Genomic DNA, 228,162 nt, shown 5'->3' with positions numbered 1-228,162 from the left:
GCGACGCGGTGGCGATGGCGCCGGTGCCGCTTCGGACCTGGCCCACCACGCCCAGCAACGCGTCGTTCATGTCTTTCAGCGCCTTCAGCAGGCGGCCCATTTCGTCGCGGCGATCGGTCGAGATGGTGGAGGACAGGTCGCCCGCCGCCACCGTTTCGGCCACGTGCACCGCTTGGGCGAGCGGCCGCGTGATCGAGCGCGTGACCAGCATGGCGATGACGGCGCCGGCCACGGCGGCAAGCAGGCCGAGCCCGATCATCAGCCAGCGGCCATTGCGGAAAGTGGACGTGGCGTCCTCGCTGGCTTCGTTTGCCAGCTCCGCCTCGTGGGCGATGAGCTCGTCGAGCGCGGCCAGCATGCCGTTCACGCCGGGGCCGCTGGTGCCGAGCAGGTATTCGGTGGCGTCCTGGATTTCGCCATCCTTGCGGAGGGCGATGAGCTTGTCGTTCTTGGCCCGGCCGTCAGCAAGTGCGCGGTCCACCTTGGCCAGCAGTGCCTTCTCCTGTTCGGTGTCCAGCATGCCTTCGAGCTTTTGGCGAGCATCGTCGTACAGCTTGCGATAGTTCGCCACCTTCTGCAGTTCCGCATTCATCTGCTGCGTGCTGGGCGTAACGATCGTCGTGGTCAGCGCCAGCGCGATATTGCGCACGTTGTCGACCATGATGTTGGCCGTGGCCAGCTTCACGTTCTTGTCGTGCACGATATCGTCGGCGCGCTCGCCGATGCGCGTCATGGACGTCAGTCCCAGCACCAGCACGGCCAGCAGCAGGGCCAGCACGGCGCCGAATCCCAGCCCGAGGCGGGCTCCAATGTTCAGGTTGGACATGATCTCTCCCCATCGATGGATAGTCCTGCCTGCTCGGACAGCAGGCTTGCGAACATTGTTCACCGAAAGCGCGAATTTGTTGCGGAGCGAGGTGCGTTTTGGAAGGGGCTTGTCTCATGGCAACAACGTTGGCTTGACCGGGCGGCAACTGCCTGTCGATACTGCAACCGTGCGCGGGCGCGCGCCCGGCCGGGCGTACATTACTTGCTCTACCGGAGGAAAATACGGTGAAACGTGATTGGCATGGGGAACGCCGCGAATGGCTGTTGCGGCGCAATTGCTCGCTGACGCCGCGGCAAACCATGTTCACCTGGACCGCGCTCCTTGCTATCTCGCTTGCCGTCGGCATGTTCTTCACGCTGCAAGGCGCGTGGTACGTGCTGGTTTTTTCAGTGCTGGAAATGGCCGCCGTGACGGCGGCCTTCATCGCCTACAGCCGTCATGCCACCGACTTCGACCGTATCGTCTACGAGCAAGGCGTACTGTCCGTGGAAAAGGTGCGCGCCGGCCAGGCCCAGCTGACGCAACTCGATCCCTACTGGCTGCGCATCGTGCCGCCCGAGCGGCGGCGCGACCCGATCCGCCTCGTGGCGCGCGGTGTCACCGTCGACATCGGTACCTGGCTGCCCGACGACGAGCGGCGCGCGCTGGCGCGCCAGCTGCGCGAAGCGCTCGCGCAGTAAGCGCCGCCTGCGGCGTCGGTGTCAGACACTATTCTCGGGCTTGGTGTCTGACATTATTTCCCGGGGCCTCATCCGGGAAATAGTGCCAGACACCGGTTTCCCTTCCGATCACCACGAAAAAAAACCTGCCGCCGGCGAACCGGGGGCAGGCAAAAGGCTTGGAGTTACTCCAGGTTAAAACGCTGTATTCGCCTCCTCAGAAGCGGTAACCGACGCCGACCCCGAACAGCACCGGGTCGACCTTGACCTTGCTGGCCTTCACGCCACCGATCAGCACGTCACTGCGGATCTGCACCTTCTTCACATCCACGTTCAGCGACCAGTTGCGGTCGAGCTTGAAGTCGATGCCCGCCTGCGCGGCCAGGCCGAAGCTGTCGTGTTCCAGGCTGGCCTGGCCACCCAGCAGCCGGTTCTTCGAGAACGTCGTCCAGTTCACGCCCAGGCCCACGTAGGGGCTCACGGTCTTGGCCGGCGTGAAGTGGTACTGCGCCATCAGCGTGGGCGGCAAGTGCTTGAAGGTGCCGATGCTTTGCCCGTCGAGGTAGACCTCGTGTTTCTGCGGCCAGGTGAGCACGAGCTCGGCGGCGAAGTTCGGCGTGAAGAAATACGAAATATCGATCTCGGGGATCGTCTTGTTCTCGACGCTGATGCGGTCGGCTGCGCCGACGCCGGCGACCGGATCGGACTTGTCGGCCGGGTCGATGTGCACGGCGCGGGCGCGCACTTGCCAGTTCGATTCCTGGGCAAAAGCCTGGCAGGCGAACATGCCGGCGGTGATGGCGATGATGGCGACGACTGCTTTTTTCATGATGCTTCCTTTTCTCTATTCACTGTGTCAGCGGCGCCAGTGTAGGGAGGCTCATCTGTAAAAACTTTGATACAAGTCAAAATTGCCCAAACGAATACAGATAGGAGAAAAACAAGTAAGATATTTGCGCTACGCACCCACCTCTTCTGGAGAACAGGCATGAAGCTGAACGTGAATGGACAGGTCCGCGAATTCGAAGCGGAGGAAGATACCCCGCTGCTCTGGGTGCTGCGAGAGCAGCTGGGCCTGACCGGCACCAAATACGGTTGCGGCATCGCCCAGTGCGGTGCCTGCACGGTGCACATCGATGGCGAGGCCATGCGCAGCTGCGTGCGGCCCGTCTCGACCGTGACGGAGCAGATGAAGATCGTGACGATCGAAGGCCTGTCGCCGGATGGCTCCCACCCCGTGCAGAAAGCCTGGGCGGCGCTCGACGTACCGCAATGCGGCTTCTGCCAGAGCGGCATGATCATGGCCGCCACCGCGCTGCTGAAGGAAAAACCGAAGCCCACCGATGCCGACATCGACATGGCCATGAAGAACATCTGCCGCTGCGGCACCTACAACCGCGTGCGCAAGGCGATCCACGTGGTGGCGCGCGGCGGCGATCCGAAGAGCGCCGGCCTGGCCATCGAACACCGCGAAGGGAGCAAGGCATGAGCGCCGTGCTGAATCCCGCGCGCCGCCGCTTCCTCGGCCAGTCGGCCGGCCTGGTGGTCGCCTTCCACATTCCGTTCGCGGCGCAGGCGCAAGCCACGCCTTCCCCCGAAGTCAACGCCTGGGTGGTCGTCAAGCCCGATGACACGATCATCATCCGCATCGCGCGCTCCGAGATGGGGCAGGGCACCCTGACGGGCCTGGCGCAGCTGGTGGCCGAAGAGCTGGACGCCGACTGGAGCAAGGTCACCACCGAATACCCGACGCCGGGCGCGAACCTGGCCCGCAAGCGCGTCTGGGGCAGCTTCTCGACGGGCGGCAGCAATGGCGTGCGCGGTTCGCACGAGTACGTGCGCAAGGGCGGCGCCGCCGCGCGGATGATGCTGGTGCAGGCGGCAGCAACGCAGTGGGGCGTGCCGGCCACGGAATGCCGCGCCGCCAACAGCGTGATCACGCACGTGCCCACCGGCCGCACCGTTACGTACGGCAAGGTGGCCGATGCCGCCGGCAAGCTGGAAGCGCCGCAGGACATCGTGGTGAAAGACCCGAAGGACTGGAAGATCGCCGGCAAGCGCCTGGCGCGGCTGGACACCGTCGACAAGACCACCGGCAAGCAGATCTACGGCATGGACCTGACGATGCCCGGCATGCTGAACGCGGCGATCAAGGATTGTCCCGTCTTCGGCGGCAAGGTAAAGAGTTTCAACGCCGAGGCGATCAAGGACAAGCCCGGCGTGAAGAAGGTGCTGCAGGTGGGCGACTCCGCGGTGGCCGTGGTGGCCGATACGTGGTGGCGCGCCAAGAGCGCCCTCGATGCACTGCCGATCGAATGGGATAAGGGCCCGAACGCGAACCTCTCCAGCAAGGATGTGGCGGCAACGCTGAAGGCCGGGCTGGACGCGCCGGAAGCGGCGGTCGGCAATGCGAACGGCGACGTGAAGGCAGCGCTGGCCGCTGCCGCGCGCCGCATCGATGCCGTCTATTCCTATCCGCACCAGAACCACGCGACGATGGAAACGATGAACGCCACCGCGCGCTGGACGTCGGAGCGCTGCGAGGTCTGGTCGCCCACGCAGAACGGCGAAGCAGCACTCGCCGCCGCGTCGGAAGCGGCCGGCCTGCCGCAGGAGCGTTGCGATGTGTACAAGATCCACCTGGGCGGGGGCTTCGGACGGCGTGGCGCGGTGCACGACTGGGTGCGCCAGGTGGTGCAGATCGCGAAAGAGATGCCGGGCACGCCCGTCAAGCTGATCTGGACCCGCGAGGAAGACATGCTGCACGGCCGCTACCACCCGGTCACGCAGTGCAAGCTGACGGCCGGCCTGGACAAGCAGGGCAACCTCACGGCGCTGCACATGCGCATCTCCGGGCAGTCGATCGTGGCCGCGCTCTTCCCGGGCAATATCAAGAACGGCAAGGACGGCGCGGTGTTCCAGGGCCTGAACGCACCGGGCACGGATGCGTCGATCGGGTACACGGTGCCGAACCTGCTGGTGGACCACGCCATGCGCAATCCACCGGTGCCGCCGGGTTTCTGGCGCGGCGTGAACCTGAACCAGAATGCCATCTACCTGGAATGCTTCATCGACGAGATCGCGCATGCGACGAAGCAGGACCCGCTGGCCTTGCGCCGCAAGCTGATGAAGGACAGCCCGAAGCACCTGGCCGTGCTGAACGCCGTGGCCGAGCGCGTGGGCTGGCAGAAGAAGCCGAAGAAGGGCATCTACCGCGGCCTGGCGCAAACGATGGGCTTCGGCAGCTACGTGGCCGCCTGCGCGGAAATCTCGGTGGACAAGGAAGGCAAGCTGAAGATCCACCGCATCGTGGCGGCCACCGACCCTGGCCACGCCGTGAACCCGCAGCAGATCGAGGCGCAGGTGGAAGGCTCGTTCGTGTACGGCCTGTCGGCCGCGCTGTACGGCGAGTGCACGGTGAAGGATGGCCAGATCGAGCAATCGAACTTCGACACTTACCAGGTGATGAAGATGGACGAGATGCCGGCCGTGGAGACGATCATCATCCCGTCCGGCGGCTTCTGGGGCGGCGTGGGCGAACCGACGATCGCCGTGGCCGCGCCGGCCGTGCTGAACGCGATCTTTGCCGCCACGGGCAAGCGCATCCGCGACCTGCCGCTGAAGAACCACAGTCTCAAGAAAGCCTGAGTAGCCATGGCCGGCCGCAAGGGGACTGACCCCGTCACCCTGTGGCTGTGCCGTTTGCCCGCGGCTTTCGCAAGGGGTCTGTCCCCGGTTGTGTTGGCCCTGGCGTCCCATCGCAAGTGGCCCGGCCCGGTTGCATGCAAGGGGACCGACCCCGCCACCGTTGGAGCCTTACCATGGCTGCTGGCGTTTGCCAGGGGTCTGTCCCCGGTAGTGTTGGCCGTGGCGTCCCACGCCCACGCCAATGACGGCATCCCCGCCCCCCTCCCCGGCACCACCGCCGGCGACCCCCAGCGCGGCCGCGCCATCGTGGCCGACCGCCACGTCGGCCTCTGCCTGCTGTGCCACACCGCCCCGATCCCTGAGGGACGCTTCCAGGGCGACCTGGCGCCCAGCCTGGCCGGTGCGGGGTCGCGCTGGACGGTGCCACAGCTGCGCCTGCGCATCGCCGATTCGAGCCGCCTGAACCCGGCCACGATCATGCCCTCGTACTACCGCACCGATGGGTTGACGCGCGTGGCTCAGGGCTATGCGGGCAAGACGATCCTGAGCGCCCAGCAGATCGAGGATGTAGTAGCGTACCTTTCCACGCTGAAGGACACGCCATGAACACGCCGAACCGCCATCGCCGTCAATTGCTTGCCGCCGGCACGCTGCTGGCGCTGGTGCGCCCGGCCGGCGCCACGCCACAGCAGATGGCTGCCGCGATCGCGACCTATACCGGCAACAAGCTGCCGCAAACGGGCCGCGTGAAGTTCGACATTGCCCAGCTGATCGACAACGGCAACGCGGTGCCGGTGACGGTCCGTGTCGAGAGCCCGCTGACGGCGCAGGACCACGTCACCAGCATCGCCATCTTCAACGAGCGCAATCCGGAAACCGATGTCGTGCGCTTTACGCTGGGGCCACGTGCGGGCAAGGCCGAGGTCTCGACACGTATCCGGCTAGCCACATCGCAAAAGCTGGTGGCGGTAGCGAAAATGAGCGACGGCAGCTGCTGGCAGCAGGCGGTGGACGTGATCGTCACTCTGGCCGCCTGCATCGAAGGAGAAGTGTGATGGCGCGGGCACTCATCCACATGCCGAAGGAAGCGAAGGGCGGCGAGGTGATCGAAATCCGTGCCTTGATCGCGCACCCGATGGAATCGGGCTACCGGCCCGGCGCGGACGGCAAGCCGCTGCCGCAGGACATCATCCGTCACTTCGTCTGCAAGTACGACGGCGAGCAGGTATTCGCCGCCGAGCTGCACCCGGCCATATCCGCCAACCCGTACATCGCCTTCTTCACCGTGGCCGTCAAGACCGGCGAGCTGGAATTCACCTGGACTGGCGACAACGGTTTTACGCAGACCGAGCGCATGGCGCTCACCGTTACGCCATGAGGTGGACGGCCGCGATGCTTGGCCTCGTGGCGCTGGCGGCCATGGCGCAGGATGTCCGCAAGTCCGGCGCGGAATTCATGGGCGAGTCCACCCGCGCGATGCAGCGCGACGATACGCAAAATCCAGGGATGCTATGGGTCGCGAACGGGGAGGCTGCCTGGAACGCGAAAGGTGAAAAGAGCTGCGCAGCGTGCCACGGCGACGCGAAGTCCAGCATGCGCGGCGTGGCGGCACGCTTTCCCGCATTCGACAAGGCGGCCGGGCGCGTGATCACGCTGGGCCAGCGTATCGAGCAGTGCCGCGTGGGGAGGCAGGGAGCGGCTCCGGCAAAGCCCGAGTCGGATGAATTGCTGGCGCTGCAATCGTATATCGCCCTGCAATCGCGTGGCCAGCCCGTCGCGCCACCGCGCGATGCTGGCACGCGCGCATCGGCTGAGCGGGGTAGGGTGCTGTTCAACCAACGCATCGGCCAGTTGAACATGTCGTGCGCCCAGTGCCACGACGACAACTGGGGCCGCAAGCTGGCTGGCGCGACGATCCCGCAAGGCCACGCGAACGCCTACCCGATCTACCGGCTCGAGTGGCAGGGCATGGGCAGCCTGCAGCGCCGGCTGCGCAATTGCATGACGGGCGTGCGCGCGGCCGTGCCCGCACCCAACGCGCAAGACCTCGTCGACCTGGAGGCGTGGCTGGCCTTGCGGGCCGAAGGCATGAAGATGGAATCTCCGGGAGTGCGTCCATGAAGATAACGATGTTGGTCCTGGCGGTGCTGGCCTGGACGCCGGCGTTCTCCGCCGAGCCAGTGAGCGCCGGCGAACGGCTGGCCGCCACCTGCACCGCCTGTCATGGCGCGCACGGCAATACGGCAGGTTCGGCCTTGCCGCCGCTGGCCGGGCAATCCAGGGAAACCCTGCTGGCCAGCCTGAAGGCGTTCAAGGACGGCAGCCGCCCCGCCACGATCATGACGCAGCTCGCCAAGGGGTACACCGACGAACAGCTGGAACAGATCGCCGCCTGGTTCGCGGCCCAGAAGGGGGAACGGCCATGAAGCGCCGCGATCTGTTGCAGGCGGCCGGCGCGGCCGTGATGCTGGCCGGCTGCGCCACGGTGGCGCCGCGCGCAAGACCGCACGTGGTCGTCATCGGCGGCGGTTATGGTGGCGCTGCCGCCGCGCGTTACGTGCGCAGGTGGAGCGGCGGGGAAGTGGACGTCACATTGGTGGAACCGAATCCGGCCTTCGTCTCATGCCCGCTGTCGAACCTGGTGCTGGGCGGTTCCCGCAAGATCGGCGACCTCACGCGTAATTACGACGCGCTGGCTTCCCGCCACGGTATCCGTATCGTGCGCGACAGCGCTACGAGCATCGACATCGACAAGCGCATGGTGGCCCTGGCGCGCGGTGACCGGCTCCCGTATGACCGCCTGATCGTCTCGCCCGGCATCGAATTCCTGTTCGACGAATTGCCGGGCATGACGGCCGCTGGGCCGATCCTGCATGCGTGGAAGGCCGGCGCGCAGACAGTCGCCTTGCGCGCGCAGCTCGAAGCGATGCCCGATGGCGGCGTGTATGCGCTGACGGTGCCGCCGGCGCCGTACCGCTGCCCGCCAGGCCCTTATGAGCGCGCATGCCAGGTGGCGCATTACTTCAGACGTTTCAAGCCCCGCTCGAAGGTGCTGCTACTCGATGCGAATGAGGACGTGGTGTCGAAAGGCCCGCTGTTCAAGAAGATCTGGAAGGAGCCCTATAGCGGCATCATCGAATACCGTCCGGGCTTTCGCACGGTGGAAATCGATGCGGCTGGCCGCACCGCTGTCTCCGAGCTCGGCGAGAAGGTGAGGGCGGACGTGCTGAACGTGATACCGCAGCATCGCGCCGGCGCGATCGCATCGGGCGCCGGCCTGGCGACAGTCAACGCGCGCTGGTGCGAGGTCGACTTCATCACGTTCGAATCGCAGCGCGCGCCGAACGTGCACGTGATCGGCGACGCGATCCAGACCGCGCCGCTGATGCCCAAGTCCGCCCACATGGCCAACCAGCACGCGAAGGTCTGCGCGGCGGCCGTGGTCGACCTGCTCGCCGGCCGCGCGCCGAATCCTTCGCCCGTGTTGACCAACACCTGCTACAGCTTCATCTCCGACCAGGATGTGATCCACGTCGCCTCGGTGCATGCCTATGACGCGGCGAAGAAGACGCTGCTCGTGGTGCCGGGCTCCGGCGGCCTGTCGAAGGACGCGAGCGCACTAGAAGGGGCGTATGCGTTGAATTGGGCAAGCACGATCTGGGATGACACGCTGGGGTGAACCGGTGACAGGCTCCGATTCCCAGGAAATATTTCCGATAAACCGGTGACAGGCACCGGACCCGAAGAAACATTTCCAGAAAGCCGGTGACAGGCACCGGGTGTGAAGAAATATTTCCAGAACGCGGGTGCCTGTCACCGTTTTCGGAGCGTTCGCTATAATCGCCGGCCCGCCCATTACCGCAGTTTTCATGTCTATCGACTGGTTTTCGCCCGCGCAATGCGTCGGCTACATTGCGTTCGTGCTCGGCGTCGGCTCCTTCCTCCAGACCGACGACCGCCGTTTCAAACTGTTCATGGCCGGCGAGTGCCTGGCCTATGTGGTGCACTTCGCGCTGCTCGGCAACCATACGGCCGTGGCGAGTTCCACCATGTCCTTGCTGCGATCGCTGCTGGCGCTTCGCACCCGTTCGGTGTGGGTCGCGCTCGCGGTAGTGGCGATCAATATCTGCCTGGGCCTCTACCTGGTGAAACAGCCCAGCGACTGGCTGCCGCTGGGGGCATCGTGCCTGGGCACGTTGGCGCTGTTCCTGTTGCAGGGCATTCCGATGCGCCTTGTCATGCTGGTAGGGACGATCTTCTGGATCGCCAACAACGTGATCTCGGGTTCCATCGGTGGCACGGCGCTGGAAGTGGTGATCGCCGTGGTCAACATCGTCACCATCACGCGGATGGCGAGAAAGAGGACAGCGGCGACAGTTTAATGCGCGTATATTCTTAAAACTTTTTGGCCTCCGCTTTTTTCTTAGCTGCCGATTCAGCTTCGCTTTTCGCATTGAACTGCTGAACCAGGTCATTGCGGAGGTAACGTACTTCCATCTCGAAGCTCAGATGCGGGGCCGAGACCTCGATATTCGCGTCGGCAGGCTTAAATAATGCGTATTGGTCGCCAACGAACGGGCGGTGCTTCGACACGACTCTATATTTCTTGTTCAAGATGTCATAGATCGAGGCGAAGCGATCCTTGTTCATTGTCATGATCACTCCAGCCAGCTTTTTCTGACTGTCAAAAATATAAAGCACGCCGTTCAGGCCATCTATTCCATACGCGGCGCCATCGGTCGCATACATTTCGCCACCGCTGTATTTATTTACTCCTTGCTCCTGCACCTTTGCGCTTCTCGCAAGTACTTGTTTTAGCTGCTCAACCGTGGTAACGCCGAGCTCGGCATCGAGTACTTGTGTTCCAGCCATGGCTGAGCTGAGGGACAGTACGCCAGCGATCGCAGCTGCATATTTGTTCGCGAGGTTCATGAAATTCTCCGGTTTAAATCGATTTTCGCACTCAGTCAGTGTGAAGAGCTTAAGGCTCAGGACCAGTGCGCGTTCGGAGAACGGTATGAGCCAAATCAATTGTCCCGCCGATTGTGAGAGTAGATCTGGGCTCATCTATTACTTAACCTGCACGATTGTCACGATGGGACAGGCTGGGGACACAAAAAGAAGGGTAAGTGAGAAAATGTAGATAAGCAGAAATGTTGCATTAGGTCAACCCTGGTTGCAACGAGCCGGTTCATTATTGCCTCTCGTAATTTACGGGAGGCAAGCATGGATAAGCTCCTTCAACGGTATCCCAACCTGGGCGAGGCATTCGTAGCGCCCACGGATGGAGCGGTGAAGCGCATGATGCAATCGGTGGCGGCGCGTAATGCCAGGGCGGCGCGCCAGCCCGGCGAAACCGGCGACCCGCTGCTCGGCGCATGCCGGCAAGACGCCCTCCTCCCCATGCCGTCGTGCGCGGTGGTGCAGGCGGAAGGCGCCGGCAGCCGCGTGCCCGTCACCATCCCCCGTGGCACGGAGCTCCTGACGAAGGCGCAACCCGCCTGCCGCTTTCGCACCGTCTACGATGTGGCAATCGCACCGGTCGCGATCACGTCGGTCCGCTTCATTCCATGCGTTCACGTGCCACTCGCGCTGGGCGTGCCCGAAAACGCGGCTTGCGCAATCGCGATCACCATCGAAAGCACCGATTCCGCCGTCGCCCTCGACGAAGCGCTGGCAAAGCCGCTGCGCGTTTTTGTCGATGCCGATGACGCGACACGCGCGGCATTTCACGATGCGCTGTTCATGCGCACGCTGTGCACCTGCGTGCAGGCTGCGCGCCAGTGGTGCCAGCTCGCGGCATCGCCCTTCGTGCCGGTTGGCTACGACGATGGCGAAGCCGTGCTGCCCACCCAGGCTGGAACAGCATCGGGCTTGCGCCTGTTGGCCGAATACTTTGCATTCCCGGACAAGTTCGCCTTCCTCGACGTCGACCTGAAGGCCGCGCTGGCCCGCAGTCCGGCCGGCACGCGCCGGCTGCTGCTGCACGTGATGCTGCCGGCGCTGTCGGGCGCAGACCTGCTGGAGTCCCTGTCGCCCGCCATGCTGCGGCTCGGCTGCACCCCAATCGTCAACCTGTTCAAGCGCGCCGCCGAACCGTTGCATCTCGCGGCAGGGCGCAACACGTATCCGCTCCGGCCTTTCCCGGTGGTGGAAGCGGACGCCACGCTGTACAGCGTGGACGGGGTGACCGTGCTGCATACCCTTGGCGGCGGCAATATGGCCGCCGAGCTGCCCCGGTTCGACCCATCGCGCGGCAGCCAGGACGATCGTTTCTGGCTCGCGCGGCGCGCCGACACGGCCGCCGGCGCGGAACACACGATCTCTTTCGTCGACGGTGCGCAGGTCCCCTTTGACCTGTCGGGTGGCACCGTCGCGGTCCAGCTCACATGCACGAACGGCGACGTGCCGGCCCGCCTTCCGATAGGCCGCCCCGACGGCGACCTGGCGGGCGACGGCGCCGCGGCCCGCTATCCGGTACGCCTTCTGCGCCGTCCTTCTTTCTCCCGTTTGCAAGCAGATACGGATCAGGGGCCCCGGGAAGCAATCACAACTCGCCCCTGCGAACAACGCAAGCTCCCCCACGCTGCCTTGCCCGCGCTGCTGGACATGTTGCGCGTGCATGCCCCGTCCGACAACGGCGCCGTGCAGCGGCAACTGGCCGGCATCGTCGGGCTGGAACAGCGCGCGACCAAGGCATGGGTGCGGTTCCCGCAGGGGGCCGCTTACATGCAGGGCACCCAGGTGCGGCTGACCATTGACGAGGCGGCATTCGACCGGTGCGGGGTGTTCGCGTTTGCGCAGGTAATGGATCGGGTTTTCACTTTGTATGCACAGGCGGAAGGTTTCGCGCAGTTGGTCGTGGTGACCACGGAGGGCGAAGAGCGGGTGCGGTTCGGGCCACGGACGGGAGTAGCCTCACCCATGTAGGCACTAACGCGTGACAGAAGTAGAAGGGCGCACGCCACAGCGTTCCGCTATCAGGGAACAAAGCGCTCGATCCAGTCCGGAGGAAGACTGACACTTTTGCAAAGGCATCCAGGATAATATCTCTTTGCGCCTGTTCTTCTCCCCCACTTCACTTTCGTCGCGCTCACCGAAGCCTTTGAGCGGTTGCCAGCTTAATATCTTGTCCTTGTCGATAATGATACGTCGAGTTATTCGAACGCCAGGATTCCCATCAATGGCGCCCGTGGTGGTTATCCAAAAAACTCGCTTTTGCTCCATATCAGAGTTCCGCGCATGCATATAAGAGAATTCAAGAACAGCCTGTGCGCCGATGCGCGATCTGATCATGACAGGGCAGATTGCCGTGACATGTTTTTCTCCGCCAGGCATGCATACCTCGTATCCAAGAGCTGCATTTATCTCGCCACAAGTGCTGCCATCGATTGCGATGCGAGATGCTGTGATTTCCCCTTGACCAAGGGCCTTTATGGCGATTGTCGAAAAAGCTGAAAAGCTACCGGTTACCAGCAGCACGAAGAAAAGCAATACCGGGGCGATAATGGCTGCCGCTTTCAAGGGTGATAGTCCTGGAGCGCTTCCAATCAAAACCGACCCGGCAATGATCATCATTGGAAAGCAGGAGATCAGTAGCGCACCCTTGGCTCCGCTCGCGGTACGAATGTCGCCAGTGAGTCCGATGACACCGATAAGACTCATCGGAGCCACAGTCAACAGAAACAGCAGAGCAGCCGTGGCCGTGGACCATGCATAGGCTTTTCCGTAGCGATCCCGTCGTGTCATGCTGGGGTCGCCCTCAGGTTTCAACCCTAGCCAGAAGAGGAATACATAGGGCATGCATAATACGATCGCACCAATGCTGATCATTGCCGCCCGGCCCCGAGGAAACCCCGGAACCTCGTAGAGTGCGAATATTACGATTGCCCAGCATCCGATCGTCGTCATCGCTACCAGAAATACGTGTCGGGGTAGCAGGCCACTTGTTTGCTTCTTTGCTTCGGCTAGCAAAAAACCTGGTGCGACCAGCATGACCATCGTGTAAGTTGCAAGGAAGAGGCCTAGCAGAGCTATTGCGTACAATACCGAAGATATCGATTTGATGTCGATATCCGGCAGGAATTCTATCCGCAGGAAGAACATGAAGAGCAAGAGGCTACCTGAAATAAAGAGCAGAGTTGCTCCCGACTTGACGGGGTTTTCGACCAAGTATTGAAGCGTCCTGCTCTTCATGCTTGACAGCAACTTGAATCGATTATGTCGCAGAAGTGATGGGCTTGTCATGGGACCTCTGACGCCAATAGGTGAGCTCAGAGTCTATAACAGTGAACCGTGGAAGAATATCGGAGCACTGGTCTGTTGTATTTTCATGATCCGATCATGATAGCCACGCGCTCGCTCCGGATTACTCGACCATAAAAAGAAAAAGGGGCCATGAGGCCCCTTTCTTGCTGCGAAGAAAACATCAAACGTCAATATTCCCCGCCCGCAGCGCATTCGTCTCAATGAAGTTCCTGCGCGGCTCCACATCATCCCCCATCAGCGTGGTAAAGATCTGATCCGCCGCGATAGCATCCTCGATCTGCACCTTCAGCAAACGGCGAACGGTCGGATCCATGGTGGTCTCCCACAGCTGCTCAGGATTCATCTCCCCCAGACCCTTGTAGCGCTGCTTGGAAACAGTGCGCTCAGCTTCATCACGCAGCCACTGCATCGCATCATGGAAGTCCCGTACGGCAGCTTCCTTGGTCCGCTCGCCTTCGCCGCGGCGGATGAGGGCACCCTCACCGATCAAGCCAGTGAACGTGGAAGCAGCATTCGACAGCACGGCATAGTCGGCCCCGCCGACGAAGTCGGAATCGATGGTGGACACCTTCACGTTCCCGTGATGCATCCGCTCGATCCACAGCATGTGCTTTTCGGACATCTCATCCGAGCGCACGGACACGGTCACGGCTGGGTCGTTGATGTTATCGGACAGCGCCTGGGCCGATACGCGGGCGGCATCCACGGAGGACAGGTCGAGCTGGACACCGGTCATGATGGCGGTCAGCGCGGCGCGGTCGATCACGCGGGTCAGGCGCAGCATCACGGCGTTGGCCAGGTTGTACTGGCGGGCCAGTTCGCCCAGCGCTTCGCCGGTGATCGGGTCGGCGCCGTCGCGCGGCGTCAGCACGGCGGTGTTCAGCGCCACCGTCATCATGTACGTCGCTTCCTCGGCGTCGTCCTTCAGGTAGCGCTCGTCGCGGCCGGCCTTCACCTTGTACAGCGGCGGCTGGGCGATATACACGTGGCCGCGCTCCACCAGCTGCGGCATCTGGCGGTAGAACAGCGTCAGCAGCAGGGTGCGGATGTGGGCGCCGTCGACGTCCGCGTCGGTCATGATGATGATGCGGTGGTAGCGCAGCTTGTCGGCATTGAATTCGTCCGGGCCTATCGACGTGCCCAGCGTGGCGATCAGCGTGGTGATCTGCTCGGAGGACAGCATCTTCTCGAAGCGCGCCTTTTCCACGTTCAGGACTTTACCGCGCAGCGGCAGGATCGCCTGGAACTTGCGGTCGCGGCCCTGCTTGGCGGAGCCGCCTGCGGAGTCACCCTCGACGATGTACAGCTCGGCCAGCGCCGGGTCGCGTTCCTGGCAGTCGGCCAGTTTCGACGACAGGCCCAGGCCATCCATCACGCCCTTGCGGCGCGTCAGGTCGCGGGCCTTGCGGGCTGCTTCGCGGGCGCGCGCGGCTTCCACGATCTTGCCGCAGATGATCTTGGCGTCGTTCGGCTTCTCCATCAGGAAGTCGGTCAGCGTCTTCGCGACGATCTCCTCGACGGGGCCGCGCACTTCGGAGGACACCAGCTTGTCCTTTGTCTGCGACGAGAACTTCGGTTCCGGCACTTTCACGGACAGCACGCAGGTCAGACCCTCGCGCATGTCGTCGCCGGAGATTTCCACCTTTGCCTTCCTGGCAAAGTCGTTCTCGTCGATGTACTTGTTGATCACGCGGGTCATCGCCGCGCGCAGGCCGGTCAGGTGGGTGCCGCCGTCGCGCTGCGGAATGTTGTTCGTGAAGCAGAGTACCTGTTCATTGAAGGCATCGTTCCACTGCATCGACACGTCCACGGAGATCGTCGTGCCCTGGTCGGACTGGCGTTCGCCAGTGGCCTGGAACACGGTCGGGTGCAGCACCGTTTTCGCCTTGTTGATGTATTCGACGAAGCCGCGCGTACCGCCTTCGAAGGCGAACACTTCTTCCTTGCCCGAGCGCTGGTCGGATAGCTTGATGTTCACGCCATTGTTCAGGAACGACAGCTCGCGGATACGCTTGGCCAGGATCTCGTAGTGGAATTCCACGTGCGTGAAGATCTGTTCGTCGGCCCAGAAATGCACATCGGTGCCGCGCTTGTCCGTTTCGCCGATGACCTTGATGGGGGAAGTGGCCACGCCGTCGCGCATTTCGATTTCGCGGTTCTGCGGCACGCCGCGCACGAATTCCATCTGGTGCACCTTGCCGTCGCGGCGGATCGTCACGCGCAGCAGTTTCGACAGCGCGTTCACGCACGATACGCCCACGCCGTGCAGGCCGCCGGATACCTTGTACGAGTTCTGGTCGAACTTGCCGCCAGCGTGCAGTTCCGTCAGCACGATCTCGGCGGCGGAGCGCTTCGGTTCGTGCTTGTCGTCCATCTTCAGGCCCACCGGAATGCCGCGGCCGTTGTCGGTGATCGAGATCGAGTTGTCCGAGTGGATCGTCACGTGGATCTCGGAGCAGTAGCCGGCCAGCGCTTCGTCGATCGAGTTGTCCAGCACTTCGAACACGAGGTGGTGCAGGCCGGTGCCGTCCGAGGTGTCACCGATATACATGCCGGGGCGCTTGCGGACTGCTTCCAGGCCTTCCAGGATCTGGATCGAGGAGGCGCCGTATTCCTCGGACTTGGCCTGCGCAGGTACTTCGTTGTGGCTTTCGGACATGGACTACTTTCTCAAAAAACGTATTACTGTCGATTTCTAACTGCGTGCGATCGGCCGATCAGATCCGCATCGGCATCACGACGTACTTGAAGTCGGGATTGTCCGGGATCGAGATCAGGGCGGACGAATTGGAATCGCCTAGCGCCACGTTGACCTGGTCGCACTTCAGGTTGTTCAGCACGTCCAGCAGGTAGGTGACGTTGAAGCCGATGTCGATGCCGTCGCCGCCGTAGTCGATTTCCAGTTCCTCGACCGCTTCTTCCTGGTCCGCGTTGGTGGACGAGATCTTCAGCGAGCCCGGGCTGATGATGCAGCGCACGCCCTTGAACTTATCGCTCGTCATGATGGCGGCGCGCTGCAGGGAGCGCAGCAGCTCGTCGCGGCTGATCGTGAAGTCGTTCTTGTAACCCTTCGGGATCACGCGCGTGTAGTCGGGGAATTTGCCTTCGACCAGCTTCGAGATCAGTTCGATGTCGGCAAAGCCCAGCTTCACCTGGTTGGCCGCGATGTCCAGCTGCACCGGCTCGTCGTTTTCTTCCAGCAGGCGCTGCAGTTCGATGATGGTCTTGCGCGGGATGATCACTTCCTGGCGCTCGAACGCCTGCTCCGTCTTCACCTGGCAGAAGGCGAGGCGGTGGCCGTCGGTGGCAACCGCAATGACGTTCTCGCCATCGAGCACCAGCAGCAGGCCGTTCAGGTAGTAGCGGATGTCCTGCTGGGCCATCGCGAAGTGCACCATGTTGAACAGGTGCTTCAGCGTCTTTTGCGGCAGGGTGAACGAGGCGTTGAACGTTTCCGCTTGCTGCACGGTCGGGAATTCCTCGGCGGCCAGCGTTTGCAGGGCGAAGCGCGATTTACCGCTCTGCACGGTCAGGCGCTTGTTCACCAGCGTCAGCGACACGTCGCCCGATTCCGGCAACGCGCGCAGGATGTCCAGCAGCTTGCGGGCCGCGACCGTGGTGCCGGTGACTTCGTCGCCGGAGCCGATGTTGGCGTTGGTGGTGATCTGCACTTCCGTGTCGGTGGACAGGAACGAGACCGCTTCGCCTTCCTTGCGGATGAGGATATTGGCCAGAATCGGCATCGTATGCCGACGCTCGACAATACCGCTCACGATCTGCAGTGGCCGGAGTAGCGTATCTCGGGTGGTTTTGACCAGTTGCATGGATATCCTCGATAAAAGATTAAATGTTCAGGTTATTGCTGAGTTCTAGATGATAAGGCAAAGCAGACCGAGAGCGTCCTGGCGGAGCAGCCGTCCTCACCAGGGCGGGGCTTGCAAGCCCCGCCCGCTGAGCGGCCGTGGAGCAGTGCTCCACGAATTCGCCGCTCAGCCCTTAAGAGTTTGCTCCAGCACGTGCAACTCATGGTTGCACTCCGGATTCTTGGTACGGTCCTGCGCGATCTTGCGCACGGCGTGCAGCACCGTGGTGTGGTCGCGTCCGCCGAACAGCTCGCCGATCTCGGGCAAGCTCTTCTGCGTGAGCTCCTTCGCCAGGTACATCGCGATCTGGCGCGGCCGCGCGATGTTGGCGGGGCGGCGCTTCGAGTACATGTCCGCGACCTTGATGTTGAAGAAGTCGGCCACCGTCTTCTGGATGTTCTCCACGCTGATCTGGCGGTTCTGCACGGAGAGCAGGTCCTTCAGCGCTTCCTTCACGATGTCGATCGAGATGTCTTTGCCGTGGAAGCGCGAGTAGGCCAGGATCTTGCGCAGCGCGCCTTCCAGTTCGCGCACGTTCGAGCGCAGGTGCTTGGCCACGAAGAAGGCCACGTCGTCCGACAGCGTCACGCCTTCCGACTTCGCCTTCTTCAGCAGGATCGCCACGCGCATTTCCAGCTCGGGCGGCTCGATCGCCACCGTCAGGCCGGAGTCGAAGCGGGAGATCAGGCGGTCGTCCATGCCCGTGATCTCCTTCGGATACGTGTCCGAAGTGATGATGATCTGCTTCTTCGCCGCGATCAGCGCCTCGAACGCGTAGAAGAATTCTTCCTGCGTGCGGCTTTTGCCGCCGAAGAACTGGATATCGTCGATCAGCAGCATGTCCAGCGAGTGGTAGTAATGCTTGAAGTCGTCGAAGCCCTTGCGCTGGTAAGCCGTCACCACGTCGCGCACGTACTGTTCGGCGTGGATGTAGCGGATGCGGGCGCCGGGCTGGTCGGCCATCACCTGGTTGCCGATTGCATGGATCAGGTGGGTTTTACCCAGGCCCACGCCGCCGTAGAAGAACAGCGGGTTGTACGACACGCCGGGGTTGTTGGCGACCTGGATCGCCGCGGCCCGCGCCAGCTGGTTCGCCTTACCGGTCACGAAGCTTTCGAACGTGAGGTCGGTATTGATACGGCTTTGCTCGCGGCCGCGCTGGTTCGCGTATTCGTTGCCGGCCGGCGGCGTAACCGGATCGCCGGTGCGCACGTCCGCCGGATGCACGGGCGGCACGCTGGAGCCGTTCGGTGCCCCCGCCGCGCTGCTGGCACTCTCGGCCGGTTTTGCGCGAGGCGGGTTCAGGCGCGGGTCGAGCACGAACTGCACCTCGATGGGCGCCTCCCAGTATTGCGACGCAAGGGCGGTGATGCGGCTGGCGAACTGGGTCTTCACCCAGTCGAGCTTGAAGCGGTTGGGCGCCGCGATGCGCAGCTTGCCGTTCTCGTAATCGAGCGGCACCAGTGGTTTGATCCACGCGCTGAATTGTTGCGGCGTCAGCTCCAGTTCCAGTTGGGCGGAACAGGTCTGCCAGAAATTTTCCATGAATCGTCTATCTGCAAAAGCTGTGGGAGGGCAGCATGGACCCGATGCCGGCGCGGCAAGCCGCCGGCAGGAATCACGAAGTTCGTGTCCGCTGCAAGCAACAGCGGCAAGGTCCATATGCGCCACACGTAACACGCTATTCTAACTCCGAACCCCACAAGTTATCCACAGGGTTGTGCCGGAATTTACTGAAAATTCGGCCGCAAAGCCCTGTATCGGCCAGGTTCCGCTGTTGACAAGGCATGCCTGAATGCTGATAATTCAGGGTTCCCCGCCCGTACTCCGTGTTTTTTCAGTTTACGATCAGCGCGGATCCATGCGGGCGATGAGATTGGCCAGCTTGTGCCGGACGTGTTGGCATAAGTGCGCGAAATGTCATTGGCACCAATACCTGAAGGGACAAACTGGCGTCCGGTCTGACCTGTTCAGCGGTGCGGCAGCCCGATTTTGCATTTTTTTGCTTCTTTAGCGAGACCAACATGAAACGTACTTACCAACCTTCCGTCGTGCGCCGCAAGCGTACCCACGGTTTCCGTGCACGTATGGCTACCCGTGGTGGCCGCCAGGTTCTGAACGCACGCCGTGCCAAGGGCCGCAAGCGCCTGGCTGTATAAGCCATCGCTCGGCTGCTGAGTGGATAGCTGTTCCAACGGCTCTTCAGGCGCTGGTTCCCACGACTTCGCGCGCGCTCGGCGCATCGTTAAAACGGATGAATTTTCATCCGTTTTTCGTTTGCGCCCGGCCCAGAAAAGCGCGCACTTCGTGCTCTATACCCGCCAGAATCAGCTGCCTCATGCGCGGCTGGGCGTTGTCGTTGCCAAACGCCTCGCACCTCGCGCGGTCACGCGCAATACCATCAAGCGCCTGACGCGCGAACTGTTCCGTACCACGGGCTTGCCTGCCATCGACTGTGTCGTGCGCCTGGCCAAGCCGGTCAACACCAAGGCCGATCCGGCCACCAGCGCAAAACTGAAGGCCGCCTTGCGCGTCGAACTGGCGCGCCTGTTCGCGGCGCAGTCGAAGGCGCGGCAATGAAGCTGCTGATCCTTCTACTGCGGGCCTACAAGGTCGCCATCAGTCCGCTGCTGCCGCCCAGCTGCCGTTTCTACCCGAGCTGCTCGACTTACGCGATCGACGCGCTGCGCGAGCACGGCACGGCGAAAGGCAGCTGGCTGGCCGTGTGCCGCGTCTGCCGCTGCCACCCGTGGAACGCGGGCGGGTTCGATCCCGTACCGCCGAAGCATTCCTCATCGACCGCTTGCGGTTGCAACCACTCCTGACTTGACCCAATGGATCTCAATAAACGCACAATCCTGTGGATCGTCTTCGCTGTTTCGCTGGTCGCCCTGTGGAACGAGTGGATGATCTCCACCGGCCGGCCGTCGATGTTCTCGGCGCCACCGCCCAAGACCGCACCGGCCAACGCCAAGACCACGCCCGCCGGCGTGCCCGCCGCTGTCGGTACCGCCGCCGGCGCGGCCGCCGTGCCTGGTAACGCGGCGCCGTTCCAGAGCCAGATCGTCACCATCACGACCGACGTGTTCAAGGTGGACATCGACACGCTGGGCGGCCAGATCAAGCGCCTCGAACTGCTGAAGTTCAAGGATGGCTTCGATCCCACGAAGAACCAGCAGCTGTTCCAGCAGCAGGGCGATCGCGTCTACCTGGCGCAGACCGGCCTGGTGGGTGCGGCCAACCTGCCGAACCATAACACCGGCTTCACGGTGCGCCCGGGCCCGCGCGCGCTCGATGGCAGCAACCAGGTGCAACTGGTGATGGATGCGGAGCAGGGCGGCGTGCGCCTGACCAAGACGTTCACCTTCAAGCGTGGCGACTACACGATCGACGTGCGCCACGACGTGACCAACACCGGCACCGCCCCCGTGAACCCGGAGCTGTACCTGCAGCTGGTCCATGACGGCAACAAGCCCGAAGGCTCCTCCTGGTTCAACCCGAGCTTCACCGGCCCCACGCTGTACACGGCCGAAGAGCATTACCAGAAGCTGTCGTTCGAAAAGGTGGAGAAGGAAGACGCCTCCAAGCGCGAAAACCCGAACTTCAAGCCGGATCATCCGACCAAGGCCGACAACGGCTGGGTGGCGATCTCGCAGCACTTCTTCGTCTCGGCGCTGGTGCCGCAAGCGAAGCAGATGCACGACATCTTCACGCGCAAGGTAGGTCACAACACCTATTCGATCGGCGTGGTGCAGCCGCTGGGCGCCCTGGCGCCGGGTGCCACGGTGTCGAACACCGCCAAGCTGTTCTCCGGCCCGCAGGACGAAGCGGCGCTGGAACGCGTGTCGCCGGGCCTCGAGCTGGTGAAGGACTACGGCATGCTGACGATCATCGCCAAGCCGATGTGGTGGGTGATGGAGCACATCAACAGCGTGGTGCACAACTGGGGCTGGACGATCATCGCCTTCACGATCCTGATCAAGCTGCTCTTCTTCCCGCTGTCCGCCGCCAGCTACCGCAGCATGGCGAAGATGAAGGTGGTCACGCCGAAGATGACGGCCATCCGCGAGCGCTACAAGGGCGACCCGCAGAAGATGAACCAGGCCATGATGGAGCTGTACAAGACCGAGAAGATCAATCCGCTGGGCGGTTGCCTGCCGATCGTGGTGCAGATGCCGGTCTTCATCGCCCTGTACTGGGTGCTGAACTCCTCCGTCGAGATGCGCGGCGCGCCGTGGCTGGGCTGGATCACCGACCTGACCAAGCCCGACCCGTTCTTCATCCTGCCGGTGCTGTACGCGATCTCGATGTACGTGACCATGAAGCTGAACCCGCAGCCGGCCGATCCGATGCAGGCGAAGATGATGCTGTTCATGCCGCTGGCGTTCTCGGTGATGTTCCTGTTCTTCCCGTCCGGCCTGGTGCTGTACTGGGTGGTCAACAACCTGTTCTCGATCGCCCAGCAGTGGGTGATCACGAAGAAGATGATGCCGGACGCGAAGTAAGCGCTGACGGTAGGGCTCGCGCTGCGGCGCGAGCTCGGCCGCACCAATTGAAACCCGTGCGCGACACGGGTTTTTTTTCGTTCCATTAAAATTTGCCCATGAATCTCGATACCTTCCCCATCGCCGCCATCGCCACCGCTCCGGGCCGTGGCGGTATCGGCGTCGTCCGTGCCTCCGGCAAGAACCTGCGCCCGCTGGCCGAGGCGCTGTTCAACGGCGCGGACCTGAAACCGCGCCACGCCACCTATATTCCGTTCACGCAGGCGGACGGCACGCTGGTCGACCAGGGCATCGCGATCTACTTCAAGGGGCCGCATTCATACACGGGCGAAGACGTACTGGAACTGCAAGGCCACGGCGGTCCCGTCGTGCTGCAGATGCTGCTGCAGCGCGTGCTGGAGGCAGGGCACGATATCGGCCTGCGCCTGGCCGAACCGGGCGAATTCACGCGCCGCGCCTACATGAACGACAAGCTCGACCTGGCGCAGGCCGAAGCGGTGGCCGACCTGATCGACGCATCGACGGAAGCGGCGGCCAGGTCCGCATCGCAGTCGCTGTCCGGTGCCTTCTCGCAGGCAATCCATGGGCTGGTCGACCGCGTCACGCACCTGCGCATGCTGGTGGAGGCCACGCTGGACTTCCCCGAGGAGGAAATCGACTTCCTCGAGAAATCGGATGCGCGCGGCCAGCTGCGCGGCATCGTCGAAGCGCTGGACGGGGTGTTCCGGCAGGCTTCGCAGGGCGCGCTGCTGCGCGAGGGCCTGAACGTGGTGCTGGTGGGCCAGCCCAACGTGGGTAAGTCATCACTTCTCAATGCGCTGGCCGGGGCGGACGTGGCGATCGTCACGCCGATCGCCGGCACCACGCGCGACAAGGTCAGCGAAACGATCCAGATCGAGGGCATCCCGCTGAACATCATCGATACGGCCGGCATCCGCGGCCACGACGAAGCGGTGGATGTCGTGGAGCGCATCGGCATCGAGCGCACCTGGGGAGAAGTGGGCAAGGCGGACGTGATCCTGCACATGCTGGATGCAAACCACGGCCCCACCCGCGCCGACGAATCGATCCTGGCCGCCTTCCCGCCGGGCGTGCCGGTGCTGCGGATCTGGAACAAGATCGACCTGTCCGGCCACAAGCCGTCGATCGACACGAGCGACGATGCCACGCACATCTACCTGTCCGCCCACGACCACACCGGCATCGACCTGCTGCGCAAGGAGCTGCTGCGCATCGCCGGCTGGCAGCAGACGGGGGAATCGCTGTACCTGGCCCGCGAGCGCCACCTGATCGCCCTGAAGTCCGCCGCGCGCCACCTGGACCGCGCGGAGGAGCACGCCGCGCAAACCGATCAGTCGCTCGACCTGTTTGCCGAGGAGTTGCGCCTGGCGCAGGTGCAGCTGTCCACCATTACCGGGGCGTTCTCGTCGGATGATCTGCTGGGGGTGATCTTCAGCCGGTTCTGTATCGGCAAATAAGCAGCTTCACGTCACTCCGGATGCGGTGCTCGCGCACCGTTTTCCCGCAGGCGGTAGTTCGTCTCCTATCGGCGCCTTCATTTCCATAGAAAAATTTTTTAGTCACTCTTCGCATGATAGCAACCACTCTGCCAATGGGTCAGTTGCGTGTGTTGGCGCACGTAACCCGGCCTGTTGGCCTGATTTAATGCTGCTATGATTGATTGGAGCAACACAGTTTGAGGCGTCGAGCGACAAGCTGTACGGTCTTGATGTTGGTCACGTCCGCATACTTCCACTGACGTAATCTTGCTAGCAGTTGATGTGTCTGAGAGGGGAAGATCATGGAAACGACCCAGGAACAAGTGGCGACGGACGTCGTGGCGACGATGATGCCTGTCATGGCGGCGCCGCAGCCGCGACAAACCCTGCCGCCCAAGGGCTCGTGCTGGTATTGCGAAAAGCCGCTCGACAGCGTGAAGCGCTTTTGCGGCCGGGACTGCGCGGCCTCGTTCGACGAAGAAGCCCAGTACACGCGTTGATGCTCGGGCGTGCCTGATGCGCCCGCCCGGCGCTCAGCGCGCAACTTAGTACCTAAGTGCCGGACGGGCGACCCGCAGCGCCGCCAGCGCGCGTTCGAAGTCTTCTTCACGCGCCGCCGCCGCCACGAGCCGCCAGGCGGCGGAACCCAGTGCTTTTTCCAGCACGGTTTCATATTGATCCAGCATATCGATCGCCATGGCGTTGCCTTCGTCGAGCAGCGCATGCAGGCGGTCGAACAATTCCCGCATATTGCCGATCGGTTGGGGCGGCACGAAGGTCGCCGGTGCGGCACGTTCCGTCGGCAAGGTCACGTCGATGCGCTCGCGCACCCGCTGCAACGCAGCCTCGAGATCATCCATCATCGGCAGTGGCGTGCGCCCCTGCGCGAGCGCCGCTTCCACTTCCATCGCGATGGCGTGCACTTCGAGGGCGCATAGCAGGCTTGCCGCACCCTTCAGGGTATGGGCGGTCAGGCTGGCGGCCGCCAGATCGCCTGCCGCCAGCTGCGCGGTGATGGCTCGCGCGGCGCCGGCATACGCGGCGAAGCGCTTCAAGGCCTTGAAATAGACCTCCTGGTTGCCCATCAGCCGTGCGATACCCTGCTCGACGTCCAGCACGGCCGATGGCCCGGCTGTTCCTTCCGGCTTCATTGCGTGGTGAACGACCAGTTACGGGTGACCGGCACGCTGTCCACGGTGCCGCTGAAGGACACGTCATAGGTCGTGCCGCTGTTCAAACGGGCGAGGGGAACGATGGCGGCGGCCGACTCCGGCGTGTGCGTATCCACCGCCTTGGCCAGCAGGCGCACGGGCAGATCGGCACCGCCGCGGGGGCGAACCGTGAAACCGGTGACCGCCAGGACCGATGAAATGTTCGCGTGCACGCTGATCGGGTAACCGACCTCGTTCAGGTTCGGCACGGGATCGGGCGATTCGCTGTCGCTCATGAAATTGACGGGCACCGCCGCCTGGCCGCTGGCCGGGTAGGTCGCCACGCTGCCCCGCGCCACCCCGGGACCATAACCGTTGCTGGCCGCGAAGTTGGTGGTGAACCAGGTGTAACTGGCCGTGCTGGCGGAACCGACACCCATCTCGCGAAACACCGGCTCGAACACCAGGAAGCGGTGATAGATCGCCGTGATCAATTCCTCGGCGTGGAAGAAGCCGGAGCGGTCGCCGGCGCCGGAGATCACTTCTCCAAAGGCGTACTGCCCCGCGGGTGTATAGCCGGCGGCGACCAGCCGGTCCCGCAGCTTGACACCGGTGAAGCCGGCATTGCCGCGCACCTGGTCATGCGACACTGTATTGTTGAGCCGCAGGTAGTTCGAATGGCCCGCGGCGGCGGTATCGATCAGGGAGTTCCGGGTCAATGCCGCCAGGCCGATCTGGCCGCGGCGATAGTTGAACCATGCGAAGCCGTCCGCCGCCGTGTCGCCGCTGGCGGTGGGGGCGCCTTGCTGTCCCACCGGTGCGACCGGGGAGGCGCCCTCGGTGGCGAGCGGCGTTCTGCCGCCACCATCGCCACCGCAGCCAGCCAGCATGGCAGCCAGCATGAGTGCCGCCACCGCCGCTTCCGTTTCGATACGCATCTTCGTCAAGCGCATGTTCATTCTCGTCTCTTCCGGCCAGCCTGGCCATGGACCGATTCTATGCCAAATCCGGTGCAACTGGACCGTGGCCAGGGACCGGCACGAGTGAAGGGAAAGCGGCGCCCGTGGCACCGGCGTTACAATAAGGTCCACTCATCACAGACCAAGCCAATTGAAGACCACGCGCACCCGGCGCATGCAACGCGCCAAATTCGCCTTGCCCAGCACCGTCACGTTGTTGTCGATTGCCTGCGGCTTCGGCAGCATCGTCATCTCCGTCGACAATGCACACGACGGCTTTCCCGCCGATTACCGGCTGGCCGCCGCGCTGCTTGTCCTCGCCGGCATCTTCGACGCGCTGGATGGCTTCGTGGCGCGTGCCACCGGTACAAGTTCCGAATTCGGCGTGCAGCTCGACTCGATAGCGGACGTGATGAACTTCGGCATCGGCCCGGCAATGCTGGTGTATTGCTATGCCTTCGTGCAGATCGGGCCCGCCGATCCCACGCTGCTGCGTACCGGCGGCCTGGCGGCATTCATCTTCGTCGCCTGCGGCGCGCTGCGCCTCGCCAGGTTCAATGTGAGCGTGGGCCGCACCGATCCGAAGTACTTCGTGGGCATGCCGATCACGGCGGGCGCCGCGTGCGTGGCATCGGTGGTCGTGGCATGGCCGTTCCCGCCGGAGACGAGCCTGCACGGCTGGCTCATGGTGGGGCTGCTGTTCGTCGTGGGCAGCTTGATGGTCTCAACGATTCGCTTTCCCAGCTCCAAGCAGAAGAAAAGCGCGGCGGCGCTGGTGCTGCTGCTGGTGAACGTGGGCCTGCTCGTATGGCTGCGCTTCTATTACTTCGTGCTGTTCTTCGTGGTGTATATCCTGGGCACGCTGGCCCTCAACCTCGCCTGGAAGAGCGGCTGGAAAGGCATTGCGCCGCCGCTCGTGTACGACGAGGACTGAAGGCGCACCCGCCTCAAGGCACCTCGTGGCCCTGCGCGGCGCGCAGGATCTCGAACCATTGGGTGCGGGTGAGCTCGACCCGCGTTGCGCGAACCGCTTCCTCGATCGCCTCGATCCGGCCGCTGCCCGTGAGCGGAACCGGCCTGGACGGCAACTGCATGATCCATGCGAAGACCACGCTGCCGAATGGCTGATCGATCTCCGCTGCGATACGCGCGATCGCGGCGCGCAGCGTTTCGGTGGCCGGATCGTTGCTGAACAAACGGCCGCCGGCCAGTGGCGACCAGATCATCGGCGACACCCGCAGGTCTTGCAGGCCGTCGAACGTTTCGTCGTACATGGGCGCAGTGTGCAGCGGCGAGAATTCCACCTGGTTGGTGGCCAGCGGAATGCGGCGATGCAGGCATTCGAACTGGTGGCGGCTGAAATTCGACACGCCGAAGTGCCGCACCTTGCCTGCCGCTCGCAACTGTTCGAAGGTTTCCGCGATCTCGTCGAAGTCCATCAGCGGGTCGGGCCGGTGGATCAGCAGCAGGTCGAGGTAATCGGTGCGCAGGGCCCGCAGGGAATTGTCCACCGACGCGGTGATATGCGCGGCCGACGTGTCGTATTGCTTGATCTTGTGCGCCGGGCGCGCGGGCGATACCAGCTGGATGCCGCATTTGCTCACGAGCTGGATGCGTTCGCGCAGTGCCGGCCGCAGCGCGAGCGCTTCGCCGAACAGGGCCTCCACGGTGTAGAGCCCGTAGATGTCGGCATGGTCGAAGCTCGTCACGCCCATGTCGATGCATCGTTCGACGAACGCCAGGCGCTCCTGCGGCGCCATCCTCCATTCGCCCATGCGCCACATGCCGGCAACGATGCGCGACAGCGCGGGACCATGTTCGGAAGTGCGGACGGCGGGGCAAGCTTGATTCGTCATGGCATGTGACTTTCTGATTGAATGGAAACTGAGGGGGAATCCGATTATAGAGCGGCGCGGATGCAAAAAACCCGCCGGGAGGCGGGCTTTTTGCAGGGGCGGGTCAGAGCGTCACGTCGCGCTTACTTCAGCCACAGGCGCATGGAGTCCCACGCGCGGCCGAAGATCGACGCCTGTTCCACCGTTTCCAGCGCAACGACCGGCAGTTCCAGCATCGGTTTGCCATCCACCACCATCTTCAGCTTGCCCACGTTGGCGCCTTCCGGCACCGGCGCCACCAGCGGGTCCTTGCGCTCCAGCTGCGGCTTCATCTTGGCGGCCACACCCTTCGGCACCGTCACCAGCACGTCCTGGCGGAAACCGATCTTGATGTTGTTCTTGGCGCCTTTCCAGATCTGCGGCGTGTCGACCGCCTGGCCCTTCGAGTACAGCTTCACGGTATCGAAGTTCTGGAAGCCCCAGTTCAGCAGCTTCTGGCTTTCGGCCGTGCGCGTCGCGTCCGAGTTCGTGCCCATCACCACCGAGATCAGGCGGCGTTCCACGTTACCGCTCGGCCGCTTGGCCGACGCCACCATGCAGTAGCCGGCCGATTCGGTGTGGCCCGTCTTCATGCCGTCCACGGTCGGGTCGAGCCACAGCAGGCGGTTGCGGTTCTGCTGGGTGATCTTGTTGTAGGTGTAACTCTTCACCGAGTCGATCTTGTAGTACTGCGGGAATTCCTGGATCACGTGCTTGGCCAGGATCGACAGGTCGCGCGCGGTCGTGTAATTGTCCGGGCTGGGCAGGCCGTGCGGGTTGGCGAAGCGGGTATTGGTCATGCCCAGGCGCTTCGCCTCGCGGTTCATCAGCGTGACGAAGGTGGCTTCGTCGCCGGCCACCGCTTCGGCCAACGCCACGGCGGCGTCGTTACCCGACTGGACCATCAGGCCGTGCAGCAGGTCGTTGATCGACACGGGAACGGCCGGGTCGATGAACATCTTCGAGCTGGAGGAATCGACCTTCCAGGCGCGCACGGAAACGTTGACCTTCTGGTTGATGTCCAGCTTCTTGTCGCGCAGTGCCTCGAAGGTGAGGTAGGCGGTCATGATCTTGGTCAGCGAAGCCGGTTCCACGCGCATGTTCGGGTCCTGCGCAGCGATCAGCTGGCCACTGGTGGCGTCGAGCAGCAGCCAGGACTTGGCGGCGATGGTCGGGGCAGGGATGGTTTGTGCGACGGCGGAGGAGAGTAACAGGACACTGGTAGCCAGTGCCGCGAGCATTTTTTTCATGGATCTGGAGCCTCTATGTGGTGCGTAAGCCGGGGCCATCGTGCGCTCGGCAAAAAAATGGCCCGGACATTATAGGCGTTCACGCGTCCTCGGGGTCGTCCTTGTGCTGCGCGCGGCCCAGCCACAGCGCGATGACCCAGCTCTTGATGTGATTGAGCTTGCGGTGGAAGAAGTGGTCGGCACCCGGGATCACCACCACCGGCACGTCCTGCGGACGGGCCCAGTCGAACACTGCCTGCACGGGGATCGTGTCGTCGTTCTCGCCATGGATCAGGATCGTGTTCGGTGCGATCTCCGGCATCTGCCACTTGCCGGCGGCGGCGCCCACCAGCACCAGGCCCTGTACCGGCTTGCCGGCGGCTTCCAGGCGTTTCGCCAGCTGCGATTGCACGAAGGTGCCGAACGAGAAGCCTGCCAGTGCCACCGGCAGGTCGGGGAACTTCTCGACCATGTGCTCGTAGAGCAGCTCCATGTCGTCCGTTTCGCCATGGCCGCGGTCATGCTCGCCCTCGGACTGGCCGACCCCGCGGAAGTTGATACGGGCCACGGTATAGTCGAGCGCCACGAAGGCGCGCGCCAGCGTTTGCGTGACCTTGTTTTCCATCGTGCCGCCGTACAGCGGATGCGGGTGCGCCACCAGGGCGATGCCGCGCGGCTTCTTGCCATCGAGGGGCAGGTCGATCAGGCCTTCCATCAAGCCGGCATGGCCCTGCATGGTGAAATGCTTGGTGTTCTTGTTCATCATTATTTGATCTTCAGCCTTTCCACGGGTTTGCCACCCACCAGGTGGCTGTCGATGATCTCATCGATGTCGGACGTATCCACGTACGTGTACCACGTGCCCTCGGGGTAGACCACGAGCACGGGGCCGTGTTCGCAGCGGTCCAGGCAGCCTGCCTGGTTGATGCGCACACCGCCGGCGCCGTTGATGTCCAGCTGCTTGCAGCGCTTCTTGGCGTGCTTCTGCGCCTGCTCGGCGCCGCGCGGGCCGCAGCTTTCACGGCCGTCGTCCCGCGTGTTCATGCAGAAGAACACGTGGTGCTTGAAGTAAGGGGTCTCGCTCATGCCTGCCTCGCTGATGTCTTTATTGAAGCAAAGCCATAATGATACCCGCGATCAGGATTTATTGAGTTTATGGGAGGGCAGCCACAGGAACCACAGCGCGCAGAAGGGCCACAGCAGCGACAGGAACCGGGCCGCGCCATTGAAGTTCAGGAACTTCCCTTGCACCCAGTCTTGCATGGTGGCGCTGAAGTAGGGATTTACCGGCGTGCTGTTGACGACCAGGAGACCGAGCACGATCGTGGCGATCGCCAGCCGGCGCTGCGCCATGGGCGGCGCGAAGGCCAGGCCGGCGACCATGATGCCGCCGATCAGGAAGCCGCCCTGCGCCCCGGGCGTGACCCATACGAAGGCGTTATCCGGGGTGAACAGCAGGGCAGAGGCGAGCGTCTTCGTCAGCACGGCGGCGGCCAGCAAGACCGCGGCCAGCAACAGGCGCGGCGCCGGCCTGCGCATGAGGCACAGCAGCGTCAACGCGCCGCCGACCATGGCGCAAGCAGTGATCATCGTTTCGGACAGCCAGTACTGCTCCACCGTCAGCTCGGGATCGGGGCGCACGTAGGCCAGCAGGTCGATCTCCATCTCCAGCAAGCCGCTCAGCCAGCCGGACAGCGTGGGGAGCACCTGCCCCTGGCCGAACAGGAAAGATGTGGGGTAGATCTGCGCCAGCGGCCACAGCGCCACCAGCACCAGGCCCTGGCTGGCGTGCAGCGCGAACCAGCGCTGCCGCAGCCGGTACAGGTGGCTCGTATCGAGCAGCTTGCGCGCCGTGAGTACGCCGATCAGGCCGCCGAGCGCGCAGCCGGCCGCGTTCGTATAGAAGTCGAGGTTCGACGACACGCGGCTGGGCAGGAAGGTCTGCACCGCTTCCATCAGGCCGGACACCAGCGCGCCAAGGCAGGCCGCCGCGATGAAGGCCAGGATACCGCGCAGCGCCGGGTGCAGCGCATAGGCGATCAGCATGCCGAAGGGAACGTAGCCGATCACGTTCACCGTGGCGTCGAACTTCGTCCAGTAGCGCGGCATCGACGTATGTTCGAGGAAGATGAACGGCGACAGTCCCTGGTTGTGCCAGCCGGAGAAGGGATACCAGCTGGCGTAGATGATCAGCAGCAGGTAGGCGAGCAGGCTGGCGCGCGCCACCGGCGAACCGCGCTGCGGCCGGGTTTCCTGTGCCGGTCCGCCCGGCCCGGCCGGCACCGGCGGTTGAACCGGGCCCGTGGCGGCGCCGGCGCTTTCGTCCCCGGCCATGGTCAGCGCGGCGGCAGCGTGGCCAGCCAGGCAAGGAGATCGGCCGCGATCGCGTCCGACGTGGCGGCCAGTGCGCTGGCGCCGCCGGCGGCGTCCGCGCTGGGCGCATCGAGCGAGCGCGTGAAGGTGCGCTGGTCCACCAGCCGGTGGCCGTCGAACAGCGAGGCGCGCAGCGAGATATTGGCGCTGCTCTGCGTGGCGCTGGTGAAGTTCTGCGAGAACTCGTCCATCTCCAGGCGCAACACCGGTATGCCGCCCGTGGCGTCCGTGGTCGACAGCACCTTCACGCCTCCCTGGGCGATACGCGCCTTCATGCGCTGCGACAGCAGTTGCAGCGGAGTGGCGGCCCAGCGGTTGTACGCATAGGGCAGCGCCTGCTGCGCATTCGCATAGGCAAGGCGGTAGAACATGCGATCGGTGTCCAGCGTGGCCGGGCCGCTTACGTCCGCCACGATGAGGGCGGGGAATGCCGTCGCGGCAGGGGAATTGGTCACCGGCGCCGCCACCGGCCCGAAGTCGAAGCTGGTGGGCGTGGGCCCTTTGCTCGAGGCACAGCCGGCCAGCAGGGCGATGCAGGCGACGGCGGCCAGCGCGAGTTGGCCGATCGGATGGAAGCGTGGGGAAGTCGTCATGTGGTCATTCATCGCGTCACTCTCATGGGGCCGGCGCAGTGAAGCCGGGTTCGCCCGGGCCGGGCGCCGCGTCCGGGGCGCCGAACAGGATGCTCTGCGGACGATCGTTCAGGGTATTCATCGTGCGGCGCACGGCACGCATCGACGAACGGGTTTCATCGGTCAGCGCCGTGATGCTGGGCAGCGTTTCCAGCTGCGCGCCGGTCGTCACGGCTTCCACGCCGGTCACGGCGCGGTCGACGGAATCGCCGAGGCGCGTGAGCGTGCCTTGCGGGCCGTGCAGGCTTTGCGACAGGGCGGTCACGTCCTGCGCCAGCGTGTTGACGGAGTCGATCGCCGTTTCCGCCTTGGCGGCCAGCGCCGGCAGCTTTTCGATCGTCGGACCAAGCTGGCCTGGCAGCGCCTTGTAGCGGTTCACGGTCTCGCTCACGTCGGAGAAGGCTGCCAGGATGGTCTTGCGGTTCTCGTCGTTCAGGAGGTCGTTCAGTTTCTCCGTCACTTCCTCGGCCTGCGACAGGATGGCCGTGCCGCGCTTTTCCAGCTGGTCGAGCAGGCCGGGGCGCAATGGGATGCGGGCAGGATCGTCGGCATTCGTGGCCAGCCGCTGCGAACCCACCGATTCGTCGTCCAGCTGGATGTAGGCGATGCCGGTCACGCCCTGGTAGCCCAGCGTGGCATAGGTGGTCTTCGTGATCGGCGTGGCCGGGTCGATCGACAGGTGGATCAGGATCTGTCCGGCCATCTTCGGATCGAAGTCGATGCCATCGACCTTGCCCACCTCGAGGCCGCGGTAGCGCACCGCGGCCTGCGGATTCAGGCCGGGCACGGCGAGCGTGGTGGCCAGCAGGTAGGGGTCGTATTCCACGCGGTCGCGGTTGAACCATATGCCGAACAGGACGGCGGCCGCGAGCAGGGTCAGCGTGAAGATGCCGGTCATGAACGCGTGCGATCGGTTTTCCATTCTGTGCTCCTTGTAGTGTTCCCGGACCGCTATTGCAGGGCTTCGAGCGCGCGCTTGCCGCGGTCGCCCAGGAAGAATTCCTTGATGAACGGGTGGTTCACCGCGATAACCTCGCGCGTGGGGCCCACCGCGATCACGTGCTTTTCCGCCAGGACGGCGATACGCGTCGACAGGGCGAACAGCGTATCGAGGTCGTGCGTCACCATCACCACGGTCAGGCCCAGTTCGCGGTGCAATGACTTGATCAACGAAACGAAGCTTTCCGAGCGGTCCGGGTCCAGGCCGGCCGTGGGCTCGTCCAGGAACAGCAGCTTCGGTTCCAGCGCGAGCGCCCGCGCCAGCGCAACGCGCTTGACCATGCCGCCGGACAGGTCGGACGGCATCTTGTTCGCATGCTCGGGTCCCAGCCCGACCATGTTCATCTTCAGCAGCACCGCGTCGCGCACCAGCGCGTCGGGCAGCACGCCCAGTTCGCGCATCGGCTGGGCGATGTTCTCGAACACGGTGAGCGCCGAATACAGCGCGCCTTCCTGGAACAGCATGCCCCAGTGATTGCGCAGCAGTTGCAGCTGGGCGGGCTTGGCCTGCGTGATGTCCTCCCCGAAGACGCGCACGCAGCCCTGCGACGGCCGTTCCAGGCCCAGCATCTGGCGCAGCAGCACCGTCTTGCCCGTGCCGGAGCCGCCAACGATCGACATGATCTCGCCATCCTCGATGGTGAGGTTCAGGTTGTTGTGGATGACGGTCTTGCCAAACTTCGTCTGCAGGTTCGTGATCTCCACGACGGGAACGCTGCCGTCCAGCGTCAGTTCGCTCGGCGCGCCGGAGCAGCTGAGACCCGCTTCTTCGCGCTCGTCCATCAGAATCCCACTCCGTTGAAGACGATCGCGAACACGGCATCGGCCAGGATCACGACGGTGATCGCGGTGACGACCGACGTGGTGGTGCCGCGGCCCAGGCTCTCGGTGTTCGGCTGGATGCGCAGGCCGAAGTGGCAGGAGACGAGGGCGATCAGCATGCCGAACACGACACCCTTGCCCAGGCCGATCATGTAGTTCGCCAGTGGCACCGCGTCGGGCAGTTTCTGGATGAAGTAGCGGGCCGACAGGTTCAGTTCGAGCTTGGCCGACACCATGCCGCCGATCAGGGCCATCGTATCCGTCCAGATCACCAGCAGCGGCATCGAGATCGCAAGCGCCACCACCTTCGGCATCACGAGCCGGAAGCCGTGCGAGATGCCCATCACGAGCATCGCATCGAGTTCCTCGGTCACGCGCATCACGCCCAGCTGCGCGGTGATCGACGAACCGGAGCGGCCCGCGACAAGGATCGCCGCCAGCAGCGGGCCGAGTTCGCGGATGATGCTCATGCCGAGCAGGTTGACGAGGTAGATGTCGCCGCCGAAGTTGCGCAGCTGCTGCGCCGAGAGGTAGGAGAGCACCACGCCGATCAGGAAGCCGACGAGAGCGGTGATGCCGAGGGCCTGGAAGCCGGCGTGAAAGATATTGGCGGAGATTTCCTTCCATGGCCCGCGCTGCGGCGCGGCGATGAAGCGCCACAGGTCTTGCACCACCTGGCCGATCAGGCGCACGAAGCCTTGCAGGTGTTCCACGAAATGCAGCACGCCGGTGCCCAGCGTGGTGATCCAGTTCATGTGCAAGCCGCGCTGGCGGGGCAGCTCCAGCCTGCCGGTGGCTTCCAGCCGCTTGAAGAATTCTTCCTGGCCTGGTGCGAGTTCGAGAGCGGCCGGGCGCTTGTAGCCCCAGGCTTGCCAGAACAGCTGGGCGCCGATGTGGTCCATGCTGTCGATCGCGGTAAGGTCCCATCGCGCATCGGCGCTGGCCGACTTCAACTGGCTGGTGATGCCCTTGATGACCTTGCGCTGCGCGAGCACGTGGACCTGCCATGTGCCATCGGCGGTTACCGTCGCACCCGACGCGCCGCCGGGGTCATATGTCAAGGTTGGCTCTTGTGCAATGGGCATGTCGCCAGTGTAAGTGAGATTCGTTTCGTTCGCTACAGCCCCCGGCTCTACCGTGTGTCGGAGCCCGCTTACGCACAGGCTCCAAGATGCCGCGCCTGCCGCTGCGGCGCGACCACCGCGGGTGCCGGGGCCGCCTTCTGCTTGACGCCATGGCCATCGCTCGCCAGCAATGCCGCCACGTCGGGCACGCCCTGCTCTTGAAGGTACTTCCCGACCAGCGTGGCAAGACGGTCCAGCGCAATACGGTGGGTCGCATCCGTGTTCGCATACAGCCAGTCGGAGAATGCCATGAAGTTGTCGAACGGGCGGGTGCCCAGCAGTACCGGCGTCACGTGCGTGAAGCGGCCCGAGTTGGCAACCAGGTCCCAATAGCGGGCGAAACGCACCAGCCGCTGCATGGTGGCGAAGTCGATATCCCGGTTCGCCAGAATGGTATAGGGCGGGTAGGGATCGAACACCAGGCCGAAGGCTTCCGTGTGGCGGATGATGGGTGTGCCGCGCAGTCGCTTCAGAATGCCGAACTGGATCTCGTGCGGGCCAAGGGCCCACAGCTTGTCGAAGCCTTCCGCGAAACTCTCCACGGTTTCGCCCGGCAAGCCGGCGATCAGGTCCACGTGCATGTGGACGTGGGAGTGCTCGCACAGCCAACGGATGTTGGCGGCCGCCTTGTCGTTATCCTGCTTCCGGGAGATGTTCGCCTGCACCGTTGGATTGAAGCTCTGGATGCCGATTTCGAACTGCAGGGTGCCCGGCGGGAATTTGGCGATGCCTTCCTTCAGCGCATCCGGCAGGTGGTCGGGCACCAGCTCGAAGTGGGCGTAGACCGGGTCTTCGGGGTTGGCGGCCAGCTTGTCGAGGAAGAATTGCATGATCTTCAGGCTGGTCTTGATGTTCAGGTTGAACGTGCGGTCCACGAACTTGAACACGCGGGCACCGCGCCGATGCAGCGCCTCCATCTCACCCAGGAACGTCTCGATATTGAAGGGCCACGCTGTCTTGTCCAGCGCCGACAGGCAGAACTCGCACTTGAATGGACAGCCGCGCGAGGCTTCCACGTACAGCGTGCGGTGGGCGATATCGTCATCGCCATACAAGGAGTAGGGCAGCGCGATATCGGCCATCGGCGGCTGCACGCCTGCGTGCACTTTCATCAGCGGCTTCGGGCCGTGCAGGATCTCGCCGCACAGCTTCGGGAAGGTGATGTCGCCCCAGCCGGTGACCACGTAGTCCGCCAGTTGTACGATGTGCTGCTCGTTCGTTTCGTGGGAAACTTCCGGCCCACCCAGCACGACCACGATATGCGGCGCCACACGCTTCAGGGTGGCGACCAGCTTCGCGGTTTCATCGACGTTCCATATATAGACACCGAATCCGACGATCTTCGGGTTGTACGCGAGGATGCGTTCCACCATCTCCGTCGTCTTCGCACCGATGACGAATTCCTGAATGTGCGTTTGTGTTGCCAATTCCTTCATATTGGCGAGCAGATAACGCAGGCCCAGCGACGCATGGGTATAGCGGGCATTGAGGGTGGAAAGCAGGATCGTCATGGAACTTCTCGGGGATTCGCGGAATCATGCATTTTACCCTTGCATGGCGGCCGGCGATTCGCTATAGTTCTGTCCCTCGCAGCGAACAACGACGCAGCGAGGTGCCGGAAGCGGCAGGTGTTGAACCTGAGGCTGATGGCAAAGAGGGGTTGACGAGTTGCACGCTGTACCGCATAATCTCGCTTCTCTGCTGCTGACAAACACAACGATTTGTCGACGAATCAAACTGATTTGACAGCAAGCGCCGAATGGCAAGAATTCTTTAACAATCAACAGTCGATAAGTGTGGGCGTTTGATGATGTGCCCGGGACTTTGGTCCCGAAGCTCAAAATATATAGCATCAAACGTTCACGCAAAATAAACGTAATCATCTTCGAATGATTCGTCAGTATTTTGAGTGAATGACCCTCGGCAGAAATGCCGAGACAACAGAGATTAAACTGAAGAGTTTGATCCTGGCTCAGATTGAACGCTGGCGGCATGCTTTACACATGCAAGTCGAACGGCAGCGCGGGCTTCGGCCTGGCGGCGAGTGGCGAACGGGTGAGTAATATATCGGAACGTGCCCAAGAGTGGGGGATAACGTAGCGAAAGTTACGCTAATACCGCATACGATCCAAGGATGAAAGCAGGGGACCGCAAGGCCTTGTGCTCCTGGAGCGGCCGATATCTGATTAGCTAGTTGGTGAGGTAAAGGCTCACCAAGGCGACGATCAGTAGCTGGTCTGAGAGGACGACCAGCCACACTGGAACTGAGACACGGTCCAGACTCCTACGGGAGGCAGCAGTGGGGAATTTTGGACAATGGGGGCAACCCTGATCCAGCAATGCCGCGTGAGTGAAGAAGGCCTTCGGGTTGTAAAGCTCTTTTGTCAGGGAAGAAAAGGGTGCGGCTAATATCCGTACCTCATGACGGTACCTGAAGAATAAGCACCGGCTAACTACGTGCCAGCAGCCGCGGTAATACGTAGGGTGCAAGCGTTAATCGGAATTACTGGGCGTAAAGCGTGCGCAGGCGGTTTTGTAAGTCTGACGTGAAATCCCCGGGCTTAACCTGGGAATGGCGTTGGAGACTGCAAGGCTGGAATCTGGCAGAGGGGGGTAGAATTCCACGTGTAGCAGTGAAATGCGTAGAGATGTGGAGGAACACCGATGGCGAAGGCAGCCCCCTGGGCTAAGATTGACGCTCATGCACGAAAGCGTGGGGAGCAAACAGGATTAGATACCCTGGTAGTCCACGCCCTAAACGATGTCTACTAGTTGTTGGGTCTTAATTGACTTAGTAACGCAGCTAACGCGTGAAGTAGACCGCCTGGGGAGTACGGTCGCAAGATTAAAACTCAAAGGAATTGACGGGGACCCGCACAAGCGGTGGATGATGTGGATTAATTCGATGCAACGCGAAAAACCTTACCTACCCTTGACATGTCAGGAACTTCTGAGAGATTGGAGGGTGCCCGAAAGGGAACCTGAACACAGGTGCTGCATGGCTGTCGTCAGCTCGTGTCGTGAGATGTTGGGTTAAGTCCCGCAACGAGCGCAACCCTTGTCATTAGTTGCTACGAAAGGGCACTCTAATGAGACTGCCGGTGACAAACCGGAGGAAGGTGGGGATGACGTCAAGTCCTCATGGCCCTTATGGGTAGGGCTTCACACGTCATACAATGGTACATACAGAGGGCCGCCAACCCGCGAGGGGGAGCTAATCCCAGAAAGTGTATCGTAGTCCGGATTGTAGTCTGCAACTCGACTACATGAAGTTGGAATCGCTAGTAATCGCGGATCAGCATGTCGCGGTGAATACGTTCCCGGGTCTTGTACACACCGCCCGTCACACCATGGGAGCGGGTTTTACCAGAAGTAGGTAGCTTAACCGCAAGGAGGGCGCTTACCACGGTAGGATTCGTGACTGGGGTGAAGTCGTAACAAGGTAGCCGTATCGGAAGGTGCGGCTGGATCACCTCCTTTCTAGAGTAGGCACTGACCGCAAGGTCGTGCATCAAACGCTCACACTTATCGACTGTCGAATGAAGAAGAAACAGTAGCACCGCAAGATCATGCGGGTCTGTAGCTCAGCTGGTTAGAGCACCGTGTTGATAACGCGGGGGTCGTTGGTTCGAGCCCAACCAGACCCACCACGTATTGCACAGAAATCCCTGGGGGATTAGCTCAGCTGGGAGAGCACCTGCTTTGCAAGCAGGGGGTCGTCGGTTCGATCCCGTCATCCTCCACCAACGCATCTGCGTAAGATATCAAACGTAAGCACAAGATGTTTAGGTTTGATCTTTTAGAGATCTAAGCTGTTTCGTTCTTTAACAATCTGGATGAAGTAAAGTTTTATTAAGCGTGGATCGAAAGATTCACACTTAGGGTAGTGTTCGAAAGAACGCATACAAAACTCATCAAACACAGTAGTAAATGCATTTGAAGCTATAGCCGTCAAGGTTATAGGGACAAGTGACTAAGTGCACATGGCGGATGCCTTGGCGATTACAGGCGATGAAGGACGTAGTAGTCTGCGATAAGCTTCGGGGAGCTGACAAACGAGCTTTGATCCGAAGATTTCCGAATGGGGAAACCCACCCTTTCAGGGTATCACTCACTGAATACATAGGTGTGTGAGGCGAACGCGGCGAACTGAAACATCTAAGTAGCTGCAGGAAAAGAAATCAACCGAGATTCCCAAAGTAGTGGCGAGCGAAATGGGAAGAGCCTGTACGTGATAGTCGGACTGATAGTGGAAGCCTCTGGAAATAGGCGCCATAGTGGGTGATAGCCCCGTACACGAAATCAGACCGGTGGTACTAAGCGTACGACAAGTAGGGCGGGACACGAGAAATCCTGTCTGAATATGGGGGGACCATCCTCCAAGGCTAAATACTCGTAATCGACCGATAGTGAACCAGTACCGTGAGGGAAAGGCGAAAAGAACCCCGGGAGGGGAGTGAAATAGATCCTGAAACCGTGTGCATACAAACAGTCGGAGCGGACTTGTTCCGTGACGGCGTACCTTTTGTATAATGGGTCAGCGACTTACATTCAGTAGCGAGGTTAACCATATAGGGGAGCCGTAGAGAAATCGAGTCCGAACAGGGCGTCAGTTGCTGGGTGTAGACCCGAAACCAAGTGATCTATCCATGGCCAGGTTGAAGGTGCGGTAACACGCACTGGAGGACCGAACCCACTAATGTTGAAAAATTAGGGGATGAGCTGTGGATAGGGGTGAAAGGCTAAACAAACTTGGAAATAGCTGGTTCTCTCCGAAAACTATTTAGGTAGTGCCTCAAGTATCACCACCGGGGGTAGAGCACTGTTATGGCTAGGGGGTCATCGCGACTTACCAAACCATTGCAAACTCCGAATACCGGTGAGTGCGAGCTTGGGAGACAGACGTCGGGTGCTAACGTCCGGCGTCAAGAGGGAAACAACCCAGACCGCCAGCTAAGGTCCCAAAGTATCGCTAAGTGGAAAACGAAGTGGGAAGGCTAAAACAGTCAGGATGTTGGCTTAGAAGCAGCCATCATTTAAAGAAAGCGTAATAGCTCACTGATCGAGTCGTCCTGCGCGGAAGATGTAACGGGGCTAAGCGATACACCGAAGCTGCGGATATCCGTAAGGATATGGTAGGAGAGCGTTCTGTAAGCCTGCGAAGGTGGCTTGTAAAGGCTGCTGGAGGTATCAGAAGTGCGAATGCTGACATGAGTAGCGATAATGCGGGTGAAAAGCCCGCACGCCGTAAGCCCAAGGTTTCCTGTTCAACGTTCATCGGAGCAGGGTGAGTCGGCCCCTAAGGCGAGGCAGAGATGCGTAGCTGATGGGAAGCAGGTTAATATTCCTGCACCGTCGTATGATGCGATGGGGGGACGGATCGCGGAAGGTTGTCTGACTGTTGGAATAGTCAGTTTCTGGTTCATAGAAGGTGCTTAGGCAAATCCGGGCACATAATTCAAGGGACTGGGACGAGGGGTCATTGACCCTGAAGCAATCGGAAGTGGTTCCAAGAAAAGCCTCTAAGCTTCAGTCATACGAGACCGTACCGCAAACCGACACAGGTGGGCGAGATGAGTATTCTAAGGCGCTTGAGAGAACTCGGGAGAAGGAACTCGGCAAATTGGTACCGTAACTTCGGGAAAAGGTACGCCCCGGTAGCTTGACTGCTTTACTGCAGAAGGGTGAAAGGGTTGCAATAAAATGGTGGCTGCGACTGTTTAATAAAAACACAGCACTCTGCAAACACGAAAGTGGACGTATAGGGTGTGACGCCTGCCCGGTGCTGGAAGATTAAATGATGGGGTGCAAGCTCTTGATTGAAGTCCCAGTAAACGGCGGCCGTAACTATAACGGTCCTAAGGTAGCGAAATTCCTTGTCGGGTAAGTTCCGACCTGCACGAATGGCGTAACGATGGCCACACTGTCTCCTCCCGAGACTCAGCGAAGTTGAAGTGTTTGTGATGATGCAATCTACCCGCGGCTAGACGGAAAGACCCCATGAACCTTTACTGTAGCTTTGCATTGGACTTTGAACCAATCTGTGTAGGATAGGTGGGAGGCTTTGAAGCGGGGACGCCAGTTCTCGTGGAGCCAACCTTGAAATACCACCCTGGTTTGTTTGAGGTTCTAACCTTGGTCCGTTATCCGGATCGGGGACAGTGCATGGTAGGCAGTTTGACTGGGGCGGTCTCCTCCTAAAGTGTAACGGAGGAGTTCGAAGGTACGCTAGGTACGGTCGGACATCGTGCTAATAGTGCAATGGCATAAGCGTGCTTAACTGCGAGACCGACAAGTCGAGCAGGTACGAAAGTAGGACATAGTGATCCGGTGGTTCTGTATGGAAGGGCCATCGCTCAACGGATAAAAGGTACTCTGGGGATAACAGGCTGATTCCTCCCAAGAGTTCATATCGACGGGGGAGTTTGGCACCTCGATGTCGGCTCATCACATCCTGGGGCTGTAGCCGGTCCCAAGGGTATGGCTGTTCGCCATTTAAAGTGGTACGTGAGCTGGGTTTAAAACGTCGTGAGACAGTTTGGTCCCTATCTGCCGTGGGCGTTGGAAATTTGAAGGGGGCTGCTCCTAGTACGAGAGGACCGGAGTGGACGAACCTCTGGTGTACCGGTTGTCACGCCAGTGGCATTGCCGGGTAGCTAAGTTCGGAAGAGATAACCGCTGAAAGCATCTAAGCGGGAAACTTGCCTTAAGATGAGATTTCCCGGAGCCTTGAGCTCCTTGAAGGGTCGTTCGAGACCAGGACGTTGATAGGTCAGGTGTGGAAGTGCAGTAATGCATTAAGCTAACTGATACTAATTGCCCGTACGGCTTGTCCCTATAACCTTGACGGTTATATCTGCATTTACTCTGATGAGTACCCTAACTTTACTGAATCCAGATTGAGGTTCGTTGCTGCTCCACTGAGAGCAACGCGCCGTACAAGTCATGCCTGATGACCATAGCAAGTCGGTCCCACCCCTTCCCATCCCGAACAGGACCGTGAAACGACTTTGCGCCGATGATAGTGCTGCAACCAGTGTGAAAGTAGGTTATCGTCAGGCTGTTATTTAGAAAATCCCCCTTCAGCGCATGCTGTTGGGGGATTTTTGCATTTGGCCTCTTCTCAGTCGCTCAGCAAAGCACTGCTTTGCTTCGCCCCGCTGTCCAGCAAGCTGGCAGGGGTTTTTTGCTTTGGGCTTCGCAGTACTCTGCGAGCACTGCGCCGTTTGCTCGGCCGGGCACTGCCCGACCTCGCTACCGAGAAAGCCCGTAGCGTGATCGCTGCGGGCTTTTTCCATTTTCTGCTTCCGTCTCATCCGTGCATACCCTCCGCTTCGAGCTGTCGAATGCGCCGATCGTTCGGCCGGGCACTGCCCGACCTCACTGCTGCAACCAGTGTGAAAGTAAGTTATCGTCAGGCTGTTATTCCGAGAAAAGCCCGTAGCGTGATCGCTGCGGGCTTTTTTCATTTGCGCGTCCGTATATTCTTGAGCGCGCTCTATTCCCGGCCGGCGGCAGCAAAGCGTGAAATCGAAGCTGACTTGATTGGAATCCACGGCCCCCCACGCAGATCCCGCGCGCCGTACAGGCCGGCGCGTCCGCACCGGATCACACTGGACCAATGGCCGGTTCTTCCTGGCGTCGACGCAAGCTGGCGGTTGCCGATAGCGTGCGGCCTCCCGCCAGGATCGCCATGATGCTGCCGGGAGATCAGCACGAGTGCAGGTTGCGACACCGCCGGTGCGAACGGTTCCCCCCGGCATGATCGGTGCAACGCACCGCCATCTTCAACCGGCCGTTAGCCTTGCGTAGCCACGGCCGCCGCAAGCGCCACCGCGTCCGCTCCGGCGGCCAGGCGGGGCGGGCAAGTGGGATCGGTCGCGGCGCGCCACACAGCTTCAGCCACGTCGATCGCACGTGTGGTGGGCGCGTCCGGCGCGATGCCGGAAAATATCTCATGCGCGAAGTCGGCATATGCGTCGGAGATCCCGGCTGTCGTTCTTGCCCTTGCGTTGTCGCCAAACTGGGTGCTCGGCGCCCGGCCCGGCTGCACGACGTGTACGCGCACGTCGAACTGCGCAAGCTCCAGCGCGAGCGACGCACTGAACGCGTTGACGGCCGCCTTGCTGGCGGTGTACACGGAAAGCAGCGGGAATGGCCGCTCCGTGACGATCGACGTAACGTTGACGATCACGCCGGCCTTGCGTTCCCTGAATTGCGGCAGCACCGCCTGGGTCAATGCCATCGTACCCAATGTATTCGTTTCGAAGAGCGCGCGGGCCGTTTCGATCGGCGTCGATTCGAACGGTGTCATCGCCCCGAACCCCGCGTTGTTCACGAGGACATCGATCGGTCCCGCGGCCTCTACTGCGCGTTGTATGCTCGCCGCGTCGGTAACGTCGAGCGCGAGTGTCAGCAGTCTGTCGGAAGACGGCAGGGTGGAGGCAGCGGGCGAGCGCATCGTGGCGATGACGCGCCACTCCCGGTCGAGAAAGTAGCGTGCGGTTTCGAGGCCAAAGCCGGACGAGCAACCTGTGATCAGGACAGTATTCATGAAAACTCCTTGTGTGGGTGTACTGAGACGATAGGGCACAACGGCCGGACTTGCTACAATCGAAAGTCCAGAAAACATTTGAATCAGTCCATGACCGATCCCCTTGCCGAGATAGTGACGCTGCTCCAGCCAGTTACGACGCACTCGAAGGTCGTCAGTGGTGCGGGCGCATGGGGTGTGCGCCGTTCGGATGCGGGGCATCCGTTCTATTGCGTCGTCCTGGAGGGCGCATGCCGGCTTGCCGCAGGCGTACGCGAGCCGGTGACGCTGCGGCAGGGCGACTTCGTCCTCATACCGGCCGCGCACGATTTTTCGATGACCAGCCTCGCTACCGTCGGGCCGGCCGCTTTCCACACCAGCCCCGTGGAGTTGCGGCCTGGTGAATTCCGGCTGGGCGATGCGAGCGCCGTACCCGACACCCACCTCGTCGTCGGCCATTGCGTCTTCCGTTCCGCCGATGCCGCGCTGCTGGTTTCGCTGCTGCCGGAGCTCGTGCATGTGCGCGGCGAACAGCGCCTGGCGACGCTGGTGCAGCTCGTGCGCGACGAATCCCGGGCACAGCGCGCTGGCCGCGAGGTGGTGTTGGCGCGACTGCTCGAGGTACTGCTGATCGAAGCCCTGCGCTCCAGCGCGGAGACCGGCGCATCGCCTGGCCTCTTGCGCGCGCTTGCGGACGTGCGCCTGTCGGCCGCGATACGGCGCATGCATGAACATCCGGCCAGGGCCTGGACGATTGCCCAGCTTGCGAAAGAGGCTGCGCTGTCGCGCTCCGCGTTTTTCGAACGGTTCAGCCGGGCGGTAGGCATCGCGCCGATGGAGTATCTGCTGGCCTGGCGAATGGCCCTGGCGAAGGACCTCCTCCGCCACAACGCCTGCAACATCGCGGAGGTGGCCGAACGTGTCGGCTACAGTTCCGCAAGCACGTTCAGCGTGGCGTTCACACGCCATGCGGGACTGCCGCCGAGCCAGTACGCCCGCGAGCACGTGGGGGCGCATCCCGGCCATTGAAAAGCGCGACCGACCGGAAGGGAATACAGTGCCTCCCGGGGTGCTTCTGCTGCCAGGCCCGAATGGGCGGGGGGATGTCATCGGCCCGTCATTGCGACCTCGTAGACTGCGCCTTTTCATTCGATGAGGTCCGCATGAAGTTCCCCCACCTGTCGCTGTTATCCCTGGCCGTTGCGCTGGCCGCGTGCGGCGGTGACAGCGATGCGCCTGCCGCCCCCGCGCCCGTGCAAAACCGTATCAGCGGCGTCTTCCTCGATGCCGCCGTGGACGGCGTGGACTACGTGGCCGGCACCGCGGCCCGTGCCGCGACGGGAGCGAAGGGTGAGTTCACCTGCGCACAAGGGGAGGCGGTCAGCTTCGCGATCGGCGGCATTGCCCTTGGCAGTGCGTCCTGCGCGGCCACGATCACGCCGCTGCAACTGGCAGGCACTGCGGATGTCCACGATGTCAAGGTCGTCAACCGCCTGCTCGCGCTCCAGCTGCTCGACGACGACGGCGATCCTTCGAACGGCATCCGCATCGCGGCCGAGACGCGCGCCGCGATGGCTGGCATATCGTTGGACTTCGCCAGCCCGGCGGAGGCGTTCAACGCCGCCCTTGCACCCTTGCTCGCCGCGGCAGGCGGCAAGTACGCAGCGCGCACGGTGGACGCCGACCGCCGCATGCTCGTTCGCGAACATTTCGAGGATACGCTCGCGGCGAAGCTCGGCAGCCCCGCCGTGGAGAAATTCGTCCAGGGGGCCGTCGAAGTCAGCGTGACGCGCTACCAGATCCAGGCCGACAGCAAGTACTACATTCCTTACGAAGGCACGAATGCCCGGGTAAAGGAGGAATTCCCCCAGGGCTTCCTGCCGTCGTACGGCTCCTCGCTCGCGTTCAAGGGCACGAATGCCAACGGCGACCTGGAGTTCTACGGCCTGACCGACCGAGGCCCGAATGGCGACGGCCCGGGTGTTCCCTCGCCCGGCGGCACCGGCACGACCGGCAGCAAGATCTTCCCCGCACCATCCTTTGCGCCCTCGGTCGGCCTGATTACGGTGGGCAAGGCCGGCGCCGTGCTGCAATCGACCATGCCGATCAAGGTATCGGCCGCGGTCAATGCGACCGGCCTGCCGATTCCGGAAGGCTCGCTCGGCAATTCGGCCGAAGTGCCGGTCATGGACGCGATGAAGTTCGATTCTTCCACGAAGGCGAAATTCGACGCGAACGGCATCGACAGCGAAGCTGTTGTCTTCGACAAGCAGCGCAATGCGCTGTGGATATCCGATGAATACGGTCCCTTCATCGTCAAGGTCGATGCGGTCACCGGCGTGATCCAGAACAGGTACGCGCCCGGCAGCGGCTTGCCCGCGATCTTCGCAAAGCGCCGCGCAAACCGCGGCATGGAGGGTCTGACGCTCGATGCCTCGACCGACAAGTTGCACGGCTTCCTGCAAAGTCCGCTGAGCGATGGCAGCGCTCCGTACGCCGTTACCGGCAAGAGCGAACAGGTGGAACGCTTCGCGCGCTTCACGCGCTGGATTGAATTCGATCCGAAGACCGGCACGACGACAAGGATGTACGCATATCCGATCGCCGCCGGGGACTACCAGGATGGCCGTACCGGCAACGCCAAGCTCGGCGACGTGGTCGCACTGGGCAACGGCAAGTTCATCGTCATCGAACAGGGCGCCGACCCGAAAGGCAAGGTTTTCAACAAGCTGATGCTGGTTGAAATCGGCGCCGCCACCGACGTTGCCGCCGAAGCCTTCAATGCCGGCACCTCCGACCTGGAAAAGAGCTCGATGTCCGGCGCGGCAGTCAATGGCGCCGATTGGTCGAAGGTCGTGCCGATGAAGAAGACGCAGCTGCTGGACCTGAACGCCATCGGCTGGCTGGCCGAGAAGGCGGAAGGGCTGACGCTCGTCGATGCGAACACGTTGGCGATCGCAAACGACAATGATTTCGGCTTGAGGACCAGACTGTTCACGGCGGCAGGCGACGCCATTGCCGACGCCGACGTCACCAAGTGCAATGCCAACGCGAACGGCGACATCGTCGCCAGCAGCGCGGCCGGGTGCAATACCGCCAACACGATCCGGGTCGCGCGCGGTACCGATATGGAACGGCCGAGCAGGTTGTGGCTCATCAGGTTCGGGAAGGCACTCGGCAGTTATTGATCGTGTGCGCCTCTCCAGCCGGATCGAAGATAATGCCGGCAGGAGAGCAGCATGAGCGCAGACTACGACACCATCGAAGTGAAGGGCGGCCGTCCCGTCAAGATGTGGACGCATGGCGTGCCCGTGGAGCCGGAGGCGAAGGAGCAGCTGGCGAACACGGCGAAGATGCCCTTCATTTACAAGCATATCGCCGTGATGCCCGACGTCCACCTCGGCAAGGGCTCGACGATCGGCAGCGTCATCCCCACGCTGGGCGCCGTCATTCCCGCGGCCGTCGGCGTGGACATCGGCTGCGGCATGATGGCCGCGAAGACGACCTTGACGGCGAACGACCTGCCCGACAACCTGGGCCCGTTGCGCAGCGCGATCGAAAGGGCGATTCCGCACGGCCTGTCGCCGAAGACACGCAGCTTCAAGGGGCGCGACGAGGGGTCGTGGCAGAACCCGCCGTCCGCCGTGGACGCCGCGTGGGGGCAATTGAAGGACGAGTTCGACGTCATCTGCGCCAAGACGCCGAAGCTGCGGCACACCAACAACTACAAGCACCTGGGCACGCTCGGCACCGGCAACCATTTCATCGAAGTCTGCCTGGATGAGGAAGGCGCCGTGTGGCTGATGCTGCATTCGGGCTCGCGCGGCGTGGGCAATGCGATCGGCAATCACTTCATCGAACTGGCGCAGAAGGACATGCGCACGCACCTGTCCAACCTTCCGGACCGCGACCTGGCCTACCTGAAGGAAGGTACCCAGCATTACGACGATTACGTGGAAGCGGTGGGCTGGGCGCAGAAGTTCGCCCGCATGAATCGCGAGGTGATGATGCAAAACCTCATCCAGGCTGTGCGTGCGGTGATCAGGAAGCCGTTCGAGACGCATGTGGAAGCGGTCAACTGCCATCACAATTACGTGCAGAAGGAGCGCCATTTCGGCCAGGACGTGCTGGTCACGCGCAAGGGCGCCGTCTCCGCCAAGGCCGGCGAGCTGGGCATCATTCCCGGCTCGATGGGCGCGCGCAGCTACATCGTGCGCGGCAAGGGCAACGAGGAAAGCTTCACCAGTTGCAGTCACGGTGCGGGCCGCACGATGAGCCGTAGCGAGGCGAAGCGCCGCTTTACGCGCGAGGACCAGGCGCGCGCCACCGAAGGCGTGGAGTGCCGGAAGGATGAGGGCGTGGTTGACGAGATACCGATGGCGTACAAGGACATCGATGCCGTGATGCACGCGCAGCGCGATCTGGTAGAGGTGGTGCACACACTCAAGCAGGTTGTTTGTGTAAAAGGTTGAAAGGCGAGCGACATGATCGAGCTCGATGGTTCAACGGGAGAGGGCGGCGGGCAGATCCTGCGCTCGTCGCTGACGCTGTCGATGATCACCGGCCAGCCATTCCACATCCGAAACATCCGTGCCAACCGGGCCAAGCCCGGCCTGATGCGGCAGCACCTGATGGCAGTGCGTGCCGCTGCCACCGTTTGCGATGCGCAGGTCAGCCATGCGGAAGTCGGCTCCGCGGAGCTGAGCTTTTCGCCGCGCAGCATCAAGGGCGGTATCTACGAGTTCGCCATCGGCACAGCCGGCAGTGCCACGCTCGTGCTGCAGACGCTGATTCCGGCGCTGCTGCATGCGGATGTACCCTCGGTCATCAAGGTCAGTGGCGGCACGCACAATCCAAAGGCGCCGCCAGCCCATTTCATCGAGCATGCCTATGTGCCTGTGCTGAGGGCGATGGGCGCCCAGGTCGACTTCGAGTTGAAGCGTTTCGGTTTCTATCCGAACGGCGGTGGTGAAGTGTGCGCCGCTGTCTGGCCATGTGCACGCCTGGCCCAGCTGCATCTCACCGAGCGGGGCACGCTGCGCGAAGGGCGGGCGGATGCCTACGTGGCGGCGATTCCACTCGCGGTCGCGCACCGCGAGCTCGAATCCATCGGCAAGGGCTTGCACTGGCGGGACGACCAGCTGTTTGCCCACCCTCTTGCAAACGACCAGGGGCCAGGCAATGCCGTGCTGATCGTGCTGCGGAGCGAGCACGTGACAGAAGTGTTTTCATCGGTGGGCGAGAAGCGCCGCCGCGCCGAGGACGTGGCCGGCGATGCCATTCTCGAAGCGAAGCGTTACCTCATTTCCGGCGCGGCGCTGGGCGAACACCTGGGCGACCAGCTGATGCTGCCGCTGGCCCTGGCAGGCGGCGGCAGCTACACGCTCGATCACGTGTCGCAGCACGCGATCACCAATGCCGAGGTGATCGCGCAGTTCCTGCCGGTGCACGTGTCGTTCGAGGCGGGGGAGCGGTACAGCACGTGCACCGTCAGACCTCAAGGCGCTAGAAAAGATACTGCGCGCTGAATCCCGCCTGCCAGTTGCGGTCCGGCGCCGCTTCGTAATAGCGCCTGTTCGTGTCGCCCACGATCACGGAGCCCACGTACTGCTTGTCGAGCAGGTTGTTCAGTCGGATGAACTCCTTCAACCGCCAGCCGCCGATCGGCTGCATTGCCGTGAAGCGCAGGTTGAGCAAGCCATAGCCCGGCGCCGCCTTTTCCCGGTTCGTATCCTCGGCGTAGACTTTACCGTTGGCCAGCGCTTCCACTGCCGCGCCGAAGCGACCGCCCGCATCCTTCCAGGCCAGTTCGCCGTAAGCCGTGGTGCGTGCCACGCCGGGCAGCCTGCTGCCTTCGGCGACATTGCCGAAGGCCTGGTCGTACACCGCGCGCAGGCCCGTCAGCGCCACGCGGGCCGAGAAACCGCCGGACCAGGAGGAATCGACGGAAACTTCGATCCCCTGCCGCAGTGTCTTGCTGGCGTTGCGGTAACTCGTGCGCCCTCCGCTGGAGGCGTCGACCACCACTTCGTCGCGCGTGCGGACTTCGAACAGGGCCGCGTCGATGCGCGTGTTTTCGGCCACGCGGAACTTGGTGCCCGCTTCCAGATGGGTACTGCGTGCCGGGCGCAGATCGTAATTGAAGCCGCCGGCCGTGCCGGAGTAGAACAGTTCGTTCAGCGTCGGCGTCTCGAAGCCCCGCGCGGCGCTTACATATACGTTGAGGTCGGGCGTCACCTTGTACAGTGCGCCCAGCACGGGCGTCGTGCGCGTGAACGTCAGGTCGCCGCTGTCATTACCGTTGACGAAGAAGCGGTCGTCGACTTCCACTTTCACGCGGCTGTGCCGCACGCCTGCGGTCAGGCGCCATGGGCCGCTCTGCCATTCCGTCTGCACATAGGGATCGACATTGGAGACGACGTCTTCCTCGTCGCGCCGCAGGTTACCTCTCACACCCAGCTGGGAGCCGGCGAAATTCTCATAGCCTTTGCGGTCGTCTTTCGAGCGGTCGTAATCGAGGCCCACCGTGGTGCGCAGCACCCCCTGGTCGAAGCGGCGAACATCCGTCCAGTTGATGGCCGCGCCGTAGAAATCGCGATCGAAGTCGATTACGCCGCCGGAATGGGTGGCCGGCGCCTGGAAGCCGCGCGAAAAGGCCTGGTACTGCACCACTTCGCGGTTGCCGCCGTAGGCCATCAGGTGCAGGCGGTTTTCGCCGAAGTAGATGTCATAGCTGGCGCCGGCCTGCTGGTGATCGATGCTCTTGCGGGTGTTGTAGCGATCGGCATAGGTGCGCTTCGGCGTTTCCGTATCGGTAGGATCGGTCTCGCCTGCGCGCGGGTCGCGCTCGTAGGTGGCCCACTGCACCCCCAGCGGATCCTCCGTGTCTTTCTGGCGCAGGCCGCTGGCCACCAGGGTAAGTTTGCTGCGCGAATCCGGCGCCACGGTCAGCTTGGCGAATTGCTGGTCGCGGCGCGCCGCGCTGTGGTCGCGATAGCCATCCGTCTCGAAGCGCGAAACATCCACGACATAACCGATCTTTCCGCTACGCCCCTGCGTGCTGAGGTCGACCTTGCGCTGCCCGTTGCTGCCGGCCATGACCGATGTTTCGACCGATGCCGGTTCCCGGCCTTCTTCCGTGAAGAGCTGGACGACGCCACCCGAATGATTGCCGTACAGCGCGGAGAAGGGGCCGCGCAGCACTTCGATGCGCTGGGCACGGTCCAGGTTGAAGGTGGCAGCCTGGCCCTGGCCATCCGGCATCGTCGCGGGAATACCGTCGGCGATCAGACGAACGCCGCGCACGCCAAAGGCGGAGCGGGCGCCGAAGCCGCGGGAGGAAATCTGCAGGTCCTGCGCGTAGTTCTGACGGTTTTGCACCACCAGGCCCGGTATCGCTACCAGGGATTCCGAGGCATTGACTCGCAACTGGGCATCGCGAACGCGAGCGGCGTCGATCACGTCGATCGCAGCCGGCAGCTCAAAGCTGCTGTGTTCGATACGGCTGGCCGTGATGACGACTACATCGGCAAATGGTTCCGCAGCACCAGCGCAGGCGGAGTAGGCCGCGCCGATAGCGGCGGCAATGTGTAATAAGGAGGGAGGTCGCATGGATGAGCTCGCAATAGTGTCAAGACTATACCGCGATGGCTAAAATTATGCCGCCGGACTTGCGCAGGCATTCGCCATTTGCTATAGTTCTGTCCCTGCCGCAACGCAGCCGTGAAAACGAAACGATGCGACAGGATGTTTGAATCGCTTGAGCAACATTGCGATACAAACCGAGGGGTTGACGAGCTGCACGAAACACCGCATAATCTCATCTCTCTGCTGCTGACAAACACAACGATTTGTCGACGAGCTCAAGCGGTTCGGTAGCAAGCCTTCAAGGGCAGAATTCTTTAACAATCAACAGTCGATAAGTGTGGGCGTTTGATGATGTGCCCGGGACTTCGGTCCCGAAGCTCAAAATATATAGCATCAAACGTTCACGCAAAATAAACGTAATCATCTTCGGATGATTCGTCAGTATTTTGAGTGAATGACCCTCGGCAGCAATGCCGAGACAACAGAGATTAAACTGAAGAGTTTGATCCTGGCTCAGATTGAACGCTGGCGGCATGCTTTACACATGCAAGTCGAACGGCAGCGCGGGCTTCGGCCTGGCGGCGAGTGGCGAACGGGTGAGTAATATATCGGAACGTGCCCAAGAGTGGGGGATAACGTAGCGAAAGTTACGCTAATACCGCATACGATCTATGGATGAAAGCAGGGGACCGCAAGGCCTTGTGCTCCTGGAGCGGCCGATATCTGATTAGCTAGTTGGTGAGGTAAAGGCTCACCAAGGCGACGATCAGTAGCTGGTCTGAGAGGACGACCAGCCACACTGGAACTGAGACACGGTCCAGACTCCTACGGGAGGCAGCAGTGGGGAATTTTGGACAATGGGGGCAACCCTGATCCAGCAATGCCGCGTGAGTGAAGAAGGCCTTCGGGTTGTAAAGCTCTTTTGTCAGGGAAGAAAAGGGTGCGGCTAATATCCGTACCTCATGACGGTACCTGAAGAATAAGCACCGGCTAACTACGTGCCAGCAGCCGCGGTAATACGTAGGGTGCAAGCGTTAATCGGAATTACTGGGCGTAAAGCGTGCGCAGGCGGTTTTGTAAGTCTGACGTGAAATCCCCGGGCTTAACCTGGGAATGGCGTTGGAGACTGCAAGGCTGGAATCTGGCAGAGGGGGGTAGAATTCCACGTGTAGCAGTGAAATGCGTAGAGATGTGGAGGAACACCGATGGCGAAGGCAGCCCCCTGGGCTAAGATTGACGCTCATGCACGAAAGCGTGGGGAGCAAACAGGATTAGATACCCTGGTAGTCCACGCCCTAAACGATGTCTACTAGTTGTTGGGTCTTAATTGACTTAGTAACGCAGCTAACGCGTGAAGTAGACCGCCTGGGGAGTACGGTCGCAAGATTAAAACTCAAAGGAATTGACGGGGACCCGCACAAGCGGTGGATGATGTGGATTAATTCGATGCAACGCGAAAAACCTTACCTACCCTTGACATGTCAGGAATCCTCGAGAGATCGGGGAGTGCCCGAAAGGGAACCTGAACACAGGTGCTGCATGGCTGTCGTCAGCTCGTGTCGTGAGATGTTGGGTTAAGTCCCGCAACGAGCGCAACCCTTGTCATTAGTTGCTACGAAAGGGCACTCTAATGAGACTGCCGGTGACAAACCGGAGGAAGGTGGGGATGACGTCAAGTCCTCATGGCCCTTATGGGTAGGGCTTCACACGTCATACAATGGTACATACAGAGGGCCGCCAACCCGCGAGGGGGAGCTAATCCCAGAAAGTGTATCGTAGTCCGGATTGTAGTCTGCAACTCGACTACATGAAGTTGGAATCGCTAGTAATCGCGGATCAGCATGTCGCGGTGAATACGTTCCCGGGTCTTGTACACACCGCCCGTCACACCATGGGAGCGGGTTTTACCAGAAGTAGGTAGCTTAACCGCAAGGAGGGCGCTTACCACGGTAGGATTCGTGACTGGGGTGAAGTCGTAACAAGGTAGCCGTATCGGAAGGTGCGGCTGGATCACCTCCTTTCTAGAGTAGGCACTGACCGCAAGGTCGTGCATCAAACGCTCACACTTATCGACTGTCGAATGAAGAAGAAACAGTAGCACCGCAAGATCATGCGGGTCTGTAGCTCAGCTGGTTAGAGCACCGTGTTGATAACGCGGGGGTCGTTGGTTCGAGCCCAACCAGACCCACCACGTATTGCACAGAAATCCTTGGGGGATTAGCTCAGCTGGGAGAGCACCTGCTTTGCAAGCAGGGGGTCGTCGGTTCGATCCCGTCATCCTCCACCAACGCATCTGCGTAAGATATCAAACGTAAGCACAAGATGTTTAGGTTTGATCTTTTAGAGATCTAAGCTGTTTCGTTCTTTAACAATCTGGATGAAGTAAAGTTTTATTAAGCGTGGATCGAAAGATTCACACTTAGGGTAGTGTTCGAAAGAACGCATACAAAAACTCATCAAACACAGTAGTAAATGCATTTGAAGCTATAGCCGTCAAGGTTATAGGGACAAGTGACTAAGTGCACATGGCGGATGCCTTGGCGATTACAGGCGATGAAGGACGTAGTAGTCTGCGATAAGCTTCGGGGAGCTGACAAACGAGCTTTGATCCGAAGATTTCCGAATGGGGAAACCCACCCTTTCAGGGTATCACTCACTGAATACATAGGTGTGTGAGGCGAACGCGGCGAACTGAAACATCTAAGTAGCTGCAGGAAAAGAAATCAACCGAGATTCCCAAAGTAGTGGCGAGCGAAATGGGAAGAGCCTGTACGTGATAGTCGGACTGATAGTGGAAGCCTCTGGAAATAGGCGCCATAGCGGGTGATAGCCCCGTACACGAAATCAGACCGGTGGTACTAAGCGTACGACAAGTAGGGCGGGACACGAGAAATCCTGTCTGAATATGGGGGGACCATCCTCCAAGGCTAAATACTCGTAATCGACCGATAGTGAACCAGTACCGTGAGGGAAAGGCGAAAAGAACCCCGGGAGGGGAGTGAAATAGATCCTGAAACCGTGTGCATACAAACAGTCGGAGCGGACTTGTTCCGTGACGGCGTACCTTTTGTATAATGGGTCAGCGACTTACATTCAGTAGCGAGGTTAACCATATAGGGGAGCCGTAGAGAAATCGAGTCCGAACAGGGCGTCAGTTGCTGGGTGTAGACCCGAAACCAAGTGATCTATCCATGGCCAGGTTGAAGGTGCGGTAACACGCACTGGAGGACCGAACCCACTAATGTTGAAAAATTAGGGGATGAGCTGTGGATAGGGGTGAAAGGCTAAACAAACTTGGAAATAGCTGGTTCTCTCCGAAAACTATTTAGGTAGTGCCTCAAGTATCACCATCGGGGGTAGAGCACTGTTATGGCTAGGGGGTCATCGCGACTTACCAAACCATTGCAAACTCCGAATACCGATGAGTGCGAGCTTGGGAGACAGACGTCGGGTGCTAACGTCCGGCGTCAAGAGGGAAACAACCCAGACCGCCAGCTAAGGTCCCAAAGATTGGCTAAGTGGAAAACGAAGTGGGAAGGCTAAAACAGTCAGGATGTTGGCTTAGAAGCAGCCATCATTTAAAGAAAGCGTAATAGCTCACTGATCGAGTCGTCCTGCGCGGAAGATGTAACGGGGCTAAGCCAGTCACCGAAGCTGCGGATATCCGTAAGGATATGGTAGGAGAGCGTTCTGTAAGCCTGCGAAGGTGGCTTGTAAAGGCTGCTGGAGGTATCAGAAGTGCGAATGCTGACATGAGTAGCGATAATGCGGGTGAAAAGCCCGCACGCCGTAAGCCCAAGGTTTCCTGTTCAACGTTCATCGGAGCAGGGTGAGTCGGCCCCTAAGGCGAGGCAGAGATGCGTAGCTGATGGGAAGCAGGTTAATATTCCTGCACCGTCGTATGATGCGATGGGGGGACGGATCGCGGAAGGTTGTCTGACTGTTGGAATAGTCAGTTTCTGGTTCATAGAAGGTGCTTAGGCAAATCCGGGCACATAATTCAAGGGACTGGGACGAAGGGTCATTGACCCTGAAGCAATCGGAAGTGGTTCCAAGAAAAGCCTCTAAGCTTCAGTCATACGAGACCGTACCGCAAACCGACACAGGTGGGCGAGATGAGTATTCTAAGGCGCTTGAGAGAACTCGGGAGAAGGAACTCGGCAAATTGGTACCGTAACTTCGGGAAAAGGTACGCCCCGGTAGCTTGACTGCTTTACTGCAGAAGGGTGAAAGGGTTGCAATAAAATGGTGGCTGCGACTGTTTAATAAAAACACAGCACTCTGCAAACACGAAAGTGGACGTATAGGGTGTGACGCCTGCCCGGTGCTGGAAGATTAAATGATGGGGTGCAAGCTCTTGATTGAAGTCCCAGTAAACGGCGGCCGTAACTATAACGGTCCTAAGGTAGCGAAATTCCTTGTCGGGTAAGTTCCGACCTGCACGAATGGCGTAACGATGGCCACACTGTCTCCTCCCGAGACTCAGCGAAGTTGAAGTGTTTGTGATGATGCAATCTACCCGCGGCTAGACGGAAAGACCCCATGAACCTTTACTGTAGCTTTGCATTGGACTTTGAACCAATCTGTGTAGGATAGGTGGGAGGCTTTGAAGCGGGGACGCCAGTTCTCGTGGAGCCAACCTTGAAATACCACCCTGGTTTGTTTGAGGTTCTAACCTTGGTCCGTTATCCGGATCGGGGACAGTGCATGGTAGGCAGTTTGACTGGGGCGGTCTCCTCCTAAAGTGTAACGGAGGAGTTCGAAGGTACGCTAGGTACGGTCGGACATCGTGCTAATAGTGCAATGGCATAAGCGTGCTTAACTGCGAGACCGACAAGTCGAGCAGGTACGAAAGTAGGACATAGTGATCCGGTGGTTCTGTATGGAAGGGCCATCGCTCAACGGATAAAAGGTACTCTGGGGATAACAGGCTGATTCCTCCCAAGAGTTCATATCGACGGGGGAGTTTGGCACCTCGATGTCGGCTCATCACATCCTGGGGCTGTAGCCGGTCCCAAGGGTATGGCTGTTCGCCATTTAAAGTGGTACGTGAGCTGGGTTTAAAACGTCGTGAGACAGTTTGGTCCCTATCTGCCGTGGGCGTTGGAAATTTGAAGGGGGCTGCTCCTAGTACGAGAGGACCGGAGTGGACGAACCTCTGGTGTACCGGTTGTCACGCCAGTGGCATTGCCGGGTAGCTAAGTTCGGAAGAGATAACCGCTGAAAGCATCTAAGCGGGAAACTTGCCTTAAGATGAGATTTCCCGGAGCCTTGAGCTCCTTGAAGGGTCGTTCGAGACCAGGACGTTGATAGGTCAGGTGTGGAAGTGCAGTAATGCATTAAGCTAACTGATACTAATTGCCCGTACGGCTTGTCCCTATAACCTTGACGGTTATATCTGCATTTACTCTTGATGAGTACCCTAACTTTACTGAATCCAGATTGAGGTTCGTTGCTGCTCCACTGAGAGCAACGCACCGTACAAGTCATGCCTGATGACCATAGCAAGTCGGTCCCACCCCTTCCCATCCCGAACAGGACCGTGAAACGACTTTGCGCCGATGATAGTGCTGCAACCAGTGTGAAAGTAGGTTATCGTCAGGCTGTTATTCCGAGAAAAGCCCGTAGCGTGATCGCTGCGGGCTTTTTTCATTTTTGCGTCGCCTCATCCGTGCGTAACCTCCGCTCCGAGCCGTCGAATGCGCCGATCGTTCGGCCGGGCCCTGCCCGACCTTATGGAATCGCTGGCTGTCCAGGCCCACGTCTGTTCGGCCGAACTCCCCAGCCTTGCTGAAAAAAAACGTTGCGTAATAGCAGCGGCGTTCATATTCCTTCCTTCACCTTTGATAATATGCTTGGCAGGGCCCGTTTCGAACATTGAAAATCGAGAACAGCCTCTATTCGAATCTGCCGATTTCCCGTCTCCACGCCAGCCACTGCGCTTACTATAATGACGGGTTGTCAACATCACCAGACCTCCATGCTGCCGTTTATCTCTTCCGGATCACAGATCGGTATTGCCATGACGGCACTCTATGGCTTGCTCGGCATTACGTCTCTTGTGGTACAGCGGGTTGCGGCACCGACCGGCAGTTTGCGTTCCCAGGTGAATGCCTGGTGGCGGATTTTTCCGATCGTAACGCTCGCCCTCTTGCTGTACCCCTTTGGCCTGTGGGCACTGGCTGGGCTGATCTGCCTGCTGGCCATCCGAGAACTGGCGCCGTATGGTGAGGAAGCAGCGCCGCGCTTCCGCCACAACGCTGCCCTGGCCGTCGTCATCGTCGGTATCGTGCAATGGCTGTCGCCTGCCGTGTTACCGGTGTTGCTGCCCGTGCTCATCGTTGCGCAGCTCCTGCTGTTCCAGATCGAGCGGTGCACGTCGCACCTCGTGTACTTGCTGCTCTGGCTGACGATAGCCACGGCATGGACGCTCGTGCAGTTCATTCACCTGCCGCTCGGCCAGGACGCAAGCCTGGCATGGCTGTTCTACCTCTTCATCGTCACGGCGCTCAACGATATTGGCCAGTTCGTTGCCGGCAGGTTGTTCGGGAACCGCAAGATCGCGCCGACGATCAGCCCGAACAAGACATGGCAGGGCCTGCTCGGCGGTCTCGTTGTCTCGCAACTCGTCACGCTCGCTCTGGGCACCCACCTGCAACTCGGTACACCTGGCAGATTGGCCATCTACGCGCTGCTGCTCTCGGTCGGCGGCTTCTTCGGCGACCTGATGTTTTCGGCCGCGAAGCGCTGCCTCGGCATCAAGGACTTCTCGCAGCTGATTCCCGGCCACGGCGGCATCCTCGACCGTATCGACAGTCTCGTGGTCACCGCGCCGCTGCTGTACGTCCTGCTCATCACATTGGAAGGTGCAACCTCATGAAAAGCGAACATCCCGCAGCTTGGGTGACATCGGAATCCGGCTTCGACGCCGCCGACGGTACCCGGCTCTTCTACCGCGCATGGCAACCGAAGGCAGCGCGCAGCGATGGCGCGCAGCGCGCCCTCGTGTTCCTGCACCGTGGCCACGAGCACTCGGGCCGTATCGCGCAACTGGTCGAGAGCTTTGGCTGCCAGCAGGACTGGGCGTTCGCATACGACGCGCGCGGCCATGGCCATTCGCCGGGCGAGCGCGGTGCCGCGCCGGACTTTGCCACGCTGGTTCGGGACCTGGACGACTTCGTGGCGCACATCGCGCAACGCCACGGCATCGCGCGGGAGAACATGCTGGTGGTGGCGAACAGCGTCGGTGCCGTCGTGGCGGCCACCTGGGTACATGACTATGCACCGCGCATCCGTGGCCTCATCATGGCGGCGGCCGCATTCCAGATCAAGCTGTACGTGCCGCTGGCGAAACCGGCGCTGCGTTTTGCGCGGCGTTTCAAGCCGGACCTGTTCGTGACCAGCTATATCCGCCCAGGCATGCTGACGCATTCGCCCCAGGAAGCGACGGCCTACGCGGCAGACCCATTGATCGCCAAGAGCATTTCCGCGCAAATCCTGCTGGAGCTCGCGGACACGGCGAAGCGCATCGTCATGGATGCCGCGGCGATCGACGTTCCGGTCCTGATGCTGGTGGCCGACAAGGATTATGTGGTCCATGAAGCGCCGCAAAAAACCTTCTTCGAGCGCCTGTCGTCGCCGCTCAAGCGCTATGTCAGGCTGAGCGACTGCTATCATGCCGTCCTCTACGAGCGCGACATGGCGGCTGCCCTGGAGGCCAGCCGTGCCTTCATCGCCGACTGCTTTTCCACGGCGCCGCTGTCACCCGTCCACTATGTGCAGGCGGACAGCACGAGCGCCAGTGCCCGCACCTACGCGGCGCTGCAGCGCGACGACTACGGCAGTGCCGCCACGCGGGCATCCTATGCGGTGCAGCGCAAGATGCTGTCGATGCTCGGCTGGCTGAGCAACGGTATGCGCATCGGCTTGCGGCACGGATTCGACTCCGGCGCATCGCTCGACTACGTCTACCGCAACCAGGCCGGCGGCAAGCTGCTGTTCGGCGCGGTGATGGACCGCGGCTACCTCGATGCCGTCGGTTGGCGCGGCATCCGCGTGCGCAAGACGCAACTGCAGCAACTGCTCGCACAGCGCATCGCGGCCCATCCCGCTGCGCATTCCGCCGATGAACCGCTGCGCATCCTGGACATCGCCGCCGGTTCCGCGCGCTATGTGCTGGAAACGGTCAAGCGCTTCCAGGACCGCCATATCGAAGTAACCCTGTGCGACTACGAACAGCACAACGTGGACCGCGCACGGGAACTGGCGGCAAGCCTGGGGCTGCACGCCATGGTCGATTGCCGCCAGCGCGACGCATTCGACAGCACCAGCTACGGCGGGGAGGAGGGCAAGTACGATATCGCCGTGGTGTCCGGCCTGTATGAGCTGTTCAGCGACAATGCGATGGTGCTGCGCTCCCTGCGGGGCGTGGTGGCCAGCCTGAGGCCCGGCGGCTACCTCATCTACACCGCCCAGCCGTGGCACCCGCAGCTGGAGATGATCGCCGGCACGCTGACCAACCACCGCGGGGAACCGTGGCGCATGCGCCCCCGTCCGCAGGCCGAGATGGATGCGCTGGTGAGCGTGGCCGGTGCGGAAAAGCGTGGCACGCTGATCGGCGTGGACGGCATCTTCACCGTGTCGGTGGCACGGAAAGCCGCAGCGCCTGGCGCAGCCGGTTGAACACCGTCAGCACGGCCAGCAGCAGCACCACGCACAGCAAGCCGTTGCTCCACAAGGGGGCAACGCCCGAGCCGATCAGCAGGGCGATCACGCCGAACGCAAACGCGCGGTCGCTCTTGCCCATCGGCCCATCGAAGCGGCGCTCGACACCCACGCCATGGGCGAGCACGCCGGCGAATTCGGCCAGCAGCGCCACCACGACCAGCACCGTGACCAACGGCGCGGAAATGCCGGCCGCCAGCGCGAACGGCAGGTACAGCGCCGCATCGGAAACCTGGTCGCCCATCTCGTTGAGCAGCGCGCCCAGATTCGTCTTGTTTCCGGTTGCGGTGGCGAGCATGCCGTCGATCGCGTTCAACGCCATGCGCAGCAGCAGGAAGGCCGGCAGGCCGTACCAGAGGGCCGCGTTGCCGGGATGGAGCGCAAGCGCCACCCCATAGGCGCAGGACAGGAACATGGCTGCCAGCGTCACCTGGTTCGGCGTGGCGCCCGCGCGGGCGAAGGAGAGCAGGGCGGGGCGCAGCAACTGCTGGAAGCGTGGTTTCAGCTGGTAGATCGAGAAAGGCATCGTTGGGTTTTCCTTGCATGGAGACGGGCGATGAAACGGCTGCGACTGTAACCCATTGCGCAGTGGAGGAAAACAGGGCGGCCCTGCGCGTGCTGCTCCGCGACCAGCGCCAGCACCGCACGTACCTCCGACGGCCGCGGCGCATGCAGGTCGAGCAGCGGCGCATGCCGGTAATGGATGCCACGCAGCGCCCGCACTTCCGGCAGTTCCGGCGACAGGTCGATCACGCAGCAATCGTTCGGCAGGCGCCGCGCCTCCACGGGGGACAGGCGCCGGCCCACGAACAGCCCCGGCGCCTGCTGGGTGAACGCCGCGCCGCCCCGTTCGCGCAGGCGCACCAGCGCCCAAGTCAACAGGTAGCCGGCCAGGTAGGGCCAGTACAGCAGCCATGCCACCATCGAGTGGCGCCCGGCGCGCTTGCGCAGGAAATTGCTGTCGCGCCGCGCGTACGCGAGCGCCACCAGCAGCAGGCAGGCAGCGGCATACAGCGCCACCCAGCTGCCCAGCACGAACCAGCCGGCGTGCAGCGTGATGCCGGCGGCGATCGTGTAATGGAATGCCACCGTCGAGCGTCGCGTGGAGCCCGGCCGCACGAGCCGTGCCACGGCGGCACCGAGGGCCAGCCCCGCGACCACGTCGGCGACGTGGTGCTGCCACGTGAACAGCGTGCTGGCCGCCACCAGCACCAGCCATGCGGCCAGCGCGAGGCGCCGCCACCCCCGCACCAGTGGGCGCAATGCGAGCCAGAACAGCAGGCAGTACGCCACGTGCAGCGACGGCAGCTGGTTGTATGGCTGGTCGACCATTTCAAGGAAGCCGTAGGCCGCCGCCAGCAGCGGATCGTCGAGCGCCGGGCGGGCCAGCGTGAAGCGGGCCGGGAAGATGGCGAAGACCAGCGCCGCGATCACGGTCGCCGACGCCATGCGCCGGCCGGTCACGCGCAACTGCTCGGCGGTGGGCACCACCATGAACACGAGGGTGAAGAAGAGGGCGGACGTGGCATAGGGAACGATCATCCACGGCCAGAACGGCATGCCGGCCTCGAACGGCAGGGCCACGCTGTGCCGCAGCGGCGCGTGCGCGGCGATGACCTGGCTGAGCGGGTAGCACAGGCCGAACACGAGCCAGTTGAACAGCAGGTGGCCGGCGCGCACTCGGATCGATGGCAGCTTGCCTTGTGATTGAAATCGCATTTGGGCATTATGCAGGGCATGCAGAAACCGCATCAATACGCGCGTTGCCTGGTGCTGGCCGGTGGCGGCTTTCGCTTCGGCTATTACCTCGGCATCCATGCGGCGGCCGAGGAAACCGGCCACGCGCCGGATATCCTGCTGGCCAGCTGCGGTGGCGCCGTGGCGGCGGCGGCGATCGCCCGCCTGCCCGATGCGCAGGCGCGCAAGGCGTGGCTGGCCTCTCCGGAGGTGTACGGCTTCTTCGCCGGCGTGCAGTCGACCGCGCGCGCGGCGCCATGGCCGATGCTGGCCGGCGTCGCGCGGCGCTGGCTGCACCGCGCACAGGTCCCGGTCGTTCCCGACCTGTTCGACGATTACCTGTTCGACCTGCCGGCCCGCGTGCCGCTGCCCCCGCCGTCGGGTGCCGACGGACCGGCGGTGGCGATCGTCGGCGGCAAGCTGCTGTTCGGCCGCGAAGACGTGGGGCGGCCGCGCGGCGGCCGCGCGCTGTTCGCGGAAACCGTGTTCGCCGATGCGCGCGTGGCCGGCCTGCTGGACGGGATGACCGCGCCCGCTGCCGACCCGCGCTGGAGCGGTGGCGCCATCGCTCCCGGCCTGCACGTCGACGGCGCGATGCCCCTCGAGGACGCGGTGCGCACTTCGGTGGCCGACATGTTCTATTTCCGTTGCCACGCGCACGCGGGCTGCCATTACACGGGCGGCGTGATCGACCTGTTCCCGATCGAGCTGGCGCGGCGCCTGGCCGCCAGCGTGGCGATGGAGCGCAAGGGGCGGCTCAATCCCTGGCTGGTGTCGCCCGCCTGGCGTGCGGTGCTCGGCATCGATGGCGATGCGCGCTGGCGCGCGGTCCATGGGCAGCATGCCGACGTGTGGATCGATACGGCGGACATGGCGCAGGCGCTGCGTGGCCACGGCCTCAAGAAGGAAATCCGCTGGCGGCAGAACCGCATGCGCCTCGTCGCCCCCGCCTACGCGGCGTACCGTACCCAGGTCGAAGCGCAGTGGCAATACGGCTACCGGAAGGGACTGGCCGCCTTCACACGAAGTGGGAGTACATGAAAAGGATCATGATCATCGGCGGCACGCGCGGCATCGGCCTCGCGCTGGCCGAACACTATGCCGGGCAGGGCGCCACGCTGGCGGTGTGCGGGCGCGATGCCGCGCGTCTGGCCGGGCATCCATTGGCCAGCCACCCGCGAGTCTCGGTCGAAGAGGCCGACATCACCGACCGGGCGGCGCTGCGGCGCGCGATGGACGCGTTCGCGCCCATCGACCTGTTGATCGTCACCGCCGGGCAGTACACCGATGCCGCCGCCATCGCGGCGCAGCCGGAGGCCACGCTTCCGGTGCTGCGCACCAACGTCGGCGGCCTGTACGACGCCTTCGACATCGCCGCCGGCCACATGCGGCGGCAGGGGCCCGGCCACCTTGTCGCGGTCGCGTCGATCGCCGGGCTGCTGAGAGACTATCCAGGCGCCTCGCTGTACAGTGCCAGCAAGCGCGCCGCCATTGCCATTTGCGATACGTTCCGCAAAGCGCTGGAACCGTTCGGGATCGCCGTTACCGTCATTGTGCCGGGCTATGTCGACACGGCCCGGCTGCGCGAGCTGAACGGCGGCGATGCGAGCCGGAAGCCTTTTCTGCAAACCGAAGCGCAGGCGGTGCGGCGCATCGCGCAGGCCATCGAACGGCGCGCGGAGCGCTGCGTGTTTCCCTGGCAGTTGCACCTGCAGGTGCGGCTGTTCAACCTGCTGCCCCGGTCGCTGCGCGGGCTGCGCCGAAAATAAAGCCCGCACGCGGCGGGCTCCATGTTCGGCATGAGCGGACTGGATCAGAACCGGTAAGCCAGCTTGACCACGCCGTAATCGACACCGCTGTTCGGCTTCTTGATGCTGCCGTTCGAGAAGTGCTGCATCTTGACCGCCACTTCCCAGTTCTTGTTGAACACATAGCCGATGCCGATGTGGTCACCGAACTGGAAGGCGGTCGACAGGCGATCGTCGTTGTTGTTATAGGTTTCGGACATCAAGTGCGCGCCGATGCCGATCTCGGCATAGAAGCCCAGCTTGTTCTTGTTTTCGAAGCGGAACACGGGCGTGAAGCCGATGTCGCCGATGTGCTGCTTTTCGCCGGGCACATTGTTGTGCATGCGGCCTTGCCAATAGCCCACGCTTGCATCCCAGTAGCCGGTCAGGTGCGTATTGCCGGAATCAAACCAGCTCCAGTTCGGGTTCCAGTCCTTCGTGACGCCCACGCGCGCCATGCGGATTTTCGACGCGGTGGCGGCTTCGCCGTAGACACCATCCAGGAATTGGCCCTCGGCCGCGAATGCGGCCTGCGCCGCCAGCAATGCGGCCACGGCCGCGATCATTTTTTTCATGTTGACTCTTCTCTCAAGTGACATGCTGTATCCGTAGCGATACGGCAATCCGGTTATTGTAGCGATCTCTGCGGATTTAAGCTGAAGACCGCCTAAAGGATTAAAATCCCGGCAATAAAATTATTACGGAGCACGAAAAAGTGGGATTCTTGACGAAAATTGCCTTTCTCGGTATCGGCTTGATGGGAGAGCCGATGGTGCGCCGCCTGTTGCAGGCCGGCCTGCCGGTGCACGCGTGGAATCGTACCTTCAGCAAGGCCGAACGCCTCGCACCGGACGGAGCCGTGGCGGTGCCGGATCTGGCGGATGCCGTGCGCGATGCGGACATTGTCATCTCGATGCTGGAAGCGGGCCCCGTGGTGGGCCAGGTCATCGAGGCGGCATTGCCGGCCCTGAAGCCGGGCGCCCTGTGGATCGACATGAGTTCCACGCGCCAGTCCGAAGCCCAGGAATTCCACGCCCGCCTGCAGGCTGCAGGCTGCCGCTTCGTGGACGCCCCCGTGTCGGGCGGCGTGGGCGGCGCGCAGGCGGGAACGCTGGCAATCATGGCCGGTGGTGCCGAGGCCGATGTCGAGCATGCCCGCCCCGTGTTCGAAGCGATGGGGCGTGTCACCCGCGTCGGGCCGGCGGGTGCCGGGCAGGTGTCGAAGCTGTGCAATCAGCTGATCGTCGGTGGCACCCTCAATATCGTGGCGGAAGCGCTGCTGCTGGCCCAGGCCGCGGGCGCCGATCCGGCCGCCGTGCGCGCGGCGATACGCGGCGGTTTTGCCGAGAGCCGCATCCTCGACGTCCACGGCCAGCGTATGCTGGACAGGAATTTCCTGCCGGGCGGGCAGGTGACGACGCAATTGAAGGACCAGCACAACATCCTGGCCGCGGCGGCGGCGGCCGGCATCGCGCTGCCGGTCACCAGCCTGGTGACGGAGCGCTACGAATCGATCCAGGATGTGTATCCGCAAGCCGATCACTCGGCCGCGCTGCTGGCGCTGGAAAAGCTCAACTCCGGCCAGCGCGTGGGCGACGCGCCGGACCAGTTACCGTAGCGGCACGGCGGTTTCCACGCGCTGCACCCCGAAGCAATCGTCCCTTATGGCAGGCGGGAGTGCCGGGCGCCCGCGGCCCTGCTAACGTAGCGGTAGGGCGGTCTCGACAAGCCGCACCCAGAAGCAATCGTCCATCATGGCAGTGGGTTAGTGCCGGGCGCCCCCGGCCTCGCTAACGTAGCGGTAGGGCGGTCTCGACAAGTCTGACCCAGAAGCTGGCGCCGACCGGCAGCAGGTTGTCGTTGAAATCGTAGCTGCCGTTGTGCAGCACGCATGGCCCCAGGCCATGGCCGCCTTCGCGGTGGTCGCCATCGCCGTTGCCGATGAAGATATAGCAACCGGGCTTTTCCTGCAGGAAGAAGGCAAAGTCCTCGGCGCCCATCGTGGGCTCGGCATTGGCATCAACGTTCTGCTCGCCCACCACGGCCTTCATCACCTCGACGGCGAAGGCGGTTTCCTTCTCGTGGTTCACCAGCGGCGGGTAGTTGCGCTTGAACTCGAAGTCGACTTCCGCTTCGAAAGCGGCGGCGATGCCCTCGGCCAGCTCGCGCATGCGGCGCTCGACCAGGTCCAGCACCGGCGTGGTGAAGGTGCGCACCGTGCCCACCAGCTGCGCCGTGTCGGGAATCACATTGGTGGCGCTGCCGGCGTGGATTTGCGTGATCGACAGCACGGCCGTATCGAGCGGGCTCTTGTTGCGGGTAATGATGGTCTGCCAGGCCTGGGCGATCTGTACCGCGATCATCACGGGGTCGATGCCCTTGTGCGGCTGCGCGGCGTGCGCGCCCTTGCCGCGCACCGTCACGTGGAATTCGTTGGACGACGCCATCATCGGCCCCGTGCACACGTTCATCGTGCCCGCCGCGTAGCCGGGCCAATTGTGCATGCCGTAGATGGCTTCCATCGGGAAGCGCTCGAACAGGCCATCCTCGATCATCTTGCGGGCTCCGGCGCCGCCTTCCTCGGCCGGCTGGAACACCAGGTACACGGTACCGTCGAAATCGCGCTGCCGCGCCAGGTGATAGGCCGCGCCCAGCAGCATCGCCGTGTGCCCGTCATGGCCGCAAGCATGCATCTTGCCGGGGTGCCGCGAAGCGTGCGGGAAGGTATTTACTTCCTGCATCGGCAGCGCATCCATGTCGGCGCGCAGGCCGATCGCCCGGTCGGACGTGCCATTCTTGATGATGCCCACGAGGCCCGTCACGCCCAGGCCGCGCACGACGGGAATCCCCCACTCGGTCAGTTTCGCGGCCACGGCGTCGGACGTGCGCACTTCCTCGTAGGAGAGTTCCGGGTGCGCATGCAGGTCGCGGCGAATGTCCCGCAGCTCGGATTGGAAGGCAATGATCGGTTCTACAAGTTTCATCTGGCTCTCCAGTTGTTCTGTTGCGGCTCCGGTTCGGAGCGCAGGCGCCACAAACGTCGGTCAGCGCTGGTAAGCGAAGGAACATTGTAGCCTTTGTAACGCCGTCGAAGCCACCCCGCGCGGCTGCCTGCCAGATAGGCTACGATAGCGGATTGTCCTTCTCGTCTTACCGTATCCCATGACCGCTACCCAAGTGCGCGCGGCCTGCCCGCACGACTGCCCCGATACCTGCGCCATCCTCGTCACCGTCGAAAACGGCGTTGCCACCGAGATCAAGGGCGATCCCGACCATCCCACCACGGCCGGCGTGCTGTGCACGAAAGTGTCGCGCTACGCCGAGCGCACCTATTCGCCGGACCGGCTGCTGTACCCCATGCGCCGCGTCGGCAGGAAGGGCGAAGGCAAGTTCGAGCGCATCAGCTGGGACGAGGCGCTGGACGAGATCGCCGCGCGGCTGAAACCGCTGGCGGAAACGGCGCCGGAAGCGATCCTGCCCTACAGCTATTGCGGCACCATGGGCCTGCTGCAGGGTGAATCGATGTCGTCGCGCTTCTTCAACCAGCTGGGCGCCTCGCTGCTGGACCGCACGATCTGCGCGATGGCCGGGGCCACGGGCTACAAGTACACGGTCGGCGGCTCGATCGGCACCGACCTGGAGGAGTTTCAGAACGCGAAGCTGATCCTGATCTGGGGCGGCAATCCCATCGCCTCGAACCTGCACTTCTGGATGCGCGCGCAGGAAGCGAAGCGCCGCGGCGCCACGCTGGTGGCGATCGATCCCTACCGCTCGCTGACGGCCGAGAAATGCCACCTGCACATCGCGCCGATGCCGGGCACCGATGCGGCGCTGGCGCTGGGCATGATGCACGTGCTGATCGCCGAGAACCTCGTGGACGCCGACTATATCGCGCAATACACGCGGGGCTACGAGCAACTGAAGGAGCGCGTGGCCGAGTGGACGCCGGCCCGCACGGCCGCCACCTGCGGCATCCCCGAAGAACAGGTGCTGGAACTGGCGCGGCTCTATGGCAAGACGGCGCGCGATGGCGAACCGGTTGCGATCCGTGTCAACTATGGCGTGCAGCGCGTGCGCGGCGGCGGCATGGCGGTGCGCAATATCGCCTGCCTGCCGGCGCTGGTGGGCGCATGGCGCCACGCCGCCGGCGGCATCCAGTTGTCGACGTCCGGCTCCTTCCCCACCAACAAACCGGCGCTGCAGCGGCCCGACCTGTTGAAAAAGCTGCCCCGCACGATCAACATGACGACGATCGGCGACGACCTGCTGCGCCCCGCGTCACCGTCATTCGGCCCGCGCATCGACGCCGTCGTCGTCTACAACTCGAATCCGTTGGCGGTGGCGCCGGATTCGTCGAGGGTGCAGGCGGGATTCGCGCGCGAAGACCTGTTCACGGTGGTCCTGGAACACTTCCAGACCGATACCGTCGATTACGCGGACATCGTGCTGCCGGCCACCACGCAGCTCGAACACACGGACGCGCACCTGGCCTACGGCCACCTGTACATGATGGCCAATAACCCGGCCATCGCGCCCCTCGGCGAAGCCAAGCCGAACACCGAGATCTTCCGGCTGCTGGCAGAGCGCATGGGCTTCACGGACCCGTGCTTCGCGGAGACCGATGACGAACTGGCAGCGCAGGCGTTTCGAAAAGATGACGCAAGATCTATTCATTTTGACTGGGATTCATTGAAGAAGAAGGGCTGGGAAAAGCTGAACATGCCCGCCGCGCCATTTGCCTATGGCAAATTCCCCACACCTTCGGGAAAATGTGAGTTCTTTTCCGAAGCGATGCAGGCGGATGGCCTGGACCCCCTTCCGGCCTACATCGAAAACTATGAATCTGTGGCATCTACCCCCGATCTCGCGGCAAAATACCCGCTTGCGATGATATCTCCGCCGGCGCGCAACTTCCTGAACTCCACCTTTGTCAATGTGCAAAGCCTGCGCGCCACGGAGGGCGAGCCGCACCTCGACATGCATCCTGACGATGCAACAACACGTGGCATCAATCACGGCGATATGGTGCGCATCTTCAACGATCGTGGCTCGTTCGTGTGCAAGGCACGTGTAACGGAAAAGGCGCGGAAGGGCCTCGTGGTGGGCCTGTCGATCTGGTGGAAGAAGCTCGCGCGCGATGGCAAGAATGCCAACGAGGTGACCAGCCAGCGCCTGACCGACATGGGCCGCGCGCCGACTTTTTACGATACACTGGTTCAAGTCGAACGTGTCTCATGAGTAGGAAGCATGCGCAAGATTGCCCGTTTAAAAATCCGTGCCCGGTACCTCCTGGCAGGGCTTTCTTGCGCGGCCCTGCTTGCGGGTTGCGCGCAGGTCAAGTACTACTTCCAGGCGGCCCAGGGCCAGTATTCGCTGTGGTCCGATTCGCGGCCCATCGATGACTGGCTGGGCGATCCCAACACCGAACCGAAGCTGCGTGCGCGCCTGGAAAAGGCGGTCACGATCCGCAAGTTCGCCGTGCGCGAACTTGGTCTCCCCGATAATTCGAGCTACAAGCAGTACGCCGCCCTGAACCGCCCGTTCGTGCTGTGGAACGTGGTGGCCACGCCCGAACTGTCGCTGCGTTCGATCCAATGGTGCTTCCCGATTGCCGGCTGCGTGGCCTACCGCGGCTACTACAGCAAGGAGGACGCGATGGCGTACGCCGAGGAACTGCGCCAGGAGGGCGACGACGTGCAGGTCGGCGGCGTACCCGCCTATTCCACGCTGGGCTGGTTCAGCGATCCGCTGCTGTCGACCTTCATCAATTACTCCGACGCCGAACTGGCGCGCATGGTGTTCCACGAGCTGGCGCACCAGGTCGTCTACATTCCCGGCGATTCGCGCTTCAACGAGGCGTTCGCCTCGGCCGTGGAAGAAGCGGGTGTCGACCGCTGGCTCGAGTTGTACGGCAACGAGGCGATGCGCGAGGCATACGCCCGCTACAGCATGCGCCGCAAGGACTTCCTCGCGCTGCTGGTCAAGCATCGCCAGATGCTCTCCGACCTGTATGCCAGCAAGGCCAGCGTGAAGAAGAAGCGCGAGGGGAAGGCCCGCATCTTCGCCTCCCTGCACAAGGAATATGAAGTGCTGAAGGCGAGCTGGGGCGGTTACGCCGGCTATGACCGATTCTTCGCCGAAAAGCTGACGAATGCCCACCTGGCCGCCGTGGCCACCTATAATGATCTTCTGCCCGGCTTCAAGGCATTGCTGGCCCAGGAGAAGACCTTCCCGCGCTTCTATGCCGCAGTGCAGCGGATGAGCAATCTGCCATCCGTCGAGCGCGCCGAAAGGCTGGCGGAGCTCGCACGCTCCGCGGCGCCCGCCACCGTGACTGCGATGGCGGAGAATCCGGCGGCGAATTTGGGAACAAGCCCGGCAGGAAAGCAGGCTGAAACAGCCGGTGGCCACTGACCCGGCATCCAGAGGGATGCTGCACTGCCGCAGGCCGCTTCACTGGACCGCGGCTGTTCGAACGCCCACGGATGCCGGGGCAGGCCGCAAAAAGCGCTTGCACGCGGCCCTGCCTGTCGATAGCATCTTATCTTGCAGATAGTACGAGCGTTCGTTTTTCTGGAAGTCGACACCGCGACAGCCCGCCGGCCCTGTGCAGCCGGCGGCCCATGACAGCGGGGCGAGTCCGATCGCCCTGCAATAAAACGGAGACAAGAGGCACAGCATGGACAAGATCTGGTTGAAGTCGTACCCGCCCGGCGTTCCCTTTGATATCGATCCCGGCCAATACGGCAGCCTGGTGCACCTGCTGGAAGAATCGTTCCAGAAGTATGCGCGGCGCCGTGCGTTCGTGTGCATGGACAAGTCCATCACCTACGGCGAGCTCGACACCTATTCGAAGCGCATCGGCGCATGGCTGCAAAGCCGCGGCATGAAGCCCGGCGCCCGGGTGGCGCTGATGATGCCGAACGTGCTCCAGTATCCGATCGCGCTGGCCGCCGTGCTGCGCGCCGGCTATACGGTCGTCAATGTCAATCCGCTGTACACGCCGCGCGAGCTGGAGCACCAGCTCACCGACTCCGGCGCCGAGGCGATCGTCATCCTGGAAAACTTCGCCCGTACGCTCGAGCAGGTGCTGGACCGCACTGCGGTCAAGCACATCATCGTGGCCAGCATGGGCGAGATGCTGGGCATGGCCAAGGGCATGCTCGTCGACTTCGTCGTGCGCAACGTCAAGAAACTGGTGCCGCCGTATTCGTTGCCGAACGCGGTGCGCTTCAAGGAAGCGCTGTCGCACGCATCCGGCATGAAGCTGGTGCCGGTGGAATCGAACCACGACGACATCGCCTTCCTGCAATACACGGGCGGCACCACCGGTGTCTCGAAAGGGGCCTCGCTCACGCACAAGAACGTGATCGCCAACGTGCTGCAGGTGGAAGCATGGTCGCAGCCGGGCCTGGAGAAGGAACCACGCCCGGAAGAACTGACGATCGTGTGCGCGCTGCCGCTCTACCACATCTTCGCGCTCACGGCGTGCGCCATGTGGGGCATGCGCATGGGCGCGCTGAACATCCTGATTCCCAACCCGCGCGATATCGGCGGCTTCATCAAGGAGCTGGCCAAGTACAAGTTCAACACGCTGCCGGCCGTGAACACGCTGTACAACGCGCTGGTGAACCACCCCGACTTCCACCATCTCGATTTTTCCAGCCTGAGGCTCGCCCTCGGCGGCGGCATGGCCGTGCAGCAGGCCGTCAACGACAAATGGCTGAAGGCGACGGGCGTGGCGGTCATCGAAGGCTACGGCCTCTCCGAAACGGCACCCGTCGCCACCTGCAACCGTTCCGACAGCACGGCGTTCTCGGGCACGATCGGCCTGCCGATCCCGTCGACCGAGGTGACCATCCTGGACGACGACGGCAACGAGGTGCCGCTGGGCCAGGCCGGCGAGATCGCCATCCGCGGCCCGCAGGTGATGGCCGGCTACTGGAACCGGCCGGAGGAAACGGCCAAGGTGATGACCCCCGACGGCTACTTCAAGACGGGCGACGTGGGCGTCATGGATGAACGCGGCTATGTCAAAATCGTCGATCGCAAGAAGGACATGATCCTCGTCTCCGGCTTCAACGTTTATCCTAACGAGCTCGAAGCAGTGGTGGCTGCCCATCCGGGCGTGCTGGAAGTGGCCTGCATCGGCGTGCCGGATGCGCATTCCGGCGAAGCGGTGAAGCTGTACGTGGTGCGCAAGGATCCGAACCTGACGGTCGATGCGCTGATGGCCTATTGCAAGGAAAACCTGACCGGTTACAAGAAGCCGAAATACATCGAGTTCCGCGACGAACTCCCGAAAACGAATGTCGGCAAGATCCTGCGGCGTGTGCTGCGCGACGAAGTCACGGCCGGCAGCAAGGAAGCTGCATGACGTCCCCACAAGGGACGTACAGATAACGAAAGAAGAGGCACTGCATGGAAAAAATCTGGTTGAAATCCTACCCCGAAGGCGTACCCGCCGAGATCGACGTCTCGCAGTACACCTCGGTGACGCATCTGCTGGAGGAATCGTTTAGCAAGTATGCCGACGAGAAGGCATACGTGTGCATGGACAAGTTCCTCACCTATGCGCAGGTCGACCAGATGTCCCGCAAGTTCGGTGCCTGGCTGCAGAACAAAGGCCTGCAGAAGGGCGCCCGCGTGGCGATCATGCTGCCGAACGTGCTGCAATACCCGGTGGCGATGGCCGGCATCCTGCGTGCCGGCTACACGGTGGTCAACGTGAACCCGCTGTACACGCCGCGCGAGCTGGCGCACCAGTTGAAGGATTCCGGCGCGCAGGCCATCGTGGTGCTGGAAAACTTCGCGACCACGGTGCAGGAAGTGCTGCACGAATCGCCGGTCGAGCACGTGATCGTCGCCACGATGGGCGACCTGCTGGGCACCGTGAAGGGTGCGATCGTCAATCTCGTGGTGCGCCACGTGAAAAAGATGGTGCCGGCCTACTCGCTGCCGCGCGCCGTGTCGTTCAATCAGGTGCTGGCCGAAGGCGGCCGCATGACCTTGCAGCCGGTGAAAATCGGCCACGACGACATCGCCTTCCTGCAGTACACGGGCGGCACCACGGGCGTGTCGAAGGGCGCCGTGCTGCTGCACCGTAACGTGGTCGCCAACGTGTTGCAGAACGAAGCCTGGCTGCACATGGCGCCGCAGCAGGAGCAGGTGGTATTCGTGTGCGCGCTGCCGCTGTACCACATCTATTCGCTCACGATCAGCGCCTTCATGGGCATGCGCCTGGGCGGCCTGAACGTGCTGATTCCGAACCCGCGCGACATTCCCGGCTTCGTCAAGGAACTGGCGAAATACCGCGTCACCGTGTTCCCGGCCGTGAACACGCTGTACAACGCGCTGCTGAACAACCCGGACTTCGCCAAGCTCGACTTCTCCAGCTACAAGGTGTGCAACGGCGGCGGCATGGCCGTGCAGCAGGCCGTGGCCGACAAGTGGCTGAAGGTCACGGGCACGCCGATCATCGAGGGTTACGGCTTGTCGGAAACGTCGCCGGTCGCCACCGCGAACCGCGTGGACATCCGCGAATTCACGGGCACCATCGGCTTGCCGATCCCGTCCACCGAAGTGGCGATCCTGGATGACGACGGCAATCCCGTGCCCCTCGGCACCGCCGGCGAGATCGCCATCCGTGGCCCGCAGGTGATGGCAGGCTACTGGCAGCGGCCCGACGAGACGGCCCGGTCGATGACGCCCGACGGCTTCTTCAAGACCGGCGACGTGGGCATCATGGACGAGCGGGGCTACACCAAGATAGTCGACCGCAAGAAGGACATGATCATCGTCTCGGGCTTCAATGTGTACCCGAACGAAGTCGAAGGGGTGGTGGCCGCCCACCCGGGCGTGCTCGAATGCGCGTGCATCGGCGTGCCGGACAAGAACTCCGGCGAAGCCGTGAAACTGTTCGTGGTGCGCAAGGACCCGAACCTGACGGCCGAGACGCTGATGGACTTCTGCAAGACCGAGCTGACGGCGTACAAGAAGCCGAAGTACATCGAGTTCCGTGATGACTTGCCGAAGACGAATGTGGGCAAGATCCTGCGGCGGCAGTTGCGCGACGAGAAGAAAGCCGCCTGAAGGCCCCTAGCCTTCCATCACCCCTGGCTTCCCATCCTCCACCGCGAACCTGGCCAGCGTCTTCACCCCGCTGGCCTTGTCCCGCACATCGTCCAGTCCCTGGAAGAGCACGGAAGTGCGCTCCGGCGTGACTTCCATCAGCATGAACCCGCGCCGGTCGCTCCGCCCGTACCTGATGTGCGGGTTCATGGCTACGTACTGTGCCGTGCGTTCCTGCGGCCGTGAGCTCGACGTGATCGAGGTGCCGCAGAATTCCGTCGCCACCACCGGATTGCCCGTCGCGCGCGGGCGGGTCGGGTCGCGCCGCAGTTCGGCCGCGTAGAAGGTGTGCACGTCGCCGGACAGCACGAGGGGATTGGCTGCGCCGTTGGTGCGCAGCGCGTCCAGCAGCCGCTGGCGCGCGGCCGGGTAGCCGTCCCACCCATCGGTCCAGAAGCGGCCGTCGCTGGCGCGGCGGATTTCCACCTGCGACGACTGCGCCATCAGGGTCTGTTGCGCCAGCACGTTCCAGCGCGCCTTTGAATCCCCCAGGCCTTCGCGGAGCCATGCCTCCTGCGCGGAGCCCAGCATGGTACGGCGGCCATCGGCCAGCATCGCGCAGGCGTTGCGGTAGACGGAGTTGGAGCCGCCGCGGCTCGGCCGGGAGCAGGCCTGCGGCGAGCGGTACTGGCGGTTGTCCAGCACGTGGAAACGGGCCAGCGTGCCCCAGTCGTAGCGCTGGTACATGCGCACGTCGCGGAAACCGTTCGCCGTGAAGCGCAGCGGCTGGTGCTCGCAATAGGCCTGGTAGGCGGCGGCGCGGCGCGCCGCGAAATCGGGCGTCAGCAATTCGTCGCGCAGGCCGCCGTAGTCGTTGGCCACTTCATGGTCGTCCCACGTCATGATCCACGGCGCCGCGTGGTGCGCCGCCTGCAGGTCGCGGTCGCTCTTGTATTGCGCGTAGCGGGCGCGATACTGCTCCAGCGTGTAGCTTTCGTCGCGCCGCACCGCGCGCTGCGGGTGTTCGAGGCTGTAGGCGCCCCACTCGTAGATGTAGTCGCCGAGGAAGGCCACCAGGTCGGGCGCGGCCGCGGCGATGTGCCGCTGCGCCGCGTAGTGGCCGAATTCCCAATGCTGGCACGAGGCCACGGCCAGTTTCAATGACCGGGGCAGGGTGCCGGGCGCCGGTGCCGTACGGGTGCGGGCGACGGGGCTCACGGCATCGCCCAGCATGAAGCGGTACCAGTACCAGCGGTCCGGCCGCAAGCCTTTCACATCCACGTGCACGCTGTGCGCGAGAGCGGGATTGGCGGTGGCCGTGCCGCTGGCGGCAATGCGGCGGAAGCCCTCGTCCTCGGCGATTTCCCAGCGCACCGCGAACGCGACGGGCGGCGTGGCGCGGGCATCGAGCGGATCGAACAGAATGCGCGTCCACAGCACCACGCTGTCCGGCAAGGGCGCCCCGGAAGCCACGCCCAGCGTGAACGGATAGCGGCCGTTGCGGGGAGCGGCCGCGCGCGCGAGCGAAGGGCCGAGGGCGGCCAGGCCGGCCAGGCAGGCCACCCGCGCTCCCGTCAGCAGCAACTGCCGGCGGCCGCCGTCCATGCTTATTTATGCATCAGCGATTCGATCGGCGGCACGGCGCGCGGCTTGCGGTCCGAGCCGGTCGCCACATAGGTCAGCGTGGCTTCCGTTACCTTGACGATGTCGGCCTGCAGGCGGTTGCGCTCCGCGTAGACCTCGACATTGACCGTGATCGACGTGGTGCCGACGCGCACGATATCGGCGTAGAACGACAGCAGGTCGCCCACGAACACGGGATTCTTGAACACGAAGGAATTGACGGCGATGGTTGCCACGCGGCCATTCGCGCGGCGAGTGGCCGGCAGGGAGCCGGCAATGTCCACCTGGGCCATGATCCAGCCGCCGAACACATCCCCATAGACGTTGGCGTCGGCGGGAGCGGGCATCACGCGCAGTTCCGGCATCTTTCCTTGAGGAAGGCGGTTCGGGGCGGAAGAGGGCGTGGCGGGCGTGCCGGGTTTGACGTCGTCGGGCGTGGTCATCATGAAAACTCGTTGGGGGATACAATTAGACCCCGGATTTTAAACCACGCCAGCCAATCTGCCCGTCATGCGTCGCTCCGCCTATTCCTCCGAACCGCCTCCGCCGGGCCGCCCCGGCCGCAGCGATCTTGCCACCCTGAAAACCCTGCTGCCCTACCTGTGGGTGTACAAGTGGCGCGTCGCCCTGGCCTTGCTTGCGCTGGTGGGCGCCAAGCTCGCCAACGTGGGCGTGCCGGTCGTGATGAAGCACCTGGTCGACGCCATGACGATCAAGCCGGGCGATCCGCGCGCGCTGCTCGTGCTGCCGGTCGGCCTGCTGCTGGTCTATGGCGCCTTGCGGCTGTCCACCACCGTGTTCACGGAGCTGCGCGAATTCCTGTTCGCCCGCGTCACGCAGCGCGCCGTGCGCACCATCGCGCTGAAGGTATTCCGGCACCTGCACGCACTGTCGCTGCGCTTCCACCTGAACCGGCAGACCGGCGGCATGACGCGCGACATCGAGCGGGGCACGCGCGGCGTGGGCTCGCTGATCTCGTACACGCTGTTCAACATCCTGCCCACGCTGGTCGAGATCACGCTGGTGCTGGCCTACCTCGTCACACACTACGATGTGTGGTTCTCCGTGATCACGTTCAGCGCGCTGGTGCTGTACATCACTTTCACGGTGGTCGTCACCAACTGGCGCACGCATTTCCGCCGCACGATGAACGAGCTCGATTCGAAAGCCAATACCAAGGCCATCGACTCGCTGCTGAACTACGAGACCGTCAAGTATTTCGGCAACGAGGAATACGAGACGAAGCGCTATGACGAAGGCTTGAAGCACTACGAGTCGGCGGCGGTGCGCTCGCAGACTTCGCTGTCGCTGCTGAACACGGGCCAGTCGGCGATCATCGCCACCGCCGTCACGCTGATCATGTGGCGCGCGACGGTCGGCGTGGTGAACGGCACGATGACGCTGGGCGACCTGGTGCTCGTCAATTCCTTCATGATCCAGCTGTACATTCCGCTGAACTTCCTGGGCGTGATCTACCGCGAGATCAAGCAAAGCCTGGCGGACATGGAGCGCCTGTTCTCGCTGCTCGACGAAAACCGGGAAGTGGCCGATTCGCCCGGTGCGAAGCCGCTCGTCACGCACGGCGCGCAGGTGAAGTTCTCCCATGTCGATTTCAGCTACGACCCGAAGCGGCAAATCCTGTTCGATGTGGACTTCACCATCCCGGCCGGCACCACCACCGCTGTCGTCGGCCACAGCGGTTCGGGCAAGTCCACGCTGTCGCGCCTGTTGTTCCGCTTCTATGAAGTCGGCGGCGGCGCGATCACGATCGACGGCCAGGACCTGCGGCACGTCACGCAGGATTCGCTGCGCCACGCGATCGGCATCGTGCCGCAGGATACGGTGCTGTTCAACGACACGATCGAATACAACATCGCCTACGGCAAGCCGGGCGCCACGCACGATGAAATCGTGGCCGCGGCCCGGGCGGCCTCGATCCACGACTTCATCGAAAGCCTGCCGGACGGCTACCGGACGATGGTGGGCGAGCGCGGCCTGAAGCTGTCCGGCGGCGAAAAGCAGCGCGTCGCCATCGCCCGCACCTTGTTGAAGAACCCGGCCATCCTGATCTTCGACGAAGCCACGTCCGCCTTGGATTCGAAATCCGAGCAGGCGATCCAGGCGCAATTGAAGGAAATCGCGAAGAACCGCACGACGATGGTGATCGCCCACCGGCTGTCCACGGTGGCCGACGCGCACCAGATCCTCGTGCTCGACCATGGCCGCATCGTCGAGCGCGGGACCCACCATGCGCTGCTGGCCGCTGGCGGCCTGTATGCGCAAATGTGGGCACGGCAACAAGCGCGCGCCGATTCCCCTGCCGGCGATGGAGTCGATACCGCGGCCGATTCCACGGTCGATACCGCCGCGTGACTGTCGGCGCGGTTGACAGCATCGCTGTGCTCGCTGTTGACTGCGCAGTAAGTGCCTGATTCCTAGGCCAAATATCTCTTGGCCCGCAACTTGCCTCGGCAGGAGTGGGGGTTGCACTGCATGCAGCCCGTTGCCAGGAGGCTACCGTGAGATCCACACCTGTCGTTGTGCTGGCGGCATTGCTGGCCTGCCTGCCGGCGCGGGCGGTGGAGTTGATCGAACTGCAAGATGGCGCGCGCCTGTCCGCGCCTCGGTCCGCTCATCCGCCCGACTACTTCACTCACCCCTCGATCCATCCTCCCGCCTATCCGGCGGATGACTTCTTCAAGCTCGAGCGAAGCGAGATCCCGGCCACGGCCTTGCTGGACAGCCCGCCTGCGGCCGTACCAGGGCCCCTCGCGGCGCCGATAGCCGTGTCCGTGGTCACGCCTGTGCCGGAGCCGGTTTCAGTGTTCATGCTGGCGTGCGGCCTGCTGTTGATGGTACCCGGTGCCTGGGCCGCGCGCTGGTCGCGGCTGGGCGATAGTGAATCCCTGTTGCAACGGAGGCTCCCATGAGCGGTTTGACAACCGATGCGCGCGCCGGACTCGGCGTGCCCGGCATCGAGAACGTGGACGGGCAGATCCACCTGCTGGTGCCCGTGGTGAACCTGGGCGAAGTGCCGCTGTCCGGGCTGGAGGTGCGCGCCGTCAAGCTGGGCGGCGCGGCGCGCCTCAGTCCGTCCGCCTTCCCCGTCGTGCTGGGCATGCTGGAAGGGCGCAGCGCGGCCAGCTTCGCCGTGCGCTTCTCGGCCGGCGCCCTGGGCGTGGGGCGGCGCTACCTCCTCACGCTCACGGTCAGCCATGCCTGCGGCGGCGCCACCCAGGGCGTGCAGCTGAACCGCTATGTGCGGATTCCTGCCGCCACGCCAGGGCTCACCGGCGCGCTGCATGCGCATGTCACCACGGTGCTCGCGCAGAATACCTGGCGCTATACGCTGCACAACGACGAGCCGGCCGATTCCGGGCTGTATGTGTCGTCGCTGGCGCTGATGATTTCCGCGCCCGTGATGATCACCGGCACGCCGCCGGGCTGGCGCGGCGAGACGGACGGCAGGAGCTATGTGTTCTGGCGCGCCGTCGATTACCTGCGGCCGTATCCGAATCACCTGATGCCGGGCGACTCGCTGTCGGGGTTCCGGCTCAACAGCGTGCATGCGGAATCGCAGGCATCGGCGGCAGCCATGTCGAGCTGGAACCACAGCCTTGATTCGGCCGGGCCGGTGCTGACCGATTATGTCCTGACGCCGTATCGTTCGTGAAAAAAAAGCCGGGCTCAGCCCGGCTTCTGGATGGCACGCCGCTCAGGGCAGCGGTTCGGTCGCCAGGTCCTTGTCCTTGTCGGTGGGCTGGACGAGTTCGCCCTCCCACTTGGCCACCACGGCAGTGGCGATGCTGTTGCCGATCACGTTCGTGGCGGAACGGGCCATGTCCAGGAAGTGGTCGATGGAGAGCAGCAGCACCAGGCCCGCTTCGGGGATATTGAACTGCGACAGCGTGGCGGCAATCACCACCAGCGAGGCGCGCGGCACGCCGGCCATGCCCTTCGAGGTCAGCATCAGCACGGCCATCATCGTCATCTGCGTGCCCAGCGACAGTTCGATGCCGTAGGCCTGGGCGATGAACACCGCCGCGAACGTGCAATACATCATCGAGCCGTCGAGGTTGAACGAATAGCCGATCGGCAGCACGAAGGCGGCAATGCGGTTGCGCACGCCGAAGCGCTCCAGGCCTTCCAGCGTTTTCGGGAAGGCCGCTTCCGAGGAGGCGGTGGAGAACGCGAGGATCGTCGGACCGCGCACTTCCGTCAGCAGTTCGAAGATGCGCTTGCCCAGGAACAGGAAGCCGGCGCCGATCAACAGGCCCCACAGTACGGCGATGCCGAAGTAGAACTCGGCCATGAACACGCCATAGGTCTTCAGCACGACGAGGCCTTCCTTGGCGATGATGCCGGAAACGGCCGCGAACACGGCGATCGGCGCGAACTGCATCACGTAGTGGGTGACCTTCAGCATGATGTGGGCGATGCCGTCGATCGATTCGATCAGCGGATCGGCCTTCTTGCCGACGGCGGCGGCGGCCAGGCCGAAGAACAGCGAGAACACCACGATCTGCAGGATCTCGTTCTTTGCCATGCCATCGACGATCGAGGTCGGGATCAGGTGGGTGATGAAGTCCTTCAGCGTCAGGCTGCTGGTGGCGAGGTTGGCTGCGGGGCCGGTGGCGGCCAGCGTGCCGGCCAGCGCGTCGCCGGGGCGGAAGAGGTTGACCAGCACGAGGCCCAGCGCCAGCGACAGCACCGAGGCGACGAAGAACCAGGCCAGCGTCTTCACGCCCACGCGGCCCACTTCGCCGGCATCGCCCATGCGCGCGATACCGACCACCAGCGTGGAGAACACCAGGGGCGCGATGATCATCTTGATCAGGCGGAGGAACATCGTCGTGATCAGCGACATCGCGTCCGAATAGGTCGTCGGCGTTGTCATCGTGCTGTTCAGGATGTAACCGGCCACGATCCCCAGTGCCAGTGCCACCAGGATCCAGGTGGTCAGGCGGTTCTTTTTCTCCATGAGCTTTGTATCTCCATGCTGGGCGCGCGGCGGCGGATTGCGCGCCGGGGCCGTGGTTGCCGTAATATGATTAATTATCAGGCATTTGTTTGAAAAGTTTCGCGCAGTATCCTTGGGGCTTCCGACACTGTCAAGCAGGCTGTGAGCGCACGAATGGCGATGATCGACATACAAAACATCAGCAAGTGGTATGGGCAATTCCAGGTACTCACCGATTGCACCACGCAAGTGGACCGGGGCGACGTGATGGTGATCTGCGGGCCCTCCGGCTCCGGCAAATCCACCCTGATCAAGGCCGTCAACGGGCTGGAACCGATCCAGCGCGGCGAGATCGTCGTGGATGGCATCGCGGTGAATGCGCCCGGCACGAACTTGTCGCAGTTGCGCGCGCGCATCGGCATGGTGTTCCAGAATTTCGAGTTGTTTCCCCACCTGTCGGTGCGCGAAAACCTTACCCTCGGCCAGGTCAAGGTCTTGAAGCGCTCGCGCGACGAGGCCAATGAGCGGGGCCTGAAATACCTCGATCGCGTGGGCCTGCTGGCGCAGCAGGACAAATACCCGAACCAGCTTTCCGGCGGCCAGCAGCAGCGCGTGGCGATCGCCCGGGCGCTGTCCATGGACCCGATCGCGATGTTGTTCGACGAACCCACATCGGCGCTCGATCCGGAAATGATCAACGAAGTGCTGGACGTGATGGTGGGACTGGCGCAGGATGGCATGACGATGATGGTCGTCACCCATGAAATGGGGTTCGCGCGCCGCGTGGCGAACCGGGTCGTTTTCATGGACAAGGGCCGCATCGTCGAGGATTGCGGCAAGGATGAATTCTTTGGCGCGCCCCGGTCGGAGCGCGCGCGCGATTTCCTGGCCAGGATCATTCACTGAGCCGGAATACCGCGGCAGCAGCTTTTTTCGACGTGGCTTTTCTCCAGGAGGAAATCATGGCATCGATCCGGCTGTTCGTATTCCTGACCCTCGCGCTGGTCGCCGGCGCCATCCATGCGCAGCAGCCGCCCGGCACGCTGGCCAAGATCGGGCGCGACGGCTACATCACGCTGGGCGTGCGCGAAGGCTCGGTGCCGTTCTCCTACCTCGATGACAAGGGGCGCTTCATCGGCTATTCGGTCGACCTGTGCATGAAAATCGTCGACGAGGTCAAGAAGCGCCTGAACAAGCCGGTCGAAGTGCGCATGACGCCTGTCTCGGCCAGCAACCGCATCCCGCTGATGGCGAACGGCACCATCGACCTCGAATGCGGCTCCACCACGAACAATGCCGATCGCGCGGGACAGGTGGCGTTCTCGCCCACGATCTTCGTGATCGCCAACCGGCTCCTGACCCGCAAGACGGCCAATATCCGCTCGCTGGCCGACATGAAGGGCAAGACCCTGGTCGCCACGGCGGGCACGACGACGCTGAAGCAGATGACGGCGCTGAACCGGGAACGCAACCTGGGCATGCGCATCGTGATCGGCAAGGACCACCCCGAATCGTTCCTGATGCTGGAAACGAACCGCGCGGCGGCCGAGGCGAACGACGATATCCTGCTGGCCGCCCAGGTGGCCGGCTCGAAGCAGCCCGCCGACTACGTGATCGGCAGCGAAGCGCTCTCGCTCGAGCCCTACGGCATCATGCTGCGCCGCGGCGACCCCGCCTTCAAGGAAGTGGTCGATGCCGCCATTCGCGCGGCCTTCGCTTCGCCCGACTTCCCGCGCCTGTACGCGAAATGGTTCACCAGCCCGATTCCGCCCAAGGGCATCAACCTGAACGTGCCGATGTCGCCGCAGTTGCAGAAAGTGGTCGCCAACCCCACCGATTCGCCCGACCCCGCCGCCTACCGTTGAGCGGCCGGGCAGGCCATGGATTACAACTGGAACTGGGCCATCTTCGGCGAACTGTCGCCGGACGGTGTCAACACCTATTGGCAGATGCTGCTGTCCGGCCTGGGCTGGACCCTGGCCACCTCGCTGGCCGGCTGGGCGATGGCGTTGCTGCTCGGGACGCTGGTGGGCGTCGCCCGCACCTTGCCGCAGCGCTGGTTGCGCCTTGTCGCCGGCGGCTACGTGGAGCTGTTCCGCAACGTGCCGTTGCTGGTGCAGATGTTCCTGTGGTTCTTCGTCGTGCCCGAGCTGCTGCCGCGAGCGGCCGGCGACTGGCTGAAGGCCTTGCCGCAGGCGCCGTTCGTCACGGCCGTCGTGTGCCTGGGCTTTTTCACGTCGGCGCGGGTGGCGGTGCAGGTTGCGGCGGGCATCGATGCGCTGGCCGGCGGGCAGGCCCAGGCGGCGCTGGCGCTGGGGCTCACGCGGGGGCAGGCTTACCGGCACGTGCTGCTGCCGCTGGCGGTGCGCATCGTGCTGCCGCCGTTGACGAGCGAATTCCTCAACATCATCAAGAACAGCTCGGTGGCGCTGACGATCGGCCTGGTGGAACTGACGGCCAGCGCCCGCGCGATCCAGGAATTCTCGTTCCAGGTATTCGAGGCCTACACGGCGGCCACCGTGCTGTACGTGCTGGTCAACCTGGTCGTTACGGCCGGCATGCATGCCGTCGAGCGCAGGCTGGCGCTGCCTGGCACTCTGGGGAAATACTAGGAGCCCGCCGATGGACTTCGACTTCGACGTGATCCGGCGCTCGTGGGCGGACGTGCTGCTGACCGGCATGACCTTCACGATCAAGCTGACGGCGCTGGCCATGCTGGGCGGCGTGGCGCTGGGCACCTTGCTGGCGCTGGCCCGGCTGTCCGGTTTCAGGCCGCTGGCGCTGCTGGCGGCCACCTATGTGAACCTGATCCGCGCCGTGCCGCTGGTGCTGGTGATCTTCTGGTTCTATTTCCTCGTGCCCTATGTTGCTGCCTGGGCGATCGGCGCGCAGGAGCCGGTGCGCGTGGGCGCGTTCTGGTCGGCGCTGATCACGTTCACCCTGTTCCAGGCGGCCTACTACTCCGAGATCATGCGCGGCGGCATCCAGGCGATCCCGCGTGGCCAGCTGGATGCCGCGCAGGCGCTGGGCATGCGTTATTGGCAATGCATGGGCCATGTGGTGCTGCCGCAGGCGCTGCGCAACATGCTGCCCGTGCTGCTCACGCAAACGATCGTGCTGTTCCAGGACGTGTCGCTGGTCTATGTGCTGTCGGTACCCGATTTCGTGGGGGCGGCGGCGCGCGTGGCCCAGCGCGACGGGCGGCTGGTGGAAATGTACAGTTTCGTGGCCGTCGTCTACTTCCTGATGTGCTGCGCCCTGTCGGCCGTGGTACGGCGATTGCAGCGTACGAGGGAAGCTAGCAGGTAAAATGGCACTTCCGTTTTTCCAGCGCTTCCAGAGACTTGCCCATGTCCACCACCTTCGACGCTCCATCCTCTCTCACCATCATCCGCCCCGACGACTGGCACCTGCACCTGCGCGACGGCGCCACGATGGCCAGCGTGCTGCCGCACAGCGCCCGCCAGTTCGCCCGTGCCATCGTGATGCCGAACCTGAAGCCGCCCGTGACGACCGTTGCCCAGGCCGAGGCCTACCGCGACCGCATCCTGGCCGCGCTGCCCGCCGGGATGTCGTTCGAGCCCCTGATGACCCTGTACCTGACGAACAACACGTCGCCGGACGAGATCCGCCGCGCCGCCGAGTCGGACTTCGTGCATGCGGTAAAACTGTACCCGGCCGGCGCCACCACCAATTCCGACGCCGGCGTGACCGACCTGGCCAACTGCTACAAGGCACTGGAAGTGATGCAGGAAACGGGCTTGCCCTTCCTGGTGCACGGCGAAGTGACCGATCCGGACATCGACCTGTTCGACCGCGAAGCCGTGTTCATCGAGCGCATCATGCGCCCGCTGCGCAAGGACTTCCCGGCGCTGAACGTGGTGTTCGAGCACATCACCACCAAGGATGCGGCGCAGTACGTGGCCGAGGCGGAAGGCCCGATCGCCGCCACGATCACCGCCCACCACCTGCTGTACAACCGCAACGAGATCTTCAAGGGCGGCATCCGCCCGCACTACTACTGCCTGCCCGTGCTCAAGCGCGAGGAACACCGCCTGGCGCTGGTGACGGCGGCCACGAGCGGCGACGAACGGTTCTTCCTGGGCACCGATTCGGCCCCGCACGCGCAAGGTGCGAAGGAGGCCGCTTGCGGCTGCGCGGGCTGCTACACGGCCCTGCACGCGATGGAGCTGTATGCCGAGGCGTTCGAACGCGCCGGCGCGCTGGACAAGCTGGAAGCCTTCGCGAGCCTGAACGGCCCGGCGTTCTACGGCCTGCCGCCGAACGAGGGCACGATCACGCTGCACCGCGAACAGTGGACGCTGCCGCAGACCCTGCCGTTCGGCGAGCAGGAAGTGGTGCCGCTGAACGCCGGCGAGACCATCAACTGGCGCATGGCCTGACCTGATGCTGCCTGCTGTCGACTGGTCTCGGCCGTGGTTCGATGCCGTGCGCCCGGCGGCGGACACGATCGATCCGGCCGACGTCATCGGCACGTTCAGCGCCCGTGCCGCGGCGCTGGGACTCGTCAACCACGCCGGCTTGCCGGTGCGCTTCGTGCCGCAGGCCGCGCTGCCCGAAGGCACGGCCTACGAAGAGCACATCGGCGCCACGGGCTGCGTGCCCACGCGCGACAACCTGCACGATTTCTTCAACGGCCTCGTGTGGCTCAGCTTCCCCCTGGTCAAGCGCGAATTGAACGCCTTGCAGGCGGCGCAGATCGCGCGCGACGGCATCCGCGCCGAGCGGGGCGCGGCGCGCGACGCGGCCACGCTGTTCGACGAGAATGCGGCCTTGCTCGTGGTGTTGGATAATATGCAAGGCCATGCGCTGGCCGATGCGCTGCGCAACCACCGCTGGCGCGAAGCCTTCGTCGAGCGTGGCGGGTCCTTCGGCCGGGAAGCGCAGGTCTGGCTGTTCGGCCACGCCCTGATGGAAAAGCTGATGGCGCCCTACAAGGCCATCACCGCGCATACGCTGGTCGTGCCTGCGCCGGCGGAGTTTTTCACGCTGGAGCGCGCCCGGCAGCAAGCGTGGATCGACGCGCACGTGGCCGAACGCCTGCGTACCGCGGGCTTGCGCAAGGCCGACTTCACGCCGCTGCCGGTGCTGGGCATTCCCGGCTGGTGGGCGGCGCAGGACGACGCGTTTTATGACGACACCACCGTGTTCCGTCCGAAACGGAACGCATCTACCTTGGAGAAATCATGACAGTACGGACCATCCGCTGGGGCATCCTCGGCACCGGCAAGATCGCCACGGCCTTCGCCGCCGCGCTGAAGGATACGCCCGACGCCGTGCTCGCGGCCGTTGCGTCGAGGAGTGTTGATAGCGCTACCGCGTTCGCCACCGAACACGGTTCGCATGAGTTGACGAAAAGCCACGGCAGCTACCAGGCGCTGGCCGACGATCCCGATGTCGACGCGATTTACATCGCCACGCCGCATCCGATGCACCGCGACAATGCGCTGATGTGCCTGGAAGGAGGCAAGCACGTGCTGGTCGAAAAGGCGTTCACGGTCAACCGCCGCGAGGCGGAAGAAGTCGTGACGCTGGCACGCGCGAAGAAACTGTTCGTGATGGAGGCGATGTGGACGCGCTTCCACCCTGCCGTGCTCGAAGCGAAGCGCGTCGCGGCCAGCGGCGAGATCGGCACGGTCGCCGCCGTACAGGGTGACTTCGGCTTTCATGCCGACGTGGAACCGGAGCACCGGCTGTTCAACCCGGCTCTCGGCGGTGGGTCGCTGCTGGACCTGGGCATCTATCCATTGTCGATCGCCGCGTATTTCCTCGGCCCCGTCAAGGCGGTCCAGGCGGTCGGCCAGCTGGGCCCGACCGGCGTGGACGTGCAATGCGCGTTTGCACTGCAACACGAGAATGGCGCCCTGGCGTCGTGCACGTCCAGCCTGGCCGTGCGTACGCCCGTGGAATTCACCGTCTACGGCAGCAAGGGGTTCGTGCGCCTGCACGGCCGCTTCAACAACACGGAAGAATTAACGGTGGAACTGAGCGACGGCAGCCGCCGCGCGCAGCGCATTCCACGCATCGGCAACGGCTATGCCCACGAGATCATCGAAGTGAACCGCTGCCTGCGCGAGGGACTGACGGAAAGCCCCGTGATGCCGCTCGACGAAACGCTCGCCTTGATGGGCGTGCTGGACGAGATGCGGCGGCAGATCGGCGTGGTCTACGACGCGGACCGCTGATCGGTGAACGTGTCGGCGGGGCGGCGCCTGCGGGGCAGCAGCAGCAGGCCCGCGCCGACCAGCAGCATGGACCAGTCGGACAGTTGAGCCGCGCGCGACCCGGTGCGCTCACCCTTGTCGTGGGAAGACGCGGACTTTACCGCGGACTGGTCCGCTGCCGGGGACGTTTCCGCAGCGCCGCTTGCAGCGGCGACGAGGGCAGGTTGCGAGATCGCGGCCGTAGCAGCCACGGCCGGCGCGGCAACGGTATTGGCGAAGGGGGTGGCCAGCATCAGGGCCGTAGTAGCTATGAAGAAATATTGTTTGGATTTCTGCATATCTTTGCGTATTGTTATTAAACGATCGACAATTCTAATGTTGCACTGCACAGAAGACAACGTATTTATTGGTACAAGCTTATATACCTCGTTGCCACGCGGGAAACATCTGCCTGGGTTACACTGAACGCTTTATGCGAGGCTTTACCATGTCCGCCGGCCAGCGCTCCCTCGATCTCAAGACCATCCTGCTGGCCACCGGCGTCGTGCTCACGCTCGCCATGGGCGTGCGCCATGGTTTCGGCTTCTGGATGCAGCCGATCTCCCAGGCCAATGGCTGGAGCCGGGAGACGTATTCGCTGGCGATGGCCCTGCAGAACCTGTTGTGGGGCGCGTTCGGCCCGTTCGCCGGCATGGTGGCGGACCGCTGGGGCACGATGCGCGTGGTGCTGGCCGGCGCATTCGCCTACATGGCGGGCCTGGTGTGGATGGCCACGGTGGCCGAGCCCACACTCTTCATCATCGGCTCGGGCGTGCTGATCGGGCTGGGCCTGGCCTGCACGGCGTTCGGCGCCGTCAGCGGCATCATCGGCCGGGCCGCGCCGCCCGAAAAAAGGTCCTGGGCCTTCGGCATCTCCGGCGCGGCCAGTTCGTTCGGCCAGTTCCTCTTGATGCCGATCGAGCAGACGATGATTTCGCAGGTGGGGTGGCAGAACGCGCTGTACCTGCTGGCCGCCATCGTGGTGTTCCTGATGGTGCCGATGGCGTTCCGGCTGCGCGAGCCGGCCGTGCGCAAGGCCGCGGGCCACCAGCAGAGCATCCGCGAAGCGCTCGGCGAGGCGCTCGGAAACCGCTCCTTCCTGCTGCTGGTGGCCGGCTATTTCGTGTGCGGCTTCCAGCTTGTGTTCATCGGCGTGCACATGCCCGCTTACCTGAAGGACCAGGGGCTGGCCGATCCGAAGGTGGCCGTCATGGCGCTGGCGTTGATCGGCCTGTTCAATATCTTCGGTTCCTATGCGGCCGGGCAACTGGGTGGCAGGCTGCCGAAGCGCTACCTGCTGTCGTTCATCTACTTCGCCCGTGCTGCCGTCATCGCGCTGTTCGTGACGCTGCCGCTATCCGCGCTCACGGTGTACCTGTTCGCGGCGGCGATGGGCGTGCTGTGGCTGTCCACCGTGCCGCTCACCAACGGCATCATCGCGGGCGTCTTCGGGCTGTCGCACATGTCGATGCTGGCCGGGGTCGTGTTCTTTTCACACCAGGTCGGGAGCTTCCTCGGTGTGTGGCTGGGCGGCTATGTGTTCGACTTGCAGGGCAGCTACGACCTCGTGTGGACGATCTCGATCGGCCTTGGCATCATGGCTGGCCTGGCCAACCTGCCGATCGACGAGCGCGCGCTGTCGCGCCCGAGCCTGAAGGCGGCATGATGAAGTGGCAGTGGCGGCGCCTGCTCGCGTGGTGCCTCGCCGCCATCGTGCTGGGGCTGTGCTTCGCCGCCTACTTCCAGCCCGATTTCATGTTCGACATGGCGACGCGCATCGTCATGTGCTTTTGAGCGTCGTGCGCGCGCGATTCCCCCTGGACCGGCGCGCGAGCACCAGCACGGCCACGCCGGCGAGCAGCATCATCCAGGTGCCCGGTTCAGGCACGGGCGCGACATCGGTACCCAGCAGTTCCGAGTAGCCCAGATTGCGTATCTGCCGGTCGTATCCCGGGCCGGCCAAGGTGAACTCGATACGGTCCGTCAGCAGGTCTTCGTTCGCAAAGGCCAGGTAGGAATATTCGTGGTACGGCAGGAAACGCGAAGCGCTGAACGCGTCCGTCGCCGTGGCGGAAAAAGCGTTGTTTTCCGGATCGTAGCTAAGCGAGCCGGGCAGGGGAACGGGTGGCTCCGCCGAGATGTTCGCAAATACCGGCGGGGCCGGCGGCTGGGCAAGGTCGGGGAATTCCGGTACTTCGCCGATGCGATACGCGCCCGCCAGGGACAGGCTGGCCTCGAAGCCGAGGTCGCCCAGGAGCAGGCGCGACTGCTGTCCCGCGACCAGCGTGCCGACGACATGAAATTGCGCGGTGTGGTCGCTGCCCGCCACCACGTCGAGATCGACATGCACGGCATCGCGCCAGTAACCCTCCACGTCGTACGTGGTATCGCGGTAGTGGTACGTCGTCCGTATGCCGTTCTCGACGACAACTTCGTCGCGCAGCGTCTGCGCGAAATTGAACCGCCCACCAGCTTCCTGGAACGAGGAGCTGCTGGTGATCGACTCGCTCGAGTCCTCGATGCCCGTGGTGGCGAAGACGGCAGTGAACGTCATCACCGGCCCGGCGAGTGCGGCGGTGGCAACGGATGACAGGGCGACGGCAAGCAATGCCGGCCGCAGCAGTCCAGGCAAGGTTCTCGGCATCGTGTTCTCCCGGGAAGCCGGTTGCTATGGGCCGGCGACGTATTTGAAGACGGCCGTGCGCGGGCGGCGCGCCAGCGCCAGCACGGCCACGCCAGCCAGCAGCATTGCCCAGGTGCGCGGTTCGGGCACCGGAATCACCTCCGAGCCCAGGAACTCGCTGTAGCTCAGCGTGCGGACGCCGGCGTCATAACCCGGGCCGTGGATCATGAAGGCGGCCTGTTCGGAAACCAGATCCGCGCCGGCTTCGATCAGGTAGGCATACTCGTACGTGACGAGGTCGCGCGGCGCGGCGAAGACGCCGGACGCATTCGCGTTGAAATGCCGGTCTTCCGGATACCACGTCGGTTCGGTCGTCAGCGCCACGGGCAGGCCGGACGATATGTCCGAAAACACGGGCGCCCCCGGTTGCCCGGCCGCGCCCGGATCGTAGCCGCCATTGAGCGACAGGAACACCTGGAACGACAGGTCGCCGCTGTCCACGAGCCGGGCCGTCTGCGTCGTGTCGAGCGTGGCGGTGACGTTGAATTGCACGGTGTGCGGCCCGCTTGCCGTGCCGTCGACATTGAGCAGCATCCAGTCGCGCACGTGCCCGTCCACGTCGTAGGACACGTCGCGGTAATGGTAGAGGACATGCTCGCCGTTCTCGACGACCAGTTCGTCGCGCAGCGTGTAGGCGAAGTTGTACCGGTCCCCGTGTTCGATGAAGGTGCTGTCGGTCCATTGCGACTCGACGGCGCCGGCGATGCCGGTGGTGGCGGAATTGGCGGTGAACGTCATCACGGGCGCCGCGAACGCGCCCCCCATGGCGCATGACAGACAAAGGGACAGCAACAACGAGCGTAGCGATCGAAGCATGGCACCCCCCCGGTTCCGGAATGGTTTTTTTGTTACTGCGTCAATCAGCATAGGCCGCGTATTGCAGCCTGCAAGGACTATCGTCGTTCTGTTGCGCCCGTTCCACGGGAGGCCGCATCACACTTTCAGGAATTCCTCGCGCCCGCCCAGCCAGCGCTCCAGGTGCGCCTCGACCACCGGCTGCCCGGCCGGATCGTGCAGCAGCGCATGCGCCACGTCGCGCGCCTGGTCGACCAGCCAGCCATCCGTTTCCAGGTCGGCAAAGCGCAGCATTGCCTGGCCGGACTGGCGTGCGCCCAGGAATTCGCCTGGGCCGCGGATCTCCAGGTCGCGCCGGGCGATCTCGAAGCCGTCGGTGGTTTCCCGCATCGTCGCAAGGCGCTGCTTGGCCACGGGGCCCAGGGGGCTCTGGTACAGCAGCAGGCACACGCTGGCCGCCGAACCGCGGCCCACGCGGCCGCGCAACTGGTGCAGCTGCGACAGGCCGAAGCGCTCGGCATGCTCGATCACCATCAGCGACGCATTCGGCACGTCCACGCCCACCTCGATCACGGTGGTGGCCACCAGCACGTGCACCTGGCCGGCCGCGAAGGCATCCATCACTTCCTGTTTCTCGGCCGGTTTCAGGCGGCCATGCACCAGGCCCACGCGCAGGTCCGGCAGTGCGGCGGCCAGCGTTTCGTAGGTCTCGGTCGCCGTCTGCAATTGCAGCGCTTCGGATTCCTCGATGAGCGGGCAGACCCAGTACACCTGGCGGCCATCGAGCGCGGCGGCGTGCACGCGCTCGATCACCTCGTCGCGCCGGTTCTGGTCGATCACGCGCGTGACGATGGGCGTGCGGCCCGGCGGCAATTCGTCGATCACCGAGACTTCCAGGTCGGCGTAGTACGTCATCGCCAGCGTGCGGGGGATCGGCGTGGCCGACATCATCAGCTGGTGGGGCACCAGGCCGTCGGCCCCCTTGTTGCGCAGCGTGAGGCGCTGGCCCACGCCGAAGCGGTGCTGCTCGTCGACGATGACGAGGCCCAGCCTGGCGAATTGCACCGTGTCCTGGATCAGCGCGTGGGTGCCGATCACCAACTGCGCCTCGCCCGATTCGGCCATGGCGCCCGCGGCTTCCTTCTCCTTTTTCTTCAGGCTCCCCGTCAGCCACGCCACCTTCACGCCCAGCGGTTCCATCCACGCGGCGATCTTGCGGAAGTGCTGCTCGGCCAGGATTTCCGTGGGAGCCATCAGCGCGGCCTGGAAGCCGCTGTCGATTGCCTGGGTGGCGGCCAGCGCGGCCACCACGGTCTTGCCGCTGCCCACGTCGCCCTGCAGCAGCCGCTGCATGGGGTAGGGCTGGCGCAGGTCGGTGCGGATCTCCTCCAGCACGCGCGCCTGGGCGTTCGTCAGCCTGAACGGCAGCGTGGCCTGGAAGGCCGCGGTCAGGGAACCGACCGCCTCCAGCGGCGCCGCGCCTTTCTGGCGCCGCGCGTCCTGCGCCCGCTTCAGCGACAGTTGCTGGGCCAGCAGTTCGTCGAACTTCATGCGGGTCCAGGCCGGGTGGGAGCGGTCCGCCAGCGCATGCTCGTCGACGTGTTGCGGCGGATGGTGCAGCAGCTTCACCGCGGGCTCGAACGCGTGCAGGTGCAGCTTTTCCAGAATACGGGGCGGCAGCGTGTCGGTCCAGTCCACCCGGCGCATCGCTTCCATGATCGCGCGGCGCAGCACGTGCTGCGACAGGCCTTCGCCGGAAGGGTAGACGGGCGTCAGCGACGTGGGCAGCGGCGCGCCCTCGTTGACCACCTTGTAGGTGGGGTGCACCATCTCGGCGCCAAAGAAGCCGTGTTTGAGCTCGCCACGCGCACGCACCCGCGTGCCCTCGGCGAGCTGGCGTACCTGGCTGCCGTAGAAGTTCATGAAACGCAGCATCAGCTCGCCCGTGTCGTCGGCGATGTGCACGATCATCTGCTTGCGCGGCTTGTACGTGATCTCGTTCTTCGTGACGATGCCTTCGACCTGCGACGTCTGGCCGCCGCGCAGGCAGGCGGCGCGGATGTCGATGACCTCGGTTTCATCCTCGTAGCGCATGGGCAGGTGCAGCACCAGGTCCATGTCCGTGCGCAGCCCGAGCTTGGCCAGCTTGCTTTCGGCGGTTGCAGCCCGGGAGGCGGCGGCTTTCTTGACGGGGGGCTTGCTTTGCTTCGTTTCGGCCATGGTTGCTGGATGCGTTTTTCTTGACTGCCCGGAGAGTAGCGTACAATAGAAGGTTGCCTAACGGTTTTCTAACGGTTTTTCAGCGGGACTATGCGCATTGCGCCAGGTGCATGCGCTGCCGCCAGACACATATGTATTCGCTCTCCGATTTCGATTTTAACTTGCCGCCCGAGCGCATTGCTCAGTTTCCGCTGCCGGACCGCAGCGCCTCCCGCCTGCTGCACGTGGATGGAGACCGCCTGTTCGACCGCAAGTTCACCGATATCCTCGACCTGCTGCAAGCCGGCGACCTGCTGGTGATGAACGATACCCGCGTGCTGAAGGCCCGCTTCTTCGGCGTAAAGGATTCCGGCGGCAAGGTCGAGGTGCTGGTCGAGCGCGTGCTCGACACGCGCACCGTGCTGGCCCAGGTGCGCGCCTCGAAGTCGCCCGGCCCCGGCGTGAAGATCCGCCTTGCCGACGCTTTCGACGTGACCGTGGGCGAGCGCGCCGGCGAATTCTTCACGCTGCGTTTCGACGCCGACGTGTTCGACCTGATCGAACAATACGGCCGCCTGCCGCTGCCGCCCTATATCGAGCACGCGCCGGGCGAGGTCGACGAAACGCGTTACCAGACCGTGTTCAACAAGGTGCCGGGCGCGGTGGCCGCACCGACGGCCGGCCTGCACTTCGACGTAGCGCTGCTGCAAAAGCTGAAGGACAAGGGCGTCAACTTCGCCTATGTCACGCTGCACGTGGGCGCCGGCACGTTCCAGCCCGTGCGCACGGAAAACCTGGCCGAGCACAAGATGCACACCGAGTGGTACACGATGCCGCAGGAAACGGTGGACGCCGTGAAAGCCACGCGCGCGGCAGGCCGCGACGTGATCGCCGTCGGCACCACCAGCCTGCGCGCGCTCGAATCGGCGTCGCAGTCCGGCACGATCGAGGCCGGCAGCGCCGATACCGCGCTGTTCATCACGCCGGGCTACCAGTTCAAGACGGTGACACGCCTGATCACCAATTTCCACCTGCCGAAGTCCACGCTCTTGATGCTGGTCTCGGCCTTCGCCGGTTTCGACGAAATCCGCGCCGCCTATGCGCACGCGATTGCCAACGAATACCGCTTCTTCAGCTATGGCGATGCCATGTTGCTGACCACGCCTAACCGGGCCTAGACCCGTGGCATTGAGGACATAAGACCATGCTGGAATTCAAACTGATCAAGACCGACACGACCGGTCTGACGAAGGCGCGCCGCGGCACCCTGAAGCTGAACCATGGCGTGGTGCAGACGCCGATCTTCATGCCGGTGGGTACCTACGGCTCCGTGAAGGCGATGTCGCCGCTGGAGCTGAAGGAAATCGGCGCGCAGATCATCCTGGGCAATACCTTCCATCTGTGGCTGCGTCCCGGCAATGCCGTGATGGGCAAGTTCGGCGGGCTGCACAAGTTCATGGGCTGGGATAAACCCATCCTGACCGACTCGGGCGGCTTCCAGGTGTTCTCGCTGGGCGAGATGCGCAAGATCACGGAAGAGGGCGTGCACTTCAATTCGCCGATCAACGGCGACAAGCTGTTCCTCTCGCCCGAGATCTCGATGCAGATCCAGCGCGTGTTGAACTCCGACATCGTGATGCAGTTCGACGAATGCACGCCGTACGAGATCGACGGCCGGCCCGCCACGCTGGAAGAGGCGGCCAAGTCGATGCGCATGTCGCTGCGCTGGGCGCAGCGCTCGATGAACGAATTCAAGGCGGGCGAGAACCCGAATGCGCTGTTCGGCATCGTCCAGGGCGGCATGTTCGAGGCGCTGCGCGACGAGTCGCTGGCCGGGCTGGAAGAAATCGACTTCCCGGGCCTGGCGATCGGCGGTCTCTCCGTGGGCGAGCCGAAGGAAGACATGATGCGCGTGCTCGAGCACATCGGCCCGCGCCTGCCGGCCAACAAGCCGCATTACCTGATGGGCGTGGGCACGCCGGAAGACCTGGTGGCGGGTGTTTCGAATGGCGTGGACATGTTCGACTGCGTGATGCCGACCCGGAATGCCCGCAACGGCTGGATCTTCACCCGCTTCGGCGACATCAAGATCAAGAACGCCCGCTACAAGGACGACCCGGAGCCATACGATTCCACGTGCTCGTGCTACGCCTGCCGCAACTTCTCGCGCGCCTACCTGCACCACCTGCACCGCGCGCAGGAAATCCTGGGGGCTCGGCTGAACACGATCCACAACCTGCACTACTACCTGGACATCATGCAGCAGATGCGCGATGCGCTCGATGAAGACCGGTTCCCGGAGTGGGTCAAGCAGTTCCACGCAGATCGCGCCAGGGGCGTGTAAAGCGGACGAAGGCGCGGGAAATGGGTCTTGCAATAATGTAAAACAGGCCCGATCTAAGCGCCTTTGGCCAGTGCTAGAATACAGCGCTGTTTTTTTTAATCACATTGGAGTCACCCGTGTTCATTTCCAACGCATATGCTCAAACCGCCGGCGCCGCCGACGCGTCGATGATGAGCAATCTCTCGACCTTCGTGCCGCTGATCCTGATGTTCGTGGTCATGTATTTCCTGATGATCCGTCCGCAGCAGAAACGTGCCAAGGAACAGAAGGCCATGATGGACGCGCTCGCCAAGGGCGACGAAGTCGTGACGGTCGGCGGCATCCTGGGCCGCGTGTCCAGGGTCACCGATGCGTACGTGACGCTGGAAATCGCGCCGAACACGGAAATCGTCGTGCAGAAGCCGTCGGTGACGACGCTGCTGCCGAAGGGTACGCTCAAGGGGCTGTAAGACCTCGCACAGGAAGCGGGCGGCATCACCGCCCGCTTTTGTTATCGGCCAACCACGCTGAAGATCATGAATCGTTATCCCATCTGGAAATACATCATCATTGCCGTCGTCGTGCTGCTGGGGGCACTGTACACGGCACCTAACTACATGGGTGAATCGCCCGCCCTGCAGATCACCAGCGGCAAGTCCACGGTGAAGGTGGGTAGCGATATCGTCACCCGCGTCGAGCAGATCCTGGGCGAGGCGAAGGTCGCCACGACCGGCGTCACCTTCGACGCGGGAACGAGCAGTCCCTCCGTGCGCGCCCGGTTCGTCGACATCGACGCGCAGTTCAAGGCCAAGCTCGCGCTGGAAAAAGGCTTGAACGCCGATCCGGCCGACCCGGCCTATATCGTCACCAGCAACCTGATGGCCAATACGCCGGCATGGATGCAGAAGCTCGGCGCCCACCCGATGTACCTGGGCCTCGACCTGCGCGGCGGCGTGCACTTCCTGATGCAGGTGGATACCAAGGCAGCGCTGAACAAGCGCATCCAGGGCTTCCAGGCCGCCATTCGCGGCGAGCTGCGCGACAAGAGCGTGCGCCATGCCGGCATCGAGCGCGTGGGCGACTCCATCGTCGTGAAATTCCGCGACGAAGCCACCCGCCAGGCCGCGCGCAACGCGCTGGGCGACATGACCGACCTGCAGTTCGCCGACGGCAACAACGGTACCGACCTGACCCTGACAGGCTCGATGAAGCCCGCCGCGCTGAAGGCTACGCTGGATAACGGCGTGAAGCAGAACATTGCCACGCTGTCCAAGCGCGTCAACGAACTGGGCGTCTCCGAACCGATCATCCAGCAGCAGGGCGCCGACCGTATCGTGGTGCAGCTGCCGGGCGTGCAGGACGTGGCACGTGCCAAGTCCATCATCGGCCGCACCGCCACGCTGGAAGTGCGCCTGGTCGACCAGACCGTTCCGCGCGGCACCGAGCTGACGGCCGCGATCCCGTTCAATTCCGAGCTGTTCACCGTCGGCAAGAACGTGCCGGTCGTGCTGAAGAAGGATGTGATCATCTCCGGCGACTACATCTCGTCGGCCACCGCATCGTTCGACGAGAACCAGCAGCCGGCCGTGTCGATCGACCTGAACGGCGACGGCGGCCGCCGCATGCGCGAAGCCACCCGCGACAACGTGGGCAAGGGCATGGCCATCGTGCTGTACGAAAAAGGCAAGCCGGAGGTGCTGTCGGTCGCCACGATCCAGGACGAACTGGGCAGCCGCTTCCGCATCACGGGCATGGGCAGCGTCGAGAACTCCACCGAACTGGCGCTGCTGCTGCGCGCCGGCGCGCTGTACGCGCCGATGGAAGTCATCGAGGAACGCCTGGTCGGCCCGCAACTGGGCGCCGAGAACATCAAGAAGGGCTTCAACGCCACGATGTACGGCTTCCTGGCGATCGCCGTCTTCATGATCATCTACTACATGGTGTTCGGCTTCTTCTCCGTGCTGGCGCTGGGCGTGAACCTGCTGCTGCTGGTGGCGATCCTGTCGCTGATGGGCATCACGCTGACCTTGCCGGGTATCGCCGCTATCGCGCTGGCGCTGGGCATGGCGATCGACGCCAACGTGCTGATCAACGAGCGGGTGCGCGAAGAGCTACGCGGCGGTGCCTCGCCGCAGGCCGCCATCTCGGCCGGTTTCGACCGCGCCTGGGCCACCATCTTCGACTCGAACGTGACGACCCTGATCGTGGCGCTGGCGCTGCTGGTGTTCGGTTCGGGTGCGATCCGCGGCTTCGCCATCGTGCACGGCCTGGGCATCCTTACCTCGATGTTCTCCGCCGTCTTCGTGTCGCGCGGCGTGGTCAACCTGTGGTACGGCCGCAAGAAGAAACTGCAGTCGCTGTCGATCGGCACGGTGTGGAAACCGGGCCAGGCGCAGTAACGGCCATCGCTCAATAAGAGGATTTCATGGAATTTTTCCGCATTCATAGAGACATCCCGTTCATGCGCTACGCGACGATCTTCAACGTCGTGTCGGCGCTGACGTTCGTGGCGGCCGTGTTCTTCCTGGCCACCAAGGGCCTGCACCTGTCCATCGAGTTCAAGGGCGGCACGCTGGTGGAAGTGAAGTATCCGCAGGCGGCCAACCTGGAGCGCATGCGCGAATCGCTGCGCGGCGCGGGCTTCGAGCATCCGGAAGCCAGCACGTTCGGCACCGCCAGCGACGTGCTGATCCGCCTGCCGATCACGCCAGGCTCCAGCTCCGACACCACGTCGGCACGCGCCTTCGACGCGCTGTGCCGCGCCGACCAGGGCAGCGTGAAGCAGTTCGACCAGGTATCGCCGCAGGGCGACCACCACGCGCGCACGGCCTGCGTGGACGCGGCCGGCAAGGAAGTGATCTCGCTGCAGCGCGTGGAATTCGTCGGCCCGATGGTGGGCGAGGAACTGGCGCAGAACGGCATCAACGCGCTGATCATGGTGGTGATCGGCGTGATGGTCTACCTGGCCATCCGCTTCGAGTGGAAGTACGCGGTGGCGGCGATTATCGCCAACCTGCACGACGTGGTCATCATCATGGGCTTCTTCGCCTTCTTCCAGTGGGAATTCTCGCTCACGGTGCTGGCGGCGATCCTGGCGGTGCTGGGGTACTCGGTCAACGAATCGGTCGTGATCTTCGACCGGATCCGCGAGAACTTCCGCAAGCAGCGCAAGATGAGCGTGCAGGAAGTGATCGACAACGCGATCACCAGCACGATGTCGCGCACGATCATCACCCACGGCTGCACGGAAATGATGGTGCTGTCGATGCTGCTCTTCGGCGGCCCCACGCTGCACTATTTCGCCGTGGCGCTGACGATCGGCATCCTGTTCGGCATCTACTCCTCGGTATTCGTTGCCGCCGCCGTCGCCATGAAGCTGGGCGTCAAGCGCGAAGACCTGATCAAGCCGGTCAAGGAAAAGGACGAAACGGACGGCGCGGTCGTCTGATCCCGCCTCGCTCCGCCAATGCCGCCTTCGGGCGGCATTTTTTTCGCCTGTTGTAAAAGTTTGGGGACAGTCCCCGATTTTTTACAACACTTTTTGTGGCGTTTTTGCCATCTGAAACCGTGGGGACAGTCCCCGTGGTGTCCCCGTGGTGTTTTTGCAACTCAGGCGGGGAGGAGGATCGTGGCGCGCAGGCCGCGGGTCGCGCGGTTGGAAAGGGTGACCTTGCCGCCGTGGGCTTCGATGCAGGAGCGGGCGATGGCGAGGCCGAGGCCGACGCCGCCCAGCTCGGGCTGGCGCGATGCGTCGAGGCGGTAGAAGGGCTTGAAGACGTCGTCCAGCCGGTCGGCCGGGATGCCGGGGCCTTCGTCGTCGATCGTGATGCGCACGGCGGCCCGGCCGCCGTCGATGCGCGCGGCCGCCACGCCGATCCGGGCGCTGCGCCCATAGCGCACGGCGTTATCGACGAGGTTCGTCAGCGCGCGCCGGATCGCCAGCGGGCGGCAGCGGCAGGGCAGGGTGGGCGGGGAGGACAGGGCCCCGCCATCGGCCAGGGCGACGTCGCGCCCCTGCGCTGCCTGGTCGGCCGCGATCTCGCCGGCCATCGCCCCGAGGTCGGTTTCGATGGTTGGCTCGTCCTGCGCGTCGTCTTTGGAAAAGCGCAGCGTTTCCTCGATCATCGCGGCCATGTCGCGCAGCGTGCGCTGCATGCCGGTGCGCACCTCGTCGTCGTCGACCAGCTCCGCGCGCAGCCGCAGCGAGGTGACCATCGAGCGCAGGTCGTGGCTGATCGAGGCCAGCATGCGCTTGTGGTCTTCCAGGTAGCGCGTCAGCCGCGCCTGCATGATGTTGAACGACGCCGTCACTTCGCGCGCCTCGCGCGGGCCGCTCAAGGTCAACGGTTCGTACTCGCCGCGGCTTACCCGCTCGGCGCCTTGCGACAGCGCCTGGATGGGCCGCAGGATGCGCCGCACGAACACGATGCCGATCACCAGCACCGGCAGCGTGCTGACGGGGATCGAGAAGCGCAGCGGCTTCCACCACCATTGCGTGTTGGCGATCGGCTGCTGGACGCTGTTGACCCAACCCTGCGGCAGCCGCAGCGCCACGGCAAGCGTCGGATGGCCGTCCTCCCGCGCCGGGGAAGCGAGCGATACCCGCACCGCGTCCGCCGGCAGCCGCAATTCGTGCTGCAGCGTGGCCTGCAGCGAGCGCTCTTCCTCGTCCAATGCGGTGTCGGGGACAGCGCTGCTCGCGCCGATGCGGTGATGCGATGTTTCCGTATCCAGCGCGGCCAGCAGCGCGTTGCCGGAGTCGGCGTCATGCTGCACGAGCGCCAGCCGGTAGGCCGATGCCACGTTTTCCAGCACATAGCGCCGCGACATCCGGTGCAAGGTGCCGCCGCCGCTGGTCGACGCGGTAGCCACCAGCGCGATCAGGTGCGCCGCCAGCAGGCCGCAGATCAACAGGCTGACGAACTGGCCGGCCATCGTCTTCGGCAACAGCCGAGTAAGCACTGACTTCACGGGAGGGCGGCCTGTGGCGCGGCTGCGCAAGGCGTCACGGTGGCGGCGAACAGGTAGCCGTTGCCCCACACGGTCTTGAGCAGGCTGGGGCGGCGGGAATCCGGTTCGAGCTTCTTGCGCAGACGGCTCACCTGGCTGTCGATGCTGCGGTCGAATGCCAGCGCGTCGCCGCCGCCGATCAGGTCCATCAGCCGGTCGCGCGACAGCGTGGTTCCCGGGTGCTCGACCAGCACTCGCAGCAACCGGTATTCGGCGCTGGACAGGGCCGCCGGCTGGCCGTCCGGATCGAACAGCTCATGCTTGCCGAGATCGAGGTACCAGCCGTTGAAAGCATAGCCGCCCGCCACCGGCGTGGACGACCGGCGCCAGCGCCGCAGCACGGTGCGGATGCGCGCCACCAGCTCCGGCGGGTCGAACGGCTTGACGACGTAATCGTCGGCACCGCTGTCCAGGCCCGCCACCTTGTCGGCGGACGTGTGCATGGCCGTCAGCAGGATCACCGGCGTATCGAGCGTGGCGCTCACGCGCCGGCACAGCGACAACCCGTCCTCGCCCGGCATCATCACGTCCAGCACGATCAGGTCGAAGCGTTCCTTGCGCAACAGCGCGCCCGCCTCAACGGCATCGGCCGCGGTCGACACCGCAAGCCCTTGCCGCCGCAAGTAGGCGGCCAGGGAATCGCGGATATCGGGGTGGTCGTCGACGACGAGGATGTGATCGGCTGCGCTCATCGGTAAATTCTGCGAATGATTCTCATTTACCGTTATTGTAGCAGCGCAACCGTGCCCCTGCCATGCGTGACGAGGCTTAGCGCGCCTAACAAAACCCGCAGGGCAAGGCGCGGCGTCGAAGACAGTACACCTGTAGGGCGAGACGTTGCAACGCAGCCATGGGGGTTTTGTTAGGCGCTCTTACGCCACCAGCCAGGCGACGGTGCCGAGCAGCGCAGCCGCCGGCGCCGTCCACCGTACCGGCCGCGGTGAATAGGTCATCTGCAAGCCCACCGCCAGCGCGGCAAGGGTGAGAAAGCCCAGCCAGGCGAGAATGCCGACCGACGTGCCCCAGGCGGCGATCGCCGGCACCAGCGCCACCGCCAGCAGCAGCCAGCCGCCCAGCCGCAGCGGCATGGCCGGGACGGCCTTGCCTGCCACCTGCTCCTGGTGCCGTTCCATCGACAGCGATACGGCGGCCATCGCCGCATAGCTCAGGGCTAAGACGACGAGCGCGTTCACGGCGTCACCTCCTTCAGGACCGCGGGTGCGGCGGCTACCGCGACCGGCCTGTCCTTCCTGATCAAATGCCGGGCAGTCCAGCCGAACAGCGCCGCGATCGCCAGCATGGCGAAATCGAAGCCGACGATGGCCCACTGCCCCAGCGCGGCGCTGGTGAACAGGCCATGGCCGCCCGTCAGCGGGTTCAGGATGGGCAGCAGCACGAACAGCAGGGCGACGGCGCCGCACTGTTCCTTCCATGCCGCGCGCGCCGGGCGCAATCCCGCATGCGCGAGCGAAGCGAGCCACACGAGGAAGAAACCGTTGATTTCCCACGCGGCCCGTTCCGCCATCTCCACCGGCAGCAGGCGGTTCAGCCAGAAGTAGGCGCCCGTCGCCAGCGCCAGGCCCGTGATGACCCCGATATTGGTCACTTCCACCAGCCGGTGCCCGAATGGCGTGCGGCCCAGCTTCTTGCGCTCCGGCGCTCGCTTGACCACCCACAGCACCAGGCCGGTCGCCACCATCGCGGTGCCGACCACACCGGACAGGAACAGCAGCCAGCGCACCGTCGGCCCGGCGAACCGGCCCATGTGGGCGCTGGTGAAGACGTTGCTCACCGCGCTGGCGGCCGATGGCGTCGGCAGCGGCGGGCGCTCCTTGATCTTGCCGGTAGCGGCATCGAAGATGAGCCGCGCGGAGGCACCACGCGTCGTCAGGCTGTCGCTGCCATGGGCGCGCAGTTCGACCGTTGCTCCCGGCTTGTTCGGGCGGTTGACGGTAATGCGGCCGACCTCATGGTCAGGCCACTCGATCCGCGCCTGCGCCATCATGGGACCGATCGCCGCCGCCAGGTCGACCTGTTCGCCGCCGCCTTCGCGCGAGCGGCCGCCGCGGCCTTCCCGTCCGCCACCTTCGCGCTGCTGCTGCGCATTGCCGGGCACCATGCCGCGCCGCTCCATGTTGTAGGCTTGCCGGTCGCCGCCGTAAGCGGCATCCGCGCCCCAGGGCATCAGCATCGCCATCAGGAGCAGCAGGCCGGAGAACGTGATCATGATATGGAAGGGCAGCGCCAGCACGGCCGAGGCATTGTGCGCGTCGAGCCAGGAACGCTGGCCCTTCTTCGGCCGGAACGTGAAGAATTCGGCGAAGATCTTCTTGTGCGTGATGACGCCGCTGATGATCGCCACGAACATGAACATGGTGGCGATGCCCACGATCCAGCGGCCGGTGACGCGATCCATCGCATGCAGCTCGAAGTGGAAGCGGTACAGGAAATTGCCGCCCCGCGTCTCGCGCGCTTCGATCCTTTCGCCGGTGGCGGCATCGAGTTCGGCGCGCTTCGTGCCGGCCCTGCCGGCCGGGGCATTCCGGTCGCGCCAGCTGGCCGCCACGGTGGTCTGCCGCTCGCTCGGCAGCTCCAGCGTCCACGTGTTCGCGTTCGGGGCGAGCTTGTGCATCGCGGCCAGCGCCATCGCGGCCGTGTGCGCCGCATCCCCGGTGGGCACCGAGGCATGCAGCTCCGGCTTCATCCACAGGTTCACTTCGTCGAGGAAGTAGCTGAGCGTGCCCGTGAAGAACACGGCGTACAGCAGCCAGCCCAGTGCGATGCCGGTCCAGGTGTGCAGCCACGACATCGACTGGCGGATGCCCTCGGGCTTGTTGTCCGGTCTCATGCCACCCCCTTCGCCAGCCAGGTGCCTGCCGCCAGCAGGGCGGCGGGCAGGGCGACGCCGAGCCATGCGCGCCGCGTGTCCGCCACCGCGAAGACCCAGATCGCGGCGCACAGGTGCACCAGGAACGACGACATCGTGGCCGTTGTGACGGCGTCCACGCGGGCCATGCCGGTCTGCTGCAGCCACAGGCTCATGCATGCCGCCCACGCGGCGGCCAGCGCATAGCCGCCGAAGATGGCCGCCACGCTGCGCGAGGCCACCCGCCACCGGTAGGCGGCGGGGAGTGGAGAGTTCTTGCTCACGGTAGTTCCTTCAAAAGAACGGCCCGCGCGAGCGCGGGCCAGGTTCAAGGCGTCGGCGCGATCAGAACGACGACGTGAGGCTGACGAACAGCGAGCGCCCCGCCTCGTTGTAGGTGGCCGCACCCGCGCTGGAGCCGGTGCTCTCGCGGAACAGGCGCTCGTCGAACAGATTGTTGATGCCGGCGCGCAGGCGCACATTTCTAGTGAACGCATAGCCGGCGCTCACGCCCCACACGCTGTAAGGATCGAGCGTGTTCAGCGCGTCCCCGGTGGCCGGCGCGCCCTGCGTGGTCAGGCGGCGCGGCTCCTGCTTGCCATACCAGGTGCCGGTGAACAGCAGCGATACCTTGTCGTTCACCTGCCAGTCGAGCGAGGTGTTCAGCGTGAACTCGGGAATCACGGACAGCGGCTCGCCCGTGGTCTTGTTCTCGTTCTCGATCATGTAGGTGAGGTTGTTGATGAACTTCACGCCGGTACCGAACGGGATCGTCAGGTTGCCCTCGATACCCTGCACCACGGCCTTCGGCGCGTTCTCCCACTGGAACAGGCGGCCGTTGGCCGAGGTGTTGCCCAGCAGCGTGTCCATGCCGCCCACGATCTTGTTGCGGTAATCGTTATGGAAGTACGTGGCGCTGGCGCTGTAGCCCGCATCGCTCCAGCCGATGCCGATTTCCTTGTTGACCGATGTTTCCGCTGCCAGGTTGTCGTTGCCGCGCAGGTAGCAGCCGCCGCCCAGGTTCGGGTTGTTGACGGGGCAGCCGTTGCCGCGCGTGTAGTACAGGTAGTTCGGGTTCGACTGGTACAGGTTTGGCGCCTTGAAGGCGCGGGCGATGCCGCCTTTCAGGGTGACGGTCGGCGTCAGGCTGTAGGAGGCGTTCAGGCTCGGGCTCCAGTTGCTGCCGAACTGGCTGTGCTTGTCGAAGCGCACACCGGGCGTCAGCATCAACTCGTTCGTTACGCCGATATTGTCTTCCACGTACACGGCATACGTTTCCGCATCGGCCTTGCCATCGCGGTTCGTGACGGCCAGGCCGGGAATCGCGGTTGCCGTCTGCGTCATCGAGTACGGGTCGTCGAGCTTTTCCTTGCGCAGGTCGAAGCCCACGGTAAGCATCTGCGAGCGGCCGAACAGCTTGCCCGGCATATTGACTTCACCGTTGACGACGTAGTTCTCCAGCTCGGACGTGGACCACGACGTGGCATTCGAGATGCTGCCTTCCGGCCCGCCGGCCAGGCCCTCGTTCAGGCGCGTATTGTCCGTGTTCTCGAATTGCACGGAGAGCTTCGAGGTGCCGAAGTCCCACTTGCCGCGATGCGTCAGCGACGCGGTGCGGCGGATCATCACGTTCGTTTCCGCGCCGGCATTGGCCAGTTCGCCCAGCAGCGGCGTGCCGGTGGCGTTTACCGCGCGGTCGCCCGCGTAGATATTGCCCTGGCGCGAGAAGGCCGATTCCAGCTCCAGCACCTGGCCCGGTGCCAGGTCCCAGCGCAGCAGGCCGCCCACGTCGCGATTGCGCACGCCTTCGCGTCCGGCGGGCGGGATCGCGCCGGCGGCCGTGTTTTCCGGCGTGGCGTTGATCGACAGGCCGTCCGCATCGGTCTTGTTCACGTTGCCGAACAGGCGGAACGAGAACTGGCCGGCGAGCGGGCCGGACAGGTTGAAGCCCAGGCGCTTCGTCGCGCTTTCCTCGCCGTGCTCCGGCGCCAGCGCATAGGCCGTCACGGAGCCGGACAGTTTGTTGCCCGGCTTCTTCGTGATGATGTTCACGACGCCACCGGCGGCACCCGAGCCGTAGCGCGCCGCGGCCGGGCCGCGCAGCACCTCGATGCGCTCGACCAGCTCGGCCGGCACCCAGTTCGTGTCGCCGCGCGCATTGCGTTCGCCGCTGCGGCCCATCCGCACGGAGTTGCGCGACATGACGGGTTTACCGTCGACCAGGATCAGGGTGTTCTCCGGGCCCATGCCGCGCAGGTCGATCTGGCGGTTGTTGCCGTACTGGCCCGTGGAGCTGTTGCCCGTGAGGTTCACGCCCGGCATCGTGCGGATGATTTCCGACAGGTCGTTGGCGGGTGGGCGCGCCTCGATGTCGACGGCGGTGATCGTCGACACGCCGGGCGCCTGCTTCAGTTCCTCCTCGGCGGTGGCGGTGACCTGCACTTCGGCCAGTCGCTGTTCGGGGGCAACCTGGGCAAGGGCGGCGGGGGAGAGGAACGCCAGGCACAGGGCGGCGGCGAGCGGGGTGCGTTGCAGAGTGTGATTCATCTTTCGATCCTGTTGTTGTGTCTTTGACGGCCGCCGAACGTGAACGATGAGCGGTATCCCGGCCGCTTGCAATTGAGAATGATACTCATTTAGATCGAAAAAAGTTTGTCAAAGTGTGGCGGCCGCAATCGGGCGGCCCCCCATGAAGTTGTTGACTTCGCAAAAACTCGTGATTACACTGATTGCATCTGTTAGCGCTATCAGAGCAGTACGAGAAATCATCGAAAAACAAGCGCGTTGAACAGTAAAAAATTTTGTTAGCGCTGCCAGCGATGCCCACGAGAGGCACGCGCAGCGAGTTGCAGGAGGAGACGACCATGCTGCACAACAAGCCACCCGCCAACACCACCGCTGCGGCCGCCGCGCCGCGCGCGCCAGGGGCAGCATGAAGAAAGGTCCGATGGGCGGACCGGGTTACACTTTCCCGGTCTGTTTTTTCTGTGCGGGTGGGCAATTGGTTCCGCCCGCGCAGTTTTTTTCCTCCAATTCCCAGGCGCGGGCTCCTGAATGAACAAGCATCCGAGCACCCGGCTGTCCTGGCGCGAAAAAATCAGCTATGGCATCGCGGACATGGGGTTCAATTTCTATTGGACCAATGTCGCCACCTTCCTCCTGATCTTCTACACCGACGTGTTCGGCATCTCGGCCGCCGCGGCCGCGTCGATGATGTTCGCCATCAAGCTGATCAACGCCTTTACCGATCCCATGATCGGCGCGGTGGCCGACCGCACCACGACCCGCTACGGCAAGTTCCGCCCCTACCTCGTGTGGGTAGCCGTGCCGCTGGGCTGCGCCGCCGTGCTCACCTACACCACGCCCGACCTGGAAGGCGATGCGCGCCTGGCATGGGCGTATGGCACTTACCTGCTGATGATGGTGTGCTACACCGCGATCAACATCCCGTACAACGCGCTCTCCGGCGTGATGTCGGCCGACCCGCAGGAACGCTCCACCATCAACGGCCTGCGCTTCATCTGCGCCTTCGGCGGCAGCATGCTCGTCACGGCGGCCACCCCGGCGATGGTGAAGGCGTTCGGCAACGGCAATGACGAGCGGGGCTGGCAGCTGACGATGGCCGCCTGGGCGGTGGCGGCCGGCGTGATGTTCCTGATCACCTTCTTCAATACGCGCGAGCGCATCGCCCCGCCGCCGCAGCAACAGACCAATGTGATGCAGGACGTGAAAGACCTGTCGCGCAACGGCCCGTGGGTGGTGCTGTTCTTCCTGGCGCTGATCATCATGGTCACGATCACGCTGCGCACCACCACGGCGGCGTATTACTTCAAGTACGTGGTCGGGCAGCCGGAGCTGATGGGCACCTTCGTTTCCGTGTACATGTTCGCGGCCGCCGTCGGTGCCGCCCTCTCGCCGCTGATGACGCGCTTCGTCGACAAGAAGAAGCTGATGATCATCCTGATGAGCGCCACGGCCGTGCTGTCGGCCGTCTACTTCTTCGTACCAAAGGACCAGGTATGGCTGATGTTCGTCCTGCAGGCTTGCCTGGGCCTCGTGCTGGGGCCGAAGTCGCCGCTGGCCTTCTCCATGTATGCCGACACGGCCGACTACAACGAATGGCGCACCGGCCGGCGCGCCACGGCCATGACGTTCGCCGCCGCCACGTTCTCGCAAAAGCTCGGCACGGCGCTGGCGGTTGCCGTCATCGGCGCGCTGTTCACCGCGCTGGGCTACGTGCCGAACGCCGCGCAAAGCCCGGATTCCACGGCCGGCATCGTGTGGTTGATGTCGCTGATCCCCGCCGCCTTCGCGCTGCTGGCGGTGGGGGTGATGTGCTGCTACCGCCTCGATGCCGCCACCTTGCGCACCATCCAGTCCGACCTCGCCGCGCGCAAGCCGGCCGAGCCTGAAATTCGCAACTCCGGAGACGAACCCGATGCACTCCCCGACCCTGCGCCCGTCCGCTGACGGCCAGCGTTATGAACTGTTGTCCCCCACCGCCATGCCGCGCTCGGCCGGCTTCCTGTGGAACCGCAAGATGATGATCCAGGTGAACTGCCGCGGCTATGCGGTCGCGCAGTTCATGCAGCCGGAACCGGCCAAGTATTCGTATGCGCCGAACCTGGAAGCGAAGACCTTCATGCAGCCGGAGCAGGGCTACTACGCGCACCACCCGGGCCGCTTCTTCTACGTGAAGGACGAGGAAACGGGCGAGCTGTTCTCCGCGCCCTACGAACCGGTGCGCGCCGCGCCCGACCGCTACGAATTCTCGGCCGGAAAAAGCGATATGGCATGGACGGTCGAGGCGCTCGGCATCCGCATCGAGCTGGCGCTCGGCCTGCCGGTGGACGACGTGGCCGAGCTGTGGTCGCTGAAGGTCACCAACCTGTCCGGCCGGCCGCGCCGGCTGTCGGTGGTGCCGTACTTCACGATCGGCTACATGAGCTGGATGAACCAGTCGGCCGAGTACCGCGCCGACCTGCAGGGCATCGTGGCTTCGTGCGTGGCGCCGTACCAGAAGGTGGCCGACTACTTCAAGCAGAAGGACTTCAAGGACAAGACCTTTTTCCTGTGCGAGCGCGCCCCCGATGCATGGGAGGCGGCCCAGGAGGCGTTCGAGGGCGAGGGCGGGCTGCATGCGCCATCCGCGCTGCGGGCGGAAACGCTCGCGGGCGGCGACGCGCGCTATGAAACGCCGGTGGCCGCCGTGCAGTACCGGCTCGCGCTGCCGGGCGACGGCAGCGAGGAGTACCGCTTCCTGTTCGGACCCGCGTTCGACGACGCCGAGATCGCCGCGCTGCGCGAGCGTTACCTGTCCGCCGCCGGGTTTGCCCGTGCCCGCGAGGCGTATGCCGCCTACATCGGCGCCGGCGCCGGCTGCGTGAAGGTGGAAACGCCGGACCCGGAATTCGACAACTTCATCAACCACTGGCTGCCGCGCCAGGTGTATTACCACGGCGGCTCGAACCGCCTCACGACCGACCCGCAGACGCGCAACTACCTGCAGGACAATATGGGCATGAGCTTCGTGCACCCGCCCACGGCGCGCGGCGCCTTCCTGCATGCGCTGTCGCAGCAGGAACCGACGGGCGCGATGCCGGACGGGATCCTGCTCGTCGAAGGCGCGGAGCTGAAGTACATCAACCAGGTGCCGCACACCGACCACTGCGTGTGGCTGCCCGTGTGCCTGAAGGCCTACCTGGACGAGACGGCGGATTGGGCGCTGCTCGACGAACTGGTGTTCGACCGCGATGGCCATGGCCTCACCGTGGCGCAGCGCATCGGCCGGGCCATGGACTGGCTGCTGAAGGAGCGCGACGAGCGGGGCCTGTCCTACATCGCCCAGGGCGACTGGTGCGATCCGATGAACATGGTGGGCTACAAGGGCAAGGGCGTGTCAGGCTGGCTGACCGTCGCCGCCGCGTATGCGCTCAAGCTGTGGGCGGAGATGTGCGCGCAGCACAAGGACGAGGAAGGTGCCCGGCACTTCCGCGCCGGCGCACAGGCGCTGAACGACGCGGCCAATGCACACCTGTGGGATGGCCGCTGGTTCGCGCGCGGCATCACCGACGACGGCGTGGTATTCGGCGTGGCCGACGACAGGGAAGGGCGCATCTGGCTCAACCCGCAGGCATGGTCGATGCTGTCCGGCGCGGCCAGCGCGGAGCAGCGCGCCTCGATGATTCATGAGGTGGAACAGCAACTGCACACGCCATACGGCGTGCAGATGTTCGCGCCGCCGTTCTCGAAGATGCGCGAGGACGTGGGCCGCGTCACCCAGAAGCATCCCGGCTCGGCGGAGAACGGCGCCGTGTACAACCACGCGGCCGCGTTCTACATCTACAGCCTGTATGACGGCGCCGACGGCGAACGGGCCTGGGACCTGATGCGCAGGATGATTCCCGGCCCGGACGAGGCGGATTACCTGCGGCGCGGCCAGCTGCCCGTGTTCATCCCGAACTACTACCGCGGCGCGTGGCGCGAGTATCCGCGCACGGCGGGGCGGTCGAGCCACCTGTTCAATACGGGCACGGTGTCGTGGATCTATCGCAGCGTGATCGAGGGCCTGTGCGGCCTGGTCGGCGATGCGGAAGGCCTGCGCGTGGCGCCGCAGCTGCCGGCAAGCTGGCAAGGCATGAAGGCTGTGCGCGCGTTCCGCGGCGCGACCTTCGAGGTGTCGATCCGGCGTGGCGACGTGCCGGCGATCCAGGTGCGCCGCGATGGCGAGCTGTTGCCTGAAGCGCGCGTGACCGGCATCGAGGCCGGCCGCACGTACCGGCTGGAGGTGACCGTGCCTGCCGCATGACGGCACGGCGGCCGGCGTGATCAGCCGGCTGTCGTGATGTGGTCGACCAGGGCGGCCACGTCTTCGCGGATATCGAGCGTGATGCCCGCTTCGTCCGGCTGCAGCGGTTCGAGCGTGGCGAACTGGCTGTCCAGCAGCGACAGCGGCATGTAGTGGCCCGTACGCGCGGCCATGCGCTCGGCGATCAGGTCGCGCGAGCCCGCCAGGTGGGCGAAGCGCAGGTTCGGCACGCCTTCACGCAGCAGGTCGCGATAGCGGCGCTTCAAGGCAGAACAGCCCACCACGATTCCTTCGCCGCGCTGCGCAGCATCGCGGATTTCGCCCTGCAGGCTGGCCAGCCAGTGCAGGCGGTCGCCATCGGTCAGCGGCACGCCGGCGCTCATCTTGGCCACGTTTTCCGGCGAGTGGTAGCGGTCGCCCTCCACGTAGCGCACACCGAGCCGCTCGGCCAGCGCCGCTCCCACGGAACTCTTGCCGCATCCGGCCACGCCCATTACCACCCAGCGCGGGGCATCCTGTTTAGTCATCTCGCCCTCTGATAGCGCTAACACAATTTTTCATTCTACTGCACGAAGTGGCCTATTTCAAGGCAACCATTGCCCGAAAAATGGGGACGTACCCCATTTTCAGGGCAACCTTTCCGGGAAAATGGGGTACGTCCCCATTTTTGGAGCAACTTTTTTAGGCAACGATTTCACACTCAAGCGCTTTCGCGCGCCATCAGCGTGAACCCGAGATCCAGGTGCGGCTGCGCGGGCCGCTCGCCCCGGATGGCGGCGCGCAGCATCGTGGCGGCCTCGTAGCCGATCTTGTAGCGCGGCGTGCCGACCGTCGTCAGCGCGGGCTTCATCCACGCCGAGGCCGGCAGGTCGTTGAAGCCGCAGATGGCCAGCTGCTCCGGTACCGAAATGCCGCGGCGCTGGCACTGGTAGATGGCGCCATGCGCCAGGTCGTCGTTGCAGCAGAAGATCGCGTCGCAATCGGGCACCTGGGCCAGCATGCGGCCCAGCAGTTCGGCGCCCAGCGCGATGGTGGAAGGATCGGGCACCATCAGTTCCAGGCGCGGGTCGGCCAGGCCGGCGTCCGCCATCGCCTTGCGGTAGCCCTCGGCGCGGCGCAGCGTGCGCTCGTCGAGCTGGGCGCCGATGAAGCCGATGCGCTTCTTGCCCTTGCCGATCAGGTAGCGCGTCATCGCCTGACCTGCTTCCACTTGCGAGAAGCCGACGCACAGCGTCTCCGGGTCGGCCGACAGGTCCATCATCGACACCACCGGCACGCGCGACGTTTCCAGCATCTGCTGCACGCGGGTGCTGTGGGTGAGGCCGGAGAGCAGGATGCCGTCCGGATTCGACTGCATGTACACGTTCAGCAGCTTTTCTTCCTCGGCATCGGAATAGCGGGTGTTGCCGATCAGGAGCTGGTAATTGTCGTCGTCCAGCGCATCCTGGATCCCCTGAAGGACTGCGGTGAACACGGTGTTCGACAGCGAGGGCACGAGCACCACGATGACATTCGATTGGGCGGAGGCGAGGGCGCGGGCGGCGCGGTTCGGCACGTAGCCGAGTTCCTGCACCGCCTGCTCCACGCGCTGGCGCAGCAGCGACGACACGAGGTCGGGCTGGTTGATCGCGCGCGATGCCGTCATCGGCGCCACGCCGGCGCGGGCCGCCACGTCGCTCAGCGTGACTCTTCCGCTGGCGCGGCTCTTGGTAGAAGGGGATTTGCTCATATCTGGACGGGGCTGGGGGAACCCCTGGAATCGTACTTTGTTTATGTGTTGTTGGGCTGGATTTATCCATCAAATGGGAGAGCGTGTCAATCAAAGCTGCGCTGTCGATACCTGGCCGGCATGACCGAAGGGGCCGGTGGTACAGGCCCGCAGCCTCGTGCTAAGCTTGCCGTTTTACCATCGGAGGCCCCATGAGCCGTACCGGCCGCCTGTTCCAGCTGATGGACGCGTTGCGCGGCAACCGTCATCCCGTCACGGCCGCCGCGCTGGCGGACCGGCTGGGCGTTTCCGAGCGCACGATCTACCGCGACATCGCCGCGCTGGCCGAACTGGGCGCGCCGGTGCAAGGCTCCGCGGGCGTTGGCTACATGCTGAAAAGCGGCTTCTTCCTGCCGCCGCTGATGTTCTCCGCCGACGAGCTGGAAGCCCTCGTGCTGGGCGCGCGCTGGGTGCGCCGCCAGGGGGACGAGGCGCTATCGGCCGCTGCCGCCAGCGCGCTGGCCAAGATCGCCACCGCCACGCCGAAGGACTTGCGCGACGAGATGGCCGAAACCAGCCTGTGGGTGCCGATCGCGCCGCCGCATCCCGAACAGGAGGTGTTCGTGCGCCCGGCGCGCGAGGCGATCCGCCACCAGCACAAGCTGCGCATCTGCTACAGCGACGAGCAGGGGCGCGCGTCGGAACGCGTCGTCTGGCCGTTCGCGCTGGCCTACCTGGATGGCAAGCGCTTGCTGGCCGCGTGGTGCGAGCTGCGCGCGGCGCAGCGCCATTTCCGCATCGACCGGATCCGCGCCGCCGAGTCGATCGGGGAACGCTATCCCACACCCCGGCACGTGCTGATCCGGGCCTGGCGCGCCGAGCACGGCATTCGCGACGACTCCTGACAGAAACTGTCAGGCCCGCCCCTTACGATCATGGCGTCAAGGCAAGACTGACGAATATGCATCTTATGTGAACTGGCGCACAGAGTGCGGCATGTCCGACTAGTACTATGGAACCGTCTCTTTCAGGACATCCCTAGTTTTGGACTTGGCCCGCTTTCGAGCGGGCATTTTTTTGTCCGTACGATCGGCGCCTCGATGGAGCGTTGATGGAGAACCTGTACGAGATATTGCTGGGGCGGCCGCCGTCCACGAAAGAGGCCGAGCCCGGCCCGAGAGTGCCGTTTGCGTGGGACGACGCCGATGGCGCCGGCCCCGACCGGCTGTTCAATCGCTACCGCCGCCTGCGCCTGGATGCGCGCGGCCTGGCGGCTCCTCGCTGCCCGGCAGCGCCCAGCGCAGCCCGCGCGTGATGACGGCGGGGCCCACGGTGAAGTGGTCTTCCTCGGGGATCACGTCCGCCATCACTTTGAGGCTCGGGTAGTTGCGCGACTTCAGTGCCGCCTTGAAGGCGCGCACGTCGCGCACCAGGTCTTCGCGCCGGTTGTAGCGCGGGCCTGGCCTGATCGTCTCGAACTCTCCCACCGCCAGCAGCACATTGGCGCGGATATCCTTGCGCACCGCCGCCGCGGCTTTCTCGCGCTCGAACATCATGCGCCGGCCGAACCACAGCGAGGGGCTGCCCAGCACGTAGTTCTCGAACATGGGCCGGTCGCCCAGCAGCATTTCCAGCCCGAGCAGCGAGCCATACGCATGGCCGATATAGGTCTTGCGGTGCATGTCCACGCGGTAGTGCCTGGCCACGAACGGGAACACGTCGTTGGCGATGAAGCGGGCAAAATCGGCGGCCTCGCCGAACTTCGGTTCGCGGCCCGGCATGTCGGACTTGATCTCGCCCTCGCCGGGCTGCCCCGGCGTGTAGTCGCGGCGGCGGCTGTATTCGGGCGAGTCGCCGTTCGCATACGCCAGGCCCACGAGCACGAATTCATCGATCGTGCGGCCCTTGCGGCCCACGCGGCTGGCGATCGCGCGCGCGAGCGGGAATGCATACGGCGCATCGGTGACGAACACCACCGGATAGCTGCGCCCGGAGCGGGCGTAGGAGGCGGGCAGGCTCACGTAGATCTGGTAATCGCGCTGCAGCTCGCGGGCACGCACGGTGCGCACCTCCGTGCCTTCCAGCACATACGGCGCACCCTCGAGCGCGATCGATGCGCCCTGGGCCTGCGCGCCGCCGGCCACGAAGCAGCACGCCACGGCGCAGGCGCGGAGAAGGTTCTTCATGTTGTCGGCGAGGCAAAAAAGCCGATTATCGCCGAAATGCCGGGCAGCGGGTCAGGGCATCAGGACATCATCAGCGCGATGCGCAGCGAGCGCACTTCGTCGCGCGATTCGTCGAGAATCGCCTGCAGCGTGCCGTCGCCCACGGCGAAATCGAGCGTGCGGGCCGCCAGCACCGTGGTGGCGCCGGGCGGCACGTGCATGGGCGAAGGTTCGGGAGCCAGGTCGTCCGCCAGCAGCAGCGTGTCGCCCAGCGTTTCCGGCGGCAGTGCGCGCAGGCCGGTCCACATCGCTTCGACGGCGCGCACCACCGGTTCGGGCACCATCAGCGCGGCCAGCACGCCGCGGCCGATCGCCGCCTCGCCATGCGCGATCCAGGTGTCCGGCTCGCCATCGAACAGGCCGGGGAATTCTTCCGCGCGCGACAGGGCGTAGAACGCGCCCACCTCGTGCACGATGCCCGCGAACAGCGCCGTATCCGGGTCCACGTGCGTCACGCGGCGCGCGATCACCTGGGCCAGCGCGGCCACGTGGGCCGTGTGCGCCCACAACCGGTCCGCCATGGCGCGCGCGCCGGGCGGCAGGGTGCCGCCGAGCTGGCGCACGATCAGCGCGGCCACCAGTGATTGCAGCGTGCGCACGCCCAGGCGCTGCACGGCGGCACGCACGCTGGAGATCGGCGTGCCGGACCGGTTGAAGGCAACGGAATTGGCGATGGCCACGGTGCGCGCGGCCAGCAGCGGGTCGGCGCCGATCAGGCGCGCCGCGAGGTCCACGTGGCAATCGGGATCGACGAGGGCCTGCTGGAGCTTGATGGAAGCCTCCACGCTGGCGGGAAAAGCGAGCTCGCCGCGGCCGGCCTGGGCCGCGATCGTATTGAAGGCTTCAAATTTGTCCATCGAAAAATTATACCCACAATATTGCCGCGTGGAAACAATTTATCGATGGCCGGGGTGTGATGTTGCGCGGATGCCGCTGCGGGCGCGCGCCGTTCGCCGCGCTGCGGCTCACTCCTGCCGGAAGATGGCGTCGCAACCCTCGTGCGTGGTGCCGTCCATGTCGGCCAGCTCGTCGGTGAGCTCCAGGTCTTCCAGCTCCTCGACGGCATTGGTGAAGCTGTTGTGCTTGGTGGCGCCGATCAGGCGGTAGATGTCGCCATCCTCGTTGCGCACGCCGATCAGGAATTTCTGGGCGCGCACTTCGTCCTCGGTGGTGGTTTCCAGCAGCAGGTTGCCGGAGATGTCTTTGTCGTACTTGGCGGGCTTCACGCCGGCGATCAGGGTAGTTTTCAGCATCGTCTAGTCAGGAAGAGGTGGGTTCGGGCGAGGCATCGATCACGCTTTTCAGGCGCGCCAGCGCCCGTTCCAGCTCCACGTAATCGGCCTCGGTGTAATGGGAGAAGACGGCGCTGCCACGCGCGATTACGCGTGGGAACACGTCACGGAATACGTCTCCGCCCTGCGGGGTGAGCCGGATGAACCAGCTGCGCGCGTCGAGCGTGCTGCGCTCGCGCGTCACGAGGCCCTTTTGTTCCAGGCGTTCGATCACGCCCGTCAGCGTGCCTTTCGTGATCAGCGTGCGCTCGCCGAGCTCCTTGTAGGACATGCCCGGCGTATTGCCCAGCGTCGCGATGATGTCGAACTGGGCGTGCGTCAGGCCATTCTCGCGCACGTGGCGGCCGGACAGGCGCTCGAAGGCTTGCATGCATTCCGCCAGCAACCGGATACTTTTCAGATAACGTTCACCCATGGGCGGATTATAGCGGGGCGGCTGCCCGGCGCGGCGGCGCTTCGAACTGTTACCATAGCGGTCCCCAGTCCGCCCGGCCCCCGATACGCCATGTCCGATGTCGCTCGCTAACCTCGTCCGCCCCTGCCGCGAACAGCCGCTGCGCATGCTGCTCGTGAATGCCGGCGATGCCGAGAGCCTGACATGGTCCGGCCTGGCCCAGCCGCTGCGGCTGGCGCAGCGCATGCTCGGCGACGCGTTCGTGCTCGACATCCGCACCCTCGATGCGATCGCCGCCGATCCGGGCGCCGAATGCCATGTGGCGCTGCTGGTCGCGGACGAGCAGCAAGCCCCGCCACCGCCCGCCCTGCTGCACGCGGCGCTCGAGCGCTGCCGCGGCGCCGCGTGCTGGGGCGGCGTCGGCGCGGCCGTGCTGTGGCTGGCGAAGGCGGGGTACGCCGCCGGCGTGCGCATCGCGCTGCCGTGGGCACTGTACGGCGATGCCGACGAGGTCACCGAGCGGGCGATCCTCACCCAGCACCTGTTCGAATTCGACGGCCGGCACCTGACTTGCTGCGGCGGCGCCGCCAGCATCGACTTCGCCATCACGCTGCTCGACCAGCTGTTCGGCGGCGGCACCTGCGCGGCCGTCAAGGAAGCGTTGTGCATCGACCGCGTGCGCGGCGCCGAAGAAAGGCAGCGCGTGGCCCTGCAAGCCCGCTTCGGCGCGCTGCAGCCGAAGCTCTCCGAGGCCGTCACGCTGATGGAGGCCAATATCGAGGAACCGCTGTCCACCGACGACATCGCGCAACTGGTCGGCCTGTCGCGCCGGCAGCTCGAACGCCTGTTCAAGCAATACCTGGGCAGCCTGCCATCGCGCTACTACCTGGAACTGCGCCTGCAGCGCGCCCGGCAACTGCTGCTGGAAACCAACCACTCGATCGTGCAGGTGGGCCTGATGTGCGGCTTCTCCTCCGGCTCGCACTTCTCCACCGCCTTCGGCACCCTGTTCGGCAACACGCCGCGCGAAGAGCGGCAGCGCAAACTCGCCGCCGCGTAAAAAGTTGCTTCGAAAATGGGGACGTACCCCATTTTCCAGGAAATGTTTCCCGAAAAATGGGGTACGTCCCCATTTTTATGGCAACTATGGAAATTTGAAATTTCTTGTCGCATCTTCAAAAGAGTTTTAGCATCCCCGCTTTTACAATTTGTACTCACCGTGGACTTGCCGCGGCCGTACCTCTTCTATTTCTGGGGATTGCCAATGAACGCCAAGCTGGATTCGACTGTTACCACTCGCCCTGTCACCAGGCAGACTTATGACGAAGTACTGGTGCCCACTTACGCGCCGGCGCAGATGGTACCGGTGCGAGCCGCGGGCCTGGACCTGTGGGACCAGGAAGGCAAGCGTTACCTGGACTTCACCTCGGGCATCGCCGTCGCCGCCCTGGGCCACTGCAACCCGGTCGTCGTCGAGGCGCTGACTCGCCAGGCCAATACCGTCTGGCACCTGGGCAACGGCTACACGAACGAGCCCGTGCTGCGCCTGGGCCTGGCGATCACGGAAGCCACCTTCGCCGACCGCGCCTTCTTCTGCAACTCCGGTGCTGAAGCCAACGAGGCCGCGCTGAAGCTGGCCCGCAAGCACGCGCACGCCAAGTTCGGCGCGCACAAGTCGCGCATCGTGTCTTGCCTGAATTCCTTCCACGGCCGCACGCTATTCACGGTTTCCGTCGGCGGCCAGCCGAAATACACGGAAGGCTTCGAGCCGCTGCCGCCATCGATCGACCACATCCCATACAACGACATCGAGGCGGCACGCGCCGCCATCGGCGACGACGTATGCGCCGTGATCGTCGAACCGGTGCAGGGCGAGGGCGGCGTGATGCCTGGCAGCCCGGAATACCTGCAGGAGCTGCGCGCACTGTGCGACAAGACCGGCGCCCTGCTGATCTTCGACGAAGTGCAGTGCGGCATGGGCCGTACCGGCTCGCTGTTCGCCTACATGGGCTATGGCGTGACGCCGGACGTGCTGACCTCCGCGAAAGCGCTGGGCAACGGCTTCCCGGTCGCCGCCATGCTGACCACCGAAGAGCTGGCGAAGAACCTGTCCGTCGGCACGCACGGCACCACGTATGGCGGTAATCCGCTGGCCGCCACGGTGGCGCTGACGGTGCTGGAAACGATCAACCAGCCGGCCTTCCTGGCGCGCGTGAAGGAAGCAAGCCTGTACCTGATCGACAAGCTGGAAGAACTGATCCGCGATTACCCGCAGGTGTTCACCACCGTGCGCGGCGCCGGCCTGCTGCTGGGCCTCGTCGTGACCGAGGAATTCAAGGGCCGTTCGAAGGACATCCAGCGCGCCGTGGAAGCCGAAGGCCTGATGGTGCTGATCGCCGGCCCGGACGTGGTGCGCCTGGCGCCCGCGCTGATCGTCACCGACGCGCAGATCGACGAAGCCGTGGCGCTGATGCGCAAGGGCCTCGACAAGCTGCTGGCCGCCAAGTAATCGCGCCTTACCGACGTCGTTCATGCCGCCGGCGCGGCCACCCGTTGCGCCGGCGGTTTCATTCAAACCAGGAGTGCCTATGTACGTCGTCCGTCCGGTGGAAACCACGGATATTCCCGCGCTCGAATCGCTGGCCGCGGTGAACATCCCGGGGGTGCACACGCTGCCCCGCAGCCGCGACAAGATCGTGATGGCCGTCGAGCGTTCGCTGGCATCGATGGCCGCCCAGGTCGACATTCCCAGCGAAGAGTCCTACCTGTTCGTGCTCGAATCGGTGAAGGAACGCCAGATCCGCGGCACGGCCGCCATCTTCGCCTCCGCCGGCTCCAACGGCACCTATTTCGCCTTCCGCAACGATGTGATCCAGCAGGTCTCCCGTGACCTGAACATCTGCCACAGCGTGCACGCGCTCACCCTGTGCTCGGAACTCACGGCGTATTCGCAACTGTCGTCGTTCTACGTGGCGCCGGAAGTGCAGGGCGGGCCGGAAGCGGCGCTGCTGTCGCGTTCCCGTCTCCTGTATGCGGCGCAGCACCCGCAGCGTTTCGGCGACCGCTTCTTCGTGCCGCTGGCCGGGGTGACCGACGAAGACGGCCAGTCGCCGTTCTGGAACGCTGTCGGCCGCAAGTTCTTCAAGATGGATTTCCTCGATGCCGAACGCACGATCGGCGGAGCGCGCAACCGCACGCTGATCGTCGAGCTGATGCCGCACTACCCGGTGTACGTGCCGTTGCTGCCGGGCGATGCCCAGGCGGTGATGGGCCAGATCCACCCGTCCGGCGAGCTGGCGTTCAACCTGCTCACGGCCGAAGGCTTCGAGGCCGACGAATACATCGACATCTTCGACGGCGGCCCGATCCTGCAGGCCCACAAGCATTCGCTGCGCACCTTCACCAGCTCGCAAAAGCTGCGCGTGCGCACCGGCGCGGCCCGCACCAGGGAAGGCCCGCTGTTCAACTATGCGGTGTCGAACGCCGACAGCGCGGCCTTCCGCGCCGTGACGCTTCCCTGCCCCGACCTGGAGGGCTGCGACGCCGTGGCGCTGCCGCCCGAAGTCCAGGACATCCTGCGCGTCGCCGAGGGCGACAGCGTGACCTGCGTACGCATCTGAGGAGACATTCATGCTTGTTGTACGCGCCATCAACGGGAACGACCTGCAAGGCCTGTACGACCTGGCGAGCCAGGTCGGCACCGGCATGACCACGCTGAAGCCGGACATGAAAATGCTGGGCGACCGCCTGGCCACCGCGTGCGCCTCATTCGCCGAAACCATTCCGCCGGAAGAGCGCGACTATGTGTTCGTGATGGAAGACACGGTGAACAAGCGCCTGGCCGGCGTGTGCGCCATCAAGGGCGCCGTGGGCCTGACGGAACCGTTCTACAACTACCGCATCGGCACGCTCGTGCATTCGAGCCGCGAGCTGAACGTGTTTACCAGGATGGAAACGCTGTACCTGTCCAACGACCTCACCGGCTCGTCGGAACTGTGTTCGCTGTTCCTGCACCCGGACTACCGCGTCGGCCACAACGGCAAGCTGCTGTCGAAAAGCCGCTTCCTGTTCATCGCCCAGTTCCCGCACCTGTTCACGGAAAAGATCATCGCCGAGATGCGCGGCTACCAGGCCGAGGATGGCAGCTCGCCGTTCTACGAAGGCCTGGGCCGGCACTTCTTCAAGATGGATTTCCACCACGTGGACGACCTGACGGCGCTGGGCAAGAAATCCTTCATCGCCGAGCTGATGCCGCGCCAGCCGCTGTACATCGCCTACCTGCCGCAGGATGCGCAGGACGTCGTCGGCGCCGTGCACAAGTCCACCGCGCCGGCGCGCCGCCTGCTGGAGCAGGAAGGCATGCACTACGAGGGCTACGTCGACATCTTCGATGCCGGCCCCGTCTTGCAGGCCCGCGTGTCCGAACTGCGCGCGCTGCGCGACAGCGAGCTGGCAATCGTGGCGCCGGACGACGACATGGTGCACGCCTGCGCGCCGGCCAACGTGGAACCCACGCTGGTGTCGAACACCACGCTGCGCGACTTCCGCATGATCGTCAGCGAGGCGGTCAACGTGAACGGCAGCATCGACCTGTCCACCGCCGAACAACAGCTGCTGCATTGCGGTACCGGCGCCACCGTGCGCACGCTGCCGCTGAACGTCAAGAAAAACCAGTGAGATGCCCATGACCGAACAAGTCCTGTCCAACTACATCGCCGGCCGCTGGCAAGCGGGCCAAGGTGCCGAGCTGATCACCATCGACCCGGCCACCGGCAGGGAAACGTGGCGCGGCAAGGCCGCTTCGCCCGACGACGTGGCCGCGGCATGCAGCGCCGCCCGCGCGGCCTTCGAACCCTGGGCCGAACGGGCGCTGGAAGAGCGCATCGCCATCGCTACGCGTTTCCGCGACCTGCTCAAGGAAAACAACGAGGCCCTGGCCGAGCTGATCGCCCAGGAGGTGGGCAAGCCGATGTGGGAAGCGCGCACCGAGGTGACGACGATGGCGAACAAGGTCGACATCTCGATCCAGTCGTACAACGCGCGCACCGGCGAAGTGCACAACAAGGTGGCCGACGGCGAAGCGGTGCTGCGCCACCGCCCGCACGGCGTATTCGCCGTGTTTGGCCCGTACAACTTCCCCGGCCACCTGCCGAACGGCCACATCGTGCCGGCACTGATCGCCGGGAACACCGTGGTGTTCAAGCCCAGCGAATACGCGCCGCGCACGGCGATCAAGACCGTGCAGCTGTGGGAGCAGGCGGGCCTGCCCGCGGGCGTGATCAACCTCGTCAACGGCGGCCGCGATACCGGCGTGGCGCTCGGCCAGAACGCCGACATCGACGGCGTGCTGTTCACCGGCAGCAGCCAGACGGGCGCCGCGCTGCACCGCCAGTTCGGCGGGCAGCCGGGCAAGTTGCTGGCGCTGGAAATGGGCGGCAACAACCCGCTCGTCGTATGGGACGTGCAGGATATCGACGCCGCCGTGTTCATGGCGATCCAGTCGGCGTTCATCTCGGCCGGCCAGCGCTGCACGTGCGCGCGCCGGCTCGTTGTGCAGAAAGGCGAGAAGGGCGACGCCTTCATCGAGCGCCTGGTCGAGGTGGCCGCGAAAATCCAGGTGGGTGAATCGCACGCCGAACCGCAGCCGTTCATGGGCCCCGTGGTATCCGCCGCCGTGGCCGGAAAACTGGTGCAGGCGCAGCACGACATGGTGGCCAAGGGCGGCAAGCTGCTGCTGGAAATGAAGCAATTGAAACCGGAGACGGGCTTCGTCTCGGCCGGCATCGTCGACGTGACCGATGCCCAGGGCATTCCCGACGAGGAATGGTTCGGCCCCTTGTTGCAGGTGTATCGCACCGACGATTTCGACACCGCGCTGCGCATTGCCAACAATACCGAATTCGGCCTGGCCGCCGGCCTGCTGTCGAACGAGGAAAGCCTGTGGAAGAAATTCCAGCTGCGCGCCCGCGCCGGCATCGTCAACTGGAACCGCCCCACCACGGGCGCGGCCAGCACGGCGCCGTTCGGCGGCGTCGGCAAATCCGGCAACCACCGGCCCAGCGCGTATTACGCGGCCGATTACTGCGCCTACCCGGTCGCCTCGATCGAGAACGGCACGCTGGCCATGCCCGAGAAGCTCTCCCCGGGCCTGACGTTTTAAGGAGTTCCATGAGCACGCGTGAATTCAATTTCGACGGCCTGGTGGGCCCGTCGCACAACTATGCCGGCCTGTCCTTCGGCAACGTGGCCTCGTTCAACAACGTGAAAAGCGCGTCGAATCCGCGGCAGGCCGCCTTGCAGGGCCTGGCCAAGATGCGCGCCCTGGCCGCGCGCGGTTTCGCGCAGGGTGTGCTGCCGCCGCAAGCGCGCCCGAACTTCCGGCTGCTGCGCAGCCTGGGCTTCACGGGCAGCGATGCCGACGTGCTGGCGCGCGCGTACAAGGAATCGCCGGTGATCCTGGCCAGCGCCTATTCGGCATCGCCGATGTGGACGGCGAACGCGGCCACGGTCAGTCCGTCGCGCGATACGCAGGATGGCCGCGTGCACTTCACGCCGGCAAACCTGAACAACAAGCTGCATCGCTCGCACGAGCACGTTCAGTCGGGCCGCGCGCTGCGCGCGATCTTCCATGACGAAGTCCGCTTCGCCGTGCACGACGCGCTGCCGCCCACCCCGGCGTTCGGCGACGAAGGCGCCGCCAATCACACGCGCCTGTGCCGCGAGCACGGCGCCGATGCCGTCGAGCTGTTCGTCTACGGCCGCGTCGAATTCGACCCGAATGCGCCGGCGCCGAAGCGCTACCCGGCGCGCCAGACGCTGGAAGCGTCGGAAGCCATCGCCCGCCTGCACGGCTTGCCGGAAGCGCGCACCGTGTTCGTGCAGCAGAATCCGGAAGTGATCGACCAGGGCGTGTTCCACAACGACGTGATCGCCGTCGGCAATGCCGACGTGCTGTTCTACCACGAACAGGCGTTCGCGGACGAGCAGGGTGCGCTGCTGAAGCTGCGCCAGGCGCTCGACGGCGTCGATGCCGAACTGCGCCCGATCCGTGTCGACACCGGCATGGTGTCGGTGGCGGATGCGGTGCAGAGCTACCTGTTCAACAGCCAGCTGCTGTCCAAGCCGGATGGCAAGATGGCGCTGGTGATCCCGCGCGAATGCGAGGAAAACGCCGCGGTGGCCAGGTACCTGCAAGGCCTGGTGACCGGCGGCGGCCCCGTGGATGAGCTGGTGCACTTCGACCTGCGCCAGAGCATGCGCAACGGCGGCGGCCCGGCGTGCCTGCGCCTGCGCGTGGCACTGACCGACGAGGAAGCGGCCGCCATGCGCCAGGGCGTGATCATGACGGAAGACCTGTATCACCGACTTGTGGCCTGGGTGGAAAAACACTATCGGGACCAGCTGGCGCCACAGGACCTGGCCGATCCCGCGCTGGCGATCGAGATTGCCGCCGCACTGGAGGAACTGGAGCGCCTGCTGGGGTTGCCGGGGTTGTATGATCTGAATTGATATTGCGTGCGAGCCGGTACTGCATGCTCTTGCCCCTGCCTTCCGCTTTTGGGGTGAGTGCATGCGTTTCGGCTCGCTGGCAGCGAAAGTCTTGACCAATTTGGCAGATTGAAGAACCGATGGGGCTGGGCGATCCTCGGCCCCATTGCACATGCGCCGGCCACGAGCCGGTGCGCAGCACACATCACGGATACTGGAAAACTGGAGAAGCAGATGACAAAGATGCCGCAGCAACTGCGTAAAGAGACCCTTGAACTCGTCAACGCAGGCAAGACCACCGAGGGTACGCCCGTGCAGGCGCTGATCGCCGCCTGGCTGAAATCGCTCGATGACGAAGACCTCGCCGACACGCTGCCGGAAAGCCTGGCGCCGGTGCTGGTGGAAGGGTTTACGCAGGCGGCGCACCGCTCGACGCCGGGTGCGCAGATCGCCACGCTGCGCTACGCCGACGGCCGCGGCGGCCATGCCACCGCGCTCCTGATCGTGAACGACGACATGCCGTATCTCGTCGACTCGATCGTGATGGTGCTGCGGCGCCAGAAGGTGCAGGTGAACGGCGTTCTGAATGCCGTGCTGCCGGTCACGCGCGACGCTGGCGGCAACGTCATCGCCGTGGGCGAAGCGGGCGCGCGGCTCGAATCCTATGTGCTTTGCCTGCTGGCCGAGGAACCGGACGAGGCGGCGCTGCGCCAGCTCACCGGCGGCATCGAGATGGTGGCACGCGACGCGGCCGTCGTGAAGCGCGACCTGCAGACGATGAAGGACCGCTTCACCACTGTCGCCACTTCCGTGCAGGGCCAGGGCGAGGAGGGGGCCGAGGCGGCCGCCTTCCTGCAATGGGCGCGCGACGAAGGCTTCGAGGTGCACGGCTACGCCTATTACCACGTGAAGCCCGGCACGCGCGAGCTGGAACGCGACCTGCCCAGCCGCATCGGCGTGCTGCAGGATACCGCGCACCCCGTGTACGGCACCTGCCTGGCGAATATCCCGGGCGACCTCGATACCTTGAACCGCCGCGGCCACATCCTCTCGATCGTGAAGGCCGACGTGGGCGGCACGCTGCACCGAGACCAGCAGCTGGACTTCATCGGCGTGCGCGCCGCGGATGCCGGCGGTAACGTGATGGGCGAACACTGCTTCATCGGCCTGTTCACCCGCGCGGCCATGCTCACCCCGCTGGCCCGGCTGCCGTTCGCGCGCGGCCGCATCGCCCAGGTGCTGAAGATCGCCAACCTGCGCCAGGAAGGCTTCCGCGCCGAGAAATTCATCGAGATCCTGGAATCGCTGCCGCGCACCGAGGCGCTGGAAGCGGACCCCGAATGGCTGGCCGAAGTGTGCAGCGCCGTCGTGTCGCTGTACAAGCAGCCGCGTACCAAGGTGTTCGCGCGGCGCGACGTGTATGCGCGCCACCTGAACGTGCTGGTCTACCTGCCGCGCGAGCGCTACAGCGCCAGCGTGGCATCCGCGCTGTCGCGTGCCCTGCAGGACAGCTCGGGCGCCACGCACGTCAGCTCACACACGCTGGTGGCGGACGGCCCGCTGGCCCGCCTGTACCTGATCGCTCACGCGGCCCGCTACCCGCTCGACCTGGAAACCGACGTGCAGCGCCCGCTGCTGGCCATCCTCGACGGCTGGCATGAGGGCTTCTCGGAACTGGCCGACGCGGTGCCGGACGAACACCTGCGCAACAACCTGCGCCGGCTGTGCTCCACGCTGCCGGTCGACTACGTGGCCGCCACGTCGCCCGCGGTGGCCTTCCACGACCTGGAAAAGATCCTGCGCAACGGCACGTCGAACCGCGCCGCGGTGCGCATCGAACTTGGCTCGGCGCAGAACCCGGTCACCACGATCCGCATCTACACGCTGGACCGCACGCCCACGCTGTCTTCGATCATGCCCGCGCTGCACAATGCCGGCGTGCTGATCGACCGCGAACGGGCGCACACGATCAGGACCAGCGACGGCCAGCGCCATTACGTGACCAGCCTGGCCGTGGACGCCACGTCGGCCGAAAAGCTGGCGCGCCCCGGCGTGGCCCAGGTGGCCGAAGACCTGTTCGCCGCCCTGTTCAACGATGATATCGAGGATGGCCGCCTGAACGGCCTCGTCGTCGAAGGCGGCCTGAATCCCCGGCAGGTGCAGCTGGTGCGCGCCTACATGAGCTACTGGCGCCAGACCGGCACGCAATTCTCGGTGCGCTACATCGCCGAAAGCCTGCGCCGCCAGCCGGCGCTGGTGAAGGAAATCGTCGACGCCTTCGAACAGCGCTTCAATCCGGGGCGCAGCGAGGAAGAGCACGCCGCCGCCCGCGAACAGCTGGTGGCGCTGAAGGCACGCCTGCCGCAGGTTAATCATGCCGACCTGGAAGTGATCCTCGCGGCGCTGCTGGACCTGATCCTGGCCACCGTGCGCACGAATTACTTCCACCCGAGCCCGGACGTGCACAACCAGGGCGTGCTGGACCCGCGCGACAAGATCATCTTCAAGTTCGACACCAGCAACCTCGCGCTGCTGCCGGAACCGAAGCCGTACCGCGAGATCTACGTGTTCTCGCGCCGCTTCGAGGGCGTGCACCTGCGCGGCGGCCCGGTTGCCCGCGGCGGCCTGCGCTGGTCGGACCGCATGGAGGATTACCGCACCGAGGTGCTGGGCCTGGTGAAGGCGCAGATGGTGAAGAATGCCGTGATCGTGCCCGCAGGCGCGAAAGGCGGTTTCGTGTGCAAGCAAATGCCGGCCGGCGCCACCCGCGAAGTGATCGCGGCCGAAGGCGAAGCCGTGTACCGCATGTTCATCGCCAGCCTGCTGGAGGTGACGGACAACCGCGTGCTGGGCAAGATCGTGCCGCCCGAGTGCACGGTGCGCTACGACGGCGACGACCCCTACCTGGTGGTGGCGGCCGACAAGGGGACGGCCACGTTCTCCGACATCGCCAACAGCATCGCCGTGCAGCGCGGCTTCTGGCTGGGTGACGCGTTCGCTTCCGGCGGCTCGAACGGCTACGACCACAAGAAGCTGGGCATCACGGCCAAGGGCGCGTTCGAAGCCGTCAAGCGCCACTTCTACGAGATGGGCCATGACATGGCGACCACGCCGTTCACCGTGGTCGGTGTGGGCGACATGTCGGGTGACGTGTTCGGCAACGGCATGCTCCTGTCCGACAAGATCCGGCTGCTGGCCGCGTTCGACCATCGGCACATCTTCCTCGACCCGAATCCGGACACGGAAAAATCGTTCGCCGAGCGCCAGCGCCTGTTCGCGCTGCCCCGCTCGTCGTGGGACGACTACGACAAGAGCCTGATTTCCGAAGGCGGCGGCGTGTATCCGCGCTCGCTGCGGACGATCGAGCTGTCGCCGCAGGTGCGCGCCGGGCTCGACATCCAGGAGACATCCCTCAGCCCCGAAGAGCTGATGCACCGTATCCTGCTGGCGCCCGTGGACCTGTTCTATAACGGCGGCATCGGCACCTACATCAAGGCATCCACCGAAACGAATGCCCAGGTGAAGGACCGCGCCAACGACCATATCCGCGTCAACGGCAACGCATTGCGCTGCAAGGTCGTGGGCGAGGGCGGCAACCTGGGCGCCACGCAGGCTGGCCGCATCGAGTTCGCGCTGGCGGGCGGACACATCTTCACCGATGCGATCGACAACTCGGCCGGCGTGGATTGCTCGGACCACGAGGTGAACGCGAAGATCTGGCTGGACGTGGAAGTGAACGCCGGCCTGATCACCGAAGAGCAGCGCAACCGCACGTTGAACGAGATGACGGACGATATCGTGCGCCTCGTCCTGCGCGACAATACCCAGCAGACGCGGCTCCTGGTGCGCGAGTTGCAAGCGCAGTCCGACGTGGCGGTGCAGAAGGGGTACGCCGCGCTGATCGCCAGCCTGGAAGAAGAGGGCGCGCTGTCGCGTGAACTGGAAATGTTGCCGTCGGTGGCCGAGCTCGCACGCCGGAAGGGCGACAACCGAGGCCTGACGACGCCGGAGCTGGCGGTCGTGATCGCCAACGTGAAGAACCGCTACAAGCGCCTGCTGGGCGCGTTGCCGCTGACCGACGAAAGCTGGGCCGAATCCGTGCTGCGGCCGTACTTCCCGGAGCTGCTGGTGGCTACGCGCTCGCCGCTGGCACATCCGCTGGCCAATGCGATCCTGGCCACCGTACTGGCCAACGAAGTGGTGAACCGCTGCGGCCCGCTGATGATCCGCAACCTGGCAACGGAACATGGCGTGGCCGAGACGGACGTGATCCTGGCCTGGGGCCAGGCCTGGTCGGCGCTGAACCTGAATCCGGTGTTCGACACGCTCGACGCGGATGCATTGAACGTGCCGCGCGAAGTGGCGATGGCCGCCGATGCGCGCAGCCGTTCCGCGCTGCGCGCCGTGATGGAAGGCGTGCTGGCCGTGCCGAAGGAGCAACTGAGCGGCAGCGGCGGCGTCGCCGAGCTTTCCCGCCTGTTCGCGGAGCCGGGCATGGCGGGCCGCCTCGCTCCGGCCGGCACCGCGTCGGAAGCCGATGCGGTGCCCGACCTGAAGCCGGAATTCGCGCAAGCGTGGAAGGCGCTGGAAGGCATCGAGGGCGTGTCCGCCTTCCTGTTCGCGGCGCTGTCCGTGCAGCGGCCGGATGGCATGGACCTGCCCGCGTTCCTGGCGCTGGGCACCAGGCTGCGCGCGCAGGCCGGCATCGGTACGCTGGAGCGGGGTCTCAACCTGCCCGCCACCAGCCGTTCGCAGGAACAGTTGCGCAGCTATGCGCAGCAAGCCCTGCGGCGCACGCAGCAGCGCTTGCTAGCGCAAGTACTGGCGCGCGCGGCCGATCATGGCGAGGGCGCGGTCGATGCCGTGATCGCGTCGCTGAACCTGCCCGTGTTCGCCGCGCCGGCGGACCTGGAACAGGCGATGCTGGATGTGTGGACCTTGTCCGAGGCCGCTAATGGTGGCAGTGGTGCGAGCGGCGGCTACGGCGTGCGGAAGGCGGCCTGAGATGGTGGAAGTCTTGCAGGAGGGCCTGCCGCCCGCGGTGCGGGCGCTGGCCGAGGCGGATTTCACGGCCGTCGCGCACGCGTTCGGCGCTGCCGGCTTCGCGGTTGCCGAACCGGCCGATGGCATCGTGACCATCCGCCGGCCCGGCGAACGGCGGCCGGCCGTGCTGCTGTCGGTCGGTGTGCATGGCGACGAGACCGGGCCGATCGAACTGACGGCCTGGCTGCTCGACGCCCTGGTGAAGGAACCGGCCGCGCTGGCGGTAGACCTGATGCTCTGTGTCGGCAATATCGGCGCGATCCGCGCCGGCAAGCGCTTCATCGACGCGGACCTGAACCGCATGTTCCGCGCGGAGCGGGGCAGCCTGGCCGGCACCGCCGAGTCGAGCCGGGCCGACGAGATGATCGCCGCCACGGCGGCCTTCTTCGCCGAGGCGGGACCGGAGCGCTGGCACCTCGACCTGCACACGGCCATCCGCGCCTCGGTCTACCCGACGTTCGCGATCGTGCCGGAACTGATCGAGCCGCCGGCGCGTGAACGGCTCGTCGACTGGCTGGGCGAGGCGGGCATCGGCGCGGTGATCCTGAACCGCGAATCGGCGGGTACCTACAGCTATCACACCGCCGAACATCACGGTGCCGCCGGCACCACCGTGGAACTGGGCCGCATCGGCACGCTGGGCCGCAACGACCTGACGCAATTCGCCGCCGCCTCCGCCGCGCTGGACCGGCTGCTGCGCGGGCAGGCGCCGCAACCGGCGGCGCGGACGCCCCACCTGTTCCGCGTGGCGCAGAACATCCTCAAGCTGTCCGACGCCTTTTCGATGGCCTTCGGCAAGGAGACGCAGAACTTCACGCCGCTGAAGCGGGGCGAAGAGATCGCCCGCGACGGCGATACCGTCTATCGGGTGCGGCACGACGAGGAGTTCGTGGTGTTTCCCAATCCCGATGTGCGGGTCGGGCTGCGTGCCGGCATGATGGTCGTGCGCGTGGGCCAGGCATAAAAAAGAGCCACCGCAAGGGTGGCTCAAGAGGGCGTGTGAAACCGGTGTGATGCGATTCAGGCCGAGGCAAACTGCGTTGCCCGCGCCTGGGAATTCTGCTCGCGCACCTTGCGCGTGACCGGTGCCGCCGGCAGGTCGGCGTCCGTGGAAGCAGACGACGCCCGCGCGGCCGTGGCCGGGACAGGCGACGAAACTGAGGGTTCGCCGGCGCGGTCGCCGTCCGGCAGCCACTGGACGATCACCGCGGTGGCAACGACGGAAAGCAGGACGATGCCGGCGGCAGCCAACAGCATCATCGGGTCGATGCGCGAAGAAGTGGTCGGGATCTTCTGGTACAGCGTCATCTCTTCCTCCTGTTCTCGTCGTCTATTGGCGTGTGACAAGATTAACCTTGTACCAATAAGCGATCTACCGTTTCCCTGTATCAAAGGTAAGCACATGTAACGACGCGTCCGAGCGAATGTGGCTACACTCGCCGCTTTTTCGAGAAAGGGATTCCATGAGCCAGCTTTTCACGCCGACAACGCTCGGCCCGTTGCAACTGAAGAACCGCATCGCCATCGCGCCGATGTGCCAGTATTCCGCCACTGCGGGCTTGCCGACCGACTGGCACATGATCCACCTCGGCAACCTCGCACTGTCGGGCGCCGCGCTGCTGATCCTGGAAGCGACGGCCGTGTCGCCGGAAGGCCGCATTTCGCCGCAGGACCTGGGCCTGTGGTCGGACGAGCACCGGCAGGCCTTGCAGCCGATCGTGGCCGCGGTGCGCAAGTATTCGCCCATCAAGCTGGCCGTGCAGATCGCGCACGCGGGGCGCAAGGCGTCGTCGGCGGTGCCATGGGAAGGTGGCGCCAACATCAAGCTTGACGCCGGCGGCTGGCAGACCGTCGCGCCATCGGCCGTGCCCCACGCGGAAGGCGAAACCGTGCCCATCGCCCTCGACGAGGCCGGCCTGGCGAAAGTGAAGCAGGATTTCGTGATGGCGGCACGCCGCGTGCACGAACTGGGCATTGAAGCGATCGAACTGCACGGTGCGCACGGCTACCTGCTGCACCAATTCCTCTCGCCGTTGTCCAACCAGCGTGAAGACCGCTATGGCGGCTCGCTGGAAAACCGCATGCGCTTCCCGCTCGAAGTATTCGAGGCAGTGCGCGCTGCGGTGCCGCGCGAGGTGGCGGTCGGCATGCGGATTTCCGCTTCCGACTGGGTCGAGGGCGGCTGGGATGTCGAGCAGAGCGTGGTGCTGGCCAACGAGCTGAAAAAGCTGGGCACGGACTTCATGCACGTTTCGAGCGGTGGCGTCTCGCCGCGGCAGAAGATCCCGGTCGGGCCGAACTACCAGATCGGCTTCGCCGAGCGCATTCGCCGCGAGACCGGCTTGCCGACGATCGGCGTGGGCCTGATTACCGAGGCGGAGCAGGCCGAGGCCATCGTGGCGCAAGGGCAGGCCGACATGGTGGCGCTGGCACGGGGCATCCTGTACGATCCGCGCTGGCCCTGGCACGCGGCCGCGCAGCTGGGCGCGCAGGTGGACGCGCCGCCGCAATACTGGCGCTGCCAGCCGCATGAGCAGAAACAGCTGTTCGGCGAAACGCGCCTCGGGCAGCGCTGACAATGACAAAAGGGGAACGATGCGCCGCTACGACCTGCTGATCTTCGATTTCGATGGCACACTGGCCGACAGCTTCCCCTTCTTCCTCGAAGTGTTCGACACGCTGGCCGACGCCCACCGTTTCAATCGCCTGGACCGTGCGCGCCTCGACGAATTGCGCGGCTGCGACCTGCCGCAGATCATGCGCCACCTCGGCATGCCGCGCTGGAAGCTCGTGCCGGTGGCCATGCACTTCCGCACCCTGATGGCGCAGAGCATCGGCCGCATCCGGCTGTTCGACGGCGTGCCCGACGTGCTGCGCGCAGCGGCGGCCGACGGCGTGCTGCTGGCGATCGTGAGCTCCAACTCGGAGCACAACGTGCGCGCCGTGCTGGGAGACAATGCGCGTCTGTTCTCGCACTTCGAATGCGGCGCTTCGCTGTTCGGCAAGCGCCGCCGCCTGCGCCGCGTGGTGCGGGGCAGCGGCGTGCCGGGCGAGCGCGTGCTGTGCGTGGGCGATGAAGTGCGCGACATCGACGCGGCCCATGCCGAGGGCCTGGACTTCGGCGCCGTGGGCTGGGGCTACGCAAGGCCGGAAGCGCTGCACGCCCGCGCGCCCAAGCTGATGTTCGGCAGCGTGGCCGAGATGGCGGCGCACCTCGCCATGCCCGTCGAACATTGACGTGTCGGCGCCGACGTATTGGTGATGACGTAACATTATTACCACTTGTTATTTGCACACAAAATTCCTGTAGGGGAGTCGCGAAACTTGGCCCTATAATCGCGACTTTGCCCGGCGTCACGAGCGCCACGGCCTTGAACACCCTGACAAGGAAACCCTGTGAGCCAGACGCTCGTCCAGAAACTGACCCGTACCAAGGCGATCGACGCGACTGCCGGAACCCACCCCGAAACTGGCCATGATCACGATACGGGGCACGTCGCAGGCGGCCTGGCCCGCTCGATGGGCCTGTTCTCGCTGACGATGATCGGCGTCGGCGCCACCATCGGCACCGGCATCTTCTTCACGATGGTGGAAGCGGTGCCCAAGGCGGGACCGGCCGTGGTCCTGTCCTTCCTGCTGGCCGCGCTGACGGCGGGCCTGACGGCGCTGTGCTACGCCGAGCTGGCTTTCCGCATTCCCGCCTCGGGCTCGTCGTATTCCTTCGCCTATGCGACGGTCGGCGAATTCCTGGCCTTCATCATGGCCGCCTGCCTGCTGCTCGAATACGGGCTCGCTGCCAGCGCCACGGCGATCGGCTGGTCCGATTACCTGAACAACTTCCTGGGCAACGCGTTCGGCTGGCAAATCCCCACGCTGCTGCGCACGCCCATGATCGTCTCCACGCCGGAGGGCGTGGTGTTCAACTGGGGCCACGTCAACCTGCCGCCGATCATCCTGGTGGCGCTGTGCTGCCTCCTGCTGGCGCGCGGCGCGAAGGAATCGGCGCGTACCAACGCGATCATGGTGATCATCAAGCTCGTCATCCTGCTGTTCTTCGTCGCCATCGCCTTCACGGGCTTCGACGCGAACAACTTCACGCCGTTCTTCAAGGGCGAGGGCGAGAAGGGCCTGCTGGGCATGGCGGGCGTGACGGCTGCCGCCGGCACCGTGTTCTTCTCCTTCATCGGCCTGGACACCGTGGCCACCGCCGGCGAGGAAGTGCACAACCCGAAGCGCAACGTGCCCCTCGGGATCCTCGCCGCGCTGGGCATCGTCACCGTGTTCTACCTGCTCGTCGCCGTGGCCGCGATGGGCGCCCAGCCGGCGCACATGTTCGAAGGGCAGGAAGCCGGCCTGGCCGTGATCCTGCAGAACGTCACCGGCCATGCCTGGCCGGCGCTGGTGCTCTCGGCCGGCGCCGTGATCTCCGTGTTTTCCGTGACCCTGGTAACGATCTACGGCCAGACCCGCATCCTCTATGCGATCTCCCGCGACGGCCTGATCTCGAAAGGTTTCGCCAAGGTGAGCCAGCGCACGGCCGCGCCGGTGCTGAACACGATCATCGTCAGTATCGTGGTCGGCCTGGTAGCCGGCTTCGTCGACGCCACGTTCCTGTGGGACATGGTGAGCATGGGCACCCTGACGGCCTTCATCGTGGTCTCGATCGCGGTGCCGGTCATGCGCGTCAAGGAACGCCGGGCCGGCACGTATAAAAAGGGCGGTTTCCGCGTGCCGCTCGGTCCCTGGCTCGTTCCGGGCCTGTCGGTGGCGGCCTGCCTGTACCTGATGGTCGGCCTGTCGCACACCACCCGCGTGATTTTCTCGATCTGGATGGCCGCGGCGATCCTCACGTATTTCGCCTACGGCATCCGCCACTCCCGTCTCAATAGACCTAACGTCAAGGCCTGACATGCAGTTGAAAGCAATCGCCCTCACAAGTTTCGTGGCCGCGGCCACCTCGGCAGGGGCGGTTGCCCCGGCGGCTGACATGGCCATGCGCGACTACAAGGCCGTTGCCATGTCGCCGGCGGGCGAGCGTATCGCGGCGATCGAGGCGGTGGACGCGGGCGTGCCTGGCAAGCGGCCGCACGCCGTCGTGGTGGTGCGCGACGCGGCCACCGGCAAGATCGTGCACGAATTCGATCCATGCCAGGCATGCACCTACGATCGCCCCAGCTGGTCGCCGGACGGCAAGCGCGTTGCCTTCATCGGCAGCGCGGGCGGCAAGGCCATGCTGTACGTCGACACCAGGGCACTTGCCACCGTCGAAGGCAATGCCAACACGGCGCGCTGGTCGCCGGACGGCCGCACGCTGGCGCTGCTGGCCACCGTGGGCGCGCGCAAGGAAACCGGCGCCACCGCGGCCGGCGCCCGGCTGGTGGGCGAGATCGGCAGCAGCGAAGACGCGCAGCGCATCGCCACCGTGCCGGCAAGCGGCGGCACGCTCGCGCTGCTGTCGCCCGCCGACACCTTCATCTACGAATACGACTGGGCACCAAACGGCAAGGGCTTCGTTGCCACCGGCGCCAAGGGCAATGGCGACAACAACTGGTGGGTGGCCAGGCTGGCCTACGTGGATGCGGCCAGCGGCGCGCTGCGCGTGATCGCATCGCCCGGCACGCAATTGAACCTGCCGCGCGTGTCGCCGGACGGCACCACCGTCGCCTATGTGGGCGGCCTGATGAGCGACTTCGGCTCGATCGGCGGCGATATCTGGACGGTGCCGCTCGCCGGCGGCGAGCCGAAGAACCTCACGCCCGGTTTCAAGGGCACGTTCAACGGCTTGAAGTGGGCAAGCAGCGGCGCCGGCCTGGTCGGCTCGGCGTTGATGGGCGACCAGCTGGCCGTGCTGGCCATCGATGCGGGCACCGGCGCGACGAAAAAGCAGTGGTCGGCCGCGGTGACGGCCGCCGGCGGCACCGATGGCCGCTTCTCGTTCAGCGCCGACGGCACGCGGGTGGCCGGTGCCGTCGAAGACTTCACCAGTGCGCCGCGCCTCCTTGCCGGGCCGCTGGAGCAGCCCGCGCAGCTCACGCACGACAACGACAACCTTGCCGCCCACGTCTCGGTCGCCAGCGTGGGCTGGGGGAACGAGGGTTTCAGCAACCAGGGCTGGGTGGTCGGGCCGTTGCGGCCGGAGCCCGGAAAGAAATATCCGCTGATCGTGCAGGTGCACGGCGGTCCCGCGTCGGCCGCGACGCCGCGCTACATCTCGGCCGGCGCGGCGGGCAATCCGACCGTGCGCGCGCTGGTCGACGCGGGCTACTTCGTGTTCATGCCGAATCCGCGCGGCAGTTTCGGCCAGGGCCAGGCGTTCGCCGGCGCCAACCGCCGCGATTTCGGCGGCGGCGACCTGCGCGACATCCTGGCCGGCGTGGATGCGCTGGCCAAGGCGGTGCCCGTCGACGTGCGGCGCCTCGGCCTGATGGGCCATTCCTACGGCGGGTTCATGACGATGTGGGGCGTGACGCACAGCGACCGCTTCAAGGCCGCCGTGGCCGGCGCCGGGGTGGCGAACTGGATCAGCTACTACGGCCAGAACGGCATCGACCAGTGGATGCTGCCGTTCTTCGGCGCCACCATGTACGACGACCCGGCCATCTACCGCAAGCTGTCGCCGATCGAGTACGTGAAGAATGCGAAGACGCCGACCCTCGTCTACGTGGGCGAGCGCGACGTGGAAACGCCCGCGGCCCAGTCGATGGAATTCTGGCACGCGCTCAAGGCGCTGGATGTGCCGACCACGTTCGTGGTCTACCAGGATGAAGGGCACGCGATCCGCAAGCCGGAGCACCAGCAGGACCTGAGGAAGCGCATCGTCGCGTGGTTCGACAAGTACCTGTGAGCTCACCACGCCGTCGCACTGGCTGCGTGTCAGGGCGGCGCCGGGCAAGCAAGGCTCAGACCGCTACCGACAGCGACAGGATCCAGAAGTTCCGTGATTAGGGGAAAGCCTGGCGTCCGCGAACAGCGCCAAAACAAAAAGCCGGCAATGCCGGCTTTTCTTTGCAACGAGCGTCGAAATTCAGATCGCGGCGGCGCGGGCACGCAGCTTGGCCGCTTCGTGCGGGGCTTCCGCTTCCAGCGCGTCAGCCTGGCGCAGCAGGGCCATGCGCACACCGACCTTGTAGTACGACGGCAGTTCCTCTTCCTGCTTCGACTTGCTGCCGTGGACTTCGGCCAGTGCGGCCGGCGTGGTGCGCAGCAGGGAGCGCAGCCAATTCATCACGGAACGGCCGGTGCTGTCCAGGGAACCTGCGGTGGTGGTGATGGTGGCGGTCGACATGATTAGCTCCTGAAATTTGTTCGTTGATGCAGTGCAGTATAGGGCGCGCGCAGAAATAAAAAAACTTTTCGTTTGTGATGTGAGCCATACGTAAAACGTATGGTTGTTGTTTCCTCATTGCAATCAATCATAACGCCGGCGAATAACTGGCAATGCGCTGCCGGTATATGGCAAGCCTTCGGTTGTCGTGGAAACAAAAGGTTTCGGCGTGCGGATCGGGCAATAACGCCATAAAAAAAGCCGGCAATCGCCGGCTTCAACGAGGAAAGCAGAAATTCGTGAATCAGTCGATCTTCCAGGCGTAATCGACGCGCGTCCAGGTATCGGCCGGCGCGCCATCCTTCGTGCCCGGCGCGAATCTGCAGGCAGCCATCTTGCGCATTGCCGCGGAATCGAGCGTCCTGTAGCCGCTGGATTTGTTCAGGCGCGAATCCTTCACTTCGCCATTGGCCGAAACGAGCAGCGACATCGATACGGTGCCTTGTTCTTCATTCGCGATCGAAGAGCGCGGATATTCGGCCTTGCAATTGCGTGTGTCCGGCGTGGCGGGCACTTCGATGGCACAGGCGCTGGTGGAGACAAGGACCGTGGCGACCAGGGTAAGGCAGTGTTTGGCGGACAGTTTCGTGATCATTTTTTTTTCCCTTGAAGTTAATGACAGTTGGCCGCGGATTGTCGCGGTTGTCTCCTGAATTAACGTTGTTGCAATGCAGTATAGGCTGGTGGAAGACATAACAAAACTTTTCGTTTGTGATGTGATCCATACGCGCGATGAATGAGCTGAGCGGGAAATAAAGGCATTTCATCATGTCACGGCATGATGGCCACTCGCCATGCAAATAAACGGTCCGGAAAATAAAAAAGCCGGCTTAGCCGGCTTCTTTCACTGCGGGGCTGGAGCGATCAGTCGCGGCCCGCGAGATTGCGCAACTCGGCGGCCTGGTTCGGCGACAGGGTCTCGAATTTCTTGGCAAGACGGAGAATGGCTTCCCGCTCGCTCAGCGTGGACGCCTGCGATGCGCTGCCATGGCTGGCTGCGGCGGCGAACGGTGCGAAGGCCAGCATCTTGCTCGCGAAATCCATCAAGGCGCGGCCGACGTTGTCCAGGGTACCGCGGGTAGCTGGGGTAGTAAGAACGGTCGACATGGCACACTCCTGAAAAAATAAATGTTGATGCAGTGCAGTATAGGGGTGTCCCAGTCATAAATAAACTTTTCATTCGTGATGTTGGCCATGCGTCAAATGTATAACTCTCTTGGTGTCCGCAAGTGGACAACGCAACTGTCCGGCTTCGAACGCATGGCCCGGCATTGCGGGCGCGACAACTACTGGCACAATGATTGCAACGCTGGCAAGAACCAACAACAACGGAGACAAAGATGCGCTTGCGCGACTTCCGCAGCGGCTGGCGCGTGCTGGCCCGCCAGCCGCTGCACACGGCGACCATGCTGCTCGGACTGGCCATCGGCCTGGCTGCCGCCTTCCTGCTGCTCGCATTCGTCCATTACTCGTTCAGCTATGACAGCACGGTGCCGGACAACCGCAACGTCCACGTGGTCAAGCACAGGCTTCACCTGCTGGCGCAGCCCCATTGGATCGAGCAGATGCCGCTGCCGGCCCGTGATGTGCTGGCTCGCAGCGGCCTGCCGGTCACGCTGTGCACGGCGATACCGCACCGGGAAATGGTGAAGGCCGATGGCGAAGTGCGGGAAATGACGTTCACCGAGGTCAGTGCCACGTTCCCTGCCATGTTCGGCGTCGACGCGGCGGCAGGCGACCTGGCGGCGGCGCTGGCGCGGCCGGACGGATTGGCGCTCACGCCGCGCGGGGCGCGGCACCTGTTCGGTACCGCGGGCGCCCTGGGGCGCACGGTCGACGTCAATGGCCGCGTGCTGCGCGTGCTGGCGCTGTTGCCCGAACCGCCATCGAACACCACGCTGCCGTACACGGCGCTGGTCGGCGAGGGCACGGTGCTGTGGGCGCCGGGCGAGCGGGAAAAGGCGCGCCATAACTGGATGGCCCTGGCCGGCAAGCTGTATGCGCATGCTCCCGGCGTGAAACCGGAGGCGCTCGCCGCACCGTTGCGGCAGGAAGCGAACCGCGTGGTCGCGGCGACCGTCGGAGCCGATGCCATGCGCCGTGCCGGTGGCAAGATGGTGGAGGTGGCCGTCACCCCGCTGTCGGAAGCGTATTTCGACACCGACGTAGCGGTGTTCCACGGCGGCGAACGCGCATCGAAGCCACGCGTGCTGGCGCTCGCCGCACTGGCTTTCCTGATCCTCGCGCTTGCCGGCACCAATTACGTCAATCTCGCCACCGTTGGCGTGCTGGCGCGGGGCCGCGAAATCGCCGTCCGCAAGACGCTTGGCGCCGGCACCGGGCGGCTCGCCGCGCAGTTCGTGGCCGAGTCGGTCGCTGTCGCGCTCGGCGCCACCGCCCTGGGCATGCTGCTGGCCTGGCTGTTGCTGCCCCTGTTCTCCGAATTGATGGGCCGCCCGCTGGATGCCTTCCTGTCGCCATCGTCACTGCTGGTGGCGCTGGTGCTCGGGCTGGCCGTGGGTCTGGCCTGCGGCATCTGGCCCGCGCGCATGGCGCTGCGCGTGCTGCCCGCTCAAGCGCTGGCGGGCAGGGCGGGCAGCGAACCGGCCGGCAACGCGTGGCTGCGCCGGATACTGACGGTATTCCAGTTCACCGCCGCCATCGCACTGTGCGCGCTGGCCCTGGCCATCGGCTGGCAGGCGCGCTTCGCCGCGCAGGCCGATCCCGGCCTCGCGCTGGACGATTTCGTGCTGCTGCACCTGCGCGACGGGGCCACCGTCGATTCCCGCCAGTCATTCTTCGCGGCGCTCGAGCGCGTGCCCGGCGTGCAGGGCATAGCCGCCATCGACCTGCCTTTCGGCCATGCGATGGTGCGCAGCAGTACGGCGTTTCGCGGCCCCGCGGGCGTCGAGCGGCGTGTCGAGATGAGCCTGGTCAGCCCCAGCTTTTTCGCGGTGACGGGCATCGCGCCGATGGCCGGCGGGGCTTTCGATGCCGCCCGTCCAGCTGCGGTGCAAAAAGGCGACGTGATGCTCAACGAGGCGGCGGCGCGCGCCCTTGGATTTGCCTCCGGCGCGGCCGCTGTTGGCCAGGTCGTCGCGATGGGCGCGAGCGTGCCGCTGCGCGTGATCGGCATCGTTCCGCCGCTGCGCCACAAGGGCTTGCGCCAGCCGCCGCAGGCAATGGTGTACATGGTCGAGCAGGGCAATGCGAACGTGGTCATGGTGCGTGCCGGCCTGGATGCGGAAGATTTGCAAAAGGCGGTGGCGCCGCTGCTGCGGCGCTACTTCCCCGGCCCGCCCGTGTGGGTGCAGCGCGCCCGCGCCGTGTTCGAGGATGGCAGTGCGGACGACCGGCGCATCGCCAGCCTGCTGACCTTGGGCGCGCTGGTCGCGACGGGCATTGCGGCGTCGGGTATCTATGTGCTGGCGGCCGGCAGCATGCGGCGGCGCGGCCGGGAAATCGCGCTGCGCAAGTTGCACGGCGCGGGCGGCGGCGCCATCGCGCTGCTGGTCGGCACCGAGTTCGCGCTGTTGCTGCTGGCGGCGGCCATGCTGGCCTTGCCGCCGGCAGGCCTGGCGATCGCCCGCTACCTGGCCGGCTTCAGCGCCGCCACCCAACAGGCATGGTGGGCATTGCCGGGCGCCTTGCTGGTCGGCGCGCTGACGGTGTTCGGCGCCACGCTGCGCCATGCGTTGGCGGCGATGCGGATGGCGCCGGCAACGGTGTTGCGCCAGGAGGACTAGCTCATCCAGCAGCTCGATCTTGTAAATGAGAAGTGTTATCATTTTCGTTTGCTTAACTTTTTCGAGCTTCCGATGCCTGTCCAACGCTTCCACCTCACCCGCGGCGCCCTGGCTGTGTGCGCCGCCTTCGCCTCTTCGCACCCAGCGCTCGCCCAGGAAGCGAACGAGCCGCTGGAAACCGTGACCGTCACCGGCAACTGGCTCGGTTCGGGCCTGCAGAACAGCGTCAAGAACTTTGCCGGTGCGCGCACCGTGGTGCAGAAGGAAGACATCGAAGCAACCGGCGCCTCGAGCATCGGCGACGTGATGCGCCGCATTCCCGGCGTGCAGGCAACGGACAACTCGGGCACCGCCGGCAGCGCGATTTCGCTGAACATCGGCGTGCGCGGGCTGACCGGGCGCTATTCGCCGCGCTCCACGGTGCTGCTGGACGGCGTGCCGCTGGCGGTCGCGCCTTACGGCCAGCCGCATTTGTCGTTCGCGCCCGTGAGCCTGAACAATATCGAAGCCATCGACGTGGTGCGCGGCGGCGGCGCGGTGCGCTATGGCCCGCAGAACGTGGGCGGCATCATCAACTTCACCAGCCGGTCGATCCCCGATGCGCCGGGTGTCGCGGGCGACGCGTCGCTCCGCTACACGGACTTCGGCGAGGGCGGCCACAGCACGCAGTACAGCGCCTTCCTCGGCACCCAGCTGGACAACGGCTTCGGCCTGGCGCTGCTGTACTCGGGCATCGACGGCACGACCTGGCGCGCCGGCAGCGACGAGAAAGTAAACGACTTCGCGCTGAAGTGGCGCTATCTCCTGAGCCCCACGGCACAGGTGTACGGCAAACTGTCCTACTACGACGTGAAGTCGATGACGCCCGGCGGCCTGACCGTGGCCCAGTACGGCGCCGACCCGTTCCAGAACACGCGCCCGACCGACTTCTGGGATGGCCAGCGCAAGGGCATCGACCTGGGCTACCTGAACACGCTGTCGGCTACGCAGGAAGTGGAAGTGAAGGTGTACTACAACGAGAGCGAGCGCCGCAGCTCGCTGATCAATGCGGCGCGCACGTCTAACACCGTCCAGCCGCGCAACTACCAGGTGCTGGGCATCGAGCCGCGCTACACGCAGCGCGTGCAATGGGGCGCCACCACGCACGACATCACGGCCGGCTACCGCTACCTGCGCGAGCGCGGCGACGACAACAACTACACGGTCGCCGTGGCGACCGGCGCGCAGGGCGCCGTCACCACCTTCGACAATGAAACCGACGCCCACGCCATTTACGTGGACGACCGCATCGCCTATGGCGCCTGGCGCATCACGCCAGGCGTGCGCTTCGAGAAGATCGATTCCCGGCGCACAGAGCGCGCCGAACGCAGCGATAAGCGCGCGTTCGACACGTCCAACGACAAGGCGCTGCCGTCGCTGAACGTGGCCTACCTGGCCACGCCCGCGCTGACCGTGTTCGGCAACTACGGCACCTCGTTCGGCCCGGTGCAGAACACCCAGCTGAATTCCCAGACCGCGGCCAATCCGCTGAAGCCGGAACTGGCCAGGACGGTGGAACTGGGCGCGCGCTGGAAGGCGAACGGCTTGACCGCCGAGGCCACGCTGTATCGCCTGCGCTTCGACAACCAGATCCTGCAAGTGCCGGGCAGTAACCCGCCCGTGTTCCGCAACATCGGCGCCACGGAGCACGAAGGCATCGAGACGGCCGTCGACTACCGTTTCGCCGGCGTGCTGGAAGGCTTGTCCGCCTACGCCAACTGGAATTACACGAAGGCGATCCAGGAATCGGGCGCCACGGCCGGACTGGACGTGCCGTTCTACGCGCGCCGCACCGGCACCATCGGCGCCCGCTACGAGATCGGCCGGTTCTCCGCCAGCCTGTCGGGCACGGCGCAGGGCAAGCAATTCTCGGATGCGGAAAACACCGTCGCCGAGTCGGCCAACGGCGGCGTGGGGCGCATTCCCGGCTTCGGCACCGTCAACGCTCAGGTGGGCTGGAAATTGCCGGGCAAGCCCGGCGTGCAACTGCTGGCCGGCATGAACAACCTCGCCGACAAGCGCTACTACACGCGCAATGTGGATGGCAATGCCGGGCGCATGGTGGGCGCCCCGCGCACGGCCTACGTGCAGGCGCGGGTAACCTTCTAAGAGTGCCTAACAAAACCCGCAGGGCAAGGCGCGGCGTCGAAGACAGTACACCTGTACGGCGAGACGTTGCAACGCAGCCATGGGGGTTTTGTTAGGCGCTCTAAACCACCGAAGGCTCGGCCAGCGGCGCCAGTCCATAGGCGCCGCGCGCCTTGTCGCACTCGGGCGTATAGGCGGCGAAGTCGCGGCAGGTGGTCGAGCGCAGCGGATAGATCGAGCAGCCGACCCTGCGACCCACTTCCCCCTCGAGCGCCACGCAGCGCACCGGCGACCGTTCGGTGCCGCGCATGGCGATGCGGTGCGGCGTGATGGGAATGGTCATGCGGCGCGGCACGGTGCCGCCGGGGTGGGCGTCGCTTTCGCCCCAGTAGAAGGACACGCGGTAATGCGCGCAGCAGGCGCCGCAGTCCTGGCAAACGTCGGAAGTGGATTCGGACATCGTCGGCAGGTCGATGAAGGCTTGACCGCCAATGATATCAGGATGACCACGGACGAGCCAGGGGACCGGGATGCCTCCCGCCCGTCACACCCTCACGACATTCCTCTCGATCGCCTCGCTGTGCACGAGGATCTTTTCCGCGTCGGCCTGCAGCAGCCGCACGCGCCGCTGCACCACGGGCCAGCCGGGCCAGTCCACCGACCCGGCTGGCGCGATCGTTTCCGACCACGCCAGGTCGTCTTCCAGGTTCGGTACCGCCACCTGCACGCCGTGCCTGCCCAGCGCGCTGGAGAGAGCGCGGCAGACCTGCACGTGGCTGGCCGCCAGCATGCGGTTCACCTCGCGCGCGGGAATATCCTTCACGTGCCGGCGCAGGATCGCCCGCAGGGCGGCCACGTGCGCCACCAGCAGGTAGTTCTGCACCACGAACAGGTTGATGTCTTCCACGGCGCGGCGCTTGCTTGCCGGCTCGTCCAGCATCCGCACCATGGCGGCGGACAGCATCGCCAGCGCATCCATCAGGCCCTTGCGCTGGATGCGGTAGGGGAAGTCGTTGCGGCACTTGCCCTGCAACAGCTCGAACGCCGCCTCCATGTAGCGCAGGTTTGCGGCCAGCACTTGCTGCACCAGCTTGGGCAGCGACTGGTATTCCCAGCTCGCCAGCACGAAGCTGAACACGGTGGCCACCGCGGCGCCGATGAACGTGTCCACCAGCCGCTCGGTGATCACGTGGATGCTGCCGCCGGCGGCCAGGTTCATCTGCAGCAGGATCATGATCGACACGGCGATCGCCGTGTAGCGGTAGCGCAGGTAGACGAAGGTGGGCGTGGCGATGGTGGCGAGCACCAGCGCGGTGAGGATCACGGCCGGATGGTTGAAGAACAGCAGGATCACGGCCGTGATCACGCAGCCGATCACGGTGCCCGTGATGCGGTCGCCGCGGCGCTGCTTCGTCATCGAGAAACTGGGCCGCAGGATGATCACGATGGTGAGGATGATCCAGTAGCTGTGCGCCGAATACGGCAGCAGCGTGCCGATCGACAGCCCCACGGCGATCGCCATCGCCACCCGCAGCGAAAAGCGCAAGATCGGCGAGTCTATGCGGAAGTGCGACAACATCACCTGCAGCTCGTACTTCTGCTGGGACAGGAAGGGTTGCATGTCGGCGTCCAGCCAGAACGGCGTGCTCTCGGACACGCGCTGGCTGGCGACGTGCAGCTCGCCCACCATGCGGATGATCGCCCGCACCTTGTTGCGCTGGGCGCGCAGCACGGCCAGCGCCTCGTGCGCGGGCTTGCCGGCATCCACGCGGCGCTGCAGCTCGGCCAGTTCGGCCTCGATGGCGGCGAGTTCGGGCTCGTAGCTGATCGCCGGGAACGACGCCTTCTTGCGCGTGACGGCGTAAGCCACCGATTCGATATCGCGTGCGCACTTGTATGCCAGTCCCCGCAGCGCGTCCAGCGCGGGCGAGCCGGCCAGGTGCACGCGCAGCTGGGCGTAGTCGGTATGCGTGGAGAGGATCTGCTCGTACAGGTCCAGCATGCACACGTGGATCTGTACCACGATCGCATCCTTGCGGTTCTGGTGCGAGCGCAGGATCAGGTCGCGCGAAGCCTGCTGCTTGTCCGCCAGCGCGGCCTGGTGCCGCACCAGCCGGTTGAACTGCTCCGTGAGGTTGTAGCGCGTGTCGTAGAAGTCGGCCTTGATGTCGATGTAGGCGGCCAGCTCGAACAGCGCCTCGGCCAGCACCTGCTGCTTGATGCGGTGCCGCAGCAGCCACGCGATGCCCATCGCATACGCGAGGTAGGCCATGCCGCCCAGCGTGAACAGGCCGGCATGGGCCAGCGCCTGCAGCGGCGTGAGGTGGTGCTCCATCGACATGGTCATGATGAACAGCGTGGCGAGCTGCAGCGGCATCGACTTCTTGCCGTACACGATCATCATGCTGGCGAAGAACGACAGCAGCACGAGCACCACCATCAACAGGGCGAAGTGGGGCGCGCACAGGCTCACCAGCAGCGTCACCAGACTGCACAGCAGTACCGACGCCAGCATCTCGTTGAGCTTGTGGCGCAACGGGCTGGGCATGTCCATCAGCGCCGTGCACAGCGCGCCGATGCCGACCGACATCGCCGTGGCCATGTCGGTGAACGCGAGCGTGGCCCAGGTGATGCCGATCAGGCCCGCGCCGAAGCGCAGGCCGAGGTGGAAGTAGTGACTGTGGAAGAAGGTGCGCGGGCTCAGTGCATAGTGTAAGGACTGGGACATGGACCCGCCTTCGTTACAGCAGCCCCAGTACCGGATAGCGGCGCCATTCCGGCTCCGCATGGCGCGCGCAGTGGTGCAGGATGAAGTGCAGCACCGCTTCCTGGTTCGACAGCAGGTCCGGGTTGGCGGCCTTCCATGCGTCGAATTTCGCGCGCAGTTCCGGCTCTTCCTCCAGCAGTTGCACGGCCAGGTCTTCGAACACGTAGTCCGAGATCGCTTCCTTCTTCTCCAGTACGGAATTGAAGAAACCCCAGCGGAAGAAGCTGTCGTGCGCCTGCGGTTCCAGCGTCTCCACGGCGTAGCGGGCATTGTCCTGGTCCAGCGGCACGATCCAGTCGCCCGCGTTCAGCGTGAAGGTGCCGGTGCGGGCCTCCACGTCCACCGTGTCGTGGAACATGTGGCCCTCGTAGGCGGTGGCGCGGGTCGACAGCTCGCCGATCTGGTAGTAGCGGGCCTCGACCTGGCGTTCGGCCTGCACGCGGGTCATCCGCACGCCGTTCCATTGCAGGCGCTCGATGACTTCGCGCCACGCCTGCGGGATCGCGTAGGCGTTCGGCACCTGGACCACCGTGTCCGGCAGGAAGCGGTTGAAGTAGGGGATGTCCTTTTCATAGGGCTTGCTACGGTCGTACGAGAGGCGCATGTAGTTGCCCAGCACGCTGGGGTGGCGGCGCGCTTCGTAGCCCTTGAAGCGGAATGTCGATGGCGTGTCCGACATCTTCCACGTGACCGTCCATTCCTTCTGCCGGCGCTGCGTTTCTTTCGCTTCGCGGCGCAGGCGCTGGATCTGCGGGGCGTGCGCCACGGTGAACTCGCGCGTCACGTCCAGCAGCGTGCGCATCGATTCGTAGCGGTCCTTGAACGGTTTCAGCATGTGCGTCTCGGGCATGAAGCCGATCACGTTGTGCAGCGCCGTGAAGCCGGTCGAGAAGCGGGGCACTTCGAGGAATTCGGCGATGCCGTCGTCCGGCGTGTCCTGCACGGGATTCACGTACGGGCAGGTGGGCCAGCCGCGTGCGGCCATCTCGCTGTAGATGTGGGGCAGCATCGTGTCGCGCAGGAACGGGCCGAGGCTTGAGCCCAGCTTGTCGGCCTGCGTGTGGATCAGCGTCATCGTGTACGTGTAGTCGGCGCCGTTAGAGGTATGGGTGTCCACCATCACGTCCGGGTCCCAGGCCGTGATCAATTCGTTGAAGAAGCGCGCGTTCAGGGTGTCGCACTTGATGAAGTCGCGGTTCAGGTCCAGGTGGCGGCTGTTGCCGCGGAAGCCGAACAGTTCCGGGCCCTCCTGGTTCGGGCGCGAGGTGTTGGCGCGGTTCAGCGCGCCGTCCACGTTGTAGACCGGCACGAACAGCAGGACGGTGTCGCCCAGCGTGGCCAGCCTGGCCGGATCGAAGCAGAAGTCGCGCACGATCGCCATGCATGCATCGATGCCTTCGGGCTCGCCCGGGTGGATGCCGTTGTTGTTGAAGTAGACCGGGCGGCCTGCGCGCTTGATCGCCTCGCGGTCGAACACACCGTCCGCGCTCACCACGCCCACGTGCAGCGGGATGCCGGCATCGGACACGCCGGCCTGCCCGAAGCGCAGCACATTGGGGAAGCGCCGCGCCAGTTCTTCATAGAACGCGATGCATTCGGTCCACAGCGTGGTCTGGTTCTGGTTGCCTTTTTCGTAGGGCGTGAGCATGGGAGTGAGCGATTCGGGGTGCATGGTCTGGATCTCAGGAGCAATGACGGGAACGGTGGCGCCGGGTAGGCGGCCGAGCCGGGATTGTAGCATCGCGTCATCTGTGGCGAGGGCGCCGCAGCGGCAGGGAAACGTGCGGACGAGGTGGCGGAAACCATGCTATCAACGGCGTTTTCAGGAGGAGGAAACCGATGGAACGGATGCTGACTTTCACCGCGAAAATTCTCTGCATGCTGGCCCTGGCAGTTGCTGGCAGTACCAGCGCGCAGCAGCCGGCCACGGCGGCGCGCTACACCCTGAACATTCCCGTGAGCACCCCGGCGGCGCAAGCCGGGCACTCGGTGCAGTTCATCGGCACGGCGACGGTGCTGATCCGCCATGGCGGACTGACGATCCTGACCGACCCCAACTTCCTGCACAAGGGCGAGCACGTGCACCTGGGCTATGGCCTCAGTTCCGAACGGCAGACCGATCCGGCCATCGAATTCGAGGCACTGCCGCCGATCGATCTCGTGCTGGTGTCGCACCTGCACGAAGACCATTTCGACCGGGTGGTGTACGAGAAGCTCAAGCGCTCCACGCCCATCGTCACCACCTCGGCGGCGGCGGATGAATTGCGCAAGCGGGGTTTCACGGCCGTGGTTGGCCTGGGCACCTGGCAAGATCTGGAGGTGACCAAGGGCGACACGACGCTGCGGCTGACGGCGATGCCGGGCCGCCACGGTCCGTTGCCCGTGGCCGCCATGTTGCCGTCCGTGATGGGCTCCATGCTGGACTTTTCATCGGCCGCGGGGCGCTACCGCATCTATGTTTCCGGCGATACGATGGTCTACGGCGACATCGAGGAAATCCCGCGCCGCTTCCCCGGCGTCGACCTGGCGCTGCTGCACCTGGGCGGCACGCGCATCCTCGGCATCGTGACGGTGACGATGGATGCCAAGGAGGGCGTGAAGATGCTCAAGCTGATCGCGCCGCATCGGGCGATCCCGATCCACTATAACGATTACGACGTGTTCAAGTCGCCGTTGTCGGACTTCCAGAAGGCGGTGCAGGAAGCGGGGCTGGCGGAGAAGGTCAGTTACCTGAAGCATGGCGAGACCTACCGGTACGAGCCGGTGAAGCGGTCACGTTGAACCGCCGTGGCGTTGCCGGCATGTTGCAACGCACGAGGCATTGCGGCACTTCATCCTCGCTCGCAGGCGGGCATGCTATCTGTGGGCTTTTCCATGGAGGTCACGATGAAGATGCCGCGCGCTTGGTTGCTTGCGTTGTCGCTTGCGTTGTCGCTTGCATTCTCGCTTGCATTCTTTTCTCTGCTGTTCGCCGCCACGCGAGCGCAGGCTGCCGACGTGCCCCGCTACCGCATCACCATTCCGTCCGGCGCGGCGCGCCAGGACCCCGGCGGTGTCGTGCAATTCTTCGGCACGGCAACCGCGTTGCTGCGCGTGCGCGGGCTGTCGGTGCTGATCGATCCCGGCATCGACGGCGACGCCTTGCCGCATGACATGGCCCGTGCCGACCTCGTGCTGCTGTCGAATCCCGACTGGCAGGGCATGGCGGCGGTGGGATGGAGCGCGCGGCCCGTGGTGGCGATGACGGGCACGGCGGAACGCCTGCGCAGCCACGGCGTGCACAGCGTGTATCCGCTCGACACCTGGGAAGGCATCACGGTGCGCAAGGGCGATACGCGCCTGCGCCTGACCTCGATGCCCGACCCGCGCGGCCTGCGGCCCGCGCTGATGGCGGCGATGCTCGATTTCGGGCCGGGCTGCCGCGTGCTGGTCAACCACGGGGAACTGTCGGCCGCGGAGATCGGCCTGATTCCGCAGCGCTTTCCAGGCGCCCGGCTGGCACTGCTGCGCCAGGCCGGCACGCCGCTGCTGCTGGCCATGGACAAGGATGGCCGCGAACCGGTGCCGTCGCATCCGGTCGCGCGCGGCGAGCCTTACCGCTTCGGCACGCCGACCTGCCAGTAGCCTTGCCCGGCTTACTTCTTCGCGTTCGCCTCGACCCACTTCTCGAACGAGGCCAGGAACTTGCCGATCAGCTCCTTCGTCTGCTCGTTGTTGATGCTGCCGTCCTCGGCCAGGTAGTTGGCCGAGCCGCCGATGTACAGCTCCGGTGCCGGCATCACCGGCACGTTCAGGAAAACCACGGCCTGCCGGGTGTTGTGGTTGGCGCCGAAGCCGCCCTGGGCGCCGGGCGATTGCGATACGACGGCGGCCGGCTTGCCATCCCACACGCTCTGGCCCCAGGGCCGCGAACCCACGTCGATCGCGTTCTTCAGCGCGCCGGAAATCGTGCGGTTGTATTCGGGCGTGAAGAACAGCACCGCGTCGGCGGCCTTGAGCTTGTCGCGGAATGCCGTCCACGACTCGGGCGGCGTGTTGGCATCGTCGAGGTCCTGGTTGTACAGCGGCATGTCCAGCTCCACCAGTTCCGCTTCCAGCGACGGTGGCAGCATTTTCGCGACGGCCTGGGCATATTTGCGGGTCAGCGATTCCTTGCGCAGGCTGCCGACGAGGACAGCGACTTTCTTTGCCATGCTTTTCTCCTGAGGTGTCAATAAAAACGCGTGTAAAAAAGCCAATCTACCTCAAGCAGCCGAGATGTGCCGCGATTGTGCCAGCTCGTCATGCAGGAAGCGCATCAGCGTGCGGACCCGCGCCGCACCGCGCAGGTCGCGGTGGCATAGTAACCATAGCCGGGTGGCGAAACGGGGATCGGGTTCCGCCAGTTGCACCAGGCCAGGCCGTGCTTCCGCCAGAAGGCAGAGCAGCGGCGCGACGCCGAAGCCGGCGGCCACGGCGTCCGCCATCGCCACCAGGCTGTCGACACGCACGGCCACGCACGCCGGCGGCACGTGCTGCGCCATCCACTGCGCGGCGGCAAGGTGGGCCAGGCTGTCGTCCAGGCCCACCCAGCGGTGGCGCGACCATTCACCGTGGGCGGTACCCTGCACCTCGTCCAGGTAAGCCTGCGACGCATACAGTGCAGTCGCCACGCTGCCGACTTCGCGGCCGACGAGGTTGGGAGGCGACGTGTTGGACGGCCGCAGCGCCACGTCGGCTTCGCGTCGTGTCAGGTTCAGGAAGCTGTTGTTGACCACCAGTTGCAGGATCACGTTCGGATGCAGGTCGCGGAAGCGCTTGAGCAACGGCACCAGCAGCGGGGCCAACGTGTCGGTGGTCGTCAGCCGGATCGTGCCGGACAGCGCTTCGTCGAGCCCGGCCAGCGTGCGCGCGGCCGCGTCGATCTGTTCCTCGACGGGCAGCAGGCGCTCGCGCAGTTCCTCGCCGGCGCCGGTGGGCACATAGCCGGTCTGCAGCCGCTCGAACAGGCGAACACCGAGCGCGCGTTCCAGGCTGTCCAGCCGGCGCAGCACCGTCGAATGGTTGACCTTCAGCTCGCGCGCCGCGGCAGCGATGCCGCCCGTGCGCACCACGGCGGCGAAAGTGTGCAGCTCTTCCCAGTTATGCATTGGTGCAGGATCGCTATGCGGAAATAGGGAATTCTAATGCGTTCGTGCCGCATGCATACTCATCGCATACCATTCACGGAGAACCCCATGATCACGTTCTACACGGCCGCCACGCCGAACGGCCACAAGATCGCCATCGCGCTGCACGAACTGGGCATCGGTCATGAAGTGCACAAGGTGGACCTCGCCGCCGGCGAACAGCACCTGCCGCCGTTCAGCGACATGAGCCCCAACCACAAGATCCCGCTGATCGTGGACGGCGGCCGGCCGATTTTCGAATCGGGCGCCATTCTGGTCCACCTGGCCGACAAGGCCGGAAAGCTGCTCCCGGAAAACGCCGCCGGACGCAGCGCCGTGCTGCAATGGCTGTTCCTGCAGGCCGCGCACATCGGGCCCATGCTGGGCCAGCTGTGGTACTTCCGCCATGCCGGCGGCGCGCCGAACGAGGGTGCATTGCAGCGCTATGGGAATGAAGCGCGCCGGCTGTACGGCGTCGTCGAAGGGCAACTGGTGCGGCACGGCTGGCTGGCCGGCGACGCGTATTCGATCGCCGACATCGCCGCCTGGCCCTGGCTGCGCGAGCACGGTACGCTGGGCATTCCGATAGCCGATTATCCGGCCACTGCGGCGTGGCTGGAGAAGATCGGCGCGCGGCCCGCCGTAGTGGCGGCGCTGGTGGCGCAGGGGGCGTGACATGGCCTGGCTGTTGGTGCTGGCGGCGGCGCTGGCGGACGTGGCGATGGCGCTGGCCTTGAAGCATGCCGATGGCTGGACGCGGCCCTGGCCCGCCCTTCTTGGCCTGGTGTGCGCGAACGGCGCCATCGTGCTGCTGACGCTCGCGCTGCGGCAGTTGCCGGTCGGTACCGCGTTCGCCGTGTTCACCGGGATCGGCGCGGCCGGCGTGGCCGCCGCCGGCATTGCGCTGTATGGCGAGAGCGCCGCGCCGTTGCGGCTGGCGCTCATTGCGGGTATCGCGTTGTGCATTGCCGGCCTGAAGTGGACGGCATGAAAAAAGCCGCGCCCCCGAGGGGACGCGGCTTTCATGGCGTAGCCAGGGAAGCGCTTATTCCGCGCCCATCTCGCGCAGCAGGTTGTCGGCATTGTCCACATGCTTCATGTTCCACAGCATGTAGCGCAGGTCGACCTGGATATCGCGGGTGTTGGCCTTGTTGAAGTCCCAGTCCGAGATGATCGAGTCCAGCGTGCCGTCGAACGCCAGGCCTACCAGCTCGCCCTTCGCGTTCAGCGCGGCCGAACCGGAGTTTCCGCCGGTGATGTCCAGCGTGGCCAGGAAGTTCACGGGTACCGTCTTCAGTTTCGGATCGACGAACTTGCCGAAGTCCCTCGACTTGATCGCGGCCAGCTGCGCTTTCGGCGCATTGAATTCGCCCGTGCCGGTATGCTTGGCCAGCACGCCCTTGACGGTGGTGAATGCCGTCCATGCGGAACCGTCGGAGCCGTGGTCGCGGCCGGCCACGTTGCCGTAGGTGACACGCAGCGTGCTGTTCGCGTCCGGATACACGGCGCGGCCCTGCGACTTCATGTAGGCGATCTTGGCCTTCATGTAGCTGGCGTAGGCTTGCTGCAGCTTGCCGCCCAGCTCTTCCTCTTGCGCCTCTTCCTTCAGGTCGGTGTCGTACAGGGCGACGGCGGCCTTGATGAAGGCATCGTTGCTGGCCTGGAAATCGGCCGGTTTCTTCTCCAGCCAGGCATTGCGCTCGGCGGCGTCGTTCAACTTCGTGCCGGCATACAGCTTGTCCAGCGCGGCGGACAGTTCCGCGTCGCTCATGCCAGAGCGGATGCCCAGCGCGGCGTTGAATGCGCTCTTCTGCTCGGCGGCAGGTTGCGCCAGGTAGTTCTTCAGGTGGTGCATGGAGATCGCCTTGTCCACCTTCGGATCGAAGGTGCGCACCAGCGACGCCACGCCGGCCTTGATGCGCGGCAGGTCGCGCACCTGGTAGCCCAGCTTGCGTTCGGCATCCGGTTTTTGCGTTTCGTTGGCCAGGCGGTACAGCGTGCGCGCGGTGGTCAAGAGGCGCGGCTGCGCATAGCTGTAGTGGAAGTCGCGCTTCACGCCAGCGTCGCGCTCGGCGATCAGGTGCTCGACCTTGGCGATATCGTCGCCGAACTCGGCCTTGCGCTTGGTGTCGGCGTTGATCCACGTCTTCAGTTGCTCGTGCTCGGCCGTCTTGCGCTGCAGCAGGTCGCTGCCGGCATACGAGTCGATCATGCCCTGGCGGTTCTTGTAGTAGTTGTTGATGCTGGCAACCTGGCCGGCGTACTTCAGCGCCAGGTCCTTGTTGTCCCTGGTCTCACGATCGATGATCGCCAGGTTGTCGGCTGAAGCCTTCACGAATGCAGGGTAGAACCAGTCGAAGGTGAACTGCACTTCCGAAGGCAGGCGGTGGCGGTTGGTGCGGCCCGGGTAACCCATCACCATCACGAAGTCGCCTTCCTTCACGCCTTCCTTGGCCAGCTTGAGCACGTGCTTGGGCTGGTAGGGAACGTTATCCTTGCTGTAGTCCGCGGCCTTGCCATCCTTGCTCACGTAGGCGCGGTAGAAGCCGTAGTCGCCCGTGTGGCGCGGCCACATCCAGTTGTCGGTATCGCCGCCGAACTTGCCCACGCCTTCGGGCGGCGCGTGCACCAGGCGCACGTCGCGGATTTCCAGCTGCTTGATCTGGTAGAACTCGAGGCCGCCGTAGAACGACGGCACGGTGCAGCGGTGGCCGGGGTCCTGCTCGCAGGCCGCCACCAGGGCTTTCTGGTTCTTCTCGATCGCATCGCTGCGGGCCTTGCCGGACAGCTTGGCCACTTCCGGGGTCACCACCTTGTCCGTCACGTTCAGCACTTCCTTCGTCACGAACACGCGCGTGCCGGGCGCCGCGGGCACTTCCTCGGCCAGCGTGCGCGCCACGAAACCGTTGGCCAGCAGGTCGCGTTCCGGCGTGGAGTTCTGCGCCACGCTGTTGTACACGCAATGGTGATTGGTGACGACGAGCCCTTGCGGCGACACGAACGACGCGGAGCAGCCGCCCAGGCTGACGATGGCGCCAGCGGGGAATTCGGTCAGGCGGGTCAGGCTGTTCGGATCGAGTTTCAGGCCGGCCGCTTTCAGTTGCTTGGCGATCTGCGGCAACTGCTGCGGCATCCACATGCCTTCGTCGGCATGGGCGGACGTGATGCTCAGGATGGCGAGCGCGAGAAGTGATTTTTTCATGCGATGGTATAGGAGTAGTTGTAGGCGTCCCTGGATTTGCCGCGCGGGTTACGTGGCGCGTGCAAGTATCCGCATCGCACTGAGATTCGTCAATCAGGAATTTTGATGGCAAAACCGCATGAAATTTGGTGTTCAGGCATGAAAAAAGCCGGCCCGTGGGCCGGCTTGCGTGGCTTGCGCCAGGTTGGTTAGCGTGCTCGTCCGCGGAAGACCAGGTTGACGATGGCCAGCAGGATCACGGCGCCGAGGAACGACACCAGCAGCGAGAGTGGACTGAAATCGTCGGAATTGATGGTGCCCGTGCCGAACAGGGGCGACAGCAGCCAGCCGCCCAGCAGTGCGCCGACGATGCCGACCACCACGTTCAGGAACAGCCCTTGTTGGGCGTCCGTTTTCATGACCAGGCTGGCAAGCCAGCCAATGATGCCGCCGATAACGATCCAGATAATGAAGTTCATGCTCGTTCCCCCTTACATATCGTTGAGACATATCGTTGAGAATAGAGACCGGGCCATCAGCCCTGCCATGGAAAAAAGTGTAACGGCTGGAGAAGCGCGTGGTCCGTGCGCCAGCGTACGTTCGCCGCACGAGCGCTCGGTTGCGCGCACTTGGTGCGTAAGCGTACAGAAAGGTGCGGTCCGCACGACTATTGTGCAAGTGTCCATCGACCCTATGAAAGGAATACAGCCATGAGCCAAACCAATCAGAATTCCCGCCTGGTCACGGGCCTGTTCAATGACCGCGAAAGCGCCGAGCGTGCCTATCACCATGTCACGTCGCGTGGCTACGGCAAGGATGACATCAATGTGCTGATGTCCGATGAAACCCGCAAACGCTACTTCAGCGGCGACCAGATCGAAACGGAACTGGGCAGCAAGGCTGCCGAAGGTGCCGGTATCGGCGCCGGCGTGGGCGGCGCGATCGGTGCCGCGCTGGCGGCCGTTGCCGCCGTGGGCACCACGCTGGTCCTGCCGGGCCTGGGCGTCGTGGTGGCCGGCCCGCTGGCCGCCGCGCTGGCAGGTGCCGGTGCGGGCGGCCTCACCGGCGGCCTGCTGGGCGCGCTGATCGGCGCCGGCATTCCGGAAGAGCGCGTGCAGCACTACGAGGAAGGCTTGAAGAAAGGCGGCATCGTGATGGGTGTGAACGCCCGTTCCGACGACGATGCGGCACACATCGAATCGAGCTGGAAAGATAGTGCCGGCCAGCACGTGATCGGCACCGGCCTCGGTGCGGCAGGCGGCGCCGCCGCGGGTGCGGCAGTCGGCACGCCGGGCGGCCCGATCGGCATGGCGGCAGGTGCCGTCGTGGGCGGCATTGCCGGCGGCCTGGCCGGCAAGGGCGCGGCCGAAGTGGTGAACCCGAAATCGGGTGACGACCTGAGCGACCACCACCTGGCGACGGGCGTGGGCGCGGGCGGCGGCGCGATGGCCGGCATGGCCATGGGTGCCGCGGCCGGTCCGGTCGGCATGGCGGCCGGCGGTGCGATCGGCGCGCTGGCCGGCGGCATGGCCGGCAAGGGGATCGGCGGCCTGGTCAACCCGGCCGAGGAAAAAACATACTGGGAAGAACAGCACAGCAAGGAGTCGTACTACAACCCTGCATACCAATACAACGACTACGACCCCGCTTACTCGCTGGGCTACAACGGCCGCGCCAACTACCCGGGTGACTGGAATACCAACGAGTCGAACCTGCAGAACGAGTGGGAGCGCACGAAGGGGCAGTCGCGCCTGTCCTGGAACGAAGCGAAGAGCGCGACCCGTGCCGCCTGGGACCGTATCGAACGCCGGATTCCGGGCGATTCGGATCGCGACGGCAAGTAAGATGTGACGATGCGATGAAAGGCCGGGAAATTTTCCCGGCCTTTTTTCATGGCGCTGTTCGTCAATGCTTGGGGAACTTCCACCGCGAAACCCTGTCTGACCTCCTGTTGAGCTACTTCATGCATATCAGGAGGCCGAAATGGGGACGGCGGATTTTCAAGTGGTGTTCAAGGCGCTGTGCCAACTGCAGTTGGCAGCAGGCGAAGTAGCGACCTTGCGGGAATTCCTGGCCACGATCGCGCACCCTGGCCAGTGCCTCGCCCTGATCGAGGCGGCGGCGGGAAGACCTCCTTGCCCGCATTGCGCCTGCCCCCATTGCCACCGCAGCGGCAAGGCCAACGGCTTGCAGCGCTATCGGTGCATGGGATGCAGAAGCAGTTATAACGCGTTGACCGGCACGCCCCTGGCCCACCTCAAGCGGCGTGACAAATGGCTGGCGTACCTGCAATGCCTGATCGAATCGACGACCGTGCGCGGCGCGGCCAAGCGGGTGTCGGTGGCCAAGTCGACCAGTTTTCGATGGCGGCACCGGTTCATTGCCGCCGTCCGGCAGGAGCGGCGCCCCGAATTGTCAACGGTCGTGGAGGCCGATGAAACCTATCACTTGGAATCGCAGAAGGGATCGCGCCACTTGGACCGCCCGGCCCGCAAGCGGGGCGGCAAGGCGACCCGGCGCGGCATCAGCTGCGAGCTCGACTGCATTCTCGTCGCCCGCGACCGCAACAAGCTCACGTACGACTTCGTGACCGGGCGCGGACCGGTCAGCGCGGGGCAACTGGCCAGGCACCTGCTGCCCGTACTGGCGCGGGACGTCATTCTTATCAGCGATGGCGCCAATGCTTACCAGGCGTTCGCGCGGCAGGCCGGCATCACGCACGAATCAGTCAACGTGCAGCGCGGCGAGAGGGTTCGAGAGGCCATCCACATTCAAAATGTTAACGGCTGGCATAGTCGCTTCAAGACATGGCTGCGCCGGTTCAACGGTGTGGCCAGCCGCTACCTGGCCAATTACACCGGCTGGCAACGCGTGCTGGACGCTGGCGCGCTCACCACGCCGTCGCACTGGCTGGGCGTCGGGGTGGCGCCGAGCAAGCAAGGCTCAGGCCGCTACTGACAGCGACCGGATTCAGAAGTTCCGTGATTACGGGAAAGCCTAGCGTCCGCGAACAGCGCCTTTTTCATGCGCGGGCGCCGGCGGCCAGCGCGCGGCGCCGCGCGTTCTTCAGCTTGAGCAGCGGCTGTTCCACGAGGTAGCAGCTGAGCACGCTGACCGGCAGCACGATCAGGCAGGCCAGGCCCAGCTTGACCCACGGCGACAGCGGCGGCAGGTAAGCGACCAGCAGCGTCTGCACGGGCCAGCCGTACAGGTAGACGCCATAGGAAATGTCGGGCAGCTTGTTGAATGCCTCCGTCAGCCACATGGGGCGGAACGCGAAGTAGAACAGCAGGTAGCCGCCGAAGGTAGCCAGGCCCAGCTCGGCATAACGGCGCGAGAACATCAGGGCCAGCAGCGCCACGGCCGAGATCAGCGCACCGCGCCGCGTGAAGCGGTAGCAATCGCGGTACAGGTAGAAGCAGCCCCCCGCGAAGAACAGCGAACCGAGCCGCACGATCGGATCTTGCAGCAGCATGCCCAGCGGTGCCCATGGCAGCGGCAGGCCGAACGAGGCATACAGGTAGGCGGTGAAGCCCGCGACCGTCAGCGCCAGCCAGATGGCCCGGTGGCGGATGCCGCCGGCAACGCCCAGCAGCATCACCGCCAGGTAGCAGGCGAACTCGCGCATGATCGTCCACATCGAACCATTCACCTGCGGTTCCGGCAAGCCTTCGAACACGGGCGGGGTAATGGGGCCGTGCAGCACGGCGATGCACAGGGCGACCGTGGCCGTGGACAGCTCGCTGAAGTAGCGCGCCGGGTCGGCGCCGAGCGGCGCCACGAGGTAGACGCAGACGAGGCTCGCGACGATGAAGCCGGGATAGATGCGCAGCACCCGCTTGCGCAGGAAATGTACCGGCACGGGATCGAGATCCCAGCTCTGCACGATCAGGTAGCCGCTCAGCAGGAAGAAGCCGTCGACCGCCAGCTCGCCGAAGGACAGGGTGTGGAACAGCTGCGTCAGCAGCTCGCGGTGGCGGTCGCCATCCTGCAGCTCGGGCGCGTGCGACAGCAGCACGAGCAGGGCGAGCAGCAGGCGCAGCAGGTTGAAATTGTTCTGGTGCCTCTCCATGACGTTCCCGTTATTTTGGTTGTGAAATTGTTTGCTTTTTTATTAACCAAAATGTACGACGGTAGCAGCGGCGAAGCAAGGCTCGGCAGCGGCAATGGCGGCCTGGCGCAACAGTGCGGCGAAAACCGCTCCCGTCAGGCCGCGTGGCGCGTTGCCGAGGCGATCTCCGCGCGCGCCGCGGCGGCCAGGGCGGCCGGCTCGACGCCGATGGCCTGCAAGGCCCTTGCCGCCGTGCCGTGCGCACTGGCGGCCACGACGGCCGCCACATGCGCACCCGTCAGCGGTTCGCCGGCCGAACGCGGCCAGTCGGACAGCGCGCGCATCACCGATTCCATCGATCCCTTGGCCTGGTAGGCGCCAGTGGCGGGCGGCACGGGTGCGGGGGCGGCCAGTACGGCCGGATCGATACCGGCCGCTGCCAGCGCCGCGCCGTGCGCCGCCGTGATGCCCGCGCGCAGCCGGGACGGGTCGGCGCCGGCATGTTCGAACGCACGCCGCGCCAGGCCGTCCGGCAGGTCGAGCGCCGCCAGCAGGAAGTGCTCCGGGCCGGGTTCGCGTTCCCCCATCGCATTGGCGTGCCGCTCGGCCGCCTCGCACAGGGTTTTGATGGTGCGCATATCGGCGATGCGCTGTTTCAGGCGCTGCAGCATGAAGGCTCCTTTCAGGATTGAATCAACGGGGCAAGGCGCTTGTGCGCCGCCTGCTTCGACACGCCCAGCGCATCGGCGACCTGGCTCCAGGACCAGCCCTGGGCGATGGCCGCCGCTACCGCCTGGCGCTCGAGCTGGTCCGCCGCAAGGCGCAGCGCAACGACGGCCGCCAGCGCTTCGGCGGGATCGTCGGGACGGGGGAGGGATTGGGTATCGATCATGCGTCAATCTTAGTTGACGATATCGGAATCGTCAACAAAAGATGACGGGGCGCGGCGCAGAGAGCCGGCGAGAACCCCGGTGGGAGAACCCCGGTGACAGGCTCCGTTTTCCGGGAAAGTTGCGAAAAACCCGGAGCCTGTCACCGGGTTTCGGGAAATGTTGCAAAAAAGCCGGAGCCTGTCACCGGGGTTCAGGCAACAAAAAACCCCGCGCGCGGCGGGGTTGGGCAGGGCGCCGGCCGGTTACTCGGCGGCGATGGCTTCGACCTGGATCGCCAGCTTCACTTCCGGCGCGAAGTTCGGGATGCCGAAGTTGATGCCGAAGTCGGTGCGCTTGAATTCGGCGGTGGCGTTGGCGCCGCAGACTTCGCGCTTCAGGCGCTGGTCCTGCACGCACTTGAAGCGGTCCACCTTCAGTTCCACCGGTTTCGTCACGCCGTTCAGCGTGAGCTCGCCGTCCACGCCCACCAGCTGGTCGCCGTTGAACTTGAGCGACTTGCCCTTGTAGGTGGCGGTGGGGAATTTCTCGACGTTGAAGATATCCGGCGCCTTCGCGTGCGAATTCATCTTGTCGTGGCCGAAGTCGACCGAGGCCATGTCGATCGTGATGTCCAGGTTGCCGGTCTTGGCGGCGCGGTCCATCGTGATCGTGCCTTTCGTGCTGTTGAACTTGCCGCGCCACAGCGACAGGCCCTTGTGGTCGGCCTCGAAGCTGGGGTAGGTGTGGCTCGGATCGATGTTGTAGGTGGTGGCGCCGGCCAGGCCGGACAGGGGCAACAGCGCGGCGAACAGGGCGGCGAACAACGTGGATTTCATGCGGTCTCCTTCGGGGATTATTGGGATACGACGTGGAACTTGATCGTCACTTCATCGGCCACCATGCTGGTGTCCTTCCATTCGCCTTCGCCGATGTTGTAGGTCAGGCGCTTGATCGGCACGGCGCCGTCGAACACCTGCTTGCCGGCCTCGGTCTTGACGGTGACGGGGAAGGTGACGTCGGTGGCCTTGCCCTTGATCGTCAGCCTGCCGGTCACGTTCAGCTTGCCCGGGCCGGCGCTCTTGATCGCGGTCGAGACGAAGGTCGCCTTCGGGAACTGCGCCGAGTTGAACCACTCCTTCTTCGCCACTTCGCGGTTGTATTCCGGGTCGCCCATGTCGAGGCTTGCCGTGTCCACTTCCACGGTGGCCTTCGACGCGTCCGGCCTGGCTGCATCGTAGTCGATCGTCACGCTGTGCTTCTTGAACTTCGATTCGACCGGCACGTTCATCTGCTTGAACGTGGCCGAGACGGTGGTCTTGGCGGGATCGGTCTTCAGCACGGCGGCGCCGGCCGTCAGCGACAGGCCGACCAGGGAAGCGAGAAGGAATGGTTTCAACTGCGTCTTCATGAACTCTCCAACGGTTAAGGAAGCATGCGTTTCAGGACATTGTCCCGATCGACGAAATGGTGTTTCAGCGCGGCGGCCACGTGCACCGCCACGAGGGCGGCGAGCGCCATGTTCAGCCAGTAGTGGACGGGCTTGAGCGCCTCCTTCCATGCCGGATCCGCCTCGAACGCGGCCGGAATCTGCCACATGCCCAGGTAGACGACGGGCACCCCGGCCGCGGTCGTGTACAGGTAGCCGGACAGCGGCACGGCGAACATCAGCACGTATAGCAGAACATGGGTCACGTCCGCCGCCCTGGCCTGCCATCGCGCCACGCCGGCCGGGTGCGCCGGCGGGCGGTTCGCGCGGCGCCACAGCAGGCGCAGCGCGGCCAGTGCCAGCACGGTCACGCCCATCCATTTATGCCAGGAATAGTACTTCAGCTTGGTCGGCGTGAAGCCGGGAATATCGACCATCACGAGCCCCATCGTGAAGGCCGCGATGATCAGCAGCGCGATGAGCCAGTGCAGCACCATCGCGGTTCTCGTGTAGCGTTCCATGACTTCCCCTGTTTAGTACTTATTAGAACTAATAGCCCGTCACTGTAGCAAAGAAACGAAGTATCTGCTGGCAGGCAATAAAAAACGGCAGCCCTTACCCTACAGGATAAGGAGCCGCCGTCATAGGGGCCGATGGTGAGAGGATGCTTAAATGGCCTTGGCCAGCTGCGCCGCGATACCGGTGTAGTTTGCCGGGGTCATCGCCAGCAGCAGGTCCTTCGCTTCCTGCGGGATGGCCAGCTTGCCGATGAACTCCTGCAGCGCTTCCTTCGTGATGCCCTTGCCGCGGGTGAGTTCCTTCAGCTGTTCGTACGGGTTCTCGATACCGTAGCGGCGCATCACCGTCTGCACCGGCTCGGCCAGCACTTCCCAGCTCGCGTCCAGGTCCGCTTCCAGGCGGGCCGGGTTCACTTCCAGCTTGTTCAGGCCGCGCAGGCAGCTGTCGTAGGCCAGCAGCGTGTAGCCCAGGCCCACGCCGATATTGCGCAGCACGGTGGAGTCGGTCAGGTCGCGCTGCATGCGGGAGACCGGCAGCTTCTCGGAGAGGTGCTTGAGCACGGCATTGGCCAGGCCCAGGTTGCCTTCCGAGTTCTCGAAGTCGATCGGGTTGACCTTGTGCGGCATCGTCGAGGAGCCGATCTCGCCGGCCTTGAGCTTCTGCTTGAAGTAGCCCAGCGACACATAGGTCCAGATATCGCGGTTCAGGTCCAGCAGGATCGTGTTGGCGCGGGCGAAGGCGTCGAACAGTTCGGCCATGTAGTCGTGCGGCTCGATCTGGATCGTGTACGGGTTGAACGTCAGGCCCAGGCGCTGTTCGATCACGTTCTTCGAGAATGCCGGCCAGTCGAACGACGGGTAGGCGGACAGGTGGGCGTTGTAGTTGCCCACCGCGCCGTTCATCTTGCCCAGGATTTCCACGTTGGCGATGCGTTCGACCGCGCGCTGCAGGCGCGCCACCACGTTCGCGAATTCCTTGCCCAGCGTGGTCGGGCTGGCGGTCTGGCCGTGCGTGCGCGACAGCATCGGCACGTCGGCGTTCGCGTGGGCGATTTCCTTCAGCTTGGCCACGAGGCCGTTGAGGGCAGGCACCATCACGCCGTCCCGGGCGGCCTTCAGCATCATGCCGTGCGAGGTGTTGTTGATGTCCTCGGAGGTGCAGGCGAAGTGGATGAACTCGGAGGCGGCGACCAGTTCAGGCACGTCCTTCACCTTTTCCTTCAGCCAATACTCGACGGCCTTCACGTCATGGTTCGTGACGGCTTCGATTTCCTTGATGCGGGCCGCATCGGCTTCCGAGAACTCGGCGGCCAGCTTGTCGAGCAGCGCGGTGGCGCCGGCCGGGAACGGCTTGATCTCGGCGAAGCCGGCTTGCGACAGCGCCTGCAGCCACGCGATCTCGACCTTCACGCGGTGGTGCATGAAGCCGGCTTCGGACAGGATGGGGCGCAGCTTGTCGGTCTTGGACGCATAGCGGCCGTCCAGCGGGGACAGGGCCGACAACGTGGAATATGGAGTGGTCATGGCAAAAGGAGAGGCAGGGAAAAGAGCGATTTTACCATCGCCGTGCCCATGTTTTGACCAGCCGGCCGGTTACTTGCCCGGGGAGGCGGATGCTATACTGGGCTTCATTCCCACCCGGTGCTTCCCATGAAACTGATCGGTTCGCTCGCCAGTCCCTATGTGCGCAAGGTGCGCGTCGTGCTTGCGGAAAAAAAGCTCGATTACCAGATCCAGCTCGAGAATGTGTGGAGCGCGGATACCAGCATCCACCGGGTCAACCCACTCGGCAAGGTGCCCTGCCTGGTGATGGAAGACGGCTACGTGATGTACGACTCGCGCGTGATCGTGGAATACCTCGACACGCTCACGCCCGTCTGCAAGCTGCTGCCGCCGAACGGGCGCGAGCGCATGGAAATCAAGAACTGGGAAGCGCTGGCGGATGGCGTGCTGGATGCCGGCGTGGCCGTGCGCCTGGAGCGCACGCAGCGCCCGCCGGAGCAGCAGAGCGCGGCCTATATCGACCGGCACCTCACCAAGGTCACGCGCGGCCTGGCGTCGCTGTCGGACCGCCTGGCCGATTCGCCGTTCTGCGCCGGCATCCACTATTCGCTGGCCGACGTGGCCGTTGGCTGTGCGCTCGGCTGGCTGGACTTCCGCTTCCCCGAGATCGACTGGCGCACGCCGCACCCTAACCTGGCCAGGCTGCACGACAAGCTGCATGAGCGGGCGTCGTTCCGCGATACGGTGCCGCAAGCCTGAACCAATGGTGTGAACGCGGCCGGCACCGCTGAGCGGGGCGCGCGTCGGCCGTCAAATCATTGCGTTACACTGTGCCGGTCACAATCGAGGGGCGGCCATGGAACAATCTGTAGCGGTTTTCGGCGAAGCACTGGTGGACGATTTCAGCACCCGGCGGGTCGTCGGCGGCGCGCCGTTCAACCTGGCGCGGCACCTGGCCGGCTTCGGCCTGCCCGTCACGATGGTCACCCGCATCGGCGACGACGATAACGGCGCCCTGGTGCGCAATGAATTCACGCGTTACGGCATGTCCGACTCGGGCTTGCAGACGGGCGCCGGCGAGCCGACCGGTGCCGTGCACGTCGAAGTGGGCGCGAACGGCAGCCACCGCTACAGGATCGTGCCCAACCAGGCCTACGACCACATCGAAGGGACCGCGGCGCTGGCCGCGGTACAGGCCGCCCAGCCCGGCATCTTCTGCTTCGGCACGCTGGCCCAGCGCGACCCGATCTCGCGCGCCGCCCTGCACGGCTTGCTGGAGCAGACCCAGGCCGTGCGCTTCCTCGACCTGAACCTGCGCGCCGGCCACGTGGATGAAGCGATCGTCTTCGACTCGCTGCAGCAGGCCGATATCGTGAAGGTCAACGAAGAGGAGTTGCAGCAGCTGTTCAAGTGGTACTGCCATACCTGCCCGGACACGGTGAACATGGAATGCATCACGGTCGACAGCGAGTGCCGCGCGATGATGCACAACTTCTCGCTGTCGGCGCTGGTGGTCACGATGGGGGCGCGCGGCGCGCTGTACCTGTCGGCCGACGGCGCCCACCTGGCCGATCACGGCACGGCCATGAGCGACTGCTTCGTCGATTCGGTGGGGGCGGGGGATGCGTTCAACGCCGTGTTCCTGCTGGGCCGGCTGCGCGGCTGGACGATGGAGCGCACGCTGGCGCGCGCGAACGCGTTCGCGGCGGCTGCCTGCGGCTATGCGGGGGCGGTGCCGCAGGACTTGTCGTGCTACGCGCGCTGGCTGGACCAGTGGGCGCGCGAGGAAGTGCCAGCCTGACCCGGCTTGCACTCGGATAAAAAAACGCCAGGCATTGCCTGGCGTTTGGTCTTCGTCGGCTATCGGCCGCCCGATACGACGCGGTCTCAGCCGTGCGCCTCGTCGGCGGGTGCCATCTGCGTTTGCAGGTAGTTCTGGATGCCGACCTTGCCGATCAGGTCCAGCTGCGTTTCCAGGAAGTCGATGTGCTCTTCGGTGTCGTCCAGGATTTCCACCAGCAGTTCGCGCGACACGTAGTCGGCCACTTTTTCCGCCTGGGCGATGCCTTCCTTGACGGTCAGCTGGGCGGCGCGTTCCAGTTTCAGGTCCGCTTCCAGCATTTCCTGCGTGTTTTCACCGATCAGCAGCTTGTGCAGCGCCTGCAGGTTCGGCAGGCCGTCCAGCATCAGGATGCGGTCGATCAGCTTGTCCGCATGCTTCATCTCGCCGATCGATTCCTCGTATTCCTTCTTCGCCAGCTTCGCGAAGCCCCAATGGCGGTACATCTTCGCGTGCAGGAAGTACTGGTTGATCGCGGTGAGCTCGTTCGTCAGCTGAGCATTCAGCAGGCGGATGACGTCTTTATCGCCCTTCATGGGGAAGCCTTTTCTTGGTGATTATCGATCGTGGCATTCTGCCACAGAATGGCCGCCGGCCCAAGCAAAAGTCCTTGCATTCGTGCTCAAAATGGTGTAATGGCGTTGCGAAAGCAAATGAAAACCATTATCATTACGTTTTACCCATGCACAACTATAAGGATGGACATGTCGTACATTAAGAGCCGCAAGCACGGGCCAGCGGCGCTCGCCGCCGTCGCAACACTCGCAATGCCTTTCGTCGTTCACGCCGCCGATCCCGCGGAAGCCAACGCCCCCGTCGCCACCCAGGGCGACCAGAAGATCCCGGAAGTGACCGTCGCCGGCCACAACAAGGGCAACCAGTTCGAGATCCCGCAGCGCTCCGCGTCCGACAAGTTCACCGTCCCCCTGCTCGATTCGCCGAAATCCGTCACCGTGATCCCGAGCGAGGTGATCGCGCAAACCGGCGCCACGTCGCTGGCCGATGCGTTGCGCACCGTGCCCGGCATCACCATCGGCGCCGCCGAAGGCGGCAACCCGGTCGGCGATAACCTGTTCATCCGCGGCTACAACGCCCAGACCGATACGTATATCGACGGCATCCGCGACAGCGGCTCGCAATCGCGCGAAGTGTTCGCGCTCGAGCAGGTGGAAGTCGTGAAGGGCCCGAATTCCGCCTACGGCGGCCGTTCCTCCGCCGGTGGCGGCCTGAACATGGTGTCGAAGACGCCCAAGCTCGACAACTTCTACAACGCCACCGTTGGCTTCGGCACCGACAACTACAAGCGCGTAACGGCCGACGTGAACCGCACGCTGGGCAGCGATTCCGCCTTCCGCGTGGCGCTGATGGGCTTCGAGGCCGACGTGGCCGGCCGCGGCCCAGTGGGCGGCGACCGCTGGGGCATCGCGCCGTCGATCGGCTTCGGCCTGTCCGGCCCGACCAAGGTCAACCTGTCCTACTACCACATGGAATCGAGCGAGCTGCCCGATACCGGCATCCCGTTCAACAACCCGTTCAGCACCGGCGCCAATGTGGCCAGGAACGGCAACGGCACGCCGCTCTCCGTGCCGCGCGACACGTTCTATGGCTTGACCAACCGCGACTTCCGCGACACTGAAACCGATATCGGCACCGTCGACGTCAAGCACGACTTCGGTAACGGCCTGACCTTGCGCAACGTGACGCGCTACGGCAAGACCAGCCAGGATTATGTGTGGACCCAGCCGGACGATTCGAAGGGTAACGTGGTGTTGTACGGCACCGTATGGCGCCGCGCGAACTCGCGCGTCACCGAGACCGACACGCTGGCCAATACCACCGCGCTGTCCGGCGAGGTGCGCACCGGCACCATCAAGCACAACTTCAGTGCCGGCATCGAGTTCTCGCGCGAGGAAACCGAGCGCAGCTCGTACATCTTCACGCCGGGCACCAACAACCCGCTGACGAAGACCTTCACCTGCCCGACGGCGGGCGCCGAAACGCTGTACAACTGCACCACGGTGGTCAACCCGAATCCGGACGACCCGTGGAATTACAGCCGTGCCCTGTCGCCGGCGGTGACCAATGTGAAGACCAACACCCGTGGCGCCTACGTGTTCGACACCCTCGAATTCACGCCGCAGTGGCTGGTGAACCTGGGTGTGCGCTGGGATGACTATCGCTCCGTGCTGGACGTGCCGCAGTACACGCTGAACGGTACCACCACCGCCGCTTCGCACGCTGAAGTGAAGTCCACCTTCGCCAACTACCAGGCCGGCGTGGTGTACAAGCCGGCCGCCAACAGCAGCGTCTACCTGTCCTACGCCACCTCGTCGACCCCGCCGGGCAACGATGCCGGCGACGGCCTGGACGGCCTGACCGTGGCGATCCAGAACCTGAAGCCGCAAGAGAGCAAGAACTGGGAGCTGGGCACGAAGTGGGAAGTGCTGGCGCGCCGCCTGTCGCTGTCCGCCGCGATCTTCAAGAGCGACATGAACAATGCGCGCGTGACGGCGCCGGACGGTACCACGCAGAACGTGGGTAAGAAGAGCGTGCGTGGCTTCGAAGTGGGCGCCACGGGCAACATCACGAACGCCTGGCAGGTCTTCGGCGGCTACACGTGGCTGGACGGTCGTGTGGATGACAACGGCTATGTCAACACCGGCACCACCGCCAAGCCGGTCTACGCGCCGTCGCCCTACAACGGCAACGTATTCCCGACCACGCCGAAGCACAGCGCCTCGCTGTGGACCACCTATGCCGTGCTGCCGAACCTGACGATCGGTGGCGGCGCCACGTCGATGTCGAAGGTGTACGCCAACGTCAACAACAACAAGTGGGCGCCGGGCTATACCCGCTTCGACGCGATGGCCAGCTACACGCTCAACAAGAACGTGAGCCTGCAGCTGAACGTGCAGAACCTGGCCGACAAGCTGTACTTCGACAAGGTGTCCTCGCCGCACTATGCGGGCGTGGGCGCCGGCCGCAGCGCATCGCTGACCGCCAGCTTCAAGTACTAAAGGAGCCTTGCGTGATACTGCACATCCCCGGCGTGCTGACGCCTGAGCAAGTCCGGCAATTCCGCGGCCGCCTGGACCAGGCGGACTGGGTCGACGGGCGCGCGAGCGTCGGTTCGCAGGGGGCGGCAGTCAAGCGCAATCGCCAGTTGGCGGAAGGTTCGCCATTGGCCGTCGAGCTGGGCAACATCGTCGCCCGTGCGCTGACGGCCAACCCGCTGTTCTTCGCGGCGGCGCTGCCGCTGCGCATCCTGCCGCCTTACTTCAACGGCTATGCCGGTGGCGAAACGTATGGCGACCACATCGACGGCGCCATCCGCGTGGCATCGCCTGGCGCCGCGCCGCTGCGGGCGGACGTGTCGACCACCGTGTTCCTGTCCGATCCGGACGAGTATGACGGCGGCGAGCTGATCGTCACCGACGCCTACGGCACGCATGAAGTGAAGCTGCCGGCCGGCGACGCGGTCCTGTACCCGTCGACGACGGTGCATCGTGTGGAACCGGTGACGCGCGGCGAACGCCTTGCCTCGTTCCTGTGGACGCAGAGCATGGTGCGCGACGACTGGAAGCGCACGATGCTGTTCGAGCTGGACCAGAACATCCAGGCCGTGCGCGCCGCGCATGGCGACAGCCAGGCCACCGTGGGGTTGACGGGGCATTATCACAACCTGTTGCGGATGTGGGCGGAGACGTAAGATCCGCCTGCGCTGGTCTCTTGGTGTCCGACACCGGTGTTCCCCTGAAGAGGCGAGAACGCCGCCCGACCACCGGTGTCGGACACATTTTCCGGATGAAGCGCCCGGAAAATATGTCCGACACCGACGCTTCGGCGCCAGTTGGACAAAAAAACGGGGACAGGCCGCCAGGCCCGTCCCCGTTTTTTCATCGCGCCGCCGCTTACGACAGCTTGAAATTGATCGGCACCAGCACATACACCGGCACCGCCTTGCCATCTTCCATATAAGGCTTGAACAGGCTGCGCATGGCGGCCGTGCGGCCGGCTTCGTCCAGGTTCTGCGAGCCGGAGGTCTTGTGCACTGTCGCCTGCTCCGGCGTGCCTTTCTCGCTGACGAGCACGCGCAAGGTCACGACGCCCGTCTCGCCCAGGCGCCTGGAAATCGACGGATAGACAGGCTGCGGTGGCCGCACGTACTCGACACCCTGCACGAGCTTCGGCGCGGCCGGCTCCGGCGGGGCGGCCACGGGCGGGGCCGGCGGCGCGGGCGGGGCGGCCACGACCGGCGCGGCTTCGGCCGGCTTCACCGGTGCCGGCGGCACGGTGATCGTGTTCTCGATCACGACGGGCAGCTGCGGGATTTCGGGCGTAAAGACAGGGGGCGGCTTGATGGCCACTTCCACCACTTTCGGCGGCGCGGGCGGGGCCGGCGGCGCGGGCGGCGTCACGAAGGTCACGTCGACGACACGCGGCAATTCCTTGGGCAGGTACACCATGCCATCCTTCATGGCCCAGACGGCGGCGAGGTGGAGGGCGACGATGACGGCGATCTTGCCGGTCTTGCTCCGGCTGCTGCCAAGGGTGAAATCGGGGGCCGCCGCTATGGCCGCTTCAGTGGGCGCGGCGGGAGGTGTGGACGTAAGTCGGGGCAGGCTCAGATTCAGCCCGAGCCGCGACACGCCAGGCCGGGAAAGGCCGGGCAGTGTTTGCATGAGTATCCTCAGGAAGTGAGGGTGGGGCGCTTCAGGACCGTTTCCTGGATCGGCGCTGCCACGTGTTCGTTCAGCACTTCGACGGCATAGTCCAGGCAGTTGCCACAGCACGTGGAAACACCCAGTGCCTCGCGCAGCCCGTCCATGGTGCTGATACCAAGGTCAATGGCTTGACGGATTTCGCGATCGGAGATGTTGTTGCAAACGCAGACGATCATTGAAACACCTTCTGGCTGAGAAAACACAAACGGAAACTAGGGTACCGCCAAGGGCGGCTCATCAAGAAGAACCGGCAGGGCCGGAAGGAAGACCGGAAGGGGTAGCTACTCTGCCAATCTTGCCGCTTTCTTAATGAGAATCATTATCATTACGGTTCCTATTTTGACTCAAGAGCGCGTACAATGCAAGCGTTACCTGCAAATACAAACCATTCGCATTAGCCTCTATAATGACCAGATTGATTTCCCGCAGAGAATTGCCATGACACAAGCCCCCTCCCTGATCAATCTCGACGCCCTGGCGACCGGGAAAAGTGGCACGGTGGTGCGTGTGTCGCCGGGCAATCCGGTCGATACCGAAGATGGCGCCGACCTCGCGCGCCGCCTGATGGAGCTGGGCTTCGTGCCCGGCGAGAAAATCCGCCTGCTCAAGCGCGGCATGCCTGGCGGCGAGCCGCTGGCGATCCGGGTCGGCAACTCGACCTTCGCGCTGCGCCGCTTCGAAGCGGCGCTGATCGCGGTCCAGCCTGAAGCAGGCTGACGCAGCCACAACAACGAGGTCCTTGATTAATATGGGTGTTACCGAGAAAGTGGTGCAGGCCGTCGGCCGCGCGCCGATGATTGCCTTGCTGGGCAATCCGAACTGCGGCAAGACGGCGCTGTTCAACCGCCTGACGGGCGCGCGCCAGAAAGTGGCGAACTATGCGGGCGTGACGATCGACCGCAAGGAAGGCCATTTCACGTCGCCCGCCGGCCGCGCCTACAAGGTGCTGGACCTGCCGGGCGCCTATAGCCTGAAGGCGCACACGCCGGACGAGGAGATCACGCGCGACGTGGTGGCCGGCCTGCGCGCCGGCGAGACGGCGCCCGACCTGGTCGTGTGCGTGGTGGACGCCACCAACCTGCGCCTGAACCTGCGCCTCGTGCTCGAGGTGCAGCGCCTCGGCCTGCCCATGATCCTGTGCCTGAACATGGTGGACGTGGCCAAGCGCCGCGGCATCGAGATCGATGCGGAAAAACTGGCCCGCGAACTGGGCATGACCGTCGTCGAGACGGTGGCCGTGCAGAGCGGCGGCGAAAAGTCGCTGCTGCGCGCGCTGGACGAACTGGGCCCGCTGGCGCCGGTGAAGGCCCGTCCGCTGGCCGCCATCGATTCGGTATCCGTGGAAGACACGCAGCGCGAGGTACGCCGCATCCTTTCCGTGGCCACCAATAACATGCATGGCAGCGAAACGGATACGGACAAGATCGACAACGTGGTGCTGCACCCCGTTGCCGGCCCGGTCATCCTGGCGGTGCTGATGTTCCTGATCTTCCAGGCCGTGTTCAGCTGGGCCGAGGCACCGATGGACATGATCGAGGGCGCTTTCGGCGCCATCGGCGAAGCCGTGCAGGGCGTGATGGCCGAAGGCGTGCTGCGTAGCCTGCTGGTCGACGGCGTGATCGCCGGCGTCGGCGGGGTGATCGTGTTCCTGCCGCAGATCCTGATCCTGTTCTTCTTCATCCTCGTGCTCGAGGATTGCGGCTACCTGCCGCGCGCCGCCTTCCTGCTCGACCGGCTGATGGGCGGCGTGGGCCTGTCGGGCCGCGCGTTCATTCCGCTGCTGTCGGCATTTGCCTGCGCGATTCCCGGCGTGATGGCGGCGCGCACGATCCAGAACCCGCGCGACCGGCTGGTGACGATCATGATCGCCCCCCTGATGACGTGCTCGGCACGCCTGCCCGTGTATGCGCTGCTGATCGCCGCTTTCATTCCAAACCGCGAAGTGTGGGGCGTTTTCAACCTGCAAGGCCTGGTGCTGTTCGTGCTGTACTTCGCCGGCATCATCTCGGCCATGGTGGTGGCCTGGGTCATGAAGCGCACGATGGGCGCCAAGCGCAAGCACACGCTGATGCTGGAACTGCCGAATTACCACCTGCCGAACCTGCGCAACCTGGCCATCGGCCTGTGGGAACGCGCCAAGATCTTCCTGCTGCGCGTGGGTACGCTGATCCTGTCGCTGACGATCCTGCTGTGGGCGCTGTCCAGCTTCCCCGGCGCGCCGGAAGGCGCCACCCAGCCGCCGATCTACTACAGCGTGGCCGGCATGATCGGCCGCGCCCTGGAGTTCGTGTTCGCGCCGATCGGCTTCACCTGGCAGATCTGCATTGCCCTCGTGCCGGGCATGGCCGCGCGCGAAGTGGCCGTGGGGGCGCTGGGCACCGTGTATGCGCTGTCCCAGTCCGGCGACGAGGTGGCCAACGCCCTGGCGCCGGTGCTCGCCAGCACGTGGTCGATGGCCACCGCGCTGTCGCTGCTCACCTGGTACGTGTATGCGCCACAGTGCCTGGCCACGCTGTCGGTGGTGCGCCGCGAAACGGGCCATACCCGTTATGCGCTGATGATGGCCGGCTACATGTTCACGCTGGCCTACGTCGCCTCGTTCATCGTCTATCAGACCGCCCACCTGCTGGGGGCGTAAGGAGTCCATCATGTGGCAGGAACTGATCGTTGCCCTCATCGTCATCGCCGCCCTGGTCCAGGCATGCAGGAAGCTGCTGCCCGTCGCGCTGCGCCAGCGCATGGTGTACGCGCTGGCGAAGAAGGGCTACGACCAGGACAAGCTGGCCAGGTTCTTCAAGGTGCAGTCGGATTGCGGCAGCGGCTGCGGTTCCTGCGGCTCGTGCGAGACGACGCCGGTGCCGATCGATACCGCGGACGATGGCGGCACGAAGCGGCGCGTGATCATGATGAATGTGCAGCGGTGATCTTTCTTGCCGATGATGAGAAACCCGGGCGTGTCCCGGGTTTTTTCATGGCGGTCAATCATGCGAACCGAAGGCACACGTCAATGCAACGACGATACTCATGCGTCGCGGGCCCGCTGGCTGTGCAAGAAAACAATCCCCGTGTAGAGTGCTCCATCAAAAAAAACGCCACCCGAAGGTGGCGCAAAGTCTGAAGGATAAGACGATGAAACTCTTGGGCAGCCGTCAGAACCGGAAGTTCGCGGTCAGGCTGGCCGAGCGGGGCGTACCCGGCGTGTAGCGGTAGCCGCTCTTGTTGATGGACGCCACGTACTGCTCGTCCGTCACGTTGAACACGTTCAGGCGCAGGTCGACGTTCTTCGTGAGCGTGTAGGTGGCCATCAGGTCGCCCACCCAGTAGCTCTTCGCGTAGGCCGGCGTGCCCACGGCGCCGTCGGTGCCGCGCAGCAGCTTGCCGTTGCAGCGCACGCCGCCACCCACGGTCAGGCCGAACGGAAACGCGTACGTGGTCCAGCTGGTGAACGCATCCTTCGGCGTGTAGGACAGGTAGTTCTCGCCGCTGGCGGTGACGACACGGCCCGCTTCCACGCTCGTCTTCATGTGCGTGTAGCCGGCGCTGACCAGCCAGTTCGGCGTGACCTGACCCTGCACGGCCAGCTCGATGCCTTCCACGCGCTTCCTGCCGGTCTGGTAGTAGACGTTCGCATTGGTCGGGTCCTGCTCGACCTCGTTCTTCACGTCCGTGCGGTACAGCGCCGCCGTGAAGGCCAGCTTCTGGTCCAGCAAGTCCCACTTCGTGCCGATTTCCCTGGTCACCGTTTCCTGCGGGTCCATCGACGGGTTGGCCGCGCTGCTGGCGGCGCTGGACAGGCTGAACGACAGCACGCCCGGCGGCGCCTTCGAGCTGGCGACGGTGGCATACACGCTGCTGTTGGCGGTAGGCTTGTACAGCACCGACAGCTTGCCGGTCGTGAGGGTGTCGCTGTCCGACAGCACCGTGGGCACGAACACGTTGTTGGCCAGCGTGGTGGCCATGTAGTCGAGGCTGTAGTGGTCCACGCGCAGGCCGGCGTTGACCATCCACCGGTCGCCGATCTTGATCGTGTCGAACAGGTACAGCGCCTGGGTATCGGTGCTGCCCTGGGCGCCGGCACCCGTGCGCACGGGGTTCAGGCCGGTGATCGGCGCGCTCGGATTCGGCGCATACAGCGGCGTGTCGGTCAGCGTGCCGCCGCCGGTGCGGGCATAGGTGTTCTGCTTCTCGTCGATGAACTCCAGGCCGCCCACCAGCGTGTGCTGCAGCGCGCCCGTCGCCACGTCCCACGTCACCACGGTCTGGTTGGCAACGATGCGGTTCTCCACATCCTTGAAGGTGCGGTTATTACGGCGCAGCAGCCAGGTCGAGCGGTCGTTCGGGTTGGGCGTGATCAGGTTCGAAGGTACCAGCACCCCGTCGCGATTCGGCGCGGTGGCGTTCGCCATCAGGAAGGTCAGCAGGTAATCCTGCTTCGTCTTGCCGTAGCGCGCGGTGTTCTGCAGGCGCAGGTTCGGCGAGAAATCATGGTCGATCCGCACGGTGGCCATGTCGGCCGTCACGTCGTCGTGGTCCGTCACGTGGCCATAGAAGCCTTCCGGGTCGACCATCGGGGCGCTGTCCAGGAAGGTGCGGCGCAGTGCGGGATCGGCATTGCGGCTGTCCGGGCTCGAGTAGCCGGGCAGGCCGATCGTCGGCACGCCGCCGTCGGGAACATTGTCCTGCTTCACATGCAGGTAGGAGAGGTGGGCGCGCGTCTTGCTGCCCAGGCCGAAGGCGATCGTCGGCGCCACGCCCCAGCGCTTGTTCTCCACCACGTCGCGGCCGGGGTTGCCCGAATCCTGCGCCATCACGTTCAGGCGGAAGGCGATGCCGTTTTGCGCATCCAGCACGCGGTTGATGTCGGCCGTGGCGCGCTTCTGGCTGCCGCTGCCGCCCGTCAGCGAGGCTGAGATCGCGTTGTCCAGGTTGGCCTGCTTCGATTGCAGGTTGATCGAGCCGGTCGGCGCGCCGCGGCCCGTATCGGTGCCCGCCGGGCCTTTCAGCACGTCGATCTGTTCGATGTTGAACACGTCGCGCGAGATCGAACCGATGTCGCGCACCCCGTCCACGTGGATGCTGGCGGACGTGTCGAAGCCGCGCATGAAGATCGCGTCACCCGTGTTCGTGTTGCCGTTCTCGCCCAGGAAGAAGGTGCCCACGCCTGGCGAGTTGCGCAGCGCCTCGGTCAGCGTGGTGGCGGTTTGCTGCTCGAACAGCTCCTTCTTGATCACGGTGATCGTCTGAGGCGTATTCACCAGCTTTTCCGTGTACTTCGGCGACGCTGCCCGCTCGGCCTTGTAGTCGTTCTCCTTCGCCGCATCGACGACGACTTCGGACATCTGCTTTTCCTGCGGGTCGGCCGCATGGACGGCGGCGGCCGGCAACAGCAGCGAGGCCAGTACGGTGCTCATCTGCAAACGGGTCGGGTGCTTACGACTCTTGATCTTGGTCATTTCAAAACGCTTCCGTGTAAATTTGTGTAAAGACTGATGAGTCTAGCAATTGTGGCAAAGTATGTAAACGAGAATTGTTATCATTCGCATTCGTGGTAGCGCTATGCCTGTTGCAATATCGCGACGGGGAAGTGCTAAGCTGGGAGCCCTTTCCATAACCTGCCGCCATGCAAAACGCGATGATCACCGTCCACCACCTGAACAATTCCCGCTCGCAGCGCGTGCTGTGGCTGCTGGAAGAACTGGGCCTTGCTTACCAGGTCGTGCGCTACCAGCGCGATGCGCGCACGATGCTGGCGCCGCCCGAGCTGAAAGCCGTGCACCCGCTGGGCAAATCGCCCGTGATCGTGGATGGCGAATGCACGGTGGCCGAGTCGGGCGCGATCATCGAATACCTGATGGACCACTACGATGACGGCGCCCTGCGCCCGCCCGCGCGCACGCCGGAAAAGCGCCGCTGGACTTACTTCCTGCACTACGCCGAAGGCTCGATGATGCCGCCGCTGCTGATGAAGCTGATCTTCGACCGCGTGGAAACGGCGCCGGCGCCGTTCTTCGTCAAGCCGATCGCGCGCGGCATCGCGCAGAAGGTGAAGGGCAACTACATCCTGCCGCAGATCCGCCAGCATCTCGATTTCCTCGAGGCCGAGCTGGGCCGGCACGAGTGGTTTGCCGGCGCCGTGTTCAGCGCGGCCGATATCCAGATGAGTTTTCCGCTCGAGGCGGCCGCCGCGCGCGGCGGGCTCGACGCCGCCACGTATCCGCAGCTGACGGCATTCCTGGCCCGCATCCACGGCCGGCCGGCCTACCAGCGTGCGCTGGAACAGGGCGGCCCCTACGAACTGCTGCGCTGACGCCTGGGGTAGAATGTCGGCCACCGTATTCACCGCACAGCCAATGGGACGCCTGCTTGCCATCGACGGCCTGAACATCGTGCGGCGCGTCTACGAGGCCAGCCCCGAGCCCGACTCGGACCTGAAGGCCGAGATCGCGCTGCGCCACGCCCTGAACTCCTTCCGCACGCTGATCAACGGCCACGAGCCCACGCACGTGCTGCCGGCGTTCGACTATGGCGGCACTACCTGGCGCCATGCGCTGTACGGCGGCTACCGCGAGGCGAGGGCGCCCATGCCCGCGCCGCTGCGCGCCGCGCTGCCGGGCTTCTATGCGAAGCTGGAAACGTTCGGGTTGCGCCCCGTGTCGCTGCCGGAGGTGGAGGCCGACGATGTCATCGGCACGGTCGTCATGCGCTGGCTGAAGCAGGAGCGCGGCGAGGCCGTGGTGGCCTCCACCGACAAGGACCTGCACTGCCTGATCGCCCATGGCGCGCTCGTGTGGGACCACTTCAGGAGCGAATGGCACGACCATGCGTGGGTGGAAAGCAAATGGGGCGTGCCGCCCGCCCAGCTGCCGGACCTGCTGGCGCTGATGGGCGACGCCACCGACAGCATTCCCGGCGTGTCGAAGGTGGGCCTGAAGACGGCGGCGAAGCTGCTGCGCACCTACGGGACGCTGGACGCGATCATGGCAGGCGCCGGCATCCTGAAGGATGCGGTAGGCGAGGCGCTACGAAAAGAGCGGGAGATGCTGTATCTTTCCCGGCAGCTCGTGGAGCTGAAGACGGATGTCACCGTGGGCGTCAGCTGGAACATGCTGGCCTGGGAGCGGTGACCGGGCAACGATAACGGAAGAACAACATGCTGAAGGCAGTGATCATCGACGGCAGCGCAGTGGCGCGCGGCCTGCTCAACACGGTGCTGGTGGATGGCGGCTACGACGTCGTCGGCCAGGCCCACACCTGCGCGGCCGGCACGGCGCTGCTGATCAAGTTCAACCCGCAGATCGTCTGCATCAACCGCGACCAGGTCGAGCAGGACGTAGCGGGGGTGGAAGCGATGCGCAAGCAGTGGCCGAAGGCGCTGATCTTCATGATGTCCAGCGAATTCGACGCCGCCACCGTGCAGCGCGCGCACGCGATGGGCGTCAACGGCTTCATCGTCAAGCCGTTCAACGGGGGCACGGTGCTGAAGACGATTCGCAATACCGTGCTCGCGATGGTCAAGCGGCAGCAGAAGGCGCAGGCCGAGAACGGCGGGGAGCCGGCAGCCGAGGAATAACCGGAAAAGTTGCTTCGAAAATGGGGACAGACCCCATTTTCATGGAAACATTGCCCGAAAAATGGGGTCTGTCCCCATTTTTCAGGCAACTTTTCAAGGGCAGGCGCCCCGCGGGCCGGCGATGATCCCGCCCCCCAGGCAAACATCACCGTCATACAGCACGGCCGACTGCCCCGGCGTCACGGCCCATTGCGGGTCCACGAACGACAGGTCGAAATCGGCCGCACCGCGCGGCAGCACGTCGCAGGCCACGTCGGCCTGCCGGTAGCGCGTCTTGGCGGCGATGCGGCCCGCCTCCGGCGGCACGCCCGCGATCCAGCTGGCCTGGTCAGCCGCCAGGTCCGGCGACAGCAGCCACGGGTGGTCGTGCCCCTGCACCACCCACAGCGTGTTCGTGGCCACGTCCTTGCGCGCCACGTACCAGGCATCGCTGCTGCCGTCTTCCTTCTGGTAGCTCTTCACGCCGCCGATGCCGATGCCCTTGCGCTGGCCCAGCGTGTAGAACGACAGCCCCACGTGCTCGCCGACGATCTTGCCGTCCGGCGTCTTCATCGGGCCCGGCTTGTACGACAGGTAGCGGTTCAGGAATTCGCGGAACGGCCGCTCGCCGATGAAACAGATGCCCGTCGAATCCTTCTTCGCGGCATTCGGCAGCTTCAGCTTTTCGGCGATCTGGCGCACTTCCGTCTTCGGGATCTCGCCCAGCGGGAACAGCGTCTTCGACAACTGCGCCTGGTTCAGCCGGTGCAGGAAGTAGCTCTGGTCCTTCGTATGGTCCACCGCCTTGAGCAGCTCGTGGCGGCCGGTGGCGGTGTTATGCCGCACCCGCGCGTAATGCCCGGTGGCGATCAAGTTCGCTCCGAGGTGCATGGCGTGATCCAGGAAGGCCTTGAACTTGATTTCGGCGTTGCACAGCACGTCCGGGTTCGGCGTGCGGCCGGCCTGGTACTCGCGCAGGAATTCGGCGAACACGCGGTCCTTGTATTCGGCGGCGAAGTTCACCGCCTCGATGTCGACGCCCACCACGTCGGCCACGCTGGCCGCGTCGATCCAGTCCTGGCGGGTCGAACAGTATTCGGAATCGTCGTCGTCTTCCCAGTTCTTCATGAACAGGCCCACCACTTCGTAGCCCTGTTCCTTCAGCAGCCATGCCGACACCGAGGAGTCCACGCCACCGGACATGCCGATCACGACTTTTTTCTTGCTCATCTCATTACATCCAAATCAGTTCACACTTCCTCGTACACCGAGGAGTGCGTGTGCAGCAGTTCGAGCGGGGCGCGCTTGCCCGCCAGGTATTCGTCCACGCACGTCATCAACAGCGGGCTGCGGTGGCGTTCGCGGCAGGCGGCGATCTCGTCGCGCGTCAGCCACATCGTGCGCAGGATGCCGTCGTCGAGCGGCCGGTCAGGATAGTAAGTGCCCACCTCGCCGCAGAATGCGAAGCGCAGGTAAGTCACCAGTTCACCGGTGCGCGCCGAGCGGTAGCGCGACATATACATGCCCACCAGCGCCGTCGGCGTGAAATCGTGGCCCGTTTCTTCCAGCGTTTCACGCACCACGGCCTCTTCCAGCGATTCGAACGGGTCCAGGTGGCCGGCCGGCTGGTTCAGGCGGATGCCGTCGCTGGTCTCTTCTTCGATCAGCAGGAATTTACCGTCGCGCTCGATGACGGCGGCAACGGTCACATTGGGTTTCCAGGTACGCGGCATGAGGGGATCCTTGAAAGAGCCGGTATTTTAGCCTGTTCCGCCAGGACACATGTGACTGCCGCGTGACACCGGCAGCCGCTTGTCATCGACAAGTGCCAGTTGTCATATGAAAAATATAAATCGACAAGATTTCCGTGCTAGTGTTGAGACAGTCTCGCAACACTCCATTAACGAAATTCGGAGGCGGTTTATGAGGATAGGCATACCGGCCGAAACCCGGCCGGGTGAAACACGGGTCGCCGCGACACCCGAAACGGTCAAGAAACTCGCGGGCAAGCACCAGCTGGTCGTTCAAGCCGGAGCCGGCACGGCCGCCTCCATTCCCGATGATGCCTACGTGGCCGCCGGCGCCACCGTCGGCAGTGCGGCCGATGCCTTCGGCGCGGACATCGTGCTCAAGGTGCGCGCCCCGGATGCGGGCGAGCGCGCGCTGATGAAGCCGGGCACGGTGCTGATCGGGATGCTCAACCCGTTCGATACGGACAATACCGCCGCGATGGCCACGGCCGGCCTGTCCGCCTTCGCCCTGGAGGCCGTGCCCCGCATCACGCGGGCCCAGTCGATGGACGTGCTGTCTTCACAGGCCAACATCGCCGGCTACAAGGCCGTGATGGTGGCGGCGAACACCTATCAACGCTTCATGCCGATGCTGATGACGGCCGCCGGCACCGTGAAGGCCGCCCGCGTGCTGATCATGGGCGTGGGCGTGGCCGGCTTGCAGGCGATCGCCACGGCCAAGCGGCTGGGCGCCGTGATCGAGGCGTCCGACGTGCGGCCGCCCGTGAAGGAGCAGGTCGAGTCGCTGGGGGCGAAATTCATCGACGTGCCCTTCCTCACCGACGAGGAAAAGGAAATCGCCCAGGGCGTGGGCGGCTACGCGCGGCCGATGCCGGCGGACTGGATGCGCCGCCAGGCCGAACTCGTGCACGAGCGCGCCAGACAGGCGGACATCGTCATCACCACCGCCCTGATCCCCGGCCGCAAGGCACCGGTGCTGATCTCGGAAGAGACGGTGCGGGCCATGAAACCGGGTTCCGTGATCGTCGACCTGGCGGTGGAGCAGGGCGGCAATTGCCCGCTCTCGGAGCTGGGCAAGACGGTGGTGAAGCACGGCGTCTACATCGTGGGCGAACCCAACCTCGCCTGCCACGTGGCCGCGGATGCTTCCGCGCTGTACGCCCGCAACGTGCTCGATTTCCTCAAGCTCATCATCGACAAGGACGACAAGCTGGCGATCGACCGCGAGGACGAGATCATCAAGGCCACCCTGGTGGCCCATGGCGGAGACATACTCGGAAAATAAAGGGAGCACGCGATGAAAATGCGGGAAGTGAGCCGTACCACCATGGAAACGGGGAGAACATCGTGGAAGTGAGTCACACCATCATCAACTTGATCATCTTCGTGCTGGCCATCTATGTGGGCTACCACGTCGTCTGGAACGTGACGCCGGCGCTGCATACGCCCCTGATGGCCGTCACCAATGCCATTTCCGCCATCGTGATCGTGGGCGCCATGCTGGCCGCCGGGCTCACGGACGGCGTGATCGGGCAGGTCACCGGCACCGTGGCCGTGGCGCTGGCCGCCGTCAATGTGTTCGGCGGCTTCCTCGTCACGCGCCGCATGCTGGAAATGTTCAAGAAGAAGGACAAGAAAGAGGGAGGCAAATAATGGCCTTCATCTCGATGAACATGGTGACGATGCTGTATCTCGTCGCCTCCGTGTGCTTCATCCAGGCCCTGAAAGGGCTGTCCTCGCCCGCCACCGCGCGGCGCGGCAATGCCTTCGGCATGGTCGGCATGACCATCGCCGTGCTGACCACCATCGCGCTGATCGCGAAGCTCCAGGCCGAGAGCACCACGCCTGGCGGCATGGGCTTCGGCCTGGTTGCCCTGGGCGTGATCGTCGGCGGCGCGATCGGCGCCTATCTCGCCAAGACCGTCGAGATGACGAAGATGCCGGAACTGGTGGCGGCGATGCACTCGCTGATCGGTCTCGCCGCGGTGTGCATCGCGGTGGCCGCCGTGTCGGAACCGCAGGCGTTCGGCATCGCCGCGCCGGGCGAGCCGCTGCCGCTGGGGAACCGCATCGAGCTGTTCATCGGCACCTTCGTCGGCGCCATCACGTTCTCGGGCTCCGTCATCGCCTTTGGCAAGCTCGCCGGCAAATACAAGTTCCGGCTGTTCCAGGGCGCGCCCGTGGTCTTCGCCGGCCAGCACGTGCTGAACCTGGTGCTGGCGCTGGTGATGATCGCGCTGGGCCTCGTGTTCGTGTTCGCCGACGGCGTGGCGCCGGCCTGGACCCCGTTCCTCGTCATGACCGCGATCGCCTTCGTGCTGGGCGTGCTGATCATCATCCCGATCGGCGGGGCGGACATGCCGGTCGTCGTGTCGATGTTGAACAGTTACTCGGGCTGGGCGGCGGCGGGCATCGGCTTCTCGCTGAACAACTCCATGCTGATCATCGCCGGCTCGCTGGTGGGGTCCTCGGGCGCGATCCTGTCGTACATCATGTGCAAGGCGATGAACCGCTCGTTCTTCAACGTGATCCTGGGCGGATTCGGCGGAGAAGCAGCGGCGGCTGGCGCCGCCGGCAACCAGGTGCAGCGCAACGTGAAATCCGGCTCGGCCGACGATGCGTCCTTCCTGATGAGCAATGCGGAAACCGTCATCATCGTGCCCGGCTACGGCCTGGCGGTGGCGCGCGCCCAGCATGCGCTGAAGGAACTGGTCGAAAAACTCACCGAGCACGGCGTGACCGTGAAATACGCGATCCATCCGGTGGCGGGCCGCATGCCGGGCCACATGAACGTGCTGCTGGCCGAAGCCGAGGTGCCGTATGACCAGGTGTTCGAGATGGAAGACATCAACGGCGAATTCGGCCAGGCCGACGTGGCGCTGATCCTGGGCGCGAACGACGTCGTCAACCCCGCCGCCAAGGACCCGAAATCGCCGATCGCCGGCATGCCCATCCTCGAGGCGTATAAGGCCAAGACCGTGATCGTCAACAAGCGCTCGATGGCTTCCGGCTATGCGGGCCTGGACAACGAGCTGTTCTACATGGACAAGACGATGATGGTGTTCGGCGATGCCAAGAAGATCATCGAGGAAATGGTGAAGGCGGTCGAGTAGGACGCCAGCCCTGTGCCTCGCCGCGTGGCGCTGCCGGCAGTCGATGCCGGCAGCGCCAAATTTTTTGGCGGCGCATCGGGATTCATGTATGATCTCACCACGTTGGTAACGTTTCCACATGGGGCGTCACCGGGAGGCAGGCATGACAGATTGCCTTCGCGTACGAGCTGCCGGCAAAGAACGTGGCGACGTTTGCCTGGAAGCAGGGCCCGCCTTTACAGTATGCTTGCGTCATTACATGCACGATAGGACAAGGTAGTGGCAACCATCAAGGACGTGGCCCGGCTGGCGGGCGTGGGGCTCGGCACCGCATCGCGCGTGGTCAGCGGCAAGGGCGCGGTATCGCCCGCCACCCAGGCCAAGGTGCGGGCGGCCATCGAGGAACTGGGCTTCCGGCCATCGCACGCGGCGCGCGCGTTGTTGTCCGGCTATTCGAAGATGATTGGCGTGTATATCCCGATCCTGAAGGGCACCTTCTACACCCCGATCCTGCAGATGATCGACACCGAATTGCGCGCCAACGGCCTGCACATGGTGGTGGCCTTCGGCGTTGGCCGTGGCGACGCACAGCGCCAGGCCGTCGAGGGCATCGAGTTCCTGCGTGAGCGGGGCTGCGACGGCATCATCTCGCTGAGCAATATCCTGGGCGACGAGGATATCGCCGCGCTGGGCGCCAACATCGTCGTCGTCAACAGCGCCGCCAGCGGTCTCGGCGAACAGGCCTTCCAGGTCGACCACCGCAAGGGCGGGGCGCTGGGCGCCGAGACGCTGCTGGAGCACGGGCATCGCAAGATCGCCGTGATCGCCGGCCCGTCGGACGCGCCGGACAACGTGGAGCGCATCGAAGGCTTCCTCAAGGCGCTGAAGAAGGGCGGCATCGATACCGGCAGCCTGTGGATCGCCGAAAGCGACTTCTCGCCGGAAGGCGGCTTCGCCTGCGCGAAGGAACTGCTGGCATCCGGCCATGAATTCACCGCGCTGTTCTGCGCCAACGACGAGATGGCCGTCGGCGCGCTGTCGCATTTCCAGGAAGCGGGCATCGCCGTGCCGCGCGACGTGTCCGTGCTGGGCTATGACGATACGCCGAGCGCGGAATTCTCCGCGCCGCGCCTCACTTCCGTGCACATTCCGTGGCGCGACGTGGTGAAGGCGGGCCTGAACGCGTTGCTGAACCGCTGCTATGGCGGCGAGCGGCCGGTGACGCGGCGCTACCCGCTCAGCGTAACGCATCGCGCCTCGCTGGGGCCGCCGCCGGCGGCAAAAGCGCAGGCAAAGACAGGCAAGCGCACCTGAGCGCAAACAGGTGGAGGATGGCGCGTCCGCCGGCGCGCCATTTTTTTCGTGGCATAATGGAAACCTTTCCATAGTATGTCAAACTGATTATCGAACAGTGGAGGAGACCGATGCGCAAGACAATGATGGCGGCGATGATCGCCACGGCCGCGATGACCGGGGCAGGCGCGCAGGAGCTGCCGATGCTGCACACGGAGGGCACGAAGTGGGTCGATGCGGGCGGCCGGCAGGCCATCCTGCGTGGTGCCAACCTGGGCAACTGGCTGATCAACGAGTTCTGGATGATGGAGCTGGACAAGACGGGCAGCGTGGACGACCAGTGCAAGCTCGAAGCGGTGCTCGACCAACGCTTCGGCTACGCGGAGCGGCAGCGCCTGTTCCAGGTTTTTCGGGATAACTGGATCACCACGCGCGACTGGGACCTGATGCGCCGGCACGGCTTGAACGTGGTACGCCTGCCGTTCATCCACACGGTGATCGAGGACGAGAAAAAGCCGCGCACCCTGCGGCCGGACGCGTGGCACTACCTCGACATTGCCATCGCCGAGGCGGAGAAGCGCGGCATGTACGTGGTGCTCGACCTGCACGGCGCCGCGGGCAGCCAGGGCGTCGAGCACCACAGCGGCTGCGCCAACCGCAATCTGTACTGGAGCGTGCCGGACAACCAGGCGCGCACCGAATGGCTGTGGCAACAGATCGCGGCCCGCTACCGGGACCGCGGCGCCGTCGCGGGCTACAGCGTGCTCAATGAACCGTGGGGCACCGACCCGGCCACGATGGCCGCCAATGTGCGCCGGCTATACGCGGCGATCCGCGCCGTCGACCCGAATCACGTGATCATCCTGCCCGGCCACGCCAGGAACGGCATCGATGCCTACGGCAAGCCGGCCGATCACGGCATGAAGAACGTGGCATTCGAGATGCACCCCTATCCCGGCCACTTCGGCTGGGGCAAGCCCGGCCTGAAGGTGCACCGCGACTGGCTGACGTGCGCCCAGGGAGAGGGGGACACCGTGTGCAAATGGGACGAACGCCTGCGCCGCCTGGATACGGCCTTCTTCGTCGGCGAAATGCAGCCATGGGCCATGATGGGCCTGGAGCTGGGCGGGCAGGTGGCACGCGCCTCGTTCGACACGTACGCCAGGTACGGCTGGGCCGCCACGGCCTGGTCGTGGAAGGTCGTCACGCAGCAGGGCGGCCAGGGTGCCGGCAAGTGGGGATTCGTGACGAACGCCACCAATGCAAAGGTGCCGCCGCTCGATTTCGCCACCGCGCCGAAGGCCGACATCGAGGATCTGTTCCGCTCCTTCGGCACGCAGCCCTACGAATTGCACGAGCCCCTGCTGCGCTGGCTCACCACCCCGAATCCCCGCAACATCCGAGAGATCCATGACCAATAACGCACTCATGCCCGCGCTGGCGCGCGCCGATTTCCCCCCGGGTTTCATCTGGGGCACTTCCACGTCGTCGTACCAGATCGAGGGCGCGCGCCATGAGGATGGGCGCGTCGATTCGATCTGGGACACGTTCAGTGCCCGTCCGGGCCGCGTCCGCGACGGCTCCAGCGGCACCGTCGCATGCGACCACTATCATCGCTGGCCGGGAGACCTCGACATTGCCCGCGGCCTCGGTACCAACGCCTACCGCTTCTCGATCGCCTGGCCGCGCATCTTCGGCGACGGCGCCGCGCCCAACACGAAGGGGCTGGACTTCTACGACCGGCTCGTCGACGGCATGCTGGAACGGGGCCTGCAACCGTGGCCCACGCTGTATCACTGGGACTTGCCGCAAGCCTTGCAGGACCGGGGCGGCTGGATGGCGCGCGACATCGTGCACCGCTTCGCCCAGTACGTGGATGTCGTCACGCGCAGGCTGGGCGACCGCGTGCCGCAGTGGATCACGCACAACGAGCCGTGGTGCACGGCGATGCACGGCCACATGGATGGCATGCACGCCCCAGGCATCCGCGACGTCGCTTCCGCGCTGCAGGCGAGCCACCACGTGCTGCTGTCGCACGGCCTGGCGGTGCCCGTCATCCGTGCCAATGTGCCCGGCGCACGCGTGGGCGCGGCACTCAGCCTGCACCCGATCCGGCCCGCATCCGAGAGCCCTGAAGACAGGGCGGCGGCGCACCGGCACGACGGGCTGCGCAACCGCTGGTTCCTCGATCCACTGTTCGGCAAGGGGTATCCGGCCGACGTGCTCGATGCCGTTCGGGATGCGGCACCGCGCATCGAAGCCGGCGACCTCGAAGCGATCGCCGCGCCGACCGATTTCACGGGCCTGAACTACTACTTCCCCGAAGTGATCGCGGCCGCGCCGGGAGAAGGGCCGCTGCATGCGCGCGTGGTGCACCGCGAGGGTGTGGAGCGAACCGCGTTCGGCTGGGAAGTCGCACCCGGCGGCATGGCGCAGCTGCTGCATCGCATCCACGCGGAGTACGGGCCGAAGGCTATCTACGTGACGGAGAACGGCTCGTGCTACGACGACGCGGTGATCGACGGACAGGTGCACGACGCGCAGCGCACGTCCTACCTCGTGCGCCATCTCGCGGCATTGAAGCACACGCTCGATGAAGGGGTGCCGGTCGCCGGCTACTTCGCCTGGAGCCTCCTGGACAACTTCGAATGGGCCGAGGGCTATACGCGCCGCTTCGGCCTCACCCACGTCGATTTCGCCACGCAGCAGCGCATCCTGAAGGACAGCGGCAAGTGGTACCGGCAGTTCCTGGGTGGCGGCGAGGCCGTGTCGAAATCCCCACAAGCGTGAAGTCTCGTTGACAGGAAAATCGGCCGGTCGCGATAATTCCGGCCTGAATTGGTAACGTTTCCAAATTGTCTGGATCGCGAGCTTTGGCGATGAACGCTGGTTTTCACCACAAGTACAGGGAGGGAAGATGAAACGACGCTTGACCATGCTGGCCGCCGCGGCGCAGCTGCTGACGATGACCGGGATAGCCGCCCCGTTGGCGGACTGGCCGCAGGTAAAAAGCGCGGTGCCGCAGGATGCGCAGCTGGAAGCGCGCATCAGGGAGATCGTGGCCGGCATGACGCTGGAGCAGAAGGTCGGCCAGATTACGCAGTCCGAGATCAAGACCACGAAGCCGGAAGACGTGCGCAAGTACTACCTGGGTTCCGTGCTGAACGGGGGCGGCAGCTGGCCGAACGGCAACAAGCATTCTTCACCGGCCGACTGGGTGAAGCTCGCCGATGCTTTCTACGAAGCGTCGATGTCGACCGACATGCAGCACAAGATACCCGTCATCTGGGGCATCGATGCGATGCATGGCAACAGCAACGTCGTCGGCGCCACGCTGTTCCCGCATAATATCGGCCTGGGCGCCGCGCGCGATCCGAAACGCGTCGGCGAGATGGCGGCGGCCGTCGCGAAGGCCGTGCGCGCCACCGGCATCAACTGGGTATTCGCGCCCACCCTGGCCGTGGTGCGCGACGACCGCTGGGGCCGCACCTACGAAAGCTTTTCCGAAGACCCGAAGATCGTGGCCGACTACGCCGGCGAGTACGTGAAAGGCCTGCAAGGCGCACTGACCGGGGATGCCAATGTCGTGGCTACCGCCAAGCACTACGTGGGCGATGGCGGCACCGACCAGGGCAAGGACCGGGGCGTGAACCAGTCCACGAAAGCGGACATGATGAACATCCACATGGCCGGCTACTACCCGGCGCTGCAGGCGGGGGCGCAGACGGTGATGGCGTCGTACAACAGCTGGAACGACGTCAAGGCGGGCAAGGACTACGGCAAGCTGCACGGCAACGGCGAGATGCTCACCGATGTGCTGAAGCGGAAGATGGGCTTCGACGGCTTCGTCGTCACCGACTGGAACGGCATCGCCGAAGTGCCGGGCTGCCGCAACGACAGCTGCCCGCAGGCGATCAATGCCGGCATCGACATGGTGATAGTGCCGGACGACTGGAAGGGCTTCATCGCCAACACCGTGCAGCAGGTGAAGGATGGCACGATCCCGATGGCGCGCATCGACGACGCGGTGACGCGCATCCTGCGCGTGAAACTGCGCGCCAACCTGCGCAAGCCTTCTTCATCTGTGCATGCCGGCAAGGTGGAGTCGATGCAGGCGCGCGAGCTGGCGCGCAAGCTGGTGCAGGAATCGCTGGTGCTGCTGAAAAACGATGGCAATGTGCTGCCTCTCGCCCGGGACAAGAGAATCCTCGTGGTCGGCAAGAGCGCCGACAATATGGCCAACCAGAGCGGCGGCTGGACCCTCACGTGGCAGGGGACCGACAACCGGAACAGCGATTTTCCCAATGGCGACACGATCCTGGCGGGCCTGAAGGAGGCGGCACCCAACGTGACGTTCAGCGCCGATGCGAGCGGCGTGAACGTGGCGGACTACGACGTGGTGGTGGCCGTGATCGGCGAAGGTCCGTATGCGGAAGGCGACGGCGATATCGGCCCGGCCGGCAACCTGCGCCACAGCGGGCGCTACCCGGAAGACCTGGCGGTGCTCAAGGCGGTGGCCGGCAAGGGCAAGCCCGTGGTCACGGTATTCGTCACGGGCCGGCCGCTTTATGCGAACGACCTGCTGAACCTGTCCGACAGCTTCGTGGCGGCCTGGCTGCCGGGTTCCGAAGGCAAGGGCGTGGCGGACGTGCTGCTGCGCGGGCCCGACGGCAAGGTGAATGCGCCGTTCACGGGCAAGCTGTCATTCTCGTGGCCGAAGAGCGTGTGCCAGGCGCCGCTGAACGTGGGCGACAGGAACTATGCGCCGCTGTTCGCGTATGGCTACGGGCTCGAATACGGCAAGGGCGGGAAGGTCGGCAAGCTGGCCGAGGACGACAGCACCGCGCCGTGCGGCAAGACCAATGCCTTCCCCGTCTTCAACCAGTCCGACCGCGCCACCTTCCCGCTCTACGTTGGGAGCGGTGGCGAACGCAGGGCGCTGGGGGCCGACCTGAACGTGACGCACACGCTGCCGACCATGAAAGTGGAGACCGCCCAGGTGAATACGCAGCAGGATGCCAAGAAAGTAACCTGGTCGGGGCCCGGCTATATCGAGGCGCATGCCGGCGTGCCGCGCGCGCTGCCGGCCTACGCGACGAAAGATGGGGCACTCACGTTCGATACCATCGTCATGGCGGCGCCCCAGGGGCCCGTGCAGGTCGCGGTAGGGAGCGCATCGGTCGACATGGCGGCCGCGTTCACCCGGCTGGCCGGGCAGGGCAGGAAGACCGTCAAGATCCCGCTGGCCTGCTTCAAGGGCGCCGACCTGGCCAGGGTGCACACGCCATTCCGGATCACGGCGCAGGGCGGATTTGTTGCAGCTTTCACAAATATCCAGGTCATTGGTGGCGCGGCGGCTGACGCAGACGCGTTAGCTTGCGTACAATAGGCGCCCTTTAGAAAGAAGTAACCAGAGGAGTCCCCATGCAAGCTCAATCCAAGGCGGCGCTCGCGCCCGATGCCGCCGGTGCGCCCGCCGGCGCCAGCCATACCGGCCCACTCATTATCGTCACCATCCTGTTCTTCATGTGGGGATTGCTGACTTCCATGAACGACGTGCTGATCCCGCACCTGAAGGCGGTCTACACGCTGACCTATGTGCAGGCAATGCTGGTGCAGTTCTGCTTCTTCGGCGCCTACCTGCTCGTTTCCATCCCGGCCGGCATGCTGATCCGGAGGCTGGGCTACCAGCGCGGCGCCGTGGCGGGGCTCGTCGTCGCGGCCATCGGCTGCGCGCTGTTCTACCCGGCCGCCACGTCCGGCTATGGTGTCTTCCTGTTCGCACTGTTCGTGCTGGCCGGCGGCATCACGGTGCTGCAGGTCGCGGCGAATCCCTATGTGACGGTGCTGGGCGATCCGCGCACGGCATCGAGCCGCCTCACGCTGACGCAGGCCTTCAACTCGCTGGGCACCACGGTGGCGCCGGTGCTGGGCGGCATGCTGATCCTGTCGGGCGGCATGCTGGGCGCCGAGGAAGTGGCGAAGCTGCCGGCCGCCGAACAGCTCGCCCATCGCGCGCAAGAGGCGGCCAGCGTGCAGGGACCTTACCTCGTGCTGGCCGGCGCGCTGCTGCTGCTGGCCGTACTGTTTGCGCTAGCACGGCTGCCGAAGATCGTCGATGCGGCTGACGGTGAGCCGGCGGGCCGCTTCAGCGACCTGTTTGCCCACAAGCACCTCGTGCTGGGCACGCTGGGCATCTTCCTGTACGTGGGCGGCGAAGTCTCGATCGGCAGCTTCCTGATCAGCTTCATGGAAGACCCGAACATCGGCGGCATGACCGCCGCGCAGGCCGCGCACTACGTGAGCCTGTACTGGGGCGGCGCGATGGTGGGCCGCTTCATCGGCTTTGCCGTGATGCGCAAGGTCAGCCCGGGCAAGGCGCTCGCCTTCAACGCCGCGGCCAGCATCGCGCTGATCGCCTTCGCCGCGTTCGGCGGCGGCAAGATGGCGATGTACGCCATCCTCGCCGTGGGGCTGTGCAATTCGATCATGTTCCCGACCATCTTCAGCATGGCGCTGCACGGGCTCGGCAAGCAGACGGGCCAGGCTTCGGGTCTGCTGTGCATGGCGATCGTGGGCGGCGCCCTGGTGCCGTTCGCGCAGGGCGCGCTGGCCGATACGGTGGGCGTGCAGCTGTCGTTCGTGGTGCCGGCGGCCTGCTATGCGTTCATCCTGTACTTCGGCTTGAAGTACGCGAACCTGCACAAGCAGTAAAAAGTTGCTCGGAAAATGGGGTCTGTCCCCTTTTTTCAGGCAATGTTTCCTCAAAAATGGGGACAGACCCCATTTTTGAGGAAACTTTAGCGCCGGCCGTACATCATGAGCTCGGCGAGCACCGAGCGTGCCGGGCTGAACAGGTCGATGGCGGCCAGCGACAGCCCGAGGGCCGGTTGCAGCGGCGAGGTGTTGGCGAAGATGCGCGCCATCGTGTCGGTGAGCCGCACGGTGAGGTCGCGGTCCTGCCGGCGCAGCGTGGCGAATTCGGCGAGGTTGTCCGGCGTGGCGCCGCGCGCCAGCAGGCGGGCGAGCACGGTGGCGTCGCGCAGGCCCAGGTTCAGGCCCTGGCCGGCCACCGGGTGCAGCGTTTGCGCGGCGTTGCCGATCGCCGCGGTGCGCGCCGTGCCGGTCACGCCGGCGTTCAGGCCGAGCGGGAAGGCCAGGCGGCGCGTGGCGTGCGTGAAGCGGCCCAGGCGTTCGCCGAACGTGCCCTGCAGCCGCGCCAGGAAGGCCGCATCGGTCAGCGACAGCAGTTCCTGCGCCGTTTCCGGGCGCACGCACCACACCATCGAGTAACCGTCGCCCTGCGGCAGCATCGCCAGCGGGCCTTCATCCGTGAACCTTTCGTAGGCGCGGTGGGCGATCGGGGCGCTCGCATCCACCTGGGCGATGATGGCCGTTTGCCCATAGTCGCGCATGGTCTGCTTGTCCGTTTGCGCGCCGAACAGGCCTCCCTCGGCCTGCACGGCGATGGCCGCGGTGATCTTGCCACCATCGGTTCGGCCATCCTCCAGCGCGAGAACGACGGTATCGCCCGTTTCATCCACCCCGGTGACGCGCGCGGGCCGCAGCGACACGATGCCCAGCCTTTCCACGACGCCGGCCAGCACCGTCACGATGTCGCCGTAGCGCGTCACGTAGCCGAGCGCCGGCACGCGGTGTTCTTCGCGCGTGATCATGCTGCGGCCGAACGTCCCCTTGCGGGAAACGTGGATTTCATGGATGTCGGTGGCCGGCACCGGCCAGGCGCCGACCTGGCCCAGGATCTGCCGGCTGCCCCAAGAAAGGGCCAGCGTGCGCGGGTCGTCGCGCGCCACGGCCAGCGCCTTGGCGTCCACCAGCGCGATGCGGCTGGCGGCCATGCCGCGCTGTACCAGCAGGGCGGCCAACGCCAGGCCGGCTGGGCCGGCGCCGCAAATGGCCACGTCGTAATCGGCGTGCAAATGGGCCGTCATGCTTCCTCCGCCATCAGCCGTTCGATGTCATCCACCGATTTCGGTACCTCGTCGGTCAGCACCCGCGGCGCGCCATCGGCGACGACCACGTCATCCTCGATGCGGATGCCGATGTTCCAGTACTGTTCCGGCACCCCGGGCGCGGGGCGCACGTAGATGCCCGGTTCCACCGTCAGCACCATGCCTTCGGCCAGCTGCCGCGATGGCTTGTCCGGGTGTTCCGTGATGCGGTAGGCGCCTGTGTCGTGCACGTCCATGCCCAGCCAGTGGCTGGTACCGTGCATGTAGAACGCCATGTAGGCCTTGCTGGCGATGACATCGTCCACGCTGCCGGCGGTGTCGCGGTTCAATAAGCCCGTGTCCAGCATGCCCTGCGCGAGGACTCGCACGGCGGCATCGTGCGCCGAGTGGAAGGTGTTGCCGGGCCTGATCGCCTCGAAGGCGGCCGCCTGGGCCGCCAGCACGATCTCGTACAGCTCCCGCTGCGGCGCGCTGAAGCGGCCGTTGACGGGGAAGGTGCGGGTGATGTCGGAAGCATAGCCGTCGAGCTCGCAGCCGGCGTCGATCAGCACCAGGTCGCCCTCGCGCGTCTGGCGGTCGTTCGCGTTGTAGTGCAGGATGCAGCTGTTGGCGCCCGACGCGACGATCGGCGTGTAGGCCGGGAACTGCGCGCCGCTCCTGCGGAATTCGTACAGCAATTCCGCTTCCAGTTCGTATTCGAACACGCCGGTGCGCGCGGCCCGCATCGCACGGCGGTGCGCCGCGGCGGAAATCTGCCCGGCGCGCAGCATGATGGCCTGCTCGCCGGCGTCCTTCACCACGCGCATCTCGTCGACCAGCGGCACCAGGTCACGCAAGGCGGGCGGCGCGGTGATCCCGGTGCGGCCCTTCGCGCGCACCGCGTCGAGCCAGCGGCGCAGCTGGGCATCGAGCCGCTCGTCGCGCGCCAGGCGGCAGTACAGCGCGGGGGCGCCGGCCAGCAGCTCGGCCATCTTTTCATCGAGGCTGCCGATCGGGTACGCGGCATCGACGCCGAATTCGGCACGCGCTGCTTCCGGGCCATGGCGCAAGCCGTCCCAGATCTCGCGTTCGGGATTCTTTTCGCGGCAGAACAGGATCGCCTGGGCCGGCTTGTCGTTACTGGCCGCCACCAGCGCCAGCGCGCTTTCCGGCTCGGCAAAGCCGCTCAGGTAGTAAAAGCTGCTGTCGTGGCGATAGGGATATTCGCTGTCGCCGTTGCGCAGGCTTTCCGGCGCGGTGGCCAGGAAGGCCACGCTGCCCGGCTCCATCCGCGCCAGCAGGCTGGCGCGCCGCTCGGCGAATTTGCCCGCTTCCCTGCTCATGCGCGCCCGGCTCCGTATGCCGCGTTCAGTTGCTCGAGCTGCGCTGGCGTGCCCACGTTGTCCCAGTCGCCGCCATAGACTTCGCCGCCCAGCTGGCCCTTGTCCGCGAACTCGCGCAGCAGCTTGCCCAGGCCGTAGTGCTGGCCGGGCTGGATGCCGTTGAACATCTCGGGGCGGTAAACGCCGATGTTCGCGAATGTCCACATCGGCTCGCCGCTATTCGTCACCGTATAGAGGTTCAGGCCGAAATCGCCCTTCGGATGGAACGAAGGGTTCTTCACGAGCCAGATCCAGGCGATGTCGCGGTTTTCGACCGCATGGGCGTTGCCCCACAGGTCGTTGTCGTGCAGGACGCCCTTCACTTCCTTGAAATCGAAGTGCGGGCAATAGATGTCGCCCGAGATCGCGAGGAACGGTTCCTCGCCCAGCAGGTGCCGCGCGTTGGCGATGCCGCCGGCCGTCTCCAGCGCTTCCTTCTCCGCGGAATAGCGGATCGTGGCGCCGAAGCGGCTGCCGTCGCCCAGGTACTCCTCGATCATGTGGCCGAGGTGGGCGTGGTTGATGACGATCTCGGTGATCCCCGCCCGGACCAGGTTCAGCACATGCCATTCGACCAGCGGGCGGCCGCGGACCTTCAGCAGGGGCTTGGGACAGGTGTCCGTCAACGGACGCATACGCTCGCCGCGGCCGGCAGCGAAGATCATGGCTTTCATGGCGTCCTCAGAACGTGTAGCCGACGGCGCTCTGGCGGTTTTCCAGCGCGTCCAGCAGTTTCACCAGCGGCTTCAGCTCGCGGTAGCGGTTGGCCGTGCGCCGCACGTATTCCATCACCGTCGGCAGGTCGCCCAGGTACATCGCCTTGCCGTCGCGGTAGTTCAGGCGGCTGAAGATGCCCAGGATTTTCAGGTGGCGCTGCAGGGCCATGTATTCGAAGTCCTTGTAGAAGGCGTCGAAATCCTTGTTGACCGGCAGCCCGGCCGATTTCGCATGCTGCCAGTAGCGGATAATCCAGTCCAGCACCAGCTCCTCGTCCCACGACACGTAGGCGTCGCGCAGCAGCGAGGCCGCATCGTACGTGATCGGGCCGTACACGGCGTCCTGGAAGTCGAGGATGCCGGGGTTCTTTTCATCCATCCACATCAGGTTGCGCGAATGGTAGTCGCGGTGCATATAGACCTGCGGCTGCGCCAGGCAGGTCGCCACGATGTGGTCGAACACTTTCTGCAGGTCGGCCGCCTGGGCATCCGTCAGCGTGGTGTTCAGGTGCTTGCCGATGTACCACTCGGGGAACAGGTTCAGTTCGCGCAGCATGAAGGCGCGGTCGAATTCGGGCAGCACGCCGGGCTGGCTTTGCTGCTGGATCTTCACCAGCGCGCCCAGCGCCTCGGCATACAGCGTGGCGGCGTTGTCGTGGTCCAGCGCCTGCAGGTAGGTGGTGGTGCCAAGGTCCGACAGCAGCAGGAAGCCCGCTTCCAGCTCCTGCGCGTGGATCGCCGGCACGGATACGCCGGCCTGGGACAGCAGTGCGTCCACCTTCACGAAGGCTGCGGTATTCTCGCGCTCCGGTGGCGCATCCATCGCCACCAGCGTGGCGCCGTACTGCGCGCGGGCGTGCGGCAGCACGTCGATGCGGAAGTAGCGGCGGAAACTGGCGTCGGCCGATGCGGGGCGGGCCGAAGCGGCATCCACGATGCCCAGGCCTTGCAGCCAGTTTTTCAGTTGAAGCAGGCGCGCGTCGCCGTCCGAGGATGATAAATTATGCAATTGAGACATGGAGTACAGCCCGAGCAAACCGGATCTTGACAAAGGAATCCCATATAATAAGGGATTCAATTCGAAAAATCGCCTGCATGGTGTTCTTTATAGTGCTTCGCGTAGCCATCCCTTCATGAGCCTGGCCCCACCCTTCAAGAAACGTTGGGCGTATGCCATCTCCGCCCTGATCGCCGCCTGCGCGGCACCGACCCATGCCCAGACCCAGCCCGGTTCCGGCGCGGCCTCGCCACGCGCGGAAGACCCCGATGCGCCGGTGACGATCCGCGCCGAGGAGATCAGCGGCCGGCCCGAGCGCGAGCTGATCCTGACCCGCGACGTGGAAGTTGTGCAGGACAAGATGCGCGTGACGGCCGATAACGCCTGCTACCGCCAGGTCGAATCCGAGCTGGAAGCGAAGGGCAATGTGCGCCTGTGGCGCTTCGGCGACTACTACACGGCCGACGAATTCAAGATCAATTCCGAAACCGGGGTGGGTTACATGCTGCAGCCCACCTACAAGCTCGAATTGAACAACGCGCAGGGCAAGGCCCAGCGCATCGACTTCCTGTCCGAAGACCGGGCCAAGGTGGTCAACGGCACCTACAGCACCTGCGAAGGCCCGAATCCGGACTGGTACGTGCGATCGAACACGCTCACGCTGGACCAGGGGCGCGACGTGGGCGTGGCCGGCCCCACCATCGTCTACTTCAAGGACACGCCGCTGATCGGCACGCCGGGCATCTCGTTCTCGCTGTCCGGGGCGCGCCGCTCCGGCTGGCTGCCGGCGGTCCCGGGCTTCTCGTCGCGCGGCGGTGCCGAGCTGACGGTACCTTACTACTTCAATATCGCGCCGAACCGCGACCTGACGGTATCGCCACACTACATCGCCCGCCGCGGGCTGCAGCTGGGCGCCGTGGGCCGCTACATCGGCGAGACCGATGCCGGCACCTATGAAGGCCGCACGTTCCTCGAGTACCTGCCGAACGACAAGGAAAAGGGCATCGACCGCTGGCAGATCCAGTCTTCGCACACGCAGGCGCTGGCCAGGGACTGGACCTACGGCTGGAACGTGCGCGCCGCGTCGGACGAAAATTACCCGACCGACTTCTCGAAGACCGTGGCCGGCAGTGCCGAGCGCCAGTTGCTCAAGGAATTGCGCACCGACTACCGCGGCGAGATCTGGAGCCTGACGGCGCGCGTGCAGAAGTACCAGGTATTGCAGGACCCTGACACGACGACCGTCACGCCGCGGCCCTACGACCGTCTGCCGGCGGTCAACTTCCACGCCGGCCAGTACGACGTCGGCGGCTTCGACTGGTCGTTCGACGCGGAGGCGACACGCTTCCACTATGCGACCGATACGATCTGCCCGGGAGCGAACATCGGCGGCACCACCTGCGTGACCGACGCGAAGATCAACGGCGACCGCATCGTCATGCAGCCGCAGGTGAGCTTCCCCATCATCAGCCCCAGCTACTTCATCACGCCGAAGCTGATGCTGAACGCCACCGCCTACCAGCTGGACAAGTTCGGCGCAGAGGAATCGCGCTCGGTCACCAAGGCGATCCCCACGTTCTCGCTCGATTCGGGCCTGGAATTCGAACGCAGCACCACGCTGTTCGGCCGCGCCGTGACGCAGACGCTGGAACCGCGCCTGTTCTACGTCTACACGCCGTACCGCGACCAGAGCGACATTCCCGTGTTCGACACGGCCGATGCCACGTTCAACTTCACGCAGCTGTTCTCCGAGAACCGCTTCGTGGGCTCGGACCGCATCGGCGACGCGAACCAGGTGACGGCGGCGGTCGTGTCGCGCTTCCTCGAGGAGTCCGGTGCCGAACGGCTGCGCCTCGCATTCGGCCAGCGCTTCTACTTCAACGACCAGCGTGTGCAGCTGACCAATGCGCAACCGGTGAGCACGGGCCGTTCCGACCTGCTGCTGGCGGCCACCGGCCGCATTTCCGATACCTGGGGCGTGGACAGCGCGGTGCAATACAACCAGGGCGACAAGCAGATCACCAGCTCGAACCTGAACGTGCAATACCAGCCGGGCCAGCGCAAGGTGTTCAACGCCGGCTACCGCTTCCTGCGCAACAGCTTCAAGAACGTGGACTTTTCCACGCAGTGGCCGATCTCGAACCGCTGGTTCGGCGTGGGCCGCATGAGCTATTCGCTGCAGGACCATCGTATCCTGGAGAGCCTGATCGGCCTCGAGTACAACTGCGATTGCTGGGTGTTCCGCATGGGTGCACAGCGTTTCGTGACGACGACGAACAAGACGTCGACGCAGGTGTTCTTCCAGCTCGAGCTGAACGGCCTGTCGAAGTTCGGCATCGGCAATCCGCTGGAGGTGCTGAAGAACAGCATTCCCGGCTACCAGCAGTTGAACGCGGGGTACCGCCGCTAACAGCCAGCCATCCCTTGGGCCGCCGTCACCAGCTGTTACACTTTCGGCGGCCCGCACCTGCTATCCTCTATCATTTTCCACCTGACCTGAAAAGCGTTTGCATTATGTTCAGTAAGCACCCGATCACTCTTGCAGCACTGCTGCTGTGCGCCATGACGGCCGGCAGCGCGGCCGTGGCGCAGGACGCCAAGCCGGCCGCACCGGCCCCCGCCGCGGCCGCGCCGTCGCAGGGCTTCACGCCGCCGGGTCAGTCGAAGAACCCGGAGATCGACTCGATCGCCGTGGTCGTCAACGACGACGTGATCACGCGCCGCGAACTGGCCGAGCGCGTGGCCGTCATCATGCAGCGCATGAAGGCGCAGAACGTGCAGCTGCCGGACGCCGCCGCATTGCAGCGGCAGATCCTGGAACGCATGATCGTCGAGCGCGCCCAGCTGCAGATGGCCAAGGAAATGGGCGTGCGCGTCGACGACACCATGCTCGATCGCGCCATCGCCCGCATCGCCGAACAGCAGAAGATGTCGGTGCAGCAGCTGCGCGACCAGATCGAGAAGGATGGCACGTCGTTCGCGGCTTTTCGCGAGGAGATCCGTGAAGAGATCATGACCACCCGCCTGCGCGAGCACGAGGTCGATGCCAAGATCCAGATTTCGGAAGCGGAAGTGGACAGCTTCCTGGCCGCGCAGGAAGCGGCGGCGGCCGAGCAGCATGAGTTGAACATTTCGCAGATCCTCGTGCGCATTCCCGAGAACGCCTCGCCGGACGTGATCGCCCAGCGCCAGGCGCGCGCCGAGGACGTGATGCGCCAGCTGCGCACAGGCGGCGACTTCGCCAAGGTGGCCGCCACGTATTCCGACGCGGCCGATGCGCTGCAGGGCGGCGCCGTGGGCTGGCGCGCCAGCGACCGCATTCCGCCGGTGTTCGCCGAGGCGCTGGACAAACTGCAGCCGGGCCAGGTGACGCCGATCATCAAGAGCGTGACGGGCTTCCATATTTTAAAGCTGGTGGACAAGCGCTCGCTGGCCCAGGCACAGGCCGAGGCGGCCGTGGAACAGACGCACGCGCGGCACATCCTGCTGAAGGTGACGCCGTCCACGAGCGCCGACGATGCCAAGCGCAAGCTGGCCGAGATGAAGGCGAAGCTGGACAACAAGTCCGCCTCGTTCGAGGAACTGGCGCGCATCTATTCGAACGACGAATCGGGCAAGAAGGGCGGCGACCTCGGTTGGCTGTACCCGGGCGACACGCTCCCCGAGTTCGAGAAGGCGATGAACGAGCTGAAGCCGGGCGAAGTATCGGGCCCGGTGGAGACGGCGTTCGGCTACCACCTGATCCAGGTGGTGGAGCGCAAGTCAGAGGACATGTCCAAGGAGAAGAAGCGCAACGAGGCGCGCATGGCGCTGCGCGAGCGCAAGATGGTGGAAGCGGCGGAAGACTTCCAGCGCGAGGTGCGCGACCGCGCCTATGTGGAATACCGCAGCGAAGAGCTGCGCGCCGACGCCACCAAGTAAGGCTTGTCGATGAATTCCGTGAAGCCGGCGCGCCGGCCGGGTGTTCGCCCGGCGATCGCCATCACCACCGGCGAGCCGGCAGGCATCGGCCCCGAGATATCGATCCGCGCCGCCTGGGCACTGCGCGAGCGCGTCAACTGCGTGCTGCTGGGCGATGCCGCCTTCCTCGCCATGACGGCGCAGGCGATCGACCCGGAAATCCGCGTCAGCGCGCTGTCGCTGATGGCCGTGCGCAACGGCGGCTTGCCGCACTTCGGGCCGGACCGGCTGTCCGTGATCGACATCCCGCTGGCCGCGCACGTGGTGCCCGGGCAGCTCGACAGCGAAAACGGCCGCGCCGTGCTGGCCACGCTGGATGCGTCGATCGAAGGCATTCAGGCCGGCTGGTTCGAGGCGGTGGCCACGGCCCCGCTGCAAAAGAGCACGATCAACGACGCCGGCGTGCCGTTCTCCGGCCATACCGAATACTTCGCCGATCGCACCGGCACCGCGCAGGTGGTGATGATGCTGGCCGGCGAGCCGCATGGTGCCGAGGGTGTCGAGCAATTGCGCGTCGCGCTGGCGACGACACATCTGCCGTTGAAGGACGTGCCGGCGGCGCTGACGGCCGAAGGGCTGGGCACGACGCTGGACATCATCGACCGCGACCTGAAGGGCAAGTTCGGCATCGCCGCGCCGCGCATCCTCGTCACGGGGCTGAACCCGCACGCGGGCGAGAACGGCTACCTGGGGCGCGAGGAGATCGACGTCATCACGCCGGCACTGGAAGCGGCGCGTGAGCACGGCATCGATGCCCGCGGGCCGTACCCGGCCGACACGCTGTTCCAGCCGAAGTACCTGCGCGATGCCGACTGCGTGCTGGCGATGTACCACGACCAGGGCTTGCCGGTGCTGAAGTACGCCACCTTCGGGCGCGGCATCAACGTCACGCTGGGCCTGCCGCTGATCCGCACCTCGGTCGACCACGGCACCGCACTGGACCTGGCCGCCCGCGGCCTCGGCCACGCCGACTGCGGCAGCATGGAACAAGCCATCCTCGCCGCCGTCGGCATGGCGAATGCCAGCCGCGCAAGCTGACCCGCACGCAACGGCTGCCCCAAACTGTTGTAAATACTCGGGGACTGTCCCCGAATTTTTACAACAAACCAGCGAAGATCTGGCGGCCGCCGCCCTGGTCCGCTGATCCATTCGCAGGCAGTCGCAAAGCCCCGAATAATCCACACTTTGTTGCTAAAAATCGGGGACAGTCCCCGTTGTAGAAAAGACACATGAAACACATTGCCCGCAAGCGCTTCGGCCAGAATTTTTTGCAGGATGACCGCATCCTCGGCGACATCATCGATTCGATCGGGCCGGAGCCCGGCGATACGATGGTGGAAATCGGCCCCGGCCTGGCGGCGATGACGGATCTGCTGCTCAAGTCGCTGCCGCACATGCACGTGGTGGAACTGGACCGCGACCTCGTGGCGCGCCTGGAAAAGCGCTACCCGCGCGAAAAGTTGACGATCCACGCGGGCGATGCCCTCAAGTTCGACTTCGCTTCGATCCCGGTGCCGGAAGGGCGCAAGCTGCGCGTCGTCGGCAACCTGCCGTACAACATTTCCAGCCCGCTGCTGTTCCACCTGGCCGAGTACGCGCCACGGGTGCAAGACCAGCACTTCATGCTGCAGAAGGAGGTGGTGGAGCGCATGGTCGCCGAACCGGGCACCAAGGCGTATGGCCGCCTGTCCGTGATGCTGCAATGGCGCTACCGCATGGCGCTGATGTTCATCGTGCCGCCGGAGGCGTTCGATCCGCCGCCGAAGGTGGATTCGGCCATCGTGCGCATGATCCCCATCGAGAACCCGCTGCCGTGCAACGCGGCCACGCTGGAAGCCGTGGTGGCCAAGGCGTTCTCGCAGCGCCGCAAGGTGATCCGCAACTGCCTGGCCGGCATGTTCATGGAACAGCAGATCGTGGATGCCGGAATCGACCCAGGCGCCCGGCCGGAAGCCGTGCCGATGGAAGCCTACGTCACCTTGGCGAACAGCCTGCCGGCGGCGGAAAAGTAGCCCTAAGGCAACGCGGCATGTGTTTTCGTTACAACCGCGCAACGCATGCCGCCGTCGCGCAGCGCGGCAGCGGCAACTTGCTCTCTGCAATTTTCCCCATCGATACAATGGCTTAGCGGCAGGAAACTCCGACGTATATCAATTTGATATACGTCCTCCGTACTTTTTCAGTGGTTGATAACCATTTCAGCCACATAAAATTTTTATCAAGAAGTTGATCGATTGGCCAGCCGGTACGGTTCCGGTGGCCCATCACTGATAAAAATACCCACGGAGACCCCATGAAGCCCACCCTCATCAGCGTGCTGGTACGCGCGATGTATCTCGTACCCGCCATCGTTCCCGCGGCAGCCCTCGCCCAGCAGGCACCCCAGCAAGCGGAAGCGCCCGCCAGCGGCGAGACGGCCGTCCAGCAGGTCACGGTGACCGGTATCCGCGCCTCGGTGCGCAGCGCACTGTCCGTCAAGGAAAATTCCAACAGCATCGTGGAAGTGGTGTCCTCGGAAGACATCGGCAAGCTGCCCGATACGACGATCGCGGAATCGCTGGCCCGCCTGCCGGGCCTGGCCGCCGGCCTGGACCGCGGTAACGCCAGCCAGATCGTGGCGCGCGGCATGGGCGAGCGCTTCATCGGCGCCACGCTGAACGGCCGGGAACTGGCTTCGTCCGAGCCGAACCGCGCCGTGCGTTTCGAGCAATTCCCGTCCGAGTCGCTGTCCGGTGCCGTGGTCTACAAGACGCAGAACGCCGACCTGGTCGAAGGTGGCGTCGCCACCTCGATCGACCTGCAGACCGTGCAACCGCTGAAGTACAAGAGCCGCCAGATCTCCGTGAAGGCCGACGCACTGTACTACCCGTTGGCCAACGACGTGAACGCGCAAGCCTGGCGCCCGCGCCTGGGCGGCATCTATATCGACCAGCTGGCCAGCGGCAAGGTCGGCGTGGCGCTGGCCGCCAGCTACCAGAAGCAGCCTTCGATCGAGAAGCGCAAGAACCACTGGGGCTTCAACGAAACCAATTCGGTGGACATGAACGGCGACGGCAGCGTCGACAAGACCCCATGGGGCTTCGAGGACGAGGTCAAGCGCGGCACCAACGAGCGCGCCAGCGTGCTGGGCAAGGTCGAGTGGAAGGTGAGCCCGGATGCGCAGATCACCGCCGACCTGTACTACGCCAAGAACAAGATTTACGAGCCGAGCGTGCAGCACTGGACGGGCGACATCGGCAACTGGGACGGCTGGCAGACGCCGAACTTCTCGAACCTCGATATCCGCAATGGCTACGTGGTGGGCGCCACCGTGCGCGACGTGACGGTGTCCACGCACAGCACGCGCTGGTTCCAGAACATGAGCAATTTCGCCGGCGGCTTGAACGGCAAGTTCAACGTGGGTGAATGGAAGATCGATGCCGACGTGGCCACCTCGCGCGCCGACCGCGACAGCCAATGGGCCGACGTGCGCCAGACCAGCGCGCCCGGCACGCTGTCGTGGGCCTTCACGGGCAATGAACACCAGTCGTATTCGTTCACGCAGGACACCGGCAATGCCGCCGTATTCGGCGCCCCGGCGCTGTACATCGATGCCGACGGCCACGTCGACGACAAGCTGAACTCGGCCCAGCTGTCGGCCTGGCGCCCGGTGGAGTGGGGGCCGGTCAGCCGCATCAAGTTCGGTGCCCGGTTCTCCGACCGCGAAAAGTCGTTCCACCAGACCACCTGGAACCTGGCGACGACGGCGACCTCGCTGCCGGCATCGGCCTTCGAGACGATCCGCGCGGAAGGTTATTTCCCGGCCCTGATGCTGGGTGACTTCAACGGCACCGTGGGCACGCTGTTCGGCCCGGGCGCCCTGTCGCCGGACGGCCGCACGCAAACGACGACCGACCTGCTGGCCGGCTGGCGCGTGAAGGAACGCACGAGTGCCGTGTACGCGCAGGGCGACCTGGATGGCGAAATGTTCGGCCTGAAGTACCGCGGCAACGTGGGCCTGCGGGTGGTGCACACGAAGCAGACAGGCTATGGCATGGAGTCGCGCAACGGCGCGGCACCGACGGACGTGGAAGGCGGCGCGTCGTACACGAAGGCGCTGCCGAGCGCGAACCTGATCTTCAACCTGGACGAGGCGCAGGAACACCAGCTGCGCTTCTCGCTGGCCCGCGCCATGTCGCGTGCGCCGATGGACGAGATGCGCGCATCGCGCCAGCTCTCCATCGACACCACGCCGGGCTCCAGCCAGCCACTCACCGGCAGCGCGGGCAATCCGGGCCTGCTGCCGATGATGGCGAACCAGGCCGACCTGTCCTACCAGTGGTACTTCGACAAGGGCTCGCTGCTGTCGGCCGGCCTGTTTTACAAGAAGGTGGGCAGCTACATCGGCATCACCACCGACACGACCGTCATCGACGGCCGCCAGGCCGTCATCACGCGTTCGATCAATGGCGACGGCGGCTATGTGCGCGGCCTGGAACTGGCGTACCAGCAGGCGTTCACGATGCTGCCGGCGCCGTTCGACGGCCTGGGCGTGGCGGCGAACTTCTCGTATAACGAAAGCAGCATCAAGGAATTCATCAACGATTACCCGATGGTGGGCCTGATGCGCCGTAACGGCGGCGTCACGCTGTGGTACGAGAAAAACGGCTTCGAGGCGCGGCTGCAGGCGAACTACCACAGCCCGTTCGTGCGCATGCCGCGCTGGACGGCCGGCTACCTGGTCGAGAACGACGAAGAGACCTACGTCTCGGCCAACATCTCGAAATACCTGACGCCGCAGCTGCAAGTGCACCTGGGACTGGACAACATCACGAACCAGCGCGTGATCCACGCCCAGGCGGGCAACCCGTACATGCAGAACGTGATGGAGTACGGCCGGCGCTACAACATCGGGCTGGCGTACAAGTTCTGATCGCCACCGCCCTCACCTTGAACCGCCGGCTTGCCCGGCGGTTTTTCTTTGCTCGGCAGCAGCATCCTAAAATCTGTCCCCATGTAAATATTTCCTGAAGCCGGGTCTGACCCTGGTTCGGGAAATATTTCGGGCAAAAAAAAAGCCGGCTCCAGGAGCCGGCTAAATCCAATTCTTTAAAAGAAGTGGAGGAGACGGGAGTGATTATGATGCGCTGCCGCATATAAGTCTACTTTCGATTTCGAATGCCCGTCATTCCTCTTATGAATATCATGCGTTTTTCGTGCAGGTCACGACGGTGTCCGCGCGGTCGGCGTCACCCATGATGCCGGCGCCGTTGGCGATCGTGCACGTCTGGCCCGCAGGCTGCTGGAAGATCGTGACACCGTAGGACGTACCCACCGGAATGCCAGCGAAACCCGTCGATGGCGACGCGGACGTGACCGCCTGGATGGTGGTCCCGTTGATCAGCTGTAGCTGGGCCGCGCCGGTGGCCACCTCGGCCAGGCCCGTGACCGTCACGTAGACCGTATGGGTATTCTGCACGCACTGGATGACGATGGCGATCGACTCCGTGCGGCCCGCTACGCCGGCCGTGCTGGGCGGCGTGCAAGTCATGTATTGCGGCTGGTTCTTGACCGTCACGTTGTAGTTGTTGCCGTAGTCCACCGTTTGCGAGAAGCTGAACGACGTGGCGCCGACCGGGATCGACAGCTCCTCGCTGCCGTTGGCCAGCACGAGGCCAGGATTGTTCACGCCGGACAGGGTGCCGCTGATCGTGAACGAGGTCTTGCCGCCGCAGCCAGCCAGTGCCGCCGCCATCGCCAGCACCGCCGTGCCGAGGTATTTTGCTTTCATTGATTTCTCCAGGTAGCGGTGATCAGGATGCGCGCGGAACGCAGGAGACCACCATGTCCAGCTTGTCGCCCGACGGCATCGTGCCGGTGGCGTTCTGCACGGTGCAGGTCAGGCCTTCCGGTTGCTGCAGCACGGTCACGCCGTAGTTGGCGCCGTCATACACGGTGCCAGGGAACTCGAAGCTGGGGCCCGTGTCCGGCCGGATCGTCACGGTCATGCTGCCCATGGCCAGCACCAGCTGGTCCTGCGTCAAGCCGGTGACGGTGCCACCCAGCTTGTAGCTGTTCGTGACGCAAGTGACCACCGGGCGCAGCGCGCTGTAGTAGTTCGCGCGGACGTTCGTGGCAGTCGCCGGATCCGGCGTGCACTTTGTGGCGGTGGCCGGCTGCGCGATCTCGATATTGATCGTGGAATCTTCCGCGATCAGGTTCGGGAAATACACGGTAGTCGCACCGGCGGCCACCGAAACGGTCTGGTCGCCGTTCTTCAGGACGAGGCCCGGCTTGATCAGGCCATTGATGGTCACCATCAGCGACAGGTTGCCGTTGTCGCTGCCGCCGCAGCCGGCCAGCAGCGCGGCGCACAACGCGCCTGCGGTTGCGCGCGCATACATACTCTTCATAACAATAAACTCTCCAAATTGGTCGGGCGAATGCCGGGCGGCGGCTGGGCCGGACGTGGCATGCGGCAGGGCACTTACTGAGCCGGAAGCGGCGCTTATTTTAGTGCATTTGGCAAGGGGCAGTTCGCTAATTCCTTGTAACGACATGTGTCTCGGCGCCATTACTCCACCCGCCCGATGGCGCAGGAAGACTGGCGCCCCTGCAGGCGGCAGCGATTGCGCACCAGGCCATCACGGTCGTGCACTTCCACGTTCCAGGCATCGGGGCCGGTGCGCTCCATCGTCATGAAGCCGAAGCCGCCCTGCCAGGCGGAAAAGCTGGCGATGCGCGCGCCGGGCGCCGGTTCGATCGTGGATACGTCGTCCGGCAGCGGCACCACATCCTCCAGCGTGCCGGAAAAGCCGGCCACGAACTGGCTGGGGTGGTCGGTCTTGAACCCGATTTGTTGCCACAGATGCACATGGCCGGACAGCAGGGCCTGCACACGCGGCGGCAACAGCATCGGATTGACGGAACCAAAGCTCTGCTGCAAGCCGGCGTCGCCCAGTTCCAGGCGTACCCGGCTCGCCTTGTCCAGGCCCGCTCCGAAGCCCAGCACGGGGTGGTGGTTCGCCAGCAGGTTCCAGGTGGCGCGTTGCGACAGCGCCTCGGTTCCGGCATACACGTCGCGGTAGCGGGCGTAGCCGGTATCGCCCGGCTTCAAGCCGCGCCAGGACGTGGCGGCCGTATCCACCACCAGCAGTTGTGCATCGCCGCCCAGCGGCACCGCATAGGGATCGCTGTAGTCGCCCGTGGCATCGTCCGCCGCCGCATTGCAGTCGCGGCCAGCCTGCAATGGGCGCGGGTCGAGGAAGCGCCACCAACCCTGGCCGGCCCGGGCGCAGCTTTCATGGTTGCCGCGCACGACCACCCAGGGCGCTGCCCGCAGCAGCGGTTCGGCGGGGCGGAAGAAATCCTCGCGCCAGGTATCCCAGCCATAGCCCCACGGGCTGCCGGCGCAGCCGGCGTTGCCTTCCGGGCAGGGATTTTCACGGTAGTGATAGTCGCCCACGTGGACCACCAGGTCGGGCTGCCAGCGCGCGGCCGCCGCGCTCACGTCGGCGAACGGGAATTGCTCGGGATCGTTGCAGGCTTGCCAGGCATGATCGGCCTTCTTCAGCCGGCAGCCGGTATCGCCGATGACGACGATGCGCCGCACCTCGAACCGCGGTACCGGCAGGGCGGTGCCGGCCAGCGCTGCCTTCCGCGACTGCGCCGGCAGCGGCGCTTCGCAGGCGAGCACGGGAAAGGCGGAAGGCTTCGAATCCTCGGGGCTGGACGCGGTGGGGCGCTGCGCGAGCGTGGCCGGCGCCGCCCGCACCGCCATCGGCACGGGCCTGCCGTCGACGTCGAGCGTGGGGCAGGAGGCGGCCGCCGTGATCACGCGCGCCGTCGCCGCGCCTTCCTCGCCGAGCACCACGTAGGCCGAGAGCACGTCCGGCGGCAGCGGGGCGGTGGTGGCGCAGCCGGCCAGGATGGCGCCTGCAAGCAAGGCGGGCAACAAGGTGCATGATGAGGTGGACAATGAGCGCATGATGACCTCGACCAATTGACAGTCCGTTAATTTAGCACCGAATTCAGCACCGGCGGGTGCCGGCGGTACCGGCTATCGGAACGACAGCGTGCCTGCCTTCGGGCGCGGGCCATGCGACAATGGCTGCATGAACGATATTCCACGACCCAAAGCCATCCTGTTCGACCTGGACGATACGCTGTGGCCGATCGGCCCCGTGATCGAGGAGGCGGAACTCGCCATGCACGCGTGGCTGTCCGAACATGCGCCGAAGGTGGCGCAGGCGTTCACGATCGAGGAGTTGCGCGAGCGCCGCATGGCGCTGCTGGCCGAAAAGCCGGAGCACCACCTGGACTTGATCAAGTTGCGCCGCGCCGGCCTGGAAGCGGCCTTTGCGCACGTGGGCGAGGACCTGGCCCGCCTGGACGGGGCGATCGCGCAATTCTCGGCCGCCCGCAATACCGTCAAGCTCTACCATGACGTGCTGCCCGGCCTGCACCGCCTGGCGGAAAAGGTCACGCTCGGCACGATCTCCAATGGCAATGCCGATCTTGAAGTCATCGGTCTCGCCCACCATTTCAAGGTATCGCTGGCGGCCAGCCGGTTCGGCAAGGCGAAACCGGACCCCAGCATCTTCCTGGCGGCGTGCGAAGCGCTTGGCGTGGCCCCGCATGAAACGGTTTACGTGGGCGACGACCTGCGGCTCGATGTCGAAGGAGCCCAGAAGGCGGGGCTCCGCGCGGTGTGGATGAACCGCGCCGGCAGCACGGCGCACGTGGAGGCGGGCATCGTGCCCGACGCGATCTGCACCGACCTGACGGAGTTGATTGCGTGGCTGGAACAACAGTTAGCCGATTGAACTCCCGGCGCGTGGTCCGGCGGTGCATAATGAGTGCCTAGCTTGAAAACTGATCATGCAACTCGATACTCGTGCCCAAACCCTGCTCAAAGCCCTCGTAGAGCGCTACATCGCCGACGGCCAGCCCGTCGGTTCGCGCGCGCTGTCGAAGATTTCCGGCCTTGACCTGTCGCCGGCCACGATTCGCAACATCATGGCCGACCTGGAAGAGCTCGGTTATGTCGCCAGCCCCCATACTTCCGCCGGCCGCGTGCCCACGCCGCGCGGTTACCGCATCTTCGTCGACACGCTGCTGACCGTGCAGCCGATCGACGAGAGCGCCGTCGAAGCCCGCCTGCGCCCGCAGGCTCAACCGCCGCAAAAGCTGATCGCGAACGCGGCGCAGATGCTGTCGTCGCTGTCGCAGTTCGCCGGCGTGGTATTGACGCCGCGCCGCGAATCCGCGTTCCAGCAGATCGAATTCCTGCGCCTGGGCGAAAAGCGCATCCTGCTCGTGATCGTGGCCCCGGGCGGCGACGTGCAGAACCGCCTGCTGCTGACGGACGTGGACTATACGCCGGCCGAGCTGCAGCAATCGGCGAACTTCATCAACCAGCACTATCGCGGCCTCGCGTTCGACGAGGTGCGCTCGCGGATGCAGGGCGAGCTGCGCCAGCTGCAAGACGACATGGGCCGCCTGATGCAGGCGGCCGTGGAGGCGGGCAGCGAAGCCATGGCCGAGGGTTCGGAAGACATGGTGATCGCCGGCGAACGCAACCTGCTGTCGGTAAGCGACCTGTCGTCGAACATGTCGTCGCTGCGCCAGATGTTCGACATGTTCGAGCAGAAGACGGGGCTGATGCAGTTGCTGGACGTGTCATCGAAGGCTTCGGGCGTGCAGATCTACATCGGCGGGGAATCGAACCTGGTGCCGCTGGACGACATGAGCGTCGTCACCGCGCCGTACGAGGCCAACGGGCGCATCGTCGGCACGCTCGGCGTGATCGGGCCGACCAGGATGGCGTATGAGCGGGTGATTCCGATCGTGGATATCACGTCGCGGTTGTTGTCGAATGCGTTGAGCCAGAACGCGTAAGTTGCCAAGGAAAACCGGTGTCGTACACCTTTCCGGCCGGGGGGGCGGAAAGGTGTACGACACCAGGCACTCCAAGAAAAACGGCCCGTCAGGGCCGTTTTGGTTTCAATGCCGGTGCGGGCAATTGGTCTTGATACAGTTGCCGTAGATCGCCAGCGCATGCTCGGCGATCTTGAAGCCGCGTTCGTCGGCGATGCGGTGCTGGCGCGCTTCGATTTCCTCGTCGACGAATTCCTCGACGCGGCCGCAGTCGAGGCACACGAGGTGGTCGTGGTGGGAACCCTGGTTCAGTTCGAAGATCGCCTTGCCGCTTTCGAAGTGATTGCGGTTCAACAGGCCGGCCTGTTCGAACTGCGTGAGCACGCGGTACACGGTGGCGAGACCGACGTCCATATTGTCGGCCAGAAGGATCTTGTAGACATCTTCGGCCGTCAGGTGACGCACGGAACTGTTCTGGAAGATGTCGAGAATCTTCAGGCGCGGCAGGGTGGCCTTCAGGCCGCTGGCCTTCAGGTCGGTGGGGCTGTTACTCATGTTCGGTAGTCGGTTTACGCTGGAGTGCTTTATGATATAGCGTTTCGGCACTTCCGCTCAATCGATTTGAGGTCACATATGCGCGTCACCCAAGCTTCACCGTCGTCGTTCTTGCACTTAATGAAACAGGGTAAGCCACTGGCCGTGGCGGCCTGCGTGGCGATCGCGCTCGGCGGCTGCGCGGGCAAGACGGTGCTCGGACCCAAGGAAGGCGCGCAGGCGGCCCAGCAGTCCAACCCGGTCGTCGAGCCGTCGCAGGGCGCCGTCACGCGCCAGGCATCGCAGATCCAGCGTTTCATGTGGTTCTTCTCGCCTTACCGCCCGGATATCCAGCAAGGCAACTTCGTCTCGAAGGAAATGTTTGCGCAACTGAAGGTCGGCATGACGCGCGACCAGGTGCGCTTCGTGATGGGCTCGCCGCTCCTGAACGACGTGTTCCATGCGGACCGCTGGGATTACCCGTTCCGCTTTGCGCGCGGCAACGGCGAGCTGACCACGAGCAGCGTCGTGGTGTACTTCGACAAGGAAGGCAAGGTCGAGCGCTTCGAAGGCGGCGAACTGCCGACCGAGCGCGAATACATCGCCCGTATCGCCGGTCCGATCAAGCAATTCCGGAAGGATGAAAAGCGCAACAGCGAAAACCAGCCGGCCGCCACGCGCGCGCCGCTGCCGAGCGGCCAGGACTCCGGCGACCGCAACCCGGTCGAAGTGACGACCTCGCCGACCAACCGCTGAGCCGACAAGGACAAAACAGGGAATAACACATGAGTACATTGAACATCGCCATCGCCGGCGCCGGCGGCCGCATGGGCCGCATGCTGGTGGAAGCCGTGCTGGACGCGGGCGACCTGCGCCTGTCCGGCGCGCTGGGCATCGCCGGCAGCGACGGCCTGGGCCAGGATGCCGCGGCCTTCCTGGGCAAGGCATCCGGCGCGATCGTCACCGCCGACCTGGCCGAAGGCTTGAAGGGGGCGGACGTGCTGATCGACTTCACCCGCCCGGAAGGCACGCTGAAGCATGCCGAGTACTGCGCGGCGCACGGCATCAGGATGGTGATCGGCACTACCGGTTTCGACGACGCGGGCAAGGCCGCGCTGAAGGCGGCCGCCGAAAAGACGGCGATCGTGTTCGCGCCGAACATGAGCGTGGGCGTGAACGTCACGCTCAAGCTGCTGGAGCTGGCCGCGAAAAGCCTGTCCACCGGCTACGACATCGAAATCATCGAGGCGCACCACCGCCACAAGGTCGACGCGCCCTCGGGCACGGCGTTGAAGATGGGCGAAGTGATCGCCGACGCGCTGGGCCGCGACCTGAAGGAATGCGCGGTCTACGGCCGCGAAGGCGTGACCGGCGAGCGCGATCCTTCCACGATCGGCTTCGCCACGATCCGCGGCGGCGACATCATCGGCGACCATACCGTGCTGTTCGCCGGCACCGGCGAGCGCATCGAGATCAGCCACAAGTCCAGCAGCCGCGCCGGCTACGCGCAAGGCTCGCTGCGCGCGTCGCGCTTCCTGGCCAACAAGGAGACTGGCCTGTTCGACATGTACGACGTGCTGGGCCTCAACAACTAAGGCATGGAACATTTCACGTTCGCAGCGTACTGGGAACGGGGCGACGCGATCAGCCATGCGGTCGCGTACCTGCTGCTGGCGATGTCGCTGACGAGCTGGTTCTTCATCCTGTCGAAAGGATGGATGGCCTGGCGCGTGCGCCGCAGCGCGCGCGTGGTGCGGCGCTTCTGGGACGCGCCCACGCTGGCCGATGGGGTGGCCGCCGTGTCGGCTGGCGACCCTGAACGCATCTACCTGGCGCTGGCCGAGCAGGGCACCGTCCCCGCCGCGAACGGGAAGGGCAATTCGCTGGGCACGACGGTCGGCCGCTCCGAGCAGGTCACGCGCCTGCTGCGCGACGCGATCCACCGCTCCACCGTGCGGCTCGAATCCGGGCTGACGCTGCTGGCATCGATCGCCTCGACCGCGCCCTTCGTGGGCCTGCTGGGCACCGTGTGGGGCATCTACCACGCGCTGGCGGCCGTGTCGTCGTCCGGCACCGTGGAGATCGACAAGGTGGCCGGCCCGGTGGGCGAGGCACTCATCATGACGGGGGTGGGCCTGATGGTGGCGATCCCCGCCGTGCTGGCGTATAACGGCTTCAACCGCATCAACCGCCTCACGCTCTCCGAGCTCGACGCGTTCGCCTACGACCTGCACGCGTATTTGACCAGCGGCGCGGCCGAGGAGTGACGCGATGGCATTCGGCGCCTTCAACCATCACCGGCAAAAGGAATCGATGGCCGACATCAACGTGACGCCGATGGTGGACGTGATGCTGGTGCTGCTGGTGATCTTCATCCTGTCCGCACCGATGTTCACGCATGCCGTGAAGCTCGACCTGCCGAAGGCGCAGGCCTCGAACGCGCCGCAACCGGCCGATGCGGTGAAGATCTCGATCGATGCCGAAGGCACCGTGTACTGGAACGACGAGGCCGTGCAAGCGGCCGACCTGCAGCCGCGCCTTGCCGCGGCCGCGCGGCGCGAGCCGCAACCCGAATTACAATTGCGCGCCGACCGCGCCACCCGCTACGAGGCGGTGGCGCAACTGATGGCGGCGGCGCAGCAGGAAGGCTTGACGAAGCTCGTCTTCGTCACCGACCCGAAGGAAAAGAAGGAATGAAAACGATGGCCACCCTGGTCCTGGACGGCGCGGCGATCCGCGACGAAGCAAGCTTTCACGCCGCCAGCCGCGCGGCTTTCGGTTTCAGCGAACACGTGGCCGCCACGATGGATTCGTGGATCGACGCGCTCTCCTACCTGCGCGACGACGAGAACATGACGAAGTTCAAGCTCAAGCCGAACGAGGTGTTGGAAATCATCATCGGCAACTCCGCCGCGATGAAGGCGGCCGTGCCCGACCTGCTCGAGGAAATCACCTACTGCGTGGGCGGCATCAACGAGCGCTACGAGGATTACGGCGAAAAGCCGGCGCTGAAGCTGCTATTGAAATAGCCGCGGCAAGAGCCCCTGGTGTCGTACACTTTTTTTGCGCAGCGAGAAAGGTGTACGACACCGGTTCTCGCAGGAGGCACCACTTACTGCGCCCTCTCTCCCGGCGCCAAGGTCAGCACATCGAACCCGGTCGCCGTTACGGCCACCATGTGCTCCCACTGCGCCGACAGCGAGCGGTCCGCCGTCACCACGGTCCAGCCGTCGGGCAGGGCGCGCGTCTGGTGCTTGCCGGCGTTGATCATCGGCTCGATCGTGAAGATCATGCCCGGCTCCAGCTTCAGCCCCATGCCCGGCCGGCCGTAGTGCAGCACCTGCGGGTCTTCGTGGTACACCATGCCGATGCCGTGGCCGCAGTAATCGCGCACCACGGAGAAGCCGGCATTCTCGGCCAGCATCTGGATCGCGTGACCCACGTCGCCCAGCGTGGCGCCCGGCTTCACGGCGCGGATACCGGCCCACATCGCGTCATACGTCACTTCGCACAGCTTGCGTGCCGCCTTGCTCGGGTTGCCCACGTAGTACATGCGGCTCGTGTCGCCGAACCAGCCATCCTTGATCACGGCCACGTCGATGTTGATGATGTCGCCATCCTTCAGCACCTTCTTCGGCGAGGGAATGCCGTGGCACACCACTTCGTTGACGGAGGTGCACACGGTCTTCGTGAAGCCCGCATAACCCACGTTCGCCGGAATCACCTGCAGCACTTTGACGATGTACTCGTTGCACAGCTTGTCCAGGTCCTCGGTGCTCACCCCGGGTTTCACGTGCGGGCCGATCATCGTCAGCACATCGGCGGCAAGCTGGCCGGCAATGCGCGACAGTTCCACCTGCTCGGGCGACTTCACAAGGATCGCGTTGCTGTTCTTCTTACGCATCGTGCAGCGCCTCCCCTTTCACGGGCGTGAGGCGCAGCGGGCCCTGGCCGGTGTCGCCGCGCAGCAGCAGTTGGCACAGTTCGCTGTAGTTCAGGTCGGGATTGGTTTCGGCCAGCAGGCCGATGCGCAACCAGTGCTCGGCCTGCGCATTGATCGAGCGGCTCAGGGCGCCGCTGGCGATGCGCAGGTTTTCATGCATCTGGTCGGAGATCTTGACGATGCCCATCTTGTTGTCCTTTATATGCGTTCTATATATGGAACGTATATTAGCACAACGGCGTTCAATATACGGTTCGTGTATTGAACGTATATCAAAATCAGCGAACGGCCGCCGTGTCGAAGTGCGGATTGCAGATGAGCCCAATCACGTTGCCGAACGGATCGGCCAGTTCGGCGACCTTGATCCCTTCGCCCACATCCTGGATGGCCGAGTGGATGCCGGCGCCCAAGCCGACGATGCGTTCCACCTCGGCTTCGATATCGTCCACGCCCCAGTACACCTGGGCGCCGGCCTTGCCGGGCTCACCGTCCGGCTGCAAGCCAAGCTCGAAGCCGCCGATATTGAAGCCCACGTAAAACGGCTGGTCGAAATAGGGCGCGGTACCGAATACCTCGGCATACCACGCCTTCGCGGCGGGCAGGTCCTTCACGGGGTAGATGGCGGTGCGCAAACCTTTGATCATGGTGGTCTCCTTTCGGTTATCGATCCGGGCATCATGGCACGGCGGCTCGGCCCTCGATTGGAAAAATGGAAGGTGGCGATCAACCCGGCGGGAGCCCGCCGTTGACTCGCAGGATCGGCGCTAGCCGCTCCACGGCGAAGTCGATGAAGGCGCGGATGCGCGGCGCCATGTGGCGCTGGTTCAGGAAGATGAGGTTGATCTCTTCCACGTCGCCGGCATTGAAATCCGGCAGCAGTTCGACGAGGTCGCCTCGCTGGAGATCGTCGTACACGTGGAACAGCCCGAGCCGGCTGATGCCGAGGCCCTGCAAGGTGAGCTGGCGCATCGTCTCGCCGTTATTGGTCAGCATGCCGCCCGCCACCGCCAGGTGCACGAACTCATCGCCGACCCGGAACGGCCATTCGCCGGTGGCGCGGCGGAAGTTGAAGCCGAGGCAGCGGTGGCCCGCCAGGTCCGCCGGGGTATGCGGCGCGCCATGGCGCTCCAGGTAGGAGGGCGCCGCCACCACGGCCATCCGGCTACGGCCGAGATTGCGGGCGCGGTAGGAGACATCGTCCAATGGCCCCATGCGCACGGCGACGTCGACCTCGTCGCGCTGCAATTCCACCTTCGCATCGGTCAGCGAGATATCGACGGCGATATCGGGATAGAGGCTGCTGAACTCCATCAGCATGGGCACCACGTAGTGCTGGCCGAAGGGGAGCGACACGTTGACCCGCAGCTTGCCGCGAATCTGTCCGGAGCGCCGCGCGATGCGCTGCTCCGCGTCGTCGATATCGTGCAGGATGCGCACGCTGCTGTCATAGAACTCGCGCCCCTCCGCCGTCAGCGCCAGGTGCCGGGTGGAACGCTTGAACAGTTGCACGCCCAGTCTCTGCTCGATGCGGGAGACGAGCTTGCTTACGGCCGAAGGAGAAAGATCGAGCAGCTGGGCGGTGGCGGAAAAGCTGCCCGTTTCCACTACCTTCACGAATACCTGCATGTCGCCGCTGCGGTTATCCAAGCCTTGCCCTCGCTATCCAGATCGGCCGAGTATAGCAGCGGCGTCGCGGCCGGGCTTCAGGCGATCGTCGGCACCGTGCCGCCTTCGGCCCGGATCGCCGCGCCATTGACCACCGCGGCACGGGGGCTGGCCAGGAAGGCGACCACATTGGCCACTTCTTCCGGCTTGGCCAGCCGATAGATCAGCGAGGAAGGCCGGTTTTCGCTCATGAACTTGCGCTCCGCCTCCGCATACGGCAGGCCGGGGTTGACCGATTCGATGAACGACTTCAGGCTTTCCGTTTCCGTCGGCCCCGGCAGCACGGCGTTCACCGTGACCGCGGTACCCTTCGTCAGCTCGGCCAGGCTGCGCGAGATCGACAGCTGCGTGGCCTTGCTGGCGCTGTAGTGCGCCATCGCCGCCATCGGCGTCAGCGCCACTTCGCTGGAGATGAACACCACGCGGCCCGTACCCCGCTCCAGCATGCCTTTCATGTAGGTGCGGGCGAGGCGCACGCCGCTCCACACATTGGTGTCGAACATGCGCTGCCAGTCCTCGTCGCTCGTTTCGAAGAAGTCGCTGAGGGCATAGGTGCCCATGTTGTTGACCAGGATATCCACGCGCGGATAGCGCTCGGCCGCTTCCTGTTCCGCGCCCGCCACGGAAAGATCGATCGCCAGCGGCAGCACGCGGTCCGCCCCATGCCGGTCGCGCAACGCGGTCATGGCCTTCGCCACCGTGGCCTCGCTGCGGCCGTTGACGATGACGGTGGCGCCTTCTTGCAGCAGCTGGTCGGCGATGGCGAAGCCGATGCCCGAGGTGGATGCGCTGACCAGCGCGGTCTTGTCGTTCAGATCCAGTTGCATGATTGCCTCCCAAAAGATGAGCTGCCAGCATAGGCGTGCCGCAGGCCGCGAAAAAGCGGGGGAGGGGAACAAGATTTGTGAACCAAATTCAAGAATATCTTTCACTGGCGGGCGTGGTATCCGCGAAATCGCGGAAGTCCCGGATCAGGTGCGACTGGTCGAAATATCCGCAGTCGGCGGCCAGCGCGGCCAGGTCGCCGTCGCGCGATCGATCGCGCAGCAAGGCCAGCGCGCGCCGGAAGCGGCAGATGCGGGCGAACAGTTTCGGGCTGATGCCCACCTGCTGGCGGAATTGCACGGCGAGGTGCTGGCGGGACACGTGCAGGGTGTCGGCCAGCGCCTCGACCGGCACGGCGCCGTGAGCCGCTTCGATCGCGGCCACCGCCCGAAGGCCCAGCGGGTTTGACTGGACATTGCCCGGCGCGGCCAGGCGCCGCAGCAATTCCCGCTCCACCAGCGCGATGCGCTGCCGGTCCGTCAGGTCATCGGTCCACAGTGCGTCATCGAGCCGGTCCACGGCCGCACGCCCCCACAGGTCCGGCAGCGCCGCCCGCCCATCGGTCAGCGGATGCAGGGGCATGCCGAGGAAGGCGCCGGCCGCGCCGGGCTTGAAGCGCACCGCCACCGTGCGCACCGGCCGCGCGGCGGGCACCAGGAACGAGGCGCTCATCATGCCCACGGCGAAGGCTTGCCGGCCGTCGTCCTGCCACAGGATGTCCACGCAATTGTCCGGCAGGACCCGGTGGACGTGCGGCGCCGCCGCGGAGACGGGTGCCGTCACCCGCGCCGTCCACAGGCACGCCACGTGCGCCCGCAAGGCGGGATGCGGCGGATACTCCCGGTAGATCATGGGCTCCCGGCGGCCGTGCGGCCGCGTATCGTGAACTTATGCACAGTGAACTTGTATAATGTCCGGTTCATATCCTTTCACCGTACTCCTATTTCTGCATCCATCATGCAAGACAAATATAGTCCCGCCGACGTCGAAAAAGCCGCGCAATCACACTGGAAGGCCATCGACGCCTATAAAGCCGTCGAAAACGATCCGCGTTTCCCGAAAGGCAAGTACTACGCCTGCTCGATGCTGCCTTACCCGTCCGGCAAGCTGCACATGGGCCACGTGCGCAACTATACGATCAATGATGTGATGTACCGCTACCTGCGGATGAACGGCTACAACGTGCTGATGCCGATGGGCTGGGATGCGTTCGGCATGCCGGCCGAGAACGCGGCCATGGCGAACAACGTGCCGCCGGCGCAGTGGACGTATTCGAACATCGCCCACATGCGCTCGCAGATGGAGATGATGGGCCTCGCGATCGACTGGTCGCGCGAAATGACCGCCTGCAAGCCCGAGTACTACAAGTGGAACCAGTGGATGTTCCTGAAGATGCTCGAGAAAGGCATCATCTACAAGAAGACGGGCACGGTGAACTGGGACCCGGTCGACCAGACCGTGCTGGCCAACGAGCAGGTCGTCGATGGCCGCGGCTGGCGTTCGGGCGCGCTGATCGAAAAGCGCGAGATCCCGATGTACTACGCGCGCATCACCGACTATGCCGAAGAGCTGCTGGACTTCGTGGACAACAAGCTGCCGGGCTGGCCCGAGCGCGTGCGCATCATGCAGTCGAACTGGATCGGCAAGTCGACCGGCGTGCGCTTCGCCTTCCCGCACACGATCGCCGGTGACGACGGCCAGCTGATCGGCGACGGCAAGATGTATGTGTTCACCACCCGGCCGGACACCATCATGGGCGTGACGTTCTGCGCGGTGGCCGCCGAGCACCCGCTGGCGACCCACGCCGCGAAGAACAATCCGGAACTGCAAGCGTTCATCGCCGAGTGCAAGATGGGTTCCGTGATCGAGGCCGACATGGCCACGATGGAAAAGAAGGGCATGCCCACGGGCCTGACCGTCACGCACCCGCTGACCAAGGAACAGATCGAAGTCTGGGTCGGCAACTACGTCCTGATCACCTACGGCGACGGCGCCGTGATGGGCGTGCCGGCGCACGACGAGCGCGACTTCGCTTTCGCGAACAAGTACAAGCTGCCGATCAAGCAGGTGATCACGACCGCCGAGAACAAGGAGTACTCGACGGAGCAATGGCAGGAGTGGTACGGCGACAAGGAAACCTCGATCGTCACGAACTCCGGCAAGTACGATGGCCTGAACTACAAGGATGCCGTGGACGCCGTGGCCGCCGACCTGGCCGCGCTGGGCCTGGGCGAGAAGAAGGTGACGTTCCGCCTGCGCGACTGGGGCATTTCGCGCCAGCGCTACTGGGGCACGCCGATCCCGATGATCAACTGCGCCGACTGCGGCTCGGTACCGGTGCCAGAAAAGGACCTGCCGGTCGTGCTGCCGGAAGACTGCGTGCCGGACGGCACGGGCAACCCGCTGAACAAGCATGAAGCCTTCCTGAAGTGCGACTGCCCGAAGTGCGGCAAGCCGGCGCGGCGCGAGACGGATACGATGGACACGTTCGTCGATTCGAGCTGGTACTACATGCGCTATACGTCGCCCAATTCGAACGACGCGATGGTCGATTCCCGCAACGACTACTGGATGCCGATGGACCAGTACATCGGCGGCATCGAGCACGCCGTGCTGCACCTGCTGTACGCGCGCTTCTGGACGAAAGTGATGCGCGACTTCGGCCTCGTGAAGTTCGACGAGCCGTTCGTCAACCTGCTCACGCAGGGCATGGTGCTGAACGAGACCTACTACCGCGAAGACGCTTCGGGCAAGAAGGTCTGGTACAACCCGGCCGACGTGGAACTGACCACGGACGACAAGGGCCGCCCCGTCTCGGCGGTGCTGAAGGAAGACGGCCAGCCGGTGCAGATCGGCGGCACCGAGAAGATGTCGAAGTCGAAGAACAACGGCATCGACCCGCAGGCGCAGATCGAGCAGTACGGCGCCGACACGGCCCGCCTGTTCACGATGTTCGCCTCGCCGCCGGAGCAGACGCTGGAATGGTCGGGCAGCGGCGTGGAAGGCGCGAACCGCTTCCTGCGCCGCGTGTGGGCTTACGCGTACGCGCAGAAGGACCGCGTGGCCGCCGCCAATGCCGTCCTCACCGCCAACGCAACGACGGACGCGGGCAAGACGCTGCGTCGTGAACTGCACAAGGTGCTGCAGCAGGCCGACTACGACCTGAAGCGCATCCAGTACAACACGGTGGTATCGGCCTGCATGAAGATGCTGAACACGCTGGAGTCGGCCAAGCTGGACGATTCCGCCGAATCGTCGGCCGTGATCTCCGAAGGCTTGTCGATCTTCCTGCGCCTGCTCAACCCCGTGGCGCCGCACATCACGCACGTGCTGTGGACGGAACTGGGCTACGCCGCCGCCAACAAGGACATCCTCGATACGGCCTGGCCGCAGGTCGACCCGGCCGCGCTGGAACAGTCCGAGATCGAGCTGATGATCCAGGTGAACGGCAAGCTGCGCGGTTCCGTGAAGGTGCCGAAGTCGCTTGATAAGGCAGCCATCGAAGCCGCCGCGCTGGCCGAGGAAAGCGTGCAGAAGTTCATCGAGGGCACGCCGAAGAAGGTCATCGTGGTGCCGGGCAAACTGGTCAACATCGTGGTGTAAAGCATATGACGACTCTGAAAGGTCTTATCCGTAATACGGTGCTGGTCGCCGCGCTGGCTGGTACTGTCTCCGCCTGCGGTTTCCACCTGCGCGGCTCGGGCGGCAATTACACGCTGCCGTTCGCCTCCATGTATGTCGGCCTGCCGGAGTCGTCGCCGCTGGCCATCGAGTTGAAGCGCAATATCCGCGTCAACGGCAATACCGTCGTGGTGAACACGCCGCAGTCCGCGGATGCCACGATCGAGGTCATCACCGACCCGGACAAGACGCGCAGCAAGTCGATCCTGTCGCTGAACAGCGCCGGCCGGGTCAGCGAGTACCTGCTGTCGTATAACATCGTGTTCCGTGTGAAGGACAACGCCGGCACGGAACTGCTGGGTCCCACGCAGATCACGCTGACGCGCTCGATCACGTTCAGCGAAACGCAGCTGCTGGCGAAGGAACAGGAAGAGGCGCAGCTGTACCGCGACATGCAGAAGGACCTGGTGCAGCAGATGATGCGCCGCATGGCCGCGATCAAGCCGTCGCGCCCGAACGCCACGCCGACCAGCACCGTCAGCCCGCTGACCTTGCCGGGCGTCGTGTCGCCCGGTTCCGTCGCGGCACCCGCCGGTGCGTCCTCCAGTGCGCCCACGACGGTGCAGCCGTCGTCCGCCCCGGCCGAACCCGTTACCGAACCGGCACTGCCGACGCGCCAGGAATAACATGCAACTGCGCGCCGATGCGCTGGAGGGCCACCTGGCCAAGACCCTGGCGCCGCTGTACGTGATCACGAGCGACGAGCACCTGCTGGCGCTGGAAGCGGCGGACAAGATCCGCCGCGCCGCCCGCGCCCAGGGGTATTCGGAGCGCGACGTGCTCACGGTGGAACGCAGCTTCAAGTGGGGCGAGCTGCTGGCCGCCAACCAGGAACTCTCGCTGTTCGGCGACAAGAAGCTGATCGAGTTGCGTATCCCCACCGGCAAGCCGGGCAAGGATGGCGGCGCCGCGCTGCAGGCCTATGTGAAGAACCTGTCGCCGGACAATCTCACGCTGATCACGCTGCCGAAGCTGGACTGGCAGACCGCGAAGGCCGCGTGGGTTGCCGCCTTGCAGAGCGCCGCCGTGTACATCGAAATCCCGAACGTGGAGCGCGCCCAGCTGCCGAACTGGATCTCGCTGCGCCTCTCGATGCAGGGGCAGAGCGCGGACCGGCAAAGCCTGGATTTCATCGCCGACCGCGTGGAAGGCAACCTGCTGGCGGCCCACCAGGAAATCCAGAAACTGGGCTTGCTGCACGAGCCTGGAAAACTGACGTATGAGCAGGTGCACGACGCCGTGCTGAACGTGGCGCGCTACGACGTCTTCAAGCTGTCGGAAGCGATGCTGCTGGGCGATCCGGCCCGGCTGGTGCGCATGCTCGAGGGCCTGAAAGGCGAGGGCGAGGCGCTGCCGCTGGTGCTGTGGGCCGTCTCGGAAGAGATCCGCACGCTGCTAAAATTAAAGGCAGGAATGGCGCAGGGCCGCCCGCTGGCCGCGCTGCTGAAGGAATACCGCATCTGGGGGCCGCGCGAGCGGATGATGGAACCGGCGCTGCGCCGCGTTTCGCTGGCCACGCTGGAAGAGGCTTTGCGGCAGGCTTCCCAGGTCGACAGGATGGTCAAGGGCTTGCGCGCCAAGGCGTATGCCGGCGACCAGTGGGACGCCATGCTGCAACTGGCGCTGAAGGTAGCACGAGGATAACAATCATGAGCACGGAAGTGAAAGAGTACATGGAAGCGCTGGGCAAGCGTGCCCGCGCCGCCTCGCGCGCGATGGCGCGTGCCGACAGCGCCACGCGCAACAAGGCGCTGTCGCTGATCGCCGATGCGATCGAACGCGACGCCGACGCGCTGCGCGCGGCGAACGGGCAAGACCTGGAAGCGGCGCGCGCCAACGGCCTGGCGCCGGCCATGGTCGACCGCCTCACGCTGTCGGACAAGGCGATCGCCACGATGGTCGAAGGCCTGCGCCAGATCGTCGCGCTGCCGGACCCGGTGGGCGAGATCTCGAACATGAAGGTGCGCCCGACCGGCATCCAGGTCGGGCAGATGCGCGTGCCGCTGGGCGTCATCGGCATCATCTATGAAGCGCGCCCGAACGTGACGGTGGACGCGGCCGGCCTGTGCATCAAGAGCGGCAACGCCACGATCCTGCGCGGCGGCTCCGAGGCGATCCACTGCAACCGCGCGCTGGCGAAGATCGTCAAGGAAGGCCTGCTGGGGGCAGGCCTTCCGGCCGATGGAGTTCAAGTCGTGGAAACCACCGACCGCGCAGCCGTGGGCGCCCTGATCACGATGCCGCAATACGTCGACGTGATCGTCCCGCGCGGCGGCAAGGGCCTGATCGCCCGCCTGATGGAAGAAGCCACGGTGCCGATGATCAAGCACCTGGACGGCATCTGCCACGTGTACATCGACGCCAAGGCCGACATGAAGAAGGCACTGGACATCGGCTTCAACGCCAAGTGCCACCGCTACGGCACCTGCAACACGATGGAAACGCTGCTGGTCGAGCGTACCATTGCCCCGGCCGTGCTGCCCGAGCTGGCGAAGCTGTACGCGACCGAGCAGGTGGAACTGCGCGCCGACGACGACGCGTTCGCGATATTGTCTGCGGCGGGGTACCCGCACCTGGCGCAGGCGACCGAGCAGGACTGGGCGACCGAGTACCTGGCACCGATCCTGGCCGTGCGCGTGGTGGACGGCATCGATGCGGCGATGGACCATATCAACACGTGGTCGTCGAAGCACACCGAGGCGATCGTCACCGAGGACTACAGCGCCGCGATGCGCTTCCTGCGCGAAGTCGATTCGGCTTCGGTGATGGTCAATGCGTCGACCCGCTTCGCGGACGGCTTCGAATACGGCCTGGGCGCGGAGATCGGCATCTCGAACGACAAGCTGCATGCGCGCGGGCCGGTGGGGCTGGAGGGACTGACGTCCCTGAAGTACGTGGTGTTCGGCCACGGCGAAGTGCGTTCGTAACCAAAGGGACAGCCCAGGGCCTGGACAGGTGATGGCTCGCAAGCCAACACCGTTTCGCAGGCGTGGAGCATGCTCCACGAAACCCTGCTGCGCCCCTCTAACCAAGAACTAAGGAATTCAATGCTCTGGATCAAGGCACTGCACATCGTCTTCATCACCTCCTGGTTCGCCGGCCTGTTCTATCTGCCGCGCATCTTCGTGAACCTGGCGCAGGAAACGCCGGGCCCGACGACGGAGCGCCTGCTGCTGATGGCCCGCAAGCTGTACCGGTTCATGACGATGCTGGCCGTGCCGGCCATCGTCTTCGGCCTGATCCTCACATGGATGCAATACCAGTCGCCGGACGGCATGAAGCTGCCCGGCTGGCTGCACGCCAAGCTCACCTTCGTGGTGCTCGTGCTCGGCTACCACCACGCTTGCGGCTCGCTGCTGAAAAAGTTCGAGCGCGGCGTGAACAAACGCGGCCACGTGTTCTACCGCTGGTTCAACGAAGTGCCCGTGCTGTTGCTGCTGGCGATCGTGATCCTGGTAGTTGTAAAGCCGTTCTGACCCGCGGCAGAGAAAGCATTGGTGTCGCACATCTTTTCCCTTGGGAAAAGGTGTGCGACACCGGTTTTCTTTTCCGGCGTCGATCAACAAAAACCGGTGTCGCACACCTTTTTTCTGCGAAAAAAGATGTTCGACACCAAAGCATTTCCCAACGGACAAAGGTACACCGATGACCACTTCCTACTTCTGCCCATGCCCGCGCGGCATGGAAGCCGCGCTGGCCGAGGAACTCCTCGAGATCGCGCAAACCACGAAAAGCCCCACGCTGAAGGTGCACAACCAGGTGCCGGGCGGCGTGCACTGCTCGGGCGACCTGTATGACGCCTACCGCATCAACCTGCATTCGCGCATCGCCTCGCGCGTGCTGATGCGCATGGGCGTGTGCCATTACCAGAACGAAAACGACATCTACGACCTCGTGCTCGCGCAGCCGTGGGAAGAGTGGTTCGGCGTGCACCACACGATCCGCGTGGATGTCACGGCGATCAAGTCGCCATTAAAAAGCATCGAATTCACGACGCTGAAGATCAAGGACGCCGTGTGCGACCGCTTCCGCGACATGTACAACAAGCGCCCCTCGGTCAACACGCGCGAGCCGGACATGCGCATCGCCGGCTTCCTCGACCAGCGCCAGTTCATCGTCTACCTCGATACCTCGGGCGAGGCGCTGTTCAAGCGCGGCTGGCGCACCGAGACGGGGGACGCGCCGCTGCGTGAAAACCTGGCGGCGGGCCTGCTCCGCGTGTCCGGCTGGAAGCCAGGCATGCCGCTGTTCGACCCGATGTGCGGTTCCGGCACGATCCTTTGCGAGGCCGCGCAGATGGTGCAGGGCGTGCCGCCCGGCGCGCGCCGCCGCTTCGCGTTCGAGAAATTCCACGACTTCGATCCCGCTCCGTGGCAGGAGATGAAGGCGGCCATCAAGCCCAATCCGCTGCCCGCGGAACCGACGATCTTCGGCTCCGACATCTCCGGCGACATGGTGGCAATGACGCGCCACAACCTGCGCAATGCCGGTATCCTGTTCGAGGTGCCGCTGAAGCAGATCGAGGCGCAGCAGGTGCAGCCGCCGGTTGCCATCGCCGAAGGCGGCACTGCCATCCTGCTGACGAACCCCCCGTACGGCGAGCGGATCGGCGTGCGCGGCGACAGCACGCTGCCCGAAGACGAGCTGGCGAAATCGTTCTACGCCGATTTCTCGAAGACGCTCAAGCAGCGCTTCGCCGGGTGGACGGCCTACCTGTTCACGGCCGACCTGAACCTGCCGAAGCTGCTGCGACTGAAGGAATCGCGCAAGACGCCTTTCTTCAACGGCGCCCTCGAATGCCGGCTGTTCCGCTTCGACATGGTGGCGGGGTTCAATCGGCGCGAGGAAGCAAAACCGAAAAGCGAAGAGTGAAACTGATCGGCTGGCGCGCCGGCGCGGCCGGTCTTAACCCCAGGTGCAAAACCTGGGGGCGTAGCAGGGATTGCGAGGAGCACCGCTCCTCGCCTGCGTAGCGGCGGTAGCTGGATGCTACCGCCTCTCCAGGCCCTTCTGCCCCCGCATTTGCCGTTGGGGTTCAATCGAAAAATCGATAACCCATGCTCCCCGACACCCCAGCCAATCTCCCTCCCGACCCGGTCCCCCCGGTCCCCCCACGCAAGAAACCGCACACCCGCCCGCTGAGCCAGGCATCGCTGGCCATCGTGCTGGCCGCGCTGTCGATGCTCGGGCCCTTCTGCATCGACGCCTACCTGCCGGCCTTCCCGGAAATCGGCCAGTCGCTGGGCGCCACGCCGATCGAGGTGCAGCAAAGCCTCACGGCCTACATGCTGGCGTTCGCGGCGATGGTGCTGTGGCATGGCGCGCTGTCCGATGCGTTCGGCCGCCGCAACGTGATCCTTGTCTCGCTGGTACTGTTCGCGATCGGCACCGTCGGCTGCGCAGCCGTGCACAGCGTGCATTACCTGTGGTTCTTCCGGGTCCTGCAAGGGGTGTCGGCGGGTGCCGGCGTGGTGGTCGGGCGGGCGATCATCCGCGACCTGTACCACGACGCCGAAGCGGCCAGGCTGCTGTCGCTCGTGACCATGATCTTCTCGATCGCGCCCGCGCTGGCACCGATCATGGGCGGCTTCATCGTCAAATGGTTCGACTGGCGCGCCATCTTCCTGGTGCTGTTCGTATTTTCCATCGGCCTGTTCATCGTCTGCTGGCGGCGGCTGCCGGAAACGCTGCCGCTGCACAAGCGCCAGCCGTTCAATCCGCGCTTCCTGTGGGGCAGCTACCGGCAGATCCTTGGTTCGCCGCTGTTCCACCTGAAATCGCTGATCGTGGCGCTCAACTTCGCCGGCCTGTTCGTCTACATCACCGCCGCGCCGGAATTCCTGCCCAAGCAGCTGCACCTGGGGCCGGACCAGTTCGGGTGGCTGTTCATCCCTTCCGTGTCCGGCATCTTCACCGGCGCCCTGTTCGCCAACCGGCTGGCCGGCAAGATCACGTTCGAACGCCAGGTCGCCATCGGCTTCGCATTCCTGCTGTCAGCCGCCGGCGTGAACGTGCTGTATCACGTATTCATGCCGCCATCGGTGCCCTGGAGCGTGCTGCCGCTGTTCTTCTACACGTTTGGCATGTCGGTCGTGGGCCCGGCCGCCACGTTGATGGCGCTCGACCTGTTCCCGCACATCCGCGGCACCGTCGCTTCCTGCCAGTCGTTCGAAACCACGCTGGCCGGCGCCATCGTCGCCGGCGTCGTGGCACCGGCGCTGGCCGGTTCCGTGCTGTGGCTGGCGACCGGCCAGCTGGTGTTTACAGCAACGGCGCTGGGATTGTGGCTGGTGGCCCGCCAAGTGCGCCGCGGCTTGCCTCCCGCTGCTGCCGAGCAACACTAAGCGAATCCGAACGGTCGTTTGGAAGTTGTTTTCATGCAAGAGAGTAGCAATGTATGCTACGATAAACTAATGTTGCATATAGTAAAGTTTTGATAACTATCTTGACGACATCTTAAAACTACAGGGTGGCATGCCGTTCGGGCAAGACCGCCTTCTTCGGGGAAGAAGTCCACTGCGGCAGTGTCACGATGCACCAACCAGACCACGACATTCGCAACCGCCTGATGCTGGCGAGGCTACCCGCCATGCCGCAGATCTTGATCAAGCTGATCGAGCTGCTGCAGGCGGACGACGCCGGCATGGCCGAGCTGGCCGAGCTGATCGGCAAGGATGCAGGCATGACGGCCAAGGTGCTGGCCGTTTCGGGCAGCTCGGCCTACCATCGCGCCAGCCGTGGCGCGAGCCTGGAGCCGGCTCTCGCGGCGTTGGGCACGGACATGATCAAGACGCTGGTGATCAGCGAATCGGTGTTCCAGACCTTTAACAGCTTCCCCCATTCCGGCAGTGCCGACCTGCGCCCCTTCTGGAGGCACGCGCTGGGCGCCGCCGTCGTGGCGCGCGACATCGCCCGCATGACCGGGTATCCGCAGACGGAGGAAGCCTGGCTGGCCGGCCTGCTGCATAACGTGGGCCGTCTGGCGCTGCTGGCCGCCGCGCCGCGCGAATACGGCGTGAACTTCATGGCGCGCGACGACGAAGACCTGTGCGCCGTCGAACAGCGCACCTTGCAGATCACGCACACGGAAGCGGGAGCGTGGCTGGTCGAGCGCTGGAACCTCGATTCCTTCCTGGCCGACAGCGTGCTGTATCACCACGAGCCGGCCGAGCGGCTGGCCACCGCGCATCCGCTGATCCGCATCGTGCGGCTCGCGCACCTGACCGTGCACCACCCCGATGCCGGCGAGGCGATCGCCACGATGGCGGGGCACTGCGGCGTCGCGCCGCGCGATCTCGATGCGGTCCTGAAGGGCGCCACGCGCCAGGTGCAGAAGGCGGCCGATTACCTGGGCATCGATCTGGCGGGGGCCGAGGACGTGCCCGCGCTGCCGGTGGCCGGCACCGCCGCGATCGCCGACCCGGTGCAGGCCCGGTTGCAGGAAGAGATGCGCAACATGATGCTGGTCGCCGAGATGGGCCAGGCATTCTCCCGGCAGCAGGGCCAGAGCGCGCTCCTCGATGCCGTGACGCGCTCCGCACGCATCCTGTTCGACCTGGGCACCACCATCATGCTGCCGCGGGACGCGGCCGGGCAGGCCCTGGTCGGCGTGGCGGCCGGCGAGCAGCAGGGGCGCCTGGCCGGCTTCTCGATTCCTCTCGGCCGCGGCGGCGCGATCGCCGGCGCCGTGGCGGCGCGCCAGGTCGCACTGCTCGCGCGCGGCGCGGCGCAGTCGCTTGATATCGCCGAAGAGCAGCTGCTGCGCATCCTCGGCAGCGAAGCGATGGTGTGCGTGCCCCTCCTGGCGGGGCAGCACTGTGCCGGCGTGCTGCTGGCCGGCGTGGCGGCCTGGCAGTTGCCGGCCATGCAGAAGCGCGAGCGTTTCCTGCTGGCGTTCGGCGCCCAGGCCGCGGCCGCGTTGCAGGCGGCGCTCGCGCAGCAGGGCGAGGCCGAGCGGCGCATCGCGCACCTGGCGCAGGAATACCGCGAAGCGTCGCGCCGCGTGGTGCACGAGGTGAACAATCCGCTGTCCATCATCAAGAACTACCTGTCCGTGCTCGACGACAAGCTCGCGCGCCGCGAACCCGTGGTGGCCGAGATGTCGGTGCTCAACGAGGAGATCGACCGCGTGGGACAGCTGATCAACGGCTTGACCGAGGTGCGGGCCGCGCCCGCCGGCGACGCGGCCGACATCGCCCGCGTGGTGGACGACGTGCTGCGCATGTTCCGCGCCACCGCCTTCATCCCCGCTTCCGTGCAGGTGCTGGTGCGCATGCAGGAAGATCCGAACGAGTTCGAGGGCGAGGCCGATGTGCTGAAGCAGATCCTCATCAATCTCGTAAAGAACGCGGTGGAGGCGATGCCCGGCGGCGGCCGCATCGAGATCGCCAACCGCGGCCATGTGGTACGCGACCGCAGGCTGTACGTGGAACTGGCCGTGGCCGACACCGGGCCGGGCCTCGCGCCGGACGTGCTGGCCAACCTGTTCTCGGAAGTGAAAAGCGCGAAGGAGGGGCCGCACCACGGCCTCGGCCTCTCGATCGTGCACGAACTGGTGCGCAAGCTGGATGGATTGATCGCCTGCCGCAGCGGCAGGGGCGGCACCAGCTTTGAAATCCTGCTGCCCGCCCGCGGCGGCAAGACCCGTCCCGCGGCATTGCCCGCGCGCAGGGCGGACAACAACCCGGGCGCAACTTCGGACCCGATGCAAGGATGAACGTGAACGACGAACTGGGCCAAGGCGGCAGTGCCGCCTGCCTGCCCCGCTTGCTGCTCGTCGACGACGAGCCGCGCCTGCTTTCCTCGCTGTACGAGCTGCTGCGCGACCGCGACTATCACCTGGTCACGGCCGCCACCGGCGGCGAGGCGCTGGCCCATATGGATGCCACCCGCTTCGACCTGGTGCTGCTGGACCTGCGGCTGCCCGATATCGGCGGCCACCAGATCATGGACGTGATCAAGGAGCGCGGCTACGACTGCGACGTGATCGTGATGAGCGGCGAGGTGGGCATCGATGCCGCCATCGGCGCGCTTAAGCGCGGCGCCTACGACTACCTGCGCAAGCCGTACAGCCGCGAAGAGTTGTTGAAGACGGTGGAGAACGCGCTGCAGCAGCGGCGCCTGGCCGTCGACAACCAGCGCATTGCCCGGCGCCTGGAAACTTCCGAGAAGATGTACCGCTACCTGGTGGACAGCTCGCCGGACATCATCTACACGCTGGACCATGAAGGCCGTTTCACCTTCGTCAACGACCGCGCCTACCAGCTGCTGGGCTTTGCGCGCGAGGAGCTGATCGGCCGGCACTACTCGTTCGTGGTGCACGACGAAGACCTGGACCGCGCGCGCTACGTGTTCAACGAGCGGCGCGTGGACGAGCGCGCGTCGCGCAACGTGGAACTGCGCCTCAAGTGCAAGACGGCGAATGGCGCCGCGAACGGCGAGCGCACGTTCAACAATACCTTGATGACGATCTCGCTGAACGCGATCGGCATGCACGTGCCCGAGGGTGCCGGGAGCACGGCGAAGAAACGGGAATTCTTCGGCACCTACGGCGTGGCGCGCGACATCACCGACCGCAAGCGCGCCGAGGAAATGATCTCCTACCAGGCCTACCACGACATCCTCACGGACCTGCCGAACCGCATGCTGTTCAAGGACCGCCTGGGGCTGGCCGTGATCCAGGCCAAGCGCAAGCTGACGGAACTGGCCGTGATGTTCATCGACCTGGACCGCTTCAAGCTCGTCAACGACACGCTGGGCCATGTGAAGGGCGACGAGCTGCTGCAGCAGGCGGCCCAGCGCCTGAAGGGATGCCTGCGCCGCGGCGACACGCTGGCGCGCCAGGGCGGCGACGAGTTCACGATCGTGCTGCCCGAACTGCGCGACCGCAACGACGCCAAGGCCGTGGCCGAGAAATTCCTCGACGCGCTGCAAAAGCCGTTCGACCTCGACGGCCACGTCGTGCACATCTCGGCCTCGATCGGCATCGCGATCTACCCGACCGATGGCGAAACGATCGACGAGCTGCTGCGCCACGCCGATATCGCCATGTACCAGGTGAAGGCGCTGGGCAAGAACGGCCACAGCTTCTACCACGCCTCGATGCTGGACATGTCGCACCAGAAGATCGCGCTGGAGCAGGCGCTGCGCCGCGCGCTCGAGAACGGCGAGCTGGAAATGTACTACCAGCCGCAGGTGGATGTGATCACGGGCCGCATCATCGGCGCCGAAGGGCTGATGCGCTGGAACCACCCGGAACGCGGCCTCCTGTCGGCCGGCGAGTTCCTGCCGTTCGCCGAGGAGAACGGCCTGATGCTGCCGCTGTCGGACTGGATGCTGGGCGCCCTGTGCCGCGACCTGCTGGAGTGGAACGCGGCCGGCGGCGAGCGGCTGCGGCTGTCGCTGAACCTGTCGCCGCAATACCTGGACCGGGGCGACTTCTTCGAGAAGATGCGCGGCGCGCTCACGCGCAACGGCATTTCCCCCGACCAGATCGAGGTGGAAATCACCGAGAACATCTGCATCCGCAATCCGCAGTACGCGATCGAGCAGCTCAATAAACTGTGCCAGCTGGGCGTCTCGGTGGCGATCGACGATTTCGGCACCGGCTATTCCTCGCTGGCCTACCTGCACCGCTTCCCGATCCACACGATCAAGATCGACCAGAGCTTCGTCAAGGAGATCCATGACGAGAACGGGCACTACCCGGTGATCCTGGCGATCATCTCCATCGCGCGCGGGCTCGGGCTGCACCTGGTGGCCGAGGGCGTGGAGACGGACGTGCAGGCGCGCTACCTGCAGGCCAACGGCTGCACCACGATGCAGGGCTACTTGTATTACCGGCCCGTGTCGCTGTCCACCTTCCTGGCCGTGCTGGCCTCGTCCGCTCTCGACCCGAGGCCGCTCGCCTTGCGGGCCTGAACCGGATGGGGGACCGGGGACCACAGGCGGCGGCCGAACTCGCGCATATCCGCACGCTGGCCGAGGATGGCGTGGCGCTGGCCCAGCATGCGCTGGGCTTTCGCTACTTCAACGGCGACGGGGTGCCGCAGAGCTTCGAAATGGCGCTGGCCTGGTACCGCCAGGCCGCCAACGCCGCTCTGGCGCAGGCGCAGTACAACCTGGGCGTGATGTACCAGAAGGGCCAGGGCGTGGACGTGGACCTGCCCGAGGCCGCGCACTGGTACCGCCTTGCCGCGGAACAGGGCTACGCCGCCGCCCAGTACAACCTGGGCTGGCTGTACGCCAAGGGGCACGGCGTGCCGCACGATACCGACGAGGCACGGCACTGGTTCGGCAAGGCCGCCGAGCAGGGCGATGCCGGCGCACAGAACAACCTGGGCATGATGTACGAGACGGGCAAGGGCGTGCCGCAGGACTACGCGCAGGCGATCGCCTGGTACCGCAAGGCCGCTGGCCAGGGCTACCCGCGAGCGCAGTTCAACCTCGGCCAGCGCTACGAGAACGGGCAGGGCGTGCAGCGCGATGTGGGCGAAGCGATCGCCTGGTACCGCAAGGCCGCCGAACAGGGACACGCACCCGCGCAGTTCAATCTCGCGCTGCGGCACGAGAAGGGCGACGGCGTCGCGCAGGACAGCGCGGCGGCGGTGCGCTGGTACACGGCGGCGGCGGAACAGAATCACGTCAGCTCGCAGTTCAACCTGGCCCTCATCCTCGACAACGGCATCGGCGTGCCGCGCGACGAGCGACAGGCGCTCGACTGGTACCGCCGCGCCGCCGCGCTGGGCCACGCCGCGGCGCAGGACAACCTGGGCCAACGCCACGAGCTGGGGCAGGGCGTGCCGCGCGACCCGCAGGAAGCCGCGCACTGGTACCGCAAGGCGGCCGAGCAGGGTTTTCCGGCCGCGCAATACCACCTTGGCCAGCTGCACGACGCCGGCAACGGCGTGCCGCACGATGCCGATGCGGCGATCGCCTGGTACCGCAAGGCCGCCGGCCAGGGCCACGTGCGCGCCCAGTTCGACCTGGGCCTGCGCTACGAGATTGGACAAAGCGCGGGCCAGGGCGTGCCGCAAGACTTGCAGGAGGCGATGCACTGGTACGGCCGCGCCGCCGAGCAGGATTACGCCGCCGCCCAATACAACCTGGCGGTGCTGCACGACCGCGACGACGGCCCCGCGCCGGACGTGATGCGGGCGACCGGCTGGTACCGCAAGGCCGCCGAGCAGGGGCACACGTTGGCCCAGTTCGCCCTCGCGCTGCGCCACGACAACGGCCTGGGCGTGCCGCGCGACTTCGCCGCCGCCTTCGGCTGGTACCGCAAGGCCGCCCTGCAAGGCCACGCCCGCGCCCAGCTCAATGTCGGCCTGATGTACTACGCCGGCCAGGGCACCCCCGCCGACATGGCCCAGGCCCTGCAATGGTTCCAGCTCGCCGAGCGCAACGGCGAACCCGGCGCCGCCCGCTATGCCCGCGAAGCGAGCCTGCGGCTGGGCTCGTGTTCCCCTGGTGCCAGGCACCAGGGGAACACGAGCTCGACAATGATGTCGGCAGATTAACCGTCTAATCAACGGATTGCCGACTCCGAATGGATCAGCCCGTGTCTCGCGGTGCCTGGCACCGCGAGACACGAACTCATCAATAAATTTAATGCTGTGTGACAATTGGTGATGAAGTTTTGTATTCCTGTGCCGTAATTGATGAGTAGAGGAAATCTCTCCCTCGAAAGCCAATGGATGCCGGCATGGCAATGATCTTGAACACCAACATAGACTCGCTCTTCGTGCAGCGGGCGCTGGCGCGGTCGACGGCGGAGGCGACTACGGCCCTGCAGCGCCTGTCCAGCGGGCGGCGCATCAATTCGGCGAAGGATGATCCGGCCGGGCTGGCGATCGCCGAGCGGATGACGGCGCAGTTGCGCGGCCTGAGCCAGGCTGGCCGCAATCTCAACGACGGGATCTCGCTGGCGCAGACAGCCGAAGGCGCGATCGGCCAGTTGGGCGACAATTACCAGCGCATCCGTGAACTGGCCGTGCAGGCGGCGAACGACACCAATAACGCCAACGACCGCCTGGCCATCCAGCTCGAAACGAATGCCCTGATCCTGGAAAACCGGCGCATCGTCGCGGATACCCGCTTCAACGGAATAGCCCTTCTCGATGGCACGTTCTCGGGCAGCATCCAGGCCAGCGACCATGCCGGCGACACGATCGATGTCGCCATCGCCGCGATGGAGGTGCGCGAAGACCGCGATATCGACATGCG

The 228,162-nt window shown here is 64.7% G+C and carries 194 protein-coding genes, 4 tRNA genes and 6 rRNA genes (2 of these 204 cut by a window edge); 122 read left to right on the top strand and 82 right to left on the bottom strand.

The features are described 5' to 3' along the window. On the bottom strand, positions 1-826 hold the 5' portion of the coding sequence (locus V6Z91_RS06575) for a methyl-accepting chemotaxis protein (RefSeq protein WP_338768238.1). Its footprint begins 743 nt before the window's first position; the window shows 826 of its 1,569 coding nt (coding positions 1-826); the start codon lies at positions 824-826; its stop codon lies beyond the left edge, outside the window. A gap of 227 nt (positions 827-1,053) precedes the next feature. On the opposite strand from V6Z91_RS06575, the gene V6Z91_RS06570 reads away from it, so the two are divergent. After that, complete coding sequence (locus V6Z91_RS06570) at positions 1,054-1,509, top strand: DUF2244 domain-containing protein (RefSeq protein WP_338768236.1); 456 nt, start codon at positions 1,054-1,056, stop codon at positions 1,507-1,509. A 196-nt stretch (positions 1,510-1,705) separates the two neighbouring features. Here the strand turns inward: V6Z91_RS06570 and V6Z91_RS06565 are convergent, their stop codons facing one another. After that, entirely contained in the window at positions 1,706-2,317 is a 612-nt protein-coding gene (locus tag V6Z91_RS06565) for an OmpW family outer membrane protein (RefSeq protein WP_338768234.1), read from the bottom strand. A 159-nt stretch (positions 2,318-2,476) separates the two neighbouring features. Here V6Z91_RS06565 and V6Z91_RS06560 point away from each other — a divergent pair, with 159 nt between their 5' ends. The 9 genes from V6Z91_RS06560 to V6Z91_RS06520 all read left to right on the top strand — a co-directional run bounded on the left by V6Z91_RS06560 (position 2,477) and on the right by V6Z91_RS06520 (position 9,518). After that, positions 2,477-2,977, top strand: a complete 501-nt coding sequence (locus V6Z91_RS06560) for a (2Fe-2S)-binding protein (RefSeq protein WP_338768231.1) — start codon at positions 2,477-2,479, stop codon at positions 2,975-2,977. Continuing rightward, positions 2,974-5,136: a molybdopterin cofactor-binding domain-containing protein gene (locus tag V6Z91_RS06555; RefSeq protein WP_338768228.1), complete on the top strand. Its 2,163-nt coding sequence runs from the start codon at positions 2,974-2,976 to the stop codon at positions 5,134-5,136. Before V6Z91_RS06560 ends, V6Z91_RS06555 begins: the two co-directional genes overlap by 4 nt. 219 nt (positions 5,137-5,355) lie before the next feature. Next, positions 5,356-5,742 carry a sulfur oxidation c-type cytochrome SoxX gene (gene soxX, locus V6Z91_RS06550; protein ID WP_338768225.1) on the top strand — a complete coding sequence of 129 codons (387 nt, stop codon included), beginning with the start codon at positions 5,356-5,358 and terminating at the stop codon, positions 5,740-5,742. Then, positions 5,739-6,191, top strand: a complete 453-nt coding sequence (locus V6Z91_RS06545; RefSeq protein WP_338768222.1) for a SoxY-related AACIE arm protein — start codon at positions 5,739-5,741, stop codon at positions 6,189-6,191. Before soxX ends, V6Z91_RS06545 begins: the two co-directional genes overlap by 4 nt. Beyond that, complete coding sequence (soxZ, locus tag V6Z91_RS06540; RefSeq protein WP_338768220.1) at positions 6,191-6,514, top strand: thiosulfate oxidation carrier complex protein SoxZ; 324 nt, start codon at positions 6,191-6,193, stop codon at positions 6,512-6,514. The genes V6Z91_RS06545 and soxZ overlap by 1 nt, the downstream gene beginning before the upstream one ends. Further along, on the top strand, positions 6,511-7,257 hold the full coding sequence (soxA, locus tag V6Z91_RS06535) for a sulfur oxidation c-type cytochrome SoxA (protein ID WP_338768218.1): 747 nt from the start codon (positions 6,511-6,513) through the stop codon (positions 7,255-7,257). Before soxZ ends, soxA begins: the two co-directional genes overlap by 4 nt. Then, positions 7,254-7,562, top strand: a complete 309-nt coding sequence (locus tag V6Z91_RS06530; RefSeq protein ID WP_338768216.1) for a cytochrome c — start codon at positions 7,254-7,256, stop codon at positions 7,560-7,562. The genes soxA and V6Z91_RS06530 overlap by 4 nt, the downstream gene beginning before the upstream one ends. Next, the gene (locus V6Z91_RS06525; protein WP_338768213.1) at positions 7,559-8,815 is read left to right on the top strand and encodes an FAD/NAD(P)-binding oxidoreductase; all 1,257 of its coding nucleotides are present in this window, start codon (positions 7,559-7,561) and stop codon (positions 8,813-8,815) included. The genes V6Z91_RS06530 and V6Z91_RS06525 overlap by 4 nt, the downstream gene beginning before the upstream one ends. Before the next feature lie 190 nt (positions 8,816-9,005). Next, entirely contained in the window at positions 9,006-9,518 is a 513-nt protein-coding gene (locus V6Z91_RS06520; RefSeq protein WP_338768210.1) for a YgjV family protein, read from the top strand. A 13-nt stretch (positions 9,519-9,531) separates the two neighbouring features. Here the strand turns inward: V6Z91_RS06520 and V6Z91_RS06515 are convergent, their stop codons facing one another. After that, entirely contained in the window at positions 9,532-10,068 is a 537-nt protein-coding gene (locus V6Z91_RS06515; protein WP_338768208.1) for a hypothetical protein, read from the bottom strand. Positions 10,069-10,362: 294 nt separating this feature from the next. Between V6Z91_RS06515 and tssF the strand changes: the two genes are divergently transcribed. Next, entirely contained in the window at positions 10,363-12,066 is a 1,704-nt protein-coding gene (tssF, locus tag V6Z91_RS06510) for a type VI secretion system baseplate subunit TssF (protein WP_338768206.1), read from the top strand. Positions 12,067-12,069: 3 nt separating this feature from the next. Here the strand turns inward: tssF and V6Z91_RS06505 are convergent, their stop codons facing one another. The 4 genes from V6Z91_RS06505 to dnaA all read right to left on the bottom strand — a co-directional run bounded on the left by V6Z91_RS06505 (position 12,070) and on the right by dnaA (position 18,812). Beyond that, positions 12,070-13,332, bottom strand: a complete 1,263-nt coding sequence (locus tag V6Z91_RS06505) for a hypothetical protein (RefSeq protein ID WP_338768203.1) — start codon at positions 13,330-13,332, stop codon at positions 12,070-12,072. Between the two features lie 232 nt (positions 13,333-13,564). Then, positions 13,565-16,063 carry a DNA topoisomerase (ATP-hydrolyzing) subunit B gene (gyrB, locus tag V6Z91_RS06500; protein ID WP_338768200.1) on the bottom strand — a complete coding sequence of 833 codons (2,499 nt, stop codon included), beginning with the start codon at positions 16,061-16,063 and terminating at the stop codon, positions 13,565-13,567. Between the two features lie 58 nt (positions 16,064-16,121). Next, positions 16,122-17,228 carry a DNA polymerase III subunit beta gene (gene dnaN, locus V6Z91_RS06495; RefSeq protein ID WP_338768197.1) on the bottom strand — a complete coding sequence of 369 codons (1,107 nt, stop codon included), beginning with the start codon at positions 17,226-17,228 and terminating at the stop codon, positions 16,122-16,124. A gap of 165 nt (positions 17,229-17,393) precedes the next feature. Beyond that, positions 17,394-18,812 carry a chromosomal replication initiator protein DnaA gene (gene dnaA / locus V6Z91_RS06490; protein ID WP_338768194.1) on the bottom strand — a complete coding sequence of 473 codons (1,419 nt, stop codon included), beginning with the start codon at positions 18,810-18,812 and terminating at the stop codon, positions 17,394-17,396. Positions 18,813-19,291: 479 nt separating this feature from the next. Between dnaA and rpmH the strand changes: the two genes are divergently transcribed. The 6 genes from rpmH (at position 19,292) to V6Z91_RS06460 (ending at position 23,771) form a co-directional block, all read left to right on the top strand. Further along, positions 19,292-19,426 (top strand): 50S ribosomal protein L34, encoded by a 135-nt coding sequence (rpmH, locus tag V6Z91_RS06485; RefSeq protein WP_040378179.1) that lies wholly within the window; start codon positions 19,292-19,294, stop codon positions 19,424-19,426. 19 nt (positions 19,427-19,445) lie between these two features. After that, positions 19,446-19,847: a ribonuclease P protein component gene (gene rnpA / locus V6Z91_RS06480; RefSeq protein ID WP_338768145.1), complete on the top strand. Its 402-nt coding sequence runs from the start codon at positions 19,446-19,448 to the stop codon at positions 19,845-19,847. Next, complete coding sequence (gene yidD / locus V6Z91_RS06475; protein ID WP_338768142.1) at positions 19,844-20,092, top strand: membrane protein insertion efficiency factor YidD; 249 nt, start codon at positions 19,844-19,846, stop codon at positions 20,090-20,092. Before rnpA ends, yidD begins: the two co-directional genes overlap by 4 nt. Before the next feature lie 9 nt (positions 20,093-20,101). Further along, the gene (gene yidC / locus V6Z91_RS06470) at positions 20,102-21,772 is read left to right on the top strand and encodes a membrane protein insertase YidC (RefSeq protein WP_338768139.1); all 1,671 of its coding nucleotides are present in this window, start codon (positions 20,102-20,104) and stop codon (positions 21,770-21,772) included. Positions 21,773-21,870: 98 nt separating this feature from the next. After that, positions 21,871-23,250 carry a tRNA uridine-5-carboxymethylaminomethyl(34) synthesis GTPase MnmE gene (gene mnmE / locus V6Z91_RS06465; RefSeq protein WP_338768136.1) on the top strand — a complete coding sequence of 460 codons (1,380 nt, stop codon included), beginning with the start codon at positions 21,871-21,873 and terminating at the stop codon, positions 23,248-23,250. A 323-nt stretch (positions 23,251-23,573) separates the two neighbouring features. Then, a complete protein-coding gene (locus V6Z91_RS06460) occupies positions 23,574-23,771 on the top strand; it encodes a hypothetical protein (RefSeq protein WP_338768133.1) in 198 nt (65 codons plus the stop codon). A gap of 45 nt (positions 23,772-23,816) precedes the next feature. Here the strand turns inward: V6Z91_RS06460 and V6Z91_RS06455 are convergent, their stop codons facing one another. Further along, positions 23,817-24,389, bottom strand: coding sequence for an Hpt domain-containing protein (locus V6Z91_RS06455; protein WP_338768130.1), 573 nt, complete (start codon positions 24,387-24,389; stop codon positions 23,817-23,819). Positions 24,390-24,418: 29 nt separating this feature from the next. Then, a complete protein-coding gene (locus V6Z91_RS06450; protein ID WP_338768127.1) occupies positions 24,419-25,381 on the bottom strand; it encodes a CAP domain-containing protein in 963 nt (320 codons plus the stop codon). 175 nt (positions 25,382-25,556) lie between these two features. Between V6Z91_RS06450 and pssA the strand changes: the two genes are divergently transcribed. Beyond that, positions 25,557-26,315, top strand: coding sequence for a CDP-diacylglycerol--serine O-phosphatidyltransferase (gene pssA, locus V6Z91_RS06445; protein ID WP_338768124.1), 759 nt, complete (start codon positions 25,557-25,559; stop codon positions 26,313-26,315). 13 nt (positions 26,316-26,328) lie between these two features. Here pssA and V6Z91_RS06440 read toward each other — a convergent pair whose 3' ends face one another. The 10 genes from V6Z91_RS06440 to V6Z91_RS06395 form a co-directional block, all read right to left on the bottom strand. After that, positions 26,329-27,237 (bottom strand): aldo/keto reductase, encoded by a 909-nt coding sequence (locus tag V6Z91_RS06440; protein ID WP_338768122.1) that lies wholly within the window; start codon positions 27,235-27,237, stop codon positions 26,329-26,331. A 122-nt stretch (positions 27,238-27,359) separates the two neighbouring features. Continuing rightward, a complete protein-coding gene (locus V6Z91_RS06435) occupies positions 27,360-28,505 on the bottom strand; it encodes a D-alanyl-D-alanine carboxypeptidase family protein (protein ID WP_338768120.1) in 1,146 nt (381 codons plus the stop codon). Positions 28,506-28,584: 79 nt separating this feature from the next. Then, a complete protein-coding gene (locus V6Z91_RS06430; RefSeq protein ID WP_338771753.1) occupies positions 28,585-29,247 on the bottom strand; it encodes an alpha/beta fold hydrolase in 663 nt (220 codons plus the stop codon). A 2-nt stretch (positions 29,248-29,249) separates the two neighbouring features. Then, entirely contained in the window at positions 29,250-29,570 is a 321-nt protein-coding gene (locus V6Z91_RS06425) for a (2Fe-2S) ferredoxin domain-containing protein (RefSeq protein ID WP_338768118.1), read from the bottom strand. 51 nt (positions 29,571-29,621) lie between these two features. Then, on the bottom strand, positions 29,622-30,818 hold the full coding sequence (locus tag V6Z91_RS06420; RefSeq protein WP_338768116.1) for a VanZ family protein: 1,197 nt from the start codon (positions 30,816-30,818) through the stop codon (positions 29,622-29,624). 2 nt (positions 30,819-30,820) lie between these two features. After that, a complete protein-coding gene (locus V6Z91_RS06415) occupies positions 30,821-31,450 on the bottom strand; it encodes an ABC-type transport auxiliary lipoprotein family protein (RefSeq protein WP_338768114.1) in 630 nt (209 codons plus the stop codon). Positions 31,451-31,472: 22 nt separating this feature from the next. Then, entirely contained in the window at positions 31,473-32,411 is a 939-nt protein-coding gene (locus V6Z91_RS06410) for an MlaD family protein (RefSeq protein ID WP_338768112.1), read from the bottom strand. A 29-nt stretch (positions 32,412-32,440) separates the two neighbouring features. Continuing rightward, positions 32,441-33,271 (bottom strand): ATP-binding cassette domain-containing protein, encoded by an 831-nt coding sequence (locus tag V6Z91_RS06405; RefSeq protein ID WP_338768110.1) that lies wholly within the window; start codon positions 33,269-33,271, stop codon positions 32,441-32,443. After that, positions 33,271-34,395 carry an ABC transporter permease gene (locus tag V6Z91_RS06400; protein ID WP_338768107.1) on the bottom strand — a complete coding sequence of 375 codons (1,125 nt, stop codon included), beginning with the start codon at positions 34,393-34,395 and terminating at the stop codon, positions 33,271-33,273. The genes V6Z91_RS06405 and V6Z91_RS06400 overlap by 1 nt, the downstream gene beginning before the upstream one ends. Before the next feature lie 68 nt (positions 34,396-34,463). Then, positions 34,464-35,945 (bottom strand): DUF4080 domain-containing protein, encoded by a 1,482-nt coding sequence (locus tag V6Z91_RS06395; protein WP_338768104.1) that lies wholly within the window; start codon positions 35,943-35,945, stop codon positions 34,464-34,466. Between the two features lie 438 nt (positions 35,946-36,383). On the opposite strand from V6Z91_RS06395, the gene V6Z91_RS06390 reads away from it, so the two are divergent. The 5 genes from V6Z91_RS06390 (at position 36,384) to rrf (V6Z91_RS06370) (ending at position 41,495) form a co-directional block, all read left to right on the top strand. Beyond that, positions 36,384-37,914: ribosomal RNA gene (locus V6Z91_RS06390) — 16S ribosomal RNA — on the top strand. A 93-nt stretch (positions 37,915-38,007) separates the two neighbouring features. Further along, a tRNA-Ile gene (locus tag V6Z91_RS06385) sits at positions 38,008-38,084 on the top strand. Between the two features lie 20 nt (positions 38,085-38,104). Next, positions 38,105-38,180 (top strand) — tRNA-Ala (locus V6Z91_RS06380). A 217-nt stretch (positions 38,181-38,397) separates the two neighbouring features. Continuing rightward, positions 38,398-41,271: ribosomal RNA gene (locus tag V6Z91_RS06375) — 23S ribosomal RNA — on the top strand. A gap of 111 nt (positions 41,272-41,382) precedes the next feature. Then, positions 41,383-41,495, top strand: a 5S ribosomal RNA gene (gene rrf, locus V6Z91_RS06370). Together the 16S, 23S and 5S rRNA genes with 2 tRNA genes alongside form the textbook arrangement of a ribosomal RNA operon. Positions 41,496-42,232: 737 nt before the next feature. Here the strand turns inward: rrf (V6Z91_RS06370) and V6Z91_RS06365 are convergent. Then, positions 42,233-42,988 (bottom strand): SDR family oxidoreductase, encoded by a 756-nt coding sequence (locus V6Z91_RS06365; protein ID WP_338768101.1) that lies wholly within the window; start codon positions 42,986-42,988, stop codon positions 42,233-42,235. A gap of 90 nt (positions 42,989-43,078) precedes the next feature. Between V6Z91_RS06365 and V6Z91_RS06360 the strand changes: the two genes are divergently transcribed. From V6Z91_RS06360 to rtcA, 4 genes are all read left to right on the top strand, one after another. Then, positions 43,079-43,996 carry an AraC family transcriptional regulator gene (locus tag V6Z91_RS06360; RefSeq protein ID WP_338768098.1) on the top strand — a complete coding sequence of 306 codons (918 nt, stop codon included), beginning with the start codon at positions 43,079-43,081 and terminating at the stop codon, positions 43,994-43,996. A 134-nt stretch (positions 43,997-44,130) separates the two neighbouring features. Further along, the gene (locus V6Z91_RS06355) at positions 44,131-46,155 is read left to right on the top strand and encodes an esterase-like activity of phytase family protein (RefSeq protein ID WP_338768096.1); all 2,025 of its coding nucleotides are present in this window, start codon (positions 44,131-44,133) and stop codon (positions 46,153-46,155) included. A gap of 51 nt (positions 46,156-46,206) precedes the next feature. Beyond that, positions 46,207-47,439, top strand: coding sequence for an RtcB family protein (locus V6Z91_RS06350; RefSeq protein ID WP_338768093.1), 1,233 nt, complete (start codon positions 46,207-46,209; stop codon positions 47,437-47,439). A 12-nt stretch (positions 47,440-47,451) separates the two neighbouring features. Next, complete coding sequence (gene rtcA, locus V6Z91_RS06345) at positions 47,452-48,495, top strand: RNA 3'-terminal phosphate cyclase (RefSeq protein WP_338768090.1); 1,044 nt, start codon at positions 47,452-47,454, stop codon at positions 48,493-48,495. Here the strand turns inward: rtcA and V6Z91_RS06340 are convergent. After that, on the bottom strand, positions 48,473-50,578 hold the full coding sequence (locus V6Z91_RS06340; protein ID WP_338768087.1) for a TonB-dependent receptor: 2,106 nt from the start codon (positions 50,576-50,578) through the stop codon (positions 48,473-48,475). The genes rtcA and V6Z91_RS06340 overlap by 23 nt on opposite strands. Before the next feature lie 466 nt (positions 50,579-51,044). Here V6Z91_RS06340 and V6Z91_RS06335 point away from each other — a divergent pair. The 7 genes from V6Z91_RS06335 (at position 51,045) to V6Z91_RS06305 (ending at position 59,236) form a co-directional block, all read left to right on the top strand. Beyond that, positions 51,045-52,575, top strand: a 16S ribosomal RNA gene (locus V6Z91_RS06335). A gap of 93 nt (positions 52,576-52,668) precedes the next feature. Next, positions 52,669-52,745, top strand: a tRNA-Ile gene (locus V6Z91_RS06330). Between the two features lie 20 nt (positions 52,746-52,765). Next, positions 52,766-52,841, top strand: a tRNA-Ala gene (locus tag V6Z91_RS06325). 218 nt (positions 52,842-53,059) lie between these two features. Then, positions 53,060-55,933 (top strand): 23S ribosomal RNA (locus V6Z91_RS06320). A 112-nt stretch (positions 55,934-56,045) separates the two neighbouring features. Continuing rightward, a 5S ribosomal RNA gene (gene rrf / locus V6Z91_RS06315) occupies positions 56,046-56,158 on the top strand. 376 nt (positions 56,159-56,534) lie between these two features. Beyond that, on the top strand, positions 56,535-57,434 hold the full coding sequence (locus V6Z91_RS06310; RefSeq protein ID WP_338768085.1) for a phosphatidate cytidylyltransferase: 900 nt from the start codon (positions 56,535-56,537) through the stop codon (positions 57,432-57,434). 23 nt (positions 57,435-57,457) lie between these two features. Next, a complete protein-coding gene (locus tag V6Z91_RS06305) occupies positions 57,458-59,236 on the top strand; it encodes a bifunctional alpha/beta hydrolase/class I SAM-dependent methyltransferase (protein ID WP_338768081.1) in 1,779 nt (592 codons plus the stop codon). Here the strand turns inward: V6Z91_RS06305 and V6Z91_RS06300 are convergent. Both V6Z91_RS06300 and V6Z91_RS06295 read right to left on the bottom strand, forming a co-directional pair. Further along, positions 59,187-59,804 carry a CDP-alcohol phosphatidyltransferase family protein gene (locus V6Z91_RS06300; protein WP_338768079.1) on the bottom strand — a complete coding sequence of 206 codons (618 nt, stop codon included), beginning with the start codon at positions 59,802-59,804 and terminating at the stop codon, positions 59,187-59,189. The genes V6Z91_RS06305 and V6Z91_RS06300 overlap by 50 nt on opposite strands. Continuing rightward, complete coding sequence (locus V6Z91_RS06295) at positions 59,780-60,997, bottom strand: phosphatase PAP2/dual specificity phosphatase family protein (protein WP_338768077.1); 1,218 nt, start codon at positions 60,995-60,997, stop codon at positions 59,780-59,782. The genes V6Z91_RS06300 and V6Z91_RS06295 overlap by 25 nt, the downstream gene beginning before the upstream one ends. Positions 60,998-61,015: 18 nt before the next feature. Here V6Z91_RS06295 and V6Z91_RS06290 point away from each other — a divergent pair, with 18 nt between their 5' ends. Both V6Z91_RS06290 and V6Z91_RS06285 read left to right on the top strand, forming a co-directional pair. Further along, positions 61,016-62,056 carry a patatin-like phospholipase family protein gene (locus V6Z91_RS06290; RefSeq protein WP_338768075.1) on the top strand — a complete coding sequence of 347 codons (1,041 nt, stop codon included), beginning with the start codon at positions 61,016-61,018 and terminating at the stop codon, positions 62,054-62,056. 8 nt (positions 62,057-62,064) lie between these two features. Beyond that, positions 62,065-62,784, top strand: a complete 720-nt coding sequence (locus tag V6Z91_RS06285; protein ID WP_338768073.1) for an SDR family NAD(P)-dependent oxidoreductase — start codon at positions 62,065-62,067, stop codon at positions 62,782-62,784. 44 nt (positions 62,785-62,828) lie between these two features. On the opposite strand, the gene V6Z91_RS06280 is transcribed toward V6Z91_RS06285, so the two are convergent. Next, on the bottom strand, positions 62,829-63,377 hold the full coding sequence (locus tag V6Z91_RS06280) for an acyloxyacyl hydrolase (protein ID WP_338768071.1): 549 nt from the start codon (positions 63,375-63,377) through the stop codon (positions 62,829-62,831). Between the two features lie 194 nt (positions 63,378-63,571). Between V6Z91_RS06280 and V6Z91_RS06275 the strand changes: the two genes are divergently transcribed. Beyond that, positions 63,572-64,420, top strand: coding sequence for an NAD(P)-dependent oxidoreductase (locus tag V6Z91_RS06275; protein WP_338771752.1), 849 nt, complete (start codon positions 63,572-63,574; stop codon positions 64,418-64,420). A 172-nt stretch (positions 64,421-64,592) separates the two neighbouring features. Here the strand turns inward: V6Z91_RS06275 and V6Z91_RS06270 are convergent, their stop codons facing one another. Further along, positions 64,593-65,786 (bottom strand): M20 aminoacylase family protein, encoded by a 1,194-nt coding sequence (locus V6Z91_RS06270; RefSeq protein ID WP_338768068.1) that lies wholly within the window; start codon positions 65,784-65,786, stop codon positions 64,593-64,595. 178 nt (positions 65,787-65,964) lie between these two features. On the opposite strand from V6Z91_RS06270, the gene V6Z91_RS06265 reads away from it, so the two are divergent. From V6Z91_RS06265 to V6Z91_RS06250, 4 genes are all read left to right on the top strand, one after another. Beyond that, the gene (locus V6Z91_RS06265; RefSeq protein WP_338768065.1) at positions 65,965-68,040 is read left to right on the top strand and encodes a molybdopterin oxidoreductase family protein; all 2,076 of its coding nucleotides are present in this window, start codon (positions 65,965-65,967) and stop codon (positions 68,038-68,040) included. A gap of 9 nt (positions 68,041-68,049) precedes the next feature. Then, positions 68,050-69,216, top strand: coding sequence for an aminopeptidase (locus V6Z91_RS06260; protein ID WP_338768062.1), 1,167 nt, complete (start codon positions 68,050-68,052; stop codon positions 69,214-69,216). A gap of 265 nt (positions 69,217-69,481) precedes the next feature. Next, complete coding sequence (locus tag V6Z91_RS06255; protein ID WP_338768059.1) at positions 69,482-71,179, top strand: long-chain-fatty-acid--CoA ligase; 1,698 nt, start codon at positions 69,482-69,484, stop codon at positions 71,177-71,179. Positions 71,180-71,223: 44 nt separating this feature from the next. Next, positions 71,224-72,894, top strand: coding sequence for a long-chain fatty acid--CoA ligase (locus V6Z91_RS06250; RefSeq protein WP_338768057.1), 1,671 nt, complete (start codon positions 71,224-71,226; stop codon positions 72,892-72,894). A gap of 6 nt (positions 72,895-72,900) precedes the next feature. Here V6Z91_RS06250 and V6Z91_RS06245 read toward each other — a convergent pair whose 3' ends face one another. Both V6Z91_RS06245 and V6Z91_RS06240 read right to left on the bottom strand, forming a co-directional pair. After that, complete coding sequence (locus V6Z91_RS06245; protein ID WP_338768054.1) at positions 72,901-74,478, bottom strand: alkaline phosphatase D family protein; 1,578 nt, start codon at positions 74,476-74,478, stop codon at positions 72,901-72,903. Positions 74,479-74,480: 2 nt separating this feature from the next. Next, the gene (locus V6Z91_RS06240; protein ID WP_338771751.1) at positions 74,481-74,939 is read right to left on the bottom strand and encodes an acyl-CoA thioesterase; all 459 of its coding nucleotides are present in this window, start codon (positions 74,937-74,939) and stop codon (positions 74,481-74,483) included. A gap of 67 nt (positions 74,940-75,006) precedes the next feature. Between V6Z91_RS06240 and V6Z91_RS06235 the strand changes: the two genes are divergently transcribed. The 3 genes from V6Z91_RS06235 to V6Z91_RS06225 all read left to right on the top strand — a co-directional run bounded on the left by V6Z91_RS06235 (position 75,007) and on the right by V6Z91_RS06225 (position 78,169). Next, the gene (locus tag V6Z91_RS06235; protein ID WP_338768051.1) at positions 75,007-76,869 is read left to right on the top strand and encodes an ABC transporter ATP-binding protein/permease; all 1,863 of its coding nucleotides are present in this window, start codon (positions 75,007-75,009) and stop codon (positions 76,867-76,869) included. Positions 76,870-77,015: 146 nt separating this feature from the next. Next, positions 77,016-77,426: a hypothetical protein gene (locus V6Z91_RS06230; RefSeq protein ID WP_338768048.1), complete on the top strand. Its 411-nt coding sequence runs from the start codon at positions 77,016-77,018 to the stop codon at positions 77,424-77,426. Beyond that, positions 77,423-78,169: a hypothetical protein gene (locus V6Z91_RS06225; protein WP_338768045.1), complete on the top strand. Its 747-nt coding sequence runs from the start codon at positions 77,423-77,425 to the stop codon at positions 78,167-78,169. The genes V6Z91_RS06230 and V6Z91_RS06225 overlap by 4 nt, the downstream gene beginning before the upstream one ends. 42 nt (positions 78,170-78,211) lie before the next feature. On the opposite strand, the gene V6Z91_RS06220 is transcribed toward V6Z91_RS06225, so the two are convergent. Then, the gene (locus V6Z91_RS06220; protein WP_338768042.1) at positions 78,212-79,477 is read right to left on the bottom strand and encodes a dicarboxylate/amino acid:cation symporter; all 1,266 of its coding nucleotides are present in this window, start codon (positions 79,475-79,477) and stop codon (positions 78,212-78,214) included. A gap of 159 nt (positions 79,478-79,636) precedes the next feature. Between V6Z91_RS06220 and V6Z91_RS06215 the strand changes: the two genes are divergently transcribed. The 7 genes from V6Z91_RS06215 to V6Z91_RS06185 are packed head-to-tail and all read left to right on the top strand — an operon-like array spanning position 79,637 to position 85,662. Beyond that, on the top strand, positions 79,637-80,362 hold the full coding sequence (locus V6Z91_RS06215) for an amino acid ABC transporter ATP-binding protein (protein ID WP_338768039.1): 726 nt from the start codon (positions 79,637-79,639) through the stop codon (positions 80,360-80,362). A gap of 56 nt (positions 80,363-80,418) precedes the next feature. Beyond that, positions 80,419-81,321, top strand: a complete 903-nt coding sequence (locus V6Z91_RS06210) for an amino acid ABC transporter substrate-binding protein (protein WP_338768037.1) — start codon at positions 80,419-80,421, stop codon at positions 81,319-81,321. Positions 81,322-81,336: 15 nt separating this feature from the next. Next, the gene (locus V6Z91_RS06205) at positions 81,337-82,068 is read left to right on the top strand and encodes an amino acid ABC transporter permease (protein WP_338768034.1); all 732 of its coding nucleotides are present in this window, start codon (positions 81,337-81,339) and stop codon (positions 82,066-82,068) included. A 10-nt stretch (positions 82,069-82,078) separates the two neighbouring features. Next, positions 82,079-82,765: an amino acid ABC transporter permease gene (locus tag V6Z91_RS06200; protein WP_338768032.1), complete on the top strand. Its 687-nt coding sequence runs from the start codon at positions 82,079-82,081 to the stop codon at positions 82,763-82,765. Between the two features lie 41 nt (positions 82,766-82,806). Continuing rightward, positions 82,807-83,859, top strand: a complete 1,053-nt coding sequence (gene pyrC / locus V6Z91_RS06195; protein ID WP_338768030.1) for a dihydroorotase — start codon at positions 82,807-82,809, stop codon at positions 83,857-83,859. Between the two features lie 4 nt (positions 83,860-83,863). Continuing rightward, a complete protein-coding gene (locus V6Z91_RS06190) occupies positions 83,864-84,667 on the top strand; it encodes a DUF3025 domain-containing protein (RefSeq protein ID WP_338768028.1) in 804 nt (267 codons plus the stop codon). Beyond that, positions 84,664-85,662: a Gfo/Idh/MocA family oxidoreductase gene (locus V6Z91_RS06185; protein WP_338768025.1), complete on the top strand. Its 999-nt coding sequence runs from the start codon at positions 84,664-84,666 to the stop codon at positions 85,660-85,662. Before V6Z91_RS06190 ends, V6Z91_RS06185 begins: the two co-directional genes overlap by 4 nt. On the opposite strand, the gene V6Z91_RS06180 is transcribed toward V6Z91_RS06185, so the two are convergent. Further along, entirely contained in the window at positions 85,644-85,979 is a 336-nt protein-coding gene (locus V6Z91_RS06180) for a hypothetical protein (protein WP_338768021.1), read from the bottom strand. The genes V6Z91_RS06185 and V6Z91_RS06180 overlap by 19 nt on opposite strands. Before the next feature lie 149 nt (positions 85,980-86,128). On the opposite strand from V6Z91_RS06180, the gene V6Z91_RS06175 reads away from it, so the two are divergent. Together V6Z91_RS06175 and V6Z91_RS06170 are read left to right on the top strand one after the other, a co-directional pair. After that, positions 86,129-87,346, top strand: coding sequence for an MFS transporter (locus tag V6Z91_RS06175; RefSeq protein WP_338768018.1), 1,218 nt, complete (start codon positions 86,129-86,131; stop codon positions 87,344-87,346). After that, positions 87,343-87,474 carry a hypothetical protein gene (locus V6Z91_RS06170; RefSeq protein WP_338768015.1) on the top strand — a complete coding sequence of 44 codons (132 nt, stop codon included), beginning with the start codon at positions 87,343-87,345 and terminating at the stop codon, positions 87,472-87,474. Before V6Z91_RS06175 ends, V6Z91_RS06170 begins: the two co-directional genes overlap by 4 nt. On the opposite strand, the gene V6Z91_RS06165 is transcribed toward V6Z91_RS06170, so the two are convergent. The 3 genes from V6Z91_RS06165 to recG form a co-directional block, all read right to left on the bottom strand. Beyond that, on the bottom strand, positions 87,461-88,324 hold the full coding sequence (locus tag V6Z91_RS06165) for a PEP-CTERM sorting domain-containing protein (protein ID WP_338768013.1): 864 nt from the start codon (positions 88,322-88,324) through the stop codon (positions 87,461-87,463). The two genes, V6Z91_RS06170 and V6Z91_RS06165, sit on opposite strands and share 14 nt — an antisense overlap. A gap of 24 nt (positions 88,325-88,348) precedes the next feature. Then, the gene (locus V6Z91_RS06160) at positions 88,349-89,101 is read right to left on the bottom strand and encodes a PEP-CTERM sorting domain-containing protein (RefSeq protein WP_338768011.1); all 753 of its coding nucleotides are present in this window, start codon (positions 89,099-89,101) and stop codon (positions 88,349-88,351) included. A gap of 195 nt (positions 89,102-89,296) precedes the next feature. Then, the gene (gene recG / locus V6Z91_RS06155) at positions 89,297-91,378 is read right to left on the bottom strand and encodes an ATP-dependent DNA helicase RecG (protein WP_338768008.1); all 2,082 of its coding nucleotides are present in this window, start codon (positions 91,376-91,378) and stop codon (positions 89,297-89,299) included. Between the two features lie 131 nt (positions 91,379-91,509). Here recG and queA point away from each other — a divergent pair, with 131 nt between their 5' ends. From queA to secF, 5 genes are all read left to right on the top strand, one after another. After that, positions 91,510-92,535 carry a tRNA preQ1(34) S-adenosylmethionine ribosyltransferase-isomerase QueA gene (queA, locus tag V6Z91_RS06150; RefSeq protein WP_338768005.1) on the top strand — a complete coding sequence of 342 codons (1,026 nt, stop codon included), beginning with the start codon at positions 91,510-91,512 and terminating at the stop codon, positions 92,533-92,535. Between the two features lie 26 nt (positions 92,536-92,561). Next, positions 92,562-93,701: a tRNA guanosine(34) transglycosylase Tgt gene (tgt, locus tag V6Z91_RS06145; protein WP_338768002.1), complete on the top strand. Its 1,140-nt coding sequence runs from the start codon at positions 92,562-92,564 to the stop codon at positions 93,699-93,701. Between the two features lie 116 nt (positions 93,702-93,817). Further along, a complete protein-coding gene (gene yajC, locus V6Z91_RS06140; RefSeq protein ID WP_338768000.1) occupies positions 93,818-94,150 on the top strand; it encodes a preprotein translocase subunit YajC in 333 nt (110 codons plus the stop codon). Between the two features lie 66 nt (positions 94,151-94,216). Further along, positions 94,217-96,079, top strand: a complete 1,863-nt coding sequence (gene secD / locus V6Z91_RS06135) for a protein translocase subunit SecD (protein ID WP_338767997.1) — start codon at positions 94,217-94,219, stop codon at positions 96,077-96,079. Positions 96,080-96,105: 26 nt separating this feature from the next. After that, positions 96,106-97,128: a protein translocase subunit SecF gene (secF, locus tag V6Z91_RS06130; RefSeq protein WP_338767995.1), complete on the top strand. Its 1,023-nt coding sequence runs from the start codon at positions 96,106-96,108 to the stop codon at positions 97,126-97,128. Positions 97,129-97,289: 161 nt separating this feature from the next. Here secF and V6Z91_RS06125 read toward each other — a convergent pair whose 3' ends face one another. The 6 genes from V6Z91_RS06125 to V6Z91_RS06100 all read right to left on the bottom strand — a co-directional run bounded on the left by V6Z91_RS06125 (position 97,290) and on the right by V6Z91_RS06100 (position 104,103). Next, positions 97,290-98,642, bottom strand: a complete 1,353-nt coding sequence (locus tag V6Z91_RS06125) for an ATP-binding protein (RefSeq protein WP_338767993.1) — start codon at positions 98,640-98,642, stop codon at positions 97,290-97,292. 5 nt (positions 98,643-98,647) lie between these two features. After that, entirely contained in the window at positions 98,648-99,382 is a 735-nt protein-coding gene (locus V6Z91_RS06120) for a response regulator transcription factor (RefSeq protein ID WP_338767991.1), read from the bottom strand. Between the two features lie 180 nt (positions 99,383-99,562). After that, positions 99,563-99,883 carry a DUF3325 domain-containing protein gene (locus tag V6Z91_RS06115; protein WP_338767988.1) on the bottom strand — a complete coding sequence of 107 codons (321 nt, stop codon included), beginning with the start codon at positions 99,881-99,883 and terminating at the stop codon, positions 99,563-99,565. Further along, entirely contained in the window at positions 99,880-101,538 is a 1,659-nt protein-coding gene (locus V6Z91_RS06110; protein ID WP_338767986.1) for a PepSY-associated TM helix domain-containing protein, read from the bottom strand. The genes V6Z91_RS06115 and V6Z91_RS06110 overlap by 4 nt, the downstream gene beginning before the upstream one ends. Then, the gene (locus V6Z91_RS06105) at positions 101,535-101,840 is read right to left on the bottom strand and encodes a DUF3649 domain-containing protein (RefSeq protein WP_338767983.1); all 306 of its coding nucleotides are present in this window, start codon (positions 101,838-101,840) and stop codon (positions 101,535-101,537) included. The genes V6Z91_RS06110 and V6Z91_RS06105 overlap by 4 nt, the downstream gene beginning before the upstream one ends. A 61-nt stretch (positions 101,841-101,901) precedes the next feature. Then, positions 101,902-104,103: a TonB-dependent siderophore receptor gene (locus V6Z91_RS06100; protein ID WP_338767980.1), complete on the bottom strand. Its 2,202-nt coding sequence runs from the start codon at positions 104,101-104,103 to the stop codon at positions 101,902-101,904. Positions 104,104-104,610: 507 nt separating this feature from the next. On the opposite strand from V6Z91_RS06100, the gene V6Z91_RS06095 reads away from it, so the two are divergent. Together V6Z91_RS06095 and V6Z91_RS06090 are read left to right on the top strand one after the other, a co-directional pair. After that, a complete protein-coding gene (locus tag V6Z91_RS06095) occupies positions 104,611-106,026 on the top strand; it encodes an MFS transporter (RefSeq protein ID WP_338767978.1) in 1,416 nt (471 codons plus the stop codon). Continuing rightward, entirely contained in the window at positions 105,995-108,364 is a 2,370-nt protein-coding gene (locus V6Z91_RS06090; protein WP_338767976.1) for an NdvB protein, read from the top strand. The genes V6Z91_RS06095 and V6Z91_RS06090 overlap by 32 nt, the downstream gene beginning before the upstream one ends. A 20-nt stretch (positions 108,365-108,384) precedes the next feature. Here V6Z91_RS06090 and V6Z91_RS06085 read toward each other — a convergent pair whose 3' ends face one another. Continuing rightward, complete coding sequence (locus tag V6Z91_RS06085; RefSeq protein WP_338767974.1) at positions 108,385-108,891, bottom strand: gluconokinase; 507 nt, start codon at positions 108,889-108,891, stop codon at positions 108,385-108,387. A gap of 173 nt (positions 108,892-109,064) precedes the next feature. Beyond that, positions 109,065-110,093, bottom strand: a complete 1,029-nt coding sequence (locus V6Z91_RS06080; RefSeq protein WP_338767972.1) for a LacI family DNA-binding transcriptional regulator — start codon at positions 110,091-110,093, stop codon at positions 109,065-109,067. Positions 110,094-110,284: 191 nt separating this feature from the next. Here V6Z91_RS06080 and V6Z91_RS06075 point away from each other — a divergent pair, with 191 nt between their 5' ends. Then, a complete protein-coding gene (locus tag V6Z91_RS06075; RefSeq protein ID WP_338767970.1) occupies positions 110,285-110,977 on the top strand; it encodes a YafY family protein in 693 nt (230 codons plus the stop codon). A 324-nt stretch (positions 110,978-111,301) separates the two neighbouring features. Here the strand turns inward: V6Z91_RS06075 and V6Z91_RS06070 are convergent, their stop codons facing one another. The 4 genes from V6Z91_RS06070 to V6Z91_RS06055 all read right to left on the bottom strand — a co-directional run bounded on the left by V6Z91_RS06070 (position 111,302) and on the right by V6Z91_RS06055 (position 113,959). Beyond that, a complete protein-coding gene (locus V6Z91_RS06070; RefSeq protein ID WP_338767967.1) occupies positions 111,302-112,258 on the bottom strand; it encodes an alpha/beta hydrolase-fold protein in 957 nt (318 codons plus the stop codon). A gap of 59 nt (positions 112,259-112,317) precedes the next feature. Further along, complete coding sequence (locus V6Z91_RS06065; RefSeq protein ID WP_338767964.1) at positions 112,318-113,154, bottom strand: HDOD domain-containing protein; 837 nt, start codon at positions 113,152-113,154, stop codon at positions 112,318-112,320. A 108-nt stretch (positions 113,155-113,262) separates the two neighbouring features. Next, positions 113,263-113,550 carry a hypothetical protein gene (locus tag V6Z91_RS06060; RefSeq protein WP_338767962.1) on the bottom strand — a complete coding sequence of 96 codons (288 nt, stop codon included), beginning with the start codon at positions 113,548-113,550 and terminating at the stop codon, positions 113,263-113,265. Positions 113,551-113,557: 7 nt separating this feature from the next. Then, positions 113,558-113,959, bottom strand: a complete 402-nt coding sequence (locus tag V6Z91_RS06055) for a MarR family transcriptional regulator (RefSeq protein WP_338767960.1) — start codon at positions 113,957-113,959, stop codon at positions 113,558-113,560. A 142-nt stretch (positions 113,960-114,101) separates the two neighbouring features. On the opposite strand from V6Z91_RS06055, the gene V6Z91_RS06050 reads away from it, so the two are divergent. The 8 genes from V6Z91_RS06050 to V6Z91_RS06015 all read left to right on the top strand — a co-directional run bounded on the left by V6Z91_RS06050 (position 114,102) and on the right by V6Z91_RS06015 (position 127,478). Next, the gene (locus V6Z91_RS06050) at positions 114,102-115,043 is read left to right on the top strand and encodes a helix-turn-helix domain-containing protein (RefSeq protein ID WP_338767957.1); all 942 of its coding nucleotides are present in this window, start codon (positions 114,102-114,104) and stop codon (positions 115,041-115,043) included. Positions 115,044-115,247: 204 nt separating this feature from the next. Beyond that, positions 115,248-116,492 carry an acetylornithine/succinylornithine family transaminase gene (gene astC / locus V6Z91_RS06045; RefSeq protein ID WP_338767956.1) on the top strand — a complete coding sequence of 415 codons (1,245 nt, stop codon included), beginning with the start codon at positions 115,248-115,250 and terminating at the stop codon, positions 116,490-116,492. A 79-nt stretch (positions 116,493-116,571) separates the two neighbouring features. Further along, positions 116,572-117,603 (top strand): arginine N-succinyltransferase, encoded by a 1,032-nt coding sequence (locus tag V6Z91_RS06040; protein ID WP_338767954.1) that lies wholly within the window; start codon positions 116,572-116,574, stop codon positions 117,601-117,603. 10 nt (positions 117,604-117,613) lie between these two features. After that, positions 117,614-118,660, top strand: coding sequence for an arginine N-succinyltransferase (astA, locus tag V6Z91_RS06035; RefSeq protein ID WP_338767952.1), 1,047 nt, complete (start codon positions 117,614-117,616; stop codon positions 118,658-118,660). Between the two features lie 7 nt (positions 118,661-118,667). Continuing rightward, entirely contained in the window at positions 118,668-120,143 is a 1,476-nt protein-coding gene (gene astD / locus V6Z91_RS06030; protein ID WP_338767949.1) for a succinylglutamate-semialdehyde dehydrogenase, read from the top strand. 8 nt (positions 120,144-120,151) lie between these two features. Further along, positions 120,152-121,492, top strand: a complete 1,341-nt coding sequence (astB, locus tag V6Z91_RS06025; protein WP_338767947.1) for an N-succinylarginine dihydrolase — start codon at positions 120,152-120,154, stop codon at positions 121,490-121,492. A 213-nt stretch (positions 121,493-121,705) separates the two neighbouring features. Further along, on the top strand, positions 121,706-126,475 hold the full coding sequence (locus V6Z91_RS06020) for an NAD-glutamate dehydrogenase domain-containing protein (protein ID WP_338767945.1): 4,770 nt from the start codon (positions 121,706-121,708) through the stop codon (positions 126,473-126,475). Between the two features lies 1 nt (position 126,476). Beyond that, positions 126,477-127,478: a succinylglutamate desuccinylase gene (locus V6Z91_RS06015; protein WP_338767943.1), complete on the top strand. Its 1,002-nt coding sequence runs from the start codon at positions 126,477-126,479 to the stop codon at positions 127,476-127,478. A 56-nt stretch (positions 127,479-127,534) separates the two neighbouring features. On the opposite strand, the gene V6Z91_RS06010 is transcribed toward V6Z91_RS06015, so the two are convergent. Continuing rightward, positions 127,535-127,822 carry a hypothetical protein gene (locus tag V6Z91_RS06010; protein WP_338767940.1) on the bottom strand — a complete coding sequence of 96 codons (288 nt, stop codon included), beginning with the start codon at positions 127,820-127,822 and terminating at the stop codon, positions 127,535-127,537. A 155-nt stretch (positions 127,823-127,977) separates the two neighbouring features. On the opposite strand from V6Z91_RS06010, the gene V6Z91_RS06005 reads away from it, so the two are divergent. The 4 genes from V6Z91_RS06005 (at position 127,978) to V6Z91_RS05990 (ending at position 133,358) form a co-directional block, all read left to right on the top strand. Then, positions 127,978-129,090 (top strand): NADH:flavin oxidoreductase/NADH oxidase, encoded by a 1,113-nt coding sequence (locus tag V6Z91_RS06005; protein ID WP_338767937.1) that lies wholly within the window; start codon positions 127,978-127,980, stop codon positions 129,088-129,090. A 19-nt stretch (positions 129,091-129,109) separates the two neighbouring features. Beyond that, positions 129,110-129,751 (top strand): HAD hydrolase-like protein, encoded by a 642-nt coding sequence (locus tag V6Z91_RS06000; RefSeq protein WP_338767934.1) that lies wholly within the window; start codon positions 129,110-129,112, stop codon positions 129,749-129,751. 159 nt (positions 129,752-129,910) lie between these two features. After that, on the top strand, positions 129,911-131,422 hold the full coding sequence (locus V6Z91_RS05995) for an amino acid permease (protein ID WP_338767932.1): 1,512 nt from the start codon (positions 129,911-129,913) through the stop codon (positions 131,420-131,422). A gap of 1 nt (position 131,423) precedes the next feature. Continuing rightward, positions 131,424-133,358 (top strand): S9 family peptidase, encoded by a 1,935-nt coding sequence (locus V6Z91_RS05990; protein WP_338767929.1) that lies wholly within the window; start codon positions 131,424-131,426, stop codon positions 133,356-133,358. 180 nt (positions 133,359-133,538) lie between these two features. Here the strand turns inward: V6Z91_RS05990 and V6Z91_RS05985 are convergent, their stop codons facing one another. The 3 genes from V6Z91_RS05985 to V6Z91_RS05975 form a co-directional block, all read right to left on the bottom strand. Further along, on the bottom strand, positions 133,539-133,799 hold the full coding sequence (locus tag V6Z91_RS05985; RefSeq protein ID WP_338767926.1) for a hypothetical protein: 261 nt from the start codon (positions 133,797-133,799) through the stop codon (positions 133,539-133,541). Positions 133,800-134,082: 283 nt separating this feature from the next. Beyond that, positions 134,083-134,433 carry an energy transducer TonB gene (locus V6Z91_RS05980; RefSeq protein WP_338767924.1) on the bottom strand — a complete coding sequence of 117 codons (351 nt, stop codon included), beginning with the start codon at positions 134,431-134,433 and terminating at the stop codon, positions 134,083-134,085. Between the two features lie 269 nt (positions 134,434-134,702). Next, positions 134,703-134,945 (bottom strand): hypothetical protein, encoded by a 243-nt coding sequence (locus V6Z91_RS05975; protein ID WP_338767921.1) that lies wholly within the window; start codon positions 134,943-134,945, stop codon positions 134,703-134,705. Positions 134,946-135,178: 233 nt separating this feature from the next. Here V6Z91_RS05975 and V6Z91_RS05970 point away from each other — a divergent pair, with 233 nt between their 5' ends. Together V6Z91_RS05970 and V6Z91_RS05965 are read left to right on the top strand one after the other, a co-directional pair. Then, positions 135,179-137,584, top strand: coding sequence for an ABC transporter permease (locus V6Z91_RS05970; protein WP_338767918.1), 2,406 nt, complete (start codon positions 135,179-135,181; stop codon positions 137,582-137,584). 72 nt (positions 137,585-137,656) lie between these two features. Continuing rightward, positions 137,657-139,732 (top strand): TonB-dependent siderophore receptor, encoded by a 2,076-nt coding sequence (locus tag V6Z91_RS05965; protein WP_338767915.1) that lies wholly within the window; start codon positions 137,657-137,659, stop codon positions 139,730-139,732. A gap of 100 nt (positions 139,733-139,832) precedes the next feature. Here the strand turns inward: V6Z91_RS05965 and V6Z91_RS05960 are convergent, their stop codons facing one another. The 3 genes from V6Z91_RS05960 to V6Z91_RS05950 all read right to left on the bottom strand — a co-directional run bounded on the left by V6Z91_RS05960 (position 139,833) and on the right by V6Z91_RS05950 (position 144,150). After that, positions 139,833-140,171, bottom strand: a complete 339-nt coding sequence (locus V6Z91_RS05960; RefSeq protein ID WP_338767912.1) for a YkgJ family cysteine cluster protein — start codon at positions 140,169-140,171, stop codon at positions 139,833-139,835. A gap of 84 nt (positions 140,172-140,255) precedes the next feature. Then, a complete protein-coding gene (locus V6Z91_RS05955) occupies positions 140,256-142,439 on the bottom strand; it encodes an FUSC family membrane protein (RefSeq protein ID WP_338767909.1) in 2,184 nt (727 codons plus the stop codon). Positions 142,440-142,452: 13 nt separating this feature from the next. Next, complete coding sequence (locus V6Z91_RS05950) at positions 142,453-144,150, bottom strand: M14 family zinc carboxypeptidase (protein ID WP_338771749.1); 1,698 nt, start codon at positions 144,148-144,150, stop codon at positions 142,453-142,455. 167 nt (positions 144,151-144,317) lie between these two features. Between V6Z91_RS05950 and V6Z91_RS05945 the strand changes: the two genes are divergently transcribed. Together V6Z91_RS05945 and V6Z91_RS05940 are read left to right on the top strand one after the other, a co-directional pair. Next, the gene (locus tag V6Z91_RS05945) at positions 144,318-145,259 is read left to right on the top strand and encodes an MBL fold metallo-hydrolase (protein ID WP_338767906.1); all 942 of its coding nucleotides are present in this window, start codon (positions 144,318-144,320) and stop codon (positions 145,257-145,259) included. A gap of 105 nt (positions 145,260-145,364) precedes the next feature. Next, the gene (locus V6Z91_RS05940; RefSeq protein WP_338767903.1) at positions 145,365-146,102 is read left to right on the top strand and encodes a hypothetical protein; all 738 of its coding nucleotides are present in this window, start codon (positions 145,365-145,367) and stop codon (positions 146,100-146,102) included. An 11-nt stretch (positions 146,103-146,113) separates the two neighbouring features. Here the strand turns inward: V6Z91_RS05940 and V6Z91_RS05935 are convergent, their stop codons facing one another. Then, a complete protein-coding gene (locus V6Z91_RS05935; protein WP_338767900.1) occupies positions 146,114-146,671 on the bottom strand; it encodes an NAD(P)H-dependent oxidoreductase in 558 nt (185 codons plus the stop codon). A gap of 51 nt (positions 146,672-146,722) precedes the next feature. Further along, entirely contained in the window at positions 146,723-147,607 is an 885-nt protein-coding gene (locus V6Z91_RS05930) for a LysR family transcriptional regulator (protein WP_338767897.1), read from the bottom strand. 87 nt (positions 147,608-147,694) lie between these two features. Here V6Z91_RS05930 and V6Z91_RS05925 point away from each other — a divergent pair, with 87 nt between their 5' ends. Both V6Z91_RS05925 and V6Z91_RS05920 read left to right on the top strand, forming a co-directional pair. After that, positions 147,695-148,300 carry a glutathione S-transferase N-terminal domain-containing protein gene (locus tag V6Z91_RS05925; protein WP_338767894.1) on the top strand — a complete coding sequence of 202 codons (606 nt, stop codon included), beginning with the start codon at positions 147,695-147,697 and terminating at the stop codon, positions 148,298-148,300. Position 148,301: 1 nt separating this feature from the next. Beyond that, positions 148,302-148,616 carry an SMR family transporter gene (locus V6Z91_RS05920; RefSeq protein WP_338767891.1) on the top strand — a complete coding sequence of 105 codons (315 nt, stop codon included), beginning with the start codon at positions 148,302-148,304 and terminating at the stop codon, positions 148,614-148,616. Positions 148,617-148,670: 54 nt separating this feature from the next. Here V6Z91_RS05920 and V6Z91_RS05915 read toward each other — a convergent pair whose 3' ends face one another. Both V6Z91_RS05915 and V6Z91_RS05910 read right to left on the bottom strand, forming a co-directional pair. Beyond that, positions 148,671-150,827 carry a S46 family peptidase gene (locus V6Z91_RS05915; protein WP_338767888.1) on the bottom strand — a complete coding sequence of 719 codons (2,157 nt, stop codon included), beginning with the start codon at positions 150,825-150,827 and terminating at the stop codon, positions 148,671-148,673. Between the two features lie 188 nt (positions 150,828-151,015). Next, positions 151,016-151,285, bottom strand: a complete 270-nt coding sequence (locus V6Z91_RS05910; protein ID WP_338767885.1) for a GlsB/YeaQ/YmgE family stress response membrane protein — start codon at positions 151,283-151,285, stop codon at positions 151,016-151,018. Positions 151,286-151,516: 231 nt separating this feature from the next. On the opposite strand from V6Z91_RS05910, the gene V6Z91_RS05905 reads away from it, so the two are divergent. Both V6Z91_RS05905 and V6Z91_RS05900 read left to right on the top strand, forming a co-directional pair. Next, positions 151,517-152,650, top strand: coding sequence for a hypothetical protein (locus V6Z91_RS05905; RefSeq protein WP_338767882.1), 1,134 nt, complete (start codon positions 151,517-151,519; stop codon positions 152,648-152,650). A 139-nt stretch (positions 152,651-152,789) separates the two neighbouring features. Continuing rightward, positions 152,790-153,764, top strand: a complete 975-nt coding sequence (locus tag V6Z91_RS05900; protein WP_338767879.1) for an IS1595 family transposase — start codon at positions 152,790-152,792, stop codon at positions 153,762-153,764. A gap of 64 nt (positions 153,765-153,828) precedes the next feature. Here V6Z91_RS05900 and V6Z91_RS05895 read toward each other — a convergent pair whose 3' ends face one another. The 7 genes from V6Z91_RS05895 to purB all read right to left on the bottom strand — a co-directional run bounded on the left by V6Z91_RS05895 (position 153,829) and on the right by purB (position 159,197). Beyond that, positions 153,829-154,878, bottom strand: a complete 1,050-nt coding sequence (locus V6Z91_RS05895; RefSeq protein ID WP_338767876.1) for an acyltransferase — start codon at positions 154,876-154,878, stop codon at positions 153,829-153,831. Between the two features lie 134 nt (positions 154,879-155,012). After that, a complete protein-coding gene (locus V6Z91_RS05890) occupies positions 155,013-155,528 on the bottom strand; it encodes a Clp protease N-terminal domain-containing protein (RefSeq protein ID WP_338767873.1) in 516 nt (171 codons plus the stop codon). 11 nt (positions 155,529-155,539) lie between these two features. After that, positions 155,540-155,749, bottom strand: a complete 210-nt coding sequence (locus V6Z91_RS05885) for a helix-turn-helix domain-containing protein (protein ID WP_338767870.1) — start codon at positions 155,747-155,749, stop codon at positions 155,540-155,542. A 243-nt stretch (positions 155,750-155,992) separates the two neighbouring features. Next, on the bottom strand, positions 155,993-156,565 hold the full coding sequence (locus V6Z91_RS05880) for a YceI family protein (protein ID WP_338767867.1): 573 nt from the start codon (positions 156,563-156,565) through the stop codon (positions 155,993-155,995). Positions 156,566-156,582: 17 nt separating this feature from the next. Further along, positions 156,583-157,137, bottom strand: a complete 555-nt coding sequence (locus tag V6Z91_RS05875) for a YceI family protein (protein WP_338767864.1) — start codon at positions 157,135-157,137, stop codon at positions 156,583-156,585. Positions 157,138-157,151: 14 nt separating this feature from the next. Then, positions 157,152-157,676: a cytochrome b gene (locus V6Z91_RS05870; RefSeq protein WP_338767861.1), complete on the bottom strand. Its 525-nt coding sequence runs from the start codon at positions 157,674-157,676 to the stop codon at positions 157,152-157,154. Positions 157,677-157,823: 147 nt separating this feature from the next. Next, positions 157,824-159,197 carry an adenylosuccinate lyase gene (purB, locus tag V6Z91_RS05865; RefSeq protein ID WP_338767858.1) on the bottom strand — a complete coding sequence of 458 codons (1,374 nt, stop codon included), beginning with the start codon at positions 159,195-159,197 and terminating at the stop codon, positions 157,824-157,826. A 126-nt stretch (positions 159,198-159,323) separates the two neighbouring features. On the opposite strand from purB, the gene V6Z91_RS05860 reads away from it, so the two are divergent. Together V6Z91_RS05860 and V6Z91_RS05855 are read left to right on the top strand one after the other, a co-directional pair. Then, complete coding sequence (locus V6Z91_RS05860) at positions 159,324-159,935, top strand: glutathione S-transferase N-terminal domain-containing protein (RefSeq protein ID WP_338767855.1); 612 nt, start codon at positions 159,324-159,326, stop codon at positions 159,933-159,935. 97 nt (positions 159,936-160,032) lie between these two features. Beyond that, the gene (locus V6Z91_RS05855; protein WP_338767853.1) at positions 160,033-160,977 is read left to right on the top strand and encodes a PfkB family carbohydrate kinase; all 945 of its coding nucleotides are present in this window, start codon (positions 160,033-160,035) and stop codon (positions 160,975-160,977) included. Positions 160,978-161,063: 86 nt separating this feature from the next. Here the strand turns inward: V6Z91_RS05855 and bfr are convergent, their stop codons facing one another. Next, the gene (gene bfr / locus V6Z91_RS05850) at positions 161,064-161,552 is read right to left on the bottom strand and encodes a bacterioferritin (protein ID WP_338767850.1); all 489 of its coding nucleotides are present in this window, start codon (positions 161,550-161,552) and stop codon (positions 161,064-161,066) included. A gap of 168 nt (positions 161,553-161,720) precedes the next feature. Between bfr and V6Z91_RS05845 the strand changes: the two genes are divergently transcribed. Both V6Z91_RS05845 and V6Z91_RS05840 read left to right on the top strand, forming a co-directional pair. Continuing rightward, positions 161,721-164,033, top strand: a complete 2,313-nt coding sequence (locus V6Z91_RS05845) for a TonB-dependent siderophore receptor (protein ID WP_338767847.1) — start codon at positions 161,721-161,723, stop codon at positions 164,031-164,033. An 11-nt stretch (positions 164,034-164,044) separates the two neighbouring features. Beyond that, on the top strand, positions 164,045-164,725 hold the full coding sequence (locus tag V6Z91_RS05840; RefSeq protein WP_338767843.1) for a Fe2+-dependent dioxygenase: 681 nt from the start codon (positions 164,045-164,047) through the stop codon (positions 164,723-164,725). A gap of 202 nt (positions 164,726-164,927) precedes the next feature. Here the strand turns inward: V6Z91_RS05840 and V6Z91_RS05835 are convergent, their stop codons facing one another. Together V6Z91_RS05835 and V6Z91_RS05830 are read right to left on the bottom strand one after the other, a co-directional pair. Continuing rightward, entirely contained in the window at positions 164,928-165,698 is a 771-nt protein-coding gene (locus tag V6Z91_RS05835) for an energy transducer TonB (protein ID WP_338767840.1), read from the bottom strand. Between the two features lie 8 nt (positions 165,699-165,706). Then, positions 165,707-165,916 (bottom strand): (2Fe-2S)-binding protein, encoded by a 210-nt coding sequence (locus V6Z91_RS05830; RefSeq protein ID WP_338767837.1) that lies wholly within the window; start codon positions 165,914-165,916, stop codon positions 165,707-165,709. Positions 165,917-166,178: 262 nt separating this feature from the next. On the opposite strand from V6Z91_RS05830, the gene V6Z91_RS05825 reads away from it, so the two are divergent. From V6Z91_RS05825 to V6Z91_RS05815, 3 genes are read left to right on the top strand one after another with little or no spacing between them, the layout of a single operon-like run. Continuing rightward, positions 166,179-166,457: a FeoA family protein gene (locus tag V6Z91_RS05825; protein ID WP_338767834.1), complete on the top strand. Its 279-nt coding sequence runs from the start codon at positions 166,179-166,181 to the stop codon at positions 166,455-166,457. Positions 166,458-166,488: 31 nt separating this feature from the next. Then, the gene (locus V6Z91_RS05820; RefSeq protein WP_338771747.1) at positions 166,489-168,378 is read left to right on the top strand and encodes a ferrous iron transporter B; all 1,890 of its coding nucleotides are present in this window, start codon (positions 166,489-166,491) and stop codon (positions 168,376-168,378) included. Positions 168,379-168,388: 10 nt separating this feature from the next. After that, complete coding sequence (locus tag V6Z91_RS05815) at positions 168,389-168,664, top strand: DUF6587 family protein (RefSeq protein WP_338767831.1); 276 nt, start codon at positions 168,389-168,391, stop codon at positions 168,662-168,664. A 225-nt stretch (positions 168,665-168,889) separates the two neighbouring features. Here the strand turns inward: V6Z91_RS05815 and V6Z91_RS05810 are convergent, their stop codons facing one another. Then, a complete protein-coding gene (locus tag V6Z91_RS05810; RefSeq protein ID WP_338767828.1) occupies positions 168,890-171,151 on the bottom strand; it encodes a catecholate siderophore receptor Fiu in 2,262 nt (753 codons plus the stop codon). Between the two features lie 221 nt (positions 171,152-171,372). Between V6Z91_RS05810 and V6Z91_RS05805 the strand changes: the two genes are divergently transcribed. Genes V6Z91_RS05805 through V6Z91_RS05795 form a run of 3 tightly spaced genes read left to right on the top strand, consistent with a single transcriptional unit; the run spans position 171,373 to position 173,310 of the window. Next, on the top strand, positions 171,373-172,047 hold the full coding sequence (locus V6Z91_RS05805; protein ID WP_338767825.1) for a glutathione S-transferase: 675 nt from the start codon (positions 171,373-171,375) through the stop codon (positions 172,045-172,047). Positions 172,048-172,090: 43 nt separating this feature from the next. Next, on the top strand, positions 172,091-172,864 hold the full coding sequence (locus tag V6Z91_RS05800; RefSeq protein ID WP_338767822.1) for a 5'-3' exonuclease H3TH domain-containing protein: 774 nt from the start codon (positions 172,091-172,093) through the stop codon (positions 172,862-172,864). A gap of 26 nt (positions 172,865-172,890) precedes the next feature. Further along, positions 172,891-173,310, top strand: a complete 420-nt coding sequence (locus V6Z91_RS05795) for a response regulator (RefSeq protein ID WP_338767819.1) — start codon at positions 172,891-172,893, stop codon at positions 173,308-173,310. 93 nt (positions 173,311-173,403) lie between these two features. On the opposite strand, the gene mnmA is transcribed toward V6Z91_RS05795, so the two are convergent. Both mnmA and V6Z91_RS05785 read right to left on the bottom strand, forming a co-directional pair. Continuing rightward, a complete protein-coding gene (gene mnmA / locus V6Z91_RS05790; RefSeq protein WP_338767816.1) occupies positions 173,404-174,519 on the bottom strand; it encodes a tRNA 2-thiouridine(34) synthase MnmA in 1,116 nt (371 codons plus the stop codon). A gap of 20 nt (positions 174,520-174,539) precedes the next feature. Continuing rightward, entirely contained in the window at positions 174,540-175,022 is a 483-nt protein-coding gene (locus V6Z91_RS05785; protein ID WP_338767813.1) for an NUDIX hydrolase, read from the bottom strand. Between the two features lie 190 nt (positions 175,023-175,212). On the opposite strand from V6Z91_RS05785, the gene V6Z91_RS05780 reads away from it, so the two are divergent. The 8 genes from V6Z91_RS05780 (at position 175,213) to V6Z91_RS05745 (ending at position 186,139) form a co-directional block, all read left to right on the top strand. Further along, a complete protein-coding gene (locus tag V6Z91_RS05780; RefSeq protein ID WP_338767810.1) occupies positions 175,213-176,325 on the top strand; it encodes a Re/Si-specific NAD(P)(+) transhydrogenase subunit alpha in 1,113 nt (370 codons plus the stop codon). 62 nt (positions 176,326-176,387) lie between these two features. After that, entirely contained in the window at positions 176,388-176,693 is a 306-nt protein-coding gene (locus tag V6Z91_RS05775) for a proton-translocating transhydrogenase family protein (RefSeq protein WP_338767807.1), read from the top strand. Next, entirely contained in the window at positions 176,693-178,153 is a 1,461-nt protein-coding gene (locus V6Z91_RS05770) for an NAD(P)(+) transhydrogenase (Re/Si-specific) subunit beta (RefSeq protein ID WP_338767805.1), read from the top strand. The genes V6Z91_RS05775 and V6Z91_RS05770 overlap by 1 nt, the downstream gene beginning before the upstream one ends. Before the next feature lie 258 nt (positions 178,154-178,411). Further along, positions 178,412-179,446: a LacI family DNA-binding transcriptional regulator gene (locus V6Z91_RS05765; RefSeq protein WP_338767802.1), complete on the top strand. Its 1,035-nt coding sequence runs from the start codon at positions 178,412-178,414 to the stop codon at positions 179,444-179,446. Between the two features lie 110 nt (positions 179,447-179,556). Next, positions 179,557-180,846, top strand: a complete 1,290-nt coding sequence (locus V6Z91_RS05760) for a cellulase family glycosylhydrolase (protein ID WP_338767799.1) — start codon at positions 179,557-179,559, stop codon at positions 180,844-180,846. After that, on the top strand, positions 180,836-182,215 hold the full coding sequence (locus V6Z91_RS05755) for a GH1 family beta-glucosidase (protein WP_338767796.1): 1,380 nt from the start codon (positions 180,836-180,838) through the stop codon (positions 182,213-182,215). The genes V6Z91_RS05760 and V6Z91_RS05755 overlap by 11 nt, the downstream gene beginning before the upstream one ends. A gap of 127 nt (positions 182,216-182,342) precedes the next feature. Then, on the top strand, positions 182,343-184,814 hold the full coding sequence (locus V6Z91_RS05750) for a glycoside hydrolase family 3 N-terminal domain-containing protein (protein ID WP_338767793.1): 2,472 nt from the start codon (positions 182,343-182,345) through the stop codon (positions 184,812-184,814). A gap of 35 nt (positions 184,815-184,849) precedes the next feature. Then, positions 184,850-186,139, top strand: a complete 1,290-nt coding sequence (locus tag V6Z91_RS05745) for a sugar MFS transporter (protein WP_338767790.1) — start codon at positions 184,850-184,852, stop codon at positions 186,137-186,139. Between the two features lie 86 nt (positions 186,140-186,225). On the opposite strand, the gene V6Z91_RS05740 is transcribed toward V6Z91_RS05745, so the two are convergent. From V6Z91_RS05740 to V6Z91_RS05725, 4 genes are read right to left on the bottom strand one after another with little or no spacing between them, the layout of a single operon-like run. Continuing rightward, a complete protein-coding gene (locus V6Z91_RS05740; RefSeq protein ID WP_338767787.1) occupies positions 186,226-187,377 on the bottom strand; it encodes an FAD-dependent monooxygenase in 1,152 nt (383 codons plus the stop codon). Beyond that, complete coding sequence (gene pepP / locus V6Z91_RS05735) at positions 187,374-188,720, bottom strand: Xaa-Pro aminopeptidase (RefSeq protein ID WP_338767784.1); 1,347 nt, start codon at positions 188,718-188,720, stop codon at positions 187,374-187,376. Before pepP ends, V6Z91_RS05740 begins: the two co-directional genes overlap by 4 nt. Beyond that, positions 188,717-189,433 carry an N-acetylmuramate alpha-1-phosphate uridylyltransferase MurU gene (gene murU, locus V6Z91_RS05730; RefSeq protein ID WP_338767781.1) on the bottom strand — a complete coding sequence of 239 codons (717 nt, stop codon included), beginning with the start codon at positions 189,431-189,433 and terminating at the stop codon, positions 188,717-188,719. The genes pepP and murU overlap by 4 nt, the downstream gene beginning before the upstream one ends. Before the next feature lie 7 nt (positions 189,434-189,440). Then, positions 189,441-190,493, bottom strand: a complete 1,053-nt coding sequence (locus V6Z91_RS05725) for a phosphotransferase (protein WP_338767778.1) — start codon at positions 190,491-190,493, stop codon at positions 189,441-189,443. 115 nt (positions 190,494-190,608) lie between these two features. On the opposite strand from V6Z91_RS05725, the gene V6Z91_RS05720 reads away from it, so the two are divergent. From V6Z91_RS05720 to V6Z91_RS05700, 5 genes are all read left to right on the top strand, one after another. After that, the gene (locus tag V6Z91_RS05720; protein ID WP_338767776.1) at positions 190,609-192,882 is read left to right on the top strand and encodes an LPS-assembly protein LptD; all 2,274 of its coding nucleotides are present in this window, start codon (positions 190,609-190,611) and stop codon (positions 192,880-192,882) included. A gap of 104 nt (positions 192,883-192,986) precedes the next feature. Then, a complete protein-coding gene (locus tag V6Z91_RS05715) occupies positions 192,987-194,393 on the top strand; it encodes a peptidylprolyl isomerase (protein WP_338767774.1) in 1,407 nt (468 codons plus the stop codon). A 9-nt stretch (positions 194,394-194,402) separates the two neighbouring features. Continuing rightward, entirely contained in the window at positions 194,403-195,470 is a 1,068-nt protein-coding gene (gene pdxA / locus V6Z91_RS05710) for a 4-hydroxythreonine-4-phosphate dehydrogenase PdxA (protein WP_338767772.1), read from the top strand. Positions 195,471-195,661: 191 nt separating this feature from the next. After that, positions 195,662-196,444 carry a 16S rRNA (adenine(1518)-N(6)/adenine(1519)-N(6))-dimethyltransferase RsmA gene (gene rsmA / locus V6Z91_RS05705; RefSeq protein WP_338767771.1) on the top strand — a complete coding sequence of 261 codons (783 nt, stop codon included), beginning with the start codon at positions 195,662-195,664 and terminating at the stop codon, positions 196,442-196,444. A 281-nt stretch (positions 196,445-196,725) separates the two neighbouring features. Beyond that, positions 196,726-199,344, top strand: a complete 2,619-nt coding sequence (locus tag V6Z91_RS05700; protein ID WP_338767769.1) for a TonB-dependent receptor — start codon at positions 196,726-196,728, stop codon at positions 199,342-199,344. Between the two features lie 270 nt (positions 199,345-199,614). On the opposite strand, the gene V6Z91_RS05695 is transcribed toward V6Z91_RS05700, so the two are convergent. From V6Z91_RS05695 to V6Z91_RS05685, 3 genes are all read right to left on the bottom strand, one after another. After that, complete coding sequence (locus V6Z91_RS05695; protein ID WP_338767767.1) at positions 199,615-200,202, bottom strand: hypothetical protein; 588 nt, start codon at positions 200,200-200,202, stop codon at positions 199,615-199,617. A 22-nt stretch (positions 200,203-200,224) separates the two neighbouring features. Further along, positions 200,225-200,824: a hypothetical protein gene (locus tag V6Z91_RS05690; RefSeq protein ID WP_338767766.1), complete on the bottom strand. Its 600-nt coding sequence runs from the start codon at positions 200,822-200,824 to the stop codon at positions 200,225-200,227. A 161-nt stretch (positions 200,825-200,985) separates the two neighbouring features. Beyond that, positions 200,986-202,398 carry a metallophosphoesterase gene (locus V6Z91_RS05685; RefSeq protein WP_338767764.1) on the bottom strand — a complete coding sequence of 471 codons (1,413 nt, stop codon included), beginning with the start codon at positions 202,396-202,398 and terminating at the stop codon, positions 200,986-200,988. A gap of 127 nt (positions 202,399-202,525) precedes the next feature. On the opposite strand from V6Z91_RS05685, the gene V6Z91_RS05680 reads away from it, so the two are divergent. Together V6Z91_RS05680 and hrcA are read left to right on the top strand one after the other, a co-directional pair. Then, entirely contained in the window at positions 202,526-203,236 is a 711-nt protein-coding gene (locus V6Z91_RS05680; protein WP_338767763.1) for an HAD family hydrolase, read from the top strand. A gap of 55 nt (positions 203,237-203,291) precedes the next feature. Then, positions 203,292-204,311, top strand: a complete 1,020-nt coding sequence (hrcA, locus tag V6Z91_RS05675) for a heat-inducible transcriptional repressor HrcA (RefSeq protein WP_338767761.1) — start codon at positions 203,292-203,294, stop codon at positions 204,309-204,311. Between the two features lie 105 nt (positions 204,312-204,416). Here hrcA and fur read toward each other — a convergent pair whose 3' ends face one another. Beyond that, complete coding sequence (fur, locus tag V6Z91_RS05670; protein WP_338767758.1) at positions 204,417-204,845, bottom strand: ferric iron uptake transcriptional regulator; 429 nt, start codon at positions 204,843-204,845, stop codon at positions 204,417-204,419. 120 nt (positions 204,846-204,965) lie between these two features. Here fur and V6Z91_RS05665 point away from each other — a divergent pair, with 120 nt between their 5' ends. The 5 genes from V6Z91_RS05665 to V6Z91_RS05645 are packed head-to-tail and all read left to right on the top strand — an operon-like array spanning position 204,966 to position 207,853. Next, a complete protein-coding gene (locus V6Z91_RS05665; RefSeq protein ID WP_338767756.1) occupies positions 204,966-205,580 on the top strand; it encodes an outer membrane protein assembly factor BamE in 615 nt (204 codons plus the stop codon). A gap of 29 nt (positions 205,581-205,609) precedes the next feature. Then, positions 205,610-206,419: a 4-hydroxy-tetrahydrodipicolinate reductase gene (dapB, locus tag V6Z91_RS05660; RefSeq protein ID WP_338767754.1), complete on the top strand. Its 810-nt coding sequence runs from the start codon at positions 205,610-205,612 to the stop codon at positions 206,417-206,419. A 3-nt stretch (positions 206,420-206,422) separates the two neighbouring features. Continuing rightward, positions 206,423-207,091, top strand: coding sequence for a MotA/TolQ/ExbB proton channel family protein (locus V6Z91_RS05655; protein ID WP_338767751.1), 669 nt, complete (start codon positions 206,423-206,425; stop codon positions 207,089-207,091). Between the two features lie 4 nt (positions 207,092-207,095). Continuing rightward, entirely contained in the window at positions 207,096-207,521 is a 426-nt protein-coding gene (locus V6Z91_RS05650; RefSeq protein ID WP_338767748.1) for a biopolymer transporter ExbD, read from the top strand. Between the two features lie 5 nt (positions 207,522-207,526). Beyond that, complete coding sequence (locus V6Z91_RS05645) at positions 207,527-207,853, top strand: barstar family protein (RefSeq protein WP_338767745.1); 327 nt, start codon at positions 207,527-207,529, stop codon at positions 207,851-207,853. A gap of 83 nt (positions 207,854-207,936) precedes the next feature. Here V6Z91_RS05645 and map read toward each other — a convergent pair whose 3' ends face one another. The 6 genes from map to V6Z91_RS05615 all read right to left on the bottom strand — a co-directional run bounded on the left by map (position 207,937) and on the right by V6Z91_RS05615 (position 212,109). Continuing rightward, positions 207,937-208,728: a type I methionyl aminopeptidase gene (gene map, locus V6Z91_RS05640; RefSeq protein ID WP_338767742.1), complete on the bottom strand. Its 792-nt coding sequence runs from the start codon at positions 208,726-208,728 to the stop codon at positions 207,937-207,939. Then, positions 208,721-208,954 carry a ParD-like family protein gene (locus V6Z91_RS05635; RefSeq protein WP_137314947.1) on the bottom strand — a complete coding sequence of 78 codons (234 nt, stop codon included), beginning with the start codon at positions 208,952-208,954 and terminating at the stop codon, positions 208,721-208,723. Before V6Z91_RS05635 ends, map begins: the two co-directional genes overlap by 8 nt. Positions 208,955-209,045: 91 nt before the next feature. Continuing rightward, a complete protein-coding gene (locus V6Z91_RS05630; RefSeq protein WP_338767735.1) occupies positions 209,046-209,411 on the bottom strand; it encodes a VOC family protein in 366 nt (121 codons plus the stop codon). Between the two features lie 79 nt (positions 209,412-209,490). After that, complete coding sequence (locus V6Z91_RS05625; protein WP_338767732.1) at positions 209,491-210,414, bottom strand: LysR family transcriptional regulator; 924 nt, start codon at positions 210,412-210,414, stop codon at positions 209,491-209,493. A 56-nt stretch (positions 210,415-210,470) separates the two neighbouring features. After that, entirely contained in the window at positions 210,471-211,259 is a 789-nt protein-coding gene (locus V6Z91_RS05620; protein ID WP_338767730.1) for an SDR family oxidoreductase, read from the bottom strand. Between the two features lie 88 nt (positions 211,260-211,347). Further along, complete coding sequence (locus V6Z91_RS05615) at positions 211,348-212,109, bottom strand: helix-turn-helix transcriptional regulator (protein ID WP_338767727.1); 762 nt, start codon at positions 212,107-212,109, stop codon at positions 211,348-211,350. Between the two features lie 105 nt (positions 212,110-212,214). On the opposite strand from V6Z91_RS05615, the gene leuS reads away from it, so the two are divergent. The 11 genes from leuS to V6Z91_RS05560 all read left to right on the top strand — a co-directional run. Then, entirely contained in the window at positions 212,215-214,860 is a 2,646-nt protein-coding gene (leuS, locus tag V6Z91_RS05610) for a leucine--tRNA ligase (protein WP_338767724.1), read from the top strand. 5 nt (positions 214,861-214,865) lie between these two features. Further along, the gene (gene lptE / locus V6Z91_RS05605) at positions 214,866-215,564 is read left to right on the top strand and encodes an LPS assembly lipoprotein LptE (RefSeq protein ID WP_338767721.1); all 699 of its coding nucleotides are present in this window, start codon (positions 214,866-214,868) and stop codon (positions 215,562-215,564) included. A gap of 1 nt (position 215,565) precedes the next feature. Next, positions 215,566-216,582, top strand: coding sequence for a DNA polymerase III subunit delta (gene holA, locus V6Z91_RS05600; RefSeq protein WP_338767719.1), 1,017 nt, complete (start codon positions 215,566-215,568; stop codon positions 216,580-216,582). Between the two features lie 5 nt (positions 216,583-216,587). Beyond that, positions 216,588-217,865 carry a glutamate-5-semialdehyde dehydrogenase gene (locus tag V6Z91_RS05595; protein ID WP_338767717.1) on the top strand — a complete coding sequence of 426 codons (1,278 nt, stop codon included), beginning with the start codon at positions 216,588-216,590 and terminating at the stop codon, positions 217,863-217,865. A 120-nt stretch (positions 217,866-217,985) separates the two neighbouring features. Further along, the gene (locus V6Z91_RS05590; protein ID WP_338767715.1) at positions 217,986-218,414 is read left to right on the top strand and encodes a CopD family protein; all 429 of its coding nucleotides are present in this window, start codon (positions 217,986-217,988) and stop codon (positions 218,412-218,414) included. Positions 218,415-218,619: 205 nt separating this feature from the next. Next, positions 218,620-219,810 carry a class I SAM-dependent RNA methyltransferase gene (locus V6Z91_RS05585; RefSeq protein WP_338771746.1) on the top strand — a complete coding sequence of 397 codons (1,191 nt, stop codon included), beginning with the start codon at positions 218,620-218,622 and terminating at the stop codon, positions 219,808-219,810. Positions 219,811-219,995: 185 nt separating this feature from the next. Continuing rightward, complete coding sequence (locus V6Z91_RS05580) at positions 219,996-221,282, top strand: multidrug effflux MFS transporter (RefSeq protein ID WP_338767713.1); 1,287 nt, start codon at positions 219,996-219,998, stop codon at positions 221,280-221,282. A 188-nt stretch (positions 221,283-221,470) separates the two neighbouring features. Beyond that, a complete protein-coding gene (locus V6Z91_RS05575) occupies positions 221,471-223,654 on the top strand; it encodes an HDOD domain-containing protein (RefSeq protein WP_338767711.1) in 2,184 nt (727 codons plus the stop codon). Continuing rightward, positions 223,651-225,858, top strand: a complete 2,208-nt coding sequence (locus V6Z91_RS05570; protein WP_338767708.1) for an EAL domain-containing protein — start codon at positions 223,651-223,653, stop codon at positions 225,856-225,858. The genes V6Z91_RS05575 and V6Z91_RS05570 overlap by 4 nt, the downstream gene beginning before the upstream one ends. Before the next feature lie 5 nt (positions 225,859-225,863). Then, the gene (locus V6Z91_RS05565) at positions 225,864-227,456 is read left to right on the top strand and encodes a tetratricopeptide repeat protein (protein WP_338767705.1); all 1,593 of its coding nucleotides are present in this window, start codon (positions 225,864-225,866) and stop codon (positions 227,454-227,456) included. 185 nt (positions 227,457-227,641) lie between these two features. Beyond that, on the top strand, positions 227,642-228,162 hold the 5' portion of the coding sequence (locus V6Z91_RS05560) for a flagellin (protein WP_338767703.1). It continues 289 nt past the right edge of the window; only the first 521 of its 810 coding nucleotides appear in the window; it begins with the start codon at positions 227,642-227,644; its stop codon lies off the right edge, out of view.

This window comes from Massilia sp. METH4 (genome assembly GCF_037094685.1).
GTDB lineage: Bacteria > Pseudomonadota > Gammaproteobacteria > Burkholderiales > Burkholderiaceae_D > Rugamonas.
The sequence above is the reverse complement of the archived record's forward strand: the minus strand, read 5'-3'. Positions and strand labels throughout refer to the sequence as shown.

What these genes read in the sequence shown, in the direction of transcription:
- V6Z91_RS06015 (WP_338767943.1), top strand. Translation starts at nt 126,477, where the DNA reads ATGGTGGAAGTCTTGCAGGAGGGCCTGCCGCCCGCGGTGCGGGCGCTG.
- V6Z91_RS05930 (WP_338767897.1), bottom strand. Translation starts at nt 147,607, where the DNA reads ATGCATAACTGGGAAGAGCTGCACACTTTCGCCGCCGTGGTGCGCACG.
- V6Z91_RS05940 (WP_338767903.1), top strand. Translation starts at nt 145,365, where the DNA reads ATGAAGATGCCGCGCGCTTGGTTGCTTGCGTTGTCGCTTGCGTTGTCG.
- V6Z91_RS05725 (WP_338767778.1), bottom strand. Translation starts at nt 190,493, where the DNA reads ATGTCTCAATTGCATAATTTATCATCCTCGGACGGCGACGCGCGCCTG.
- V6Z91_RS06565 (WP_338768234.1), bottom strand. Translation starts at nt 2,317, where the DNA reads ATGAAAAAAGCAGTCGTCGCCATCATCGCCATCACCGCCGGCATGTTC.
- V6Z91_RS05900 (WP_338767879.1), top strand. Translation starts at nt 152,790, where the DNA reads ATGGGGACGGCGGATTTTCAAGTGGTGTTCAAGGCGCTGTGCCAACTG.
- rsmA (WP_338767771.1), top strand. Translation starts at nt 195,662, where the DNA reads ATGAAACACATTGCCCGCAAGCGCTTCGGCCAGAATTTTTTGCAGGAT.
- V6Z91_RS05645 (WP_338767745.1), top strand. Translation starts at nt 207,527, where the DNA reads ATGGCCACCCTGGTCCTGGACGGCGCGGCGATCCGCGACGAAGCAAGC.
- yidD (WP_338768142.1), top strand. Translation starts at nt 19,844, where the DNA reads ATGAAGCTGCTGATCCTTCTACTGCGGGCCTACAAGGTCGCCATCAGT.
- V6Z91_RS05695 (WP_338767767.1), bottom strand. Translation starts at nt 200,202, where the DNA reads ATGAAAGCAAAATACCTCGGCACGGCGGTGCTGGCGATGGCGGCGGCA.
- pdxA (WP_338767772.1), top strand. Translation starts at nt 194,403, where the DNA reads ATGAATTCCGTGAAGCCGGCGCGCCGGCCGGGTGTTCGCCCGGCGATC.
- V6Z91_RS06410 (WP_338768112.1), bottom strand. Translation starts at nt 32,411, where the DNA reads ATGGAAAACCGATCGCACGCGTTCATGACCGGCATCTTCACGCTGACC.
- V6Z91_RS05920 (WP_338767891.1), top strand. Translation starts at nt 148,302, where the DNA reads ATGGCCTGGCTGTTGGTGCTGGCGGCGGCGCTGGCGGACGTGGCGATG.
- V6Z91_RS05925 (WP_338767894.1), top strand. Translation starts at nt 147,695, where the DNA reads ATGATCACGTTCTACACGGCCGCCACGCCGAACGGCCACAAGATCGCC.
- V6Z91_RS06350 (WP_338768093.1), top strand. Translation starts at nt 46,207, where the DNA reads ATGAGCGCAGACTACGACACCATCGAAGTGAAGGGCGGCCGTCCCGTC.
- queA (WP_338768005.1), top strand. Translation starts at nt 91,510, where the DNA reads ATGTATTCGCTCTCCGATTTCGATTTTAACTTGCCGCCCGAGCGCATT.
- V6Z91_RS05740 (WP_338767787.1), bottom strand. Translation starts at nt 187,377, where the DNA reads ATGACGGCCCATTTGCACGCCGATTACGACGTGGCCATTTGCGGCGCC.
- V6Z91_RS05970 (WP_338767918.1), top strand. Translation starts at nt 135,179, where the DNA reads ATGCGCTTGCGCGACTTCCGCAGCGGCTGGCGCGTGCTGGCCCGCCAG.
- V6Z91_RS05565 (WP_338767705.1), top strand. Translation starts at nt 225,864, where the DNA reads ATGGGGGACCGGGGACCACAGGCGGCGGCCGAACTCGCGCATATCCGC.
- V6Z91_RS05980 (WP_338767924.1), bottom strand. Translation starts at nt 134,433, where the DNA reads ATGATCACGAAACTGTCCGCCAAACACTGCCTTACCCTGGTCGCCACG.
- V6Z91_RS05690 (WP_338767766.1), bottom strand. Translation starts at nt 200,824, where the DNA reads ATGAAGAGTATGTATGCGCGCGCAACCGCAGGCGCGTTGTGCGCCGCG.
- V6Z91_RS06020 (WP_338767945.1), top strand. Translation starts at nt 121,706, where the DNA reads ATGACAAAGATGCCGCAGCAACTGCGTAAAGAGACCCTTGAACTCGTC.
- fur (WP_338767758.1), bottom strand. Translation starts at nt 204,845, where the DNA reads ATGAGTAACAGCCCCACCGACCTGAAGGCCAGCGGCCTGAAGGCCACC.
- V6Z91_RS05895 (WP_338767876.1), bottom strand. Translation starts at nt 154,878, where the DNA reads ATGGAGAGGCACCAGAACAATTTCAACCTGCTGCGCCTGCTGCTCGCC.
- V6Z91_RS06525 (WP_338768213.1), top strand. Translation starts at nt 7,559, where the DNA reads ATGAAGCGCCGCGATCTGTTGCAGGCGGCCGGCGCGGCCGTGATGCTG.
- V6Z91_RS05795 (WP_338767819.1), top strand. Translation starts at nt 172,891, where the DNA reads ATGCTGAAGGCAGTGATCATCGACGGCAGCGCAGTGGCGCGCGGCCTG.
- V6Z91_RS06340 (WP_338768087.1), bottom strand. Translation starts at nt 50,578, where the DNA reads ATGCGACCTCCCTCCTTATTACACATTGCCGCCGCTATCGGCGCGGCC.
- V6Z91_RS06055 (WP_338767960.1), bottom strand. Translation starts at nt 113,959, where the DNA reads ATGCAAGCCTTCGAGCGCCTGTCCGGCCGCCACGTGCGCGAGAATGGC.
- V6Z91_RS06240 (WP_338771751.1), bottom strand. Translation starts at nt 74,939, where the DNA reads ATGACCACGCCCGACGACGTCAAACCCGGCACGCCCGCCACGCCCTCT.
- pepP (WP_338767784.1), bottom strand. Translation starts at nt 188,720, where the DNA reads ATGAGCAGGGAAGCGGGCAAATTCGCCGAGCGGCGCGCCAGCCTGCTG.
- V6Z91_RS05915 (WP_338767888.1), bottom strand. Translation starts at nt 150,827, where the DNA reads ATGAAAAAATCACTTCTCGCGCTCGCCATCCTGAGCATCACGTCCGCC.
- V6Z91_RS05870 (WP_338767861.1), bottom strand. Translation starts at nt 157,676, where the DNA reads ATGGAACGCTACACGAGAACCGCGATGGTGCTGCACTGGCTCATCGCG.
- V6Z91_RS06440 (WP_338768122.1), bottom strand. Translation starts at nt 27,237, where the DNA reads ATGACGAATCAAGCTTGCCCCGCCGTCCGCACTTCCGAACATGGTCCC.
- astB (WP_338767947.1), top strand. Translation starts at nt 120,152, where the DNA reads ATGAGCACGCGTGAATTCAATTTCGACGGCCTGGTGGGCCCGTCGCAC.
- V6Z91_RS06085 (WP_338767974.1), bottom strand. Translation starts at nt 108,891, where the DNA reads ATGACTAAACAGGATGCCCCGCGCTGGGTGGTAATGGGCGTGGCCGGA.
- V6Z91_RS06175 (WP_338768018.1), top strand. Translation starts at nt 86,129, where the DNA reads ATGTCCGCCGGCCAGCGCTCCCTCGATCTCAAGACCATCCTGCTGGCC.
- V6Z91_RS06075 (WP_338767970.1), top strand. Translation starts at nt 110,285, where the DNA reads ATGAGCCGTACCGGCCGCCTGTTCCAGCTGATGGACGCGTTGCGCGGC.
- V6Z91_RS05655 (WP_338767751.1), top strand. Translation starts at nt 206,423, where the DNA reads ATGGAACATTTCACGTTCGCAGCGTACTGGGAACGGGGCGACGCGATC.
- V6Z91_RS06310 (WP_338768085.1), top strand. Translation starts at nt 56,535, where the DNA reads ATGCTGCCGTTTATCTCTTCCGGATCACAGATCGGTATTGCCATGACG.
- V6Z91_RS06190 (WP_338768028.1), top strand. Translation starts at nt 83,864, where the DNA reads ATGCTGCCTGCTGTCGACTGGTCTCGGCCGTGGTTCGATGCCGTGCGC.
- V6Z91_RS05760 (WP_338767799.1), top strand. Translation starts at nt 179,557, where the DNA reads ATGCGCAAGACAATGATGGCGGCGATGATCGCCACGGCCGCGATGACC.
- V6Z91_RS06060 (WP_338767962.1), bottom strand. Translation starts at nt 113,550, where the DNA reads ATGCTGAAAACTACCCTGATCGCCGGCGTGAAGCCCGCCAAGTACGAC.
- V6Z91_RS05595 (WP_338767717.1), top strand. Translation starts at nt 216,588, where the DNA reads ATGAGCACGGAAGTGAAAGAGTACATGGAAGCGCTGGGCAAGCGTGCC.
- V6Z91_RS05950 (WP_338771749.1), bottom strand. Translation starts at nt 144,150, where the DNA reads ATGCACCCCGAATCGCTCACTCCCATGCTCACGCCCTACGAAAAAGGC.
- V6Z91_RS06460 (WP_338768133.1), top strand. Translation starts at nt 23,574, where the DNA reads ATGGAAACGACCCAGGAACAAGTGGCGACGGACGTCGTGGCGACGATG.
- V6Z91_RS05590 (WP_338767715.1), top strand. Translation starts at nt 217,986, where the DNA reads ATGCTCTGGATCAAGGCACTGCACATCGTCTTCATCACCTCCTGGTTC.
- V6Z91_RS06065 (WP_338767964.1), bottom strand. Translation starts at nt 113,154, where the DNA reads ATGGACAAATTTGAAGCCTTCAATACGATCGCGGCCCAGGCCGGCCGC.
- V6Z91_RS05815 (WP_338767831.1), top strand. Translation starts at nt 168,389, where the DNA reads ATGTGGCAGGAACTGATCGTTGCCCTCATCGTCATCGCCGCCCTGGTC.
- V6Z91_RS05680 (WP_338767763.1), top strand. Translation starts at nt 202,526, where the DNA reads ATGAACGATATTCCACGACCCAAAGCCATCCTGTTCGACCTGGACGAT.
- V6Z91_RS06450 (WP_338768127.1), bottom strand. Translation starts at nt 25,381, where the DNA reads ATGAACATGCGCTTGACGAAGATGCGTATCGAAACGGAAGCGGCGGTG.
- purB (WP_338767858.1), bottom strand. Translation starts at nt 159,197, where the DNA reads ATGACCACTCCATATTCCACGTTGTCGGCCCTGTCCCCGCTGGACGGC.
- V6Z91_RS06050 (WP_338767957.1), top strand. Translation starts at nt 114,102, where the DNA reads ATGTCGCTCGCTAACCTCGTCCGCCCCTGCCGCGAACAGCCGCTGCGC.
- V6Z91_RS05820 (WP_338771747.1), top strand. Translation starts at nt 166,489, where the DNA reads ATGGGTGTTACCGAGAAAGTGGTGCAGGCCGTCGGCCGCGCGCCGATG.
- V6Z91_RS06185 (WP_338768025.1), top strand. Translation starts at nt 84,664, where the DNA reads ATGACAGTACGGACCATCCGCTGGGGCATCCTCGGCACCGGCAAGATC.
- V6Z91_RS06100 (WP_338767980.1), bottom strand. Translation starts at nt 104,103, where the DNA reads ATGAATCACACTCTGCAACGCACCCCGCTCGCCGCCGCCCTGTGCCTG.
- V6Z91_RS06435 (WP_338768120.1), bottom strand. Translation starts at nt 28,505, where the DNA reads ATGAAAAAAATGCTCGCGGCACTGGCTACCAGTGTCCTGTTACTCTCC.
- tssF (WP_338768206.1), top strand. Translation starts at nt 10,363, where the DNA reads ATGGATAAGCTCCTTCAACGGTATCCCAACCTGGGCGAGGCATTCGTA.
- V6Z91_RS06080 (WP_338767972.1), bottom strand. Translation starts at nt 110,093, where the DNA reads ATGAGCAAATCCCCTTCTACCAAGAGCCGCGCCAGCGGAAGAGTCACG.
- V6Z91_RS06200 (WP_338768032.1), top strand. Translation starts at nt 82,079, where the DNA reads ATGGACTTCGACTTCGACGTGATCCGGCGCTCGTGGGCGGACGTGCTG.
- tgt (WP_338768002.1), top strand. Translation starts at nt 92,562, where the DNA reads ATGCTGGAATTCAAACTGATCAAGACCGACACGACCGGTCTGACGAAG.
- V6Z91_RS05955 (WP_338767909.1), bottom strand. Translation starts at nt 142,439, where the DNA reads ATGTCCCAGTCCTTACACTATGCACTGAGCCCGCGCACCTTCTTCCAC.
- V6Z91_RS05665 (WP_338767756.1), top strand. Translation starts at nt 204,966, where the DNA reads ATGAAACAGGGTAAGCCACTGGCCGTGGCGGCCTGCGTGGCGATCGCG.
- bfr (WP_338767850.1), bottom strand. Translation starts at nt 161,552, where the DNA reads ATGAAGGGCGATAAAGACGTCATCCGCCTGCTGAATGCTCAGCTGACG.
- V6Z91_RS05700 (WP_338767769.1), top strand. Translation starts at nt 196,726, where the DNA reads ATGAAGCCCACCCTCATCAGCGTGCTGGTACGCGCGATGTATCTCGTA.
- V6Z91_RS06245 (WP_338768054.1), bottom strand. Translation starts at nt 74,478, where the DNA reads ATGGACGGCGGCCGCCGGCAGTTGCTGCTGACGGGAGCGCGGGTGGCC.
- V6Z91_RS05720 (WP_338767776.1), top strand. Translation starts at nt 190,609, where the DNA reads ATGAGCCTGGCCCCACCCTTCAAGAAACGTTGGGCGTATGCCATCTCC.
- V6Z91_RS05620 (WP_338767730.1), bottom strand. Translation starts at nt 211,259, where the DNA reads ATGCAACTGGATCTGAACGACAAGACCGCGCTGGTCAGCGCATCCACC.
- V6Z91_RS05875 (WP_338767864.1), bottom strand. Translation starts at nt 157,137, where the DNA reads ATGAAGACGCAGTTGAAACCATTCCTTCTCGCTTCCCTGGTCGGCCTG.
- V6Z91_RS05715 (WP_338767774.1), top strand. Translation starts at nt 192,987, where the DNA reads ATGTTCAGTAAGCACCCGATCACTCTTGCAGCACTGCTGCTGTGCGCC.
- secD (WP_338767997.1), top strand. Translation starts at nt 94,217, where the DNA reads ATGAATCGTTATCCCATCTGGAAATACATCATCATTGCCGTCGTCGTG.
- V6Z91_RS05825 (WP_338767834.1), top strand. Translation starts at nt 166,179, where the DNA reads ATGACACAAGCCCCCTCCCTGATCAATCTCGACGCCCTGGCGACCGGG.
- V6Z91_RS06515 (WP_338768208.1), bottom strand. Translation starts at nt 10,068, where the DNA reads ATGAACCTCGCGAACAAATATGCAGCTGCGATCGCTGGCGTACTGTCC.
- lptE (WP_338767721.1), top strand. Translation starts at nt 214,866, where the DNA reads ATGACGACTCTGAAAGGTCTTATCCGTAATACGGTGCTGGTCGCCGCG.
- V6Z91_RS06555 (WP_338768228.1), top strand. Translation starts at nt 2,974, where the DNA reads ATGAGCGCCGTGCTGAATCCCGCGCGCCGCCGCTTCCTCGGCCAGTCG.
- V6Z91_RS06235 (WP_338768051.1), top strand. Translation starts at nt 75,007, where the DNA reads ATGCGTCGCTCCGCCTATTCCTCCGAACCGCCTCCGCCGGGCCGCCCC.
- V6Z91_RS06180 (WP_338768021.1), bottom strand. Translation starts at nt 85,979, where the DNA reads ATGCAGAAATCCAAACAATATTTCTTCATAGCTACTACGGCCCTGATG.
- yidC (WP_338768139.1), top strand. Translation starts at nt 20,102, where the DNA reads ATGGATCTCAATAAACGCACAATCCTGTGGATCGTCTTCGCTGTTTCG.
- rtcA (WP_338768090.1), top strand. Translation starts at nt 47,452, where the DNA reads ATGATCGAGCTCGATGGTTCAACGGGAGAGGGCGGCGGGCAGATCCTG.
- V6Z91_RS05650 (WP_338767748.1), top strand. Translation starts at nt 207,096, where the DNA reads ATGGCATTCGGCGCCTTCAACCATCACCGGCAAAAGGAATCGATGGCC.
- V6Z91_RS05580 (WP_338767713.1), top strand. Translation starts at nt 219,996, where the DNA reads ATGCTCCCCGACACCCCAGCCAATCTCCCTCCCGACCCGGTCCCCCCG.
- V6Z91_RS05985 (WP_338767926.1), bottom strand. Translation starts at nt 133,799, where the DNA reads ATGTCGACCGCCACCATCACCACCACCGCAGGTTCCCTGGACAGCACC.
- dnaA (WP_338768194.1), bottom strand. Translation starts at nt 18,812, where the DNA reads ATGGAAAATTTCTGGCAGACCTGTTCCGCCCAACTGGAACTGGAGCTG.
- V6Z91_RS06110 (WP_338767986.1), bottom strand. Translation starts at nt 101,538, where the DNA reads ATGAGACCGGACAACAAGCCCGAGGGCATCCGCCAGTCGATGTCGTGG.
- V6Z91_RS06160 (WP_338768011.1), bottom strand. Translation starts at nt 89,101, where the DNA reads ATGACGTTCACCGCCAATTCCGCCACCACCGGCATCGCCGGCGCCGTC.
- V6Z91_RS05845 (WP_338767847.1), top strand. Translation starts at nt 161,721, where the DNA reads ATGTCGTACATTAAGAGCCGCAAGCACGGGCCAGCGGCGCTCGCCGCC.
- V6Z91_RS06205 (WP_338768034.1), top strand. Translation starts at nt 81,337, where the DNA reads ATGGATTACAACTGGAACTGGGCCATCTTCGGCGAACTGTCGCCGGAC.
- V6Z91_RS05910 (WP_338767885.1), bottom strand. Translation starts at nt 151,285, where the DNA reads ATGAACTTCATTATCTGGATCGTTATCGGCGGCATCATTGGCTGGCTT.
- astC (WP_338767956.1), top strand. Translation starts at nt 115,248, where the DNA reads ATGAACGCCAAGCTGGATTCGACTGTTACCACTCGCCCTGTCACCAGG.
- V6Z91_RS06210 (WP_338768037.1), top strand. Translation starts at nt 80,419, where the DNA reads ATGGCATCGATCCGGCTGTTCGTATTCCTGACCCTCGCGCTGGTCGCC.
- mnmE (WP_338768136.1), top strand. Translation starts at nt 21,871, where the DNA reads ATGAATCTCGATACCTTCCCCATCGCCGCCATCGCCACCGCTCCGGGC.
- mnmA (WP_338767816.1), bottom strand. Translation starts at nt 174,519, where the DNA reads ATGAGCAAGAAAAAAGTCGTGATCGGCATGTCCGGTGGCGTGGACTCC.
- V6Z91_RS05965 (WP_338767915.1), top strand. Translation starts at nt 137,657, where the DNA reads ATGCCTGTCCAACGCTTCCACCTCACCCGCGGCGCCCTGGCTGTGTGC.
- V6Z91_RS05885 (WP_338767870.1), bottom strand. Translation starts at nt 155,749, where the DNA reads ATGATCGATACCCAATCCCTCCCCCGTCCCGACGATCCCGCCGAAGCG.
- secF (WP_338767995.1), top strand. Translation starts at nt 96,106, where the DNA reads ATGGAATTTTTCCGCATTCATAGAGACATCCCGTTCATGCGCTACGCG.
- holA (WP_338767719.1), top strand. Translation starts at nt 215,566, where the DNA reads ATGCAACTGCGCGCCGATGCGCTGGAGGGCCACCTGGCCAAGACCCTG.
- V6Z91_RS06530 (WP_338768216.1), top strand. Translation starts at nt 7,254, where the DNA reads ATGAAGATAACGATGTTGGTCCTGGCGGTGCTGGCCTGGACGCCGGCG.
- V6Z91_RS05800 (WP_338767822.1), top strand. Translation starts at nt 172,091, where the DNA reads ATGGGACGCCTGCTTGCCATCGACGGCCTGAACATCGTGCGGCGCGTC.
- recG (WP_338768008.1), bottom strand. Translation starts at nt 91,378, where the DNA reads ATGGCCGAAACGAAGCAAAGCAAGCCCCCCGTCAAGAAAGCCGCCGCC.
- rpmH (WP_040378179.1), top strand. Translation starts at nt 19,292, where the DNA reads ATGAAACGTACTTACCAACCTTCCGTCGTGCGCCGCAAGCGTACCCAC.
- V6Z91_RS05685 (WP_338767764.1), bottom strand. Translation starts at nt 202,398, where the DNA reads ATGCGCTCATTGTCCACCTCATCATGCACCTTGTTGCCCGCCTTGCTT.
- V6Z91_RS06300 (WP_338768079.1), bottom strand. Translation starts at nt 59,804, where the DNA reads ATGCCTTTCTCGATCTACCAGCTGAAACCACGCTTCCAGCAGTTGCTG.
- V6Z91_RS06120 (WP_338767991.1), bottom strand. Translation starts at nt 99,382, where the DNA reads ATGAGCGCAGCCGATCACATCCTCGTCGTCGACGACCACCCCGATATC.
- V6Z91_RS05945 (WP_338767906.1), top strand. Translation starts at nt 144,318, where the DNA reads ATGGAACGGATGCTGACTTTCACCGCGAAAATTCTCTGCATGCTGGCC.
- V6Z91_RS06395 (WP_338768104.1), bottom strand. Translation starts at nt 35,945, where the DNA reads ATGACGATCCTGCTTTCCACCCTCAATGCCCGCTATACCCATGCGTCG.
- leuS (WP_338767724.1), top strand. Translation starts at nt 212,215, where the DNA reads ATGCAAGACAAATATAGTCCCGCCGACGTCGAAAAAGCCGCGCAATCA.
- V6Z91_RS06250 (WP_338768057.1), top strand. Translation starts at nt 71,224, where the DNA reads ATGGAAAAAATCTGGTTGAAATCCTACCCCGAAGGCGTACCCGCCGAG.
- V6Z91_RS06290 (WP_338768075.1), top strand. Translation starts at nt 61,016, where the DNA reads ATGCAGAAACCGCATCAATACGCGCGTTGCCTGGTGCTGGCCGGTGGC.
- V6Z91_RS05585 (WP_338771746.1), top strand. Translation starts at nt 218,620, where the DNA reads ATGGAAGCCGCGCTGGCCGAGGAACTCCTCGAGATCGCGCAAACCACG.
- V6Z91_RS05785 (WP_338767813.1), bottom strand. Translation starts at nt 175,022, where the DNA reads ATGCCGCGTACCTGGAAACCCAATGTGACCGTTGCCGCCGTCATCGAG.
- map (WP_338767742.1), bottom strand. Translation starts at nt 208,728, where the DNA reads ATGCGTAAGAAGAACAGCAACGCGATCCTTGTGAAGTCGCCCGAGCAG.
- V6Z91_RS06255 (WP_338768059.1), top strand. Translation starts at nt 69,482, where the DNA reads ATGGACAAGATCTGGTTGAAGTCGTACCCGCCCGGCGTTCCCTTTGAT.
- V6Z91_RS05890 (WP_338767873.1), bottom strand. Translation starts at nt 155,528, where the DNA reads ATGCTGCAGCGCCTGAAACAGCGCATCGCCGATATGCGCACCATCAAA.
- V6Z91_RS05770 (WP_338767805.1), top strand. Translation starts at nt 176,693, where the DNA reads ATGGCCTTCATCTCGATGAACATGGTGACGATGCTGTATCTCGTCGCC.
- V6Z91_RS06505 (WP_338768203.1), bottom strand. Translation starts at nt 13,332, where the DNA reads ATGAAGAGCAGGACGCTTCAATACTTGGTCGAAAACCCCGTCAAGTCG.
- V6Z91_RS06560 (WP_338768231.1), top strand. Translation starts at nt 2,477, where the DNA reads ATGAAGCTGAACGTGAATGGACAGGTCCGCGAATTCGAAGCGGAGGAA.
- V6Z91_RS05975 (WP_338767921.1), bottom strand. Translation starts at nt 134,945, where the DNA reads ATGTCGACCGTTCTTACTACCCCAGCTACCCGCGGTACCCTGGACAAC.
- V6Z91_RS05780 (WP_338767810.1), top strand. Translation starts at nt 175,213, where the DNA reads ATGAGGATAGGCATACCGGCCGAAACCCGGCCGGGTGAAACACGGGTC.
- V6Z91_RS06090 (WP_338767976.1), top strand. Translation starts at nt 105,995, where the DNA reads ATGCACTCCCCGACCCTGCGCCCGTCCGCTGACGGCCAGCGTTATGAA.
- V6Z91_RS05835 (WP_338767840.1), bottom strand. Translation starts at nt 165,698, where the DNA reads ATGCAAACACTGCCCGGCCTTTCCCGGCCTGGCGTGTCGCGGCTCGGG.
- V6Z91_RS05935 (WP_338767900.1), bottom strand. Translation starts at nt 146,671, where the DNA reads ATGGCAAAGAAAGTCGCTGTCCTCGTCGGCAGCCTGCGCAAGGAATCG.
- V6Z91_RS06220 (WP_338768042.1), bottom strand. Translation starts at nt 79,477, where the DNA reads ATGGAGAAAAAGAACCGCCTGACCACCTGGATCCTGGTGGCACTGGCA.
- murU (WP_338767781.1), bottom strand. Translation starts at nt 189,433, where the DNA reads ATGAAAGCCATGATCTTCGCTGCCGGCCGCGGCGAGCGTATGCGTCCG.
- V6Z91_RS05570 (WP_338767708.1), top strand. Translation starts at nt 223,651, where the DNA reads ATGAACGTGAACGACGAACTGGGCCAAGGCGGCAGTGCCGCCTGCCTG.
- V6Z91_RS05855 (WP_338767853.1), top strand. Translation starts at nt 160,033, where the DNA reads ATGGAACAATCTGTAGCGGTTTTCGGCGAAGCACTGGTGGACGATTTC.
- V6Z91_RS06215 (WP_338768039.1), top strand. Translation starts at nt 79,637, where the DNA reads ATGATCGACATACAAAACATCAGCAAGTGGTATGGGCAATTCCAGGTA.
- V6Z91_RS06405 (WP_338768110.1), bottom strand. Translation starts at nt 33,271, where the DNA reads ATGGACGAGCGCGAAGAAGCGGGTCTCAGCTGCTCCGGCGCGCCGAGC.
- V6Z91_RS05860 (WP_338767855.1), top strand. Translation starts at nt 159,324, where the DNA reads ATGAAACTGATCGGTTCGCTCGCCAGTCCCTATGTGCGCAAGGTGCGC.
- V6Z91_RS06295 (WP_338768077.1), bottom strand. Translation starts at nt 60,997, where the DNA reads ATGCGATTTCAATCACAAGGCAAGCTGCCATCGATCCGAGTGCGCGCC.
- V6Z91_RS06415 (WP_338768114.1), bottom strand. Translation starts at nt 31,450, where the DNA reads ATGACGACTTCCCCACGCTTCCATCCGATCGGCCAACTCGCGCTGGCC.
- V6Z91_RS06285 (WP_338768073.1), top strand. Translation starts at nt 62,065, where the DNA reads ATGATCATCGGCGGCACGCGCGGCATCGGCCTCGCGCTGGCCGAACAC.
- V6Z91_RS06000 (WP_338767934.1), top strand. Translation starts at nt 129,110, where the DNA reads ATGCGCCGCTACGACCTGCTGATCTTCGATTTCGATGGCACACTGGCC.
- V6Z91_RS06265 (WP_338768065.1), top strand. Translation starts at nt 65,965, where the DNA reads ATGACCGCTACCCAAGTGCGCGCGGCCTGCCCGCACGACTGCCCCGAT.
- dnaN (WP_338768197.1), bottom strand. Translation starts at nt 17,228, where the DNA reads ATGCAACTGGTCAAAACCACCCGAGATACGCTACTCCGGCCACTGCAG.
- V6Z91_RS05755 (WP_338767796.1), top strand. Translation starts at nt 180,836, where the DNA reads ATGACCAATAACGCACTCATGCCCGCGCTGGCGCGCGCCGATTTCCCC.
- V6Z91_RS05630 (WP_338767735.1), bottom strand. Translation starts at nt 209,411, where the DNA reads ATGATCAAAGGTTTGCGCACCGCCATCTACCCCGTGAAGGACCTGCCC.
- V6Z91_RS06280 (WP_338768071.1), bottom strand. Translation starts at nt 63,377, where the DNA reads ATGAAAAAAATGATCGCGGCCGTGGCCGCATTGCTGGCGGCGCAGGCC.
- V6Z91_RS05880 (WP_338767867.1), bottom strand. Translation starts at nt 156,565, where the DNA reads ATGAAATCCACGTTGTTCGCCGCCCTGTTCGCCGCGCTGTTGCCCCTG.
- pyrC (WP_338768030.1), top strand. Translation starts at nt 82,807, where the DNA reads ATGTCCACCACCTTCGACGCTCCATCCTCTCTCACCATCATCCGCCCC.
- V6Z91_RS06275 (WP_338771752.1), top strand. Translation starts at nt 63,572, where the DNA reads ATGGTGCGCCGCCTGTTGCAGGCCGGCCTGCCGGTGCACGCGTGGAAT.
- soxZ (WP_338768220.1), top strand. Translation starts at nt 6,191, where the DNA reads ATGGCGCGGGCACTCATCCACATGCCGAAGGAAGCGAAGGGCGGCGAG.
- V6Z91_RS06270 (WP_338768068.1), bottom strand. Translation starts at nt 65,786, where the DNA reads ATGAAACTTGTAGAACCGATCATTGCCTTCCAATCCGAGCTGCGGGAC.
- V6Z91_RS05750 (WP_338767793.1), top strand. Translation starts at nt 182,343, where the DNA reads ATGAAACGACGCTTGACCATGCTGGCCGCCGCGGCGCAGCTGCTGACG.
- V6Z91_RS06400 (WP_338768107.1), bottom strand. Translation starts at nt 34,395, where the DNA reads ATGCCCATTGCACAAGAGCCAACCTTGACATATGACCCCGGCGGCGCG.
- V6Z91_RS06010 (WP_338767940.1), bottom strand. Translation starts at nt 127,822, where the DNA reads ATGACGCTGTACCAGAAGATCCCGACCACTTCTTCGCGCATCGACCCG.
- soxA (WP_338768218.1), top strand. Translation starts at nt 6,511, where the DNA reads ATGAGGTGGACGGCCGCGATGCTTGGCCTCGTGGCGCTGGCGGCCATG.
- V6Z91_RS06260 (WP_338768062.1), top strand. Translation starts at nt 68,050, where the DNA reads ATGCGCAAGATTGCCCGTTTAAAAATCCGTGCCCGGTACCTCCTGGCA.
- V6Z91_RS06360 (WP_338768098.1), top strand. Translation starts at nt 43,079, where the DNA reads ATGACCGATCCCCTTGCCGAGATAGTGACGCTGCTCCAGCCAGTTACG.
- V6Z91_RS06095 (WP_338767978.1), top strand. Translation starts at nt 104,611, where the DNA reads ATGAACAAGCATCCGAGCACCCGGCTGTCCTGGCGCGAAAAAATCAGC.
- V6Z91_RS06545 (WP_338768222.1), top strand. Translation starts at nt 5,739, where the DNA reads ATGAACACGCCGAACCGCCATCGCCGTCAATTGCTTGCCGCCGGCACG.
- V6Z91_RS05990 (WP_338767929.1), top strand. Translation starts at nt 131,424, where the DNA reads ATGCAGTTGAAAGCAATCGCCCTCACAAGTTTCGTGGCCGCGGCCACC.
- V6Z91_RS05805 (WP_338767825.1), top strand. Translation starts at nt 171,373, where the DNA reads ATGATCACCGTCCACCACCTGAACAATTCCCGCTCGCAGCGCGTGCTG.
- astD (WP_338767949.1), top strand. Translation starts at nt 118,668, where the DNA reads ATGACCGAACAAGTCCTGTCCAACTACATCGCCGGCCGCTGGCAAGCG.
- hrcA (WP_338767761.1), top strand. Translation starts at nt 203,292, where the DNA reads ATGCAACTCGATACTCGTGCCCAAACCCTGCTCAAAGCCCTCGTAGAG.
- V6Z91_RS06170 (WP_338768015.1), top strand. Translation starts at nt 87,343, where the DNA reads ATGATGAAGTGGCAGTGGCGGCGCCTGCTCGCGTGGTGCCTCGCCGCC.
- V6Z91_RS06070 (WP_338767967.1), bottom strand. Translation starts at nt 112,258, where the DNA reads ATGAAGAACCTTCTCCGCGCCTGCGCCGTGGCGTGCTGCTTCGTGGCC.
- V6Z91_RS06430 (WP_338771753.1), bottom strand. Translation starts at nt 29,247, where the DNA reads ATGAACAAGAACACCAAGCATTTCACCATGCAGGGCCATGCCGGCTTG.
- V6Z91_RS06425 (WP_338768118.1), bottom strand. Translation starts at nt 29,570, where the DNA reads ATGAGCGAGACCCCTTACTTCAAGCACCACGTGTTCTTCTGCATGAAC.
- V6Z91_RS05830 (WP_338767837.1), bottom strand. Translation starts at nt 165,916, where the DNA reads ATGATCGTCTGCGTTTGCAACAACATCTCCGATCGCGAAATCCGTCAA.
- pssA (WP_338768124.1), top strand. Translation starts at nt 25,557, where the DNA reads ATGCAACGCGCCAAATTCGCCTTGCCCAGCACCGTCACGTTGTTGTCG.
- V6Z91_RS06365 (WP_338768101.1), bottom strand. Translation starts at nt 42,988, where the DNA reads ATGAATACTGTCCTGATCACAGGTTGCTCGTCCGGCTTTGGCCTCGAA.
- V6Z91_RS06040 (WP_338767954.1), top strand. Translation starts at nt 116,572, where the DNA reads ATGTACGTCGTCCGTCCGGTGGAAACCACGGATATTCCCGCGCTCGAA.
- V6Z91_RS06420 (WP_338768116.1), bottom strand. Translation starts at nt 30,818, where the DNA reads ATGGCCGGGGACGAAAGCGCCGGCGCCGCCACGGGCCCGGTTCAACCG.
- V6Z91_RS06165 (WP_338768013.1), bottom strand. Translation starts at nt 88,324, where the DNA reads ATGCCGAGAACCTTGCCTGGACTGCTGCGGCCGGCATTGCTTGCCGTC.
- V6Z91_RS06225 (WP_338768045.1), top strand. Translation starts at nt 77,423, where the DNA reads ATGAGCGGTTTGACAACCGATGCGCGCGCCGGACTCGGCGTGCCCGGC.
- V6Z91_RS05745 (WP_338767790.1), top strand. Translation starts at nt 184,850, where the DNA reads ATGCAAGCTCAATCCAAGGCGGCGCTCGCGCCCGATGCCGCCGGTGCG.
- V6Z91_RS06520 (WP_338768210.1), top strand. Translation starts at nt 9,006, where the DNA reads ATGTCTATCGACTGGTTTTCGCCCGCGCAATGCGTCGGCTACATTGCG.
- dapB (WP_338767754.1), top strand. Translation starts at nt 205,610, where the DNA reads ATGAGTACATTGAACATCGCCATCGCCGGCGCCGGCGGCCGCATGGGC.
- V6Z91_RS05905 (WP_338767882.1), top strand. Translation starts at nt 151,517, where the DNA reads ATGAGCCAAACCAATCAGAATTCCCGCCTGGTCACGGGCCTGTTCAAT.
- V6Z91_RS05810 (WP_338767828.1), bottom strand. Translation starts at nt 171,151, where the DNA reads ATGAGCACCGTACTGGCCTCGCTGCTGTTGCCGGCCGCCGCCGTCCAT.
- gyrB (WP_338768200.1), bottom strand. Translation starts at nt 16,063, where the DNA reads ATGTCCGAAAGCCACAACGAAGTACCTGCGCAGGCCAAGTCCGAGGAA.
- astA (WP_338767952.1), top strand. Translation starts at nt 117,614, where the DNA reads ATGCTTGTTGTACGCGCCATCAACGGGAACGACCTGCAAGGCCTGTAC.
- V6Z91_RS05635 (WP_137314947.1), bottom strand. Translation starts at nt 208,954, where the DNA reads ATGGGCATCGTCAAGATCTCCGACCAGATGCATGAAAACCTGCGCATC.
- V6Z91_RS05960 (WP_338767912.1), bottom strand. Translation starts at nt 140,171, where the DNA reads ATGTCCGAATCCACTTCCGACGTTTGCCAGGACTGCGGCGCCTGCTGC.
- V6Z91_RS05615 (WP_338767727.1), bottom strand. Translation starts at nt 212,109, where the DNA reads ATGATCTACCGGGAGTATCCGCCGCATCCCGCCTTGCGGGCGCACGTG.
- V6Z91_RS06005 (WP_338767937.1), top strand. Translation starts at nt 127,978, where the DNA reads ATGAGCCAGCTTTTCACGCCGACAACGCTCGGCCCGTTGCAACTGAAG.
- V6Z91_RS06355 (WP_338768096.1), top strand. Translation starts at nt 44,131, where the DNA reads ATGAAGTTCCCCCACCTGTCGCTGTTATCCCTGGCCGTTGCGCTGGCC.
- V6Z91_RS05575 (WP_338767711.1), top strand. Translation starts at nt 221,471, where the DNA reads ATGCACCAACCAGACCACGACATTCGCAACCGCCTGATGCTGGCGAGG.